This window comes from Pseudomonas sp. 1152_12 (assembly GCF_052850675.1).
The window spans coordinates 1-223,756 of record NZ_VXCW01000005.1 but is presented as its reverse complement, the minus strand read 5'-3'; the positions used below and the strand labels follow the sequence as shown (position 1 = coordinate 223,756).

At 58.7% G+C, this 223,756-nt stretch carries 224 protein-coding genes, 2 tRNA genes, 8 pseudogenes and 1 riboswitch (1 of these 235 cut by a window edge); of the genes and pseudogenes, 112 read left to right on the top strand and 122 right to left on the bottom strand.

Annotated features, from left to right (window positions below; translation table 11 throughout):
* Together FW764_RS11310 and fabV are read right to left on the bottom strand one after the other, a co-directional pair.
* Positions 1–64 carry the beginning of an HAD family hydrolase gene (locus tag FW764_RS11310; protein ID WP_446434003.1) on the bottom strand. It extends 560 nt beyond the left edge of the window, so 64 of the gene's 624 nt are visible here — the first part of the coding sequence; the start codon lies at positions 62–64; the stop codon falls past the left edge of the window.
* Positions 65–274: 210 nt separating this feature from the next.
* Positions 275–1,468 (bottom strand): enoyl-ACP reductase FabV, encoded by a 1,194-nt coding sequence (gene fabV, locus FW764_RS11305; RefSeq protein WP_446434002.1) that lies wholly within the window; start codon positions 1,466–1,468, stop codon positions 275–277.
* A 366-nt stretch (positions 1,469–1,834) separates the two neighbouring features.
* Between fabV and FW764_RS11300 the strand changes: the two genes are divergently transcribed.
* Positions 1,835–2,659: an aspartyl/asparaginyl beta-hydroxylase domain-containing protein gene (locus tag FW764_RS11300; protein WP_407022321.1), complete on the top strand. Its 825-nt coding sequence runs from the start codon at positions 1,835–1,837 to the stop codon at positions 2,657–2,659.
* A 149-nt stretch (positions 2,660–2,808) separates the two neighbouring features.
* Positions 2,809–4,182, top strand: a complete 1,374-nt coding sequence (ppnN, locus tag FW764_RS11295; protein ID WP_446434001.1) for a nucleotide 5'-monophosphate nucleosidase PpnN — start codon at positions 2,809–2,811, stop codon at positions 4,180–4,182.
* Here the strand turns inward: ppnN and FW764_RS11290 are convergent, their stop codons facing one another.
* A complete protein-coding gene (locus FW764_RS11290) occupies positions 4,183–4,575 on the bottom strand; it encodes a RidA family protein (RefSeq protein WP_446434000.1) in 393 nt (130 codons plus the stop codon).
* 154 nt (positions 4,576–4,729) lie between these two features.
* On the opposite strand from FW764_RS11290, the gene FW764_RS11285 reads away from it, so the two are divergent.
* From FW764_RS11285 to FW764_RS11275, 3 genes are all read left to right on the top strand, one after another.
* Complete coding sequence (locus FW764_RS11285; protein ID WP_083359519.1) at positions 4,730–4,987, top strand: AbrB/MazE/SpoVT family DNA-binding domain-containing protein; 258 nt, start codon at positions 4,730–4,732, stop codon at positions 4,985–4,987.
* Entirely contained in the window at positions 4,984–5,379 is a 396-nt protein-coding gene (locus FW764_RS11280; protein WP_083359520.1) for a PIN domain-containing protein, read from the top strand. The genes FW764_RS11285 and FW764_RS11280 overlap by 4 nt, the downstream gene beginning before the upstream one ends.
* Positions 5,380–5,456: 77 nt before the next feature.
* Entirely contained in the window at positions 5,457–5,825 is a 369-nt protein-coding gene (locus tag FW764_RS11275) for a hypothetical protein (protein ID WP_446434180.1), read from the top strand.
* Positions 5,826–5,844: 19 nt separating this feature from the next.
* Here the strand turns inward: FW764_RS11275 and FW764_RS11270 are convergent, their stop codons facing one another.
* Positions 5,845–6,174, bottom strand: coding sequence for a YXWGXW repeat-containing protein (locus FW764_RS11270; protein ID WP_446433999.1), 330 nt, complete (start codon positions 6,172–6,174; stop codon positions 5,845–5,847).
* 352 nt (positions 6,175–6,526) lie between these two features.
* On the opposite strand from FW764_RS11270, the pseudogene FW764_RS11265 reads away from it, so the two are divergent.
* Both FW764_RS11265 and FW764_RS11260 read left to right on the top strand, forming a co-directional pair.
* A pseudogene (locus tag FW764_RS11265) lies at positions 6,527–6,813 on the top strand (BrnT family toxin).
* Positions 6,810–7,199 (top strand): BrnA antitoxin family protein, encoded by a 390-nt coding sequence (locus FW764_RS11260; RefSeq protein WP_446433998.1) that lies wholly within the window; start codon positions 6,810–6,812, stop codon positions 7,197–7,199. Before FW764_RS11265 ends, FW764_RS11260 begins: the two are co-directional and overlap by 4 nt.
* A gap of 113 nt (positions 7,200–7,312) precedes the next feature.
* On the opposite strand, the gene mqo is transcribed toward FW764_RS11260, so the two are convergent.
* A complete protein-coding gene (gene mqo / locus FW764_RS11255) occupies positions 7,313–8,959 on the bottom strand; it encodes a malate dehydrogenase (quinone) (protein WP_446433997.1) in 1,647 nt (548 codons plus the stop codon).
* Between the two features lie 492 nt (positions 8,960–9,451).
* On the opposite strand from mqo, the gene FW764_RS11250 reads away from it, so the two are divergent.
* The gene (locus FW764_RS11250) at positions 9,452–10,639 is read left to right on the top strand and encodes an MFS transporter (protein ID WP_446433996.1); all 1,188 of its coding nucleotides are present in this window, start codon (positions 9,452–9,454) and stop codon (positions 10,637–10,639) included.
* A 75-nt stretch (positions 10,640–10,714) separates the two neighbouring features.
* Here the strand turns inward: FW764_RS11250 and FW764_RS11245 are convergent, their stop codons facing one another.
* Positions 10,715–10,936 carry a hypothetical protein gene (locus FW764_RS11245; RefSeq protein WP_094952876.1) on the bottom strand — a complete coding sequence of 74 codons (222 nt, stop codon included), beginning with the start codon at positions 10,934–10,936 and terminating at the stop codon, positions 10,715–10,717.
* A 146-nt stretch (positions 10,937–11,082) separates the two neighbouring features.
* Positions 11,083–11,448 carry a DUF6124 family protein gene (locus FW764_RS11240; protein ID WP_446433995.1) on the bottom strand — a complete coding sequence of 122 codons (366 nt, stop codon included), beginning with the start codon at positions 11,446–11,448 and terminating at the stop codon, positions 11,083–11,085.
* 416 nt (positions 11,449–11,864) lie between these two features.
* Here FW764_RS11240 and FW764_RS11235 point away from each other — a divergent pair, with 416 nt between their 5' ends.
* Both FW764_RS11235 and dusA read left to right on the top strand, forming a co-directional pair.
* Positions 11,865–12,278 carry a hypothetical protein gene (locus FW764_RS11235; RefSeq protein ID WP_446433994.1) on the top strand — a complete coding sequence of 138 codons (414 nt, stop codon included), beginning with the start codon at positions 11,865–11,867 and terminating at the stop codon, positions 12,276–12,278.
* Positions 12,279–12,562: 284 nt separating this feature from the next.
* A complete protein-coding gene (gene dusA, locus FW764_RS11230; protein ID WP_446433993.1) occupies positions 12,563–13,549 on the top strand; it encodes a tRNA dihydrouridine(20/20a) synthase DusA in 987 nt (328 codons plus the stop codon).
* Positions 13,550–13,744: 195 nt separating this feature from the next.
* Here dusA and FW764_RS11225 read toward each other — a convergent pair whose 3' ends face one another.
* Entirely contained in the window at positions 13,745–14,491 is a 747-nt protein-coding gene (locus tag FW764_RS11225; RefSeq protein ID WP_446433992.1) for a hypothetical protein, read from the bottom strand.
* A 414-nt stretch (positions 14,492–14,905) separates the two neighbouring features.
* Between FW764_RS11225 and tal the strand changes: the two genes are divergently transcribed.
* Positions 14,906–15,832: a transaldolase gene (tal, locus tag FW764_RS11220; protein ID WP_053255063.1), complete on the top strand. Its 927-nt coding sequence runs from the start codon at positions 14,906–14,908 to the stop codon at positions 15,830–15,832.
* Positions 15,833–16,032: 200 nt separating this feature from the next.
* On the opposite strand, the gene rssC is transcribed toward tal, so the two are convergent.
* Together rssC and rssB are read right to left on the bottom strand one after the other, a co-directional pair.
* Positions 16,033–16,515: an anti-sigma factor antagonist RssC gene (rssC, locus tag FW764_RS11215; RefSeq protein ID WP_017848891.1), complete on the bottom strand. Its 483-nt coding sequence runs from the start codon at positions 16,513–16,515 to the stop codon at positions 16,033–16,035.
* Complete coding sequence (gene rssB / locus FW764_RS11210) at positions 16,515–17,696, bottom strand: two-component system response regulator RssB (RefSeq protein ID WP_446433991.1); 1,182 nt, start codon at positions 17,694–17,696, stop codon at positions 16,515–16,517. Before rssB ends, rssC begins: the two co-directional genes overlap by 1 nt.
* Positions 17,697–17,972: 276 nt before the next feature.
* Between rssB and FW764_RS11205 the strand changes: the two genes are divergently transcribed.
* Positions 17,973–18,269, top strand: a complete 297-nt coding sequence (locus FW764_RS11205) for a PilZ domain-containing protein (protein ID WP_094953085.1) — start codon at positions 17,973–17,975, stop codon at positions 18,267–18,269.
* 61 nt (positions 18,270–18,330) lie between these two features.
* Here FW764_RS11205 and FW764_RS11200 read toward each other — a convergent pair whose 3' ends face one another.
* Positions 18,331–19,020: an MlaA family lipoprotein gene (locus FW764_RS11200; RefSeq protein WP_083359538.1), complete on the bottom strand. Its 690-nt coding sequence runs from the start codon at positions 19,018–19,020 to the stop codon at positions 18,331–18,333.
* 196 nt (positions 19,021–19,216) lie between these two features.
* Here FW764_RS11200 and FW764_RS11195 point away from each other — a divergent pair, with 196 nt between their 5' ends.
* Both FW764_RS11195 and FW764_RS11190 read left to right on the top strand, forming a co-directional pair.
* Positions 19,217–19,825, top strand: a complete 609-nt coding sequence (locus FW764_RS11195) for an HAD family phosphatase (protein WP_446433990.1) — start codon at positions 19,217–19,219, stop codon at positions 19,823–19,825.
* Between the two features lie 110 nt (positions 19,826–19,935).
* Entirely contained in the window at positions 19,936–20,202 is a 267-nt protein-coding gene (locus FW764_RS11190; RefSeq protein ID WP_094953082.1) for a DUF4404 family protein, read from the top strand.
* Positions 20,203–20,276: 74 nt separating this feature from the next.
* Here FW764_RS11190 and queF read toward each other — a convergent pair whose 3' ends face one another.
* From queF to FW764_RS11165, 5 genes are all read right to left on the bottom strand, one after another.
* On the bottom strand, positions 20,277–21,107 hold the full coding sequence (queF, locus tag FW764_RS11185; protein ID WP_446433989.1) for an NADPH-dependent 7-cyano-7-deazaguanine reductase QueF: 831 nt from the start codon (positions 21,105–21,107) through the stop codon (positions 20,277–20,279).
* Between the two features lie 66 nt (positions 21,108–21,173).
* On the bottom strand, positions 21,174–21,695 hold the full coding sequence (gene copI, locus FW764_RS11180) for a copper-resistant cuproprotein CopI (protein ID WP_446433988.1): 522 nt from the start codon (positions 21,693–21,695) through the stop codon (positions 21,174–21,176).
* Positions 21,696–21,801: 106 nt separating this feature from the next.
* Positions 21,802–23,046, bottom strand: coding sequence for a lipoprotein-releasing ABC transporter permease subunit (locus tag FW764_RS11175; protein ID WP_446433987.1), 1,245 nt, complete (start codon positions 23,044–23,046; stop codon positions 21,802–21,804).
* Positions 23,047–23,106: 60 nt separating this feature from the next.
* Positions 23,107–23,790 carry a lipoprotein-releasing ABC transporter ATP-binding protein LolD gene (gene lolD, locus FW764_RS11170; RefSeq protein ID WP_165447631.1) on the bottom strand — a complete coding sequence of 228 codons (684 nt, stop codon included), beginning with the start codon at positions 23,788–23,790 and terminating at the stop codon, positions 23,107–23,109.
* 7 nt (positions 23,791–23,797) lie between these two features.
* Positions 23,798–25,048, bottom strand: coding sequence for a lipoprotein-releasing ABC transporter permease subunit (locus tag FW764_RS11165; protein ID WP_446433986.1), 1,251 nt, complete (start codon positions 25,046–25,048; stop codon positions 23,798–23,800).
* 94 nt (positions 25,049–25,142) lie between these two features.
* On the opposite strand from FW764_RS11165, the gene FW764_RS11160 reads away from it, so the two are divergent.
* Together FW764_RS11160 and FW764_RS11155 are read left to right on the top strand one after the other, a co-directional pair.
* Positions 25,143–25,727, top strand: coding sequence for a PilZ domain-containing protein (locus FW764_RS11160; RefSeq protein ID WP_446433985.1), 585 nt, complete (start codon positions 25,143–25,145; stop codon positions 25,725–25,727).
* A 44-nt stretch (positions 25,728–25,771) separates the two neighbouring features.
* Positions 25,772–26,494, top strand: coding sequence for a glycerophosphodiester phosphodiesterase (locus tag FW764_RS11155; RefSeq protein ID WP_446433984.1), 723 nt, complete (start codon positions 25,772–25,774; stop codon positions 26,492–26,494).
* A 42-nt stretch (positions 26,495–26,536) separates the two neighbouring features.
* On the opposite strand, the gene sthA is transcribed toward FW764_RS11155, so the two are convergent.
* On the bottom strand, positions 26,537–27,931 hold the full coding sequence (sthA, locus tag FW764_RS11150) for a Si-specific NAD(P)(+) transhydrogenase (RefSeq protein WP_083359549.1): 1,395 nt from the start codon (positions 27,929–27,931) through the stop codon (positions 26,537–26,539).
* 234 nt (positions 27,932–28,165) lie between these two features.
* Between sthA and FW764_RS11145 the strand changes: the two genes are divergently transcribed.
* On the top strand, positions 28,166–28,708 hold the full coding sequence (locus tag FW764_RS11145; protein ID WP_446433983.1) for a chalcone isomerase family protein: 543 nt from the start codon (positions 28,166–28,168) through the stop codon (positions 28,706–28,708).
* Positions 28,709–28,903: 195 nt separating this feature from the next.
* Positions 28,904–30,202 carry a tricarballylate/proton symporter TcuC gene (gene tcuC, locus FW764_RS11140; RefSeq protein WP_446433982.1) on the top strand — a complete coding sequence of 433 codons (1,299 nt, stop codon included), beginning with the start codon at positions 28,904–28,906 and terminating at the stop codon, positions 30,200–30,202.
* A 173-nt stretch (positions 30,203–30,375) separates the two neighbouring features.
* On the opposite strand, the gene FW764_RS11135 is transcribed toward tcuC (FW764_RS11140), so the two are convergent.
* Positions 30,376–31,839, bottom strand: a complete 1,464-nt coding sequence (locus FW764_RS11135) for a glyceraldehyde-3-phosphate dehydrogenase (RefSeq protein ID WP_446433981.1) — start codon at positions 31,837–31,839, stop codon at positions 30,376–30,378.
* A 340-nt stretch (positions 31,840–32,179) separates the two neighbouring features.
* Between FW764_RS11135 and mfd the strand changes: the two genes are divergently transcribed.
* Genes mfd through FW764_RS11120 form a run of 3 tightly spaced genes read left to right on the top strand, consistent with a single transcriptional unit; the run spans position 32,180 to position 38,910 of the window.
* Complete coding sequence (mfd, locus tag FW764_RS11130) at positions 32,180–35,629, top strand: transcription-repair coupling factor (RefSeq protein WP_446433980.1); 3,450 nt, start codon at positions 32,180–32,182, stop codon at positions 35,627–35,629.
* Between the two features lie 11 nt (positions 35,630–35,640).
* A complete protein-coding gene (locus tag FW764_RS11125; protein ID WP_446433979.1) occupies positions 35,641–36,210 on the top strand; it encodes a CsiV family protein in 570 nt (189 codons plus the stop codon).
* Between the two features lie 9 nt (positions 36,211–36,219).
* Positions 36,220–38,910, top strand: a complete 2,691-nt coding sequence (locus FW764_RS11120; RefSeq protein ID WP_446433978.1) for a DEAD/DEAH box helicase — start codon at positions 36,220–36,222, stop codon at positions 38,908–38,910.
* Between the two features lie 110 nt (positions 38,911–39,020).
* Here FW764_RS11120 and nagZ read toward each other — a convergent pair whose 3' ends face one another.
* Together nagZ and FW764_RS11110 are read right to left on the bottom strand one after the other, a co-directional pair.
* Positions 39,021–40,031: a beta-N-acetylhexosaminidase gene (nagZ, locus tag FW764_RS11115; protein ID WP_446433977.1), complete on the bottom strand. Its 1,011-nt coding sequence runs from the start codon at positions 40,029–40,031 to the stop codon at positions 39,021–39,023.
* Between the two features lie 143 nt (positions 40,032–40,174).
* The gene (locus FW764_RS11110; RefSeq protein ID WP_446433976.1) at positions 40,175–40,882 is read right to left on the bottom strand and encodes a TetR family transcriptional regulator; all 708 of its coding nucleotides are present in this window, start codon (positions 40,880–40,882) and stop codon (positions 40,175–40,177) included.
* Between the two features lie 263 nt (positions 40,883–41,145).
* Here FW764_RS11110 and lexA point away from each other — a divergent pair, with 263 nt between their 5' ends.
* Both lexA and sulA read left to right on the top strand, forming a co-directional pair.
* Complete coding sequence (gene lexA, locus FW764_RS11105; protein WP_003172575.1) at positions 41,146–41,754, top strand: transcriptional repressor LexA; 609 nt, start codon at positions 41,146–41,148, stop codon at positions 41,752–41,754.
* A 10-nt stretch (positions 41,755–41,764) separates the two neighbouring features.
* Complete coding sequence (gene sulA / locus FW764_RS11100; protein WP_446433975.1) at positions 41,765–42,238, top strand: SOS-induced cell division inhibitor SulA; 474 nt, start codon at positions 41,765–41,767, stop codon at positions 42,236–42,238.
* 122 nt (positions 42,239–42,360) lie between these two features.
* On the opposite strand, the gene FW764_RS11095 is transcribed toward sulA, so the two are convergent.
* The 7 genes from FW764_RS11095 to FW764_RS11065 form a co-directional block, all read right to left on the bottom strand.
* Positions 42,361–42,594, bottom strand: a complete 234-nt coding sequence (locus tag FW764_RS11095; RefSeq protein WP_053255041.1) for a hypothetical protein — start codon at positions 42,592–42,594, stop codon at positions 42,361–42,363.
* Between the two features lie 237 nt (positions 42,595–42,831).
* A complete protein-coding gene (locus FW764_RS11090) occupies positions 42,832–43,353 on the bottom strand; it encodes a DUF6586 family protein (protein WP_446433974.1) in 522 nt (173 codons plus the stop codon).
* A gap of 127 nt (positions 43,354–43,480) precedes the next feature.
* The gene (gene topA / locus FW764_RS11085; protein WP_446433973.1) at positions 43,481–46,102 is read right to left on the bottom strand and encodes a type I DNA topoisomerase; all 2,622 of its coding nucleotides are present in this window, start codon (positions 46,100–46,102) and stop codon (positions 43,481–43,483) included.
* 114 nt (positions 46,103–46,216) lie between these two features.
* Entirely contained in the window at positions 46,217–46,453 is a 237-nt protein-coding gene (locus tag FW764_RS11080) for a DUF1653 domain-containing protein (protein ID WP_446433972.1), read from the bottom strand.
* Between the two features lie 97 nt (positions 46,454–46,550).
* On the bottom strand, positions 46,551–47,726 hold the full coding sequence (gene fadA / locus FW764_RS11075; RefSeq protein ID WP_446433971.1) for an acetyl-CoA C-acyltransferase FadA: 1,176 nt from the start codon (positions 47,724–47,726) through the stop codon (positions 46,551–46,553).
* A gap of 29 nt (positions 47,727–47,755) precedes the next feature.
* Complete coding sequence (gene fadB / locus FW764_RS11070; protein ID WP_083359563.1) at positions 47,756–49,903, bottom strand: fatty acid oxidation complex subunit alpha FadB; 2,148 nt, start codon at positions 49,901–49,903, stop codon at positions 47,756–47,758.
* A 499-nt stretch (positions 49,904–50,402) separates the two neighbouring features.
* Positions 50,403–50,840: a hypothetical protein gene (locus FW764_RS11065; protein WP_446433970.1), complete on the bottom strand. Its 438-nt coding sequence runs from the start codon at positions 50,838–50,840 to the stop codon at positions 50,403–50,405.
* Positions 50,841–50,945: 105 nt separating this feature from the next.
* Here FW764_RS11065 and FW764_RS11060 point away from each other — a divergent pair, with 105 nt between their 5' ends.
* The gene (locus tag FW764_RS11060; protein ID WP_446433969.1) at positions 50,946–51,386 is read left to right on the top strand and encodes a universal stress protein; all 441 of its coding nucleotides are present in this window, start codon (positions 50,946–50,948) and stop codon (positions 51,384–51,386) included.
* Positions 51,387–51,571: 185 nt separating this feature from the next.
* On the opposite strand, the gene FW764_RS11055 is transcribed toward FW764_RS11060, so the two are convergent.
* A complete protein-coding gene (locus tag FW764_RS11055) occupies positions 51,572–53,491 on the bottom strand; it encodes an ATP-binding cassette domain-containing protein (RefSeq protein WP_446433968.1) in 1,920 nt (639 codons plus the stop codon).
* A gap of 213 nt (positions 53,492–53,704) precedes the next feature.
* Between FW764_RS11055 and FW764_RS11050 the strand changes: the two genes are divergently transcribed.
* On the top strand, positions 53,705–55,633 hold the full coding sequence (locus FW764_RS11050) for a transglycosylase SLT domain-containing protein (RefSeq protein ID WP_446433967.1): 1,929 nt from the start codon (positions 53,705–53,707) through the stop codon (positions 55,631–55,633).
* Positions 55,634–55,713: 80 nt separating this feature from the next.
* Here FW764_RS11050 and FW764_RS11045 read toward each other — a convergent pair whose 3' ends face one another.
* Positions 55,714–57,501: an ABC transporter transmembrane domain-containing protein gene (locus FW764_RS11045; protein ID WP_446433966.1), complete on the bottom strand. Its 1,788-nt coding sequence runs from the start codon at positions 57,499–57,501 to the stop codon at positions 55,714–55,716.
* 247 nt (positions 57,502–57,748) lie between these two features.
* On the opposite strand from FW764_RS11045, the gene FW764_RS11040 reads away from it, so the two are divergent.
* Positions 57,749–57,922: a PA1571 family protein gene (locus FW764_RS11040; protein ID WP_446433965.1), complete on the top strand. Its 174-nt coding sequence runs from the start codon at positions 57,749–57,751 to the stop codon at positions 57,920–57,922.
* A 59-nt stretch (positions 57,923–57,981) separates the two neighbouring features.
* Here FW764_RS11040 and pdxB read toward each other — a convergent pair whose 3' ends face one another.
* Positions 57,982–59,124, bottom strand: a complete 1,143-nt coding sequence (gene pdxB / locus FW764_RS11035; RefSeq protein ID WP_446433964.1) for a 4-phosphoerythronate dehydrogenase PdxB — start codon at positions 59,122–59,124, stop codon at positions 57,982–57,984.
* Positions 59,125–59,339: 215 nt separating this feature from the next.
* Between pdxB and FW764_RS11030 the strand changes: the two genes are divergently transcribed.
* Complete coding sequence (locus FW764_RS11030; protein WP_446433963.1) at positions 59,340–60,734, top strand: MATE family efflux transporter; 1,395 nt, start codon at positions 59,340–59,342, stop codon at positions 60,732–60,734.
* Here FW764_RS11030 and tusA read toward each other — a convergent pair.
* Both tusA and rlmM read right to left on the bottom strand, forming a co-directional pair.
* On the bottom strand, positions 60,731–60,976 hold the full coding sequence (tusA, locus tag FW764_RS11025) for a sulfurtransferase TusA (RefSeq protein ID WP_446433962.1): 246 nt from the start codon (positions 60,974–60,976) through the stop codon (positions 60,731–60,733). The two genes, FW764_RS11030 and tusA, sit on opposite strands and share 4 nt — an antisense overlap.
* 125 nt (positions 60,977–61,101) lie before the next feature.
* Positions 61,102–62,178 (bottom strand): 23S rRNA (cytidine(2498)-2'-O)-methyltransferase RlmM, encoded by a 1,077-nt coding sequence (gene rlmM / locus FW764_RS11020; RefSeq protein ID WP_446433961.1) that lies wholly within the window; start codon positions 62,176–62,178, stop codon positions 61,102–61,104.
* A 196-nt stretch (positions 62,179–62,374) separates the two neighbouring features.
* On the opposite strand from rlmM, the gene acnA reads away from it, so the two are divergent.
* Positions 62,375–65,116, top strand: coding sequence for an aconitate hydratase AcnA (gene acnA / locus FW764_RS11015; RefSeq protein WP_446433960.1), 2,742 nt, complete (start codon positions 62,375–62,377; stop codon positions 65,114–65,116).
* 128 nt (positions 65,117–65,244) lie between these two features.
* Here the strand turns inward: acnA and FW764_RS11010 are convergent, their stop codons facing one another.
* Positions 65,245–66,183 (bottom strand): aspartyl/asparaginyl beta-hydroxylase domain-containing protein, encoded by a 939-nt coding sequence (locus FW764_RS11010; protein WP_446433959.1) that lies wholly within the window; start codon positions 66,181–66,183, stop codon positions 65,245–65,247.
* Positions 66,184–66,359: 176 nt separating this feature from the next.
* Entirely contained in the window at positions 66,360–67,334 is a 975-nt protein-coding gene (gene cysK, locus FW764_RS11005; RefSeq protein WP_446433958.1) for a cysteine synthase A, read from the bottom strand.
* A 123-nt stretch (positions 67,335–67,457) separates the two neighbouring features.
* On the opposite strand from cysK, the gene FW764_RS11000 reads away from it, so the two are divergent.
* Positions 67,458–68,531: a DUF748 domain-containing protein gene (locus tag FW764_RS11000; RefSeq protein ID WP_446433957.1), complete on the top strand. Its 1,074-nt coding sequence runs from the start codon at positions 67,458–67,460 to the stop codon at positions 68,529–68,531.
* Positions 68,532–68,798: 267 nt separating this feature from the next.
* On the opposite strand, the gene FW764_RS10995 is transcribed toward FW764_RS11000, so the two are convergent.
* The 6 genes from FW764_RS10995 to FW764_RS10970 form a co-directional block, all read right to left on the bottom strand.
* Complete coding sequence (locus FW764_RS10995; protein WP_446433956.1) at positions 68,799–69,425, bottom strand: recombinase family protein; 627 nt, start codon at positions 69,423–69,425, stop codon at positions 68,799–68,801.
* Between the two features lie 144 nt (positions 69,426–69,569).
* The gene (locus FW764_RS10990) at positions 69,570–69,785 is read right to left on the bottom strand and encodes a hypothetical protein (RefSeq protein WP_446433955.1); all 216 of its coding nucleotides are present in this window, start codon (positions 69,783–69,785) and stop codon (positions 69,570–69,572) included.
* Between the two features lie 204 nt (positions 69,786–69,989).
* The gene (locus FW764_RS10985) at positions 69,990–70,154 is read right to left on the bottom strand and encodes a hypothetical protein (RefSeq protein ID WP_446433954.1); all 165 of its coding nucleotides are present in this window, start codon (positions 70,152–70,154) and stop codon (positions 69,990–69,992) included.
* A 209-nt stretch (positions 70,155–70,363) separates the two neighbouring features.
* On the bottom strand, positions 70,364–70,624 hold the full coding sequence (locus FW764_RS10980) for a hypothetical protein (RefSeq protein WP_446433953.1): 261 nt from the start codon (positions 70,622–70,624) through the stop codon (positions 70,364–70,366).
* A gap of 654 nt (positions 70,625–71,278) precedes the next feature.
* Complete coding sequence (locus tag FW764_RS10975; RefSeq protein WP_446433952.1) at positions 71,279–72,229, bottom strand: hypothetical protein; 951 nt, start codon at positions 72,227–72,229, stop codon at positions 71,279–71,281.
* Between the two features lie 21 nt (positions 72,230–72,250).
* Positions 72,251–72,505 (bottom strand): hypothetical protein, encoded by a 255-nt coding sequence (locus FW764_RS10970; RefSeq protein WP_446433951.1) that lies wholly within the window; start codon positions 72,503–72,505, stop codon positions 72,251–72,253.
* Positions 72,506–72,507: 2 nt separating this feature from the next.
* On the opposite strand from FW764_RS10970, the gene FW764_RS10965 reads away from it, so the two are divergent.
* The gene (locus FW764_RS10965; RefSeq protein WP_446433950.1) at positions 72,508–72,666 is read left to right on the top strand and encodes a hypothetical protein; all 159 of its coding nucleotides are present in this window, start codon (positions 72,508–72,510) and stop codon (positions 72,664–72,666) included.
* Positions 72,667–72,724: 58 nt separating this feature from the next.
* Here the strand turns inward: FW764_RS10965 and FW764_RS10960 are convergent, their stop codons facing one another.
* The 4 genes from FW764_RS10960 to FW764_RS10945 form a co-directional block, all read right to left on the bottom strand.
* The gene (locus FW764_RS10960; protein WP_446433949.1) at positions 72,725–73,057 is read right to left on the bottom strand and encodes a hypothetical protein; all 333 of its coding nucleotides are present in this window, start codon (positions 73,055–73,057) and stop codon (positions 72,725–72,727) included.
* Between the two features lie 284 nt (positions 73,058–73,341).
* A complete protein-coding gene (locus FW764_RS10955) occupies positions 73,342–73,590 on the bottom strand; it encodes a hypothetical protein (RefSeq protein WP_446433948.1) in 249 nt (82 codons plus the stop codon).
* Between the two features lie 102 nt (positions 73,591–73,692).
* On the bottom strand, positions 73,693–74,493 hold the full coding sequence (locus FW764_RS10950; RefSeq protein WP_446433947.1) for a helix-turn-helix domain-containing protein: 801 nt from the start codon (positions 74,491–74,493) through the stop codon (positions 73,693–73,695).
* A 191-nt stretch (positions 74,494–74,684) separates the two neighbouring features.
* Entirely contained in the window at positions 74,685–76,115 is a 1,431-nt protein-coding gene (locus FW764_RS10945) for a DUF6538 domain-containing protein (RefSeq protein ID WP_446433946.1), read from the bottom strand.
* A 240-nt stretch (positions 76,116–76,355) separates the two neighbouring features.
* Between FW764_RS10945 and FW764_RS10940 the strand changes: the two genes are divergently transcribed.
* Entirely contained in the window at positions 76,356–77,201 is an 846-nt protein-coding gene (locus FW764_RS10940) for an AAA family ATPase (protein ID WP_003210690.1), read from the top strand.
* Complete coding sequence (locus tag FW764_RS10935) at positions 77,201–78,379, top strand: vWA domain-containing protein (RefSeq protein ID WP_446433945.1); 1,179 nt, start codon at positions 77,201–77,203, stop codon at positions 78,377–78,379. Before FW764_RS10940 ends, FW764_RS10935 begins: the two co-directional genes overlap by 1 nt.
* Before the next feature lie 55 nt (positions 78,380–78,434).
* On the opposite strand, the gene FW764_RS10930 is transcribed toward FW764_RS10935, so the two are convergent.
* Genes FW764_RS10930 through FW764_RS10920 form a run of 3 tightly spaced genes read right to left on the bottom strand, consistent with a single transcriptional unit; the run spans position 78,435 to position 80,787 of the window.
* Entirely contained in the window at positions 78,435–79,349 is a 915-nt protein-coding gene (locus tag FW764_RS10930; RefSeq protein WP_446433944.1) for a 5-oxoprolinase subunit C family protein, read from the bottom strand.
* Positions 79,346–80,050: a 5-oxoprolinase subunit B family protein gene (locus tag FW764_RS10925; protein WP_446433943.1), complete on the bottom strand. Its 705-nt coding sequence runs from the start codon at positions 80,048–80,050 to the stop codon at positions 79,346–79,348. Before FW764_RS10925 ends, FW764_RS10930 begins: the two co-directional genes overlap by 4 nt.
* Positions 80,047–80,787, bottom strand: coding sequence for a 5-oxoprolinase subunit PxpA (locus FW764_RS10920; protein WP_446433942.1), 741 nt, complete (start codon positions 80,785–80,787; stop codon positions 80,047–80,049). Before FW764_RS10920 ends, FW764_RS10925 begins: the two co-directional genes overlap by 4 nt.
* 175 nt (positions 80,788–80,962) lie before the next feature.
* Between FW764_RS10920 and FW764_RS10915 the strand changes: the two genes are divergently transcribed.
* Positions 80,963–81,883 carry a LysR family transcriptional regulator gene (locus tag FW764_RS10915; protein WP_446433941.1) on the top strand — a complete coding sequence of 307 codons (921 nt, stop codon included), beginning with the start codon at positions 80,963–80,965 and terminating at the stop codon, positions 81,881–81,883.
* Between the two features lie 47 nt (positions 81,884–81,930).
* Here the strand turns inward: FW764_RS10915 and FW764_RS10910 are convergent, their stop codons facing one another.
* Genes FW764_RS10910 through FW764_RS10900 form a run of 3 tightly spaced genes read right to left on the bottom strand, consistent with a single transcriptional unit; the run spans position 81,931 to position 83,828 of the window.
* Positions 81,931–82,473, bottom strand: coding sequence for a DUF2937 family protein (locus tag FW764_RS10910; RefSeq protein WP_446433940.1), 543 nt, complete (start codon positions 82,471–82,473; stop codon positions 81,931–81,933).
* 11 nt (positions 82,474–82,484) lie between these two features.
* The gene (locus tag FW764_RS10905) at positions 82,485–83,261 is read right to left on the bottom strand and encodes a class II glutamine amidotransferase (protein WP_446433939.1); all 777 of its coding nucleotides are present in this window, start codon (positions 83,259–83,261) and stop codon (positions 82,485–82,487) included.
* 30 nt (positions 83,262–83,291) lie between these two features.
* Positions 83,292–83,828: an MFS transporter gene (locus FW764_RS10900; protein WP_446433938.1), complete on the bottom strand. Its 537-nt coding sequence runs from the start codon at positions 83,826–83,828 to the stop codon at positions 83,292–83,294.
* Between the two features lie 21 nt (positions 83,829–83,849).
* On the opposite strand from FW764_RS10900, the gene FW764_RS10895 reads away from it, so the two are divergent.
* Together FW764_RS10895 and FW764_RS10890 are read left to right on the top strand one after the other, a co-directional pair.
* Positions 83,850–85,904 (top strand): S9 family peptidase, encoded by a 2,055-nt coding sequence (locus FW764_RS10895; protein WP_446433937.1) that lies wholly within the window; start codon positions 83,850–83,852, stop codon positions 85,902–85,904.
* A gap of 68 nt (positions 85,905–85,972) precedes the next feature.
* A complete protein-coding gene (locus FW764_RS10890) occupies positions 85,973–86,446 on the top strand; it encodes a cyclic nucleotide-binding domain-containing protein (RefSeq protein WP_446433936.1) in 474 nt (157 codons plus the stop codon).
* Here FW764_RS10890 and FW764_RS10885 read toward each other — a convergent pair.
* Positions 86,443–86,727: a hypothetical protein gene (locus FW764_RS10885; protein WP_446433935.1), complete on the bottom strand. Its 285-nt coding sequence runs from the start codon at positions 86,725–86,727 to the stop codon at positions 86,443–86,445. The two genes, FW764_RS10890 and FW764_RS10885, sit on opposite strands and share 4 nt — an antisense overlap.
* Before the next feature lie 78 nt (positions 86,728–86,805).
* Here FW764_RS10885 and FW764_RS10880 point away from each other — a divergent pair, with 78 nt between their 5' ends.
* Positions 86,806–87,492, top strand: coding sequence for a spermidine synthase (locus tag FW764_RS10880; protein ID WP_446433934.1), 687 nt, complete (start codon positions 86,806–86,808; stop codon positions 87,490–87,492).
* Between the two features lie 65 nt (positions 87,493–87,557).
* Here the strand turns inward: FW764_RS10880 and FW764_RS10875 are convergent, their stop codons facing one another.
* Entirely contained in the window at positions 87,558–88,478 is a 921-nt protein-coding gene (locus tag FW764_RS10875) for a ParB/Srx family N-terminal domain-containing protein (RefSeq protein WP_446433933.1), read from the bottom strand.
* 151 nt (positions 88,479–88,629) lie between these two features.
* Here FW764_RS10875 and FW764_RS10870 point away from each other — a divergent pair, with 151 nt between their 5' ends.
* The 3 genes from FW764_RS10870 (at position 88,630) to FW764_RS10860 (ending at position 90,025) form a co-directional block, all read left to right on the top strand.
* Positions 88,630–89,004 (top strand): YajD family HNH nuclease, encoded by a 375-nt coding sequence (locus FW764_RS10870; RefSeq protein ID WP_003210675.1) that lies wholly within the window; start codon positions 88,630–88,632, stop codon positions 89,002–89,004.
* 134 nt (positions 89,005–89,138) lie between these two features.
* Entirely contained in the window at positions 89,139–89,606 is a 468-nt protein-coding gene (locus FW764_RS10865) for an RNA methyltransferase (RefSeq protein ID WP_017526685.1), read from the top strand.
* A gap of 68 nt (positions 89,607–89,674) precedes the next feature.
* The gene (locus tag FW764_RS10860; protein ID WP_446433932.1) at positions 89,675–90,025 is read left to right on the top strand and encodes a YgaP family membrane protein; all 351 of its coding nucleotides are present in this window, start codon (positions 89,675–89,677) and stop codon (positions 90,023–90,025) included.
* Between the two features lie 81 nt (positions 90,026–90,106).
* Here FW764_RS10860 and FW764_RS10855 read toward each other — a convergent pair whose 3' ends face one another.
* Together FW764_RS10855 and FW764_RS10850 are read right to left on the bottom strand one after the other, a co-directional pair.
* A complete protein-coding gene (locus FW764_RS10855) occupies positions 90,107–91,327 on the bottom strand; it encodes a hypothetical protein (protein WP_446433931.1) in 1,221 nt (406 codons plus the stop codon).
* Between the two features lie 13 nt (positions 91,328–91,340).
* On the bottom strand, positions 91,341–91,790 hold the full coding sequence (locus FW764_RS10850; RefSeq protein ID WP_053255005.1) for a YcgN family cysteine cluster protein: 450 nt from the start codon (positions 91,788–91,790) through the stop codon (positions 91,341–91,343).
* A 153-nt stretch (positions 91,791–91,943) separates the two neighbouring features.
* Here FW764_RS10850 and FW764_RS10845 point away from each other — a divergent pair, with 153 nt between their 5' ends.
* Positions 91,944–92,528 (top strand): nitroreductase family protein, encoded by a 585-nt coding sequence (locus tag FW764_RS10845; protein WP_446433930.1) that lies wholly within the window; start codon positions 91,944–91,946, stop codon positions 92,526–92,528.
* 45 nt (positions 92,529–92,573) lie between these two features.
* Here the strand turns inward: FW764_RS10845 and FW764_RS10840 are convergent, their stop codons facing one another.
* The 5 genes from FW764_RS10840 to FW764_RS10820 form a co-directional block, all read right to left on the bottom strand.
* Positions 92,574–93,506, bottom strand: coding sequence for a D-2-hydroxyacid dehydrogenase (locus tag FW764_RS10840; RefSeq protein WP_446433929.1), 933 nt, complete (start codon positions 93,504–93,506; stop codon positions 92,574–92,576).
* Between the two features lie 107 nt (positions 93,507–93,613).
* Positions 93,614–93,907, bottom strand: a complete 294-nt coding sequence (locus FW764_RS10835) for a YcgL domain-containing protein (protein WP_083359595.1) — start codon at positions 93,905–93,907, stop codon at positions 93,614–93,616.
* Positions 93,904–95,037: a ribonuclease D gene (gene rnd, locus FW764_RS10830; RefSeq protein WP_446433928.1), complete on the bottom strand. Its 1,134-nt coding sequence runs from the start codon at positions 95,035–95,037 to the stop codon at positions 93,904–93,906. The genes FW764_RS10835 and rnd overlap by 4 nt, the downstream gene beginning before the upstream one ends.
* Positions 95,038–95,158: 121 nt before the next feature.
* A complete protein-coding gene (locus tag FW764_RS10825) occupies positions 95,159–95,758 on the bottom strand; it encodes a class I SAM-dependent methyltransferase (RefSeq protein WP_446433927.1) in 600 nt (199 codons plus the stop codon).
* A gap of 189 nt (positions 95,759–95,947) precedes the next feature.
* The gene (locus FW764_RS10820; protein ID WP_446433926.1) at positions 95,948–97,318 is read right to left on the bottom strand and encodes a glutamine synthetase family protein; all 1,371 of its coding nucleotides are present in this window, start codon (positions 97,316–97,318) and stop codon (positions 95,948–95,950) included.
* 414 nt (positions 97,319–97,732) lie between these two features.
* Between FW764_RS10820 and FW764_RS10815 the strand changes: the two genes are divergently transcribed.
* Both FW764_RS10815 and FW764_RS10810 read left to right on the top strand, forming a co-directional pair.
* The gene (locus tag FW764_RS10815; protein ID WP_446433925.1) at positions 97,733–98,506 is read left to right on the top strand and encodes a transporter substrate-binding domain-containing protein; all 774 of its coding nucleotides are present in this window, start codon (positions 97,733–97,735) and stop codon (positions 98,504–98,506) included.
* A 50-nt stretch (positions 98,507–98,556) separates the two neighbouring features.
* Complete coding sequence (locus FW764_RS10810; protein ID WP_446433924.1) at positions 98,557–99,393, top strand: cache domain-containing protein; 837 nt, start codon at positions 98,557–98,559, stop codon at positions 99,391–99,393.
* 323 nt (positions 99,394–99,716) lie between these two features.
* Here the strand turns inward: FW764_RS10810 and pobA are convergent, their stop codons facing one another.
* On the bottom strand, positions 99,717–100,901 hold the full coding sequence (pobA, locus tag FW764_RS10805) for a 4-hydroxybenzoate 3-monooxygenase (protein ID WP_446434179.1): 1,185 nt from the start codon (positions 100,899–100,901) through the stop codon (positions 99,717–99,719).
* 190 nt (positions 100,902–101,091) lie between these two features.
* Here pobA and FW764_RS10800 point away from each other — a divergent pair, with 190 nt between their 5' ends.
* Positions 101,092–101,967, top strand: a complete 876-nt coding sequence (locus FW764_RS10800; RefSeq protein WP_446433923.1) for a helix-turn-helix domain-containing protein — start codon at positions 101,092–101,094, stop codon at positions 101,965–101,967.
* A gap of 13 nt (positions 101,968–101,980) precedes the next feature.
* Here FW764_RS10800 and FW764_RS10795 read toward each other — a convergent pair whose 3' ends face one another.
* A complete protein-coding gene (locus tag FW764_RS10795) occupies positions 101,981–102,157 on the bottom strand; it encodes a hypothetical protein (protein ID WP_446433922.1) in 177 nt (58 codons plus the stop codon).
* Between the two features lie 99 nt (positions 102,158–102,256).
* A complete protein-coding gene (locus FW764_RS10790) occupies positions 102,257–103,162 on the bottom strand; it encodes a LysR family transcriptional regulator (protein WP_446433921.1) in 906 nt (301 codons plus the stop codon).
* A gap of 106 nt (positions 103,163–103,268) precedes the next feature.
* Between FW764_RS10790 and FW764_RS10785 the strand changes: the two genes are divergently transcribed.
* Both FW764_RS10785 and FW764_RS10780 read left to right on the top strand, forming a co-directional pair.
* Entirely contained in the window at positions 103,269–104,135 is an 867-nt protein-coding gene (locus FW764_RS10785) for an MBL fold metallo-hydrolase (RefSeq protein WP_446433920.1), read from the top strand.
* A 34-nt stretch (positions 104,136–104,169) separates the two neighbouring features.
* Positions 104,170–104,784 (top strand): NAD(P)-dependent oxidoreductase, encoded by a 615-nt coding sequence (locus FW764_RS10780; RefSeq protein ID WP_446433919.1) that lies wholly within the window; start codon positions 104,170–104,172, stop codon positions 104,782–104,784.
* 135 nt (positions 104,785–104,919) lie between these two features.
* Here the strand turns inward: FW764_RS10780 and FW764_RS10775 are convergent, their stop codons facing one another.
* Complete coding sequence (locus FW764_RS10775) at positions 104,920–105,792, bottom strand: LysR substrate-binding domain-containing protein (protein ID WP_446433918.1); 873 nt, start codon at positions 105,790–105,792, stop codon at positions 104,920–104,922.
* Between the two features lie 111 nt (positions 105,793–105,903).
* Between FW764_RS10775 and FW764_RS10770 the strand changes: the two genes are divergently transcribed.
* The 4 genes and pseudogenes from FW764_RS10770 to FW764_RS10755 all read left to right on the top strand — a co-directional run bounded on the left by FW764_RS10770 (position 105,904) and on the right by FW764_RS10755 (position 110,121).
* Positions 105,904–107,529: a 5-guanidino-2-oxopentanoate decarboxylase gene (locus FW764_RS10770; RefSeq protein ID WP_446433917.1), complete on the top strand. Its 1,626-nt coding sequence runs from the start codon at positions 105,904–105,906 to the stop codon at positions 107,527–107,529.
* A 33-nt stretch (positions 107,530–107,562) separates the two neighbouring features.
* A pseudogene (locus FW764_RS10765) lies at positions 107,563–107,721 on the top strand (aldehyde dehydrogenase family protein); the annotation flags it as partial.
* Positions 107,722–107,860: 139 nt separating this feature from the next.
* On the top strand, positions 107,861–109,048 hold the full coding sequence (locus tag FW764_RS10760; RefSeq protein WP_446433916.1) for a cyanate transporter: 1,188 nt from the start codon (positions 107,861–107,863) through the stop codon (positions 109,046–109,048).
* Between the two features lie 137 nt (positions 109,049–109,185).
* Complete coding sequence (locus FW764_RS10755; RefSeq protein ID WP_446433915.1) at positions 109,186–110,121, top strand: LysR substrate-binding domain-containing protein; 936 nt, start codon at positions 109,186–109,188, stop codon at positions 110,119–110,121.
* Between the two features lie 3 nt (positions 110,122–110,124).
* Here FW764_RS10755 and FW764_RS10750 read toward each other — a convergent pair whose 3' ends face one another.
* The 3 genes from FW764_RS10750 to FW764_RS10740 form a co-directional block, all read right to left on the bottom strand.
* Positions 110,125–110,487: a 5-carboxymethyl-2-hydroxymuconate Delta-isomerase gene (locus tag FW764_RS10750; RefSeq protein WP_446433914.1), complete on the bottom strand. Its 363-nt coding sequence runs from the start codon at positions 110,485–110,487 to the stop codon at positions 110,125–110,127.
* Positions 110,488–110,556: 69 nt separating this feature from the next.
* Positions 110,557–111,744, bottom strand: a complete 1,188-nt coding sequence (locus FW764_RS10745; RefSeq protein WP_446433913.1) for a low temperature requirement protein A — start codon at positions 111,742–111,744, stop codon at positions 110,557–110,559.
* A gap of 27 nt (positions 111,745–111,771) precedes the next feature.
* Positions 111,772–112,707, bottom strand: coding sequence for a LysR substrate-binding domain-containing protein (locus tag FW764_RS10740; RefSeq protein WP_446433912.1), 936 nt, complete (start codon positions 112,705–112,707; stop codon positions 111,772–111,774).
* A gap of 61 nt (positions 112,708–112,768) precedes the next feature.
* On the opposite strand from FW764_RS10740, the gene FW764_RS10735 reads away from it, so the two are divergent.
* The 4 genes from FW764_RS10735 (at position 112,769) to FW764_RS10720 (ending at position 115,980) form a co-directional block, all read left to right on the top strand.
* Positions 112,769–113,017 (top strand): hypothetical protein, encoded by a 249-nt coding sequence (locus FW764_RS10735; RefSeq protein WP_446433911.1) that lies wholly within the window; start codon positions 112,769–112,771, stop codon positions 113,015–113,017.
* Between the two features lie 38 nt (positions 113,018–113,055).
* Entirely contained in the window at positions 113,056–113,448 is a 393-nt protein-coding gene (locus tag FW764_RS10730) for a VOC family protein (protein WP_446433910.1), read from the top strand.
* 469 nt (positions 113,449–113,917) lie between these two features.
* Positions 113,918–115,225, top strand: coding sequence for a tricarballylate/proton symporter TcuC (gene tcuC, locus FW764_RS10725; protein ID WP_446433909.1), 1,308 nt, complete (start codon positions 113,918–113,920; stop codon positions 115,223–115,225).
* Positions 115,222–115,980: a substrate-binding domain-containing protein gene (locus FW764_RS10720; RefSeq protein ID WP_446433908.1), complete on the top strand. Its 759-nt coding sequence runs from the start codon at positions 115,222–115,224 to the stop codon at positions 115,978–115,980. The genes tcuC (FW764_RS10725) and FW764_RS10720 overlap by 4 nt, the downstream gene beginning before the upstream one ends.
* On the opposite strand, the gene FW764_RS10715 is transcribed toward FW764_RS10720, so the two are convergent.
* Positions 115,972–116,874: a LysR family transcriptional regulator gene (locus tag FW764_RS10715; RefSeq protein ID WP_446433907.1), complete on the bottom strand. Its 903-nt coding sequence runs from the start codon at positions 116,872–116,874 to the stop codon at positions 115,972–115,974. The genes FW764_RS10720 and FW764_RS10715 overlap by 9 nt on opposite strands.
* A gap of 208 nt (positions 116,875–117,082) precedes the next feature.
* Here FW764_RS10715 and FW764_RS10710 point away from each other — a divergent pair, with 208 nt between their 5' ends.
* Genes FW764_RS10710 through FW764_RS10700 form a run of 3 tightly spaced genes read left to right on the top strand, consistent with a single transcriptional unit; the run spans position 117,083 to position 118,778 of the window.
* A complete protein-coding gene (locus FW764_RS10710; protein WP_446433906.1) occupies positions 117,083–117,499 on the top strand; it encodes a ribbon-helix-helix domain-containing protein in 417 nt (138 codons plus the stop codon).
* A complete protein-coding gene (locus FW764_RS10705) occupies positions 117,496–117,825 on the top strand; it encodes a type II toxin-antitoxin system RelE/ParE family toxin (RefSeq protein ID WP_446433905.1) in 330 nt (109 codons plus the stop codon). Before FW764_RS10710 ends, FW764_RS10705 begins: the two co-directional genes overlap by 4 nt.
* A 59-nt stretch (positions 117,826–117,884) precedes the next feature.
* Positions 117,885–118,778 carry a hypothetical protein gene (locus FW764_RS10700; protein WP_446433904.1) on the top strand — a complete coding sequence of 298 codons (894 nt, stop codon included), beginning with the start codon at positions 117,885–117,887 and terminating at the stop codon, positions 118,776–118,778.
* A gap of 231 nt (positions 118,779–119,009) precedes the next feature.
* Here FW764_RS10700 and FW764_RS10695 read toward each other — a convergent pair.
* Positions 119,010–119,330 (bottom strand): annotated as a pseudogene (locus tag FW764_RS10695) (histone deacetylase family protein); the annotation flags it as partial.
* Between the two features lie 91 nt (positions 119,331–119,421).
* Between FW764_RS10695 and FW764_RS10690 the strand changes: the two are divergent.
* The 5 genes and pseudogenes from FW764_RS10690 to FW764_RS10670 all read left to right on the top strand — a co-directional run.
* Positions 119,422–119,619 (top strand): annotated as a pseudogene (locus tag FW764_RS10690) (hypothetical protein); the annotation flags it as partial.
* A 193-nt stretch (positions 119,620–119,812) separates the two neighbouring features.
* The gene (locus tag FW764_RS10685; protein WP_446433903.1) at positions 119,813–120,055 is read left to right on the top strand and encodes an HTH domain-containing protein; all 243 of its coding nucleotides are present in this window, start codon (positions 119,813–119,815) and stop codon (positions 120,053–120,055) included.
* A gap of 256 nt (positions 120,056–120,311) precedes the next feature.
* On the top strand, positions 120,312–120,857 hold the full coding sequence (locus FW764_RS10680) for a GNAT family N-acetyltransferase (protein WP_446433902.1): 546 nt from the start codon (positions 120,312–120,314) through the stop codon (positions 120,855–120,857).
* A 285-nt stretch (positions 120,858–121,142) separates the two neighbouring features.
* The gene (locus FW764_RS10675) at positions 121,143–122,369 is read left to right on the top strand and encodes an MFS transporter (protein WP_446433901.1); all 1,227 of its coding nucleotides are present in this window, start codon (positions 121,143–121,145) and stop codon (positions 122,367–122,369) included.
* A gap of 230 nt (positions 122,370–122,599) precedes the next feature.
* The gene (locus FW764_RS10670; protein ID WP_446433900.1) at positions 122,600–123,112 is read left to right on the top strand and encodes a tyrosine-type recombinase/integrase; all 513 of its coding nucleotides are present in this window, start codon (positions 122,600–122,602) and stop codon (positions 123,110–123,112) included.
* A gap of 1,245 nt (positions 123,113–124,357) precedes the next feature.
* Here FW764_RS10670 and FW764_RS10665 read toward each other — a convergent pair.
* Complete coding sequence (locus FW764_RS10665; RefSeq protein WP_177032620.1) at positions 124,358–124,579, bottom strand: helix-turn-helix domain-containing protein; 222 nt, start codon at positions 124,577–124,579, stop codon at positions 124,358–124,360.
* A 106-nt stretch (positions 124,580–124,685) separates the two neighbouring features.
* On the opposite strand from FW764_RS10665, the gene FW764_RS10660 reads away from it, so the two are divergent.
* Together FW764_RS10660 and FW764_RS10655 are read left to right on the top strand one after the other, a co-directional pair.
* Positions 124,686–125,276: a hypothetical protein gene (locus FW764_RS10660; RefSeq protein WP_177032618.1), complete on the top strand. Its 591-nt coding sequence runs from the start codon at positions 124,686–124,688 to the stop codon at positions 125,274–125,276.
* On the top strand, positions 125,273–126,670 hold the full coding sequence (locus FW764_RS10655) for a DEAD/DEAH box helicase (protein ID WP_446433899.1): 1,398 nt from the start codon (positions 125,273–125,275) through the stop codon (positions 126,668–126,670). The genes FW764_RS10660 and FW764_RS10655 overlap by 4 nt, the downstream gene beginning before the upstream one ends.
* A gap of 638 nt (positions 126,671–127,308) precedes the next feature.
* Here FW764_RS10655 and FW764_RS10650 read toward each other — a convergent pair.
* The 10 genes from FW764_RS10650 to FW764_RS10605 all read right to left on the bottom strand — a co-directional run bounded on the left by FW764_RS10650 (position 127,309) and on the right by FW764_RS10605 (position 133,790).
* Positions 127,309–127,884, bottom strand: coding sequence for a hypothetical protein (locus FW764_RS10650; RefSeq protein ID WP_446433898.1), 576 nt, complete (start codon positions 127,882–127,884; stop codon positions 127,309–127,311).
* A gap of 198 nt (positions 127,885–128,082) precedes the next feature.
* On the bottom strand, positions 128,083–128,316 hold the full coding sequence (locus tag FW764_RS10645; protein ID WP_177032611.1) for a hypothetical protein: 234 nt from the start codon (positions 128,314–128,316) through the stop codon (positions 128,083–128,085).
* Positions 128,317–128,393: 77 nt separating this feature from the next.
* Positions 128,394–129,038 (bottom strand): hypothetical protein, encoded by a 645-nt coding sequence (locus tag FW764_RS10640; RefSeq protein ID WP_446433897.1) that lies wholly within the window; start codon positions 129,036–129,038, stop codon positions 128,394–128,396.
* A gap of 18 nt (positions 129,039–129,056) precedes the next feature.
* The gene (locus FW764_RS10635) at positions 129,057–129,521 is read right to left on the bottom strand and encodes a hypothetical protein (RefSeq protein WP_446433896.1); all 465 of its coding nucleotides are present in this window, start codon (positions 129,519–129,521) and stop codon (positions 129,057–129,059) included.
* 104 nt (positions 129,522–129,625) lie between these two features.
* Positions 129,626–130,024 (bottom strand): hypothetical protein, encoded by a 399-nt coding sequence (locus FW764_RS10630; protein WP_446433895.1) that lies wholly within the window; start codon positions 130,022–130,024, stop codon positions 129,626–129,628.
* 869 nt (positions 130,025–130,893) lie between these two features.
* Complete coding sequence (locus FW764_RS10625) at positions 130,894–131,169, bottom strand: hypothetical protein (RefSeq protein ID WP_256823111.1); 276 nt, start codon at positions 131,167–131,169, stop codon at positions 130,894–130,896.
* A gap of 106 nt (positions 131,170–131,275) precedes the next feature.
* Positions 131,276–131,812: a hypothetical protein gene (locus FW764_RS10620; RefSeq protein ID WP_446433894.1), complete on the bottom strand. Its 537-nt coding sequence runs from the start codon at positions 131,810–131,812 to the stop codon at positions 131,276–131,278.
* A gap of 97 nt (positions 131,813–131,909) precedes the next feature.
* Entirely contained in the window at positions 131,910–132,332 is a 423-nt protein-coding gene (locus tag FW764_RS10615; protein ID WP_446433893.1) for a hypothetical protein, read from the bottom strand.
* Between the two features lie 76 nt (positions 132,333–132,408).
* Entirely contained in the window at positions 132,409–133,032 is a 624-nt protein-coding gene (locus FW764_RS10610) for a hypothetical protein (protein ID WP_218187373.1), read from the bottom strand.
* A gap of 95 nt (positions 133,033–133,127) precedes the next feature.
* A complete protein-coding gene (locus FW764_RS10605; protein WP_017476131.1) occupies positions 133,128–133,790 on the bottom strand; it encodes a tyrosine-type recombinase/integrase in 663 nt (220 codons plus the stop codon).
* 577 nt (positions 133,791–134,367) lie between these two features.
* On the opposite strand from FW764_RS10605, the gene FW764_RS10600 reads away from it, so the two are divergent.
* Positions 134,368–134,589, top strand: coding sequence for a hypothetical protein (locus FW764_RS10600; RefSeq protein WP_446433892.1), 222 nt, complete (start codon positions 134,368–134,370; stop codon positions 134,587–134,589).
* Between the two features lie 149 nt (positions 134,590–134,738).
* On the opposite strand, the pseudogene istB reads toward FW764_RS10600, so the two are convergent.
* The 4 genes and pseudogenes from istB to FW764_RS10580 form a co-directional block, all read right to left on the bottom strand.
* Positions 134,739–135,485: pseudogene (gene istB / locus FW764_RS10595) on the bottom strand (IS21-like element helper ATPase IstB).
* Positions 135,482–136,033 (bottom strand): Mu transposase domain-containing protein, encoded by a 552-nt coding sequence (locus FW764_RS10590; protein WP_446433891.1) that lies wholly within the window; start codon positions 136,031–136,033, stop codon positions 135,482–135,484. Before FW764_RS10590 ends, istB begins: the two are co-directional and overlap by 4 nt.
* 73 nt (positions 136,034–136,106) lie before the next feature.
* Positions 136,107–137,033, bottom strand: coding sequence for an IS21 family transposase (istA, locus tag FW764_RS10585; protein ID WP_446433890.1), 927 nt, complete (start codon positions 137,031–137,033; stop codon positions 136,107–136,109).
* Between the two features lie 240 nt (positions 137,034–137,273).
* The gene (locus FW764_RS10580; protein ID WP_446433889.1) at positions 137,274–137,537 is read right to left on the bottom strand and encodes a hypothetical protein; all 264 of its coding nucleotides are present in this window, start codon (positions 137,535–137,537) and stop codon (positions 137,274–137,276) included.
* 112 nt (positions 137,538–137,649) lie between these two features.
* Between FW764_RS10580 and FW764_RS10575 the strand changes: the two genes are divergently transcribed.
* Together FW764_RS10575 and FW764_RS10570 are read left to right on the top strand one after the other, a co-directional pair.
* Complete coding sequence (locus FW764_RS10575) at positions 137,650–138,690, top strand: hypothetical protein (protein ID WP_446433888.1); 1,041 nt, start codon at positions 137,650–137,652, stop codon at positions 138,688–138,690.
* A gap of 242 nt (positions 138,691–138,932) precedes the next feature.
* Positions 138,933–140,138, top strand: coding sequence for an ISL3 family transposase (locus tag FW764_RS10570; RefSeq protein WP_446433887.1), 1,206 nt, complete (start codon positions 138,933–138,935; stop codon positions 140,136–140,138).
* Positions 140,139–140,226: 88 nt separating this feature from the next.
* Here FW764_RS10570 and FW764_RS10565 read toward each other — a convergent pair whose 3' ends face one another.
* From FW764_RS10565 to FW764_RS10545, 5 genes are all read right to left on the bottom strand, one after another.
* Complete coding sequence (locus FW764_RS10565) at positions 140,227–140,820, bottom strand: HupE/UreJ family protein (protein WP_446433886.1); 594 nt, start codon at positions 140,818–140,820, stop codon at positions 140,227–140,229.
* On the bottom strand, positions 140,817–141,611 hold the full coding sequence (locus tag FW764_RS10560; protein ID WP_446433885.1) for a DUF4198 domain-containing protein: 795 nt from the start codon (positions 141,609–141,611) through the stop codon (positions 140,817–140,819). The genes FW764_RS10565 and FW764_RS10560 overlap by 4 nt, the downstream gene beginning before the upstream one ends.
* A 53-nt stretch (positions 141,612–141,664) precedes the next feature.
* On the bottom strand, positions 141,665–142,048 hold the full coding sequence (locus tag FW764_RS10555) for a c-type cytochrome (RefSeq protein ID WP_446433884.1): 384 nt from the start codon (positions 142,046–142,048) through the stop codon (positions 141,665–141,667).
* 55 nt (positions 142,049–142,103) lie between these two features.
* Positions 142,104–143,171 carry a DUF4331 family protein gene (locus tag FW764_RS10550; protein ID WP_446433883.1) on the bottom strand — a complete coding sequence of 356 codons (1,068 nt, stop codon included), beginning with the start codon at positions 143,169–143,171 and terminating at the stop codon, positions 142,104–142,106.
* Between the two features lie 420 nt (positions 143,172–143,591).
* Positions 143,592–144,203, bottom strand: coding sequence for a TetR/AcrR family transcriptional regulator (locus FW764_RS10545; RefSeq protein ID WP_446433882.1), 612 nt, complete (start codon positions 144,201–144,203; stop codon positions 143,592–143,594).
* A gap of 648 nt (positions 144,204–144,851) precedes the next feature.
* Between FW764_RS10545 and FW764_RS10540 the strand changes: the two genes are divergently transcribed.
* From FW764_RS10540 to FW764_RS10520, 5 genes are all read left to right on the top strand, one after another.
* Positions 144,852–145,355 carry a YkgB family protein gene (locus FW764_RS10540; RefSeq protein WP_446433881.1) on the top strand — a complete coding sequence of 168 codons (504 nt, stop codon included), beginning with the start codon at positions 144,852–144,854 and terminating at the stop codon, positions 145,353–145,355.
* A gap of 148 nt (positions 145,356–145,503) precedes the next feature.
* Positions 145,504–146,196, top strand: coding sequence for a cytochrome P460 family protein (locus FW764_RS10535; RefSeq protein ID WP_446433880.1), 693 nt, complete (start codon positions 145,504–145,506; stop codon positions 146,194–146,196).
* A gap of 413 nt (positions 146,197–146,609) precedes the next feature.
* Positions 146,610–147,968, top strand: a complete 1,359-nt coding sequence (gorA, locus tag FW764_RS10530; protein WP_446433879.1) for a glutathione-disulfide reductase — start codon at positions 146,610–146,612, stop codon at positions 147,966–147,968.
* A 62-nt stretch (positions 147,969–148,030) separates the two neighbouring features.
* A complete protein-coding gene (locus tag FW764_RS10525; RefSeq protein WP_446433878.1) occupies positions 148,031–148,984 on the top strand; it encodes a YeeE/YedE thiosulfate transporter family protein in 954 nt (317 codons plus the stop codon).
* 184 nt (positions 148,985–149,168) lie between these two features.
* Complete coding sequence (locus FW764_RS10520) at positions 149,169–149,336, top strand: SEC-C metal-binding domain-containing protein (RefSeq protein ID WP_446433877.1); 168 nt, start codon at positions 149,169–149,171, stop codon at positions 149,334–149,336.
* Between the two features lie 134 nt (positions 149,337–149,470).
* Here FW764_RS10520 and FW764_RS10515 read toward each other — a convergent pair.
* From FW764_RS10515 to dapA, 5 genes are all read right to left on the bottom strand, one after another.
* Positions 149,471–149,560, bottom strand: a tRNA-Ser gene (locus tag FW764_RS10515).
* An 83-nt stretch (positions 149,561–149,643) separates the two neighbouring features.
* On the bottom strand, positions 149,644–150,357 hold the full coding sequence (gene purC, locus FW764_RS10510; protein ID WP_446433876.1) for a phosphoribosylaminoimidazolesuccinocarboxamide synthase: 714 nt from the start codon (positions 150,355–150,357) through the stop codon (positions 149,644–149,646).
* A 27-nt stretch (positions 150,358–150,384) separates the two neighbouring features.
* Complete coding sequence (locus tag FW764_RS10505; protein ID WP_446433875.1) at positions 150,385–151,143, bottom strand: MBL fold metallo-hydrolase; 759 nt, start codon at positions 151,141–151,143, stop codon at positions 150,385–150,387.
* Between the two features lie 4 nt (positions 151,144–151,147).
* Complete coding sequence (bamC, locus tag FW764_RS10500) at positions 151,148–152,263, bottom strand: outer membrane protein assembly factor BamC (RefSeq protein WP_446433874.1); 1,116 nt, start codon at positions 152,261–152,263, stop codon at positions 151,148–151,150.
* 17 nt (positions 152,264–152,280) lie between these two features.
* Positions 152,281–153,159 (bottom strand): 4-hydroxy-tetrahydrodipicolinate synthase, encoded by an 879-nt coding sequence (dapA, locus tag FW764_RS10495; RefSeq protein WP_446433873.1) that lies wholly within the window; start codon positions 153,157–153,159, stop codon positions 152,281–152,283.
* Between the two features lie 273 nt (positions 153,160–153,432).
* On the opposite strand from dapA, the gene FW764_RS10490 reads away from it, so the two are divergent.
* Both FW764_RS10490 and FW764_RS10485 read left to right on the top strand, forming a co-directional pair.
* A complete protein-coding gene (locus FW764_RS10490; RefSeq protein WP_003172487.1) occupies positions 153,433–153,993 on the top strand; it encodes a glycine cleavage system protein R in 561 nt (186 codons plus the stop codon).
* 14 nt (positions 153,994–154,007) lie between these two features.
* Positions 154,008–154,481, top strand: a complete 474-nt coding sequence (locus tag FW764_RS10485) for a peroxiredoxin (protein WP_446433872.1) — start codon at positions 154,008–154,010, stop codon at positions 154,479–154,481.
* Between the two features lie 55 nt (positions 154,482–154,536).
* Here the strand turns inward: FW764_RS10485 and FW764_RS10480 are convergent, their stop codons facing one another.
* Both FW764_RS10480 and FW764_RS10475 read right to left on the bottom strand, forming a co-directional pair.
* Positions 154,537–155,607: an AI-2E family transporter gene (locus FW764_RS10480; protein ID WP_446433871.1), complete on the bottom strand. Its 1,071-nt coding sequence runs from the start codon at positions 155,605–155,607 to the stop codon at positions 154,537–154,539.
* Between the two features lie 31 nt (positions 155,608–155,638).
* Positions 155,639–155,878, bottom strand: coding sequence for a sulfurtransferase TusA family protein (locus tag FW764_RS10475; RefSeq protein WP_446433870.1), 240 nt, complete (start codon positions 155,876–155,878; stop codon positions 155,639–155,641).
* 95 nt (positions 155,879–155,973) lie between these two features.
* Here FW764_RS10475 and FW764_RS10470 point away from each other — a divergent pair, with 95 nt between their 5' ends.
* On the top strand, positions 155,974–157,407 hold the full coding sequence (locus FW764_RS10470; protein WP_446433869.1) for a M48 family metalloprotease: 1,434 nt from the start codon (positions 155,974–155,976) through the stop codon (positions 157,405–157,407).
* A 57-nt stretch (positions 157,408–157,464) separates the two neighbouring features.
* Here the strand turns inward: FW764_RS10470 and FW764_RS10465 are convergent, their stop codons facing one another.
* From FW764_RS10465 to rpoE, 4 genes are all read right to left on the bottom strand, one after another.
* Complete coding sequence (locus FW764_RS10465; RefSeq protein ID WP_446433868.1) at positions 157,465–158,898, bottom strand: DegQ family serine endoprotease; 1,434 nt, start codon at positions 158,896–158,898, stop codon at positions 157,465–157,467.
* Between the two features lie 234 nt (positions 158,899–159,132).
* Positions 159,133–160,092, bottom strand: a complete 960-nt coding sequence (locus tag FW764_RS10460; protein WP_446433867.1) for a MucB/RseB C-terminal domain-containing protein — start codon at positions 160,090–160,092, stop codon at positions 159,133–159,135.
* A gap of 16 nt (positions 160,093–160,108) precedes the next feature.
* Positions 160,109–160,696 (bottom strand): sigma-E factor negative regulatory protein, encoded by a 588-nt coding sequence (locus FW764_RS10455; protein ID WP_003172479.1) that lies wholly within the window; start codon positions 160,694–160,696, stop codon positions 160,109–160,111.
* 32 nt (positions 160,697–160,728) lie between these two features.
* Positions 160,729–161,310: an RNA polymerase sigma factor RpoE gene (gene rpoE / locus FW764_RS10450; RefSeq protein ID WP_003172477.1), complete on the bottom strand. Its 582-nt coding sequence runs from the start codon at positions 161,308–161,310 to the stop codon at positions 160,729–160,731.
* A 461-nt stretch (positions 161,311–161,771) separates the two neighbouring features.
* Here rpoE and nadB point away from each other — a divergent pair, with 461 nt between their 5' ends.
* Positions 161,772–163,388 carry an L-aspartate oxidase gene (gene nadB / locus FW764_RS10445; RefSeq protein WP_446433866.1) on the top strand — a complete coding sequence of 539 codons (1,617 nt, stop codon included), beginning with the start codon at positions 161,772–161,774 and terminating at the stop codon, positions 163,386–163,388.
* Here nadB and FW764_RS10440 read toward each other — a convergent pair.
* The gene (locus tag FW764_RS10440; protein WP_446433865.1) at positions 163,357–163,803 is read right to left on the bottom strand and encodes a protein YgfX; all 447 of its coding nucleotides are present in this window, start codon (positions 163,801–163,803) and stop codon (positions 163,357–163,359) included. The two genes, nadB and FW764_RS10440, sit on opposite strands and share 32 nt — an antisense overlap.
* A complete protein-coding gene (locus FW764_RS10435; protein WP_017736358.1) occupies positions 163,787–164,041 on the bottom strand; it encodes an FAD assembly factor SdhE in 255 nt (84 codons plus the stop codon). The genes FW764_RS10440 and FW764_RS10435 overlap by 17 nt, the downstream gene beginning before the upstream one ends.
* Positions 164,042–164,180: 139 nt before the next feature.
* Here FW764_RS10435 and ygfZ point away from each other — a divergent pair, with 139 nt between their 5' ends.
* Both ygfZ and FW764_RS10425 read left to right on the top strand, forming a co-directional pair.
* Positions 164,181–165,122: a CAF17-like 4Fe-4S cluster assembly/insertion protein YgfZ gene (gene ygfZ / locus FW764_RS10430; protein ID WP_446433864.1), complete on the top strand. Its 942-nt coding sequence runs from the start codon at positions 164,181–164,183 to the stop codon at positions 165,120–165,122.
* Positions 165,123–165,158: 36 nt separating this feature from the next.
* Complete coding sequence (locus FW764_RS10425; RefSeq protein ID WP_446433863.1) at positions 165,159–165,980, top strand: HDOD domain-containing protein; 822 nt, start codon at positions 165,159–165,161, stop codon at positions 165,978–165,980.
* Here FW764_RS10425 and FW764_RS10420 read toward each other — a convergent pair whose 3' ends face one another.
* Both FW764_RS10420 and FW764_RS10415 read right to left on the bottom strand, forming a co-directional pair.
* Positions 165,981–167,366, bottom strand: coding sequence for a sensor histidine kinase (locus FW764_RS10420; RefSeq protein ID WP_446433862.1), 1,386 nt, complete (start codon positions 167,364–167,366; stop codon positions 165,981–165,983). It abuts the gene before it with no gap.
* Complete coding sequence (locus FW764_RS10415; protein ID WP_083359659.1) at positions 167,359–168,030, bottom strand: response regulator; 672 nt, start codon at positions 168,028–168,030, stop codon at positions 167,359–167,361. The genes FW764_RS10420 and FW764_RS10415 overlap by 8 nt, the downstream gene beginning before the upstream one ends.
* A 235-nt stretch (positions 168,031–168,265) precedes the next feature.
* On the opposite strand from FW764_RS10415, the gene FW764_RS10410 reads away from it, so the two are divergent.
* From FW764_RS10410 to FW764_RS10390, 5 genes are read left to right on the top strand one after another with little or no spacing between them, the layout of a single operon-like run.
* Positions 168,266–169,555, top strand: coding sequence for an OprD family porin (locus FW764_RS10410; RefSeq protein ID WP_446433861.1), 1,290 nt, complete (start codon positions 168,266–168,268; stop codon positions 169,553–169,555).
* A gap of 48 nt (positions 169,556–169,603) precedes the next feature.
* Positions 169,604–170,587: a Bug family tripartite tricarboxylate transporter substrate binding protein gene (locus tag FW764_RS10405; RefSeq protein ID WP_083359661.1), complete on the top strand. Its 984-nt coding sequence runs from the start codon at positions 169,604–169,606 to the stop codon at positions 170,585–170,587.
* 60 nt (positions 170,588–170,647) lie between these two features.
* On the top strand, positions 170,648–171,106 hold the full coding sequence (locus tag FW764_RS10400) for a tripartite tricarboxylate transporter TctB family protein (RefSeq protein WP_446433860.1): 459 nt from the start codon (positions 170,648–170,650) through the stop codon (positions 171,104–171,106).
* A 1-nt stretch (position 171,107) separates the two neighbouring features.
* On the top strand, positions 171,108–172,622 hold the full coding sequence (locus FW764_RS10395; protein WP_446433859.1) for a tripartite tricarboxylate transporter permease: 1,515 nt from the start codon (positions 171,108–171,110) through the stop codon (positions 172,620–172,622).
* Positions 172,615–173,652, top strand: a complete 1,038-nt coding sequence (locus FW764_RS10390) for an AbrB family transcriptional regulator (RefSeq protein ID WP_446433858.1) — start codon at positions 172,615–172,617, stop codon at positions 173,650–173,652. The genes FW764_RS10395 and FW764_RS10390 overlap by 8 nt, the downstream gene beginning before the upstream one ends.
* A gap of 65 nt (positions 173,653–173,717) precedes the next feature.
* Here the strand turns inward: FW764_RS10390 and ung are convergent, their stop codons facing one another.
* On the bottom strand, positions 173,718–174,410 hold the full coding sequence (ung, locus tag FW764_RS10385) for a uracil-DNA glycosylase (RefSeq protein ID WP_446433857.1): 693 nt from the start codon (positions 174,408–174,410) through the stop codon (positions 173,718–173,720).
* Positions 174,411–174,546: 136 nt separating this feature from the next.
* On the opposite strand from ung, the gene FW764_RS10380 reads away from it, so the two are divergent.
* Positions 174,547–175,659, top strand: a complete 1,113-nt coding sequence (locus FW764_RS10380) for an enoyl-CoA hydratase/isomerase family protein (RefSeq protein WP_446433856.1) — start codon at positions 174,547–174,549, stop codon at positions 175,657–175,659.
* Here the strand turns inward: FW764_RS10380 and FW764_RS10375 are convergent.
* On the bottom strand, positions 175,656–176,015 hold the full coding sequence (locus FW764_RS10375) for a hypothetical protein (RefSeq protein WP_446433855.1): 360 nt from the start codon (positions 176,013–176,015) through the stop codon (positions 175,656–175,658). The genes FW764_RS10380 and FW764_RS10375 overlap by 4 nt on opposite strands.
* 313 nt (positions 176,016–176,328) lie before the next feature.
* Positions 176,329–176,430, top strand: a riboswitch (guanidine-I (ykkC/yxkD leader).
* 61 nt (positions 176,431–176,491) lie between these two features.
* Here FW764_RS10375 and FW764_RS10370 point away from each other — a divergent pair.
* From FW764_RS10370 to FW764_RS10315, 12 genes are all read left to right on the top strand, one after another.
* Positions 176,492–177,559, top strand: a complete 1,068-nt coding sequence (locus tag FW764_RS10370; RefSeq protein WP_446433854.1) for a putative urea ABC transporter substrate-binding protein — start codon at positions 176,492–176,494, stop codon at positions 177,557–177,559.
* A gap of 12 nt (positions 177,560–177,571) precedes the next feature.
* Positions 177,572–178,387 (top strand): ABC transporter permease, encoded by an 816-nt coding sequence (locus tag FW764_RS10365; protein WP_446433853.1) that lies wholly within the window; start codon positions 177,572–177,574, stop codon positions 178,385–178,387.
* A complete protein-coding gene (locus tag FW764_RS10360) occupies positions 178,384–179,148 on the top strand; it encodes an ABC transporter ATP-binding protein (RefSeq protein WP_446433852.1) in 765 nt (254 codons plus the stop codon). The genes FW764_RS10365 and FW764_RS10360 overlap by 4 nt, the downstream gene beginning before the upstream one ends.
* On the top strand, positions 179,145–179,870 hold the full coding sequence (locus tag FW764_RS10355) for an urea amidolyase associated protein UAAP1 (protein ID WP_446433851.1): 726 nt from the start codon (positions 179,145–179,147) through the stop codon (positions 179,868–179,870). Before FW764_RS10360 ends, FW764_RS10355 begins: the two co-directional genes overlap by 4 nt.
* Positions 179,871–179,879: 9 nt before the next feature.
* Positions 179,880–180,509 carry an urea amidolyase associated protein UAAP2 gene (locus tag FW764_RS10350; RefSeq protein ID WP_446433850.1) on the top strand — a complete coding sequence of 210 codons (630 nt, stop codon included), beginning with the start codon at positions 179,880–179,882 and terminating at the stop codon, positions 180,507–180,509.
* Positions 180,510–180,768: 259 nt separating this feature from the next.
* The gene (uca, locus tag FW764_RS10345; protein WP_446434178.1) at positions 180,769–184,392 is read left to right on the top strand and encodes an urea carboxylase; all 3,624 of its coding nucleotides are present in this window, start codon (positions 180,769–180,771) and stop codon (positions 184,390–184,392) included.
* 28 nt (positions 184,393–184,420) lie between these two features.
* Positions 184,421–186,193, top strand: coding sequence for an allophanate hydrolase (gene atzF / locus FW764_RS10340; protein ID WP_446433849.1), 1,773 nt, complete (start codon positions 184,421–184,423; stop codon positions 186,191–186,193).
* A gap of 51 nt (positions 186,194–186,244) precedes the next feature.
* Positions 186,245–186,457: a cysteine-rich CWC family protein gene (locus FW764_RS10335; RefSeq protein ID WP_446433848.1), complete on the top strand. Its 213-nt coding sequence runs from the start codon at positions 186,245–186,247 to the stop codon at positions 186,455–186,457.
* The gene (locus tag FW764_RS10330; RefSeq protein ID WP_446433847.1) at positions 186,457–187,149 is read left to right on the top strand and encodes a pseudouridine synthase; all 693 of its coding nucleotides are present in this window, start codon (positions 186,457–186,459) and stop codon (positions 187,147–187,149) included. The genes FW764_RS10335 and FW764_RS10330 overlap by 1 nt, the downstream gene beginning before the upstream one ends.
* A 304-nt stretch (positions 187,150–187,453) precedes the next feature.
* On the top strand, positions 187,454–188,338 hold the full coding sequence (locus tag FW764_RS10325; RefSeq protein WP_446433846.1) for an alpha/beta fold hydrolase: 885 nt from the start codon (positions 187,454–187,456) through the stop codon (positions 188,336–188,338).
* A gap of 130 nt (positions 188,339–188,468) precedes the next feature.
* Positions 188,469–188,542: transfer RNA gene (locus FW764_RS10320), tRNA-Gly, on the top strand.
* Between the two features lie 88 nt (positions 188,543–188,630).
* Positions 188,631–188,993, top strand: coding sequence for a DUF6538 domain-containing protein (locus FW764_RS10315; RefSeq protein WP_446433845.1), 363 nt, complete (start codon positions 188,631–188,633; stop codon positions 188,991–188,993).
* An 81-nt stretch (positions 188,994–189,074) separates the two neighbouring features.
* On the opposite strand, the gene FW764_RS10310 is transcribed toward FW764_RS10315, so the two are convergent.
* Positions 189,075–190,736: a GmrSD restriction endonuclease domain-containing protein gene (locus FW764_RS10310; protein ID WP_446433844.1), complete on the bottom strand. Its 1,662-nt coding sequence runs from the start codon at positions 190,734–190,736 to the stop codon at positions 189,075–189,077.
* 490 nt (positions 190,737–191,226) lie between these two features.
* On the opposite strand from FW764_RS10310, the gene FW764_RS10305 reads away from it, so the two are divergent.
* The 8 genes and pseudogenes from FW764_RS10305 to FW764_RS10270 all read left to right on the top strand — a co-directional run bounded on the left by FW764_RS10305 (position 191,227) and on the right by FW764_RS10270 (position 195,794).
* A protein-coding gene (locus tag FW764_RS10305) for an IS3 family transposase (protein ID WP_446433843.1) occupies positions 191,227–192,389 on the top strand; the annotation gives its coding sequence in 2 pieces (ribosomal slippage) (positions 191,227–191,479 and positions 191,479–192,389; 1,164 coding nt in all).
* Positions 192,390–192,799: 410 nt separating this feature from the next.
* Positions 192,800–193,324, top strand: coding sequence for a DUF3833 domain-containing protein (locus FW764_RS10300; protein ID WP_446433842.1), 525 nt, complete (start codon positions 192,800–192,802; stop codon positions 193,322–193,324).
* Between the two features lie 23 nt (positions 193,325–193,347).
* The gene (locus tag FW764_RS10295; protein ID WP_446433841.1) at positions 193,348–193,653 is read left to right on the top strand and encodes a DUF6482 family protein; all 306 of its coding nucleotides are present in this window, start codon (positions 193,348–193,350) and stop codon (positions 193,651–193,653) included.
* Between the two features lie 474 nt (positions 193,654–194,127).
* A pseudogene (locus tag FW764_RS10290) lies at positions 194,128–194,309 on the top strand (type II toxin-antitoxin system HicA family toxin).
* A gap of 22 nt (positions 194,310–194,331) precedes the next feature.
* Positions 194,332–194,490: pseudogene (locus FW764_RS10285) on the top strand (type II toxin-antitoxin system HicB family antitoxin); the annotation flags it as partial.
* Between the two features lie 7 nt (positions 194,491–194,497).
* Positions 194,498–194,830 (top strand): hypothetical protein, encoded by a 333-nt coding sequence (locus FW764_RS10280; protein WP_446433840.1) that lies wholly within the window; start codon positions 194,498–194,500, stop codon positions 194,828–194,830.
* 98 nt (positions 194,831–194,928) lie between these two features.
* On the top strand, positions 194,929–195,447 hold the full coding sequence (locus FW764_RS10275) for a methylated-DNA--[protein]-cysteine S-methyltransferase (RefSeq protein WP_446433839.1): 519 nt from the start codon (positions 194,929–194,931) through the stop codon (positions 195,445–195,447).
* Positions 195,381–195,794 (top strand): low affinity iron permease family protein, encoded by a 414-nt coding sequence (locus tag FW764_RS10270; RefSeq protein ID WP_446434177.1) that lies wholly within the window; start codon positions 195,381–195,383, stop codon positions 195,792–195,794. Before FW764_RS10275 ends, FW764_RS10270 begins: the two co-directional genes overlap by 67 nt.
* Before the next feature lie 55 nt (positions 195,795–195,849).
* On the opposite strand, the gene FW764_RS10265 is transcribed toward FW764_RS10270, so the two are convergent.
* From FW764_RS10265 to FW764_RS10250, 4 genes are all read right to left on the bottom strand, one after another.
* Positions 195,850–196,377 carry a DUF4142 domain-containing protein gene (locus FW764_RS10265; RefSeq protein WP_016975135.1) on the bottom strand — a complete coding sequence of 176 codons (528 nt, stop codon included), beginning with the start codon at positions 196,375–196,377 and terminating at the stop codon, positions 195,850–195,852.
* Positions 196,378–196,496: 119 nt separating this feature from the next.
* A complete protein-coding gene (locus tag FW764_RS10260) occupies positions 196,497–197,138 on the bottom strand; it encodes a LysE family translocator (RefSeq protein WP_094951029.1) in 642 nt (213 codons plus the stop codon).
* 54 nt (positions 197,139–197,192) lie between these two features.
* Positions 197,193–197,603 carry a fosfomycin resistance glutathione transferase gene (gene fos / locus FW764_RS10255; protein ID WP_446433838.1) on the bottom strand — a complete coding sequence of 137 codons (411 nt, stop codon included), beginning with the start codon at positions 197,601–197,603 and terminating at the stop codon, positions 197,193–197,195.
* A gap of 13 nt (positions 197,604–197,616) precedes the next feature.
* The gene (locus FW764_RS10250) at positions 197,617–198,534 is read right to left on the bottom strand and encodes a LysR family transcriptional regulator (RefSeq protein ID WP_446433837.1); all 918 of its coding nucleotides are present in this window, start codon (positions 198,532–198,534) and stop codon (positions 197,617–197,619) included.
* A gap of 77 nt (positions 198,535–198,611) precedes the next feature.
* Between FW764_RS10250 and FW764_RS10245 the strand changes: the two genes are divergently transcribed.
* Positions 198,612–199,100 (top strand): DMT family transporter, encoded by a 489-nt coding sequence (locus FW764_RS10245; protein ID WP_446433836.1) that lies wholly within the window; start codon positions 198,612–198,614, stop codon positions 199,098–199,100.
* A 124-nt stretch (positions 199,101–199,224) separates the two neighbouring features.
* Here FW764_RS10245 and FW764_RS10240 read toward each other — a convergent pair whose 3' ends face one another.
* From FW764_RS10240 to yiaY, 5 genes are all read right to left on the bottom strand, one after another.
* A complete protein-coding gene (locus FW764_RS10240) occupies positions 199,225–200,166 on the bottom strand; it encodes a hydroxymethylglutaryl-CoA lyase (protein ID WP_446433835.1) in 942 nt (313 codons plus the stop codon).
* Positions 200,163–201,356 carry a CaiB/BaiF CoA transferase family protein gene (locus FW764_RS10235; RefSeq protein ID WP_446433834.1) on the bottom strand — a complete coding sequence of 398 codons (1,194 nt, stop codon included), beginning with the start codon at positions 201,354–201,356 and terminating at the stop codon, positions 200,163–200,165. The genes FW764_RS10240 and FW764_RS10235 overlap by 4 nt, the downstream gene beginning before the upstream one ends.
* Before the next feature lie 172 nt (positions 201,357–201,528).
* Positions 201,529–202,440 carry a LysR family transcriptional regulator gene (locus tag FW764_RS10230; RefSeq protein ID WP_446433833.1) on the bottom strand — a complete coding sequence of 304 codons (912 nt, stop codon included), beginning with the start codon at positions 202,438–202,440 and terminating at the stop codon, positions 201,529–201,531.
* Positions 202,440–203,114 carry an NAD-dependent epimerase/dehydratase family protein gene (locus tag FW764_RS10225; protein WP_446433832.1) on the bottom strand — a complete coding sequence of 225 codons (675 nt, stop codon included), beginning with the start codon at positions 203,112–203,114 and terminating at the stop codon, positions 202,440–202,442. The genes FW764_RS10230 and FW764_RS10225 overlap by 1 nt, the downstream gene beginning before the upstream one ends.
* 92 nt (positions 203,115–203,206) lie before the next feature.
* Positions 203,207–204,355, bottom strand: coding sequence for an L-threonine dehydrogenase (yiaY, locus tag FW764_RS10220; protein ID WP_446433831.1), 1,149 nt, complete (start codon positions 204,353–204,355; stop codon positions 203,207–203,209).
* Positions 204,356–204,478: 123 nt separating this feature from the next.
* Here yiaY and FW764_RS10215 point away from each other — a divergent pair, with 123 nt between their 5' ends.
* From FW764_RS10215 to FW764_RS10195, 5 genes are all read left to right on the top strand, one after another.
* Positions 204,479–205,495 carry a DUF4917 family protein gene (locus tag FW764_RS10215; protein ID WP_446433830.1) on the top strand — a complete coding sequence of 339 codons (1,017 nt, stop codon included), beginning with the start codon at positions 204,479–204,481 and terminating at the stop codon, positions 205,493–205,495.
* A 188-nt stretch (positions 205,496–205,683) separates the two neighbouring features.
* Positions 205,684–206,223: an RNA polymerase sigma factor gene (locus FW764_RS10210; RefSeq protein WP_446433829.1), complete on the top strand. Its 540-nt coding sequence runs from the start codon at positions 205,684–205,686 to the stop codon at positions 206,221–206,223.
* A complete protein-coding gene (locus tag FW764_RS10205) occupies positions 206,220–207,188 on the top strand; it encodes a FecR family protein (protein ID WP_446433828.1) in 969 nt (322 codons plus the stop codon). The genes FW764_RS10210 and FW764_RS10205 overlap by 4 nt, the downstream gene beginning before the upstream one ends.
* A gap of 128 nt (positions 207,189–207,316) precedes the next feature.
* The gene (locus tag FW764_RS10200; RefSeq protein ID WP_446433827.1) at positions 207,317–209,875 is read left to right on the top strand and encodes a TonB-dependent hemoglobin/transferrin/lactoferrin family receptor; all 2,559 of its coding nucleotides are present in this window, start codon (positions 207,317–207,319) and stop codon (positions 209,873–209,875) included.
* Positions 209,876–209,991: 116 nt separating this feature from the next.
* A complete protein-coding gene (locus tag FW764_RS10195; RefSeq protein ID WP_446433826.1) occupies positions 209,992–210,891 on the top strand; it encodes a DMT family transporter in 900 nt (299 codons plus the stop codon).
* A gap of 46 nt (positions 210,892–210,937) precedes the next feature.
* Here the strand turns inward: FW764_RS10195 and FW764_RS10190 are convergent, their stop codons facing one another.
* The 4 genes from FW764_RS10190 to FW764_RS10175 form a co-directional block, all read right to left on the bottom strand.
* Positions 210,938–212,155 carry a class I SAM-dependent methyltransferase gene (locus tag FW764_RS10190; protein ID WP_446433825.1) on the bottom strand — a complete coding sequence of 406 codons (1,218 nt, stop codon included), beginning with the start codon at positions 212,153–212,155 and terminating at the stop codon, positions 210,938–210,940.
* A gap of 222 nt (positions 212,156–212,377) precedes the next feature.
* Positions 212,378–212,995, bottom strand: a complete 618-nt coding sequence (locus FW764_RS10185; RefSeq protein ID WP_446433824.1) for a TPM domain-containing protein — start codon at positions 212,993–212,995, stop codon at positions 212,378–212,380.
* A gap of 31 nt (positions 212,996–213,026) precedes the next feature.
* The gene (locus FW764_RS10180) at positions 213,027–213,755 is read right to left on the bottom strand and encodes a TPM domain-containing protein (RefSeq protein WP_446433823.1); all 729 of its coding nucleotides are present in this window, start codon (positions 213,753–213,755) and stop codon (positions 213,027–213,029) included.
* Positions 213,756–213,773: 18 nt separating this feature from the next.
* A complete protein-coding gene (locus FW764_RS10175; protein WP_446433822.1) occupies positions 213,774–214,385 on the bottom strand; it encodes a LemA family protein in 612 nt (203 codons plus the stop codon).
* 245 nt (positions 214,386–214,630) lie between these two features.
* Here FW764_RS10175 and bglX point away from each other — a divergent pair, with 245 nt between their 5' ends.
* The gene (gene bglX / locus FW764_RS10170) at positions 214,631–216,922 is read left to right on the top strand and encodes a beta-glucosidase BglX (RefSeq protein WP_446433821.1); all 2,292 of its coding nucleotides are present in this window, start codon (positions 214,631–214,633) and stop codon (positions 216,920–216,922) included.
* Positions 216,923–217,075: 153 nt separating this feature from the next.
* Positions 217,076–220,129, top strand: a complete 3,054-nt coding sequence (locus tag FW764_RS10165; RefSeq protein WP_446433820.1) for an autotransporter domain-containing protein — start codon at positions 217,076–217,078, stop codon at positions 220,127–220,129.
* A 28-nt stretch (positions 220,130–220,157) separates the two neighbouring features.
* Here FW764_RS10165 and FW764_RS10160 read toward each other — a convergent pair whose 3' ends face one another.
* The 3 genes and pseudogenes from FW764_RS10160 to FW764_RS10150 all read right to left on the bottom strand — a co-directional run.
* Complete coding sequence (locus FW764_RS10160) at positions 220,158–221,315, bottom strand: phospholipase D-like domain-containing protein (protein WP_446433819.1); 1,158 nt, start codon at positions 221,313–221,315, stop codon at positions 220,158–220,160.
* Position 221,316: 1 nt separating this feature from the next.
* Positions 221,317–221,898 carry a YceI family protein gene (locus tag FW764_RS10155; RefSeq protein ID WP_446433818.1) on the bottom strand — a complete coding sequence of 194 codons (582 nt, stop codon included), beginning with the start codon at positions 221,896–221,898 and terminating at the stop codon, positions 221,317–221,319.
* Positions 221,899–222,079: 181 nt separating this feature from the next.
* Positions 222,080–222,241: pseudogene (locus tag FW764_RS10150) on the bottom strand (IclR family transcriptional regulator); the annotation flags it as partial.
* Positions 222,242–223,274: 1,033 nt separating this feature from the next.
* Here FW764_RS10150 and FW764_RS10145 point away from each other — a divergent pair.
* Positions 223,275–223,568 (top strand): DUF3077 domain-containing protein, encoded by a 294-nt coding sequence (locus tag FW764_RS10145; RefSeq protein ID WP_446434176.1) that lies wholly within the window; start codon positions 223,275–223,277, stop codon positions 223,566–223,568.
* The last annotated feature ends 188 nt before the right edge of the window (positions 223,569–223,756 follow it).

The window sequence follows — 223,756 nt, the reverse complement described above, 5'->3', positions numbered from 1 at the left end:
GGTGGTGCGGGTTCCAGTCGAACAGGACACCGCCGAAATCAAAAACTACTGCACGAATCGTCATCAGATCCTCCGTTAGCGTGGCTTGATAGCCGGTGGAGTCTGGCAGATTAAGGACGGTAGTGGGAGCGCGATGGCTTGTAGGAGCGGTCCGGCTTCACACAAAGCAAATGTGGGAGCGGGCTTGCTCGCGAAAGCGGTGTATCAGCCAACCTATCTGGCGACTGACACTCCGTATTCGCGAGCAAGCCCGCTCCCACATTTTTAACTGCATTTATGCTTGAACTAAACCATTGATCTTAACGGTCGGGTTCACATCCGCTTCGTAGTCAACGCCGTCGACTTCAAAACCGAACAAGCGCAGGAACTCAGCCTTGTAACCGGCAAAATCACTGATCTCGTTAACGTTGTCGTCAGTCACCTGGTTCCACAACGCCGCTACGGCGTCTTGGACTTTCGGCTCCAGCTCAGCCAGGTCGGCCCGCAGGCGGCCGTCGGCGTCAAGCTTCGGCTCGTTGCCATACAGGCTATCCTTGAACAGGCCATAGACCTGCTCGATGCAACCTTCGTGGGTGCCCTGCTCTTTCATCACTTTAAACAGCAGCGACAGGTACAGCGGCATGATCGGAATGGCCGAGCTGGCCTGGGTGACCACGGCCTTGAGCACCGACACACGGGCGTCGCCCTTGAGTGCCGCGAGGTTGTCGCGCAGGGTCAGGACTTTTTTGTCCAGGTCTTTCTTGGCTTCGCCGATGGAACCGTTCCAGTAAATGTCCTGGGTCAGCTTCTCACCGAGGTAGGTGAACGCAGTGGTCTTGGCACCTTCGGCCAGTACGTCGGCGTCACGCAGGGCGTCGATCCACAGCTGCCAATCTTCACCACCCATGACTTTTACGGTGCCGTCGATTTCTTCTTGGGTCGCAGGTTCAAGGGTGGTGTCGACCACAACGCCTTTGTCGGTGTTGATACCGCGCAGGGTCACGGCCTTGCCGATCGGCTTAAGGGTGGAGGTATGCACCACGCCTTGCGGGTCGGTACGGCGTGGTGCCGCCAGGCTGTAAACCACCAGGTCGATCTTGCCCAAATCTTTCTTGATGGTTTCGATGGTCAGGCGCTTGATCTCGTCGGAGAACGCGTCGCCGTTGATGCTCTTGGCGTACAGGCCTTTTTCAACCGCAAACTTCTCGAACGCCGCGCTGTTGTACCAGCCGGCGGAGCTCAGCTTGCCTTCTTCGCCTTCTTTCTCAAAAAACACACCCAGGGTGTCGGCGCCGCATCCGAACGCTGCACTAATGCGCGCGGCCAGGCCGTAACCGGTGGAGGCGCCGAGGACCAGCACCTTCTTCGGGCCGCCTTCGATGACGCCGTTTTTGGTTACGTAGTCGATCTGTTCCTTGACGTTCGCTTCACAGCCAACAGGGTGAGCGGTCACACAGATAAAGCCACGAACCCGCGGTTTGATGATCATAAAATTTCTGCCTCTTCCAAGGTGCCGAAGGCCAATGGTGGCCATTCAACTTAATCGTACCGGTCTATGACGTCCAAAAAACCGAAGCGTCACGATAGTCGCAAATCTTCTGTTTACAAAATTCAATCGGCGCAGCGCTTTTTGGCGCGCGCCTGCTACCGTTCACAATCTCACCCGGTAGCCTTTATGAGCCGGACCATAAACGTGAAGGTTTGTTCAATTCCTTCACAATTTTGCAATATTTAAAACGCCTATTCGTCGCTGAACGCCTTATCATAGGGGGATGTATCTACATGTTTCACTTCCCCACCACTCGCAGCCACGGATCCGGACCTGTCGAATGGCGTCCAGCTGGAGCTGAGTTTCATGAGCAAGTCTGCCTTACGCAAAAAAGCAGTGTCGGTCGCCTGGGTCATCGGCGTTCTGCTGATTATCTGCCTTTTTCCCCTGACCACCGCGGTATTCCTCGGGCTGGTGCTGGTGTGCGGTGTCTACGACTTCCTGCGCAACGGCCTGTATGACGCCGATACCATCAAGAAATACTTCATCGGCAGCGGCCGTAACACCTGGATACTGGCACCGTTCAACACCCTGTTCGATCTGCTGAGCCTGCGTAACCGTCATGTCTACACCCTGCGCGACCTGCCGCCTGCCTGGCGTGAAGACCTGCAGCAAGTGATTGACGACGCCATGGCCAACAAGGATGAAATCATTAGCTACCTGGATGAGCGCATGGCCGAGAAGAAGCGCGGCATGTTGTTTTTCCAATGGTACGGCCGCCCAATCGAAACCACCCTGAACATCCCGCAACTGCGCAAGAAACTGCCGTTTGTGAAGACCATCGGCGTCTCGGTGTTCAACGAGAACCGCTCGACATCCTTCCACTTCGGCCCGCTGCGCATGATGTTCCGCGTGCTCTACAACATGGCGCCAGCACCTCACCACGAAGGTGTCTACATCCAAGTGGGCAAGCACAAGCATTATTGGCACGATGACCCGCTGTTCATCTTCGATGACACGCTGATGCACGCGTCCTTCAACAAGAACGACGCAAAGCGTTACTGCCTGTTTATCGATATTGTGCGGCCGACCTTGCTGCCCTCCGTGCTCAACGCCGTGATCGCGGGCTTTGCCGGGCTGGTCTTTACCCTGCGTCGGGTTTTCTACAAAAACTGGAAGCTGATTCAGTAAGTTCTGCGGCATGATGGTGCTGGACGGTGTTTGCGCCTTGCCTATGAGGCGGCCAAACTACAGTCTCGTGCGACCGAACTCGGCGCTCACCCTTTTCAAGCCATCGCTGCCCGTGACGGGTGCGGTGGCTGCGCCTTCAAGGAATCAGAATGCCCCAACGTCAAGTCATCAATGCCTCCGTCAGCCCCAAGGGCAGCCTCGAAACCCTGTCCCAACGTGAAGTCCAGCAACTAAGCGAAGCCGGTACCGGCAGCATCTACACCCTCTTCCGTCAATGCGCCTTGGCCATCCTCAACACCGGCGCGCATATCGACAACGCCAAGACCATCCTCGACGCCTATCAAGACTTTGAAGTGCGCATCCATCAGCAGGACCGTGGCGTGCGCCTGGAACTGCTGAACGCGCCAGCCGACGCCTTCGTCGATGGCGAAATGATCGCCAGCACCCGCGAGATGCTGTTCAGTGCCCTGCGTGACATCGTCTACACCGAGAATGAGCTAGGCAGCCAGCGCATTGACCTGAGCGACTCCCAAGGTATCACCGACTACGTGTTCCACCTGCTGCGCAACGCCCGTACGTTGCGCCCGGGTGTCGAGCCGAAAATCGTGGTGTGCTGGGGTGGACACTCGATCAATACCGAAGAATACAAATACACCAAGAAAGTCGGCCACGAGCTGGGCCTGCGCAGCCTCGACGTGTGCACCGGTTGCGGCCCCGGCGTGATGAAAGGCCCCATGAAGGGCGCGACCATTTCCCACGCCAAACAACGCATTGCCGGCGGGCGCTACCTGGGCCTGACCGAGCCGGGTATCATCGCGGCCGAAGCGCCGAACCCGATCGTTAACGAGCTGGTGATTCTGCCGGACATCGAAAAACGTCTGGAAGCCTTCGTGCGCGTCGGCCACGGCATCATCATCTTCCCGGGGGGCGCTGGCACGGCCGAAGAGTTCCTGTACCTGCTGGGCATCCTGATGCACCCGGACAACTGCGATGTACCGTTCCCGGTGGTCCTCACCGGCCCGAAACACGCGGCCCCTTATCTGCAACAGCTGCACGCCTTCGTCGGCGCCACCCTCGGCGAAGCGGCGCAGGCGCACTACCAGATCATCATCGACGACCCGGCCGAAGTGGCGCGCCAGATGACCGCAGGGCTCAAAGCAGTGAAGCAGTTCCGCCGCGAACGCAACGACGCCTTCCACTTCAACTGGCTGCTGAAGATCGACGAAGGCTTCCAGCGCCCCTTCGACCCAACGCACGAAAACATGGCCAGCCTGCAACTGAGCCATGCGTTGCCACCCCATGAACTCGCCGCCAACCTGCGCCGCGCGTTCTCGGGGATCGTGGCCGGCAACGTCAAGGACAAGGGCATTCGCCTGATCGAGCAGAACGGCCCGTACGAAATCCACGGCGACCCGGCCATCATGAAGCCGTTGGATGAACTGCTACAGGCGTTCGTTGCCCAGCACCGTATGAAGTTGCCGGGCGGCGCGGCGTATGTGCCGTGTTATCGCGTGGTGCAGTAACTAGCGCTGCACCGCCACACATTTGATTTCCACCAGCAGACCGGGGTGTGCCAGTTCGGACACCCCGATTGTGGTCCAGGCGCAATGCCCGCGTGGGAACAGGCGGTTTTTCACCTCACGAAAAACCGCCATGTGCTGGCGCATGTTCACGTGGTACGTGGTCATGTCCACCACGTCATCGAAGCTGCAACCGCCCTCCTCCAATACTTCCCTCAGGTTTTCCCAGGCCGCGATAAATTGCGCCTCGGGATCGTCGATCACGGCCAGTTGCGGCGTACGGCCGACCTGGCCTGCGCAGTAAAGAGTGTTGCCAACTTTTACTGCAGGAACGTAGCCGGCGCGCTCGACTATGGGTTGCATGGCGGCAGGAATGATCAGGAGGCGGTCGGTCATAGCTTGTATCTCTTGAGGCCGGAGGAAAGCGTGTGAGAGCGCACAGTTCGAACTAGGGTTTTACCTGTTCCCACTTACTCACACCAGAGAGCGACCTATGGACCAACGGATCTTGCCCTTCATCAGTCCTTACCCTAGGGTAAGGAATATCACGATGGAGATCTTCACTATGGCGACCGCCACACTTACCTCGAAAGGGCAAATCACCATCCCTATCCAAGTCCGCACAGCGCTGGGCCTGGAAACCGGCGACCGGGTTGAATTTGTCGAAACGGAAGACGGAAAGTTTTCCATCATTGCCGCGAGCAAAACCGTGCATGACCTCAAGGGGTTGATCCGCAAGCCCGCCCAGGCCGTATCGATCGACGCCATGAACCACGCCATCGCAACCCAGGGAGCAAAAGCGCGATGATCGGCCTGGATACCAATGTACTGGTGCGTTATGTCACCCAGGATGACCCGGTCCAATCACCCAAGGCGTCGGAGCTGATCGAATCGCTCACTGCACTGTCGCCGGGCTTTGTCAGCCTGGTCTCGGTGGTGGAACTGGTCTGGGTTTTACAAAGCTGTTACCAATCGGCCAAGAGCGAGGTGGTGACCGTTCTGGAAACGCTGCTGCGCACACGTGAATTGACCGTGGAACATGCCGAGATCATCTGGCAGGCACTGCGACGATTCACGGCGGGCAAAGCCGATTTCGCCGACTACCTGATAGAGCGCTGCGCCCATGCGGCCGGCTGCGAATACACCGCCACCTTTGATCTGAACGCGGCCAAGGCAACCGGGATGAAACGGCTGACCTGAGCCACACCATTGCGACACCGCTCAGGCTTTGGTAAAAACCGCGTTCAACCTTGATCAAGAGACAGACTCACGTGCGCATGCTGCTACTCGCTACTTTGAGCTTGGCCTCCACCCTGGCCTCCGCCGACACCATCGTCTGGCCCGACCTGCCGAAAACCTGTTTCGTCAGCGGCCGCTCTGCCACCAGCGTGGATGTCGACAGCGGCTGTGCAGCGTTCTTGATCAACGTGCAAGGCAAAGCGGCGGGTACGCCGATCAAGCTGGCTATTCCCCAGTACGCCCTGCATGTGGACGAAGGCACCGGCAAGGAAACACCGGTGATCATCATCCAGGCCGAAGAGAACGGCGAGATCAAGGCGGTCGGCTACAAGGAATTGGGCACTGATCAACTGGGTGCCGCGCTGTTGCGGGAAGTTCGGCTTCTAGGTACCCAGAAGCCGATCTAGACGTTGTTTCGGCCGGGGCTCAGCGAACCCAGCCACCGCCCTGCCAGTGGTAACCGTCATTGCGTTGCACCCAGTGCGGATGCACATAACGATAGCCTTCGCGCACTTGCTCCCAATGGCCGTGCACCGCGACGTATCGCCCACCTTCCCAACGCCAGTAACCGCGCGACCATAAATAGCCATAACGGGCTGCGGGTTCGACTTCGATCACCTGGACCGGTGGCGGTTGTGGCGCAACCACTTCGACATACTCACGCTGTACCGGCCTGCGGTCATGCACAACGCGCTCTTGCACACACCCGGATGCCGCGACGACCACTGCCGCCATTGCTGCATAACGTAGCAACATACAAATATCCTCGGGCGCTAACGCCCAACACCTGCACCAGTAAAAAATGCCCCCGTGATTCAGCCGCGCTCCTGCTAAGGCCTGGGTTCTTTGTAACAGGTGATGTCTGTCAGGTTGCTGAACCCTGCGAGGGCTGCCTTTAAAACAAATCGATGAGAACCGCATGACATAGCTTCGATCACTGATCAACAGTGCTTTGACCTACCCTTATCAATCGCCAGGATGTTCTACAGTGTTTCAGCGAATTGAAACCTACGCTCAGAACGCCCGCAGTCCAAAGGCGAGCATGTGATACTCATGAAGCCGACGACGGGCATACAGACACCCTTTTTATACATATTAAATATGCATAATGAAATCATTCGATTACGAGTATGACCCCGAAAAAACAAACTTAACAAAGATAAACACGGAGTAAATCTTGCGGACGCAGAAATGGTGTTTTATGACGACAGAGCCCTTAGAGATTTAGAAGATAAGGACCATGACGAACAGAGATGGGTCGCGGTAGGGCTGGACGCAGCGGGCCGGTTACTAATAGTAGTGTTTACCTACCGAGCCCCTGACACCATCCGGGCTATAAGCGCTCGTAAGGCAACTGCAAAAGAACGTAGATCCTACGCAAGAGGTAAGCGATGAAAAGTGAATATGATTTCAGCGAAGCCACGCGGGGACCGATTGCCAGCAGCAAGGGCAAAACCCGTATTACTATCATGCTGGATGACGCCGTTATCGAGGCTGCGCGTGATCGAGCCGAAAATGCCGGAACGGGCTATCAGACGATTATTAATAATCTCCTACGCCAAGCATTGGTGCCAGAGACTCATAAACTGACTTCGCCGACGGCCAAAAAACCAGCATCCAAATCTCGCACGACAATTAGCCGTACAGAAGTGGCCATTTTGGAGAAAAAAATGGCAAGTCTCGTGATTGAGATGCAGCTATTTCTGGATAATCCAGAGCACAAAGCCCCCAAGGCCAAAGTAGCAGGCCAGAAAAAAACGCAGATGGCTGACGCGGACTGAGTAAGAAAACCTCCCGAATGGATTGAATCCCGAATTTCAGCGACGGGAAAGCTGGACAAAAAAAGCCCGCTGACCGTTACCGGTTCAGCGGGCTTTTTAACATCAGGCTTGGCTTACAGCGCCAGGTCAGACGCTGGCTTACTCGGCTCAGCCGCAGGCTTGGCAGCCTCGGTGGCCTTTGGCGCGCTCATCTGCGGGATCGCAGGTGGAGGGGTCAGTTGCAGCACACCGGCGGTGTAGGCCCATTCCTTAGCAACAGCCTCAGGGCTGTCGTTCAGCTTGGTGCCGTAGCTCGGTACGATCTGGTGCAGTTTGGCCTGCCACTCAGGGGTCGCGACCTTGTCCTTGAACACTTTTTGCAGCACGGTCAGCATGATCGGAGCCGCGGTGGACGCGCCTGGCGATGCACCCAACAGGCCGGCGATGGTGTTGTCGGCGGAGCTGACCACTTCGGTGCCGAGTTTCAGGACGCCGCCCTGCTCTTCATCACGCTTGATGATCTGCACGCGCTGACCGGCTTGCCACAGGCGCCAGTCGGATTGCTTGGCGTTCGGGAAGTACTCTTGCAGCGCCTTGAAGCGGTCGTCATCCGACAGCATCAGTTGGCCGGCGAGGTACTCGACCAGTGGGTATTCACGAATACCGACTTTGGTCATCGGCCAGATGTTGTGGGTGGTGGTGCTGGTCAGCAGGTCCAGGTACGAGCCTTCTTTGAGGAACTTGGTCGAGAAGGTTGCGAATGGGCCAAACAGAATCACGCGCTTGCCATCCAGCACGCGGGTGTCCAGGTGCGGAACCGACATCGGTGGCGCGCCAACCGAAGCTTTACCGTAGGCCTTGGCCATGTGCTGCTCGGCGATGGCCGTGTTATCGGTCACCAGGAACGAACCGCCAACCGGGAAGCCCGCGTATTCCTTGGCTTCAGGAATGCCCGACTTTTGCAGCAGGTGCAGGGCACCGCCGCCGGCGCCGATGAACACGAACTTGGCGTCGGTTTCAGTCTTAGTGCCGTCTTTCAGGTTTTTGTAGCTCACACGCCACGAACCGTCGGCGTTCTTGGTGATGTCCTGCACTTCGCTCGACAGCTTTAAGTCAAACTTCGGCGTGGTTTGCAGGTGAGCGACGAACTGGCGGGTGATCTCACCGAAGTTCACGTCGGTGCCGATTGGGCTCCAGGTGGCAGCGATCTTCTGCTTCGGATCACGGCCTTCCATCATCAGCGGAACCCACTTGGCGATCTGCGCCGGATCTTCGGAGTACTGCATGCCGGCGAACAGCGGGCTCGCTTGCAGGGCTTCATAGCGTTTTTTCAGGAACTTGATGTTGTCATCACCCCACACAAAGCTCATGTGCGGTGTGGAGTTGATGAACGAACGCGGGTTCTTCAGCACGCCCTGCTGGACCTGCCAGGACCAGAACTGACGGGAGATCTGGAACGCTTCGTTGATCTCGACCGCTTTCGGGATCTGAACGACGCCGCTGCTGTCTTCCGGGGTGTAGTTCAGCTCAGCCAACGCCGAGTGACCGGTACCGGCGTTGTTCCAGCCGTTGGAGCTTTCTTCGGCCACGCCATCGAGGCGTTCGACCATCTCCATCGACCAGTCCGGCTGCAGCTCGTTGAGCCATACACCCAGGGTCGCACTCATGATGCCGCCGCCGATCAGCAGCACATCGACTTTCTTTGCCTCTTGCGCGTGAACGGAGGTGATCCCCATCGACAAAGCCAGCCCCAGCAGGGCAGTGTTTACTTTTTTAAACATCAGTAGCACCTATGATAAAACGCCATCCGCCCCACCGCCCCTGAGCATGGGCAACCCGCCATCACGCTGCGTCAGGCAACGCACCGCGGGGTTTGCACATTCACGTAAGGACCGCAGGGTGGGCACACAAGGTCGACGTATCGACCTCACTGTTTTTGTCCCTTCTGCGCTGACTTCTTATCATTATTGGCTTCAGCTACCTGGGCGACAGCCAACCGCCGGGGCGTATACGGATGTACGCACCGGGGCAAGACTAGACCAAGACGGCGCGCAGAATATCACGCTAAACAGCGTTTATGCGCCGTTTAGCCAATTGACAGCGCTAAAAATGGAGTTTTCCGAGGCCCTGTCAAGCCGAGCGAGCGCGACGTGGGGTCACAGGGTAGCAATCGAGTGAAACTCTCGCGCTTAAGGCTGTTCTAGACACCTTCGTCGCTGCTTGCGTAGCATCGGCGGCGGTCCTTCGTGCACTCCATCCACACAGAGTTACCCATGACTATCCAGCAAACACCCGGGCACGTGCTGCCCGCGCGCAACGCCGCCAAAATGGAAGCTGCCATGGCCGTGGGCGCCTTCGCGATCGGCACCGGCGAATTCGCCATCATGGGCCTGATGCCCGACATCGCCCACAATTTGAATTTGAGTGAACCGCAAGTCGGCCACGCCATCAGCGCCTACGCTCTGGGCGTGATGGTCGGCGCCCCGCTGCTGGCCATCCTCGGCGCCAAGCTGCTGCGCAAACACATGCTGTTATTGCTGATGGGCCTGTACGCGCTGGGCAACCTCGCCACCGCCTTCACCCCGACCTTCGGTTCGCTGGTGGCCTTCCGCTTTATCAGCGGCCTGCCCCACGGCGCCTACTTCGGCATCGCCGCCGTCGTCGCCTCCAGCATGGTGCCCAACGACAAACGCGCCGGCGCCGTGGCCCGGGTGATGATGGGCCTAACCCTGGCCATGCTGCTCGGCAACCCCATCGCCACCTTCCTGGGCCAACACCTGGGCTGGCGCTCGGCATTCGCGCTGGTCAGCGCCATCGCCGTGTGCACCCTCTTCTTGGTCTGGCAATTCGTCCCCGACCGCCGCGACGAACCGCGCAGCGACCCACGCAAAGAACTGCGTGCCTTCACCAAACCGCAGGTGTGGATGGCGCTGTCGATTGGCGCAGTTGGGTTTGCCGGGATGTTCTGCGTGTTCAGCTACCTCGCCCCGACCATGCTCGAAGTGACCAAAGTCTCGCCACAATGGATTCCCTTCGGCCTCGCCGCCTTTGGCGTGGGCGGCATCATCGGCAACATTGCCGGCGGCAAACTGTTCGACCACATGCAGTTCCGCGCGGTGGGCTTAATCTTGGTATGGTCGATAGCCGTGCTGCTGTTCTTCTCCTTCGCGGCATCGTCGCTGTGGGGCGTGCTGCTGAGCATGGGCCTGGTCGGCACCATGGTGGCGTTGGCCGCACCGCTGCAAATCCGCCTGATGGACATCGCCCACGAAGCCCCGAGCCTGGCGGCGGCGTCCAACCACGCAGCATTCAACCTGGCGAACGCGCTGGGCCCGTGGTTTGGCGGCATGGCGATTACGGCGGGATACGGCTGGACCAGCACCGGCTACATCGGCGCCGCAACAGCGCTGGCCGGCCTGGGCATCTACCTCATCGCCCGCCGCATGAAGGGCGGCCACTAACCCCCACATGTGGGAGGGGGCTTGCTCCCGATAGCATTAGGTCAGTCACCCCACAACTGACTGACCATCACTGCCTCAATCATCATGCAACAACCCCGACCCATACTCCCCATAACTACTCCCCAACCCACTGCCGCCAAAACTCATCTTGGCCGCCTTGCTCGGGCTATGGTCCCCAAACGCCTGGCATCCCCCCGAAAAACAAGGGTCACCACTCCCGCCCGACGACCCCGTCGAACAAGCGCCCAACAGCAACGTGCCAGCAATCATCACGACTTTAACCAGGTTCGAGATCATGTTTTCAGTTCCCTATGGGCTGGAGGCGCGGGGGTCCTCTCTTGAAGAGGATCGTAGACCTCAAAGGCACTGGGGATTATGAAATTTTGCGGGGTGACAGCATGGGTTCAGGTTGCCGCCTTGGGGTAAGGCGGCGGGGTTGGGGGTCACGTGGTGGCTGGGCTGGCGGCAGGCGCGACTTGCTCTTGGGCGCGGGCGACGAGCAGCGCGCTTAGGTCGATGAGTTGCTGGATGCCGAGGATGATGGCGCGGTGCGGGTCTTCGAGGTCGAAGGCCAAAGTGGCAGCCATTTGGTTGGCGGAATCGAGGTGCTCGGCGGCGTTGGCTAGGAGAGTTTCGGTGTCGATGTTGGGGCTGACTGAGAATAGGTTGCCGGTTGGATGCTCTGCGGGAGCAGTGTCGTCAGATAGGGGCAGGTAATGGTGAATTGCTCGTTGGGCAGCCGTTTGTAGCTTGGCATCGACGGCTGCAGTATTTTGATCGATATGAGGATTGCGTGATTTGTTAGGCATGGGCGAAGCTCCAAATTTTCGGGAGTTAAAACGCCTTAGCAATACGGACTTCCACCTCCGGCCGCTGGGTTTGCAACGGCTGGATGAGGTTAGTGATGGATGATCTGATGGGCAAGCTGAGAAAAGCGTGGGACGATTCCTAGGGTTTATTGTGATCTGACCCCGATATACATTTAGTAAAAATAATTTTATGGCGGAAACTTAGTCCGAGGTGATCAGTCTGTATAAATACTGGCAGGTTGCCAGCCCCATTGATTCGCTCAGGCATGCAAAGCAACTCCGCCCCCCAGACTTGATCAAGGAGTTCGAGACAAACATTCATAAATATCCTTATTTACCATTCAAAAACTTTCGCGCGTGGCCGCGGCATCTAATATCTTTTCCTGTGATATCGAGTTATCTCGAACGGAGCTTTAATGAACCTCAAGACTGCTCTGCTGGGTTCGATTATTCTATTTTCGCCCCTGCATCAAGCCTATGCTGACACGTGCAGTAAGAATATCTATAACGGTTACAACTGCAGATATGACGATGGAACAACGTCTACCAGCAGCGCTAATATTTATGGTGGCGAGAATACCCGCTACAGCGATGGCCGCACATCGCAAAGCAGCGCCAACATTTACGGCGGGCAAGATACTCGCAACAGCGATGGCACTACCTCGCAAAGCACTAGGAACATTTACGACGGGCAGGATACCCGCAACAGCGATGGCACTTCGGCGCGAAGCAGCGGAAACATTTATGGCGGACACGATACTCGCTACAGCGACGGTCGGTCTTCGAGAAGCAGAGCCAATATCTATGGCGGGCAAGATACTGATCATTAGAGTAGATCATTACCGTACTAGCTTGGACATTCACCTCGGAAATTAATAGAGCTCTCCCGGAGGGCCGCTTTGTTGCCCCCTAGCATGTCGCAGCTAGCATTATTGCGACAACGCTGTATTTACTGTCTGCATATCGGTGCAAATCGGTGTTAGACCACGATATTCGACGCAGCGATTGCCTTGAACTCATCGGCGAATGCAAGAGCACAGAACACGCCTCCCCGACACCCTAGACCCATCCCTGATAAACTGCACCCCATTCGCCTCGCTAACTCAGATCCCCCATGCCCCTACAAACCGCCCCACTCTCCCGCCGCTTCTCCGTCGCCCCAATGATGGACTGGACCGACCGCCACTGCCGGTTCTTCCTGCGCCTGCTCTCCAAGCACGCCCTGCTCTACACCGAGATGGTCACCACGGGCGCGATCCTGCATGGCGACCACGAGCGCTTCCTGCGTCACAACGAAGCCGAGCACCCGCTTGCGCTGCAATTGGGCGGTAGCGTGCCTGCTGACCTGGCTGCCTGTGCACGTATGGCTGAGGCTGCCGGTTACGATGAAGTGAACTTGAATGTCGGCTGCCCGAGTGATCGGGTGCAGAACAATATGATCGGCGCGATCCTGATGGCGCACCCTGCACTGGTGGCGGATTGCGTGAAGGCGATGCGGGATGCGGTGTCGATTCCGGTGACGGTGAAGCATCGTATCGGCATCAATGGCCGCGACAGTTATGCCGATCTGTGTGATTTCGTCGGGACGGTGAAGGACGCCGGTTGCACCAGTTTTACCGTGCATGCGCGGATTGCGATTCTGGAGGGGTTGTCGCCGAAGGAGAATCGCGACATTCCGCCGTTGCGGTATGACGTGGCGGCGCAGTTGAAGCGGGATTTCCCTGAACTGGAGATCAATCTCAACGGCGGAATCAAGACGTTGGAGCAGTGCCAGGAGCATTTGCAGGCGTTTGATGGGGTGATGCTGGGGCGGGAGGCTTATCACAATCCGTATCTGTTGGCGGAGGTGGATCAGCGTTTGTTTGGTAGTGAGGCGCCGGTGATTAGCCGGGCGGAGGCGTTGGTGCAGTTGCGGCCTTACATCGCTGAGCACTTGGCCGGTGGTGGGACGATGCATCACATTACTCGGCATGTGTTGGGGTTAGGCACTGGTTTTCCGGGGGCTCGCAAGTTCAGGCAGTTGTTGTCGGTGGATATTCATAAGGCTGCGGATCCGTTGGCGTTGTTGGATCAGGCGGGGGCGTTGTTGGAGGGGCGGTGATTGGTCGAGTGTCAGTTGGTTTAGATGGAGGCTGACACCCCGCTTTCGCGAGCAAGCCCGCTCCCACTTTTTTGCTTGGTGAGTGTCAGGTAGAGGCTCATGAGGTGTAGCGGCGTTATGGCAAGCCAGCTTCCACCTGCTTAGCGGTGATCGCAAGGGCGCGGCAGTTGCTGCCGGCCCTTGCTGCACTGTTGCTTAGTTTTCCGGCACTGTTCCTTTGGGCACCGTTACCCATTGGTCAGTGTCTCGGTTATACCTTTTCCAGTCTTTTTCAGTTCTAACTTTGCGGTAAAGCGTGTTGAATGTTGTGCCGCCGAGTATTTGAAATTGAACTTCACCGCCTGGTGTTTTGCAGTTAACCAACCCCAGAATCGGTGAATTCGGGTTCACTTGAAGTGCATACACGGCGTCTCCAAAGGTTCCGGTGGTGGCGTAGTCCAGTGCAAAACTCACAAACTGGCTTTTTGGCGTGTCGCTGGACTGTAAGGCGAGCAGGCGCATTGTCGTGTAGGTGGCACCGTTAAAACCCAGCGCGTGCAAATCAGGCCCGTCGATGGCCCAGTACTTTTCGGGTGTGCCGCCGTTCTTGAGATATTTGTCCAGGTCGTTCTGAGCCTTGGAATAAATCACCCCGGCCTTGAGCTTCTGGACGTGCCAATTGTTGGTGTCGGCGCTCTCATACGCGCGGTACACCCAGGTGGCAGGCGCGGTCACTCTGGTGTCGGTGATCTTGCCGCCGTAGGATGAGTTCAGTGCATTTTCCTGTTCCAGGGTGCGGCTCCCCATGGGTTTACCTGCCTTGGCGGTATCAATGATGCCACGCATTTCCTGGCTATCGTAACAACCGGCGCTGAGCGCCTGCTGTACCGTCACATCGGCAAATACCGCTGTTGAACAAATAAAACCCAGGGCGGCGAATAGCGTCGATATATTCCGTTTCATTACATCTCTCCTTTGCTTTCAAACTGACGAACACGCAGATTTTAATAGACAAGCACACACGCACTTCGCCGCGGACAGTTATGTCATCAGCTTTTTTATCGGCCTAAGTTAGCGTTTGCCAGTCAGGTATAGCACATGCAAAAACAGCAACAACCAACGTTAGAAAAAATAAACTTTTCACAACTTCAGAACATTGATATTACCTCTATCAACTCGCTTGAAGCCGGTGGCGCAGCTCGTGTGGAGTCAGGTTGAACCTACCTGCGATTTTGCCCTCCTATTGAGCACCACTGCCGGTAATTCAAACGGCCGTTTCCAGGTTATTGCCCTCGCAAACGACCTATCGCATTTGCGCCCTTGAGCGCCTGCCAGCGCTCGGGTAATGTCAACAGACCCACAGGACAGAGCACGCCCATGACTTCCAAGCTGGAACAACTCAAGCAATTCACCACCGTCGTAGCCGATACCGGCGATTTCTCCACCCTCGCCAAGCTCAAGCCGCAAGACGCCACCACCAACCCTTCCCTGCTGCTCAAGGCCGCTTCGATCCCAGGCTATGCCAAGCTGCTGGATGAGTGCGTTAAGGACTGTAACGGCGACGTGGGCCTGGCCAGCGACCGTTTTGCGGTGGCGGTAGGTCAAGAAATTCTGAAAGTCGTACCGGGCCGTATTTCCACTGAGGTGGATGCCCGTCTGTCGTTCGACGAAGCGGCCATTCTCAAGCGTGCTCACCGCCTGATCGACCTGTATGACAAGGCTGGCGTTGGCCGCGACCGCGTGCTGATCAAGATCGCCTCCACCTGGGAAGGCATCCGCGCAGCGGAGAAGCTGGAAAAAGAAGGCATTCAAACCAACCTGACCCTGCTGTTCTCGTTTGCCCAGGCAGTGGCTTGTGCTGAAGCAGGCGTGTTCCTGATTTCGCCGTTCGTGGGCCGTATCTACGATTGGTACAAGAAGGCCAACGGTAACGACTACACCGGCTCCGATGATCCGGGCGTGCAGTCGGTGACGCGCATCTACAACTACTACAAGGCCAATGGCTATAAGACTGTGGTGATGGGTGCGAGCTTCCGTAACCTGAGCCAGATCGAAGAGTTGGCCGGGTGTGATCGCCTGACCATCAGCCCGGACCTGCTGGAGAAGCTGGCAGCGGATGAAGGCAAGCTGGAGCGTAAGCTGTCGCCAGGGCATGCCGGCGAAGCGCGGGTGCATTTGACTGAAGCGCAGTTCCGTTGGGAGTCCAACGAGGATGCGATGGCGACTGAGAAGCTGGCAGAGGGGATTCGTCAGTTTGCTCGGGATCAGGAGAAGCTGGAGGCGTTGTTGACTGCCAAGTTGTAAGGCAGTCGGCGACAAAAAGGGCGGCACCCTCGCGGGTGCCGCCCTTTTTTGTGCCTTTCGCCGAGCGCAAGCCGAGCTCAGTTCCACTGTGGGAGGGGGCTTGCTCCCGATTGCAGAGTCTCAGGCAATGCATTCATCACTGACACACCGTCATCGGGAGCAAGCCCCCTCCCACATTTGGATTGGGTTTCAACTGGAGGTTAGTGGCGTTCCAGGGCGTTGACCAGGTCGTGGAAGGCTTCGCGGTTGGACTCGTTCAGGCCCATCAGGATTTTGTGCGCTTCCAGCACCTTGATCCGTACAATTTCCTCGGACTGGTCTTGCGACGGCAGGTCGGTGAGGCACTCCGGGCACGGGATCGGGCGGTCAACGATGTTGAACACTTGATCAAAACCCATGGACTGCAACAGACGGGTGATGTCTTCGTGGGTGGTGACCACAGTCGGCAACAGGCCAACCTTCTGCCGCGACAGAATGGACAACTTGGCCAGCAGGCCGAGGGTGGTGCTGTCGATGCTACGGGTTTCGGTCAGATCGATCACGATCGCCGAGAAATTCAGGGCGGTGAAAATCCGCTCAATCGTTGCATCCAGCGCCGAACACAAGGTCAGGCGCACTTCACCGACAAACTTCAGGACGAAGGTCCCGTCTTGCTCGGCGAATTGGATTCTTCCGGTACTCATCAAAGATTCCTGCTCAACACCATTAGGGCGATATCATCCGGCATCTCCCCTAGCGTGGCCAATCCAAAAACCTGCCGCAGGCCATCCAGGCTGCCGCCCGCCGACTTGACCTTTTGGGGCAAAGCGGCTTCTTTCTCCTTGAGTGTAGGTTCTGGAAGCAGGTCCAGGATACCGTCCGACATCAGCGTAAGGCTGAAGGTCGGCGGCAGTTCCAGGATGTGGTCTTCGTAGGTGGCTTCATTAAACAAGCCCACCGGCAGACCACGGCCTTCCAAGTAACGCACACTGTCAGGAGTGTATAACACCGGCATCGGCAGGTGACCGCCGATGCTGTAGGTCAAAAGACCGGTTTCTTCATCAATCACGCCGCCGACCATCGTCACGTGCTTGCCCAGCTTACAGCTGATCAGGCCGCGGTTGATGTGGCCCAGCACCTCGGAGGGGGTGAACTCCGGCAAGGTGCCATTGCGCTTGGATTCGAACAACAGCCGTGTGGTCATAAACTTCAACAACACGGTGACAAAAGCAGAAGAAGCGCCGTGGCCGGATACGTCCGCCAAGTAGAACGCCACGCGCCGCTCATCGACGCGGAAATAATCAACAAAATCACCCGACAGGTACAGCGACGGGATGATCTGGTGAGCGAACTTAAACTCGTCGATGCTCCAGGGGCTGACCGGCAGCATGTTCATCTGCACCTGGCGACCGGCGTTCTGGTCTTCCTGGAGCAGGTTGAGGCTGGCTTCGAGTTCGCGGTTGGCGGTTTCAAGCTTTTCGCGGTAGCGCTGGTTTTCCAGCAGCAGGCGGGCACGGTCCAGCGCGCGGCGCACCGAGTGCTCCAGCACGGCCAGGTCTTCCAGGGGTTTGATCAGGTAATCGGCGGCGCCCAGGCGCAAGGCCTCGACGGCATCGTTCATCACACCGGCACCGGACACAACAATCACCGGCGTCTGCGGGGCAAGCTCAGTCACCTGGCGGATCAGCTCGAGGCCGCCCATCTGGGGCATGCGCAGGTCGCAGATCACAAGGTCGGGCTTGTCGCGCTCGAATACCTGGAGACCCTGTTGGCCATTGCTGGCCTGCAGGACGCTGAAGCCACTGTCTTCCAAATAGGCCGCGAGGCTCGCGCGCACTACTTCGTCGTCATCGATTATCAGCAACGTGGCACTGGTTTTTGGCATGTGGGCAAACGGCGCCAGAATTAGGTTGGCGTAGGCGGCGCGGCAATGGCCGGGCTCGCGTACTGGATTCGCTTTCTAGCCTCTCTGTCCTACAAAGTGCGGGTTTTTTGCCCACGCACAACGGTAAAGCAGAGGTGCCCTTCTAAGGCGCAGACGGTACTCCCATCCGTCAGGGGTTTCAAGCTCATGCCGATGGTCGCCGAGCGTCTTTACACCGCAAATCACAGGGAGTTATAAGAACACCCACGACCACAACACAAAGTAAGGATGGAACCCGTGAGCGAACACGAGCGCGACTACGCCGAAAAACGCGATTTCATCCGCATGCGAGTGGATGCCGATGTGTCGTTAATCCACGCAGGGCAGGAGATTGCCGGGGTCTGCGTGGACCTTTCCAGCTCAGGCATGCAGGTCCAGGCGCCGCGCCAGTTTCAGGTGGGCGACCAACTGACCGTGAGGATCGATTCAGATCACGCCGCTCTCAAGGGCCTGGAAGCAGATACCGAAGTGGTATGGACCAAGGCCACGGATACAGATCAGCAATTGGGCCTCAAAATCTTGAAAATGCGCTGAAACGGCGCACAAAAAAAGGCGACCACTCGGGTCGCCTTTTTTCGTTTCAAAACGTCACAGCTTAAAAGTCGTCGACGACCTTGCCGTCTTTGACCTTGAACTCACGGTTCTGCAGGTAAGCGTTACGGATGAAGGTGTACTTGTCACCGGTGATCAGCTTCTCGCTTTCGAGCAGGCTGGCGCGGGTGTCGACGATGTTCAGGCCGAAGGTGCTATTACGCCAGCCGATGTCGTTCATGTAGCGGTACGGTTGGGTGTAGCTGTCGACGTACTTGGACGGCGCATCACGCAAGGTGCTTGGGCCCAACAGCGGCAGCATCACGTAAGGACCGCTGCCGACGCCCCAGTAACCGAGGGTCTGGCCGAAGTCTTCATCGCTGCGTTGCAGCCCCATTTTGGTGCCGACATCAATAAAGCCCAGCACGCCAAAGGTGGTGTTCATCAGCAAGCGGGCGGTGTCCACACCGGCGGCGTGCGGCTTGAGTTGCAGCACGTTGTTGGCCAGGTTGCCAACATCGCCGATGTTGCGGAAGAAGTTGTGCACGCCGTCTTGCACAAATTGCGGGGTGACAAACTGATAACCCTGGGCCAGCGGCTTGAGCGCGTAGGTATCAACGGTGTCGTTGAAGGTGAAAATCGGGCGGTTGACGCTCTCCCATGGATCGTCTTCCGACGCCGCCTGGGCCGCAAACGGGGCCAACAGGACAGTGGCACACACAGATAGCTGAGCGAAGTACTGGCTCCAGCGCATAGCTTTTGCTCCTTGAATGGTCTGTCATGGGCGCTATGCCCTGAATAAGGATGCCAGTATATGACGGAAGTGTTGGTTTAGGCAGCTACGAGGAAACGACATACGAAAAATGCACAAAATTCCTACAATTACCCGTCAGTGTCATGCGCTTGTCATCCAGCCTCGATAGCGTCATTGCTATTTCAGGGATGTAGAAATGCCTCACGCCGAGATTGCCGCCGCCAATGCCCCCTCCTTGACTGCCGTACTCTTTGGCCTGAGTGGCTGCCTGGTGGATTTTGGTTCCCAGGCACGCACCGATTCGCCCGCCCTGGACTCCCACGCCACGCCGGGCGCGCTGAAAATCCTGCGCAGCCTTAAAGACCAAGGCGTGCCCTGCGCCTGGCTGGACGAGCTGCCGCCCTCGGTCACCACCCCGCTGGCTGCCGCGCTGCCCGACTGGATCAAGGCCGCCTCGCCCTCCTCCATCCGCTGGCCCGCGCCGCATGCGTGCTGGCAGGCCTTGATGGAGCTGAATATCGAACGCCTGGAAGGCTGCGTACTGGTCAGCGGCGAGCCGCGCTTGCTGCAAGCGGGCCTGAATGCCGGGTTGTGGACCATTGGCCTGGCGTCCTGCGGTTCGCTGTGTGGCCTGGCGCCCGAGCAATGGCAGGCGCTGACCGAGCAACAACGCGAGTACAAGCGCGGCAAGGCCACGGTGGCGCTGTATGGGCTGGGCGTGCACTCGGTGATCGATCACCTCGGTGAGCTCGGCACCTGCCTGGCCGACATCAGCCTGCGCCAGCTCAAAGGTGAGAAGCCCTGATCGAGATCATGCACTGAGGGCGCCGGTGGATTAATCTACAGGTCAGTCCGTAGACCTTTCGCGACGTGCCGCGGTCTATGCCAGTGCCTATCGATAAAAGGAAGAACGCCATGCCTGCCCGCGAAAAACTGCAAGAACAGGTCACCATCCTGCGCGAGCAATTGAACCAGGAGCCACCACTGCCACCCGAAAAGCGTGAGGCGCTGGAAGAATTGATTGCGAAGTTTGAAGTGCAACTTGAGTTGGAACCCGCCACCCAATCCCCGAGTATCGCTGACGATGTGAATCGCGCGGTGGAAGGCTTCGAACTGGATCACCCAGGTATTGCGGGGACGCTGCGCAATATCGTGATCACCTTGGGCAATATCGGGATCTAACCCAAGCTCAAGCCAAACGCAGAACCAAAATGTGGGAGCGGGCTTGCCTGCTCCCACATTTTTTTGTGTGAAGGCTACTGACGGGCCAGTCGCAGGTTTTGGAACTGCACATCTTCCGTGCTGCGGTACGGGTTGATATCCAACCCACCCCGGCGCACATAGCGCGCATACACCGTCAGTTTCTGCGGCTTTAGCAAGCGCTGCAGGTCGAGAAAAATCCGTTCCACACACTGTTCATGGAAGTCGGAGTGCTGGCGAAAGCTCACCAGGTATTCCAGCAGGCTGGCGTGGTCCAGCGCCGAACCACGGTATTGCACCGCCACGCTGCCCCAATCGGGCTGACTGGTGACCGGGCAGTTGGATTTGAGCAAGTGGCTGTGCACGCTCTCCTCGACAATGCGCGAGTCATCGCAGCGCAGCAGTTCCGGGCGCGGGTGCTCGTAGTTGCTGACGCTGATGTCCAACTCGTCAATGCATACGCCTGGCAGCGCCTGCACACCTTCGGCTTCAACCTCGGCCAGACGGCGGATGCGCACGCTCACCGGCTTGCCGGCGGCGGCGCTAAGGTCGGTGCGCAAGGTCGCTTCCAGGCTGGCCGTATCGGCAAACGCGGTCTGGTTCAACGAGTTGAGGTAGAGCTTGAAGGACTTGGACTCGATGATGTTCGGCGAGTCGGCCGGGATGCTGAATTCACCGATGGCCACCACCGGCTTGCCCGACGGCAGCAGCCAGGACAATTCGAAGCAGTTCCAGAAATCCACGCCTTTATACGGCAGTGTTTCGGCACTCAGGCCCAGCTCGGCCCACTTGGCGGCGCGAGGGATCGGGAACAACAACGATGGGGTGTAGGTGCTGATGTATTCACTGGACTTGCCCAGCGGCGAATGTTCGGCTGCGGGATGCATGGCGGAAACCTGGCTAAATAAACCGCGCCAGTCTACCAGCCTTTGCTCGCACCCTTAAGAAACGCCTCACTCAACGGTCAGCTTGCCGACCATACCGGCCTGATAATGCCCAGGGAGGTTGCAGGCAAACTCCAGGCCCGTGGCTTTGGTGAAGGTCCAGGTCAGCTCTGCAGTCTGGCCGGGCTCGACCAACACGCTGTTGGGATCGTCATGTTTCATGCCACTCATGTCGCCGTGGCCCATAGTGCTGTGGTCCATCTTGCCCAGGCCGGTGGCCGTGAGCATGCCACTGGCCTGCATCTTTAACATTTCCTTCTGGTGTTCGGCATGCATCGCCGCGTCGCCCAGGTTGAATTCGTGGAGCAACTGGCCTCTGTTGACCAGTACAAAGCGCACGGTATCACCGGCTTTTACGTCGATCGACTTGGGCGAAAAGGAAATATCCTGCAGCACCACTTCCACGGTGCGCGTGGCTTTGTCGGCAGCCGCCGGCTGGCCAAAGGCGAAGGTGTGGGCCGTGTCAGCCACAGCAGCAAAACTCAATGCCAACAGACCGCCCGCCAATATCTGAGGTGTACGCAACGCCATCTCAATTCTCCAAACGTGTGTGAACAGCTTCGCCAGCACTCTAAGATGGCGCCGCTACCAGCCAACTTACTGCTAGATTACAACGCTGAACGTGGGAACGAGCACGTCAGGAATACCTGAGTGCATGCGCCGGCTCAATCTTCGCCGCCCGATACGCCGGGTAAACAGTCGCCAAAAAGCTCAACACAAACCCAGCCGTGCAAATCAGCAGCACATCGCCGCCTTGCAGCTCCGAAGGCAGGTTGCTGACGAAGTACACATCCGAACTGAAGATATGCTGCCCGCTCACGCGCTCCAGCCAGCCCACCAGCTCACTCACGTTGAGCGCCGCAATCACACCCAACACGCCGCCGATCAAGGTGCCGACAATACCAATCACCGTGCCCTGCACCATGAAGATCGCCATGATCTGGCGTGGCGTTGCGCCGATGGTACGCAAGATCGCGATGTCCGCGCCTTTGTCATTCACCACCATAATCAAGGTGGCGATGATGTTGAACGCGGCAACGGCGACGATCATCAGCAGCAACAGACCGATCATGGTCTTTTCCATCTTCATGGCGCTGAACAGGCTGCCCTGAGTGTGGGTCCAGTCATCGGGCTTGTAGGCCGCACCGAGGCTGGCGGCGATGTCCGCCGAGACTTTGGGCGCCGCATACAGGTCTTTCACCGCCAGGCGCACGCTTTGCACCTGGTTCGGCTGCCAATGCTGTATTTCGGCGGCGTCGGCCATGTTGATCAAGGCCATGGAGCCATCCAGCTCGGCGCCGACCTTGAAGATACCGACCACGTTCAAGCGCTGCATACGCGGGGTGATGCCGCCCGGCGCGCTGCTGATTTCCGGGACGATCAGGGTGAGCTTGTCGCCCACATTCAGGCGAAAGCGCCGTGCGGTGATATCGCCGATGACCACGCCGAACTCGCCGGCCTTCAGGTCTTCCAGTTTACCGCGCACGATGTGCTGGGCCACGATCGAGACCTTGCCTTCCTGGGCCGGGTCGACGCCGCTGATTTCGATCGGCTGCATCGCACCCTTGTAGGAGAACATGCCGTCCATCTGTGTGAACGGTACAGCGGCGGTGACTTCCGGGTTCTTCATCGCCGCAGCGGCCACGGGCTGCCAGTCATCAATCGGGTTCACGCCAACGATGGTCGCGTGGGGCACCATGCCGAGAATCCGCGTGCTCATTTCGCGCTGGAAGCCGTTCATCACCGACAGCACCACGATCATCGCCAGCACGCCGAGGGCGAGGCCGATCATCGAGGTCATCGAGATAAACGAGACAAAACGGTTGCGGCGCTTGGCGCGGGTATAGCGCGTGCCGATGAAAATCGATAACGGTCTGAACATTCGCGGGCACCGTTTAAAAAAATGAAAAAGCCCAGCGCCAGGCGCCGGGCTTGAAACGGGTCAGATGGCGACCAAGTGACCTTCTTGCAGGTGCAGCACACGGTCCATCTGGCGGGCCATGCTCATGTCATGGGTCACCACCAGGAACGCTGTGCGCATCTGGGTGCTCAGTTCCAGCATCAAGTCCTTGATACCCTGGGCGGTGTGGGCGTCGAGGTTGCCGGTTGGCTCATCGAGCATCACCAACCCAGGGTTGTTCACCAAGGCGCGGGCAATTGCCACACGCTGGCGCTCGCCGCCGGACAGCTCAGCGGGCTTGTGCTCCAGGCGATGACCGAGGCCGACACGCTCCAATAGGGCTTTGGCACGCTGGCGCGCTTGCGGGATCGCGGTCTTGCCGATCAACAGCGGCATGCACACGTTTTCCAGCGCGGTGAATTCCGCCAGCAGGTGGTGAAACTGGTACACAAAGCCCAACGAACGGTTGCGCAGTTGGCCGCGCGCCTTCTCACCGAGGGCCGAGAGTTCTTCGCCGGCCAGCCATACGCTGCCCTGGGACGGCGTATCCAGGCCACCCAATAGGTTGAGCAAGGTACTTTTGCCGGAACCGGAACTGCCGACGATCGCCACGCGCTCGCCCGGGTGCAGCTCAAGCTGCAGGTTGGACAACACCACCACCGATTCCGGACCTTCCTCGTAGGATTTGCCCAGATTGCGGCAGCTCAGGATTGCTTTTTCACTCATGCCCGATTCACTCATAACGTAAGGCCTGTGCTGGCTGGGTACGTGCCGCGCGCCAGGCTGGATACAGGGTGGCAAGGAAACTCAGAACCAACGCAGCGCCGCCCACCATCAGCACGTCCTGGGCCTGAACCTGGGACGGCAAATAGTCGATGAAGTAGACGTCGGCGTTGAGAAACTTGTGGCCGAGGACTTTTTCCAGCGCGGCGATGGCAGCGCTGACGTTCAGCGCGGCGAGGATGCCGACCGCAGTGCCGATCAGGGTGCCGACCACGCCGATCACGGTGCCCTGCACCATGAAGATCGCCATGATCTGCCCCGGCGTGGCGCCAAGGGTGCGCAGGATGGCGATGTCGCCCTTCTTGTCGTTCACCACCATCACCAAGGTGGAGATGATGTTGAACGCCGCCACGGCCACGATCAGCAGCAGCAACAGGCCAATCATGGCTTTTTCCATGCGGATGGCCTGGTAGAGGTTGCCGTGGGTGCGAGTCCAGTCGCGGGCGTAGTACTGGGATTCACCCAAATGCTGGGCGATTTCCCAGGCGCCGCGCGGTGCGTCGAACAGGTCGTTGAACTTCAGGCGCAGGCCCTGCACCTGATCCGGCTTCCAGCGATGCAGGCGCGCGAGGTCGGTGAGGTTGGTCAAGCCAAGGTAGCCGTCGATCTCGCCGGCGCCGACGTGGAAAGTGCCGACCACGATGAAGCGCTTCATGCGCGGGAACATGCCGGCCGGGGTCACGGTGACTTCCGGGGCGACGAAGGTCAGCTTGTCGCCGATGCCCACGCCGAGCTTGGCCGCGGCCTTGTCACCGATCACGATGCCGAAGCTTCCGGGCGCCAACTCGTCGAGTTTGCCCTGCAACATGAACTTGTCGATGATCGACACGTTACGTTCCTGAGCCGGATCGATGCCATTGAGCAGGATTTTCTGCACCTTGCCGTCGTTGGTCAGCAACCCCTGCATCTGGGTAAACGGCGCAACGGCCACCACCTTGGGGTTCTGCTTGACCTTGTCGGCCAGGCTAGGCCAGTCGCTGATGGGCGAATCGCCCTCAATGGTCGCGTGGGGCACCATGCCCAGCACGCGCGTGCGCATCTCATGATCGAAGCCGTTCATCACCGACAGCACCACGATCATCACGACTACGCCCAAGGCGAGCCCGATCATCGAGGTCAGGGAAATGAACGACACAAAATGATTGCGACGCTTTGCACGGGTATAACGCGTGCCGATAAATACGAAGAGAGGTCTGAACATGTCGGGGCTTGTTCGGAGGAAAAGAAGACGTCCCGGTGGCGGGGTCAGGTAAGCAGCTTTACACTCTGACCATTACCGCTACTTTGGGTTCGCCATGTCGACATTAGATGAAGAAGAACGCCGCGAATACTACCGTATCGACGACATGATCGCACTTCAAATCAGCACACTGTCTGCCCCGGAAGCGGCGAGCAAGGAAGTGTTGCTGGATGATTCGCCGCTATTCAACCTGCTCAGCGAATTACACCTCAGCGAATTCGAAGCCCAGCACCTGCTGCGCCAGATCAACGAGAAAGATCGCAGCCTGGCCGCCTTCCTCAAAGTCCAGAACAAACGTGTGGACCTGCTCAGCCAGATCATGGCGCGCGGCCTGCTGGATGAGGTGGGCGCACCGCAGCCGGTGATCATTTCCGAAGGTGGTATCGACTTCAAGCACCCCACGCCCCTGACGCCCGATACGCACCTGGCGGTCAAGCTGGTATTAATGCCCCAAGCGCTCGGCCTGTTGCTGCGAGCCCGCGTCACCCATTGCGCCCCCAAGGGCGATGGCTTTGACGTGGGCACGGAGTTCGAATCCATGACCGACACCCAGCGCCAGCTGCTGGCGCGCTACATTCTGCAGAAACAAGCCCAGGAACGACGCCTGGCACGCGAACAAAGCGACGCCCAGGACACTTGAATCTCGTATGACCCCGCCGGGCTATCTGGCGCAAAGGAGCAACTGTGACCCTGATTTACGGCCACCGCGGTGCCAAAGGCGAAGCACCGGAAAACACCCTGACCAGCTTTCAGGAATGCCTCAAGCACGGTGTACGCCGCTGCGAATTGGATTTGCACCTGTCCATGGACGGCGAGTTGATGGTGATCCACGACCCGACCCTCAAGCGCACCGCCGATCGGCGTGGAAAAGTCGTCGAGTATTCGGCGGCAGACTTGGTGAAGATGGACGCGCGCAAAGGCGGCCCGGGCTGGGTTCAGCCATGCCCGATCCCACGCCTGGAAGAATTGTTCGAGAAATGCGACTTCGACCACTGGCAGTTGGAAGTCAAAAGCGCCTCGCGCACCCGCGCTGCGACTACCGTGCTGGCCATTCGTGAGATGGCCGTACGTTTCGGACTGATGGACAAGGTCACCGTGACCTCAAGCTCGCGGGAAGTGCTGAAGGCGGCGGTTGAACTCACCCCGGACCTGTCACGCGGCCTGGTGGCCGAATACGCCTGGCTCGACCCGTTGAAGGTCGCGCGAAACTACGGCTGTGAATACTTGGCGTTGAACTGGACGTTGTGCACCCCCGAGCGTCTGGAAAAAGCCCAGCGCCAGGGTTTGCACGTGTCGGTGTGGACAGTCAACGAACCTGCGTTGATGCGCAGGCTCGCCGACTTCGGCGTAGATAGCCTGATTACAGACTTTCCCGGTTTGGCCACTGCCACGCTCGAGAATTACTGAAATCGGTCTCCCCGGCCGGCTCAGGCCACCGGCCGGAGCCGCTCAAAAAAGCCGGTTGAGGCCATCGTAGGCCGCTACCCGATAGGCTTCGGCCATAGTCGGGTAGTTGAACGTGGTGTTCACAAAATACTTCAGGGTATTTTGCTCACCTGGCTGGTTCATGATGGCCTGGCCGATGTGCACGATCTCCGAAGCCTGGTAGCCGAAGCAATGCACGCCGAGCACTTCCAGGGTTTCGCGGTGGAACAGGATCTTCAGCATGCCTTGCGGCTCGCCAGCGATCTGCGCACGCGCCATGCTCTTGAAGAACGCCTTGCCGACTTCATAAGGCACCTTGGCCTTGGTCAGTTCGTGCTCGTTCTTGCCGATCGAGCTGATCTCGGGAATCGTGTAGATACCGGTCGGCACGTCGTTCACATAACGCCAACTGCCGTTGTCGACAATGCTGCCGGCCGCCGAACGGCCTTGGTCATGCGCGGCACTCGCCAGGCTTGGCCAGCCGATCACGTCACCGGCGCCATAGATGTTGGTCACGCACGTGCGGTAATTCTCGTCCACTTCGATCTGGCCACGGCTGTTGACCTTGACCCCGACGTTTTCCATGCCCAGCTTGTCGGTGTTGCCGGTACGGCCGTTGCACCACAGCAAGGCGTCGGCCTTGATCTTCTTGCCAGACTTGAGGTGCAGGATCACACCGTTGTCCAGGCCTTCGACCCGCTCGTACTCTTCATTGTGGCGTACGGTGATGTTGTTATTGCTGAAGTGGTAACTCAACGCCTGGGAAATTTCCGAGTCGAGGAAGCTCAGCAACTGGTCGCGGTTATCCACCAGCTCTACCAGTACACCCAGGCCGCTGAAGATCGAGGCGTATTCACAGCCAATTACGCCAGCGCCGTAGATGATCAGTTTGCGCGGGGTGTGGCCCAGGCTGAGGATGGTGTCGCTATCGTAGATACGCGGGTGGTGGAAATCGATATCCGCCGGGCGATACGGGCGCGAACCGGTGGCGATGATGATGTGCTTGGCCACCAGCTTTTCGACCACGCCGTTGGCGCAGACCACTTCGACGGTTTGCTCATCGGCAAAGCTGCCAGTGCCGAAGAACAGGTCGACACGGTTACGGGCGTAGTAACCGGTGCGCGACGCCACTTGCTTGGAGATAACTTTTTCGGCGCTTTTTAATACGTCCGGGAACGAGAACCAGCGCGGCTCACCAATGGCCCGGAACATCGGGTTGGTGTTGAACTGCATGATCTGGCGCACCGAGTGACGCAAGGCCTTGGACGGGATGGTACCCAGGTGGGTGCAGTTACCGCCGACCTGGCGACGGCTATCGACCATCGCCACCTTGCGCCCAGCTTTGGCGGCGTTCATCGCCGCACCTTCTCCAGCCGGGCCGGAACCCAGTACCACCACGTCGTAGTTGTAGACAGCCATGCGTACTCCTCAGAACAGGCCAGACGTACGGTTAGACGCCTGGCTAAATCATGCCGCGGCCAGCGGGCATGAAGGACAATTTGGCTCAAGTGTGTGAGCCGGGGCACAGTCTATATAAGGCTCAACGCCGCGAACATTAACCCTTGGTCGCGTCGTAGGCCAGCCTTGCCTTAACTACAGGAACAGGAAACTGGCATTACACTGCTGACACGCACCTTCGCAGGACGAGCCATTATGCGGTATGTCGTTTTCTGTTTAATGCTGATTTTTTCGGTTGCAGTGCAAGCCAGCGAGGCTGGCCGCCTCAGGCAGGCTGGTTTCCCTGCGCAATCGCATGAACTGGCGCTGAAAAATCAGGCCGTGCTGGTCTATCTGTGGGCCGATGTTTACGCCGCAGCACTGTATGCACCAGCTGACATCAGCGCAAAACAGTCTTGGGACCAACAAAAGAATCTGCGCCTGGCGCTGTATTACTTTCGCGACATCGACCGTAACGATGTGATCAAGGCCGCCACCACTGCACTGCAGCGTCAGCAAAGCAGCGCCACCCTGGCCCGCTTGAAACCCGAACTGGATCAACTGCATGCCAGCTTTCGAAACATTCGCAGCGGCGATCGTTATGCCCTCGACTTTCGCCCCGGGCGCGGGTTGAACCTGGAGATCAACGAGCAGGTGGTGTTCAGCAGTCGCGATGATGAATTGGCGAAAGCCTATCTGGGCATCTGGTTGGCGCCGAAGGGCCTGTCGGACAGCCTGCGCAAAAGCCTACTGAATTAAACACGAATCCCCTGTGGGAGCGAGCAAGCCCGCCCCCACTTAGGCTTTCATTGCCATCAGCTCTTGCGGCATTGAGTCAGCTTGCTACCGGTTTCTGTTGCGGGTAGTGACCAATACACATATTGTTACAAAACTGCAGCAAGGACGAATGATGACCAAGGATCACCAATAAGATAGCCAAAATGAGTGCATGACATGTCCACTACCACGGGCAAGGGCAAAGCGATTTTTCGCGTTGTCAGCGGCAACTTCCTAGAGATGTTTGACTTCATGGTCTATGGCTTCTATGCCACGGCCATTGCCAAAACCTTCTTTCCCAGCGACAGCGCGTTTGCCTCGTTGATGCTGTCCCTGGCGACCTTCGGCGCCGGGTTCCTGATGCGGCCACTGGGCGCAATCTTCCTCGGTGCCTACATCGACCGCCACGGCCGCAAGAAAGGCCTGGTGATCACCTTGGCCTTGATGGCCGCCGGCACCATCCTCATCGCCTGCGTGCCCGGCTATGCCACCTTGGGCGTGGCCGCGCCGCTGATCGTGCTGCTCGGTCGACTGCTTCAGGGTTTCTCTGCCGGCGTCGAGCTGGGCGGTGTGTCGGTGTACCTGGCAGAAATTGCCACACCCGGCCGCAAGGGCTTTTTCGTCAGTTGGCAGTCCGCCAGTCAGCAAGCCGCCGTGGTGTTCGCCGGCTTGCTGGGTGTGGGCCTCAACCACTGGCTCAGCCCGGAAGAGATGGGTGATTGGGGCTGGCGCGTGCCGTTCCTGATCGGCTGCCTGATCGTGCCGGTGATTTTCGTGATTCGCCGCTCGCTGGAGGAAACTCCTGAGTTCCAAGCGCGTAAACACCGCCCTACCCTGCAGGAAATCGTCCGTTCGATCGGTCAGAACTTTGGCATCGTTATCGCGGGTATGGCCCTGGTGGTAATGACCACCGTGTCGTTTTACCTGATCACCGCCTACACCCCGACCTTTGGCAAGGCCGAATTGCACCTCTCCGATTTCGATGCGCTGCTGGTGACGGTGTGCGTGGGCATCTCCAACTTCATCTGGCTGCCGGTGATGGGCGCGGTGTCCGACAAGATCGGGCGCAAACCGCTGCTGCTGGGCGCGACGATTCTGGCGATCCTCACGGCTTACCCCGCGCTGTCGTGGCTGGTCGCCAACCCGAGCTTCAACCACTTGCTGATTGTGTTGTTGTGGCTGTCGTTCCTGTACGGCTCGTACAACGGTGCGATGGTGGTGGCGCTGACCGAGATCATGCCGGTCGAAGTGCGTACCACCGGGTTCTCCCTCGCCTACAGCCTGGCGACCGCAACGTTCGGTGGCTTCACGCCGGCGGCCTGTACCTACCTGATCCATGTGCTGGATAACAAGGCGGCGCCGGGGATTTGGCTCAGTGGGGCGGCGGTGTTGGGGTTGATTGCGACTTTGATCTTGTTCAAGGGCAATCGGCATGAGCTGCGCACGGCGCAGGCTTCGATGGTGGGTGGCGCCTGATAAATCGCCTTCGCGAGCAAGCCCGCTCCCACATTTAGCCGCGTATAGCCTGAAGAAACGCGGTCGAATGTGGGAGCGGGCGTGCTCACGAAGAGGCCCTTTCAACCACTACAAAACCCGCAGCAATAAAAAAGCCCCGAACCAGTCGGGGCTTTTTCATTGACCGCAAAGGCTTAGCGCGGGAATGCTGGCGGGTTAACCCCGGCCATGTCTTCCATCACGCGAACCACTTGGCAGCTGTAACCGAACTCGTTGTCATACCACACGTACAGCACAACGCGGTTGTCCTGGGTAATGGTCGCCTCAGCATCCACCACGCCTGCGTGGCGCGAGCCGACGAAGTCGGTGGACACCACTTCCTGCGAGTTAACGAAGTCGATTTGCTTATGCAGATCGGAGTGCAGCGCCATGTAGCGCAGGTACTCGTTCATCTCTTCACGGGTGGCGGCTTTCTCAAGGTTCAGGTTGAGAATGGCCATCGACACGTTTGGCGTCGGAACACGGATCGCGTTACCGGTCAGCTTGCCAGCCAGCTCAGGCAGGGCCTTGGCAGCAGCAGTGGCAGCACCGGTCTCGGTGATCACCATGTTCAGCGCGGCGCTACGGCCACGGCGATCGCCTTTGTGGAAGTTGTCGATCAGGTTCTGGTCGTTGGTGTACGAGTGAACCGTTTCGACGTGGCCGTTAACGATACCGAACTTGTCATTCACCGCCTTGAGCACCGGCACGATGGCGTTGGTGGTGCAGGACGCAGCGGACACGATCTTGTCGTCAGCCGTGATTTCAGTGTGGTTGATACCGTGAACGATATTCTTCAGCTTGCCCTTGCCAGGCGCAGTCAGGACAACACGGTCGATACCTGGGCAAGCCAAGTGCTGGCCCAGGCCCTCGGCATCACGCCATACGCCGGTGTTGTCCACCAGCAGAGCGTCCTTGATGCCGTACTGGGTGTAATCCACCTCGGACGGGTTCTTCGCGTAGATCACCTGGATCAGGTTACCGTTGGCGGTGATGGTGTTGTTTTCTTCGTCGATGACGATGGTGCCGTTGAACGGACCGTGTACCGAGTCGCGGCGCAGCAGGCTGGCGCGTTTGGTCAGGTCGTTTTCGGCGCCTTTGCGCACGACGATGGCACGCAGGCGCAGGCCGTCGCCGCCACCGGTTTTTTCGATCAGGATGCGCGCCAGCAGGCGGCCGATACGACCAAAGCCGTACAGCACAACGTCAGTGCCTTTGCGGGCGGCTGCGTTTTGCTGGCCAACCACCTCGGCCATTTCTTCACGCACGAACTGCTCGGCGCTGCGGCCGGCACCTTCTTTGCGGAATTTGTAAGCCAACTTGCCCAGGTCTACCGAGGCCGCGCCGAGCTTGAGCTCGCTCATGGCTTTAAGCAGCGGGAATGTTTCGTGGACGGAGAGTTCGCTGTCGTCGGCGGAACGGTGACGCGCAAAGCGGTGGGCTTTGAGAATCGCGATGACAGACTGGTTGATCAGGCTGCGGCCATAGATCGAGCTCACCACATTGTTATTGCGGTACAGCTGACCGATAAGCGGAATCATCGCTTCAGCGAGCGCTTCACGGTCGATCCATTCACCAAGACACTGGTCGGGCTTCTGAGTCACGGGAACCTTCCACATGTAGGGGCAGAAAAAAGGGGCTACATTATGCCGCTCGCCCCGCCTCGGAGCAATGCGCACCAGGCAACAAAAAGTGCTTGCGAAAAAAACACACCGCGCTGCAGCCCAGTAAATACGCGGGTTCCAGAAGGCCACCAGTTGTGCAGCGACGCTCACTTGTCCGTAACTCTCCGAAACATACGCGCGAATTGGCACTACATATTGAGTCAAAACCCACCATTGTTTGTCTTAGCCACTACATTTCCCACAAACCGTAATAGGCACAGTCAGCAACTGACAGGCGGCACCTCGGGCCGTTACAATTACCGACTTTGTCGCAACGCTTGGAGCTCAACCTTCCGTGCCTGTTCTGCGTCTACCGCTTCTCCCTGCCGCGGCAGGTAAACAGCACTGGGGCAACCTGCCCGGTGCCGCCCTGAGCCTGGCCATTGCCGAGGCTGCCAGCGCAGCCAAGCGCTTTACCCTGCTGCTCACCGCCGACAGCCAAAGCGCCGAGCGGCTGGAGCAGGAGCTGAGCTTCTTCGCCCCGGATTTGCCAGTGCTGCACTTTCCCGACTGGGAAACCCTGCCCTACGACCTGTTCTCGCCGCACCAGGACATCATTTCCCAGCGCATCGCCAGCCTGTACCGCTTGCCGGAACTGGCCCACGGCGTGCTCGTGGTGCCGATCACCACAGCCCTGCATCGCCTGGCGCCGACCAAGTTCCTGCTGGGCAGCAGCCTGGTGCTGGATGTCGGCCAGAAGCTCGACGTGGAGCAGATGCGCACGCGTCTTGAGGCCAGTGGCTACCGCTGCGTCGACACGGTGTATGAACACGGCGAGTTCGCCGTGCGCGGCGCGTTGATCGACCTGTTCCCGATGGGCAGCAAACTGCCGTACCGCATCGACTTGTTCGATGACGAAATCGAAACGCTGCGCACCTTCGACCCAGACAACCAACGCTCCATTGATAAAGTGGACTCGATCAAGCTGCTGCCAGCGCGGGAATTCCCGTTGCAAAAAGACGCGGTCACACGCTTCAAGGCACGCTTTCGCGAACGCTTCGACGTGGACTTCCGCCGCTGCCCGATCTTTCAAGACTTGAGCAGCGGGATTACACCAGCCGGTATCGAGTACTACCTGCCGCTGTTCTTCGACGAAACCTCCACGCTGTTCGACTACCTGCCTCAGGACACCCAAGTGTTCTCGCTGCCGGGTATCGAGCAAGCCGCGGAAAACTTCTGGAGCGACGTGCGTAATCGCTATGAAGAGCGCCGCGTTGATCCGTCCAGACCTTTATTGCCGCCTGCCGAGCTGTTCCTGCCGGTGGAAGACTGCTTCGCCCGCCTGAAAAATTGGCCACGCGTAGTCGCCAGCCAACAGGACGTCGACGCCGGCAGCGGCCGCGAACGCTTCCCGGCAGGCACGCTGCCGGATTTGGCGATTCAGGCCAAAGCCACGCAACCGCTGGAGGCGTTGTCCAACTTCCTGGGTGATTTCCCCGGCCGCGTACTGTTTACCGCCGAATCCGCTGGCCGCCGCGAAGTGCTACTGGAGTTGCTGGAACGCCTGAAGCTGCGCCCGAAAACCGTCGACAGCTGGCCGGATTTCGTCGCCAGCAAAGAGCGCCTGGCGATCACCATTGCGCCGCTGGATGAAGGCTTGTTGCTGGATGATCCGGCCCTGGCGTTGATCGCCGAGAGCCCGCTGTTCGGCCAGCGCGTGATGCAGCGCCGTCGCCGTGAAAAACGCGCGGACGCCAACAACGACGCGGTCATCAAAAACCTGACCGAGCTGCGCGAAGGCGCGCCGGTGGTTCATATCGACCACGGCGTGGGCCGCTACCTGGGCCTGCAGACCCTGGAGATTGACAACCAGGCCGCCGAATTCCTCACCATGGAATACGCCGAAGGCGCCAAGCTCTATGTGCCGGTGGCCAGCCTACACCTGATCGCGCGCTACACCGGCAGCGACGACGCCCTGGCGCCATTGCACCGACTGGGCTCCGAGACTTGGCAGAAGGCCAAACGCAAGGCCGCCGAACAGGTGCGCGACGTCGCCGCCGAATTGCTCGACATCTATGCACGCCGCGCTGCCCGCGAGGGTTACGCCTTCGCCGACCCGAAAGCCGACTACGCCACCTTCAGCGCCGGCTTCGCCTTTGAAGAGACCCCGGATCAGCAAACCACCATCGAAGCGGTGCGCGCCGACATGCTCGCGCCCAAGCCGATGGACCGCCTGGTGTGCGGCGACGTGGGCTTCGGCAAGACCGAAGTGGCCATGCGCGCCGCCTTTATTGCCGTGCATGGCGGCAAGCAGGTGGCGATTCTGGTGCCGACCACCCTGCTCGCCCAACAGCATTACAACAGCTTCCGCGACCGCTTCGCCGACTGGCCGGTGAGCGTGGAAGTGATGAGCCGCTTCAAATCTGCCAAGGAAGTGAATGCCGCCGTCGCCGACTTGGCCGAAGGCAAGATCGACATCGTGATCGGCACCCACAAGCTACTGTCGGACGATGTGAAGATCAAAAACCTCGGGTTGGTGATTATCGACGAAGAACACCGCTTCGGTGTGCGCCAGAAAGAACAGCTGAAAAACCTGCGCAGCGAAGTCGACATTCTTACCCTTACCGCCACGCCAATTCCGCGCACGTTGAACATGGCCGTGTCAGGCATGCGTGACCTGTCGATCATCGCCACGCCGCCGGCGCGGCGCCTGTCGGTGCGCACCTTCGTGATGGAGCAGAACAAAAGTACGGTCAAGGAAGCGCTGTTGCGTGAACTGCTGCGCGGCGGTCAGGTGTACTACCTGCACAACGACGTGAAGACCATCGAGAAATGCGCCGCCGACCTCGCCGAACTAGTGCCGGAAGCACGCATCGCCATCGGCCACGGGCAGATGCGCGAGCGCGAACTCGAACAGGTAATGAGCGACTTTTACCACAAGCGCTTCAACGTACTGATCGCCTCGACCATCATCGAGACCGGTATCGATGTGCCGAGCGCCAACACCATCATCATCGAGCGTGCCGACAAGTTCGGCCTCGCGCAGCTGCACCAATTGCGCGGCCGGGTTGGGCGTAGTCACCACCAAGCCTATGCCTACTTGCTGACGCCGCCGCGCCAGCAAGTTACCGGCGACGCCGAAAAACGCCTGGAAGCTATCGCCAACACCCAGGACCTGGGTGCCGGTTTCGTATTGGCCACCAACGACCTGGAAATCCGTGGCGCTGGTGAACTGCTCGGCGACGGCCAGAGCGGGCAGATCCAAGCGGTGGGTTTCACCCTGTATATGGAGATGCTCGAGCGCGCGGTAAAAGCTATCCGCAAAGGCGAACAACCGAACCTTGATCAACCCTTGGGTGGCGGCCCGGAAATCAACCTGCGCTTGCCGGCGTTGATTCCCGAAGACTACCTGCCGGACGTGCACGCGCGGCTGATCCTGTACAAGCGCATTGCCTCGGCCACCGACGAAGACGGCCTCAAGGACTTGCAAGTGGAGATGATCGACCGCTTCGGCTTGTTGCCGGAGCCGACCAAGAACCTGGTGCGCCTGACCCTGCTCAAATTGCAGGCCGAGCAGTTGGGCATCAAGAAAGTCGACGCTGGGCCGCAAGGCGGGCGTATCGAGTTTGAAGCGCAAACGCCGGTGGATCCATTGGTGCTGATCAAGCTGATTCAGGGCCAGCCCAACCGTTACAAGTTCGAAGGGGCTACGCTATTCAAATTCATGGTGCCGATGGAACGTGCTGAAGAACGCTTTAATACATTAGAGGCGCTGTTTGAGCGCCTCATCCCGAAATCTGCTTGAAGGACGCCCCAATGCGCCTGTTCCGCATTTTGAGCTTGTTGTTGGTGGTCGTTGCTCCTTCGGCGTTTGCCGACAGCCCGTACCTGGTGGAAATGATCCTGGTGCGCCAGAACGCTGAGCCTGTGATCAATAGCCGCGCCGCACCGGAAAACTGGGACGCCGGGGCATCACGGCTACCGGCGGACAAAATGAGCCCGCCGCGGCTGGGCAACATCGTCGACAAACTCAGTGCCGACAACAGCTACACCGTGCTGCTGCACCGCGCCTGGGACCAGAACCTGGGCGACCAACCGGTAAAGCTGGCGATCAGCGATGGCACCGAGCAATTTGGCCAGTTCCCCATCGAAGGCACGCTGAACCTGCAACTGGGGCGCTTTACCGATATCGACGCGGATTTCTGGATCAACCAGTTCGACGCCAACGGTAGCGTGATTGCCAGCGAACACCTGAGCCAGCAAGACGTGCGCACCAAGAACAACCAGCTCAACTACTTGGACGGCGGCCACTTGGCGCTGCTGATCAAGATCACTTCGCTGACCGCCAAACCACCCAGTGCACCACCGCCCGACATTCAGGACTGATCCAGCGCCATGCCCCTGACGTCGTCGTTGACCAAACCCCTGGCCCCTTCGTGGGCCAACCGTTTTAAAGAGCAAAGCCTTGAGCGCGGGCGGCGCTACGCCCTGGAAAACCGCGTGCGCATCGTCGAGTCCGGCGACAGCACCATCATTGCCAGTTGCGAAGGCTCGGGCGGTAACGTTTACCGGCAGACCATCTCGCTGCGCGAATCGGCCAAAGGCATGCTGATTCTGGTGGACAGCCGCTGCACGTGCCCGGTGCACACCAACTGCAAACACATCGCGGCGGTGCTGCTCAAGGTCCAGGAAACCCTGGCCTACCCGGCGGCCGCCCAGGATGCCGAGCTGCTGGAAAAACTCCAGGCCGTGCTGGATAACCGCGTGGTGCTGCCGCAGGTGGTGATGGAGGATGTGCGACCGGTGCCGCGCCTGTGGCTGGCGAGTGTCGAGTTCAGCGCGTTTGAACCGCGCAATGGCAAAATGCAGCGCTACATCCAGCACCGCGCAGCGCTGTCGTTCAATTACTTGGGCAACTATGTCAGCGGACAAAAGAACGCCGACATCGTCGTGCGCCAGGAGACCCAGAGCCTGCGCATCAAGCGCCACCCGGAGCTGGAGCAACCGTATCGTGAGCAACTGCGCCTGCTCGGCTTCAAGATCGCCACGCGCCAGAGCAAGGCGCTGCCGGAGAGTGCTGGCGAATTGTTCGAGATGGTCAATGACAGCGCCTGGCTGAACTTCACCCTCAACGCATCGCCAACCTTGCGCGCCGAGGGCTGGGAGCTGCAGATCGATGAAGATTTCGGCTTCGACTTGAGCGCCGTTGATGACTGGTACGCCACCGTTGATGAAGGCCCGGAGCGCGATTGGTTTGACTTGGAGTTGGGCATCATAGTCAACGGCGAGCGGCTGAGCCTGTTGCCGATCCTGCTCAACCTGATGCGTTCGCACACCGAGATCCTCAACCCGGAGAAACTCGCCCGGCGCCGCGATGACGAGCTGATTCTGGTGAACATCCCTGGCCTGCCGAACGGTCACGGCCCGTTGCAAGTGGCGCTGCCTTATGGGCGCTTGAAACCGGTGCTGGCCACCCTTGGTGAGTTTTACTTGCAGGAACCCGGCAACATCACATTGCGCCTGGCCAAGGCCGATGCGATTCGCCTCAACCCGCTGGAAGACTTGCCACTGCAATGGGAAGGCGGTGACAAGATCCGCAACTTCGCCCAACGCCTGCGCGACATCAAGGACTTCACCTGCGTCGCGCCCGAAGGCTTGAACGCGACCTTACGCCCGTATCAGCTCGAAGGCCTGAGTTGGATGCAGTCGCTGCGCCAACTCGACGTGGGCGGAATTCTTGCGGATGACATGGGACTGGGAAAAACCTTGCAGACCCTGGCGCATATTCTCAGTGAGAAAATCGCCGGGCGCTTGGATCGGCCGTGCATGGTGGTCATGCCCACCAGCCTGATCCCCAACTGGCTCGACGAAGCAGCGCACTTTACGCCGCAACTCAAAGTGCTGGCGCTGTATGGCGCAACGCGTAAGAAACATTTCCAGAGCTTGCAGAACTATGACCTGCTGCTGACCACCTACGCGCTGCTGCCCAAAGACATCGAACAACTCGCCGCCCTGCCCTTGCACGTGCTGATCCTCGATGAGGCGCAGTACATCAAGAACCCCAACAGCAAGGCCGCCCAGGCCGCGCGCGAGCTGAATGCACGTCAGCGCCTGTGCCTGAGCGGTACACCACTGGAAAACCACCTGGGCGAGCTGTGGTCGCTGTTCCACTTCCTACTGCCAGGCTGGCTGGGCGACGTGAAAAGCTTCAACCGCGATTACCGCGTGCCCATCGAAAAGCGCGCCAGTGATGTGCGATTGCAGCACCTTAACGGTCGGATCAAACCTTTCCTGCTGCGCCGCACCAAGGAACAAGTGGCCACGGAATTGCCGCCCAAAACCGAAATCATCCATTGGGTCGACCTCAACGAGGCGCAGCGGGACGTGTACGAAACCATGCGTCTGGCCATGGACAAGAAGGTGCGCGACGAGATCACCCGCAAGGGCGTGGCGCGCAGCCAGATCATCATTCTTGAAGCACTGCTCAAACTGCGCCAGGTGTGCTGTGACCTGCGCCTGGTTAACGATGCCACCCTGCCCGCCCGCGGCAGCAGCTCGGGCAAGCTCGACAGCCTGATGCAAATGCTCGAAGAGCTGTTTGCCGAAGGGCGCCGGATTCTGCTGTTCTCCCAGTTCACCTCGATGCTGAGTCTGATCGAAGCCGAACTGAAAAAGCGTGGCGTGGCGTACGCACTGCTGACCGGCCAGACCCGTGACCGGCGCACACCGGTGAAGGATTTCCAGAGCGGCAAGCTGCAGATTTTTCTGATCAGCTTGAAGGCTGGCGGCGTGGGCTTGAACCTGACCGAAGCCGACACCGTCATCCACTACGACCCTTGGTGGAACCCGGCCACGGAGAACCAGGCGACTGACCGTGCGTATCGCATCGGTCAGGAGAAGCCGGTGTTTGTGTACAAGATGATTGCGCGGGGCACGGTGGAGGAGAAAATCCAACACCTGCAGAAGGAAAAGTCCGACTTGGCGGCAGGTGTACTGGACGGACGCAAGACGGGGGACTGGCAGCTGGGCAACGAGGATATCGAGGCGTTGTTTGCGCCGTTGCCCCACAAGCAAGAGAAGCGCTGACTGACAGACCGCCTTCGCGAGCAAGCCCGCACACATTTAATCGCGTACATCCTTTTGGAATGCGGTCGAATGTGGGAGCGGGCTTGCTCGCGAAGGGCGCACCACGGTTATCAGTCGATCAACTGAGCATCCCGCAACGCTGTGAGCGCCACCAACCAACGCGGGTCCTGCTTATAGTCCATAGAGGCAATCGCCTGCCCACGCATCCGCGCCATCCGCGCCGAAGGCGTAACTTTCATGCGCTGCGCCGCAGTCAGCGCCAGCTCAGCAGCCGCACGATCGTTGCACACCAAGCCCATTTCGCAGCCGGCGGTCAGCGCCGCTTCGATCCGGCTGGCCGCATCACCGACCACATGCGCCCCGGCCATGGACAGGTCATCACTGAAAATAACCCCATCGAACTGCAACTCACCACGCAAAATATCCTGCAACCAGCGACGCGAGAAACCGGCAGGCTGGGCGTCAACCTGTGGGTAGATCACGTGAGCAGGCATCACGGCCGCCAACTGCTTGCTCAGGCGTGCGAACGGCACCAAATCATTGGCGCGAATCTGTTCCAGGCTGCGTTCGTCATTGGGAATCGCGACGTGGGAATCGGCCTCAGCCCAGCCGTGGCCCGGGAAGTGTTTACCGGTGGCGGCCATGCCGGCGCTGTTCATGCCGCGAATGAAGGCACCGGCGAGCACGGCGGCGCGCTCGGGGTCGCCTTCGAACGAGCGGGAGCCGACCACGGCGCTGCGCTGGTAATCGAGGTCCAGCACTGGGGCAAAGCTCAGGTCGAGGCCAACCGCCAGCACTTCCGTGGCCATGATCCAGCCACACTGCTCGGCCAGGTATTCGGCATTCGGGTTATCTGCTAACGCGCGCATGGCCGGCAGGCGCACAAAGCCTTGGCGCAGGCGTTGCACGCGACCGCCTTCCTGGTCGACGGCCAGCAGCACGTCGGGGCGTACGGCACGAATCGCCGCGCTCAACTCGCGCACTTGGCGAGGGTGTTCGATGTTGCGCGCGAAAATGATCAAGCCGCCCACTTCAGGCTGACGCAACAGGTGGCGATCCTCGGCCGTCAGCCAAGTACCGGCAACGTCGACCATTAAAGAACCTTGCAGGGCAGCAGTCATAAACCTTCCTTAAATAACGCACACAACCCGTTGCCCTCACGTGGCGCGATAAGCGCAGTGAGCACAACGGGTTGCGAGTAAATAGCTGAAATCGGCATGGCGGTTAGCTTAGCGGATGCAAGCGGCCGCGCACACCCGGGCGATCATGCCTTGGCGGTGGACGGCGTGGATTTGCTGCGCGGGCGCATTTGCGCAGCAGCCATGGCCTGGTCGGTCACACCGGTTTCGGCGCGCATGCCGGCGGCGAGGAACGGCACCATCAGGCGCATCACCTGTTCTATTGAGGTATTGACGCCGAAATCGGTCTCGGCAATCGCGCGCAAGGCTTTGATCCCGGACATGCTGAACGCAGCGGCACCGAGCATGAAGTGCACGCGCCAGAACAACTCGATCGGTGGTATACGCGGCGCAGCTTCGTTAACCAACAACATGTAGCGACGGAACACCTTGCCGTACATGTCCTCCAGGTAACGTCGCAGGTGGCCCTGGCTCTGGCTGAAGGCCAGGCCCAGGAGGCGCATGAAAATCGACAGATCATTGCCGCTGCGCGGTTGAACCACCAGCGCTTGCTCAACCAGGATTTCCAGCAGGTCTTCCAGGCTTGGCTTGTGTTCAGGCTTGGTCTGGCGGCGCTCCAGCTCACGGTCGAGGCTGGCGCAGAACGGCCCCAAAAAGCGCGAGAACACCGCCTGGATCAGGGCTTTTTTCGAGCCGAAATGGTAATTCACGGCGGCGAGGTTGACCCCAGCCTTGCTGGTGATCAGCCGCAATGAAGTTTCAGCAAATCCTTTTTCCGCGAACAATTGCTCGGCAGCATCGAGAATGCGTTCAACGGTTTCCGACTGGGCCATGGCTACTCCGCCTGACAAACACTTGTTTGAAACATACGTTTCAGGTTGTGTCTTGTCAAGCCTGTGAGTCCGTTTTCCGGCCGGGCAGTCATCTATTTCATGGCTATTTAATCACATCCTTCCTGCTCTGTAGGCAGCGCTGTCTCTGTCTTACAGAACGGATGACGAATGACCGTCCAGCGGAGCGCTCGAAAAGGATGATTGCCAAGCGCAGTTCACTGTATATAATCCCAGTCACTGTATAAAAAGACAGAGCGATCAACATGCTAAAACTGACGCCACGCCAAGCTGAGATTCTGGCTTTTATCAAGCGCTGCCTCGATGACAACGGCTACCCGCCGACACGAGCGGAAATTGCGCTGGAACTGGGGTTCAAATCCCCCAACGCCGCCGAAGAACACCTCAAGGCCCTCGCTCGCAAAGGCGCGATCGAAATGACCCCGGGTGCTTCACGCGGTATTCGCATCCCTGGCTTCGAAGCCAAGGCCGACGAATCGACCCTGCCAATCATCGGTCGCGTCGCCGCTGGTGCGCCGATCCTGGCGCAGCAGCACGTCGAGGAATCCTGCAACATCAACCCGACCTTCTTCCATCCGCGTGCCGACTACCTGTTGCGCGTACACGGCATGAGCATGAAGGACGTGGGCATTTTCGACGGTGACCTGCTGGCCGTCCATACAACGCGTGAAGCCCGTAATGGCCAGATCGTCGTCGCGCGTATCGGCGATGAAGTCACCGTAAAACGCTTCAAGCGCGAAGGCAGCAAGGTTTGGCTACTGGCCGAGAACCCTGAATTCGCGCCGATTGAGGTGAACCTGAAAGATCAGGACCTGGTGATCGAAGGCTTGAGCGTTGGCGTCATTCGCCGCTAAAGGAGGCACCATGCAGCTCGTGCACACCCCACAACACACACAACTGTCGCTGTTCGAGGCCTTTATGGCCCAACCCCTTGCGCCCATCCTCAAGGAAACGGTCGAGGCCCCTTGGGGCTCCGAACCCGAGGCATTCAGTGAACTGTCGTTGCGCGGTGCAGCCGGGAGCTGCCTGAGCCTGCTGGCGCCGATCCTTCGCGAACTCAGCGAGGAGCAGGACGCGCGCTGGCTGACGCTGATCGCCCCGCCCGCCAGCCTGACCCAGGCCTGGCTGCGGGACGCCGGCCTCAACCGCGAGCGCATCCTGCTGCTGCAACCACGCGGCACTCAAAGCGCCCAGCAACTGACCTGCGAAGCCTTGCGCCTGGGGCGCAGCCATACGGTGGTGAGCTGGTTGAACCCGCTGAATGCTGCGGCCAAGCAACAGCTGATCAGCGCTGCGCGTACGGGCGATGCGCAGAGTTTGAATATTCGTTTGGGATAATACTGCCGATTTGGCAGAGTGCCTTCTGTGGCAATTGGACTTGCTGTTGCCACTGGGCTTGTGTGGCAAGCGGGGTTGCCACAGCAAGCACGCTCACAAAAAAGCGCGCTTAGCGAAAGAAATCAGTGAAGAACCCGCGGCCCGTCATCCTTCTCCGGCTCGCCTTCTGCCAGGCGACCCGCCATCTGCACACCAACGCTCAACATGGCTTTGGCCACTTCCACGTGCTGGCCCTGTAGGAACGCTTTTGCGTCTTCGGAAAAATCCAAAATAACCAGAGAACCCTCGTCCTCAGCCCGGCGCAGCTCGATTCGGCCGTCAGGCAACTCTACAATTTCCAGAAAGGACGTTGGCATAAAAGTCTGTTCTCCACGAAAGGCCGGGATTATATCAGTCATCCAGTCAGCCTCGGTGAGGATCTGAACAGGTTTCTTTACGGCTTGATGAATGGTGCCTTCTGAAAAAAGCCGGAGACCCATGTGGGGGCTGGCCTGGCTGCGATGGCCGGCGCTCAGTCAGACCGTGATTGCCGGCCCGAAGCGATCGCAGTCGAGCCACACACTGACTCTTATTAGCAGACCAATAGATCTAGATCAGCATTCGTTCAAGCCTTCGCGAAACCGCAACGCCATCTTCTTCAACTCCTGGCGCCAGCCCTCCAGCTCTTCCCGACTCAATGGCTTAGGCTCATCTTCTTCCAGCGCGACGGCCACGATCAGCGGCTGCGTGACATCGCCCTTGGGCACGTGGGGAACGCGTGGCGGTTGGAACATATCGGCATGCGCCTTGAGCAGCCGGGCTACCCAACTGTCGGGGCTCTGGGCCATTTCCACCAGTTCAGCCAGTTCAGGGATAGCCATGGAATCCAGCACTTCGCGGCTTATGATCATTTCTGCGCGCGGCGAACCGGCCTGGGGCAAACGGTAGAACCCGGCGATTTCATGGCACAGCCCCAGCAAAGCGCCATACAGGTGGAATAACGCCGCTTCACGCCCGGCCTGGACCAGCGCGATGGCATTCATCTCCTTCCCTTCCTCGGCACGGCCAAGGGCTTCCAGGGACAAACCCGCGAAGTAAATTTTCTGATTGGTACGGGTATAGAGTTCGTTGGCCATAACGGCAGTCTCCACAACGAAATAAGCGTGATGCTGGCTGAACAGTGTCACGGATCAGCCGAACGCACTGCAAGCGTAAAAAAAGGCCGCCTGAACAGGCGGCCTTTGTATTTTGCAGCGTCGTCGATCAAGCGCCTTGGCGCTTGTCCTCGACTTTCCACTTGCCGCCGTCGTAGAACGCTTTCCAGCCGGTAGGCTTGCCGTCCACTTCGGTCTGCACGTACTGCTCCTTAGTTTTGCGGCTGTAGCGGATCACAGACGGGCGACCGTCGGGATCCTTCTTCGGCGCTTCACACAGGAAGTGGTACTTAGGATCGATCTCGTCTTTGTGCGGCACGATTTCCATCACCAACGGCGCGCGGGTCTCGCGGTTCTTCGGGAACTGGCTGGCCGCCAGGAACAAGCCCGAAGCCCCGTCACGCAGGATGTAGGTGTCGTTGACCTTCTCGCACTTGAGCTCAGGCATCTTCACCGGGTCCATCTTCGGCGGCGCCGCGTCACCACTCTTCAGCAGTTTGCGGGTGTTCTTGCATGTCGGGTTGGTGCAACCGAAAAACTTGCCGAAACGGCCGGTCTTGAGCTGCATCTCGCTGCCGCACTTGTCGCATTCCAGGCTCGGGCCTTCGTAGCCCTTGATGCGGTAGCTGCCCTCTTCGATCTCGTAGCCGTCGCAATCCGGGTTGTTACCGCAGATGTGCAACTTGTGCTTCTCGTCGAGCAGGTAGGCGTCCATCGCCGTGCTGCAGATCGGGCAACGGTGCTTGCCACGCAATACCAGCGACTCGGATTCACCCTCGTCGTCAGCAGCGATTTCATCACCCGGCACCAGGTTAACGGTGGCCTTGCAGCGCTCTTTCGGCGGCAGGCTGTAGCCCGAGCAACCGAGGAACACACCGGTGGACGCCGTACGAATCTGCATCGGGCGCCCGCAGGTCAGGCACGGAATATCAGTCATTACCGGCTGGTTGGCACGCATGCCGCTCTCAGGGCTTTCGGCTACTTCGAGTTTTTTCTTGAAGTCGCCGTAGAACTCATCCAGTACGTTTTTCCAGTCACGCTCGCCCTGGGCCACGTCATCGAGGTTCTCTTCCATGCCGGCGGTAAAGCCGTAGTCCATCAAATTGGAGAAGCTCTCGGACAGGCGCTCGGTCACGATGTCGCCCATCTTTTCCGAGTAGAAACGACGGTTGTGCAGCGCTACGTAGCCACGGTCCTGGATGGTCGAGATGATTGCCGCATAGGTCGAAGGACGACCAATACCGCGCTTTTCCATCTCTTTTACCAGGCTGGCTTCGGAGTAACGCGCCGGCGGCTTGGTGAAGTGCTGGGACGGGTCGAGCTTGATCAGCTTCAACGTGTCGCCCTGGGCCATGTCCGGCAGCACGTCGTCATCGCCTGGTTTGGCAATTTGCGGCATCACCCGAGTGTAGCCGTCGAACTTGAGGATACGGCCCTTGGCACGCAGCTCGAAGTCGCCAGCGCCCACACTGACGGTGGTGGACAGGTATTGCGCCGGCAGCATCTGGCATGCCAGGAATTGGCGCCAGATCAGCTCGTAAAGGCGCTCAGCGTCGCGCTCCATGCCCGTCAACTTGCTTGGCTCGGTGTTGGCGTCGGAAGGACGAATCGCTTCGTGAGCCTCCTGTGCGCCTTCTTTGCTGCTGTAGACGTTCGGCTTCTCCGGCAGGTACTTCTTACCGAACTCGGTCTCGATATACGTACGCGCCATCGCCACCGCGTCTTGCGACAGGTTGGTGGAGTCGGTACGCATATAAGTGATGTAGCCGGCTTCGTACAGACGCTGGGCCATCATCATGGTTTTCTTCACACCGAAGCCCAGGCGGTTACTCGCGGCCTGTTGCAAGGTGGAGGTGATGAACGGCGCCGACGGCTTGCTGCTGGTCGGTTTGTCTTCACGCTTGACGATGCTGTAGCTGGAAGCCTTGAGCTTCTCCAGCGCGGCCATGGCCTGGGCTTCGTTCAGCGGCTTGAAGGCCTCGCCTTTTTCACGGGCCACTTCAAAGCGCACGTTGGCGCCCTTGGCGGTGCCAAGGTCAGCGTGCACTTCCCAGTATTCTTCGGGGTTGAACGCACGAATTTCGCGCTCACGCTCCACCACCAGCTTGACCGCTACCGATTGCACACGGCCGGCGGACAGGCCACGGGCGATTTTCGCCCACAGCAGCGGCGAGACCATGTAGCCCACGACGCGGTCGAGGAAACGACGCGCCTGTTGCGCGTTGACGCGGTCGATGTCGAGTTCGCCCGGCTTGGAGAAGGCTTCCTGGATGGCTTTCTTGGTGATTTCGTTGAACACCACACGCTTGTAGCGGCTGTCATCACCGCCGATGGCTTCGCGCAGGTGCCAGGCAATGGCTTCCCCCTCGCGGTCCAAGTCCGTCGCGAGATAGATGGTGTCAGCATCTTTGGCGAGCCGGCGCAGCTCTTCGATGACCTTTTCCTTGCCTGGAAGGATTTCGTACTTGGCCTTCCAGCCATGATCCGGGTCCACACCCATGCGTGAGACCAGCTGCTTGCGCGCTTTCTCTTTAGGGGTGAGCACCGGACCCTCGCCCGCAGCCGCCTTGCCGCGCTTGGCGGCAGGCTCCTTGCTGGCGCTAGCCGAACCGCTGGTGGGCAGGTCTCGGATATGGCCGATACTCGACTTCACCACGTACTCGTTACCCAAGTACTTGTTGATGGTCTTGGCCTTAGCCGGGGATTCCACAATGACCAGCGATTTGCCCATGGATCGGAAAATTCCTGAATTCGAGAAGTGAAAGGCAGTTGGCGCCTGTCGCGGCAACGCTATATATAGTGGCAACAAGGTGAGGTCAAGCGCAGCATTCTGCGCGGCCTGCCGTTATTGCCCCGAAAAAAGACTGGGTTCGGCCTGGACCAAAGCAAAGCGTGGGACCTGCGCGCCGTCAACTTCGACGGTCTCCAGGAACATGCTCAAAGGGCGCACCCAAAAGCCGTAATCGCCATACAGTGCTTGGTAAAACACCACTTCTTCTTCGGTCTCGGAGTGCCGTGCCACGTTAAAAACGCGGTACTGCGGCCCCTTATAATGTTGGTAGAGCCCTGGTTCGACTTTCATGTTTTGGCCCTCTTACAAAATTTGTTAAAAAAAAAAATTAAAAATTCCAAAAAACAAAAACCGGGGCACTGGGCCCCGGCTTCCGTCAACCTAACGCTTAGACGCGTTCGAAGACGGTGGAAATGCCTTGGCCAAGACCAATGCACATGGTTGCAACCCCAAGGTTGCCGCCATTTTGCTTCATCACATTAAGCAAAGTGCCGGAGATACGTGCACCGGAGCAACCAAATGGGTGGCCCAAGGCAATCGCACCGCCGTGCAGGTTAACCTTCTCGTTCATCTTGTCGAGCACTTTCAAATCTTTCAGCACTGGCAGGGCCTGTGCGGCGAAAGCTTCGTTGAGCTCGAAGAAGTCGATATCGGCGATGGTCAGGCCTGCGCGCTTCAAGGCTTTTTGTGTGGCCGGTACTGGACCATAGCCCATGATCGCAGGGTCCACACCCGCCACTGCCATCGAACGAATCACGGCCATCGGCTGGATACCCAGGTCTTGGGCACGCTGTGCCGACATCACGATCATGCACGAAGCACCGTCAGTGATTTGCGACGACGTACCGGCTGTCACGGTGCCGCCCTTTGGATTGAAGGCAGGCTTAAGGGCTGCCAGGCTTTCCAGGGTGGTTTCCGGACGAATAGTCTCGTCATAATCGAACAGTTTGAGGAAACCGTTCTCGTCGTAGCCGTTCATCGGGATGATTTCATCCTTGAACTTGCCTTCAACAGTCGCCTTGTGGGCCAACTGGTGGGAGCGCACGCCGAAGGCGTCCTGGGCTTCGCGGGTAATGCCATGCATTTTGCCGAGCATTTCTGCGGTCAGGCCCATCATGCCCGAGGCTTTTGCCGCGTACAGCGACATGTGCGGGTTAGGGTCGACGCCGTGCATCATGCTGACGTGGCCCATGTGCTCCACGCCGCCAACCACGAACACATCGCCGTTGCCGGTCATGATCGCCTGCGCAGCGGTGTGCAGCGCGCTCATCGACGAGCCGCACAGGCGGCTAACGGTCTGGCCGGCTGCGGTGTGCGGGATCTGGGTCATCAACGACGCCATGCGCGCGATGTTCCAGCCCTGCTCCAGGGTCTGGTTGACGCAGCCCCAGATCACGTCCTCGACTTCGTTCGGGTCGACCTTGACGTTGCGTTCCAGCAATTTGCTGATCAGGTGCGCCGACATGTCTTCGGCACGAGTGTTGCGGTGCATGCCGCCCTTGGAGCGGCCCATTGGTGTGCGACCGAAGTCGACAATCACCACGTCTCTTGGATTCAAGCTCATAAATATTCTCGCTCTATTCGTCTGGGCGCTTAACCGAAGAAGCTCTGGCCATTTTTGGCCATTTCACGCAGCTTCGCGGTCGGGTGGTACAGCGGGCCCAAATCAGCGTATTTGTCAGCCAGGGCAACGAACTCGGCTACACCGATCGAGTCGATGTAACGCAGCGCACCACCACGGAATGGAGGGAAACCAATACCGTACACCAGGCCCATATCGGCTTCGGCGGCGGTTTCAACAATGCCGTCTTCCAGGCAACGCACGGTTTCCAGGCACAGGGCGATCATCATCCAGTTGATGATGTCCTCGTCGGACACCTCACGCTGTTCGTAGATGACCGGCGCGAGTACTTCGTGAACCGACGGATCGGCCACTTTCTTCTGCTTGCCCTTCTTGTCGGCCTCGTAAGCGTAGAAGCCTTTGCCATTCTTCTGGCCCAGGCGCTTGGCCTCGTAGAGCGCGTCGATCGCCGAGCGGCGGTCGTCTTTCATACGGTCCGGGAAGCCTTCAGCCATGACGTCGCGACCGTGGTGGCCGGTGTCGATGCCGACCACGTCCATCAGGTACGCCGGGCCCATTGGCCAGCCGAATTTTTCCATGACTTTGTCGATACGCACGAAGTCCACACCGGCGCTGACCAACTTGGCGAAACCACCGAAGTACGGGAACAGCACGCGGTTGACCAAAAAGCCCGGGCAGTCGTTGACCACAATCGGGTTCTTGCCCATTTTCTTGGCGTAGGCAACGGTGGTGGCAACTGCCAGCTCGCTGGACTTCTCGCCACGGATCACTTCCACCAGCGGCATCATGTGCACCGGGTTGAAGAAGTGCATGCCGACGAAGTTTTCCGGACGCTTGAGGGCTTTGGCCAGCAAGCTGATGGAAATGGTCGAGGTGTTAGAGGCCAGGATGGTGTCTTCTTTAACCTGGGCTTCCACTTCAGCCAGAACGGCCTGCTTGACCTTCGGGTTCTCGACAACGGCTTCGACCACCAGGTCGACGTGGCCGAAATCGCCGTAGGACAGCGTAGGACGAATGCCGTTAAGCACTTCAGCCATTTTCGCAGCGGTCATGCGGCCTTTATCAACGCGGCCCACCAGCAGCTTGGCGGCTTCCGCCAAGCCCTGCTCAATGCCGTGCTCGTTGATGTCTTTCATCAGGATCGGTGTGCCTTTGGACGCCGACTGATATGCGATACCGCCGCCCATGATACCGGCGCCGAGCACGGCAGCCTGTTTCACGTCTTTGGCGATTTCGTCGTAGGCCTTGGCCTTTTTCTTCAGCTCCTGGTCGTTCAGGAACAGGCCGATCAGACTCTGGGCAGCCGAGGTTTTCGCCAGTTTGACGAAGCCTGCCGCTTCCACTTCCAGGGCTTTGTCGCGACCGAAGTTCGCGGCTTTCTGGATGGTCTTGATCGCTTCAACCGGCGCCGGGTAGTTCGGGCCGGCTTGGCCAGCCACGAAACCTTTGGCGGTTTCGAACGACATCATTTGTTCGATGGCGTTGAGCTTGAGTTTCTCAAGCTTCGGCTGACGCTTGGCCTTGTAGTCAAATTCGCCGCTGATGGCGCCTTTGATCAGGTTCAGTGCAGCTTCGGCCAGTTTGTCCGGGGCAACCACAGCGTCGACGGCACCGACTTTCAGCGCGTCTTCTGCACGGTTTTCCTTACCAGCGGCAATCCACTCGATGGCGTTGTCAGCCCCGATGATGCGCGGCAGGCGTACGGTGCCGCCAAAACCTGGGTAGATGCCCAGTTTGACTTCGGGCAGACCGATTTTGGCGGTCGCCGACATGACGCGGAAGTCCGCGGCCAGGCACATTTCCAGGCCACCGCCCAACGCGATGCCATTGATCGCGGCAACGGTCGGCACATTGAGGTCTTCGAAATCGCTGAAGATCTTGTTGGCTTCGAGGTTGCCAGCCACCAGCTCGGCATCGGGCAGCTTGAAATTGTCGACGAATTCGGTGATGTCAGCGCCGACGATGAACACGTCCTTGCCGCTGGAGACGATCACACCCTTGACCGAAGCATCTGCTTTGATGGTGTCTACGGCCTGACGCAATTCATTCAGGGTTAGACGGTTGAACTTGTTGACGGACTCACCCTTGAGGTCGAATTTCAATTCGACGATGCCACTTTCAAGAGCCTTAACCGTGATGGCTTTACCTTCGTAAATCATCAACTGATCTCCACGATATGGAAGCTGAACAGTACACATTGGACGCTGGCCTATTGGTTTGACATTGATAATTTGGTCAATGCTCACGCCAATCCGCCAGGCACACCCGCCAATGCGCTAGTCGGGGTTCTGTATGAGCGGTCTGACAGACAAACGCTCAATTCATACGCCCGTTTGATTTGGGTACGCCACCTTCATCCAATTCCGAGCAATTGTCAATCGCTCGAAAGGCTAGGAAAAACGCGACTTTCCAGTCATTTCAGAACCCCGACCATAGGCCTACGCCGTGTCAATATTCAAATATTCACGAAATCAATAATAGAAAAGATGTGGGAAAAGGCTGTACACCACGGGATTTCCCGCTAGGCTTGCGACACCCTTAATGCGCCTGGATGAATATCCGACGCATAAGTCACAGATTTACAGGCCTGCCTGGCCAACTCCAGCCCGATGATGATGTCGGGCTTTTTATCGCCTGGTTTTTAGCACTAGCAAGGCATCAAGCTAAGGCCTTGAGCAACGTATCAATGTCCTTTAACACACTCGCCTCGCCCTTCTCGCCCCAATACAAAGCGATCATTTGCTTGTCGGCCTCGACCTTGTAGACGTTATCCGGCAGCGTCGCAAAATGCGGCAACAACTTTTCATCGGCGCACACTTCACGCCACTGATTGACCCAAACCCCCGGCTCCAACTGCCAATAACACCAGAGCGTCGGCGCACGCCCGCGCCTCGGCCGGCAGTATTGCGCGCACGGGCTCGGCGGCTCCTGCTTGAGCCAATGCGGCCACTCCTGTGGCGCCAATTGCATGGCCAGGCCGATGCGGCGTGCCTCCATCCGCAGGGCCATGCGGCCACTCTGATGACGCGAGGGCCGCAGCCACGCCAGAGGGCTCAGGACCACCAGAAGGATTGACACCACTATCCAGACCGTCATATGTGTACTCCCGAATTTCTAGATGAGCGGATTTGACCTGACACAACCCCATCCGCTTGAAAGCAGCCATACTGAACTTATTGCAGCCCCCTGGAGGAAAGCCCCATGTCCTACGAACATATTCTGGTCGCCGTAGACCTGACCGAAGAGTGCGATCCAGTCATCAAGCGCGCGCGAGACTCCGCGGTCGCCAACGGCGCCAAGCTGTCACTGGTGCATATCGTCGAGCCGATGGCCATGGCGTTTGGCGGCGACGTGCCTATGGACCTCTCCCAACTGCAGCAACAACAGTTCGATCAGGCCAAAGAGCGCCTGGACCGGTTGATCCTCAAGTACCCGGAAGTGACCAAGGAAAACTCCCACCTCACTTACGGCCAGCCGCGCCAGGAAATCCACCACTTGGCCAAGGAACAGGGCTGCGACCTAATCGTGGTCGGCAGTCATGGCCGCCACGGCCTGGCGTTGCTGCTGGGCTCTACCGCCAATGATGTGCTGCACGGCGCGCCGTGTGATGTGCTGGCGGTGAAGCTGGTAAAAAGCGCTTAAGAACGACGCTAACCAATTGTGGGAGCGGGCTTGCTCGCGAAAGCAGTCTGTCAGTTGACGCATCTGGCGACTGATGTACCGCTTTCGCGAGCAAGCCCGCTCCCACATTTCTAATCGCATTCCATATAAAAAGCCCGGCGTTCATACAGATGGGCGCCGGGCTTTTTTTAATGCGCTTGAATCAATCAGGCGTCCAGCTCTGCCCAACGCTCAACCAACACTTCCAGCTCCTGGTTCAACGTTTCCAAGGAAGCAATGACCTTGGCAGTTTCCGCCGCCGGGCGCAGATAGAAACCCGCGTCAGCCATTTGCGCCTCTACCACGGCAATCTGCTGTTCCTTGGCGTCGATATCACCCGGCAACGCTTCCAGCTCACGTTGCAGCTTGTAGCTGAGCTTCTTCTTGGCTGCCGGCGCAGCTTCCTGGGCCGGATCAGCAGCGGCAACTGGCGCCACCACCGCCGAGGTCAAGTCGGCTTTTCCGGACTTGCTCTCGGTCACGCCCAGCAAGCGTGGCGAGCCGCCCTGGCGCAACCAGTCCTGATAACCACCGACATATTCACGCACCTTGCCTTCACCTTCGAAGACCAGCGTGCTGGTGACCACGTTGTCGAGGAATGCCCGGTCGTGGCTGACCATCAGCACAGTGCCGTTGAAGGTCAGCAAGACCTCTTCCAGCAGCTCGAGGGTTTCCACGTCGAGGTCGTTGGTCGGTTCGTCAAGCACCAGCAGGTTGGCTGGTTTGCTGAACAGCTTGGCCAGCAGCAGGCGCGCGCGTTCACCACCGGACAAGGCTTTCACCGGCGTACGTGCACGCTGCGGGCTGAACAGGAAGTCGCCCAGGTAGCTCAGCACGTGGCGGCTCTGGCCATCGATGTCGATAAAGTCGCGGCCTTCGGCGACGTTGTCGATCACGGTTTTTTCCAGGTCCAACTGATGGCGCAACTGGTCGAAGTAGGCCACGTCGATCTTGGTGCCTTCCTCTACCGTGCCGCTGGTCGGTTGCAGGCCGTTGAGCATCAGCTTGAGCAAAGTGGTCTTGCCAGTGCCGTTGGCGCCCAGCAGGCCGATACGGTCGCCGCGCTGCAGGACCATCGAGAAGTCCTTGATCAGGAACGGGCCATCCGGGTGATGGAAGCTGACGTTCTCCAGCACCATAACCTGCTTGCCCGACTTATCGGCGGTGTCGAGCTGAATATTCGCCTTGCCAGTGCGTTCGCGACGCTCGCTACGCTCATTGCGTAGAGCCTTGAGGGCACGTACGCGACCTTCGTTACGGGTGCGACGGGCCTTGATGCCCTGGCGGATCCAGACTTCTTCCTGAGCCAGTTTTTTGTCGAACAACGCGTTGGCGGTTTCTTCAGCGGACAGTGCAGCTTCCTTGTGCACCAAGAAACTCGCGTAGTCGCCGTTCCAGTCGATCAGACCGCCACGGTCCAGTTCAAGGATGCGCGTGGCCAGGCTCTGCAGGAAGGCACGGTCGTGCGTGATAAACAACACGGCGCCCTGGAAGTCCTTAATGGCTTCTTCCAACCAGGCGATTGCGCCGATGTCCAGGTGGTTGGTGGGTTCGTCGAGCAGCAGCAGGTCCGGCTCGGACACCAATGCCTGAGCCAGCAGCACGCGGCGACGCCAGCCACCAGACAACTCGGCAAGGGTCTTGTCGGCAGGCAGTTGCAGGCGGCTCAAGGTGCTGTCGACGAGTTGCTGCAAGCGCCAGCCATCACGGGCTTCGAGGTCTTGCTGGACGTGCATCAGCTTGTCCAGGTCTGCTTCGGTGACGCAGTTCTGCGCCAGGTGATGGTATTGCGCGAGCAGTTCGCCAACGCCGTCGAGGCCTTCGGCAACCACGTCGAACACTGTCCGTCCGTCGGCCACCGGCAATTCTTGCGGCAATTCGCCGATCTTGAGGCCCGGGGCGCGCCAAACAGAGCCGTCATCGGGCTTCTGGTCGCCTTTTACCAGCTTCATCATGCTGGACTTGCCGGTGCCGTTGCGGCCGATGATGCACACCCGCTCACCACGGGCGATCTGCCAGGACACCTTGTCCAACAACGGCATAGCGCCGAAAGCAAGGGACACATCGCTGAATTTGAGCAGGGTCATACGCTTCTCCAAAAACTGGGCGCGCATTCTACCTGACTTGAAGGTGGGATGCGGTCGGCATTTTCGCTGGCGACACGTTCCGTAGGACATTTACGATGAACTTCAGCCAGCCGGCCTGCAAAGCTTTCGCCAGCCGCTGGCAAAAGGCTAAGCTAGGGGCAATCAGTGTCGGCAGTGCCGGTGCTAGTCGTGATTTCTCTGCACGGACGTCTCATGCGCAGTCGCCTTTTCAACTTTTTATCTTGCCTGCTTCTTTCCGCCACCGCCGTTCAATCAGCCCAGGCCGTGGACCTCACCACCCAACGTCAATATTACGATGAAGCCAAACGCGCCTTGGCCAAAGGCGACACCGGCCCGTACATGCAATACAGCCAAGCGCTTTCCGACTACCCGCTCACGCCATACCTGGCTTACGACGAGCTGACCGCGCGCCTGAAAACCGCGAGTAACGCGGAAATCGAACAGTTCCTCGCCAAAAACGGCGACCTGCCCCAAGCCAACTGGATGAAACTGCGCTGGTTGCGCTGGCTGGCCGACCGTGGCGACTGGCAGACATTTGAAAAGTACTACGACGCCAAACTGAATTTCGTCGAACTGGACTGCCTGCATGGCCAGTATCAGCTCAGCCACAATCTGAAGGCTGAAGGCTATAAGACCGCCGAGAAGTTGTGGATGACCGGTAAATCCCAGCCGGCCGCCTGTGACGCCACCTTTGGTCAATGGGCCGCCGATGGTCAGCTCACCGAACAGAAAATCTGGAACCGCGCCAAACTCGCCGCCGAAGCTCGTAACTACGCGCTGGCCAATAGCCTGGTGAAAACCCTGCCGACCCTCAGCGCGCAAGGTCGCGTGATGGTAGATGTCGCGCAGAAGCCCGATATGCTCAGCAACCCATCACGCTTCCTGCCGGCCACCGAGGCCATGTCTGACGCCGTAGGCCTGGGCCTGCGCCGCCTGGCGCGCCAGGACCCGGATAAGGCCATGGCCCTGCTCGACGGTTACGCCAGCAGCATGCACTTCTCCCGTGACGAAAAAGTGTCGATTGCCCGCGAGATCGGTCTGACCCTGGCCAAGCGCTTCGACCCGCGCGCCCTTGAGGTGATGACCAAGTACGACCCCGAGCTGCGCGACAACACCGTCTCCGAATGGCGCCTGCGCCTGCTGTTGCGCTTGGCGCGCTGGGAAGACGCCTACCAATTGATTCGCAAGCTCCCACAAGACCTGGCCACCACCAACCGTTGGCGCTATTGGCAGGCCCGCAGCCTGGAATTGGCCGAGCCGAAAAACCCGCAAGCCCTGGTGCTGTACAAGAACGTGGCCAAGGAGCGCGATTTCTACGGATTCCTCGCCGCTGATCGCTCCAAAGCGCCTTATCAGTTGAACAACAAGCCGCTGGTAATGAGCCAGGCGCTGGTCAACAAGGTCCGCAACACCCCTGGTGTGCGCCGCGCCCTGGAGTTCTACGCGCGTGGCCAGATCGTCGACGGCCGTCGCGAGTGGTACCACGTCACCCGCCACTTCAACCGCGATGAAATGGTCGCCCAGGCCAAACTGGCCTATGACATGAAGTGGTACTTCCCGGCGATCCGCACCATCAGCCAGGCGCAGTACTGGGATGACTTGGATATTCGCTTCCCAATGGCCCACCGTGACACTTTGGTGCGCGAAGCCAAGGTGCGTGGCCTGCATTCAAGCTGGATGTTTGCCATCACCCGCCAGGAAAGCGCCTTCATGGACGACGCCCGCTCCGGCGTCGGCGCCAGCGGCCTGATGCAATTGATGCCCGGCACCGCCAAAGAAACTGCGCGCAAGTTCAGCATCCCGCTGGCCTCCCCGGCCCAGGTACTGGACCCGGACAAAAACATCCAGCTCGGCGCGGCCTACCTGAGCCAGGTGCACAGCCAGTTCAACGGTAACCGCGTACTCGCCTCCGCGGCCTACAACGCCGGCCCCGGCCGCGTGCGCCAATGGCTGCGCGGTGCTGATCACCTGAGCTTCGATGTATGGGTAGAAAGCATCCCGTTCGATGAAACCCGCCAGTATGTGCAGAACGTGCTGTCTTATTCGGTGATCTACGGGCAAAAACTCAACTCACCGCAGCCGCTGGTGGATTGGCATGAGCGGTATTTTGATGATCAGTAATACCTAGGCCGGAGGTCGCCATACTGTTAGCGACTCAAACCCTGTGGCAAGCGGGCTTGCCACAGCAAGCCCGCTCGTCATTAGCCCGCGCTTTTCGCGACCTCTACGCCATCACTGAACTGCAACGCCGCTAACCGCGCATACAACGGATTGTTGGCAATCAACTGCTGATGCGTGCCCACCGCCACCAGCTTGCCTTGGTCCATCACGGCAATCCGATCCGCGTTCTTCACCGTCGCCAACCGATGGGCGATCACCAGCGTGGTGCGCCCCTGCATCAGTTGCGGCAACGCCTGCTGGATCAAGTGTTCACTTTGGGCATCGAGCGCACTGGTGGCTTCGTCAAGTAGCAGGATCGGCGCGTCCACCAGCAGCGCACGAGCGATGGCCAGGCGTTGGCGCTGGCCGCCCGAGAGGCCCATGCCGCCGTCGCCGAGGTGGGTCTGGTAGCCGTCGGGCATTTGCAGAATGAAGTCGTGTGCATGAGCGATACGCGCAGCGGCCTCGACCTGCTCGCGGGTGGCGGACGGGTTGCCGTAGCGGATGTTTTCTTCGACGCTGCCGAAAAACAGCGCAGGACTCTGGGACACCAGCGCGAAGTGGCGGCGCAGGTCCATCGGGTCAAGTTCAGTCAACGCGTGGCCTTCCACCAGGATGCGGCCTTGCTGGGGGTCGTAGAAACGCAGCAGCAGATCGAAGATCGTGGATTTACCGGCACCGGACGGACCGACTAGCGCCAGGGTTTCGCCGGGATTGATGGTCAGACTCAAACCATCGATGGCGTAGCTGTCAGGCCGCGACGGGTATGAAAAGCGCAGGTCTTGCAGTTCCATGCGGCCACTGACGAGCTCCGGCAACTGCACAGTACCCGCGGCGGGTGCCTGGATTTCATTGCTCGATTGCAGCAACTCGCCAATCCGCTCAGCGGCACCGGCGGCGCGCTGCAGCTCGCCGAGTACTTCGCTCAAGGTGCCAACAGCGCTGCCGACGATCAGGCTGTAGAACACGAACGCCGCCAGCTCACCACCAGAAATGCGCCCACTGATAACGTCCATACCACCGACCCACAGCATCACACCCACGGCACCCAGCACCAGCATGATCACGAGCGTAATCAGCCAGGCGCGCTGTGCGATGCGCTTGCGCGCCGTGGCAAATGCTTCTTCCACGGTCACGGCGAAGCGCTGTTCGTCCTGCACCTGGTGGTTGTAGGCCTGCACGGTCTTGATCTGCCCGAGGGTCTCGGACACATAGCTGCCGACATCGGCGATGCGGTCCTGGCTCTGTCGCGACAGGCTACGCACGCGTCGCCCGAAAATCAGGATCGGTGCCAACACCAGCGGCAGTGCGATTACCACGATGCTGGTGAGCTTAGGGTTGGTGACAAAGAGCAGCACGATGCCGCCAATGACCATCAAGGCATTGCGCAGAAACAGCGACAGCGACGAGCCGATCACCGACTGCAGCAAAGTGGTGTCGGTGGTCAACCGCGACTGAATCTCCGAGCTGCGGTTGTTCTCGTAAAAGCCGGGGTGCAGGTAGATCAGGTGGTTGAACACTTGCTGGCGAATGTCCGCCACCACCCGCTCGCCGATCCACGACACCAGGTAAAACCGCGCAAACGTACCCACCGCCAGGCCCAGCACCAGAACCATGAACAGGCCGATGGACTGATTAAGCAGGTGCGGCGATTGGGTCATGAAACCCTGATCCACCAGCAGGCGAATGCCCTGCCCCATGGACAAGGTGATGCCGGCCGTGACAATCAGTGCCAGCAAGGCGCCAAGCGCCTGCCAACGGTAGGGCGCAACAAAGCGGCTGGCCAAACGAATTGCACGGCGTTGACGGACTGAGAACATGGAGGGCATACCGATGAGGAACCTGTACTCCCACATTGGGGGAACTTGGGTAAATAACAATGTGTCAGGTTAATTATGCCCGCTGCTGCTGTTCTCTAGAGGCGATCGTTCTAACCCCTGGCTGGAAATTTGTATCGGTTTCTGGTGGACTGGGTGTTCGAACCGGCGACTTTGTTAAGCGTTGTAATAGCCTGGTCACGCGCGCGACTTAGCGTAAGCAGCACAGTAGGTACACAACCGGATGAGGAGACAGGCCATGACCTTGCAAAATAGCAACGATGCCCAAATTGAAGTGATCCGCCAACCGCAGCATTTGCCTTGTTCGGTGATCGACGCCCAAGGCCGCGAAGTGCAGATTACCGAAGAGATGATCCAGCAAGCGTGCCGCGAGCTGGAACAGCGACTGGTCAAGCCTGCCAAGCAAGGCTGAAGCACCTAAGCTCTTGCAAACCGGTCTTGATGGCCGGTTTTTTTGTGGCGAGGGCGTTCCTACAGAGGGTTAGCGCCCAGGGCCGAGACGATAGCGGACAACGCCGCCGACTCGCCATGGATGCGCACCTTCAAGCAATCAATCTCACGGCGCTCCGGGTAGTGCTTGCGCAGCAGGTCGAACGCCTTGCGCTGCTCTTCTACGGTTCCTACGAGGCTACGGCGGAAATCCGCGTCATCGCGGCGCGGGTCGTACACGCTACGGCACAAGGTCGCCAGAGCCCAGGCTGGGTCGGTGGACGCATTCAAGTGCACTTCGGCCAGCCACGGTTGAGGCAGCAGGTCACTTAATTGAATGCTTGGCTGTTGGCCCAGATGGGCGCAGAACGCCTGATAAATCTGCGCGGTGCCGCGCTGCTTGCCGTCGAGGCTGTAACCGGCGATATGCGGGGTGGCCAGCACACACAGGTCGGCCAGATCGACATCCACTTCGGGCTCGCCTTCCCACACGTCCAGCACCGCTTGCAGGTCTTCACGCGCAAGCAGCACCTCGCGCAGGGCGGCGTTGTCCACCACCGGGCCACGGCTGGCGTTGATCAGCCAGGCACCTGGCTTGAGACGGTTGAGGCGCGCGCGATCGAACAGATGCCAGGTGGAGCCGTTGCCGGACTTGGTCAACGGCGTGTGCAAGCTGATCACGTCGCACTGCTGGATAATCTGCTCCAGGCTGACGTAGTCACCGTCTTCGGCGATCTGGCGCGGCGGGTCACAGACCAGCACGTTCCAACCCAGGCCCTTGAGCACCTTGACCAGCCGCCCACCGACTTCACCGGCACCGACGACGCCGTAGGTACGCTGATGGAGGTCGGCGCCCTCGATTTCAGCCAGCGTCTGCAAGCTGCCCAGCACATAGTCCACCACGCCCCGTGCATTGCAGCCAGGTGCGCTGGACCAGTTGATACCGGCCTGCTTGAAGTAATCCAGATCAAGGTGATCGGTACCGATGGTGCACGTGCCGACAAAACGCACCTTGCTACCGTCCAGCAACGCACGGTTGACGTTGGTCACCGAGCGCACCAGCAGCACGTCGGCCTGCTCGACCGTGGCACGGTCAATGGAACGGCCGGGCACCCGGCGGATCTCACCAAACCCTTCGAAGAAGGCATCGAGCAGCGGGATATTTTCGTCGGCAACAATCAACATGGCAGGCTCCTTTCGCGGACCCGCAGTGTACAGGGATGCGATCGCGGTAACACCGCAGATGCCAGGTGAGCAATGCTTATATAGGAGCCGGGCGTGTGTGGGAGCTGGCTTGCCTGAAGATCGCTTACAAATCCCTAACACAGGTTTTTTCCTGACCGGTGCGTCAGCGCGTAGACTTCGCCGTCCTTCGTGATGCTTTTAATGGACACCCGTACGTGAACACCGCCACCACCGCCCTCTCCCGCCCCGCCCGCGTCAGCCTTGAGGTGCGCAACCTGCTGACCCTGGCCCTGCCGATCATGATCGGCCAACTGGCGACCACCGCCATGGGCTTTGTCGATGCGGTGATGGCCGGACGTGTGAGCCCTCGCGATTTGGCGGCGGTGGCGCTGGGCAATTCGATCTGGATTCCGGTGTACCTGCTGATGACCGGTACGCTGTTGGCCACCACGCCCAAAGTCGCCCAGCGTTTCGGCGCCGGCCACCACACCGAGATTGGTCCATTGGTGCGCCAGTCCTTATGGCTGGCGGTGGTTGTGGGGCTTACCGCGCTGCTGATGCTCGTCAGTGCCGAGCCGATCCTGCATGCGATGAACGTCGACCCCGAGTTGATCAAACCGTGCATGGCTTACTTGCACGGCATCGCCTCTGGCATGCCGGCCGTCGCCCTGTATTACGTGCTGCGCTGCTTCAGCGATGGCCTGGGCCACACGCGCCCGAGTATGGTCATGGGCCTGTGCGGCCTGGCGCTGAATATTCCGCTGAACTACATATTTATCTATGGCCATTTCGGCGTACCGGCCATGGGCGGCGTGGGCTGTGGCTGGGCCACGGCGATCGTGATGTGGGTGATGATGCTCGGCCTGGCCGCCTGGACCCGTTGGGCGCCGGCTTACCAGAGCAGCGAGTTATTCAAGCGTTTCGACTGGCCAAAATGGTCGGTGATCCAGCACGTACTGAGCATTGGGCTGCCGATTGGCATCGCGGTGTTTGCCGAGTCGAGCATCTTTGCGGTGATCGCCCTGCTGATCGGCAGCCTGGGCGCCAACGTGGTGGCCGGGCACCAGGTCGCGCTGAACTTCAGCTCGCTGGTGTTCATGATTCCTTACTCGCTGAGCATGGCGGTCACCGTGCGTGTCGGCCAGGCGCTGGGCCGTGGCGAGCCGCGTGAAGCGCGTTTTGCCGCAGGGGTCGGCATGGGCACGGCACTGACCTACGCCTGCGTGTCCTGCAGCCTGATGCTGCTGTTTCGCGAGCAGATCGCCACGATCTACACACCTGACCCGTCAGTGATCCACGTGGCGTCGATGCTGATCGTGTTTGCGGCGCTGTTCCAGTTTTCCGACGCTATCCAGGTCACAGCTGCTGGCGCGCTGCGTGGCTACCAGGACACGCGGGTGACGATGGTGCTGACCTTGTTTGCTTATTGGGGCGTGGGCTTGCCGGTGGGTTATGCCTTGGGGCTGACCGACTGGCTGGGCGCCGCCAGCGGGCCAAGCGGCCTGTGGCAGGGTTTGATCGTGGGCTTGAGTTGCGCCGCCGCGATGCTGGTGATCCGCCTGGCACGCAGCGCGCGCCGGCGGATTCGCCACGTTGCGGCGCTGGCTTAATTGATCTTCTTGCGAATCCAGTACAGGTACGTACCGGCCTGCTCCTGCTGATCCACCAGTTCATGGTCCAGGAACACGCAGAACTTGGGGATGTCGCGGCGGGTCGATGGGTCGGTCGCGATCACCTTGAGCAGGCCGCCAGGTGGCAGATCACGGATGTGTTGGTGCAACATCATCACGGGCTCGGGGCAGTTGAGGCCGGTGGCGTCGAGCGTGCCGTCGACAGGTAAATCAACACTCATAGTTCACTCCTGAAACTGGCCCGATCACTGTAGGAGCGGGCTTGCCCGCGATGACGGGGGCACATTCAACATAGACTTCTACTGTTATACCGCTATCGCGGGCAAGCCAGCTCCCAGATTAGAACTCAGCGGGCCTTAGGTTTCTTCGCATCCACCAGCCGGCGCAAGTGGCACGTCACTTCCTCACGGTCGTGGTACAGCTGCTTGCAGCCGATCTCCACGCGAATGCCGCGCGCCCTGAAGCCTTCTTCAATGCGTTCCAGCAGGCGTTTCACCTCGGCGTAACGCTGCTTCATCGGCAACTTCAGGTTCACCACCGCCTCACGGCAATAGCCCTCGCCAATCCAGGTTTCCAGCAACGCCGCATTACGCGCCGGTTTCTCGACGATGTCGCAGACCATCCAGTCCACCGGCTGCTTAGGCACGAAGGTAAAACCGTCAGCCATCAAGTGCTGCACAAGGCCCGTGTCCATCAGGCTTTCAGCCATCGGGCCGTTGTCGATGGCGGTCACCAGCATGCCACGGTTGACCAGTTGCCAGGTCCAGCCGCCGGGGGCTGCGCCGAGGTCAACACCGGTCATGTCGCCGTGCAGACGCTCGTCCCACTGGTCGCGGGGGATGAAGTGGTGCCAGGCCTCTTCCAGCTTCAAGGTCGAACGACTAGGTGCGTCACGCGGGAACTTGAGGCGCGGTATGCCCATCGGCCACATTGCCGAGTTGTTCGACTCAGCCAGGCCCATGAACACTTCACGGCCGCTTTTGAAGGTCAGCAGCAGGCGCGGCTTGCTCGGGTCATCCACCAGTTTGCCGGCGTTCAACAAGGCTTTGCGCAAGTGCACTTCGAATTTCTTGCAGAAGTTGGAGAGCTCCTTGCCGTCGTTGGTGTCGACCATCTCCAGCCAGAGGCTGCCACACACTGGAAAGCCTTGCAGGTGGGCGAGGATCACGCTGATGCGGTCGGTTTCCGGCAGGTCGATGAACACCCCGCGCGCCCACTGCCTCGGGAAGATCAGCTCGGCAAAGCGCTGGCCGTGCATCAGGCGCTGGGCGCCGTCTTCTTCGGTGCAGACAAATTCGGCGCAGGCGCTGCCGGTCTTGGTCTTGGCATAGCCGGAAACGTTCAGGCGCGCGGCGTGTTCCGCGATCTCGGAACAGACTTCGCCTTCAAAACCCGGGCGGCAGTGCATAAAAAGGGTGTTCATCAATTCTCCTGGTGACTCAACCGGCATTGCTCTATCGCACTACCTGTCATGAAAACGCGGGCATGATAGCCGAGTTCGGAACCTTGGACTTAACGATAGAGTCCAGTTATTAGCCTGCTAATGAAAACAGGGCTAAGTTGAAAGCTCTGTTCGTCCCGTCAGGTCCGTAGCCGTGCGGACCATAAGGAGTCATGTAATGTCATCCCTTGATAGCCTGAGAACCCTTAAAACACTGCAAATCGACGCCAAGACCTACCATTACTTCAGCTTGCCCGAAGCCGCCAAAAGCCTGGGCGACCTGGATAAGCTGCCGATGTCCCTCAAGGTGCTGCTGGAAAACCTGCTGCGCTGGGAAGACAACAAAACTGTCACCGGCACCGACCTCAAGGCCATTGCCGCTTGGCTCAAAGAGCGCCAGTCCGACCGCGAGATCCAATACCGCCCGGCCCGCGTGCTGATGCAGGACTTTACCGGCGTGCCGGCCGTGGTCGACTTGGCCGCCATGCGCGCCGCCGTGGCCAAGGCCGGTGGCGACCCGCAGCGTATCAACCCGCTGTCGCCCGTCGACCTGGTGATCGACCACTCGGTGATGGTCGACACGTTCGGCAGCACCAGCGCCTTCGAACAGAACGTCGACATCGAAATGCAGCGCAACGGCGAACGCTACGCCTTCCTGCGCTGGGGCCAGAGCGCCTTCGACAACTTCAGCGTCGTGCCACCCGGCACAGGCATCTGCCACCAGGTCAACCTCGAATACCTTGGTCGCACCGTATGGACCAAGGACGAAGACGGCCGCACCTACGCCTTCCCGGACACACTGGTGGGCACCGACTCCCACACCACCATGATCAACGGCCTGGGCGTCCTCGGCTGGGGTGTGGGCGGCATTGAGGCCGAAGCAGCGATGCTCGGCCAGCCGGTGTCGATGCTGATTCCGGAAGTGATCGGCTTCAAGCTGACCGGTAAATTGAAAGAAGGCATTACCGCCACCGACTTGGTACTGACGGTCACCCAGATGCTACGTAAAAAAGGCGTGGTGGGTAAATTCGTCGAGTTTTACGGCGACGGCCTGGCCGACCTGCCCCTGGCCGACCGCGCCACCATCGCGAACATGGCCCCGGAATACGGCGCCACTTGCGGCTTTTTCCCGGTGGATGAAGTGACGTTGGACTACCTGCGCCTGTCCGGCCGCCCTGCCGAAACCGTCAAACTGGTCGAGGCCTACACCAAGGCCCAGGGCCTGTGGCGTAATGCCGGCCAGGAGCCGGTGTTCACCGACACCCTGGCCCTGGACATGGGCAGCGTAGAGGCCAGCCTGGCCGGGCCGAAACGCCCTCAGGACCGTGTATCTCTGCCGAATGTAGGCCAGGCCTTCAGCGATTTCCTCGACCTGCAATTCAAGCCGACCAACAAAGAAGAAGGCCGTCTGGAAAGTGAAGGCGGCGGCGGCGTTGCCGTGGGCAACGCCGACTTGGTGGGCGAAACCGACTATGAATACGACGGCCGCACGTATCGGCTGAAAAACGGCGCAGTAGTGATCGCCGCAATTACTTCGTGCACCAACACCTCCAACCCCAGCGTGATGATGGCCGCAGGTCTGGTGGCGAAAAAAGCCGTAGAAAAAGGCCTGACCAGCAAACCCTGGGTGAAAACCTCGCTGGCACCCGGCTCCAAAGTGGTTACCGACTACTACAAGGCGGCGGGCCTGACTCAATACCTGGACAAGCTCGGCTTCGACTTGGTCGGCTATGGCTGCACCACGTGTATCGGCAACTCTGGCCCATTGCCCGAACCGATCGAAAAAGCCATCCAGAAAGCCGACCTCGCCGTCGCCTCGGTGCTGTCCGGCAACCGCAACTTCGAAGGCCGCGTACATCCGCTGGTGAAAACCAACTGGCTGGCTTCACCACCGCTGGTGGTTGCCTATGCGTTGGCAGGCACCGTGCGTATCGATATCAGCAGCGAGCCGCTGGGTCACGATAAGGACGGTAAACCGGTGTACCTGAAGGATATCTGGCCAAGCAGCAAGGAAATCGCCGATGCCGTCGCGCAAGTCAGCACCGGCATGTTCCACAAGGAATACGCCGAGGTGTTTGCCGGTGACGAACAGTGGCAAGCCATTGAGGTGCCGCAGGCCGCGACTTACGTGTGGCAGAAGGATTCCACCTACATCCAGCACCCACCGTTTTTTGACGACATTGCCGGGCCACTGCCGGTGATCAAAGACGTCAAAGGCGCCAACGTGCTGGCGCTGCTGGGCGATTCAGTGACCACCGACCACATCTCCCCCGCCGGCAACATCAAAACCGACAGCCCCGCCGGCCGCTACCTGCGCGAACAAGGTGTGGAGCCGCGTGACTTCAACTCCTACGGTTCACGCCGCGGCAACCATGAAGTGATGATGCGCGGCACCTTTGCCAATATCCGTATCCGCAACGAAATGCTCGGCGGCGAGGAAGGCGGTAATACGCTGTACATCCCCACCGGTGAGAAAATGCCGATCTACGACGCGGCCATGAAGTATCAGGCGTCGGGCACACCGCTGGTGGTGATTGCCGGCCAGGAGTACGGGACCGGCTCAAGCCGCGACTGGGCGGCCAAGGGCACCAACCTGCTGGGGGTCAAAGCGGTGATCGCCGAAAGCTTCGAACGGATTCACCGCTCCAACCTGGTCGGCATGGGCGTGCTGCCTTTGCAGTTCAAGCTGGATCAAAACCGCAAGGCACTCAAACTGACCGGCAAGGAGAAGATCGACATTCTTGGGCTGACCGATGCCGAGATCGAACCGCGGATGAACCTGACGCTGGTGATTACACGCGAGGATGGCAGCAGCGAGAAGGTCGACGTGCTGTGCCGGATTGATACCTTGAATGAAGTGGAATACTTCAAGGCCGGTGGCATCTTGCACTATGTGCTGCGCCAGCTGATCGCGTCGTAAGCAACACTGCAAAACCAAATGTGGGAGCGGGCTTGCTCGCGAATGCGGTGGATCAGTCAATTAATGTATCGACTGACACTCAGCATTCGCGAGCAAGCCCGCTCCCACAGTTTTGAACGTGTTTCAGATCAGCCGAACAGCCACTTCCACAACAGCACTAGCACAACCACCGCCAGCACCGGCCGCGCAATGCGGTAGGCCTTCGGATGCTTGCGCTTCCACTGCTTGACCACACCGCTGAACTTGTCGCTGAAGGTTTTGCTCCAGGCATACGCCTGGTTGATCCCGCCGACGCGCTCGTCATCCAGATTCTGCGGCGCAGTCGCGCGGCCCAGTTGCTTGCTGACCCAACGGTTGACGCGCATCATCACGCGGTTGCTCAACGGGCGTTCGATGTCGCAGAACAGGATCACGCGGGTCTGCTCGGTTTCGTTCTTCACCCAGTGCACGTAGGTCTCGTCGAACATCACGTCTTCACCGTCGCGCCAGGCGTAGACCTGGCCATCGACGAAGATACGGCAGTCGTCGGAGTTCGGCGTGGACAAGCCCAGGTGATAACGCAGGGAACCGGCAAACGGATCGCGGTGCGGGTTGAGGTGACTGCCGCCCGGCAACAGCGCGAACATCGCGCCTTTGACGTTAGGGATGCTGCTGACCAAGGCCACGGTTTTTGGGCACAACGCCTCTGCCGAGGGTAACGGTTTGTCGTACCACTTGAGGTAGAAACGCTTCCAGCCCTTCTTGAAGAACGAACCGAAACCGGCGTCGTTGTTCTTTTCGGCGGCGCGGATGTAACCCTCGTCGAACAAGTGCATGGCCTCTTCGCGGATCACTTCCCAGTTGTCCTTGAGCACATCCAGTTCCGGGAACTTGCTGCGGTCCAGATAAGGTTTGGACGGCACGGCCGAGAACAGGTACATCAAGGCGTTATACGGGGCGAACAGCGCCGAATGGTTGACGAACTGGCGCAACATCGGCAAACGAGCCTTGCCGCGCAAGTGCACATACAACGTGCTGCCGATAAACAGCAGCAACACTGACAGTTTGGCGGCCAAAGAAAAGGTCATGCAGCAACTCCTGGAAATAAGCGCCTGGCCAGCAACCTCCCGTCAACGGGACACCAGACGTAGCAGCCGGCCATGATAAACACTTGGGCCATTATGCAGAAGGCCCAGGCCGACCGGCTGACATAAATCAACACCCTGGGGCGGTTGTGGCAAGCCCGCTCGCCACAGATCACTGATCAGGCCTGGCTTTCCTGTTCGGTAAACAAATCGCTGAACAACATGCTCGACAGGTAGCGCTCACCGGAGTCCGGCAGGATCACCACGAAGGTCTTGCCCTGCATTTCCGGCTTCTCGGCCAGGCGTACCGCCACGGCCATGGCCGCACCGCAGGAGATCCCGCATAAAATCCCTTCTTCCTGCATCAAGCGCCGGGCCATGGCCTTGGATTCGTCGTCAGTCACCAGCTCTACACGGTCAACCATCGATAAATCGAGGTTTTTCGGCACAAAACCGGCGCCGATGCCCTGGATTTTATGCGGGCTCGGTTTGATCTCTTCACCGGCCAGCGCCTGGGTAATCACTGGCGAGGCGAACGGTTCAACGGCCACCGACAGAATCGGCTTGCCGGCAATGTTCTTGATATAGCGCGACACACCGGTAATGGTGCCGCCGGTGCCCACGCCCGCAACCAGCACGTCGACGGAGCCATCGGTGTCGTTCCAGATCTCCGGGCCGGTGGTTTTCTCGTGGATCGCCGGGTTGGCCGGGTTTTCGAACTGGGCCGGCATAAAGTAGGTGGCCGGGTCGCTGGCGAGGATCTCAGCGGCTTTGGCAATGGCGCCTGGCATGCCCTTGGCCGGCTCAGTCAACACCAGCTCGGCGCCAAGCGCCTTGAGCACTTTACGCCGCTCGATACTCATCGACGCTGGCATGGTCAGCAGCAGCTTGTAACCACGGGCCGCCGCGACAAACGCCAAGCCAATACCGGTGTTGCCGGAGGTCGGCTCTACGATGGTCATGCCCGGTTTGAGCTTACCGGTGCTTTCAGCGTCCCAGATCATGTTTGCGCCAATGCGGCACTTCACCGAATACCCCGGGTTACGCCCCTCGATCTTGGCCAGGATGGTCACGCCACGCGGTGCGATGCGGTTGATCTGCACCAGCGGCGTGTTGCCGATGGAGTGCGCGTTGTCTGCAAAGATGCGGCTCATGACGGGTCCTTAAGGCAATTTCAATAAGGCCCCAAGGGTATGCCTCAGGCTAGGAAGCGTCCAGTCAGAGGAACGTTGCGCCAATGCGCGCGGTCCATCGCCTATACCGTTGGAGAACCTGATATGAAACGTCGCTACAGTGGGCTGCTATGGATCGTCGCCGTACTGGTGGTAGTGCTGATCGCCCTGGACCTCGCCCTGCCCTACTTGGTGCGTAACTACCTGAACGACAAACTCGCCGACATGGGCGATTACCGTGGCCAAATCACTGACGTGGACGTGGCGTTGTGGCGCGGCGCGTATAAGATCAATGGCCTGCAGATCGTTAAAGTCGACGGCAAAGTACCGGTTCCGTTCGTGAAAGCGCCGGTGATCGACTTGTCTGTGAGCTGGCATTCGCTGTGGTACGACCATGCCGTGGTGGCCGAGGCGCAGTTCATCAAGCCGGAGCTGAACTTCGTCGACGGTGGCAACCAACAGGCGTCCCAGACCGGTAAAGGCACCGACTGGCGCGAACAGCTGAGCAAGCTGTTGCCGATTACTCTCAACGAAGTGCGCATTCAAGACGGCAAGATTGCCTTCCACAACTTCAACTCCAAGCCCGCGGTGAATATCTACGCCACCGAGGTCAACGCCAGCTTCTACAACCTGACCAACGCAGTGGACATCAAAGGCAAGCGTGACGCCACCTTCGAAGGCAACGCGCAATTGCTCGGCCAGGCGCCGCTGGAAGCGACTGCCGCGTTCGACCCGCTGAGCAACTTTGAAGACTTCGAGTTCCGCTTTCGCGCCAAGGATATTCAACTCAAGCGCCTGAACGACTTCGCGTCGGCGTACGGCAAATTCGACTTCAAGGCCGGCACCGGCGACCTGGTGGTCGAAGCCCAGGCCGAAAAAGGCCAACTGAGCGGTTATATCAAACCGCTGCTGCGCGACGTAGAGGTGTTCGACTGGAAACAAGATGTCGAAAACAAGGACAAAAATCTCTTTCGCTCGATCTGGGAAGCCGTGGTTGGCGCCAGCGAGACCGTCTTGAAGAACCAGAACAAAAACCAGTTTGCCACCCGCGTCGAACTCAGCGGCAGCGTGCACCAGCAAAATGTCAGCGCGTTTTCGGCGTTTTTGGCGATTTTGCGCAATGGTTTTATCCAGGCGTTCAATGCGCGTTATGAGCAACCCAAGCCCTCGGCGGATTGAGCCTGACCGGCCATTCAGAGACTAAACAAGAGAAAAGGTGTTCAGGCCAGTAAACACGGGGGTTTCAGCGGTATTTGCTGCATCTGCACGCACCGTGCGCACCGGACGCGTGTCACAAGCAGAACAACACCCGGCGCGTACACAGCATTGCTTACTGGTGGTGCACTGGGGTCGGGTCGATCCCCAGCGTTCAAAGGGAATGCTCTCGCACCGTCCAGCACTCTCGTTGTTTCAGACGGTGCACAGGGGTGGGGTTATCGGGTGTGCTCACTCCGCCACTGCCAGCTCACGCTTAACGCGCTGCACCGTCTGCGTGCTGCATCCGACCAACTCAGCCACCTTGCGAATGCTCTTGCCGTCTGCCAGCAGTTCACGCACCCGCTGGTGCAAGCTCTCGTCTACCTGCCTGCCCTTGTACGCGCCCTCCGCCTTTGCCTTCTCGATACCCTGAGCTTGACGACGGCGGCGGTCCACATAGTCCTTACGGGCTACAGCAGCGAGCATATCTAGCAGCATGGTATTGATTGCGCCCAGCATCCTGCCCGTAAAGTCGTCACCCTTGCAGGCTGGCTGCATAGCCTGATGCGACGTAGGCAGGTCCAAAGCTACCACCAGCACACCTTTTGCCTGGAGTTCCGCTCGGAGCTTCAACCAGTCCGACTCATTCAGGCGTGCCAGTCGGTCTACCTGCTCGACCAGCAGCACGTCACCCGGCTCACAGTCAGAGAGCAAGCGGAATAACTCAGGGCGCTCCAACGTGGCCCCTGACTCATTCTCGGTGTACCAGCTCGCTACACGCTGACTGTGCTCAACAGCGAAGGCTCGTAGCTGCTCTTTAGCACGGGTAGCGTCCTGCTCGATGGTGGAAGCTCGGAGGTATGCACGGATCATCATGGCAATGCACTCGTGTTGATTTGGGTGTAGTGATTATTGATGTGGTGATTAGAGTTGTCAAGAGACTCATATCACCACTATTCAGTACTCTCACACCCCATCCGACGAGTGGTGCCTAAGGTATACCCTTATCACTACTATTAGTCATTGCCTCAGCTTCAGGATGCCAGCAGTGATAGCGGCTGCATTCGTGTCGAGCGTAATGAGTGCTGTGATGGCGTTCACGTGGGTCTCGGGTGAGCCGGTGGCCCTAGCCCATAGCGCCACTTCTTCAATGGCGGCAGCTAGTGCGTGCTGGTTGTGTAGTAGCAAAGTCAGCACATCCGCTGTAGCAATATTGGCTTCAATCTGATTGGGCATAACGATCATCCTTGAGTGGGAAAGATCATCCTAGCGCAGAGCCGGGCTTGTGCCGAAATTCAGGACCGACAGGGCTAGGGGCTACGGGGGCAATACGATGCCTTGAGTAGAGGGGACACCCACGGGGGCGCAAAAAATTTTTACGTCGCAAGTGCAGGACCGGTGCAGGGTCGTGCCGACGGAGCCGAAACAGGGAAGCAGCCGTTAGGCCACTTCCAGATGCTGTTCCAACAGTTCAATCTGCCGCTCGCGCTCCGCGTGTTCCAACAGGACTTCACGGACAACCCAAGCAGGAACAGTGTCCAGCTGCATATCCCACTTCATGAATCCGCCGAGGTCTTCGCCTTCCCAGCCGACGACTACCGACACGCAGTAATTCCTGGGCCAGATGCAATGCTGAGCCATGCTTTTGTCATAAGGCCAAGTCGGCTCGCTCGGGCATCCAGCCACCACACTAGTATTCCCATTCACCAAGTACCTCAGGCCACTGGCCGACGAGTTCGATAACGTGAACTCCTCATGCCAAGGTTTGATAACCGGCTGTTGGCTCCGAGCTTCGATCTTTGTCCGGGCGCGGCTCATGCATCCACCACTGCGGTGCGATGCTGGGCGCGGTGAAGAGCGAGTAGAACATCAGCAGCTAGGTATTTACTGCCCTCCAGTGTGACAACGTAAGTGCCGGAGTTAGTGCAGCTACCAGCAACGTCGCCAGCTTCACGGCTGCGCGTACCTGTGGTGCCGTTCCAGCGAGCCCAACGTAGACCAGATGGCGAGGTCAGGTCAGGGGTAAACGCGGCGCGTAGGCCGATCAGAACGGTCTTAGTAATTCGTGCTTTCATTTATTGTCTCCAATGGGCAGCCCGCCCCATTGGGCAGGCGTCAAGTTCGATTAGGTTTAGATGCTGCAAGGGCTTGAGCGATGGTGCGAACGCATAGCGCAAGTTCGCGGTGTTGCTGGATAAGCGGTTCAATCACTGCGCGGGACTGGTCAGGATCACCAGATAGCAAAGCGTCAACGGCAAGCATCAGCGGCTCGGTGTGGAGAACCACGGACCCGGCGCGCAGAACACAGCCACCAGCGAGGCAGTACCGACCGACGACCACAGCACCCAACCGGTTCAGGATGGCTCGTTGATCTAACAAACGCTGCGTACGCTGGTGGCGCTGCTGCCAGTTCTCCGAAGTGGCATCGTTCTTCGGGACATACACCGTCTGCCCGTCTGGCAATGTCTTAAACACGCTCGGAATGCGGGCGCCGTTACAGCTCCGGCAAGTGAGGTTCCGGGTATGCCGCTCGTTCCCATCGCATTCTGTGCAGCGCCAGCCGTCGTCGAGGAAGGTCTTAGCACCGGACATAACAGCGGCGTACCGGTCTGGCTTCATTGCCCGCATGCTCTGTAATCTCGCCTCATAACCTGGATACCCGAGACGCATCTTTATGAGGTCGTCGGAGGAAGGGTGCTGCCCGCGCCGAAGCGCAGGCCGTTCAAGGATCACAGCTCGCCCCGGAGTTTGTCAGCGAACACGGTGCCCATGTACGGGGCAGGCTTCGCAGCTTGCGTCCGAGCAAGCATCACTTGTTCCCGTTCAGCGAGAGCGCGTGCTTTACCAGCCGCAGACGCCTCAAGCGGAATCCATGCTTGATCCACGAACGCACTTAATACCCAACCTGCACCCGGCTCAACGGTGATGCTGTAGCTACTCCATCCGGCAGTGTTCTTGCCAGCCTCAAACGTCACATTGCCACGCGCACCACAGGCATCTGCCCATGCACCGGCCAGCTCGCGCCAGTCCAGCCCACGGCCTTTCACAAGGGCCGGGACGTCAACACTCAGACCCGCGAGGTTCTGCGCCATACCGGCACGGTCAGTGTCTACAAGCTCAAGCAGGAACTTAAACTCTGCGGCGGATAAGTATTCAGCAGCGTGCACTGCGGCAACCTCACCTTGCACCGCGGTTAACACGCTCTCGGTCCATTCAGAACCGGCGATCTTGGCGGCGGTTTGTTCCCGGCTAATCAGGTCACGATAGCGATTCCCGATCAGGCTGTTCACACCGTGCGAGGCGAACACCCGCAGGGCGTACCGGAGGTCATCGGCAGTCTTGATATGCTCGCCTACCACTTGGCGCAGGGCTTCACTGAGCTTTCCGCCGTTGCTGCGCAGGCTGTTAGATACGGCTTCAACAGTAGGAACGCCGGTGACACGCAGAGAGCGCGACGGGAGGTCGGTAATGGCACTGGCCTGTGCGATTGCATCAGCTTGCATCAGCAGCGAATCCAAGGCCGGAACATCAGGGACACCGCTTGAGCGCTCGGTTTGATTCGGTGTAGGTGCCAGTGTTTCAAGAACAGCCCCGTCGAACGTCAGCGGCGCCATTAGATCAGCATCGGACATGTTCGCCAGTGTGGCGAGTTGTGCAGCGGAAGGATTAAAAGTAGTCAAGGGTCAATCTCCTTTGTGGAATTACTGAGGGGCAGAGTCTCGGTACGCTTGGGCGAACTGCTGGGAAAGCTCCGCAGATTCCGTATCAGTTCCGCTGTTGCCGAGGTAGTACGCCGTCAGCGCCATGTCCCCACGGGTCAAGGTTTTACCTTCTAGGATTTGTGCCAGTTCATCCTCATATTTAGCCTTGGTTGATGGTCGACCCGAGCTACGCAGGTGGCTGGTGAGGAACTCAATGCGTTGACGATCGGTGTAGCTGAGGCTGGATTTAGCCATTCGTGTTCTCCTTATTAGGGTTTGTAATAGATGCCAGCGTCTGCCAAGGCATCGACAAAGGTTTGGGCAGTGGTGGTGTGCACCAACAACTCAGCTTCGACTGGGCCAGTGGAGTCCTCGGCGTAGCGTTGAAACAAAGCAGCGACTTGGAAAGCGAGTGACCGAAGTTCTAGCCGTTCAAGCGGGGTGATGTTCGATAAATCAGGGAGCACAATTTCATCAGCCAAGATTCAATTCCTCTTTCAGTTCCAACAGCAGCCCTACAACAGCAAACAGCGGCCAAGTGGGGTTGGTAGTTGCCAGTGAGCGGTACGATTTGCATCCAGTAGCGGCGGCTATCTGTACGATTGAAAGGCCGATGCCTTCTGCATATCGTTGGATACGCCCAGCGGTCGCTGGCAGATACCAAACGGGCAGGCGAACGGCAGCGGCAGCAGCTAGCTCACGCCAGTGCGGAGCGTCTACGAAGTCGAGCTTTAGATTCTTACGTGCGTAGTCTTGGGCAGCTTGCCGAGTGGCCTCCGCTTTAATCGGGTTTGGTGTTACGGACATGTTCTTACCTCCGTGTCGTTGGGGACGGACACACAGCTACAACGGTTCTCAGGACGTCAGAAATCGCGCCATTGAGGAACTGACCCCGTTGGGTCGCTCAATCGCTAGCGTTGATTCTGACGTCCTGAGAACCGTTGAAACGGGGTGTCGGGATGGGATGGGGCAGTACAGCGAGGGGAGCCGGGAGGCTCAATCAGGAATAGGTTGCCAGAGCCCGCTAAGGAGTAAACGTCTCTGGCGGCTACATCCGACGACCAATCGAATGCAGCGGGGAAAGTGGCCGGTTAAACGGCGGGGTACTCGTCTTCATCATCTAGGTCGCCTTCGTGGTAGCGGCGCAGCCAGTACGCCTCGGGCGACTCATACGGCGCCTCAGCTATCCACCGTTCTACATCGGCAAGGGACTGGCCAAGCTCGGAGGCGATGGCATCCGATGGCATGCCTTCGTGCGCCATGCGACGGGCTAGATGCCTCGGCATCAGCTCGCTGTCGTCTATGATGCTGCTGCCATCTGGGAGGGTGATCGTTGTCATGTTGGGTCCATCCAAAGTTAAGAGAAATAGGTACGAAGTACCTTTAGAGTTTGGTGGGATTTCAAGGGTGCCAAAGGGTGCCAAACCTGACACCTAGTTCACTCACGCTGCTTTGATCCAGTTGCGGACGGTAGATTGACTACGACCAATGCGGCCAGCAATTGCCTTATAGCCTAGCCCTTCCGTGTGCAGGCGTATCGCCTCAGCCCTTGGATCGACTCCGGCATCATCTACAGCGTGTCGCGCATCCATTGCCACTAGACGTGCTTCCAGTTCTGCAATACGGCGGGCGTGGTCGGCCTCGCTTTGCTCAAGGCGAGCTAGTCGGGCTTGTGTCTTCATGTTCACAGCGATTCCTTCAAGACTCCCCGACAGCGTATCGGAGGCCAGTCGCATGTACTCGCGTTTGCCCTCGGACTGGATCATCCGTTGGGCGTTCTCATGGTGGGCGTGCTTCTGCAATGCTTTCTTGACCTTGCGACGTGCGCCGGTCTTGCTGGAAATCCGTGCTACTTCCTCAGCAGGCACCCCAGCATCAAGCAAGGCGGCACGTGGAAGGACGTTCCCCTCGGCATCAATCACCAGCAGAACAGCGGCATCAACGCAGGATTGAGAGGCGCGATATCTCCCCGCATGCTCTGCTGCACAAGCCCGGTAGAAGTCCTGTTCAGCGCGTTTGAAGGCGAGAAATTTTTCACGTGAGCGGCTGTTTGGTTTGCTGTGGTGTTGGTTCCATAGGTCGGCGGCAAACTTGTAGGAAGGCACCACACGGTAAGCGTTAGGGTCAATCTCCCGGCCAGCAGTCCAACCGTTCCACCAATCTTTCTGCATCGCGCTGAGCAGTGCGGTAGGGTCTTGGTACATCACCCCGAGGCTATCGAGGGTCTTTGATAAATCAGTCAATTGGTCTCTCCTGTGTTGGTCTTCCTCATTTGGTGTCGATTGCTTAGTGTGTTGCGAGCCTTCACTGTGCATTAAGTGACTAGCTAAACGACAAAACGGCTACAGGCCTTTTAAAACGGGGCTTGTAGCCGCTTTGGTATTCAACCGAATTTCTGGCTTCGCGGTGCGCCGCTGGGGCGTTGCAGGGGTTCTCAGCTTGGGATCAGCGCTCGCACCTTTTCCAGCAATTCCCGTGGTCGGGTTAGAGGCTGGCTACCGCCGTATATGGAAGTGGCTTTCGATCCCGCAGCGGTATGCCCAAGCACGCCGCCGACCTCCTCCGCCGTAGCGCCCACAGCGCGTAGAAGGTCTGCGCAAGTATGGCGCTGACTGTACAGAGAGAGCCCCTCTGCCCCACCTAGCAAACGGCTGAACACGGTCGAGACATTCCGCACTCGCTGACGAATTCGTCTATCCCGCTGTGCGGCGGTAGCATCAGCAGCGATACCAAGGCCCGCAAGCACTTCCCGGAACATCACTGCATCATCGGCATGCACTGGTATATCCCGACGGCTCGCCGCGTTCTTCCCACCACTCAGCGCGGCCTTAAACACCAACTCTCGATTGCCGAGAATATCCACGCGATATCCCAACGCTTCCGGTCCCTCTTGCAACAGCTCACCGGGGCGCAACCCATACCGGGCCAATAGGACTACCGCTGAATGGTGAGTAGGAACCTGCCGTTTAACCTCTGCATGGATACTGAGCATCCTCTCCAAAGGAATACTTGCACGCTGGTTTATATTCATCCCACCACCAGACCGAACGGCCCTTGCGACAGCACCAGCTTTCGGCAAGGTAATACCCTGCCAGCCGGGTACGCGGCGCAGCACAGTGATTAATGCAGCAGCATCACCGTGCACAGACGTGGCTTTACCGCCCGCCTCCAGCCGCGCAGCACAGTACTGCATCACCCGTTCAAGCTGCTCCGCTGGAGTGCTAGGCCATGCAAGTACACGGCGCGTGAGGCTTTTCAACTTGGTAACCCGACTAGGTCCTACGCCTTCGTAATAGTCATCAAGCACCGACTGGAACACCGCCTCGGTGACGGTATCGCACGCCGTCGCAGTAGCGGGAGGAGCAGCAGCCCCGCCCGGTGTAGGTACATCAAACCGTGGGGGATTGCCATCTAGAGTGTCGTCTAGTGCTCGCAGGAGCGCCCGCGCCGTTACAGGGTGCAGGTCCAAGCCCGGTAGCACTGTCCCATTCGCATGTGCTCTTAGGGACGCCCTACGCCATTCAAGTTCAGACTGCCAGCCGGACGACTGCATACGCTCGGTGATATTCAACGTGAAGCCCCGGACCATAGCGTCTAAATTCCCCAACACTTCGGCGGCGGTCGGTGCTTGAGACTTCACGTCGGCAGGCTCTGTGCTCGCTGCTGGCCCAGCTAATGCGGCCACAGCGGCATCACAAATCTGGTCAAACTCCACCGACACAGCGTGAGATAGGCGCAGCGCTTCCGCCCTATCGGCGGTTCCCAAGGCTTTGCGGTACTCGTTCCGACCAATCAAGGCAGCGACTTCTGTGGGAAAGCGGCGGCGGTAGCTGTACCGACCATCACGACGAGCTAAATAAGACACAGGTATCTCCGGGGCACGTGTCGCAAGCACCTGCATGCAACGTACGGCACATCTAAGTGCTGAATACTGGGGTATGTGGCACAGTGCCGAATCGCTGGAGCCTTTATAGTACAAGGCTCACAGCGGACCCGACAGTTCGGCAGTGTACCGGTGAGTCAGAGACTGAATAACCCGTCTGCGTTCACAGTCGCCGGGGCCGCGCGGTATAGTCGGGGCATTGATGAATTCGAGGAATGACCGATGAAGTTCGAAGGCACCCAGGCCTATGTGGCTACCGATGACCTGAAACTGGCCGTCAACGCCGCCATCACCCTGGAACGGCCGTTGCTGGTCAAGGGCGAGCCCGGCACCGGCAAGACCATGCTCGCCGAGCAACTGGCCGAATCCTTCGGCGCCAAGTTGATTACCTGGCACATCAAGTCCACCACCAAGGCGCATCAGGGCCTCTACGAGTACGACGCGGTCAGCCGCCTGCGCGACTCGCAACTGGGCGTGGACAAGGTGCACGACGTACGCAACTACCTGAAAAAGGGCAAGCTGTGGGAAGCCTTCGAGTCCGAGGAGCGGGTGATTCTGCTGATCGATGAAATCGACAAGGCCGACATCGAATTCCCCAACGACCTGCTGCAAGAACTCGACAAGATGGAGTTCTACGTCTACGAAATCGACGAGACCATCAAGGCCAAGAAACGCCCGATCATCATCATTACCTCCAACAACGAGAAAGAGCTGCCGGACGCGTTCCTGCGCCGCTGCTTCTTCCACTACATTGCCTTCCCCGACCGCACCACCCTGCAAAAAATCGTGGATGTGCACTACCCCGACATCAAGAAAGACCTGGTCAGCGAAGCGCTGGATGTGTTCTTCGACGTACGCAAAGTGCCCGGCCTGAAGAAAAAGCCTTCCACCTCCGAACTGGTCGACTGGCTCAAGCTGCTGATGGCCGACAACATTGGCGAAGCGGTGCTGCGCGAACGCGACCCGACCAAGGCCATCCCGCCGCTGGCCGGCGCGCTGGTGAAAAACGAACAAGACGTACAGTTGCTCGAACGTCTGGCATTCATGAGCCGTCGCGGTAATCGATAATGTTGCTCAACCTGTTCAACGAAATGCGTGCCGCCAAGGTGCCGGTGTCGGTGCGCGAGCTGCTCGACCTGATCAACGCGCTGAAACAGCGCGTGGTCTTCGCCGACATGGACGAGTTTTACTACTTGGCCCGGGCGATTCTGGTCAAGGATGAACGGCATTTCGACAAGTTCGACCGGGCATTCGGCGCCTATTTCAACGGCCTGGAAAAGCTCGATGACCACCTGCAGGCGCTGATCCCCGAAGAGTGGCTGCGCAAGGAATTCGAGCGCTCGCTGACCGCTGAAGAGCGCGCGCAGATTCAGTCCCTTGGCGGCCTGGACAAGCTGATCGAAGAATTCAAGAAACGCCTGGAAGAACAGAAAGAACGCCATGCCGGTGGCAACAAGTGGATCGGCACCGGTGGCACCAGCCCGTTCGGCTCGGGTGGCTATAACCCTGAAGGCATTCGCGTGGGTGACGCCGGCAAGCGCCAGGGCAAAGCGGTGAAAGTCTGGGACCAGCGCGAGTACAAGAACCTCGACGATCAGGTGGAACTGGGCACGCGCAACATCAAGATCGCCCTGCGCCGCCTGCGCAAATTCGCGCGCCAGGGTGCGGCCGAAGAGCTGGATATCGACGGCACCATCGACCACACCGCCCGCGATGCCGGGTTGCTGAATATCCAGATGCGCCCGGAGCGACGTAACACCATCAAGCTGCTGTTGCTGTTCGACATCGGCGGTTCGATGGACGCGCATGTGAAGATTTGCGAGGAGCTGTTCTCCGCGTGCAAGACCGAGTTCAAGCACCTGGAGTACTTCTACTTCCATAACTTCGTGTACGAGTCGGTGTGGAAGAATAACGGGCGCCGGACCTCGGAGCGCACCTCCACCCAGGATCTGCTGCACAAGTACGGCGCCGATTACAAAGTGATATTTATCGGCGATGCGTCGATGGCACCCTATGAAATCACCCAGGCCGGCGGCAGCGTCGAGCACTGGAATGAAGAGCCTGGGTATGTGTGGATGCAGCGCTTCATGGCCAAGTACAAGAAGCTGATCTGGATAAACCCGTACCCAAAGGATACGTGGAGTTATACGGCATCGACGGGGATTGTGCGGGAGTTGGTGGAGGATCAGATGTATCCGCTGACGCTTCGGGGCTTGGAAGAAGGGATGCGCTTTCTCTCCAAGTAGCAGAAATCTAAATGTGGGAGCAAGCCCGCTCCCACATTTGGGATTGCGGCGCTCTTCAGCCTTCGGTGAAGCGCTGCAAAAAGTCGATGTGCTGCCGATGCGCCGTCTCCTGCACCACTGGCGCCAACTTGACCTTCTCCCCCGGCAAACACTGCGCCAGCCGCGCCAACGCCAATGGCGTCAACGCGCCTAACCGCGGATAGCCACCAATCGTCTGCCGATCATTGAGCAACACAATCGGCTGCCCATCCGGCGGCACCTGGATCGCCCCCAGCGGAATTCCCTCAGAGATCAACGACGGCCCCTGATACTGCAACGGTGTACCCAACAAACGTATGCCCATGCGATCCGCACGGCTGTCGAGGGCCCACTCGGTATTGAAGGCATCAAACACACTCTGCCCGCTGAACTGGCCGATCTGCGCGCCGACAATCACCTCCAGCGGCGCCTTGGCGGGCAGGTCAGGCGTACTCAACATTTTCATCGCGCCGCCCGTGCCGGAATACGCCAAGCGCCCGCCTTCGGCCAACGCTTTGCCGAAACCGTCCACCCCGCCCAATTCTTCACGAACCACCGTGGCGCAACTGCCGAGCACATCCGGCGCATCAAACCCGCCTGGCGCCGCCAAGTAGGCCCGCGCGCCGTTGAACGGCTGGGTGAAGCGCAAGCGCTGGCCCTTTTGCAGGATAAAACTGCGCCCCGGGCTGATCGCACGCTCATCGATGTACGCGCCCAGGTCCGCACCGGCCAGCGCCAGCAGGCAATAGTCCTCTGCCAGCACGGTGAACCCGCCCAAGGTGATTTCCACTACCGGCGCATCCAGCGCATTGCCCAGCAACCAGTTGGCCGAGGACATCGACACCCAGTCCAGCGCGCCGCCCTGAGTCACGCCCAGATGGCGCACGCCAAAGCGGCCAGCGTCCTGCAACAGGCACAGCGGCGTGCTGGCCTCGATCAACAAGCGGCTCATGTGTGCGCCTCCAACGGCGTGTCATCGCCACCCAGGTTGATGAATTCGGCGTGGCCGACCGCCTCGAAACGCACCGTGTCGCCGGGTTGCATCAGGCTGTAGCCGTCGCGCTCGCGGTCGAACAGTTTGGCCGGGGTGCGGCCGATCAAGTTCCAGCCGCCCGGGGAAACCACCGGGTACGCGGCGGTTTGCCGTTCGGCGATGCCGACGCTGCCAGCCGCCACGCGTTTGCGTGGGGTATTCAGGCGTGGCGTGGCGAGGCTTTCGTCCACCAGCCCCATAAAAGCAAAACCGGGCGCAAAGCCGAGGGCGAACACTTGGTATTCGTGGGCGCTGTGGCGGCGGATCACATCGTCTACCGCAAGGCCGCTGCGCTGGCTGAGCAAGGTCAGTTCCGGGCCAACACTCAGGTCGTACCACACCGGCAACACGTGACACTGGCCGCCGCCCTGGGCCTGGGGTTGCAGGTCGGTAAGCGCCAGGTCGATCAACTCCCGCGCCTGGGCCGGGCGTAACGCGGTGAGGTCGTAATGCACCATCAGCGTGGTGTAGGACGGCACCAGATCCACCAATGCCGCGCCAAACCCTTCGCGCAGACGTTGAGTGGCGGCGAGCATCCACGGCATGTTGGCTTCGGCAATTGCATCAAACAGACGCACCATCAGGCAGTCGATCGCCACCACTTCAATGCGTGGCTTCATGCTGGTTTCAACGCCTCGCGGATACGTTTCACGGCAGCCACCGAGCTGGCGTTATCGCCATGCACACACAGGGTGTTGGCCTGCAAGACCAAGGCGCTGCCGTCGCTGGCAGCCAGGGCTTCGCCGCGGGAAATGGTCAGCGCCTGCTGCACGATGGTCTCTGAATCATGGTGGACGGCGCCGGGCAGTTGGCGCGAGACCAAGTGCCCTTTGTGGTCGTAGGCACGGTCGGCGAAGGCTTCAAACCACAGCGTTACCCCGTACTCGTCAGCCAAAGCCTGGGCCGCGCTGTTGTCGCGGGTAGCCAGCAGCATCAGTGGCAGGTCGCCATAGGCGGCTACGGCCTGGATCACTGCGCGCAATTGCGTGGGATTGGCCATCATGTCGTTGTACATCGCGCCATGGGGTTTGACGTAGCTGACCCGCGCGCCTTGCGCGCGGCAGATGCCGTCGAGGGCGCCGATCTGGTAGTGCAACAGGTCCTGGATTTCCTGCGGCGTGTAAGCCATGGAGCGGCGGCCGAAGCCTTGCAGGTCCTGGTACGCCGGGTGCGCACCCACTTGCACGCCGTGCTTGAGCGCCAGGCTGACGGTCTTGCGCATGATGCTCGGGTCGCCGGCATGGAAGCCGCAGGCCACGTTGGCGCAATCAATGAACGGCATGACCTCGGCGTCCAGACCCATGGTCCAGTTGCCGAAGCTTTCGCCGATGTCGCAATTCAGTAGCAGACGGCTCACGGTGGGTGCTCCTCTAGGCTTTGTATTTTTTGTAGTGTGGGATTTTTCACGCAGAACTGGCAACTTGTCCTCACACCCCAACGACGCTTATCGTGGAATAGCTCGATTTTTGGCGTTTGCCCGGTGCGGCGTCCAACTAATAAAAACCGATCCATGCATAAGAAAAGTTGATCCCATGAATTTGAAGTTCCTCGAAACCTTCGTCTGGGTGGCCAAGCTCAAGAGCTTTCGCCTGACTGCCGAGAAGCTGTTCACCACCCAGGCCTCGATCTCCAGCCGCATTGCCGTGCTCGAAAGCGAGTTGGGCGTGAAGCTGTTTCTGCGCGATTCGCGCGGCGTGAGCCTGACACCGGACGGCTTGAAGGTGCTCGACTACGCCGAGCAGATGATGGTGACCATGCAGGGGTTGAAGCAGTCCCTGGAAACCACCAGCAGCAAGGTCGGGCGCATCCGGATCGGCGCGATGGACACGGTGATTCACACCTGGCTCAGCCCATTGGTGGCCGAACTGATGGACCATTTTCCGCTGGTGGAAATCGAGTTAGTCGCCGATACCGCATTGAACCTCAGCGATCAGCTGCAAAAAGGCTTCCTCGATTTAATCCTGCAAACCGACCTGCTGCGCTTGGAAACCGTGCGCAGCCTGGAACTGGCCAGCCACCCGATGGCCTGGATCGTCGCCAGCCACTCCCTCTACAACCGCGACTACACCTCCCTCGCCGAACTGGCCCAGGAGCGCATCATCACCTACTCGAAAAACTCGCATCCGCACCAAGACGTGCTGAGCCTGATGCAAGCCAACGGCGTGGCCGCGCCACGCATGAACTGCGTGAATTCGGTGTCGGCGATTACCCGCCTGTTGCGCGATGGCTTCGGCATTGGCGCATTGCCACCGGTGCTGGTCAGCGAAGAATTGGCACGCGGGGAATTGGTGATGCTGCCGATGGCGCAGAAACTGCCGAATTTACAGGTGGTGGTGTCGTGGCGTGTGGGCGTGGAGTTGGTGGAGGAGATAGTCGGGCTGTGCCAGAAGGTGGTGGCCAGGTATGCCGAGGAAGTTGGCGAAGAGCACATGCTACTGGCCAAACCGGATTAAAACTGTGGGAGCTGGCTTACCTGCTCCCACATTGACCGAGCTGGTTTTTAGAGACCTTTAAGGTCTCGCTCTTCAATCGGCCGACTCTGGCGCAGGCGCTTGCCGCCCAACACCACCCAGTCGATCAACCGGAACAGGCATTCTATGCCGAACGACAACAGCATCGCCCCGCCCAAGCCCCAGCCCATGGCCTGCGGCGTCAACAGGATCTGGTAGCTGTAACCGTTCCAGGTTTCCAGGCGAATCGCCGGGTCGGCGGCCACCGCCACTTGCAGGGCGCGGATGTACCACGGGCCTTGCATGGCCTGGAATTGCTTGTCCAACGCCACTTGGCGATCGAGCATAGCGCCCAGGCTGTTGGCGTCGCTCTGGAACACCGGGTCATCACTGGCGCGGTAATGCGCCACCAATGCCTGCAAGTCACCCTTGAAGAACTGCCGCGCAGTGGTTTCAAACCCGCTAAGGCCGGTCTGGGCCTCGATCAGGTGGGCCTCAACGCGCTTGGCGTAGTCATTGATAAACCCCGGCACTTGCACGCCGACCAACAAGCCAATGGCAAACAGCACCAACCGCAGATAACTGAGCAGCATGGTCGATATCCTTACTCGGTAATGCCCTGGCTGACGCATTCACCGCGTCGCCACAGGCTCCATTGGCCCGGTTCGTAGCGGGTCCAGTTTTCATTGTCGGTCAACGGCTCGGTGGCGATCACCGTGACCACGTCATTTGGCGTGGTTTCGGCCTGAAAATCCACGATCACGTCGACATCTTTCAAGCGCGCCGGGCCGAACGGTGCGCGCCGGGTAATCTGCGCCAGTTTGGTCGTGCAGTAGCAAAACAGCCAGTCGCCGTCGCTGAGCAGGCAGTTGAATACGCCTTTGCTACGGTAGTCAGCACAGGCAGCGATCAGATCCGGAAGCACCTGTTCGATGTCCACCGGCTCCGGGAAAGCTTCGCGCACCCGGTTGAGCAGGTCGCAGAACGCCGCTTCGCTGTCGGTATCGCCCACCGGGCGGTAGAACGTGGCGCGCGGGTTGAAGTCCGCCAATTGGCCGTTATGCGCAAAACACCAGTTGCGGCCCCACAGCTCACGCACGAAGGGGTGGGTATTGGCCAGGCTCACCTTGCCGACGTTGGCTTGGCGGATATGGCCAATCACCACTTCACTTTTGATGGGGTAACGCTGCACCAGCAGCGCAACTTCCGACTCACAGCTAGCGGCCGGGTCCTGGAAAAGTCGCAGGCCACGGCCCTCGTAAAAGGCGATACCCCAACCATCGCGGTGGGGGCCAGTACGCCCGCCACGCTGCATCAGCCCGGTAAAGCTGAACACGATATCGGTGGGGACGTTGGCACTCATGCCCAATAATTCACACATGCCAGGGCTCTCGCTGCAGGGCGGACAACGTTAAAGACGCGGTTCGACCCGCGTACCGCTCACGGGCGCCGGGCGACGGAACGGCTCGTCGTCTTCGTCCACAGGCTCGGCAGCCAACGCGGCATCGGTAGCGGCCTTGCGCTCACGGCGGGCGTTGGCGGCGCGTTCGATAGGCCAGCGGATCAACGCAAATACGATATACACGGCAAACGCGATCATCGTGTACATGAACAGATCGGAGATGGCCCGCCAGGCGTTATTGCCGACATGCAACACCAGGTCCAGGGCCGTGATGGCCACGGCCGGTGCGAACTGTGTCTTGACCGGGTCAACGATGGTCGGGCTTAACAGCAGCACCGCCATCAGCAGTTGCAACGGCTCGCGCAGCCAGCGCCAGATCCAGCGGGTCATGCGCCACCACACCAACAGGCAGCCCAAAGCGGCGAAGGCGTAAAGGCCCCAAGCGGTCAGATAGTCGTTCTCGGTCATGGTGTCCATGGCAAGGTAGGCAAACAGGCGGCTATGATAACGGCTTTTGCGTGTCGCGGCTGCAATGCCTGCCACCATCCGCCAGACAGAGAGTGATCCATGCCGTCATCGACCCACATCACTGCCGCCCCAATTGCCCGCAAGGCCGAAGGCCAGGACCCGTACGCCTGGCTGCAAGCGCGTGACACGGCTGAAGTCCTCGATTACCTCAACGCCGAAAATGCCTGGCAGGACGCCCAGCTCGCCGACCAGCAGGCGTTGCGTGAAACCCTGTTCGAAGAGATCAAGGGCCGCATCCTCGAAACCGACTTGTCCCTGCCCTCGCCGTGGGGGCCGTACCTGTATTACACGCGCACCACCGCCGGTGACGAATACGCCCGCCACTACCGCTGCCGCCGCCCAGCGGACGACAGCAACCAGGTGGACGAAAGCAGTGAAGAACTGCTGCTCGACCCCAACGCGCTCGCCAACGGTGGTTTTTTCTCCCTGGGCGCGTTCAGCATCAGCCCCGACCACCAGCGCTTGGCCTACAGCCTGGATACCAGCGGTGAAGAGATTTACACCCTGTACGTGAAGGAATTGGGCAACGGCAAAGTCAGCGAACTGGAGTTCGAAGACTGCGACGGCAGTATGACCTGGGCCAATGACAGCCTGACCCTGTTTTTCGGCGAACTGGACGACACCCATCGCCCGCACAAGCTGTATCGCTATCGCCTGGACGGCACGGCGGCGCAGGAAGTATTCCATGAGCCGGACGGGCGTTTTTTTCTGCATTGCTACCGTTCCAGCTCCGAGCGCCAGTTGCTGCTGGCCCTGGGCAGCAAGACCACCAGCGAAATCTGGGCGCTGGACGCCGACCAGCCGCACCTCGATTTCGTCTGCCTGGCGCCACGGGTCGAGGACCACGAATACGATGTCGACCACGGCATGCGCGATGGCGAGTGGAGCTGGTTTATCCGCAGCAACCGCGACGGCATCAACTACGCGCTGTTCGTCACCGCCGACACCGGCAGCGTGCCGACCGAAGATCAATGGCAGAACCTGATCCCGCACAGCGACGACGTCATGCTCGACGGCGTCAGCCTGAATGCCAGCGCCATGACCTTGAGCCTGCGCATCGGCGGCCTACCTGTGATCGAAGTGCACCCTCAAGACGTGCCGGCCTACCGCGTGGAATTGCCCGACGCCGCCTACAGCCTTTATGTACAAAACAGCCTGGAATTTGCCAGCGACAAGATTCGCCTGCGCTATGAAGCCCTAAACCGTCCGGCGCAGGTGCGCCAGCTTGAATTGGCGAGCGGCGCACAACGGGTGCTCAAGGAAACCCCGGTACTCGGTGTGTTCAATGCCGACGATTATGTCAGCCAGCGGCTGTGGGCAACGTCCGCCGATGGTACTCAAGTGCCGATCAGTTTAGTGGTCAAGCGCGACCAGCTCGGCAAGCCTGTGCCTCTGTACCTGTATGGCTACGGCGCCTACGGCCAAAGCCTCGACCCATGGTTCTCGCATGCACGCCTGAGCCTATTGGACCGCGGCGTGGCGTTTGCCATCGCGCATGTACGCGGCGGCGGCGAACTGGGTGAGGCCTGGTACCGCAACGGCAAGCAGGAACACAAACAAAACACCTTCAGCGACTTCATCGCCTGCGCCGAGCACTTGATCGCTGAGGGCCTGACCACCTCCAAGCAACTGGCCATCAGCGGCGGCAGTGCTGGCGGCCTGTTGATCGGCGCGGTGCTCAATCAACGCCCGGACTTGTTCCAGGCGGCGGTTGCCGAAGTGCCGTTCGTCGATGTACTCAACACCATGCTCGACCCGGAGCTACCGCTGACCATCACCGAATACGACGAGTGGGGCAACCCCGCAGAGCCTGACGTGTACGAACGCATCAAGGCCTACGCGCCCTATGAGAATGTCAGCGCCCAGGCCTACCCCGCCACACTGGTGATTGCCGGTTACAACGACAGCCGTGTGCAGTACTGGGAAGCCGCCAAGTGGGTGGCCAAGCTGCGTGATACCAAGACAGACGACAACCTGCTGTTGCTCAAGACTGAGTTGGGCGCCGGCCACGGCGGGATGAGCGGCCGTTACCAGGGATTACGTGACGTAGCGCTCGAATATGCATTTGTGTTCAAGGCGCTGGGGTTGATTTAAGGAACTTCGTACGGCGGCCCTGTCTGAACACACAGACCGCCTACTTGATTGATGGACCAAGATAAGAAATGCCGCAACCCACCCTGCTCAACAATGAAATCCGCGACATGCTCATGGACTGCGGCCTGTTCGACCCCTTGCTGGCGGAAGATTTTCACGTCGCCGCCGGCTACTTCAATATCAGCAGTATTGCCCAGGGCGAAGCGATTTTCCGTGAGGGCGATGCCGGCACTTTCATGTGCATCCTCCACAGCGGCCAGGTGGCCGTGCAGAAGACCAACCACGAAGGCCAGCGCCTGGCCATCGCCACCCTGCGCAGCGGCCGGGCCTTTGGCGAAATGGCGGTGCTGGATGGCGAACGACGTTCTGCCAGTTGCATCGCGGCAAGTGATTGCGTGCTGTTGAACCTGGGCAAGGACTCCCTGGAAAAAATGCTCAACGAAACACCCAGGGTTGCGGCCAAGATTATCCGTGCGATTGCGATCGCCTTGTCCAAACGCCTGCGCATGGCCGACGGGCAATTACTCTCCCAACAGTTTTAACCGCCTGACGTCTTCGGCTTGCTGTCGTTTTGCAACAGGCCAGGCACGCTCTGGTCTTTGGGCGGCGTCGGTAACACGATCGGCACCAACGCGGGTGAGCCGTTGGCGCTGGCCTTGGGTGCCACAGGCGGGGTGACTTGCGGGTACAACGTCGGCGTCGGCGTCCCCGGCGCACCGGGGATGGGCGCGGGAGCGACCGGCACGGTTTGCAACTCCTGGGCTTGCGCTGCACCCAATGTGAGCGCGCCAAGCACAATGACCGTTAGAATGCTGCACTTCATCGATGGCTCCATGGCCTGACCGGAATATCGTAAGGCTACTCCCAACCGCGCAAGAATGCCCTTCCCAATGAGATTTCCATGAAACGTTTCGTTCTGCTGGACACCACTCCGATCCCCGATAACGGCGGTGCCTTGTGCCTGTTCGAATATGGCGAGGATTTTGTCATCAAGATCCAGGGCGGTGACGGCGGCCAGTTAATGAACACGCGCATGCACGGCTCAGAGGACGCGCTGGCGGAAATCCCCTGTCGTAAAGTCGCCGGGCGCCCGGGTTCGCGGGTGCTGATCGGCGGGTTGGGCATGGGCTTTACGCTGGCGTCGGCGCTCAAGCACTTGGGCAAGACTGCCGAAGTGGTGGTCGCTGAATTGGTGCCAGGCGTCGTGGAGTGGAACCGTGGCCCGCTGGGAGAAAAGTCCGGCCGCCCGCTGCTCGACCCACGCACGGTGATCCGCATGGAAGACGTGGCCAAGGTACTGCAGGCCGAGCCCCAGGGTTTTGACGCGATCATGCTCGACATCGACAACGGCCCTGAAGGCCTCACGCAAAAGGCCAACAGCTGGCTCTACTCCGCCGGGGGCTTGGCCGCCTGCGCCAAGGCCTTGCGCCCCAAAGGTGTACTCGCCGTATGGTCCGCCAGTGCCGACAAGCTGTTCAGCGACAAACTGCGCAAAGCCGGTTTCAAGGCCGAAGAAGTGCAGGTGTTTGCCCATGGCAACAAGGGCACGCGGCACACCATCTGGATTGCCGAGAAGCTCAAGGGCTGATCAACGTTATTCAGACGCCACACATCGGATGTGGGAGGGGGCTTGCTCCCACATTTTTATCCGCATCAGCCTCGGGATTTGCGGCGCTCAATCACATACGGCACTTTTTTCTCGAAGGTCTTTTCCAGTTCACCCTGGTCCAGATGGCTCATGCCGCCAAGTTGATGGGCAGTAAAACCGCTGTCGCCAACCGGTGAACCTGGCGCCAGGCTGACCATACGCTGGGCGACGGCTTCGATAGCGTCCTTGTAGCCGCTTTTCTTGTTCAGGTTGAAGGCACTCAGGTCGATCTGCGTGCGCAGCCAGTTGCCCCAGTAAAACTCCAGAAACTCAGGTGCGATGGCGCCATCGTCCGGCTTGCCGTAGGCGGCCTTACGGGTGAAATACACCAGGCTACGGAACGTGTCGTCCTGCAAGCTCTTGAAGCCCAGGTGCGCCGGCAGTTGCTGCGGTGGCCGAGTCTGGCCGTGATTGTCCTTGAGCCAGACCTTGCGCGCCGCCTCCATGCGGTGCCAGAAGGTAGCCATGTCCGCACTGTTACTGAAGTCGTCGGTCACCTTGACCCACATTTTCAACTGTGGGCCACCGCCAGGCACTTCCCACAAGGTGGTGAAACTGTGATGACCGTCGGTCAAGTACAACTGGCCGCCGGGGCCGACCACCACGGTTTTCATGGCGTCGGGGTGAGTGCCGACCGGGCTCTTGCAAGTGAAGCTGGCGGGCCGGAGCAGCTCGGCGTGTTGGGGCACCTTATCGGCGTCGCCTTGGCCGTTGGTTTGGCAGTATTCGTCGAAGACTTTGGCGGGCTTGTCGGCGAACAACCCCAGGCTGTAATAAATCTGATCGAAGCCCACCACGGCCTGGGTCGGGTGCAGTTGTTCGAGGGCTACCTCAATCACTTGGCCAGGTTTGGGGGTGGAGAACGCCTGGGCATGAGCCGCCAGGACGCAAAGTACCAGTGCAACGGTCCATCTGTGCAAACGCATAGGTTTCAGATCCTTGTAAAGGGAGTGAGCCGATACTACAAATGATTGCCACCGCCAGGCTGTACCGTCGCTGAAAAAGCCAGCAGTCATTTATCCCACAAGCGGCTAGAATCAACCTTATCCGTGAACCCCCAAATAGCCAGGAGCCATGATGAGCTCGACCAACCCGCCCTCCCACACCGCCAAGCTGGACCGCATCCTCGCCGATGCCCAGCGCGACCGGGAAATGGGCTACCGCGACAAAGCCTTGAAAATGTACCCGCACGTGTGTGGCCGTTGCGCCCGTGAGTTCGCCGGCAAACGCCTGAGCGAGCTGACCGTACACCATCGCAACCACAATCATGATGACAACCCTCAGGACGGATCCAACTGGGAGTTGCTGTGCCTGTACTGCCACGACAACGAACACTCGCGCTACACCGACCAGCAGTACTTCGGCGAAGGCTCCACCAGCAGCCCGACAATTGCCAAGGCGACGCATAACCCGTTTGCGGCGTTGGCGGGGTTGATGAAGAAGGACGACTGAAGCCGTGCTTGCGGGGCTTGTTGTAGCGAGGGAGCTTGCTCCCTTGCCACTCGATTGCATCACACCTCTTGATACCGACCGCAGCCCGACCAATCCTCGTATAATCGCCGTTTTTCTCCAAGGCACCCTTCCCCGTGGGCAATAAACGCTACAGCTGCATCGGTCTGTATAACCCCAAATCCCCCGAAAACGTTGGTTCGGTGATGCGTGCCGCCGGCTGCTACGGCGTGGCCTCGGTGTTTTACACCGGCGTGCGTTACGAGCGCGCCCGGGATTTCATCACCGACACCAAGAAAGTCCATCACGACATTCCGCTGATCGGTATTGACGACCTGAAAAAGATCCTGCCGCTGGGCTGCATCCCGGTCGCCGTGGAACTGGTCGAGGGCGCCCGCCCGCTGCCCGAATACACCCACCCCGACCGCGCGCTGTATATCTTCGGCCCCGAAGACGGCTCGCTGGATAAAGAGATTCGCGACTGGTGTGAAGACGTGGTGTACATCCCGACCACCGGCTGCATGAACCTCGCGGCCACCGTCAACGTGGTGCTTTACGACCGAATGGCCAAGGGCAACAACACCCGTTCGGGCCCCAAATACTGATTTTTCGGGAACATCCAGCGCCCGCAAACAGTCAGCTACTTATCACTTGCCCTTGTTGGAGACAGATCATGAGCGACAGCAAAATCCTGCGACCTATCATCGAACACACCCCCTTTGAAACCCAGCCTGCGCAAAACGTGCACGGCTGGGAGCGCATTGGCTCAGTGGCCGGCGGCGTGATGATGGTCGGCAAAGGCCTGCGCCGTGGCGGGATCTTCGGGCTGATCCAGGTGGCGATTGGTGGGGTGGCGCTGGTACGGGGTGTCACCGGGCATAGCTCGCTCAAAGACAAGCTGGAGCAGGGCCGCCAAGAAATGAACAGTGTGCGCACGAAGATTGAGCGCGCTGGCGAAGAGCTGAAAAACCTCAAGACCAAAGCTGAAGTGGCGGCTGAAAAAGCCACTAAAACGACGGGCTAACTCCGATGTCCAGCGCTACGGAGATCTAAATGTGGGAGGGGCTTGCCCCCTCTCACATTTAGCGCCACTTATGGCTCGGGATCAGCGCAGCAGTTTGCTATCCAACACCACCGACGACTCGCCGATCACACTTTCGGCCAACTGCACAAACTCCGCAGTGGTGATGCTGTTCGTGCGCATGACCGCCTGCGCGAGGTCATCCAACGAACGCTTATTGTGAGTCTTCACACGAATTTCGCGATCCAGCTCCTGCAGCACTAACACCGCCCGAGCCACTGTCGCCCCGTTGACGTGATCGCCACGCAGCGTGGTTACCTCTTTGCCCTCCCTGCTCAATCGCGCCTGGATTGCCGCATACCGTTCATCGGTGATGCCACCCGCACGGCGCAGCAACTCGATGGCGTAATACTCGCCAAGCCCTTCGCCGATCCAGTCACTCGTATCATGGTCATTGAAGCGGCCAATGGCCTGCACCACTTCGCGAATCAACGGGCTGCTGCCGTTTTCGCTGACCAACGGAGTGCGGCTATTGAGGTAGATCGAGTCACGCGCCGAGAACGCACCACGGCGCATCGGGTCACTGGCGCCCACCACCAACAGCTTGGCCGGGTGACGAGGAAACGCCGCCTCTACCTGCGGCCAGACGAACGTCAGCACGGTGAGCACATCCATACGCCGCATAGCCTGGCCCTTCGGCGAGGCCACGGTAACGTCGGTTTCGCCCAGGCGCACGCGGCGACTGCCCAGCGTGCCGGCGAGCATCCAGCCGGTGGGCCGGTCGAAGAGGCGGGACACGTTGTCGATACGGAATTTATTCTTGCCGATACGTGGCCAGGCGGTTTCGATGCTTTTCCAGCCTGCCGGCAATTCGAATATCAGGCGCGAGACCAGTTCGACGCCGTCCTGCTGGTCGAGCCGCGCCGCCGGCACCAGGTCCTCACCGCGAAACACTGCCCAACTTGGCGTCATCCGCGCTTCATACATTCCGGGTTTACGTGCGTGGGTTAGCCGTACGCGATAGCTCAGGCTGGCCTTGTCAGCACTGGGCTGCCACAGGCCACGGTGACCGCTGATCTTCCACTGACCATCGGCCTTGAAGTCGCTGTAGTCACCATCACGGCCCAAGTCGAAATTCAGGCTGCGCACCGCCGAGCCATGGGACAGGCTCACACGCACCTCGGCCTGATCACTTTGGGGCAGTAGCTTGACGTGATAGTCGAGGTCGACTTTCTTCGCGCACCATGCAGGCAGGCTCAGCGCCAGCAGCACGAAAGAGGCTGCCAGCTTGGTTGCCACCGTCATACACACTCCTATTTCAGCCCGCGCGGAAGATCAGGTGATCCTCCCAGTCATCTTCGGGCACGCTGCCTTCGGCGAGCATGCGGCCGGACTGGGAAATGCGTTCGTGATGCACAGCATCACGGTCGCCACAGACCAGGTGATGCCACAGCGGCAAATCCTTGCGTTCGCTGACCAGGCGGTAACCGCAGGTTGGCGGCAGCCATTTGAACTGGTCGGCCTGGCCTGGGGTGAGCTGGATGCAGTCGGGCACCGACGCGCGGCGGTTGGGGTAATCGGTGCACTGGCAGGTTTTCAGGTCGAGCAGTTTGCAGGCGATACGCGTGTAATAGACGCTGTTGTCGTCCTCATCCTCAAGCTTCTGCAAGCAGCACAGGCCGCAGCCGTCGCACAACGACTCCCATTCTTCCTGGTCGAGGTGTTCAAGGGTTTTGCGTATCCAGAAAGGTTCGACTTTGGCGGCCATGGCTCTGCATCAGTATCGGTAGGTGAAAAGGCCGTCAGTCTAGTGCCCAAGGCCGTTGGGGCCAAGCGCTTGCGACTGCCGGTGTAACATCACTTGTCAGTCTAGTGGCCGCGCAGTAGCTTTGAGCGCCAAATTGACGATCAGGAACTGCCCATGACACGCGTTGCCGATTACCCGATTCACACCCAGTTCACCGAGCGCTGGTCGCCCCGCGCCTTCACCGGCGAAAGCATCCCGCAGGACACCCTGCTGAGTTTCTTCGAAGCCGCACGCTGGGCGCCATCGGCCTACAACTCGCAGCCTTGGCGTTTTCTCTACGCGCGCCGTGACACGCCAAACTGGGAACGCTTCCTGGGCTTGTTGAATGAATTCAACCGCGGCTGGGCGCAGCACGCGTCAGCCTTGGTGATCATCGCCTCGAAAACCGACTTCACGGCCCCCGGTGCCACCGAAGAAACCCCGGCGCTGTGGCACACTTTCGACACCGGCTCGGCCTGGGGCCACCTGGCGCTGCAAGCCAGTCTCAGCGGCTGGCACACCCACGGCATGGCGGGCTTCGATCAGGAACTGACCCGCACAGAGCTGAAGATTCCAGAAGGTTATGCGTTGCACGCGGCGGTGGCCGTGGGCAAGTTGGGCGACAAGTCGACGTTGCCGGAGTACCTGCAAGGCCGTGAAGTACCAAGCCCGCGCAAGCCGTTGAAAGAGCTGGTTTCCGAAGGCGACTTCAGCCTGTAAGCCTTGCTGATATCCCCTGTGGGAGCGGGCAAGCCCGCTCCCCCATTAATAACCGCGCTCGAAATCCACTTCCCCGCGCAACTCTTCCTTGGCTTCATAAGCCCGCAGGTTCTGCACAAACAACTCCACCATCATCAGCGGCGAGGTCGGCGCTGAGCTGTGCCCGGTCAACAGTAGCCCCCAGGCGGTCCAGAACGGATGGCGTTGCGGCAGCGGCTCCTGGCGGCACACGTCGATCACCGCACCGGCCAGGTGCCCTTCTTTCAAGGCCCCGACCAAATCGGCATCGACCACAGCCACGCCGCGCCCGACATTGATAAACAACCCGGTCGGTTTGAATTGCTTGAACAACGCCGCGTTGTATACGTCATGGGTGTTTGGCGTATTGGGCAGCAGGTTGATGACGTAATCCACCTCACCCACCAGACGGCCCAATTGGTCCATCCCGGCCACTTCGATAAACGGCGCCTGCTCACGCGCAGTGCTTGCGATGCCGTACAACTTGACGCCAAACGGCAGCAGGAAATCGGCAACACTCTGGCCGATGTCGCCGGTTCCGACGATCAGCGCCTTACGCCCCGCGAGGCTCTGGCCCATGCGGTTATCCCACTTGCGTTCGACTTGACTGACCAGGCGCGCGAGCACTTCGCGCTCGTGACCGAGCATGTAGGTGAGCACAAATTCGGCCATGACTTGGCCAAAAATGCCGACCGCACGGGTCAGACGATAATCACGGGGCAAGCCCTCGGCCAGCAGCGGTGTGATACCGGCCCAGGTCGATTGCAGCCATTGCGGTTGGTGACCCTGGCGCAACAACGTGCCCAGCAGGTCCGGCTGGCCCAGCCATACCGGGCAATCGGCGGCCAGGCGCGACAGTTCGGCCGAGTCGCCACTGGTCAGCACCTCGACGTCCGGTGCCGCGTCACTGAGTAATTGGGCGTAGAGCGAGTAATCCTGTTCAGCAATCAGAACACGCATGGTTCAAACCTTTCAAAAACACTGCAGACAGCCGCCCGCATCCTTACGGCCACCACCCACTTATACGTTTGCGTTGAAGAATGTGCCCTGCACAGGGCACTGACCGATCACATTGGGTCGTTGCGTCGCAGCAGCTCTTCGGGCAAGTGTTCGATGTACTCATCCTCGGCGGGCGGCATTTGCAGGTGGTAACCCTGCTTATCGAGGTTCTCAAGAACCACGGTGATGTCCTCGCGGGACAGCTTGCGCTCCGGGGTCAGTATCATCTCGAAGGCCAGATGCGCCTTGCCGAAGGCTTCCATCAACGGTTCCGGCACACGCTCCAACGCATCGCTTTTCAGCACGTAGAGGTACATCCCGTCTTTTTTCAAGCTGCGATAGATGGAGCAAATACGTTTCAAGGCTGTTCTCCGGCAGTGGCCAGGCTGTCGAGCAGCGCTTGGCCCATCAACTCGCGGCGCCAGCCACGGAGCGAGTCTGGCAATTTATAGGGCCCATCGGGATAGCCACTTTTAACCAGGGCTTCAAGGGTTTTCTTGCGCAGCATCAGTTCCGGCGCCATGTCCAGACGTTCGGCTTCGGCCTGGCCCAGGGCGCGCAGTTGCTTGATCAGCGTGGCGGCGTCCACCGGCAGCGGCTCAGCCACGGCGGGTGGCCATTGGTCCATCGGCACGCTGCCGGCACGTTTGATCAGGTCCAGCAGAAACGGGCCATCCTGACGCACGGTGCGCGGGTGCATGTCTTCGATTTTGCCCAGCGCGGCGAGGTTATCCGGCTGTGATTTGGCCAGGGGCCACAAGGAGTGTTCGCGAATGATCCGGTTACGCGGCAGGTCACGGGCACGGGCTTGCTGCTCGCGCCAGGCGCACAATTCACGCAGCACGGCGAGCTGGGCGCGGGACAGTTTCCACGCCAGCTTGGCGTCGCGGTACACCTCGTACGGGTCGACTTCGCGACGCAGGTTGGCCACCAACTCGGCGCCGTCTTCCAGCACCCAGGCGTGCTTGTCGTCTGACAGCCGCGGGCGCAGGCGAATGTAGACCTCGGCCAAGTGCACCGCGTCTTCGGCAGCGTAGCTCACTTGGGTCTCGGACAATGGCCGCTGCAGCCAGTCAGAGCGGGTCTCACCCTTGGGCAGCTCGATATCCAGCACGGCTTGCACCAGACGCGAGTAGCCCATGGAGAAACCGAGGTTCAAGTAAGCCGCCGCCAATTGAGTGTCGAACAACGGCGCCGGCAGACTGCCGGTCAGGCGCAGCAACACTTCCAGGTCTTCGCTGCAGGCGTGCACCACCTTGATCACCGCTGGGTTCTCCAGCAAGGCGGCCAAGGGTTGCCAGTTGTCGATGGTCAGGGGGTCGATCAGGTAAGCACGCAGGCCATCGCCGATCTGGATCAGCCCGGCAATCGGATAAAAGGTGTCGACCCGCATGAATTCGGTGTCGAGGGCGACGAATGGCAACTGCTGCCATTCGGCGCAATGCTGGCCGAGGCTATCGTTGTCGCAGATCCACTGAATATCGATGGCCACACGGCTCTCCCTTGAAGAATGGCGCGCAGTATATATCGCGAAAGACCCTTGCGAGCATCCGTAGTGCACACACCTTCATGAAAACTCCTACAGAGATGAAGAATAGTCCGACAGGCGGGAGTCAGCCTCTCTTACGCAGAACGTAAACCCGCCAGAGCTTGGAACCCGGCAGGAACTCTTGGTGGTTCAAGACTTTGAAACCCGCCTGGCGGAATTCGCCTTCAACGGCCGTCTGCGCATTCACCGAGACAATCACCGTGTCGCGGCTGACCCGATGAAACTCACTCAGCAGCGCCAAACGCCCTTCGCTACTCGGTACATGGCGAAACAATTCCAGGCAAAAAATGCAATCCACTGCGTTTGCTGACAAGCCGATAGAAAACGCCGAGCCCTGGAACGTCTTGACGCGCTTGAGCAACGCCGCCGGGTGATGAGTGCACGCATGGTCGAGCATGGCCTGAGAGTTGTCCGAGGCCAGGATCACCCGATTGATGTGCTCGGCCAACACCGGCCAGAACCGGCCGGAGCCACAGGCCAGGTCAAGAATCAGCCCCGGTTCACCGGCGACTTTCAAGGCATGGCGCACCAACCGCTCATCGCGCCAGGCAGCTAGACGCTTGAGCAGCGCAGGTGGGCGCGTGTCGCCGCAGACCCTGGCATGCTCACGGTCACAGCGCTCGGAGAACTCAGTCTCGATAGAGGATGGAGTGGGTGACGACATCACGGACTCATGGGTAGGGAACAGTAGTGAACGACCTTGATTCAGAGCTTAACCACTGCAACGTGAAAAAAAGGTCGAAGCCGTGATTGCATTGAAATCGCACGCGCAGGGCACGTGAATGCAGTAGGTCGGTTACACATGAGCTGACTGTCATACCGCATTCGCGAGCAAGCCTGCACACGCTGCCTCTCACGCCTGATGCAGATACCACCGCCAATCCTGCTCACCGACCTCACCCATGAACTGGCGATACTCAGCGCGTTTCACCGCCAGGTACACGCTGAGGAACTCGCTGCCAAACGCATCCCGCGCCCAGCTTGAACCTTCAAGTGCGCGCAAGGTAGTAAGCCAGTCGGTAGGCAGCAACGCCTTGGCCTGCGCGTAACCGTTGCCTTCCACCGGAGCACCAGGATCGCGCTGTTCGCGGATGCCTCGATGAATCCCGGCCAGGATCGCGGCAGCGGCCAGGTAAGGGTTGGCGTCGGCGCCGCAAATACGGTGCTCAATGTGCCGAGAATTCGCCGGCCCACCAGGTACGCGCAAGCTCACGGTACGGTTGTCCACCCCCCACGTAGCAGCCAGTGGCGCGTAGCTGTTGGTCTGGAAACGGCGGTAGGAGTTGGCGTTGGGGCAAAACAGCAGCAACGAATCGAGCAAGGTACTGAGCATGCCGCCCACCGCCTGACGCAAGAGCGGTGTGCCGTCGGCAGCCTCGCTGGCGAACAGGTTATTGCCGTCGGCATCCGCCAGGCTGATGTGCATGTGCATGCCGGTGCCCGCCAGGTCATCAAACGGCTTGGCCATGAAACACGCCGCCATTCCATGCTTGTGCGCCACGCCCTTGACCAGGCGCTTGTAACGCACCGCTTCGTCCATCGCTTGCAGCGCGTCGGCGCGATGTTCCAGGGTGATTTCCACCTGGCCCGGGGCGTATTCGGAAATCGCGGTGCGCGCCGGGATGCCTTGCAGTTTGCAGGCGCTATAGAGGTCGGCCAGAAACGGCTCGATCTGCTCCAACTCGCGCAAGCCATAGACTTGGGTCGAGCGCGGGCGATTGCCGTCCACGTCCCGCGCCGGCTGCGGGCGGCCGTTACTGTCGGGCTTCTGGTCGAGCAGGTAAAACTCCAGCTCCGCCGCCATCACCGGGTAATAACCATCGGCTTTCAGCCCGTCGATCACCTTGGCGAGCAAATGCCGAGGGTCCGCCACGGTGGCGGGCAGGCCTTCGGTGGGGTGCATGCTGACTTGCACCGCCGCCGTCGGGATCAGGCGCCACGGCATGCGCTGCAAACTGCCGCTGATTGGGTAAGCGCGGCAGTCGATATCGCCGACTTCCCACACCAGCCCGGAGTTTTCCACGTCATCCCCCTTAATCGTCAGGCCGAGAATGGTGCTGGGCAAAGGCCGCCCGCTTTCGTAAACCGCCAACAACTCATCGCGGTGCAGCAACTTGCCGCGTGGCACGCCGTTGTTGTCGAGGATAAACAGCTCGAACATCTCGATGTCCGGGTTCTGTTCAAGGAAAGATTGGGCTTCGTGCAGGCAGGCAAAAACACTCATGGCGAGTCTCATACGTTTGCGTCAGGCAGGCGCACAGGCGCCACCGGGCAGATGCGCACAGGTGTGCGTCATCCATGGGGCAGATCAACGTAAGAGAGGCGTATCGGGCGGGCGGGCGTGTCGGCAGTGGAACAGGGCCCAGAAGGCCAGCTCGGAGGGCAGTGCCTCGACAATCGTCGGACAGCTGGGCACCAAAGCGCCAGGCGGTGTCGCGGGGTGAGTGTCGGTGCAAGCGTCCATGCAGAATTCACAGTGAGGTCGATGCCCGGCAGCGTCACACGCCTGGATAGGCGGTTAAATTCAGGGTTGATGGAGTTTGGGTGCAGGTTGGCTAAACATTGCGCGACCCTTGCTACCTTGTCGTCCAGCTGGAAATAATGACCGCCCCGATCTTGCCCCCAAGGATTCGACTGCATGAAAGCTCCTTTAGCCCTGTGTGTATTGGCGAGTATGGCAACCACTGCACTGGCCGACACCGCACCCTCGCGCCTGGATGAAGTGCTGCAGCGCGGCACGCTCACCGTCTGCACCACCGGCGACTACAAGCCTTACACGTCACTGCGCGCCGATGGCCGTTACGAAGGCATCGACATTGCCATGGCCGAGTCGCTGGCCAAGAGCCTGAACGCAAAAGTCACCTGGGTGCCAACCACCTGGAAAACCCTGATGCCGGACTTCCTCGCCCAACAGTGCGACATCGCCGTGGGGGGCATTTCGGTGTCGTTGGAGCGCCAGAAAAAAGCCTTCTTCAGCCAAACCTTAGGTGTCGACGGCAAGATCCCGCTGGTGCGCTGCGCCGATGTACAGCGCTACCAGACGGTCGAGCAGATCAACCAACCGCAGGTGCGTGTGATCGAGCCGGCGGGCGGCACCAACGAAGTGTTCGCCCGCACTCACCTGGGACAGACGCAGATCCGCCTGCACGACAACGTGACGATCTTCGACGAACTGCTGGCAGGCAAGGCCGACGTGATGATTACTGACGCCAGCGAGGCGCGCTTCCAGCAAAAACTCAAGCCTGGGCTGTGCGCCGTCAACCCTGAGCGGCCGATGCAATACAGCGAAAAAGCCTTCCTGCTGCCTCGCGATGATGTCGCCTGGAAAAGCTATGTCGACCAATGGTTGCATTTGAGCGTCGCCACTGGGGTGTACGACGCAATCGTCAATCAATGGCTGGCGGCGCCCTGAGCCGAAGCCGTCTACGCTGTGGTCATATCAATAACAATGAGGGACGGGTAATGAAAGGACTGCTCCGACTCACGTGGCTGCTGCTGTTGTGTTTCAGCCAGGTGCACGCGGCCACTCCGGATGAGGACGCCCAGGCCGCCAAGGCCCTGCTGGAAAAGGCTCTGGCCTACTACCACAGCAACGGTGACAAGGCATTCGCCGGGTTCAGTCGCCAGGGTGAATTTATCGACCAGGACCGCTATGTGTTTGTGGTTGATACCAAGGGCACGCTACTGGCCAGTGGCGGCCCCTCCTCCATCTTGATCGGTCGCGATGTGTCCGAGTTGCTTGGGCCTGATCTACGTAAATCATTCAAGGCCGCGCTCAAGGTGCCCGAAGGCCAGGGGATTCAACAGGCCGATTACCGTTGGCAGAATTGGAACGACGGCAAGGTTGAGCACAAGCATGTGTTCTATCAACGGGTCGGCGAACGCATTCTGGCAGTGGGTTACTACCTGCCGCGAGCCACGCCGGAGCATGCTCGAGGTTTACGCGACAAAGCGGTCGAGGCGTTGCTCAAGGATGAGGCAGGTACACTCAAAGCGATCAATACATTGCGGGGCGGGTTTGTACAGGATGACCTGTATGTGTTTGTGGTGGACCTCAATACCGGACGCTATGTAGCCCATGGCACCACGCCTCGGCTGGTCAACACCGACTTCCGCAAGGTCAAGGACCCCGACGGCAAGCCCGTAGGCGAGCCTATTCTCAAGCTGATGGCCAATCAGGATCAAGGTGAGTACAAATATCGCTGGAAGAATCCGGTGACCGAAAAGGTCGAGAACAAACACGCGTACTTGCACAAGGCTGGGCATTTCATCGTGGCGGTCGGGGACTACAGCCCCTGACCAGAAGTGAAATGCGCTTCACCGTGGGAATTGGCGTGCCTGCTCCCTCAGCCTGATCATCATTGTGTCAGTTATTTAGCGTTGTCTTCACGCCCATGCAGCACTCGATCAGGCATCGCTGTTACTGCGGCCAGCCCCAACAGCGACACCGCCGCACGGACTATCAGCACCTGCCGGAATATCAGCGCCAGCGCTCGGCGGCCAGCACACTGCGTACGGCAGGAACGGGTTGGATAGGCTGATTCAGGTCGATCACGGCAGAACCTTCAAGCAAAACCCGCAGGCGAGGAACGCCGGGCGGGAATGCTCGATACGAGAGCAGGCTACTCGATAGGTTCGTAAGGAAGCCCAACGTAATTTTCTGCAATGGTTCTGCGACCCGCCTCCGAGTGGATGAAATATTCCAGTTCACTCTCGGCAATGCGCTGGCTGAAGCCATCCGCATCGGGAAACGGGTGCAGCATCGCGGTCATCCACCAGGAAAACCGTTCGGCCTTCCACACTCGGCGCAGGCAGATCGCCGAGTACTTTTCCAGCAAGTCCACGCGCCCCTCGCGATACACCTTGAGCAAGATGCGAAACAGCGTGTTCACATCGCTGGCTGCCAGGTTCAGACCTTTTGCCCCGGTGGGCGGCACGATGTGTGCGGCGTCCCCCAGAAGGAACAGGCGTGCGTATTGCATCGGTTCCACCACGAAGCTGCGCAGCGGCGCGATGCTTTTTTCAATCGACGGGCCGGTCACCAGTTGCGCCGCCAACTGGCTGGGCAGACGGGTTTTCAGTTCGGCCCAGAAACGCGCATCCGACCATTCATCCAGCGGTTCTTCAGCCGGCACTTGCAAGTAATACCGGCTGCGCGTTGGCGAACGCATGCTACACAGGGCAAAACCACGCGCGTGCTTGGCGTACACCAGTTCGGCATGCACCGGTGGTGTGTCGGCGAGAATGCCCAACCATCCAAAGGGATAAACACGCTCGAAGACTTTTAACGACTCAGCCGGAATCGACTGGCGTGCCACCCCATGGAAACCATCGCAACCGGCTATGTAGTCGCACTCCAGGCGAAAGGCCTCGCCCTGATGCTCGAAGGTCAGCCAGGGTCGATCACTTTTGAGGTCATGGGGTTGCACGTTATGCGCGTCATACAGCGTGATAGCGCCGGCTGCTTCACGCGCTTGCATAAGGTCGCGGGTGACTTCGGTCTGGCCATAGACCATCACCGACTGACCGCCGGTCAGCGCTTTGAGGTCGATATGACTGAGTTGGCCATTGAGCGCCAGCTCAAAACCGTCATGCACCAAGCCTTCGGCATCCATGCGCCGACTGACACCCGCTTCACGCAACAGGTCGACCATGCCTTGCTCCAGCACCCCGGCACGGATGCGGCCTTGCACGTAAGCGGCGCTCTGGCGCTCTACAATCAGGGTCTCAATACCCGCGTTGTGCAGCAGTTGGCCGAGCAGCAAGCCGGAAGGGCCGGCACCAATAATAGCGACTTGAGTTTTCAGCGTTTTCATTATTTTTATAGCTCGCAAGCGACACCCGAACGGATCAGGTGAAAGAGTTGTCATTGATCTTGTCACTGATCATTTTTCACTTGAGCGCCCCTCATAAGAAGGTGAAAACTGAGACAAAGCCTGTGCTTTTTACCAATCGGGGCGATTACCGCACCACTTTCCTGAGTATCGGATTGAAACCATGACCAAAACTGCCAGCACCGCAATTCCGGTCTTCAAGCTTTACGGGGAAAGCCAGCAATGGCCAACGCCGGATTTGTTGCACTGTGAAACCATTTCTCGGCGCAGCCGGGAATACCAGTGGGAGATTCAGCCCCACCGGCACGCGGATCTGTGCCAGTTGTTGTACGTTCACAAAGGCCAGGCACAGCTGGAAATTGAAGGCCAGCGCACCACGCTCAACGAGGCGACCTTGCAGGTGCTGCCGCCCTTGTGCGTGCATGGCTTTCGGTTTGCCGAGGATGTAGAAGGGTTCATCGTGACGCTGTCAGCGCCGCTGGTCAGCCATTTGCAAGCGCAACTGGGCTCGACGGTGGACGGTTTACAAGCGTTGGGCAACTACCCGGCTGGCAAAGACAGCGACTACCTCAACAGCCTGTTTGCGCGCTTGCAGGACGAATACGCCGATGAGCAACCGGCGCGCGACATGATGATGCACGCCCTGGTCAGCGTGTTGCTGGTATGGATCAGCCGCCACGCCATCCAGCGTCTCCACCCGCGAGCCCCGCGTGGGCGTGAATATTTCCGCCGCTTCACTCAGTTGGTCGAACAGCACTACCGCGAACACCCGAAGATCGAAGACCTGGCGCACAAGCTGGGCATCTCGGTCTCACACCTGAACGGTACGTGTCGGGACTTGGGCGGGCAGCCTGCGCTGCAGATCATGCATGACCGCCAGTTACTGGAAGCCAAGCGCCTGCTGACCTACACCAGCATGACCATCAATGAGATGTCGCAGGTGCTGGGGTTTTCCGACCCGACCAACTTCTCACGGCTATTTCGTCGGCGGGTCGGGTTTTCACCTAAGGCGTTTCGCGAGCAACTGAAGTCCGATTAGGCACGTGGAGCGCTCACCTGAGCGCACTGAAACTACCGGTGCGCGGAACGCACAGGTCCTGATGGCAGCTGACCGCAAAGGTCGGCTGCATGCGCGTCTGTTCAACCCGGTAGGCGGCTGTGCCGTACAGCACGGTCGCCAAGACGCACAGGATGAAAATCATCAGGTACTTTCTGATTTTTAGCGTCATGGCACACCTCTGAATAAGACGACTCGGTGCTCTTTAAAGCATAGGTCAGTCAGGGCGAGCTGCCATTATTGGACGCCATTCAACATCTTTATGTCGGCTTCAGAGACCGATATCCCAGGCCGGTTCCTCCGGGAACCTGAGCACCAGAAAGTCCAGCAGGCTGCGCAGTGCCAACGGCATGTGTTTGCGCGAGGCATACACCGCGTAAACATTCATCTGTTGCGGTTCGGCCTCGGGTAGCAAACGGATCAATTCGCCGCTGCGGATGTAATCTCCCGCCTGATAGCTGGGGAGCCGCGCCACCCCGGCCCCCGCCAGCGTGACCCGCAACAGGGTCGTCGCCTCGTTTGCACTGATATTGCCCTGCACCGCCACCGACACCGGCTCACCATTTTCGGTGAAGTGCCACAGACTTTTGCCGAAGTAAGAGTGCGTGAGGCAGTTGTGCTCTACCAGCTCGTGCACATGCTGCGGGTGCGCATGCTCGAGCAAGTACGCCGGGGACGCACAAATCACCGAGCGACAGAGCGTGAGCTTGCGCGCGATTACGTTAGGGTCCAACTCAAAACTGGTGCGGATAGCCAGGTCAATACGCTCATCGACCAGGTTCACCGTACGGTCGAGCATCTGCATATCGATACTGACCAACGGGTAGTGCTTGACGTACTCGGCCACGGCATCCGCCAACTGCGCCTGGCCAAATGAGCTGCTGACACTTAACCGCAGCTGCCCGCGCGGCGCTTCGTCCGGCTCACTGACGGCGGCCTGCATGTCGTTGCACAACTCCAGCATTTGCCGGCACCGGGGCAGCATTTCGCCACCTGCGGCGGTGAGGCTGAGTTTGCGCGTGGTGCGATGCATCAGGCGCGCGCCCACCCAATCCTCCAGCTCCGCCAGATAGCGTGAAACCACCGGCCGCGACAGGTCCAACTGATCAGCGGCGGCTGACTGGCTCCCCAGGTCAACTACCGTGACAAACACCCGCATTGCTTGAAGACGATCCATGATTTGCACGCTTTTAGAAACAAACTATGTTCCAGCATGGCATTTTTTGTGACGTTTAGTGCAACTAAGCTCTGTGCATCCTTTAACGATCACTGGAGCCGCCCCGATGCTATCCACCCTCAAGCGCCTGACCCTTGCGACCGCTGCCCTGGCCTTCGCCGCCCAAGCTTCGGCGGCAGCGCTGAAGCTCGACGTGTACAACCCAGGTGAAGCCGCGATCTTCCCGGTCAGCTCGGTGCTGGTGAGCGGCGAAAAAGACGCGATCCTGGTCGACGCGCAATTCGGCAAAGGCCAGGCCGAGCAACTGGTGCAAAAGATTCGCGCCAGCGGCAAGCACCTGACCACCATCTACATCAGCCATGGCGACCCGGACTACTACTTCGGCCTCGACACCCTGACCGCCGCCTTCCCAGACGCCAAGGTGCTGGCACCGCAACCGGTGGTCGACCATATCAAGGCCACCGTCGCCGGCAAGCTGGAATTCTGGGGCCCGAAAATGGGCGCCGACAAGCCAGCAAAAACCATCGTGCCGCAAGTGCTTGAAGGCCACAGCCTGACCCTCGAAGGCCAGCCACTGGAAGTCATCGGCCTGGACGGCCCGCAGCCGGATCGCAGCTTTGTGTGGATCCCCTCGATCAAGGCCGTGATCGGCGGTGTGGTGGTCGCCGAAAACATTCACGTGTGGATGGCCGACACCCAGACTGCACAGTCCCACAAGGATTGGCTGGCGACGCTGCAACGTATCCAACAGCTGAAACCGGCCACCGTGATTCCAGGGCATTACCTGGGCAGCCCGTCACTGAAGGCCGTGGCCTTTACCGCTGACTACATCAAGGCTTTCGACGTCGAAACCGCCAAGGCCAAGGACTCCGCCGGCCTGATCGCGGCCATGAAAAAGCGCTACCCCACCCTCGCCGACGAGAGCTCGCTGGACCTGAGCGCCAAAGTCGCCAAGGGCGAAATGAAGTGGTGAATGGTTTTTAACCCCTGACTGACTGGAGAACGTTATGAGCAAGATCGCAATCATTGGTGCCACCGGTCGTGCCGGTAGCCAACTGCTGGAAGAAGCGCTGCGTCGTGGGCATACCGTCACCGCCATCGCACGCAATACCGACACGCTGGCGGCGCGCCAAGGGGTTACCATCAAGCCAGTCGATGCGCTGGATGCCGAGGCGTTGCAACAGGCTGTCAGCGGCAACGATGTAGTGATCAGTGCGGCGCATTTCGCCACGCTGCCGGCCAGTGCCGTAATCGGCCCGGTGAAGAAAGCCTCGGTGAAACGCCTGCTGGTGGTGGGCGGCGCGGGTTCGCTGTTGCTGCCCGATGGCAGCCGCGTGATCGACAGCCCGGGGTTCCCGGCTGAGTACAAGGCCGAAGCCAGTGCTGGCGCTACATTCCTGGACACGCTGCGTCAGGAAAAGGAACTGGATTGGACCTTCCTGTCGCCGTCGGCGGAGTTCGTTGAGACCGAGCGCACCGGGAAATTCCGAGTGGGCCAGGATGACTTGCTGGTGAGTGCTGAAGGCCGTAGTTGGATCAGCTTTGCTGACTACGCCATTGCGATGATCGACGAAGTGGAAACACCGAAGCACTCGCGCCAGCGTTTCACCGTGGGTTACTGACCCAACGCGGATCTAACTGTGGGAGCTGGCTTGTCTGCGATAGCATCAGCGCGGTGTGACTGACACACTGAGTGCCTGCATCGCGGGCAAGCCCGGCTCCCACACAAGCCCGCGCCCAGATTTGGATCTTCAGTGTTACGCCCCTTGTGCCTGGCTTACCAACCACCCCATCAGTGCGACTAATCCAACCGAAGGCTCCGTCCCCGGCGGATACACCAAGTAATACCCCATCCCCGTCGGCACCCTTAATTCAAACGGCGTCGCCAAGCGCCCCGCTTTCACATCCTCGCCTATCAACGCACTGTCGCCAATCGCCACCCCGGAACCCTGAGACGCCACCGTCATGGCCAAATCCAGCGTCTCGAAATGATGCCCCTGGGCCAAGTTGCTCAACCGCGTATTCGCCGCATTCAGCCACAACGCCCAATCGCGCTCATCCCGCGTGGGGTGCAGCAGCACCTGGTGCTGCAGGTCAGCCGGTGCGTGCAAACCGCCAAGCAACGCCGGCGCGCAAACCGGCGTGAGTTGCTCATCGAATAAATGCCGCGCCTGCGCCGACTGCTCGGCGATAGGCGCATAGATCACCGCCGCGTCGAATTGCTCGCGGCGAAAGTCCACGGTGTAGGCCACGGTGGTCGTCAGCTCCACCGGCACGTCCGGCCGTTCCTTTTGCCACTGCATCAGGCGCGGCAGCAGCCAGCGCATTACGCAAGTGGATGCCTTGAGTTGCAGGGTCGCGCGGCGGCGGCCGATCTGCTCCACCGCGTCACCGATCAGGCCAAACACCTGCTGCGCGCGCAGCGCCCACTCGCGACCTTCTTCGGTCAGGCTCAAGCCGCGCGCCTGGCGCTGGAACAAGGCGTAGCCCAAATGGCTTTCCAGCCCGGCAATCTGCCGGCTCACCGCACCTTGGGTAATGTGCAGTTGCTCGGCGGCGCGGGTGAAGTTGCAGCACTGGGCCGTGACCCAGAAGGTACGCAACGCAGGCAGCGGTGGCAGGCGTTTCATCGAGGGTGAGCCATGATGTGAAGACATGGCTAGTATGACTTTTTATCGATTGTTGCCGCTACCGGCCAGCCGCTCCAATAGCGCCTCGACCCCATAACAAGAGCGACATGTATGGCCACCTGCGGCGAAGTATTGGTCACCCTTTTGGAAAGCTACGGTGTGGACCAGGTGTTCGGCATTCCCGGCGTGCACACCGTGGAGTTATACCGTGGCCTGGCGCGCTCGAGCATCCGCCACGTGACCCCACGCCACGAACAGGGCGCCGGCTTCATGGCCGACGGTTACGCGCGCACCGCCGGTAAACCGGGCGTGTGCTTCATCATCACCGGCCCGGGCATGACCAACATCACCACCGCCATGGGCCAGGCGTATGCCGACTCGATCCCGATGCTGGTGATTTCCAGCGTGCAGTCGCGTAGCCAATTGGGCGGCGGTCGCGGTAAGTTGCATGAGCTGCCGAACCAGGCCGCGATGATCGCAGGCGTGGCGGCGTTCTCGCATACCTTGATGTCGGCAGCGCAGTTGCCTGGCGTGCTGGCGCGCGCGTTTGCGCTGTTCCAGGCCGGGCGACCGCGCCCGGTGCATATCGAGATTCCGTTGGACGTGCTGGTGGAAAACGCCGACGCGCTGCTCGGCAGCGAACCTGTCAGCGTGGCACGAGCCGGCGCGGCGCCGTCGGCGGTGAAGCAGATGAGCCAGTTACTCGCCGCGGCAAAACGCCCGCTGATCCTCGCCGGTGGCGGCGCCATTGATGCCGCGCCGGAACTGACTCGTTTGGCCGAAACACTGGATGCGCCGGTAGCCCTGACCATCAACGCCAAGGGCATGCTGCCGTCCGCGCACCCGCTGCTGATCGGCTCGACCCAGACGCTGGAGGCCACCCGTGCCTTGGTCGCCGAAGCCGACGTGGTGCTCGCCATCGGCACCGAGCTGGCAGAAACCGACTACGACGTGACCTTCGCTGGCGGCTTCGAGATTCCCGGCGCGTTGCTGCGCATCGACATCGACCCGGACCAGACCGCACGCAACTACCCGCCGCACCTCGCGCTGGTCGCCGATGCACAAATGGCCGCCGAAGCGTTGCTCGCCAAGTTGAACAACCAGACACTGCCCGCACGTGATCCAAGCTGGGGCAACCACCGCGTCGCGCGTCTGTGGGCGGAATTGACACCCACCTGGGACGCCGCCACCCGCGCGCAAACCCTGTTTCTCAACACGGTGCTGGAAGAACTGCCTGGCGCCGTGCTGGTGGGCGACTCCACCCAGCCGGTGTACAGCGGCAACCTGACCCTCAACCTCGACCATCCACGTCGCTGGTTCAACGCTTCTACCGGCTACGGCACTTTGGGTTACGCGCTGCCCGCCGCCATCGGTGCATGGCTGGGCCGTGGCGACGCACAGCCGGTGGTATGCCTGATCGGCGACGGCGGCCTGCAATTCACCCTGCCGGAACTGGCCAGCGCGGTGGAAGCACGCGTGCCAATCATCGTGCTGCTATGGAATAACCAAGGCTACGAGGAGATCAAGAAATACATGCTCAACCGCGCCATCGAGCCGGTCGGTGTGGACATCTACACCCCGGACTTCATCGGCGTGGCCACGGCCTTGGGCTGCGCGGCCGAAAGCATCCAGGGCATCGCGCACCTGCGCAGGGCATTACGCGCCGCCGCCGATCGCCAGGGGCCGACACTGATTGAGATCGACCAGGCGCTCTGGATGCAGGAGGTAGCGGCATGAGCGCAGTCGTGAATGGTGTGTTTATCGGCGGTGAATGGCGTGCAGGCCGGGCTGGTGTAGATCAACGCACCGCAGGTGATCTTCCCGCAAACGGCGTGGGGCGGCTACAAGCAGAGCAGCATCGGCCGCGAATTGGGGCCGTGGGGGTTGGCGGCGTTTCAGGAGATCAAGCATGTGATCCGATCTAACTAACGACACAAAGCCAGCTCCCACATTTTTGATCGGCGGTGTGTCAGTCAGCTGCAATTTTTAGATAGCACCTGCGACTTTCTCATTTGCCCCTCTCCCCCATGCGTGGCCTGATTCGCCCTTGTCTATTCAAGGCCCGCCCATGGAAAACGTTCGCGCAACACCCACCACCGCCCTCTGGCTGATGATCAGCGTTGTTCTGGTCGCCCTTAACCTGCGCCCGTCGATGGCCGCCGTTGGCCCACTGTTGTCTTCGATTCGCGGCGATGTACCGCTGAGCTTCAGCGGCGCCGCCTTGCTGACCATGCTGCCGGTCATGGCGATGGGCTTGGCGATGTTTTTTGGCATGGGCCTGGGTAAACGCGTTGGCGAGCACCGCAGCATTGTGCTGTCGTTGGTGGTGATTGGCCTGGCCACACTGTCTCGGCTGTTTCTGGATTCAGCACTGGAGTTGATCGTCAGTGCCATCGCTGCCGGCGTGGGTATCGCGATGATCCAGGCGCTGATGCCAGCGCTGATCAAGACACGCTTTGGCGATAACGTTTCGCTGTTCATGGGCCTGTATGTCACCGCGATCATGGGTGGCGCGGCACTCGCGGCGTCGTTCGCACCATTTGTGCAGGTGCAGACCGGCAGTTGGCGCGTCGGTTTGGCGATCTGGGCGGCACTGGCGTTATTGGCGTTGGTATTCTGGTACGCCCAGCGCGCGGCGATCCCGCCATTGCACCAAGCCGGTTCCGGCGCGCAGGAATCATTTTTTTGTAACCGCCGAGCGTGGTTGCTGGCGATCTTTTTCGGCCTCGGCACCGCGTCCTACACCTGTGTGCTGGCGTGGCTGGCGCCGTATTACGTGGAGCAAGGCTTAAGCGAACAGAACGCCGGTTTACTGTTGGGGTTCTTGACCGCCATGGAAGTGGTGTCCGGCCTGGTCACCCCGGCCATCGCCAACCGCCGAAAAGATAAACGCGGCGTCGTCGCGGTGCTGCTGGTGCTGATAATCCTGGGCTTCTGTGGCCTCATTCTCAGCCCGCAGCACCTGAGCCTAGTGTGGTCATGCCTGTTGGGCCTGGGCATCGGCGGCCTGTTTCCGATGAGCCTGATCCTGTCCCTCGACCATCTGGACAACCCGCGCCGCGCCGGTGGCCTGACCGCGTTTGTGCAAGGCATCGGTTACCTGATTGCTGGCCTGTCGCCACTTATTGCCGGGATGATCCGAGACCAGTTGGGCAGCTTCGAATGGGCCTGGTGGTCGCTGACGGCGGTGGTCGTGGTGATGTTGCTGATCGTCACCCGGTTCAATCCAACGCATTACGCACGCCATATCCGCTAACGTCGTGTTGCCAACATTTTTTGTCCCACACCAAACATAGAAATACCCTACATAGCGTTCTATTGGCACAAACGTTCCGTTAAGCTTTTGCCCTTGTCGCGCGCTGTCACAGTGCCAAGGCTTACCGGACGGAATGGATGCTAAACAGTAATTTGCTCAGAAAACTGGATATGCAGGACCTGATGGTGTTTATCGCCGTCTACGACCAGAGCAGCGTTACCGAGGTGTCTGAAACGCTGTTCGTCAGCCAGTCCACCGTGAGTTACAGCCTGAAGAAACTGCGCACCAGTTTTGAGGACGAGCTGTTTATCAACACGCGGGCGGGCATGCGGCCTACGTACAAAGCCACCACCATGTATGGGCATGTGCAGAAGATCCTGGAAAGCATCAACCTGTGCCACGCTGGCGGCCAGGCCTTCGACCCGACACAGAAAGCCGTGACATTCAATATCTGCGCCCCTGAATACTTCGAACAGTTGATACTGCCGCGTTTGCTGAAGCACTTCGACCACGCCGACCTGCCCGTGATCGTCAATGTGCAAAAGTTAGAAACCGAGATTCCCGCCGCCGACCTGCGTGAAGGCCGGCTTGATCTGGTGATTTGCTTTGGCCCACATTTTCACCGCGCCCATAAAGACTTCAAGACCCAAATGCTGCTGGAGGACGACTTGGTGTGCGTGTTCGATAAACGCTCGGCCCCGCGCGAACCGGCGTTCAGCCTGCAATCCTTCGTCGAACGGCGCCATGTGTTCCCCACGCCCTGGACATCCGACACCAACATGATCGACGGCTGGCTGGCACGCCAGGCCCACAAGCGCCAGGTGATCGCCCGTGCGAACAGCTACAGCGCGGCCTTGAAGATGATCACCGGCACCGACTTTGTCGTCACCTTGCCCCGCCGCGTGCAAAAACTGCTGGCGCCGGCTACGGTGTTTGGCCATTGCGAGGCGCCCAACGGTTTACCGGGGTTTACCCTGGACATGCAGTGGAACGAAACAAGTGGCCAGGACAACGCCAATACCTGGTTTCGTGAGCAGGTGGTGAAGGTGTGTGCGGAGCAAGGGTTGTTGTAACCCTCAGCCGATGGCGACTTTGCTGTAGGAATCGCGATCCATGTCCACCAGCAGGACACTGAGTTGAACCTGCACATCCGCAGGCCAATCGCCCATGTCCTGCAACGCCGCCAACAGGCTTTCCGACAACTGCTGCTTGACCTGTGGTGAACGTCCGCTAAGCAGCGACAGCGTCACCGCGATAAAGCCACGCGGGCTGACCGAGGTGCCGACCTGGAAACTCTCAACCTTCACTGCCCGGCTTTTGATATCAAACTCGGAACCGAACTGCCCGGACGCCATCAGCACATTGTTAAGCCGCAACAGGGTTTTCTCGACGGCCAGGCCGGTGAGATTGGCGGTGTACTCCAGGTGCAGGTGCGGCATGAAAAGCTCCGAATAATTGTAGGAAAAGAGCCCACGTATAACACGCAGCCGAACTGAATCAGAGCGCTTTCAGTGTGAAGTTTCGGTCAGGCTGCGCAAAGCACGATTTTCCCAGAACGCCACGATCAGCAACACCGCCGAGGTCAGCGCACCCAGCACCAGCGCGGAAAACACGTGCAGTAGGCCCAGCGGCAATACCACCAGCAACATCAGCAGCCCACCCAAGTGCGAGAGCGGTGGCCACGGCCGATCACTCATTACCCATTTGAACAACGCGCTACCCAACAGGAACAACCATGGACCGGCGATGATTGCGACTACACCCGCCTGGCTGGCATGCCCCGGATGCATCAGCACCAACTCGTCGGCCACCGCACTGACAATAATCCCGGCGACGATCAGCACGTGCAGATAGGTGTAGGCAATCCGCGCCTGGCGGCCCGGGTCGGCGGAACTGGCAATGCGGTGATGCGCGCGCTCGGCGCCGCTGTCGAAATAGATCCACCAGAGGGCAATGCTGCCGACCACTGCGACCAGGAAGGCGATCAGGCCTTCCAGGCTCCAGGGTAATTCAGCGAAGGTGGCGCCGGTCACCAGCAATGATTCCCCGAGGGCGATAATCACAAACAGGCCGCAGCGTTCGGCCATGTGGTTGCCTTCCACGTTCCAGTCCGCAAGCGTCGAACGCCCGAGACTTGGCACCCAGAAATACACCGAGGGCGATATCAGTTCGATCAACAGTGCCAGCGCCCAGAACGCCAGGCGTTGCTCGCCTTCGAGCAGGCTGCCGGTGATCCAGAACACGCCCGAAAAGACCATCCATGCCAGGATTCGCTGGAAATTTCGGCTCATGTTCAGCGACTCGCCACGCACTGCCCACAACGCAAACAGCGTGCGCCCTACTTGCATGAATACGTAGGAGCCAGCGAATAGCACACCTCGGTCGGTAAAGGCCTTGGGGATCGACGAAGACAACAACAAGCCAGCGACCATCAAGCCGAACAGGCCAATACGAATCGGGATCTTGTCCGGGTCGAGCCAGTTGGTGATCCACGACGTGAAGATCCACACCCACCATACCGCGACCATCATCAGCGCCACCTGCACCGCGCCGCCAAGGGTCAGATGGGCCAGCAGCGAATGCGACAACTGCGTCACGGCAAACACGAACACCAGGTCGAAAAACAGCTCGACCATGCCAACCTTACCGCTGTCATGACTGCCGCGACTGCGCAGCAAGGAAGGGAACGGGCTCATCGAAGGTTGCTCCTTGAAGGGCTTATCTCAAGATTTTGCCACCAGCACAGGCAACATGTCGCGCTCACTCATGAACGCCTCCAACCGCGAGCGCATCCAGCGTTCCGCCGGGTCGGTGTCGACGTGGCTAAGCCAGACCATGGACAAGTCCAGGGTCGGAGTTTCGAACGGAAACGGCTCGCAGAACAGGTTGCCGCCAGCGGCCATGGCCTGGGCCGTGTAGTCCGGCAGGCTGGCGATCATGTCGGTGCCAGCAAGCAACGCCGGTAGCGCACTGTATTGCGGCACCGACAGCACCACGTGACGCTTGCGGCCAATCTCCGCCAGCCATTCATCGGCAAACCCGGACACGTTGGCGGTGTGGGACACCAGCACATGAGGGCGTGCGCAATATTCGTCGAGAGTCAGCGGTTTGTCCGAGACATCGGCGCGCAACAGGCAGGGCCGGATATGCCGCAGCAGTTTACGCTTGGCATTCGCCGGCAAGCCGCGGGTTTGGGTGATGCCGACGGTGATATCGCCGGACGCCAGCAAGTCGGGGATACGCCAGTAATCCACATGTTGCACCACAAACACCACCAACGGCGCTTCCTGGCGCAATGCGCGCAGCAGGGGCGGAAGCAGGCCGAACTCGACGTCATCGGACAAGCCGATACGAAAGGTCATGGTGCTGATAGATGGATCAAAATCGTGGGTCAGGCTCAGGGCCGACGATAAGGAGTCGAGGGCCGGCGACAGGTGTTTGATGATTTCCTCGGCCCGCGCGGTCGGCTCCATGCGATGGCCGACGCGAATGAACAGCGGGTCATTGAACAGCGTACGCAGGCGATTGAGCGCCGAACTGATGGTCGGCTGGCCGAGAAACAGCTTCTCCGCCACCCGTGTCACATTGCGTTCAAGCATCAATGTTTCAAAGACGACCATGAGGTTGATGTCGGCCTTGCGTAATTCATTTCGATTCATCGGCGCTCGCCCCGCTCCCCTAGACAACAGGCAGTGTAGAAACACCCGGGGGCCTGCGTCTATGCGCGCACTGTTCAACGCGGGCCTTTGCGACTATAAATCAGCTTTGCAGGGCCACAGGAACATTATTGTGCTGGTCATTCTCGCCTTGGCCATTGTGGTGGCCGGGTTCTGTCTCTGGGTTATCAGGTTCATCGCCAACCCCACCGCTCGCACGTTGCTGCGGGTGTTTGTCGGCTTGTGCCTCGCAGCGGCGTTAGCCTATCTGGTTCTGGCGCGGGGCTTTCCGATTGCCGTGCTGCTTTCCTGAACCGCATTAATCCACTCTTCAGCAAGGAACGCTTAATCATGAGATTCGCCTACACCATCATCTATGTGCCGGACGTCGCTGCATCCCTGACATTCTTCGAAAAAGCCTTCGGTTTCAGTCGCCGTTTCCTGCATGAGTCAGGCACCTATGGTGAGTTGGAGACCGGCGACACCACCCTCTCGTTTGCCGCACATCAATTGAGCGAACTGAATTTCGACGGTGGACACGTAAAGGCGCACACCTCCCGGCAACCGCTGGGCATGGAAGTGGGATTTGTCACCGAGGATGTGTGGGTCGCCCACGCCAAAGCACTTGCACTGGGGGCGAAAGAGCTGGCGCCTCCGAGTACCAAGCCTTGGGGGCAAGTGGTGTCTTATGTGCGTTGCCCGGACGGAACACTGGTGGAACTGTGTACGCCGATCGTGGGCTGAACACAGAACTGATGTGGGAGGGGGCTTGCTCGCGAAGGCGGCGTATCAGTGAGCATTTCTGTTACTGACACTCCGCTTTCGCGAGCAAGCCCCGCCCACATTTGAACCAAGCAAGCCTTGATGTTCAGGGCTTGAGTGGCCGCTCCTGGTCCCGCTCGGAAAGCTCCGTGCCGTCGTCAGGGTGCTTCCAGGTCTGTGGCTTCTCCTCTTCAGGCCGCCGCCGGGGTTGATCATGCTCCGGCTCATCCCGGTGCTTGTGCTCGTTAACCATTGCCACCTCCCATCCTTAAGAATTGGTCACACCTGCAAGCATAGAACAGGGTGGGCACTTTAGCCGGGCTTGCTGATTGATAGCGCATACGCATCAATACATCCAAATTACTCACTTATCATTTCTAAATGTGTCAGCCACTATCCACAGTCTTAAGCGAAACAAGCACTTTAAAAAGAACGCTGGAGACACAAAACCATGACTAGCCCTTCCCGGCCCGACTCTGCCCGCTCAAAAGTTGGTGCGGTATTCCGCGTGACTTCGGGCAACTTTCTTGAACAGTTCGATTTCTTTCTGTTTGGCTTCTACGCCACCTACATCGCTGCCGCGTTCTTCCCCGCCGCTAATGAGTTTGCGTCATTAATGATGACCTTCGCCGTCTTCGGTGCGGGCTTTCTGATGCGACCACTCGGCGCGATCATTTTGGGTGCCTATATCGATGACGTCGGTCGCCGCAAAGGGTTAATCGTGACCCTGTCGATCATGGCCAGCGGCACGTTGTTGATCGTGCTGGTGCCGGGTTATCAAACCATCGGTCTATGGGCACCACTGCTCGTACTGCTGGGCCGCTTGCTGCAGGGTTTCTCGGCCGGTGCGGAACTGGGCGGCGTATCGGTTTATCTTTCCGAAATGGCCACCCCGGGCCGCAAAGGCTTCTACACCAGTTGGCAGTCGGGCAGCCAACAGATCTCCATCGTGGTTGCTGCCGCGTTGGGTTATGGCCTGAACGTATGGATGCAACCGGCTGTGGTTGCCGATTGGGGTTGGCGTATTCCGTTCGCCATCGGTTGCGTGATCATCCCGTTCATCTTCGTGCTGCGTCGTAACCTGCAGGAGACCGAAGAGTTCGCCAACCGCAAGCATCGCCCGACCATGCGCGAAGTGCTCGCTACTTTGGTGAAAAACTGGACCGTGGTGATCGGCGGCATGTTGATGGTGGCCATGACCACCACCGCGTTTTACCTGATTACCGTGTACGCGCCGACCTTCGGTAAGACCGTGCTGCAACTGAGCACCTCCGACGCGCTGCTGGTGACCTTGTTGGTGGCCGTGTCGAACTTTATCTGGCTGCCGATCGGCGGCACCCTGAGCGACCGTTTTGGCCGCAAACCGGTGCTGGTGTTGATGACCGCCCTGACCGTGATCACCGCCTACCCGGCGCTGTCGTTCGTGGTCAACGCGCCGAGCTTCGGCCACATGTTGGAAACCCTGCTGTGGTTCTCGTTCCTATACGGCATGTACAACGGCGCGATGATCCCGGCCCTGACCGAAATCATGCCGGTAGAGGTTCGCGTGGCGGGCTTCTCTCTGGCCTACAGCCTGGCGACAGCGATTTTCGGCGGGTTCACGCCAGCGATCTCCACTTGGTTCATTCACATCACCGCAGACAAGGCCTCGCCAGCCTACTGGATGATTTTTGCCGCGCTGTGTGCGCTGTGCTCGACCCTCGCGTTGTATCGCCGCGCCAACACCCGCGGGCAAGTGATGCAGGGGGTAGCGCTATGAAGCCGCTGCTCAACACCCTGACGGCCCTGGCCCTCGGCGCCCTGGCGCTGACAGCCCAGGCCGAACAACTCAAAGTGATGACCTCCGGGGGCTTCACCGCCGCCTATAAACTGCTGGGCCCGCAATACGCCAAGCAAAGCGGCGACACCCTCGACACCATCCTCGGCCCATCGATGGGCAAGGCGCCGGAAGCCATTCCCAACCGCCTCGCCCGCGGCGAACAAGCCGACGTGGTCATCATGGTCGGCTACGCCCTGGATGATTTGATCAAACAGGGTAAGGTTGACCCGGCGTCCCGCGTGGAACTGGCGGACTCGCGCATCGGTCTGGTGGTCAAGGAAGGCGCAGCCAAACCTGCGATCGGCACCGATGCCGAGTTGAAGGCAGTGCTGAGTCAGGCCAAGTCGGTGGCGTATTCGGACAGCGCCAGCGGCGTGTATGTAGAGAAAGAGCTGTTCAAGAAGCTCGGCATGCCCGCCAAGGGCACGATGATCGAACGCGTCCCGGTTGCCGAACAGGTCGCCAAGGGTGACTACGAGGTAGGCTTGCAACAGGTAGCGGAATTGTTGCCAGTGCCTGGCGTGACTTACGTCGGCAAGATCCCGGAAGACGTGCAATCGGTGACACGCTTTGCGGCGGGCATCCCGGTCAACGCCGAACACCCGACGCAGGCCAAGGCATTGTTGCACTACCTGGCCTCGCCTGAGGCGCAACCGGTGGTGCAATCCACCGGTTTGGACTCGGTGTCACACTGACCGAAACGGCATCTCCCGCACTAACCGCTCCAACTCCAGCGCCGCAGGCGGCAACGTCCGCCCGCGGCGCTTGATCAAGCCCACATTGCGCATCACCTGCGGTTCGACCAGCGGCACACTCACCAGAATCGGGTGCGTGCCCGCCGGCATCGCAATCGACGGCACCATTGCTACGCCCAACCCAGCTTCAACCAGCCCAATCATCGTAGTCACGTGGTGGGTTTCGCAGATACTCGGTTTCTTCACCCGCAGGCCACGCAGAGCCTGGTCCAGCAGGAAGCGGTTGCCCGAGGTTTTGTCCACGGTGATGTAGTCATGTTCATAGGCCTCGGCCCAGGTCACACGCTCACGCTCGGCCAACGGATGATCACGGCGACAGGCCAGCACATAGCGCTCCTGCAATAACAGTTCGAACTCCACCTCATCTGCCAGGCTGCCGCTGAAACTCACACCGAAATCCGCCTCGCCACTTGCCACCGCATTGCACACCTCGCCAGCACTCGCATCCAGCACTCGCAACCGAATCTTCGGGTACAGCTTGTGGAACTCGGAAATTACGTGGGGCATGAAGTAGTACGCAGTGGACGGCACGCAGGCGATGGTGACATTGCCCATGCGCGTTGACGCGACGTTACTGATGCCCATCAAGGCAATGTCGAGGTCGTCGAGTAAGCGCTCGACCTGTGGCAGGAACGCGCGCCCGACCATGGTCAGGCTGACGCGCCGCGTGGTGCGTTCGAACAGCTTGACGTCAAGGGCGGACTCGAGCTTTTCGATACGCCGGCTCAGCGCCGGTTGCGAGATACGGATGGCCTCGGCGGCACCGCGAAAACTGCCCTTGTCTACCACGGCGCGGAAGGCTTGGAGGTCGTTGAGGTCGAAGTTGATGATCACGGGGATGGGCCAGTGTGGTCGATTTGGGGGGCATTATCGTATGGGCGCCGGTAGTGCGCCACGCGTAGCTGGGTCGGTGTGAGTTAATAACCCTGCTACAAATATGAAGTCATACTTATCAGTGAGTTATTTACCTGGTTGAGCCACGCGTCTGCAAAAAAGCGTCAATACTTCAGGCCTGACTTATTTCACATGGAGAAAGACACTCATGGAATCCTGCCAAAACCCACACCCTTTTTGGGCAGACGACGAGTCACCGACGCTTGGCATCAATCAGTTGCTCCTTGCAACGCGGCAATGGTCGAGCGGGATTGAATCCTACCCGACGCTTACGGACTTCGAAATGCGCTCAACCCAGCAAATGAACATTACCTTGCCAATCAAAATGGCTGCACGGGTCAAAGCCAAAGTCGCTTGCGGTGAATACGCCAGTGAAAGTGACGTGCTGCGCGACGGCCTGCGAGCTCTGCAGGCGCGTGATCGTACGATGGACGACTGGCTGCGAGACGAGGTCATTCCAGCCGCCGCCGCCCTTCAGGCGGACCCGGGCAGGGCGCTGTCCACTGGGCAGGTTCGCGAGCATTTGGTAGCCAAGCGTCAGCGAAAAAGCACTGAAAAACCGTGAGCTATTCGGTAGCCTCTTCGCCCGAAGCACTGGTGCAACTGGACGCCCTTGAAGACTACATCAGCGATACCGCATCCCCACTTGTAGCAGCACGCTTTATCGACAACCTCATCAGCTACTGCGAAAGCCTTTGCATATTTCCCTTACGCGGCGCCCGCCGTGATGACCTGCTACCCAGGCTGCGCATCACTCGTTATGGGCAGACCATCGTCATCGCGTTCATGGTGGCTGCCGATACTGAAACGGTGTCGATTCTGGGGGTGTATTGCGACGGGCAAAATTACGCAGCACTGTTACAGAACGACGGGCAGTCAATCGCACCGTGAGACGGCTAAAACATCGCCGACACTGGCCAGCAGAGTGATCAATGACAAAGAAGATAATAATGAATGGCACCGTATCCATGCATCGCGCTTTGCGCTTGGGGTTGTACCTGTTCGGGTTGATGGGTATCGCAACCCTCGGCTTCTTCGCCTGGCAAAGCTTCTACCCCGTCAGCGCCGCAGCCGGCTGGAGCGTTCAAACCGTGTACAACGATGTACCGAAAGCTGCTTCGCTGATGCCTTTACCGGATGGCTCGCTGATGATCAGCCAGGAACTCAACGAAGCGAAAGGCAGCATCGTGCGGATCCATCCCGACGGTCGACGCGAAGTGGTGGTGGGCAGCCTGTCCAAACCTGATGGCATGTTCGCGACCCACGGCGGCTGGGTGTTCAGCCAGGAAACCGGCAACGCGCCGGTCAGTTTCCTCAAGGACGGTGTCGTCACTGACCTGTTCCGCGGCGAAAACGTACAAGGCTTGTGGGTCGAAGGCGACGACCTCTACGCCATCGAGGACCGCAAAGACAATGGCCGGCTATTGCGCTATCGCTGGAGCGACCAGTCACTCACCGTACTGCGTGACCAACTGCACGAAGGCGAGTCCATCACGCGGTGTACCGATGGGCGAATGCTCTACACGGAAAAGAAAAAAGGCGTGATACGTGAGTTGACCAGTGACGGCAGCGATCCGGTGGTGCTGACGGGGCTGAATAAACCGACATTCCTGATGTGTGATGAGCGCGGGTTGTGGGTCAATGAAGACTCGACGCATCGCGCCCGGTTGCTGCTGATTGATAAACACGGGCAGCAACAGACGATCTTGTCATTCTTGAAGGCACCGCAGTCGATTGTGCGAACAGGCAGCGGTAGTTATTTACTGGCAGAAGGGGGGCGTAACCGAGTACTGAAACTGGTGAGCAAGTCGCTGGCAACTGCCAGCGACGACGTGCAGCACTGACGCAACCCTGCGAAAGACTGAACAATCACTACTGGCAAGTTCCGCCTTTATGATGCGAACCCGTGCCCCCAACCGGATGCGTGCCCTTTGGGCATGCCGCCGCGAACATCGGGGTAACCATCAAGACCACCAGCAACCCAACCAACGACAGCTTCTTCATACGATCCTCCGTGAACATCACGACACGTGATGGCACAAAGATATCATGCATCCACGAAGGGCATCGTCAGCTTATTGCACCCAAGCCTGGGCGCCGCTAAAAAACGCCTGCGCATTACTGTCCAATGTCTCCAGGTGATACCCACCCTCCTGCACGATCACGCAGGGTAAACCCAATTGCCGAACGCACTCGCCCAATCGCGCAAACCCTTCGCGCGTCACCGCCACTTTGCTTTGCGGGTCCAGTTCGTGGATATCAAACCCCAGGGACAATACCAGCACATCCGCGGAGAAATCCTTTACCGCCGTCAAGGCCTGTTCCAGCTTTTCGAAGAACACCGCCTCGCTGGCGCCATGGGCCATCGGCAGATTCAGGTTAAAGCCTTGCCGGGCCGTCGCACAAACAATGGCCAGACTTCTAAACTTCTAAGGGACACCGCAAGTGAGTATTCGCTTCTGATCGAGCATTTTCGGATCTCAAGCGTCCGCTTCTGGACTTGATCCGACCATCTACAGAAACCACACTCTAAAGAGAACCAAGGCTTCGTTGATCTATCGCAGGACGAAGAATCTGAGAGCAGTTCAACTGGTGCTTGGTCACACGAAGCTTGAAAGCACTGCCAGGTACCGGGGAATCGAGGTTGATGATGCTCTGGAAATGGCGGAGCAGACGAAGGTCTGACCATTCACTACGACGGTCGTGTCAGACCGTCGCTCTCCGTCCCTCTACCATTCAATTGTGTCTACAAAATAGGCGCGCATTCAGTGTGACCAATTTAGACAGGGATGTGAGTGATTACATTAGCGACACATTGTAGAAATACGATGTAAAGCATTCCGTAATGAAGTCCTAATGTCGACTGCGGCAGGAGCTTATGGCATATAAATTGAGCAGTCCTGGCGGACCAGTCTGTGACAAACCCACATCAATCCTAGTTTTCATGTCTAGATCTGAACGGCTGCTGATCCTCTTTCAAGGCCTGTGCGCTCATTGTCAACCAGTGAGCGCACAGGCCTTCGCGAACGAACTGGGAGTTAGCATCCGGACGCCGTACCGGGACATCGTCAGACTGCAGGGGCGGGAGGCGATGATAGAGGGCGAAGCGAGCGTAGATTAGGCACATACGCATGAGCTTAACTCTGCAAAACTTCAGTCGGGACGTCCGCTTCTGCCGACAGCGGTCTGTCATGAATAGTTGCTGTCGGCCAAGAGCTACCTTTCAGGAAGGGCAGCTAACGAGTTGTTACTCGGAAAATAACCCCGTCTCCTTTCCTACAGCGATGGCTCCATCATTACCCGTCACATTGGATCTTTCTTTATCAAAGTGCCGCTCTAGACTGGCTCCTCCCCCTTGGCCAATCGGAAACAAACCCATGTCCGCCGCCTACTTCGACTGCCAACCCGATCTGTGCGGAAGCACGCTGAGACTTAAACCTCTGGCAGGCAGTGATTTTGAAGATATGTTTCAGGCCGCGGCTGATCCAGACATCTGGGCCGGCCATCCCGCCAGGGATCGCTATAAACGCGAGGTGTTCGAGGCGTACTTCGCCTCTCTACTCGCCACGAAGAAGGCGCTCGCTGTCATTGATATTGCCTCGGGGGATATCGTTGGCACATCAAGCTACTACACGCCGCCGGATCTACCGAACAGCATTGCCATCGGTTTTACATTTCTGGTGCGTGCGAAGTGGGGTGGCAATTCCAACCGCGAGCTTAAGCAGTTGATGCTGGAGCACGCATTCATGGCTTACGACATCGTCTATTTCCACATAGCGACTACGAACATTCGTTCGCAAACGGCCACGATGAAGTTGGGTGCGGTGCACTTGTATGATGCCGAACTGAAAATATCCGCCGCGCCTGCCTTGGCGAAGTGTTACGGACTAACGCGCGCTCAATGGAAGACGTCGCGGGGGTGAAAGGGGCGGTCACTCATCTATGGATGTTCCAACCCAAAACCTGCGACTCGATGCCACTAGCGACTGTCCTTGCCCCCTCTGCAAAACCACGGGGCGAAAAAGACATTGCCGTATTCCCCAGTCCACCTTTCCTCAAGCCTGCCTGAGAGCGTCGAATCGATTGCACTGATGTTTATTATCGAAACGATCGCCTGTGTGATTGCCAGAACCGATTCCTATAATCGCCTCCAATTTCCCTTCCCCTCGCCTGGCTTCAGGCGACATCCCCCTCTGGAACCCAACATCATGCCAAGCGCCAGCACGGTCCCTAGCGGCCCTCCCGAACATAATCAACAGAGTGTCAAACAGCAATGGCTGGCGATTCTCTCGGTCGCCGTGGGTGCCTTCGCCCTAGTGACCAGTGAGTTTCTGCCAGTGGGCGTACTCAACGACGTCGCCAGCGACCTCGGTATCAGCGCCGGCCACGCTGGCCTGATGGTCACACTGCCCGGCATCATGGCCGCCCTCGCCGCGCCGTTGCTGTCTGTGAGCATTGGCGCGATGGACCGTCGCTACCTGCTGATCGGCCTGACGCTGATCATGATCATCGCCAACTCGGTGGTGGCCTACGCCAGCGACTTCAACCTGTTGCTGTTCGGCCGCGTGCTACTGGGCATCAGCATCGGCGGGTTCTGGGCGACGGCCATCGCCCTGAGTGGGCGCCTGGCCCCCAAGGGCGTGGGGGTAGCAAAGGCCACCTCGATCATCATGATGGGGGTGACCTTGGCCACCGTACTGGGCGTGCCCGTGGGTACGTGGCTGAGTGGCCTGATGGGCTGGCGCATGACCTTTCTGGTCACCGCGTTGGTCGGCATACCGGTGCTGCTGGCGCAGGTGTTCCTGCTGCCGCGACTCACCCCGGAAAAGGCTATTCAGGTCCGTGACCTCCCAGCCTTGTTCATCAATCCGCAAGCACGAGTCGGCTTGATCGCTGTCTTGCTGATCGGCCTGGCGCACTTTGCCGCCTACACCTATGTTGCGCCCTTCTTCAAAAACAGTTCCGGCTTCGACGGCCCGACAATTGGCTCACTGCTACTGATGTATGGCGTCGCCGGGGTGATGGGTAATGTCTTTGCCGGCTTCGCCGCCAACCGCAGCGTCCGTCACACCCTGCTGCTGGTGGCACTGATGATCGGCACCAGCACCGCCCTGTTCCCCTACTTCGCCACCGGCATGACCGGCGCCGTTATGCTGATCGCACTCTGGGGCTTCGCCTTCGGCGCCTTCCCCGCCTGCGCCAGCATCTGGATGTTTGTCGTAGCCCCCAAGGATGTCGAACGCGGCATGCCGCTGTTTGTCGCCTTGTTCCAGGTGATTATTGCCTTGGGTTCGTTCTTCGGCGGGCAGATTGTTGATCAGATGGGTAGCGCGGTGCTGTTGAGTTTGGCTACAGCGTTGGTAGGTTGTGGTTTTGTAACGGTGCTGGTGCTGGGGCGCAATGTGAGTAATAGCTTGATGGCGCAGCCGGACTAACCAGACCGATGTAAAAACCACAGAAACGAAAAAGCCCCGTAGCTTATTCAGCTACGGGGCTTTTTCTATGTAATGGCGGAGAAATATTCCGCCAAATCATAATCCACCAGAAACCCAATAAATCCTACAGGCCTTTATAATAAGGCACAAACCCAGCACGCTGGCGTGGACACCTAGACAAGCTGTTACCACCGAGCTCCAAGGCTAAACGTACCCAAAACCACCCGGCATTGCCTTACTCGGAGTTGGCTCGTTTCATACCGGCACTTGATAGCATTGAAGGGCAGTCAGCCTGCGCCCTCAAAATGACTATCCCCACCGCCTGCCGAACCAGCGAGGTTCTTGAAGCCGACTGGAGTGAGGTTGATTTGAAAACCAAGCTATGGGCGATTCCAGCGGTGCGAATGAAATCGGGAAAAATTCATACCGTGCCGCTATTGGATGCGCTCATCGCACAGCTCGAAACTCTCCCACGAATCAAAGGTAGTTCGTTGCTGTTTCTAGGGGCTCGTAAAGGTCGCCCCATTAGCAATATGGCCATGTTGATGACTTTGCGTCGCATGGACCAAAAGGACCTGGAAGAGGGTGGCAAGGGCTGGCGCGATAACAATGACAAAGTCATTACTGCTCACGGATTTCGCAGCACATTTAGGGATTGGACTGCTGAATGTACGCCCCATGCACGCGAAGTCTGCGAGATGGCCTTGGCGCACGTTGTCGCCAACGGCGCAGTGACTTGCTAGAAAAGCGCCGTGTGCTGATGGCTGACTGGGCCGACTTTGTAACGCTCAATGAGTGGACAAGTAATCCTAAATAAAATGGAGCTCAGATAGCCGGCCAATTTTCCGAAATTGACCAAGTTCTTCAACTGCACATTTTGACCGGAATTAAAGAAGCGTGCATTCCGTGAAACTCCTGGCCCCAACAGCACCGCATATCCGAAACGGGACGAATAGACCTGAATCGCAAGTCTGTCCGGTAGTATTTGAGTCTCAGGACCAGCCAAGTCACCTCCGGCGTCCATCCAGCAAGAAACTGACTCAGTTCAAACACTGTACGAAGACAGATCCCGACACGATCAGCGTTATCAAGATTAAGCCGCTGGCGACCTGCCAATCATCCTGAATAAAATGCACGCCGGAGCAACTATTCGTCAGTTGGGCTACCCGACGAAGAATACTGCGTAATTGCATGGACTTGACCACCCATTTGCATTCGACTTGACCAGGCGTTTGCATCGGACTTGACCAGTGCACATCGTATCCATGACTGGCTAAGGTCGACCCAAAGCAGTCAACCACTTGGGCCGTCTGAGTGTCATCGAGTGAGGATATTGGCGCAGCAATCTTGAATGGGATGACGCCTGCCCGCAGTGGGCGAATCTGTGATGCGAGCCTTTGCGGCCGTCAGAAAAAACAAAAGTCCGCTCCTGGCCGAGGCTGTGTAAAAACGTTTTTGAGCGCGACAGGTACTCAAAACCGGACTGAAAATCACGCTCCTACGCGAAATCCACATCTGCTGACGTGCCGATAAATTTCAGATTTAACGTAGACGCGCACACTTCAATTTTGGCGAAGCGTTTTTACACACTCTGGGCCGCTAGCGAACATCTAGGAACGACAGCTTCTGGCCGCTCTGTGCCGGTGACGGCAGGCGAGATTTGGCGAGCACCAGCCATACACACCTCTGGAACCATCTAGAGGGTGATCAACTCGTAACGCGTTTTTTGCACCACAATGACGCCAGAATGCCTATGGCAATCGACACCAGTGGAATGCTTGAAGCAATGCCCAGTATTGGAAACACCAAGAGTATTTGCGAGTCGTTACCTCTGCGCCGATTCTATATTTTAATCTCAGGCGCGTACTTTTCTGCCGTGAAAACCACGCCCGACTTTTTCAACAGAATCGGTCGTTTCCTGCCTTCCTGAATGACAGCTATTTATTGTCCGTGGTCTTCTTGAGTATCGCTTTTGATCAGATACTGAGCTATAGCTCTGACGGCTGGGGTAGAAGGCGGGATGGATCACAAGCGAGTTCGCTTGCAATCCGATACAGCTTCTCGATCGTGATGTTTACTTCTCCTCGCTCGATCCGCCCCATGTAGCTGCGGTCAATATTGCAGGCTAGCGCTAACGCATCTTGAGAAATCCTACGGACCGTTCTCTGTGCCCGGATGCGTTCCCCCAACGCTTTCGCCAATTTATCCATGCCTGCCTCAATTCCACTTAAGGCGGCACTATCGTGCGTTTGCGGACCCAGAGGCCACGGACTATAATCCGTATTTTTTTGCGTTATTAACTGTCCTGGTACCTCAATGAAATCGGGTTCATATATTTTCGATAGGCGTCTGTATGAGCTGCTTCTAGACGAGGGGAGAGCGAGTTTTACGACTCGTGAACTTCGTGATGCCTATGCGCAACGCCTTGAAGGCATGACTTTTCGAATCGGTGATGTGCGCCGCTATGTGTATGAGCAGATCCGCCGAATGTTGCGCATCGGTTGGCTTGTGCACCATGAAGAGCGTCTCGCGCGGGGGCAGGTCTACCACTTGCAACCCATACCAGCCCATTTGCAGTTGGAGCTGATCGATAACGGGTTCGAAAACAGCCTCAATGCTGCATTTGAGCCCCAGCAGGAGCCTTTAGTACTTGATAATGCGGCCCTACCTTTGAGCGTTTCGTCCGGCTCCGATCAGCGCTTGGAATCGCTCCATAAAGAGATTCGTTTGGATTTCCTGTCTTCGATGGGTGAGGCGGAGCGGTATAAGTTGCTTCTGGAGGATATGCCGCATCTGCGTGACAAGGTCGAAAGTGAGTACCTAGACGCGCGAGACCGCAGTTCACGTTTGTTGGGGCATCTCCGCGCTATCGAGAAGACACTCAAGAAGCTTGCCGCCATACGATGACTAGATCGCTACGAGACTGGCAAAACAGATGCATCAACAGGGCGTTGGAGCACTTTACTGTCATGCCACATTTTTTCTGTCAGGCAACTCCTGGTGCCGGCAAAACGCGAATGGCGGCAGAGCTGGCTGGTCAACTGCTTGAGCAGAACAGAATCGAACTAGTTTTGTGCTTCGCTCCGTCTTGCCAAGTTGTTGAGGGATTTCGGTCAACCTTTGCTGCTGTGCTTGGCAAACGCCTCGACGGCCGGATAGGTGCCGTGGGTGCAGCATTCACCTACCAGGCCATGGAATATCGAGATGAGGCATTCTGGCAGCTCCTTGATGACTACCGTGTGCTAGTTGTCTTCGATGAAATCCACCATTGTGCCGGCCATGATTCGCTGCTCAGTAACGCTTGGGGGCAGCAGATACTGCAACGAATACAGAATCGCGCGACCTTCACTCTGGCACTCTCCGGTACCCCGTGGCGATCTGATGATCGAGCCATTGCCCTGGCAAGATATTCCACACCCGAAGGGCATTTGATCTGCGACTACCGCTATGGTCTAAAAGAAGCCATTGAGGACGGAGTTTGCCGTTCCCCTCGAATTGTCTTGCTCGACAATCAGAAAGTGAAACTCACTGAGGAGCTGGGAGCCGATAGTTCCGTCAGGCTGTTTCCAAGCTTTGCCAATCTCCTGGAGGAATCACCGATCACTTACGAAGAACTGCTTCGGCATGACGAGGTGATCGCTCAACTGCTCGATCTGGGCTGCAGCAAGTTAAGCCAGCTTCGCCAGTTCAAACCGGATGCCGCCGGCTTGGTTGTAGCCACCGACATCGAACATGCTCAACAAATTGCCCAGGCCCTGGACGCCCGGGGAGAAGGTTGCCGCATCGTGACAAACAAAACTCCGGACGCTCAACAGATGATCAATGCGTTCAGACAGAGTTCTAGCCGTTGGATTGTCGCGGTCGGGATGATCAGTGAAGGCACCGACATTCCCCGCCTGCAAGTGTGCTGCTACCTCAGCCGTATCCGAACCGAATTGCACTATCGGCAAGTGCTGGGGCGAGTGCTTCGAAGAACAGGGGAATCCGATGATCAAGCTTGGCTGTTCATGATCGCGGAGCCGACACTGCGAGGCTTTGCGGAGCGAATTGCGGAGGACCTGCCGGATGACTTAGCAGTGTTAAATGTTCAGGCACCAGATTTTACTTCAAGTTCAAAGCCGGGTCTGAGTGGCGTTATTGCCAGTGAAGATGGGCTGAATGGCCGTATCAAGAGGGAAGTTCAGCAGACTATTGAAGCGGAAAACACGAACATCGTCTCTCTCGGACGGGGCGTAACTGGACCAAGCTATCAGGTGAGTTTTTCGCAGCATTTCAGGCAGCAGTTACTTGCTTGTTTTTAGTGGTCGAAAACAGAAATTAACGTCTACTCCGTTCCATGCCGTGCCCGACCCCATGGTTTAAAGGGTTATCGCTGCCGGTTGCGAGCGGCAGATTTGGGTCGTCTTCTGCCCGTTGCGAGACGGAAGAAAACGACCCGATACAGCCGGTCGACACTGGCAGAAGTGGACCAAATGCGGAATTTATCTGCTATGACACCAATGACTAGCTGGTCTGTGAGGTAGGCTGTAAAAATATGATCACTACAGTGAGCCAAGATGATTGCTTAAGCTATTTCGTCGTCGTGCATGGCATTGACATTGAGACCTACGAACGACTGGCCGTTCACTTCGAATGTCGTCGTGGCGGCATGCGAGTGACGGACGGAAGCCGGTATATCTCTATCCCAGTCACGATGGCTGCCTTAGAGGGCACCCTTGATTGGGTCAAAACCGAACTCGGGGGGCGCTACTGTGAGCTGTATTTAATAGTGTTAATACATCGTACCCACGTAGCCAAAATGATACTTTCGAACCATCTCAATTGTGATGGCTGCCCTTTGTGGAATAGGGGCGTGAGCAGTATTGATCTCTGCGAAGTATCGCTTCGTTACATCCATGAAATGTTCTGGCATGTCGGGATGAGCAAGATTTTTGAACACCTAACCTTTTTTGAATTGGCTTTCTAGATAGACCGCAACCCTCTGAAGCCGGCGCTGCCAGTCATATGGGTACACGTCCTTCATGTCGTCCCCCAGTTGTTCGACGGGCTGGATCAAGGCAGTTCCGTGTGCGAGCAGATTTCGTAGAGCAAACAAGACATCAATACCCTCACGGACGTCTTTAGGAATGGTTGAGTCCATTGGGGCGCCAAGATAAGCGGAACTCGCCTCGGTCAACTTTTGCCAAGAGCCAGAGCTTTCCAAATCACGCAAAAATCTAGCAAGGAGGCGATCTGGAGCGGTGTGCTCACTCAGCCCGGCAGCCATGTTCCGTTCAATGACTTTGCTCAAATCATCGGTAACGCGTTCTGTAAGGATCGTTCGGATGGTTCCTTCAATTATCGACGCGTTGAGGATCAACAACGCAAAACCATGCTGGTAGCTGTAACGCTCATGGGGCTCTGTCTTACCTGGCTCGATCGAAGCAGTACGAATCGCTGCCCTATGTGCACGCGCAGAGGTTTCATACGCAAGCATAAGAGAGGTTGCTGTCTCCCAGCCTCGATAATTACTCATATTTTTCTTTCTACTTCTGTAGTTCGATCAGGAGTCGAGCGCTCTGTAGCGCGCCGCACAGCTTCGACAAATACTCTCAGTGTGAGAGTGAGATTTTTCATTGGGTGTGACTCCATATCTCGCGGACGTAAAAACCACGGCTTGTTACTGCCAAAGGCCCAATCAAGAGCCGGTGATGTGCTGCGGGAGTTTTTTACTTTACTTGGAGAGTCCATGCAGGACCGCAGCTAGCACACATAGAATCAAGGCAATAAAAATCACCTTACGAATTTTTGGAGGGGGTATCGGCTGTGACTGCGCGTTCACGTTGTGAGTGCGCTCGCAACGCGTGCAGACGAAACCTTCGTTTTGATAATCGTAAAGGTGATCTTGGGGACCAACGCTTTTATCTTTGTGGCCGAACCACTCACACCAGTCATTTTTGGTTTTCATGTCGCCTTCTTTTCCTATAGTCCGGTCTGCACCTAGCATAGTGTGCTGGTTGCTTTGAAGTGGGGGGTGCTCACTAGCTAACCTCGTCGTGGAGCAAAATGGCATTTGACACTTATGGTGCTCAATCTGCGCCTGTCGATGGTGTACTCATACTCCTGCAAATGGATACTGTGAGCTGATGGGCCGGCGATTATTGATTTCGCAGTTCCAATTGTTTCCAAGATCACACCGCCTCTTCCTTCAGCGTTCAGCCCACTTGCAAACATCTTGGCTACACTCTCTTTATCACTCCAAGCAGTACCAATTCTTCCGAGTTCGAATCTATCTAAATTTTCTCCACGATAGAGGAGTAGCTCAGGTCCGTTGTATTGAGGTAACCACTTCCAGAGCATGTCCATTAACAGGTCATCGTCATCAACAAGCGCTCGGATGTGGTGGTGTCCGACATGCCATTGGGTATGAAACCGATCTAGAAGTACTGAGTTTGTAGGCACATAAGCGGCCAGATCCCTGATAAAAGTACGCCACTCATCTCTATGTCTAGAGACATCGGGCCCGTTCATTAGTGGCCCGTATTCATTGCCATTTAGAATATGGCTTAAGAGGGGTGGGTAATCTGCTAGCCCAAGATCAATCTCTGACAAGTTTTTTCGCCATTTCAACGCGCTCAAATCGATATCAATGCACGAGGGGGCATTGTCAGCTTTCAACAGCTTCTTCATCGCTTTTTCCTAGTATGATCAGACGTACTCTTGAGACTCAGCCCAATCGAAAAGCTCATTGAGGTTCGATAGCGCCTCTTTAGCTTCTTCAAGGTCCTGCTCTACCGCCAGAATCAGGTACCTCTTCGACTCCCGCAGGGTGTCTCGCCCTGACTCTGATAATTTTCCATTACCCGTCCTAATGTCCGCAGAAGCAACGTTCATCAGGTGTTTGGCAAGGTTGTATTGGGTACCAGAATCGCCCTGTTCCGCGGCCATTTCAGAATACTTTACAAAATACCTAGTCAGGTCCCTCAGGATCACGCCGTTATTCTCACGATCCATCATCCCGAGGTACATCTGGGATAGAAAAATCTGACAAATATGGTTGCCTTTGTCAGCCTCGGACCTCAGTACGTCGCCAGCTTTAGTATGGCCTTCGGTCTTCAACAGCTTTTGAATATCGGCAACGCTTTTAATTTTTCTACCGAATAATCCATACATCTTAACTTCAATTCCCTGAAATTCTCGGGCACGGAAACCGCATCCCTCTACGTCCTCGGCCCCGGTTTTTTAGGCCAGGGCTTGGGCGCACAAGGCGCGTTTTCCTAGGCCGCTGTGGCGGTTGCGTGGTCGACGGGATTTGCCCACTCGCGAGCCAGCCCGTAAAGCGCTGGTTCGTCGAAATCGACACTTGCCGGGTTTAGCTCAACATCCTGTCGCTCGGCATGCTCCAGCAGCTCTGTGAGCAACTGCGCACGGCGCGCATTGTCTTGCTCAAGGGTGTGAATTTGCATCGACTGCTCCTCCACCTTCGAAGCTTGCTCTACCAGGGTGCGCACCACTGCCGGGACTTCTGCCAAGTCCTCACCTGAGCCCATATCGGCCACGTTGCGAACGTTGTTCAACACTTCTGCGGCCAGCTTGACAGCGGCGCGGTAATCCTCGCCCAGCACCGAGCTATCGCCCAGCGCGTACAGTTTCCAAAGTGCGTTCTGAATGTCCATTTTTCGATTCCCTCAAACTTTGGCGGGCGTACAGCCCAGTTCACTTGGCCCAGCAAGCCGGGTGGAGTAATAAGGTTTTAGCCTGGGGGACCAGTCATTTGCCTTCGCGCATTCAGCTGCTCCCTTCGCCGTTCGTGCGCGCACGTACATGGTGCGAATGACCTTCCGCTTTATTCCTATAACCCTACGTAGATCTTCTCTATCCAGACACTCGGTGGAGTGTGTAAACGGCGAACCTGCACCCTGCGTCCGGGGTGATCGACTTGTAATACACAGTATCCGCATCAATGAACTGGTAGTGGTAAGCGTTGTACTTTTTTTCACCTATAGCATCGAACTGCACTAGGTTTTTGCTAGTCAACCAATATCCTCCGCGCTTGGTTATTAGTTTCGACCTGGCAGCATCCTCGTAAAAAACTTCTCCAAATCTACCGTCAGCTGCCATAGTCGTCGTCCACGCGACGTAACGGCATTCGGGGGTAGCACTGCGCTCACCTTGCCATCGGCCTACTAACGCGGGGTCTTGTGATCCACAGCCTGTAAGGCCTAGTACCACAAACCAAGTTATAAATTTCAACCTCACACTCGCTGGCCTCCATGTTCATTATCAGGTTGGGACATTCTAGCTTCTACGCTTACGGCCTAGGTTTTCGGCCAGGGCTTGGGGTGCATTTGAGCGACTTTGCCTACCTATTCGGGCTCTTGACCCGTACCTGGCGACTGGCGCTTTCTATGGCAGAAAGTCACTAGAAAGAAAATGCAAACGAACACTACACACGACCAAAAAATCTTTCCGCCTGTGGGCATCTGCTCGACGCTCTTCCAGAACTCAATTAATTTATCCATATGCTCTTTTCCTACGGAACCGTTCAGTTCATCTGCGCACGTTCATTAGTGGCTACAGCGTGGAAGAGCGTCCCAACTTCGGCGCCTTGCTGCGGAGTCAATACCAGCCCATGTATTAGCCCTCTCAGAAGCCCGACGGCCTCTGCCATTACCAGATCCAGGTGACGTTGGTCATTCACTGAATCTATTGTTTCCAGCATGCTGACCAGGAGCGGTAAATCGACTGGTGCGAGATTGAGTGAATCCAGTTTGCGTTTGGCCGCATCGCAGTCCAGCGGAAGTGTTGCGATTTTGCTCATCAAAAATACCCTCGTTTGATAGAGGCGAAATGCCCCCTTTACTACGTCCTCGGCCCCGCGTTTGACGGCAGGGCTTGGGGTGTACCTGGGCGACTTTTCCTAGGCATCAGTACGCAGTGTCTGCGTTCCCTTCGATGACTCGTACAGGCTTACCTACCTCACGCTCAACCGCGGCTAGATGGGCCTTCTGACGATCAACAATGTGAAGTTCAACCAGCCGGATCAACTTGCGCAGTTCGTAAAGGCGGTCAAAAGGAAAGGAGATTGCATACTGCAGGTGCAGCGCAAGCTCTCCTGGTCCATCCTCTTCGCGAACTGTCACCGTCTCAAACGCGTTTTCGTCATTATGGGCGACATAGGTATGGCGCAAGTCAATGATTTTGCAGTGCTGATCCAAGTAGATGGGCTCAGATTTAAATACCGAAGAAGCGTCTAGCTTTCGGCGTCCCTTCCCAGCGCCTATAAAGCATTTGGCATACGAGTTGACCGCACTTTTGAAGTGGCCTAAAAACTCGAGGATGGGGGGGTACGAGGTCCAAAGATGAGGATGGCCTAGCTCTTCTGCTTTGCTGATGTAGTAACTAGCTTCGTGTATCTGCCGCATCAGATGGATCTGACTCTTATAGCTGCTCAACGCGCTCATCGGTCTTACCCGTGGTCATTTCGCGGACGCGAAAACCGCGCCTCTCCTACGGGCTTAGCCCCGACTAGCGGGGCTTGGTGGTGCAGCGATTTTTCCCTCAACTTTGGATGTGGTCGAAAAAGCCTTCGGCCTCAAGCTCTTTGTACTGCTGCTCAAGAATCCAGCCCCGGACCTGCTCTGCTGACAACCTGTCTGGCGAAACCTGCATTTCCTTTGCCGCAGCATCACGGTTGGCCTCAATTTCGGCTTCTTCTGCAAGCGCGATCACAACCTCGTCTTCCTCTGTTCGGCTTCGGCCAACGGCAATCCGTGTGAAGTCGTACAGATAGGAACAGTGGCGGCAAAACAGCAGTGCTACCTTCGCGTTTTCAACCTCGACCTCTGCCATTTCACCGCGAAGCCCGTGCCAAGTTTCTTTGGCAACGGTAATGGTCATGGTCGATTGGCCGTCAGTGATCCAAGCATCGCACCGCGAACAATTCGTTATGACGTGCTTGATCGGGGTAATGGTCGCGGTCATGGTTTTTTCCTAGCCCCTCCTTGCCAAGCCATGTTTTCGGACGTTCCTTGAGTACAGCTATACCGAGTTTTCAAAGTCAGAGCCGTTCGCCAGTGACCTGAAATTGCTCACCGTCGTTGACACCAGGGAGCTTGAAGAACAGGTACAACCTTTCTTTATACTCGGTAATTTCTACGTTGGTCCGGGTAGCTTTTGCATGATTGAATCCGGTGGAAATCATATCTTCCAAGGACGAAAGATCCGGATGCCTAACGTCTGGACTTACACGATACTCGCGGACTTTCGAGTTGCCAGCAGAGTTTTCGAGCTTACAAAGAAGGTAAATATTTTCTGCACCGCGTTCATTATTTCTGATTTGACTCGAAAAATGATCAACCTTGTATTTCGCCATTTGTGAATCTCCAGTGATGAGCGATATCACCATATTGGGTGCGTTTAACGCACCTGTCAATGCCATTTTGGCTCCGTTTCTTTTGATCACCGGCCCCCAGTCTGTAATGGCGTAACTTGATCCGCATTTTTGGATTTGAACGTGTGCCTGCTCAGCTGCAACCCGGATTAGATTGGATGCAGTTTTTTTGTCCAAACCTGTCTTGGCAGCGATTCCCACCAATGTGGCATTCGACATCGCATCGATGGCCCCAAGCACTAGCAGCATGCGGCGTAGGTCGCCCTTGGCGTACGAAGTAGATTCGATCACTTGCAACCCTCAGAGGTGCATTAAATGCACGTAACCAGTCCAGCCCATGCGCCAAAACTCTGCCTTGAATTGATCGGGTGTCATTCTGGTGCCCATTAAATAATTCTCCGCACAATATCGCCAAGCCGCACCGGATCGCCCGCACACAGTTTCTTCACTGCCTCAAGGCTCTCAATCCCAAGTATTTCGCTGATGTGCCGCAAGTCGATGCCACGACGCTTGAGCTTGACCGCAAGCGTCCGACGACCTGACTGTGCGCTGGCCCCCTCGATCCCCGCGAGGCCGAACAGGCGTGTATAGAGTCGGCTGAGCTGGTTCGCGCTGTAGTACGTTTTGCCGTCGCGCCGCTGCGCGCTGATCTTTAACCCTTCGCCTGTGCGACCGGACACAAACAACGGCGACTCTGGTTCAAGACCACGAAAAGCCATCACCCTGGTTGAAACGCCATGACCGCGTGTAAGGCGTTCTGCAAGGTGCGCGTCTATGGCATTGGTCAACTTCTTGCTGGTCCAGCACAACGGCCTAGAACGATGGTTGTAGGCAATCTCCGCTCGCACCTGGGAGTCGATCAGCACAGCACCTGACTCGGTGAGGTAGTCGCTCACGCGCAAGCGGCAAATCTCCGTCACTGTCATGCCGGTGCCGAAGCAGGTAAGCAGCAGCGCAGCGTCACGACTGCCGTTCTCTGGGCTGCTCACCTTGGCGACTCTCACAGCATGCTCAAGCTGTTCATCTTCGATAACAATCGCCTTGGGCATATCTCACTCTGAATGTCGATTAACCATCAATCCTGACATAGTACGGCAACAAAAAGGCCGGAGATAGCCCCGGCCTGCTCGGTGTATCTGGTGTTCACGGAAAATGAGAGGGGGCATATAGGGAAATAGGTGTAAGCAATAAGCCAGAATGACTTTAGATATGCAGTCGCATGCTGTGAGCATTGACTATCGGGCTGAACCAGAACCGCGCCGGCGGTCCGCTTTTGGCCTAAAGTCGCCTCTCGTGACCGGCGAACCGAACCAGCCAGTCCATATCAGCGGGGGCCAGTCAGGCTGGAGACCGTTCCACTCTACGCGCATCTTGAGCAACAGACGCCGCACATGCAGTGATGCGCTCAGCTCTCACAGGCCCTCAAACATCTGCATATCGTAAGTCTGAACAACAGATTCGCAGTAGTCGGCATACGAGCGCTGGCTTACCACTCTGTGTCGCCAGTGGGATATGGTGAGTGGGCTGTCCTAACATGCGCAACATCAGCATAATCCGAACCGTTCACATGTGGTCAGTCGGGCTCAAGACAAGCTTCCATTAATGGCTTCAGCATGAGGGTGCCAGATGAGCATCGACAAGACGACTAAATTGACCAGTACCCGTAGTGAAGAAAATGCGAACCTACTACTCCGGGTAGGATGGACGCTTTTGCTCGTGGCTGAACGTCGGGAAGGCGCCTATCAATGGCTGCTTTATCAGTTCGGATGGCAACGGGAAGGTGAACCGCCTGAAATCACTTTACCGGTGTTGAGGGTGGCCCAGACCCCTTCTGATCACATCGGATAACGGAAGACGATAAGAAATTGGCATAGCAAATGGCCCAACTCCGATAAATCAAAACTAAAACAGGCGCTTGCATTGTACTTGACCATCAGTTTGCATTCGGCTTGACCAATTGCATCGTATCGACCACCAGAGACATACGCCGGATGTTCTTACGCACGCTTGCGACTTTTGACCCTTCGCATCGACTCGCCCTTCAGTTCGATGACATGGGACTTGTGGACAATACGGTCAAGAATTGCGTCGGCAATCGTGGGGTCGGAGAACAGGTCATACCATTTCTCTTTCGGGTACTGGCTTGTGATTAGCAATGACCCGTTCTGTGACTGCTGGTCTATGACGTCCAGGAGGAACGGGCCAAGTTGGGCGTCAATGCCACCGATGCCCAAATCGTCGATGATTAATAGTTCTGCGCGGATCAATTGCCGACGTAATTTGGGCATGGTGTGGTCAGCGTAAGAAAGTGAAATCTCTTCAAAAAGCTTCGTGGCCGTGCGGTACATCGTTGCTCGCCCAAGCCGGCAGGCCTGGTTCCCGAGTGCGCAAGCGAGCCAGGTTTTGCCAGTGCCCGTGGCGCCTGTGATGATCACATTCTGGCGTCGTGCCAACCATTCGCACTCTCCTAGGCTCATGACAGTATTCCGGTCTATGCCTCGGGATGCTTTGAATTCAATGCTGTCCATTGTGGCTTCACCCTCACGAAGCCTCGCGGTCTTAAGCAAGCGGGCAACCTTTCTACTCTCCCGCTCGCTGTTTTCGGCGTCCACCATCAAACCAAGCCTTGTATCGAATGGTTCTTTCAGCAGCGCGGGTGTTTCAAGCTGTCGTTCTTAGGCCACGGCCATCCCGTGCAGACCAAGAGTCATCAGGTTTTGCGCAGTATTTAGGATTGACTTCATAGTGGCTCATCTCCTTGTGAGGCGTAGTATTCAGCACTACGTATGTTGGCGTGTTCAACCAAAGGGGCGGATCTTTGGTAGCTGGGACGCAGGTCAGATTCGTTCCGAAGGATTGACCGTAACCGCTCAGAACTCAGGACTTTTAGGCTGTTGGCATAGCCGCACGCAGATTCAAGACGAGACGGCGAGATCGCCCCGTTTCGAACGTCGCGTTTCAGGCCAATAACGGCCTTCAAACCGGTCGCGAAATCTTTGCGTAGATTGAGGTTGTCCTTCACGAAACGGAGCGTTTCAAGCCCGATCGTCTCAGCCCATACCATCAGCGCCTCCGGCTGAGAGTCTTGGAAATGGCTGTGATTCGGAGCCAAATGCTCTCTCAGCGTGCTTGATCCGCGCTGGCGGTTAAGCTTGTGCGAGCCGATGACTCGGCGCTGATGAAGGATTTCGAGCCAATCGTCTCGCACTCGTAAATCGACGAGAAGGTTCGCAAAGTGATAAGGAACTGAGTAGCTGTGCTCTTCAAAACCCACGTGGTAATCGCTACCCACCCGAACCTGATACACCCACTGACTGTAGCTGTATCGCTGTTCTGGGAGGGGCTTGAGGGCTGGGTAATCAAGCTCAAGGAAGCGGCTGGTTCTGCTCTTTGGGGTACGTTTGAGTGATTCGATTGTTCAGTTCATCGACCCAGAAGCTGATTTTCTCATTCAGTTCATCCAGAGAAAAAAAAGTGCTCGCTCTCAGCCTCGCAAGAACGAACCGCTGTACCACCTGAACGGCGATTTCACCTAGCGACTTGTCTTTCGGCTTACGCGGTCTGGCGGGGTAAATTTGAAATCCGTAATGCTCAGAAAACTCGGCGTAGGCACGATTTAAAGTCACAATATCTCTCGTGTTTTTAGTTACTGCTGACTTCAAATTATCAGGCACAACGAACCGAGGAGCACCGTCGAAAAACTCCAGAGCTAAAGCGTTGCATTTGAGCCAGTCCGGTGTCGTTTGACTATTTACAGCGGTGGCAAAAATGTATCCCGAGGCACCGAGCGTTGCCACGAACACTTGCGCCTGGTTGATCGCCCCCGTGTCCGGGTTTGTCACGGGCATTGTCCTGCCACAAAAGTCCACGAAGCATTTGTCTCCGGGGAGGTGGATCTGTCGCATGCTCAATTTTTGCTTGTTGACCCACTCACGATAGAGTCGCGTGAATTGAGCATATGACACGCCTTCTGGCTCGCTCGTACGAAACTCTTGCCATAGAAGCTCTAAAGTAATGTCAGGGAGTTTCAACTGTTCATGGACAGCGAGCCATGAGGGGTAGGCCTTCCTTTGGGATGAGCCTTTCGGCTGGCTATGCAGTCGCTCCGCGAGAGCTTTGTCGTCAAGGTGCTTCAGCTCTTCCCAGCTTTGCCCACACTGGGCTAGCTGATCGCGAATGGTGCGAACAGTGTTGTGGGACACTTTGGCTAAAATACCAATCGCCCTATTCGAAAGCCTGGGGTCGCACGCAAGACGTAGCACCTCGCGCTGTGTAACTATTGGCAGCCTCATGCGTTCTCCTCGCGACAGGCGTGTAAGTGCCTCACAAGTCGCGCCGTGTGAAAATTGCAGACAAACGGAAGGTGGTCGGCTTGACGCCGAACGCGAGGGAACACAAAATGGTGGTGCGTAGGGCTCAAAACCTAACACCATCAAAAAAGCCTAGGGCTCCACCCCTGGGCTTTTTTGTGCTCCAAATCCACCGGCTAGTTCTTAGCCTGGTCTCATTGCGATACTCCTCAAATGCCTAAGTCACACGGCCTGCTGCCGTGCGCAGCGTTGCGTGGCAATCCAGCATGCGACTTCTTTGGACAGGGCAAAGAAGCCCCGACGATTGGACACCTCAAACAGGGGCACTTCGATAGTCCCCCGCTGTTTGGCTTTTCGAAACGCATCATAGGACGCGTATCCCAACTCTCTCCACAGCGCGCTGCCCCCCACCATCAGGCCATATCGATCTTTAAGATCAAGCTCTAATTCGGATGCCAGATTGTGGATTTCAAGGGGCTCGCGCATCGCACTTAATGTCCGGTTTGGTCACAGTTAATAGTAATAAACCGCCCCCTTGCGCTCCAGCCGTAAGACTTCTACATTTTTTACGGTACAACGATCAGTCGGTGAATTTTAAGTGTCTGATTTTAGAAGAATTACAAAAATTTATTCGGATTTCGCAGATAGCTTGCGCGAACAAATTCCGAAAAATAACAGCTCCCGGAGCAACACAGTAGAAATGCTCGCAGTGGGCTATTGGTTCGAAGGCCTCAGGCAGCGGACAGGCCTAAAAACTGCCTATGCCCTTGAGTTGTACTTCGAAAAGGAGTCGTTTCGAAGGAACACGAATGGCACGATCCGGCATTACCGAAGCAAGTGGTCAAGATATGAACAGAAAATGATCTCGCCCAAGGCCAAGACCTTGAGCAGGGTGGAACTGCTAGCACCTGGGTCCTCTCGAGACCTGAACCACCCCATATGGACGTTGATGAAGCTGATCTCCCGGCAACAGAAGATCAGCTTCGACAGTTACTTCCGAACCCTAAACACTGACATCCAACTGGTGCTTTATCGCAACACCAGCAACATGATTTGGGACAGTGTTCAGCGCGAACCAATCACTCAAGTTCTACTCGAAAAACTCGAACGCAGGGCAAGTCTGGATGCCCTCGCTGCGCTGATCGCGATAGTGGTCGAAGCGCATCATCTTGGTCGAAAAGCGGTTGCTATCAAGGCAGCAAGCACATTACACAAAGTACTTCTTATGCTGGCGATGGAGCTCCAGGCGCGCGGTGTTGCAGTTGGCCTAATCGATTGGCTGGCGTTCAATGTCTTGCATCTTGGCGTGCCTGCGCACTTGCAAATTTGGATGAACAGCGCTGACTACATCCACGCATCAGCCCATTTGAACACCATGGTTTACCAGCATCCTGATAGGCGCGGAAAAACCCTGCCTTGGAAGCTTCGCACCAGGCTGATGTGCAAGCTTCTTGCAGGAGATATGGGTATTGACGTTCTGCACGCAATGCGTCCCCAGTTCGAGTTGCGGGAAGATATCGGGGAAATCGCGGCCGAGTTGGTCGAGGACTTTAAGAAGACTTCGGCATTAAGGACGTGGGGGTGGATGTGCATAATTGATGGCACGCCACAGGTAGTTCCGCCCGTAGCGCTGCTGTAGCCCTCCCATCATTCGCTAGGCGAGTGGTCAAGTCCAATGCAAATGCCTGGTCAAGTCCGATGCAAACGCCTGGTCAAGTCGAATGCAAATGGGTGGTCAAATGGAGTGCAATTTCCCAAATACTTTGAAAAGCGGGCATAAAATCCGGTTCTTCACGGAATCCCGGGAAACACAGAAACAAGAACGCCGATTTGATTGATGATGTTCGTGCGAGCAAACACATCTAACAAACCGGCGTTCTTATGCGCGATATTAATACTTTCCTTCCTTTTTGGGAGGGCTTTTCTGTCGTCACGATCAAGCCTGATGGTGATGCCCTCCAGATCAATCTGACACCCCACGCCACCCGATTCCCTTCCTGTGGTGGGTGCCAAAAGCCCTGTTCAACCACGCATGAGTATTGCGAGCGAGTCATTCGTGATTTACCCATTCTCGGTCGCGCAGTACGCCTGAGCGTTTTGCTCCGACGCGTTGGTTGCCGCGACTGTGGCAAACGCATGGAGGCTGTCAGTTGGCTGGATCGCTATGCCCGCATGACACGGCGTCTGGCAGAGGCGGTCACTCAAGCCTGTGAACGCCTTCCCACGTTGCACGTAGCGCAGATGTTTGGGCTGCATTGGGAGACCGTTCGGGTGCTGGAGCGTCGAGCCTTGCAAGCAGCATTGAGCGTTTTGCCAAAGGCGCAACCGAGACGCTTGGTGATGGACGAGTTCGCATTGTTCAAAGGTCATCGTTATGCCAGCGTTGTTCTGGATGCGGATACGCGACGGGTGCTGTGGATCGGCGAAGGCCGCAGCCGGGCGGCGATCAGGCCATTTTTCGAAGAGCTGGGGCCAGAGGGGTGCGCCCGAATCGAAGCGGTGGCAATGGACATGAACACCGCTTTTGACCTGGAGGTTCGTCAGCACTGCCCAAAAGCGCGAGTGGTCTACGACCTTTTCCATGTGGTGGCCAAATATGGCCGAGAGGTGATTGATCGAGTTCGCGTCGACGAAGCCAATCGACTGCGTCACGACAAGCCAGCCCGAAAGGTCATCAAGCAAGCGCGTTGGCTGCTCCTGCGCAACCCGCAGAACCTGAAAACACCGGAGCAACAGGTCCGCTTGGAGGATTTGCTGGCGGCCAACCAAGCATTGATGACGGTCTACTTGATGAAAGCTGAACTCAAAACGCTCTGGACGCCAAGTACCGCCTGGGGCTGGAGATCAGCCTGGAAGCAATGGCTGCGCCACGCTCATGAAAGCACGATACCGGCTCTGATCCTGTTCGCCAAACGGCTAAAGGGTTACTGGCGGGGAATCGTCAGCCGGGTTCGCTGGCCGATGCACACGGGGCAGTTGGAAGGCATAAACAATCGAATAAAGGTCATCAAACGGATGGCGTACGGTTACCGGGATAGCGAATTCTTTTTCATGAAGATCAAGAGCGTCTTTCCCGGTAATCCGTGAAGAACCTAAAATCCTGCATCCCCCCAAAAACAGTCGTCTATGAGAATGTCAGTTTCACGTCGTGTCATGACTTACTCCAAGAAAACCATCAAAGATTTCCAACTGCGGTGAACATAATCCAGCCTCCACACATCGAGCAAATCACGCCCAACCCTCGCAAGATCCTGCCGCCTCCCTGGATGCGCATTAGACCAAGTGCTCCCAATGCCCCGATCAGGTGCAGGGTGGCGGTGGTGGCTAAAAAGCCAAGTGTGTAGCCAATCTTGTCGTCAATGATGGGCATTTCATAGCCATGCGCATAACCATGCAGCGTGCCGAATAGGCCAACGCCCAGCGTGGCAACCACGGTAGGCATGCGTTGATGCAGGGCAATGGCTGCACCCAGGGCGATGACTGACAGTGCAATGCCAACCTCCAGGCCTTGCAGATCTATCATCGACATGCCGATAAGGCCACCAAAGAGCATGCACAGCACAAAAGCGCCGGGGACGAGCCAGATGGCGCGACCGCCGATTTGGGCACTCCAGGCCCCAACCGCCACCATGGCCAGAAAATGATCCAGCCCGGTCAATGGGTGCAGCCAGCCAGCCTCTATGCCGCTGTGGGCTTGTGCGCTAAGCGTGGTCAATGCCAAGAGAATGGCGACACAGGTGCCCTCTAGCTGGTGTTGGCGAGTATTCATGGCGTGGGCACCTCAAAACTTAAGGAGGCCCAGATGCTTTCCCAGTCGGCCTGATACTCCATCACCGAGTGCATCTGGACGGCACTCAGAAACCACAATCCAGTCTTTTCCAAGGTAAGCTCCACTGCACCGTCCTGGTCCGTTCTGGCCTGTTGCTCCTGCTGTGGATCATCCTTGGCCCAGGCCCGAACCAGCGCCCCAGCCACAGGTTTGCCCTCGCGCAGCAAGCGAGCTTTGAACCGCCCGCCCGGCTTGAGCTGGAACGGGTCATTGACAGCAACAAGTTCCAGCGGCAAATCCACCACCCGGTCAAAGCCAGCACTATCGCTATTGACCCGAATCAAAGTCTTGGCGCAACGCAAAAACTGCTCACGCCCTGGCGCATCGGCGATACCCAGTTTTTGCCGTTCGCTGCGCACCTGTTCCAGCCCCTCTTCGATCAGGTATTTGTCGAACTCATCACCGGGCAGAGTAAGGGCGTGAGCATGGGTAAGCATGGCCACAACAACGGTGCCGGGCGGACCGGCGCGAAAATGTCCCACCGGGGCCGCACCGTCACGACCCTTTACGGCCTGTTTACCTTGCGCGTCGTAACGGTCAAACGTCTCGATCATGCCAGGCAGACGCCCCACTCTCTCACCTGGCCAACTGACACCCACCCGCAGGTCGATGGCCACCAGATCATCTTTGCTGACCAACCCTTTGTGAGGAACCAGCCAGAAAGCATGGGCAAAACAGTTGCCGCATAGTGTCGCTAGCAATACCCCAAGCCAAATAGGCCGCCAAATCATCATGCCCCTCCTCCCTTAGCCCCAGCAGCTTTCACATCCCTATCTACAACCGATCAAGGCGCTTTTTGTGTCGCCAAATAGGCAATGATGTCCTGCCGCACCTGGGCGTTTTCAACGCTGAACCCCATAGCCTGCCCCGGGATAAACTGTTCCGGGTCTGTCAACCATCGGTTCAGGTTGGCGGGCGTCCAGATAACGTCAGACTCCCTCAGTGCTTCTGAATACGCAAAACCCTCTGCACTACCAGCATGCCTGCCCACAACGCCACCGTGCATCGGCCCGACCGAGTTCACATCCAGTTGATGACACCGGCTGCAATTGAGCAACCAAGCCTTCTGGCCACGCACAACGTCACCCGTATCAGCCTGAACTACTACGCTGGTCATCAATAGCAGTGCGAAGCTCGCACCCAATGTGCCTAAGTGATTAGTGATCACGGTGTGCCTTTCCTTGTGGTGCGGGCCTAGCCTCATGTTCAAATTTGACCTCAGATCACTTTTTGTCTGACGGAATGACGTAGGGGAACTGATCGGTATACAACTTTGGATTGTCGATGGCCTGGTCGGTGGGTTTGCCTATGAGGAGGGTGAGCATGGCGCTCATCGCATCATCATCAAGGTAGCGTCCGTTACGCACATCGGCCGAATACACTGCCTTGCTGCCAACCTCATAATTCAGCACATCGGGAATCAGCGCATCCGCCACTTTGTCGCCATAGGCGAATGGTTGAGCCTGCGTCTGTGCAATGCCTGAAGCGCGCGCAGTGCTCGCTGATACGAAGTTTTTCAGTACTGACTGGGTGTTGGGTCGGCTGCGATCATGCTCGACTCTGACAGCCTCGTCTTCGAAATACATAACGTGCGACAGCAAAGGATTGGCCGAGTATTGAACTTGGCTCCACTTGCCATTTTCCTTGAGCGCCGTCGTCATGAAGACCTTGATATTTTTGCCCAGCATTTCATTGGGAATTTCCAGCACAATTGCACCACATTCCTGGTCTTTGAAAATATTGGTGCCGGAGGCGGACTTCCAGACTTGAGGGTCATACTTGCCAGCCTTCAGTTGCGCCGAATACGCTCCCAGGCCAGACGAATTACCGTAGAACGGGTCTTTGATGATACCGGTCCAAAGTTCAATCTTGTCCTTCAGATTGACGCTGCCGCCGACCTTACCTTTACCAATAGCCACACCCGTTTCACCCACTCGCCCGTTTGGGTTGTCCGACAAGTAGGCCATGACCTGACCGTCGCGAAACTGGAACGAGAATGTGTGCCCCTCCTTGAACTTGTCATCCAAGGCAACATGAATGTTGTACAAGGCATTCGGCGAGAAGGTAGCACCATGACGCGGACTTGAATTCACATTCATGATAATGACCGTGCGCCCCGGTGAAGCCGCTTGAAACACGTAGTTGTCCAACTGGCTGATCGCCGTGTTGGTTCGTGCAATGGCAACCTCAAAATGGTGGCTCGCATGTGCCGGCAGCGTAGAACTGGCAAGAACAGCGGCAAGTACCGCTTTCATCAGCAAGCGATGGGGGGCAAATGCTTTATTATTCATAGAGGTGCTTCTCCCGGTAGGTGTCCAGTCCAGCTTCATTTCGAGGTATATATGTCCTGCACCCAGTTAGTACTGCGGACGTCTACTTAAACATTGCGTCGTAACCGGCCACGGGCAATGGCCTCAGTGTCATCTGCTTGTAGAACTTGCTACCAGCCTGAACAACCTCACTTAGACCACTATGCACGGTTTACGTAGCCTATTGCGCCGTTGGCAAATGCCGGAAGGTCCAGCAAAGCGGAGCTAGCGGCAGTTACGTATTAAAAATCATAAAACCTAAGTGTTACCAAATAGTAACATTTGGCAAGCTACCACCTACTGCACAAAGAAGCAATAGGCAGTGGTTGGCTGTTAGAGAAACGCTGAAGTGTCAACCTGGGCTGTTAGCACTGACCGAAAACCGATGCAGTACTGAAGCCCCTAATGCGGCTCGTGGGGGGCGATCAGTGTTTGCACCATTTGAGGGAGTGATACTGCCAAACGATGAGTTCCGATATGGCGGCTTTCGTCTGCGCCCTTAAATACAATGAACAAATTGATAGCCAGTACCTCAGGGTTCTTGAAGCCTATGGCACGGCACATCTCGATCAGATGGTTGATGTGCACATGATTGATTTCCTCAATCGCTAACCGAGCTGGATGTTGAGCGTCCCGTACATCTATTGCCTTATCTATGAATTTGCAGCTCAGTTCTTCTGGCGACTGGATATAGGCGTACATCATTTCTAGCCAACCGTTGAGCTCTCCCCGCGGATCATTCGGATGCGCCTCCTGCAATGCTTGCCATGCAGCCTCACTCGCTTTGTGCTGCTCTCGAATGGTGGCTGCAATTAACAGCTCTTTAGAGGAAAAGTGTCGATACAAAGTCATTTTGTTGCTGTGCGCTGCTGCTGCAATCGCCTCAACCCCGACTGCGTGAATTCCATATTTATGGAACATCTCTCCTGCGGCACGCAAAATTCTCTCTCTCGGAGCAATTGAGCGCGCCTCTTTTTTTGCACGCGCTACCTGGTCCGTTGAAGTATCAGTCATCACATAACACCTATTTTTTATGTGGCGCCCACTACCCTTGACATGTTACTTACCGGTAAGTAACATTCGGCATGAGCGCATGGTTCTTGCTCAGACTATACCGAAAATCTGACAGATTTTGCGTCGGAGGTAGCGTGCTGGTTGGAGCGTTTACGGAAATTAAGTGAGAGGATTTTGGCAGTAGGTGACATCGCAGATGCAAGCGGCAGCCCTTGTGTGGGGTAGGCCTATTTCCAGTGACGGCTTGTGAGTTTCGTTCGGGGCGGGGGGCGGTTGTAGTGGCTGGGCGCATGCTGCATAAAGTGAGTTGGTGCGCCTTGATGGGTACTATGATGTAGACCTTTTCACTCTGGGGGACAGCGTGGCCGTCGGCCCGAGTGCCAGTGCCAGTGCCAGTACCACAAGCACACTATATAGGCGGAAAGCATAACTAGATTAGTTCCCATACTGCGTATGACAACTCTATGACATGTGATCTGCTGTTAATCAGAAATATCAGAGCATTAGGCCGGGCGTGATTCAATCGTTGTCATTTGGCCTGGAAGCCAGTGTGACTCTCTCAGCTTCTCAAAAAACTTACAAGAACTGTAATACATCGATTTTAGCACGCTTTACACCAACAACTCTTATCTGTTTTAAGGAAGGACTATGCTCTCATCAATTTATTCCCGCTTTCTTCGCCAACCGTTTGAAATCGAATTCGCACGCTGGGTCCTAGTGTTAATATTTTTTATGTTTTCCTACACTAAATGGTTTGATTACGAAGCCCAGGCATTAATTCCGCTGATTAGCAACAGTCCTCTCCTTTCGTGGATGTACCCAGTGTTTGGCACTCAGGGCGCAAGTTATGCCCTGGGCGTAGCTGAATGCACTATCGGTCTGGGTCTGGCCATCGGGGCATGGTCGCCGAGGATCGCTCTGATTGCCGCGGCTGGCTCTTTTCTGACCTACCTGACAACCGCCAGCCTGCTTCTAACAACTCCGGGTGGTTGGGAGGCTTCGGCAGGGGGCTTCCCAGCCATGGGCGGGGCCACCTCCTTCCTGATCAAGGATCTGATGTTGATGGCCGGTTCGTTGGTGCTGTTCAAGAATGCGGCGCAACACCTGACGGCTAGCTCCGAACAGAGTGATACACAGCGCGCAGCGCTCTAACCGCAAACGCTCACTGGTTCACTACAACAGCAAGTGGACCGGTGATGGGCACAGAACTCAGGGCCAAGTGCTTTGATTATTTGCACCTTGAAGGAAAGCGAACAATGCAGTGAGAACGTTCTCACGGGCAGCGTTTCTAGGAGGATGTATGGTTCGATTAGTGCCCTACGGGCTGATGATGGCGGCGGCAGCCTTGGCGGGGACGTTTGCCTTGGCCGGCACCATGGAAAAGCAATCCAGCGATGTCGGACTGCCTCTCCCGGCAGTGAAGCTCGCTTTCAACGAAAACGGTGAGGCTGCCCTTCCGAAAGGCTACCGCTCGTGGGTGCACGCTTATGCGGCGTGGGAATCTATCACTGTGACCCCCCTGGACAGCACAGTAACCAAGACGCCCGAATTCCATAGCGTCTATGTTGAGCCAAACGCCTATCGGACATTCATGAAAACGGGGGCATGGCCGGAAGGTTCTCTGATGGTCAAAGAGTTCAGCATCACCAGTATCGACCCAAAGAGCTGCGATGGTTCGCCAGCGTATGTTTGCAACCTCGGTAGCAGCAAGGTCATTTTTTCCCACGGGCAAACAGGGCTCAGCCTAATGCTCAAGGACAGCAAGCGCTATCCTGACGAGCCGGGCGGCTGGTCTTACTTCAGTTTTGGGCATCAGGCACCACCCTATGAACAATCCTCCCCGCCGCGAGCGCGTGCTCAGTGCGCCCAATGCCACATCGACAACGTGGGCCCCAAACACGACTATGTATGGTCCGTGAAGTTGAACCAGCCTGGCTTTCAACGGGAAGGTGATGCCGCAAAACTCAATCTCGAAGCCGCTTTCGCCGAATAGTCTTGGCGAACATTGGTTGTCCAACAGAGCAGCAACTTTTGCTACATAAATGAACCTGCGGCTAAACCGGCGCAGATTTGACCGGGGACGTTTAGTCCCCTGCTATTTAGACGCTGGTTACGATTTTCACATAACCAAGTCGAAGAAAACGGCGCTCTAGTCGACGACGATATCGTCATTGAACCAACGGTGGCGCCTTCAGCATGCCTAACGGCGCGACTTTCAGCGAACGCCAAGTGGTTATCCAAGCCACCGAGTTTTTACGTTCAATAGTGAAGGCATGTTGGTCAACTTAGAGATGCGAACAAACGATCTGGGTGCCCTCACCCAATTGACGAGCAAGTAGCTGGCCGGTCGCAATGCGCCGGATAAAGGCCGCAATAGGTTTGCTATTACCTGCCGAGGAGAGTGATATGGCCTACGATTTTGACCTTTATGTAATTGGTGCGGGCTCTGGCGGTATTCGGGCTGCGCGTTTCGCCGCAGGCTATGGTGCCAAGGTGGCCGTGGCTGAAAGCCGCTACCTAGGCGGCACCTGCGTCAACGTGGGTTGTGTGCCCAAAAAACTGCTGGTCTACGGCGCGCACTTTGCCGAAGATTTTGAGCAGGCCAGTGGTTTCGGCTGGTCGCTGGGTGAGGCGAACTTTGATTGGCCGACCTTGATTGCCAACAAAGACCGCGAGATCAATCGCCTCAATGGCATTTATCGCAACCTGCTGGTCAACAGTGGCGTGACCCTGCATGAGGGGCACGCGCGCCTGGTGGATCCGCACCAGGTGGAGATCAACGGTGAGTGCTTCACCGCCAAACATATCCTGATCGCCACCGGCGGCTGGCCGCAGATTCCGGACATTCCGGGACGCGAGCATGCCATCGGTTCCAACGAAGTGTTCTTCCTCAAAGCGCTGCCCAAGCGCGTGCTGGTGGTGGGGGGTGGTTATATCGCGGTGGAGTTTGCCGGGATTTTCCATGGCCTTGGCGCGCAAACAACGCTGTTGTATCGCGGTGATCTGTTCCTACGCGGCTTTGATGGCGCGGTGCGCAAGCATCTGCAGGAAGAGCTGACCAAGCGCGGGATGGACTTGCAGTTCAATGCTGATATCGAACGCATCGATAAACAGGCCGACGGCAGCCTCAAGGCCACTCTCAAAGACGGGCGCGTGCTGGAAGCGGATTGCGTGTTCTACGCCACCGGCCGACGTCCGATGCTTGACAACCTGGGGTTGGAAAACACCGGCGTCAAACTGGACAAGCGTGGCTTTGTTGAAGTGGACGATCTCTATCAGACGGCTGAGTCGTCGATCCTGGCCATTGGCGATGTGATCGGGCGCGTGCAGCTGACGCCAGTGGCGTTGGCCGAAGGCATGGCGGTGGCGCGTCGCCTGTTCAAGCCTGAGCAATATCGCCCGGTGGATTACGCGATGATCCCGACTGCGGTGTTCAGCCTTCCGAACATTGGCACAGTCGGCTTGAGCGAAGAGCACGCCAAGGCTGACGGCCACAAGGTGCAGGTTTTCGAAAGCCGCTTCCAGCCGATGAAGCTAAGGTTGACCGACTGCCAGGAGCGCACCCTGATGAAGTTGGTGGTCGACGCAGACACCGACAAAGTCCTGGGTTGCCACATGGTAGGTCCGGAGGCCGGTGAAATCATCCAGGGGTTGGCGATCGCGCTCAAGGCAGGCGCGACCAAGCAGCATTTCGATGAAACCATCGGCGTGCACCCGACGGCGGCGGAAGAATTCGTCACCATGCGCATTCCCGTGGCGGGCTGATCAGCTTTCGTGTTCTTACTCGCGCATCACCCGAAACAACACCGACGCTGAGGACGCCATCGATGCCTGATCTCTTGCCTATCTGGGTACTGGTGCTCGTAGCCGCCCTCGCGTTTACCGTGGGTTTCATAGTGAACCGATCCGGCACATGCCTGGTTTCTGCTGCGCACGAGGTTCTGTACAAGCGTCGTGCCTGGCGCGTGGGTGGGCTCGCTTTGGCTGCAATGGCGTCCAGCGGATTGCTTCTGCCGTTGTCCTGGATATCTTCGCCTACGTTGGTATTGGCGCCTGTGTTCTCGGTCGAACTTACCTTGATCATCGGTGCCGTACTCTTCGGTATCGGCGCGTTGGTTAACGATGCATGTCTTCTAGGCTCGCTGGGACGCATCGGTAACGGCGAGGTCCGGTTGATCGTGCTTCCGGTCGGCCTGGGCGCTGGCTTCCTGTTGACCGACGGGACGCGCGTGGGTCAGCGCGTGGAATACCCATCTGTCTTCAGTGAGCCCACACCGCTGTCGGTCGCGACGTACTGCCTGATCGCATGGGGATTCGTAGGATTGTTGGCTGCTTTCATGAGCGCTGAACGGTACCTAGGTGTTCGACCCGGTAGCGGACGGCGGATGGTTATGATCGGTGCAGCCGCCGGGCTGCTGTTTGCGATCGAGCCTCGTTGGACCTTAGCGAGCCTCGTTGGCGGCATGGTTACAGGCAGCGTCGGCACCGTAGCCTGCATAGCGGCGTTAGCCACGCTGGCAGGCAGCGTGATGTCAGCTCAGCGATTTGGTACGTTTAAGTTTGAGTTTCCAACGGCATGGTCAGCGGCACGTACCCTCGCCGCCGGGGGACTCATGGGCGCAGGTTCGACACTTATACCCGGTGGCAACGATTCGCTACTGTTGCAGTCACTGCCGGGCGCCTCACCGAGTGCATTTTTGGCCCTAATTCTGATGATGACGGCGATCTTACTGATGATGACCGTTACCAGGCTCGTCGTCGGTAGGATATCTAAGCCATAAGCTACCACTTGCTTGGTGCCAAGCGCCCGTGACGAGACTCAGAAATGATTGAGTGAACCTATGCACAACTCATCGAGATCGTACCTGCTCAGATTGACAGTGTTGGCAGATGGCGTGACTCCCGCAGGTAACGTTTCGGCGGTTAGCCACCCACGCAACTCCATACTGGATTCGGCGCGAGCAGATGACTTCGGACGCAATTAAAGCGGACGCGGTAGCATTGAGCCGCCGGACTATTGAACTAACGACCTCATCGTCAGCGTTAGTCGAACGCCCAGCACGAATTCCGGGGCGCAACGAACCCTGCTGGTGCGGCAGCGGGACAAAATTCAAGAAGTGCCACGGCCGTTAATCGGATGGGCTATAGCAGCCTAGGGCGGCCTCATTGAAGCCATTTATGCCCTAAACTTGCCCTAAACCAAACTTGAGAAACGAAAAAGCCCCTGTAATCTCTAACGATTACAGGGGCTTAGTCTTATTCAATAATGGCGGAGAGATAGGGATTCGAACCCTAGGTACCGGTGAAGGTACAACGGATTTCGAATCCGTCCCATTCGGCCACTCTGGCATCTCTCCAACGGCGCGCATCATAACAGTGTGTTTCGCGGAAGCAAACCCCAAAAGCGATTTTTTTCCGTGCTATCAGATGCTTGCGTCGATTACAGCGGTACGCCGAGACGATTGGCGACTTCTTCGTAGGCTTCGATGACGTCACCGAGCCCCTGGCGGAAGCGGTCTTTGTCCATCTTCTTCTTGGTGTCTTTGTCCCACAGACGGCAGCCGTCGGGGCTAAATTCGTCGCCCAGGACGATGGAGCCGTCGTGGAACACGCCGAATTCCAGTTTGAAGTCGACCAGCAGCAGGCCTGCGTCGTCGAACAGCTTGCTCAGCACGTCGTTGACCTTGAGGGACAACTCCTTCATGCGTGCCAGCTGCTCAGCGGTGCCCCAGCCGAACGCCACCACGTGGGATTCGTTGATGAACGGGTCACCCTTGGCGTCGTCCTTCAGGAACAGTTCGAAGGTGTAGGGGTTGAGCTTGAGGCCCTCTTCCACGCCCAGGCGCTTGACCAGGCTGCCGGCGGCGTAGTTACGCACGACGCATTCGACCGGGATCATGTCGAGCTTCTTCACCAGGCACTCGTTGTCGCCCAGCAGCGTGTCGAACTGGGTCGGAATGCCGGCCGCTTCGAGTTTCTGCATGATGAAGGCGTTGAACTTGTTGTTCACCATGCCTTTGCGATCAAGCTGTTCGATGCGCTTGCCGTCGAACGCCGAGGTGTCGTTGCGAAACAACAGGATCAGGCGGTTGGCGTCGTCGGTTTTGTATACCGACTTGGCTTTGCCGCGGTAGAGTTCTTCACGTTTTTCCATGATGGGCTCCGCTTGCTAAATGGTGGGCTAGGCGATGTGTCGCCAGTCGAGCCCTGAATCTTGATCGGCCAATTGCAGCCAGTCCGGATCGCACCCGAGGGTGTCGACAAAACATTGCCGGGCGAGCTGCGGCAGGTTGTTCTTGCTGCTCAGGTGGGCCAGAACCAAGTGTTGCAAGTCTTGCCAGCCCAACTCATACACCAGGTACGCCGCCTGATGGTTGTTCAAATGTCCCAGCTCGCCGCCCACCCGCTGCTTGAGAAAGTACGGGTAATGACCGCGCGCCAGCAGGTCACGACAATGGTTGGACTCGATCATCAATGCATCGAGGTCGCGGTAACCGTCCAGCACCCTGGAGCAGTAGGAACCCAGGTCAGTGAGCACGCCCAAACGCCGCTCACCGTCACTGAATACGTACTGCGTTGGCTCCTGGGCGTCGTGCGCTACGGCAATCACATCGATGCTCAGCGCACCAATCTGCAGCTGCTCGCCACCGGCCAGGAAACCTGCGGGTTCTATGGGTTTGCGCATCCCGCGCAGAGTGCCACGACTCAGGTACACCGGAAGATTGTAGCGCCGAGACAGCAAACCCACGCCATGCACGTGGTCGGCATGTTCGTGGGTCACCAGAATCGCGCTCAACTGCGTAGGGTGAACCCCTAGGCGCAGCAGGCGCCGCTCGGTTTCTTTTAACGAGAAACCACAATCCACCAGCACGTACGTGTCGTCGTGGGCGACCAGCGTGCCGTTCCCTTGGCTACCGCTGCCGAGAACGGCAAAGCGCATCAGATCAGCCCAGGTTGTCCTGAATCACGCCCAACACTTTGCGCGCTGTTTCAGCGGGCGCAACGGTGTTGATGTTTTTCTCGACGGTGACTTGTACGCTTTCGCCAACCTTGCTCAAACGAACCTGGTAACGCTCGGCACGGGTTTCGATCTCTTCCTTGGTCGGCTTGCTGCCGAACAATTTGCCGAAGAAACCAGGCTCGTCGTCTTTCTTCTCGGCCTTTTCAGCCACGTTGATGTAGTACAAGCCCAGGCTGCGGTTGATGTCTTCAACGCGCCAAGGGCCCTGCTCCAACGCGCGACCAACACTGGCCCAGGCACGGTCGAGGTCTTCACCCAAGTTCAGCACCACGTTGCCGCTGCCGTCTTCGGTGAGGCTGACGCGGTTAGGGGTGTCGTAATCACGCGCGGCGAGCAGGGAAACCGAACCGCCCTTCTCGGAGATACGGCTCATGCTGGCCAGCATCTCGTCGACCAGCGCGGCATCAACGCCCATGTTGACCGAGCGCTGAGTGAAATCGACGTTTGCGGTGCTGCCAGCCGGACGCTCGGCGCTCACCACATAGACTTCACTGGTATTGCGCTGCACGCCTGGCTCGATGCGCACACGCACACGGGCTTCGTTGCCAGCGGCTACACCACTGGCCTGCAGGCGCTGGGCCATGTTGGCGGACAGTTCGCTGCTGTGCTGCCATGCAGTGGTGAACTCACCGGTCTGCGGGCGTTGCTGGTCAATGCGAAAGCCATTGTCCTGGAAGAACTGTAGCGCCACCGGCCAGACTTCGGCAGGTGGGCGCTGGGCGATGATCCAGCGGTTGTCACCGCTCTTCTGCAGGCTGTAATCGCTGGCGTCCGCCACGGCCGAGATCGGCTGTGGCCGTGGCACCACGTACTCACCCTTGGTGGTGTCGTCCGCAACGTTGCGCGGAATCGGCAGCAACGGGTCAAGGCGCTTGGCGACATTGACGTCCGGCGGCAGTTGCATCGGCTTGGTTGCTTGTGCTTCCAGGTAATCGCTACCGCGGTCACGGAAGTAACCATCCGGGCCCCAAATCCAACCGCAACCACTGGTGCTGGAGATAATCAAGGCAAGTGCGGAAAGTCCGGCCAATCGCTTCATGCGTAGTGCTTCCTCAATTAAACCAGGACGCCGGACTGGCGCAGGGCCTGTCGCAGCGGTTCGTGACAGGCTTCGCTGAGCCGGGTGAGCGGCAGACGGATACCGTCCGGCATCAGGCCCATCTCAAACAGCGCCCATTTCACGGGAATAGGGTTGGATTCAATAAACAGTGTCTTGTTGAGCGGCATCAGTTTCTCGTGGATCGCGCGGGCGGTCACGGCGTCACCCGCGATGGCGGCGGCGCACAGTTCGCTCATGGCGCGCGGGGCAACGTTGGCGGTCACCGAGATGTTGCCTTTGCCACCCAGCAGGATAAGTTCGACAGCCGTGGCGTCGTCACCGGAATACACCAGGAAGTCGCTGCTCACGCCAGCCAGGATGTCCTTGGCGCGCTGCAGGTCACCGGTGGCTTCCTTGATACCGATGATGTTCGGCACAGTAGACAGGCGGATCACGGTCTCAGCTTTCATGTCACAGGCGGTGCGGCCGGGTACGTTATAGAGAATCTGCGGGATATCAACGGCTTCGGCAATGGTGCGGAAATGCTGGTACAGGCCTTCCTGAGTTGGCTTGTTGTAGTAAGGGGTCACCAGCAGGCAGGCATCGGCGCCGGCGTTCTTGGCGTTTTTGGTCAGCTCGATCGCTTCACGCGTCGAGTTGGCGCCCGTACCGGCGATCACGGCGATACGGCCCGCGACGCGCTTGACCACGAACTCGATCACCTGGATGTGTTCTTCCACATCCAGCGTGGCCGATTCACCCGTGGTGCCGACCGCCACAATGGCGTTGGTGCCTTCTTGCAGGTGGAAGTCCACCAGTTTGCCAAGGCTGTCCCAGTCGAGATGACCTTGTGCATCCATGGGTGTGACCAGTGCCACCATACTGCCCGCAATCATGCAACCGCTCCTGCCGGAAAAAGAGAGCCGTAATGGTACTGGCGCCAAGATGCTTGTACAAGCGAAGTACCGCCTGAGGATGCGTTCTGGACCAACTAAACGACGGGCAATGCCATCATCGGGCCAAAGCGTGGCTTGAAGCACGGTGAAATCAGACCGATCACGCAATGAAAACGCCACCTCCTATCCCTTCGCGACGGTTTTCGCTACCCTTCATCCTTTGATCGATACAGCCCTCACCGTGTCGACCGCTCATCGTTTTAGGAAGGCTGCATGTCCACCCCCACAGTTCGCGAACAATTCCTTGTTATCAGTGCCCTCGGCGCCAACCCCATGGAGCTGACCAACGTCCTGTGCCGCGCCAGCCATGAAAACCGTTGCGCCGTCGTGACTTCCCGCCTCACCCGCCACGGCGAGTGCAGTGCGCTGGTGCTGCAGATTTCCGGTACCTGGGACGCCCTGGCGCGCCTGGAGACGGGTCTGCCTGGCCTGGCCAAGAAGCACGACTTCACGGTCAATGTGGTTCGCAGCGCCGCACTGGAAAACCGCCCACAGGCCCTGCCTTATGTGGCGTATGTCAGCTCGGCCTACCGTTCGGACATCGTTAACGAGCTGTGCCAGTTCTTTATCGACCACAACGTCGAACTGGAAAACCTGACCTGCGACACTTACCAGGCGCCACAAACCGGCGGCACCATGCTCAATGCCACGTTCACCGTGACCTTGCCGGCCGGCGTGCAGATCAGTTGGCTGCGTGACCAGTTCCTGGATTTCGCCGATGCCTTGAACCTCGACGCTTTGATCGAGCCATGGCGCCCACAGAACCCAATGTAAGGAAGTATTTATCCATGCCGGTAGCCATCGACAAACCCGTGGCCGATTTCGAAGCCCAGGCCACCAGCGGCCTGACCTTCAGCCTCGCTGCCCTCAAGGGCAAGCACGTGGTGATCTACTTCTATCCCAAAGACAGCACGCCGGGCTGCACCACCGAAGGCCAGGGTTTTAGGGACCAGTACGCGGCATTTAAGGCCGCCAACACAGAGGTATTCGGCGTATCGCGCGACAGCGTGAAGTCCCACGAAAACTTCAAGGGCAAGCAGGCGTTTCCCTTCGAACTGATCAGCGACAAGGACGAAGCGGTTTGCCAGCTGTTTGATGTGATCAAACTGAAGAAGCTTTACGGCAAGGAATACCTGGGCGTTGATCGCAGCACCTTTTTGATCGACAAGGATGGCGTACTGCGTCAGGAATGGCGTGGTGTGAAAGTGCCTGGGCATGTGGATGCCGTCTTGGCAGCGGCGCAGGCGCTGAACAAGGCTTGAATTCGCCCTGGAGCGAGCTTGTGTGGCGAGCGAGCTTGCTCGCGCGCCACAGGTGTTACAACAGCGGCGCCACCACCGGTTCCCGTCGCGGCCACGCATCCAGTACGGCCTTGAACAGTGTCGCCAGGGGAATCGCAAAGAACACGCCCCAAAACCCCCATAACCCACCAAACAACAACACGGCGCAGATGATCGCCACAGGGTGCAGGTTGACGGCCTCCGAGAACAGCAGAGGCACCAGCACGTTGCCATCCAACGTCTGGATAATGCCGTATACCGCCATCAGGTAGATGAACTGGTCACTCCAGCCCCACTGGAACAACGCGATTAACATCACCGGCACCGTCACCACTACCGCGCCGACATACGGCACCACCACTGACACGCCCACCAGCAACGCCAGCAATGCTGCGTAGTTCAGCCCGAGCGCGACGAAAGCAATGTAGGTGACGCCCCCGCAGATAACAATCTCAATGACCTTGCCACGGATGTAATTGGCGATCTGCCGGTTCATCTCCTCGGCCACGCGAGTGATCAGCGCCCGTTCACGCGGCAGGTAACCGCTTACCCAGCGGCCGATCATCGCGCGATCCTTGAGGAAGAAGAACACCAGGATCGGCACCAGCACCAGGTAGATCATGATATTGACCAGCAGCGGCAGGCTGGACAGGGAAAAGGTCAACGCCCATTGCCCGAATTTTCCGATTTCGCCGCGCGCCACTTCGATGGCCTGCAGTACCTGCTCGTCCGACACCAGATGTGGATAGCGCTCTGGCAACAACAGCAACAGTGATTGCCACTTGGCGAGCATACCCGGCAGCTCATTGAACAGCGTGATCAGTTGATGCCACAGCAATGGCAACACCACCACTATGAACACCACCAGCAGCCCCATGAACAAGGCAAACACCAAGCCCACCGCCACTGCGCCTGGCAAGCGCAAGCGCTCCAGGGTAGTGACCAGGCCTTGCATCAGGTACGCCAACACCATTCCTGCCAGCACCGGTGCCAACATGCCGCCCAAGGTGAGTACGGCGGTAAAGGCCAGGAACAGCAGGACCGCCAGCACCACGGCTTCTTCATCGGAGAAGTAGCGCTGAATCCAGTCTCGTAACACTTTGAACATCAATCAACCTCGGGTGGTGGGGGCAACCGGTTCAGGCCTTGCGCAACCAATAACGGTATACACCGGCGGCGTCTTCTTCATGCAACAGGGAGTGGCCAGCCAACTTGGCAAACATGCGGAAATCGCGCTGGGAGCCTGCGTCCGTGGCGATCACCTTGAGCACTGCACCACTGGCCAATCGATTGAGCTCCAGCTTGGCCTTGAGCAACGGCAACGGGCAATTGAGGCCGCTGGCATCGAGTTCGGCATCAAAGGCTACAGCGTCGGTCATGGTATTACTCCGGACAAGTGTTTAGGGTGCTTAGAATATCTGGTCCGAGGCTCAGTGTCCGGCTACAGTAATCTCTTTGTCGAAAGGCTCTGTGCATGACTTTTTTGCGCCCCACCCTGCTGACGCTGGCTTGCCTGTTGGCCTCTCCGGCCTTCGCTGACGACCTGCCGTCACTCGGCGACGCCAGTTCTGCGATTGTCTCGCCACAACAAGAATACCAACTGGGCCGTGCATGGCTGGCCTACTTGCGCGGCCAGGTCTCGCAGCTCAATGACCCGCAGCTCAAGGACTACGTCGAGACCAGCGTGTACAAGCTGGTGGAGACCAGCCAGGTCAATGACCGGCGCCTGGAGTTCATCCTGATCAACAGCCCGCAGCTCAACGCCTTTGCCGCCCCTGGCGGGATTGTGGGAGTCAATGGTGGCCTGTTCCTCAATGCCCAGACCGAAGGCGAATATGCCTCGGTACTCGCCCACGAACTGGCGCACTTGTCCCAACGCCACTTTGCACGGGGCGTGGAGGCGCAGTCGCGCATGCAGATCCCGATGATGGCTGCTTTGCTCGGCGGCATTATTGCGGCGGCAGCGGGTGCAGGTGATGCCGGTATCGCCGCGATTGCCGGCAGCCAGGCGGCGGCAATCCAGGAGCAACGCCGGTTCTCCCGCCAAAACGAACAAGAGGCTGACCGCATCGGTATCCTTAACTTGGAAAAAGCCGGTTATGACCCGCGCTCCATGCCGACCATGTTCGAACGCCTGATGCGCCAATACCGTTTTGACGCCAAGCCGCCGGAGTTTCTGCTGACTCACCCAGTTACCGAGTCACGGATCGCCGATACCCGCAACCGCGCCGAGCAAGCCAAACCCGGCGGCAAGGAGGACAGCCTGCGCTATCAGTTGATTCGCGCACGGGTGCAGTTGCAATACGAAGACACACCGGGCCTCGCGGCCAAACGCTTCCAGGCGCAGTTGGACGAGAACCCGAAAAACGACGTGGCACGCTACGGCTTGGCCATCGCCCAGATCAAGGGCACTCAACTCAAGCAAGCGCGAGAAACCCTGGCGCCGCTGCTGGCCAAGGCGCCCAACGACATCACTTACAACTTGGCGCAGATCGAGCTGGACATCACCAACAACCGCTTGCCTGATGCACAACAACGCACTGACCGCATGCTCACCCAATACCCCGGCAATTATCCGCTGAATCAGGTACGGGTAGACCTGCTGCTCAAGCAGAATCGCACCGCTGATGCGGAGAAGGCTTTGGATGCGCTGCTCAAATCCCGTCCGGATGATCCGGATGTCTGGTATCAGGTCGCCGAGACTCGCGGACTGTCCGGCAACATCATCGGCCTGCATCAAGCCCGCGCCGAGTACTTTGCATTGGTGGGCGACTTCCAGCAGGCCATTCAGCAACTGGACTTCGCCAAGCGCCGCGCTGGCAACAACTTCCCGCTGTCTTCGCGTATCGACGCACGCCAGCGCGAGCTGATCGAGCAGGAGCGCCTGGTAAAAGGGATGATGAACTAAATCCATCGTCCACAAAAAAAGCCCCGCTTTCGCGGGGCTTTTTATTGATCTAGCGGACTACTCAGCCAGCTTGAAGGTGATGAAGCTTGCACGCCCTTGACGCAACACGCGCATCGATACCGAACGGTTCTTCGGCAGCGCCTTGGCGATGTCAGTGAATTGCTTGGTGGTGTCGATGGCCTGATTGTTCAGGTGGGTGATCACGTCACCTGGCTGCAGGCCGATCATAGAGGCAGGACCGTCCTGCACTTCCTTGATCACTACGCCGCTTTTAAGGTCGAAGCTCTTTTTCTGCTCATCAGTCAGCTCGGCCACAGCGATACCCAGGCGATTGCTGCTGCGCTCGGCACCCGGCTTGGTATTGCCCAGGGCATCCAGGGTGGCACCCTCTTCCGGAATCGCGCCTACGGTCAGTTCAACAGTCTGGCGCTTACCTTCACGAATCACCTCCAGCTTGGCTTTGCTACCAGCTTTGAGCGCACCGACCAAATGCGGCAGGTCGGCAGACATAACGATCGGCTGACCATTCATGCTCAGGATCACGTCGCCTACTTGCAGGCCACCTTTGGCAGCAGGCCCGTGGTCCTGGATCTGCGCAACCAGAGCACCGGCCGGCTTATCAAGCCCGAAGGACTCGGCCAGGTCTTTGTTCACTTCCTGGATCACTACACCCAACCAGCCACGGCTGACCTTGCCACCGTTTTTCAGCTGGTTGGATACATCCATCGCCACGTCGATTGGAATGGCGAAGGATACACCCATGAACCCACCGGAACGGGTGTAGATCTGAGAGTTGATCCCGACCACTTCGCCCGCCAGGTTGAACAACGGACCACCGGAGTTACCCGGGTTGATCGGCACGTCGGTCTGGATGAACGGTACGTAGTTTTCGTTCGGCAGGCTGCGGCCAATGGCGCTGACAATACCTTGGGTGACGGTATGGTCAAAGCCGAACGGTGAGCCGATCGCGACGACCCACTGCCCGGCTTTCAGGTCCTGGGATTTCCCCAGCTTCAGTACGGGCAGATCTTTGCCTTCGATTTTCAGCAAGGCTACGTCGGAACGCGGGTCAGTGCCGACCAGCTTGGCTTTCAGCTCACTGCGATCAGCCAGGCGCACAAGGATCTCATCAGCGTCGGCAATCACGTGATTGTTGGTGAGGATGTAGCCATCGGGAGAAATGATAAAGCCCGACCCCAGGGACTGAGCCTCACGCTGCCCACCGCCACGAGGGGAACGCTGCTGGGGCATACCGCGCTCGAAGAACTCGCGCAGCATCGGCGGCAAGCCTTCCAGGTCGGGCATCTGCTGGTTCGAGACTTTGCGATCCGGCAGTTTTTGCGTGGTGCTGATATTCACCACGGCAGGCGAGGCCTGCTCCACCAGCTGGGTGAAGTCAGGCAGCTCGGCCGCTTGCGCGGACACGGCCTGACCCAACACCAATACCGTGGCGACTATGGATAGATAAGACTTCAAACGTGGTATCGACATACAGCTCCCGTTACGACGAGCAGGGTTGAGCGACAAGGTTCAAGAAACGCCGAAAACTGCGACCGACATCTTTGCTCCGCGAACAAAACAAGGTCAGGGCCGCTAAGCCCTGACCTATAAAAAACATGGGGATATTTTGCAAGTGAAAATACTGATCCAGAAATTTCATGTTCTCAGCACCCAAGCAGCCATAGGCGCAGATTGAAAGGTAAGGATGAACATAGGATTAACGACTCATGGCTTGGCGGCCGTCTTTTCGCCGCGCACCGAGAGCGCGATGCGCTCGGCAGTGCCGATAGGAATTTCGCCGACGACCGTCACCATTACTTCACCATCGACTGTGTTCAAACGGCGCGACACGGCAACGGTTGGGCCCAGCTGCGTGCGGGTTTCACTCACGCTCGCACCGTCGGTTGACTCGAGAAACACCGAAAACCGCGCCAGCCCGTCGTCATACATCAGGCTGTCTACGGTGGATTTAGTTTGGGTATCTCTACGCGCACTGCTACTGGTGAGCTGGAAACCCGGAGGCAACCAATCCAGGTGCCACGCATGAGTAGCCGGAACTTCAGGCGCTTTGCTCTTCGAAACAGCTACAGGTGTGCATTCACTACTGGGCTGTAAGTCGCGATCAGAGGATGCTGGCGAAGTGCTCAATCGGGTGAACTGAAAGCGCTCCAACAGCTGGCCCCGATCATTGAGCAGTAAAGATTTGAGCGGCAGCGCTGTTTCACGATCCAAGTGCAACTCGAAGCCGTATCGATATTGATCGCGCGGTGTGATCGACACAATCACCGCGCTACGACCGGCCACGCGAGACTTTCCGATGACGGACAGTTCGTAGAATTGAGTGAGTTTTTGCGGATCAAGTGCACGCGACGGCGCATCAGGGGAGTGACCAACACCTGCGGCCAATGTGCCACTGACGCATTGTGTCCGACCATCGACGCGCACGACTTCCTGAGCCGAGCCGTCAAGCTGCAAAAGCCGCTCGCGGACTTGACCATCTTGGACGCGATGCCAGATGTCATAGGTAGAAAAACTGCCGTTACGCTCGTAGACGAACGTACCTGCAAAGCTCTGCTGCTGCTCTGCACGCCCAAGTCGATTCAGCCAGTCTTGGGCTTCGTCGGCATGGGCGGATAGTGCAAAACAACCACTGAGCAAAAGCGCAAGGAGCGGTATGGCGCGCATAGGGCCCCTTAGCGGTTTAGCGGTTTTCCAGACTTGCTGCACGAGCGTATGGCAAAGCGCTTTCAGTGCCTTTCAGTGCCGATTCCTGCGCGTGTTGGCGCAGATAGCCTGGAAGACGCTGATCCTGCCAGCCAGATTGCCCTTGAAGTACACCGTTGGCCATAGGGCCGGTAGTGTCAGAGCTTTCCTTGTAGCCGGCCAGTACGGCAGGGCCTTTGACTTGCGGGCCGGCCATTACCGGTTGCTGAGTCTGTTGGGCCAGTTCGGCACCCGCGATTTCGTCCTGGTTATACAGGCGAACACCGGCCAGTACAGCAACAGTCACCGAAGCAGCCACTGCCAGACGACCCAGACTACGCCATGGGCCACGAGCAGCTTTTGCCGGAACGGCTTCATCAGCCAGCGCAGCAGAAACGGCCGCAGCAATATCCAGACGAGGGATTAGAAGATCCTTGTGCATCACCGCCCGAGCGACTTGGTAACGAGACCAGGTATCACGGGTTTCGGCATCATCAAATGCGTTAAGCACTCGACGAAGTTCCAGTTCATCCGCTTCGTTATCCATCACTGCGGACAGCGATTCCTGCAGGGCATCACGACTCATGGCGGTTCCTCTCTTGGCTGTCGCCGCTGTCTTTAGTTTTCCTGCAACAACGGTTGCAAGGCTTTATCGATGGCTTCCCGGGCCCGGAAAATCCGTGACCTTACAGTCCCCACCGGACACTGCATGACGCTCGCAATGTCTTCGTAACTCAGACCATCGAATTCACGTAAAGTTAACGCCGTACGCAAATCTTCTGGCAGTTGCTGAATTGTGCGATGAACGGTTCCTTCGATCTCGTCGCGCAGCAATGCACGCTCCGGCGACTCGAGATCTTTGAGGCCGTGATCACCATCGTAAAATTCTGCATCTTCTGAACTTACATCACTATCTGGCGGGCGGCGTCCGCGAGACACCAGATAGTTCTTCGCCGTGTTGATGGCGATGCGGTACAGCCACGTATAAAACGCACTGTCACCGCGGAAATTGCCTAGTGCACGGTACGCCTTGATAAAGGCTTCCTGTGCAACGTCCTGCGCTTCATGGGTGTCGTGCACAAAACGCACGATCAACCCGAGAATTTTGTGCTGGTATTTCAGCACTAGCAGATCAAATGCTCGCTTGTCGCCGCGTTGAACGCGCTCGACCAGCTGCTGATCCTCTTCCTGGGTTAGCATGAACACTCCTCGTTGTACTTGAAGGAGGCTTGCATAACTAAACGATCAGGCTTGCAAACATAGACTCGGACTTTTCGCAAAAGTTCTCCCCCCTCCAAGCAAGTTTCCGGCGCACACTGATTTGGCACACACGAAAAACGCAGCACGGGCAATGCCGGCTGCGCGAATAATCTTTTCGCCGGTTTTCTGACGCGTCCAATGCTCCCGACGGGCCAATAAACTCAACGTTTTCCCAGCTTTCGGGCAACCTGCTATTGAGTCGGGGCTTATGCAAAAAGTTCCCGCTTCAATAACCGGACGCTTTACCTCAACGTGCACTGTAATCTCACATTGCCACAAACGCCCGGCTATTGTGCCGCTCCCCCCCTCTATATACTAGTAGCCCGTGTGACCCTTTGATTCGCCGATCCAGGCGTCCTGTTTGCGCCAGCCTTTGGATCGCTTTTTGCGGAATCCTTCAAATGAGCCAACAGTTTCAACACGATGTCTTGGTGATCGGTAGCGGCGCGGCTGGTTTGAGCCTCGCGTTGACCCTTCCCAGCCATTTACGCATTGCAGTCCTGAGCAAAGGCGACTTGGCCAACGGCTCGACATTCTGGGCCCAAGGTGGCGTAGCTGCAGTGCTGGACGACACCGACACAGTGCAATCCCACGTCGAAGATACCCTTAACGCCGGCGGCGGCCTGTGCAACGAAGACGCGGTGCGCTTCACCGTCGAGCACAGCCGCGAGGCCATCCAATGGCTGATCGACCAAGGCGTGCCGTTCACCCGCGACGAACATGCGGGTAGCGACGACGGCGGATTCGAATTCCACCTGACCCGTGAAGGTGGTCACAGCCATCGCCGCATCATTCACGCCGCCGATGCCACCGGTGCCGCCATCTTCAGAACCCTGCTCGACCAGGCCCGCCAACGCCCGAACATCGAATTACTGGAGCAGCGTGTCGCCGTCGACCTGATCACCGAAAAGCGCCTGGGCCTCAAAGGCGAGCGCTGCCTTGGCGCCTACGTGCTCAACCGTGCCAGCGGCGAAGTCGACACCTACGGTGCACGCTTCACCATTCTCGCCTCCGGCGGCGCAGCCAAGGTCTATCTCTATACCAGCAACCCCGACGGCGCCTGCGGCGATGGCATCGCCATGGCCTGGCGTTCAGGCTGCCGGGTGGCGAACTTGGAGTTCAACCAGTTCCACCCCACCTGCCTGTATCACCCACAGGCCAAGAGCTTTCTGATCACCGAAGCCCTGCGCGGCGAAGGCGCACACTTGAAACTGCCGAATGGCGAGCGCTTCATGCAGCGCTTTGACCCACGCGCCGAGCTGGCGCCGCGGGATATCGTCGCGCGAGCAATCGACCACGAAATGAAGCGCTTGGGCATCGACTGCGTCTACCTCGACATCAGTCACAAGCCCGAAGCCTTCATCAAGACCCACTTCCCGACCGTCTACGAGCGCTGCCTGGCGTTCAATATTGACATCACCAAAGGCCCAATCCCGGTGGTGCCGGCCGCGCATTACACCTGCGGCGGTGTGATGGTCGACCAGCACGGGCGCACCGATGTGCCGGGCCTGTATGCAATTGGCGAAACCAGCTTCACGGGCCTGCACGGCGCCAACCGCATGGCCAGCAACTCGCTGCTCGAATGCTTCGTCTACGCCCGTTCAGCCGCCGCCAACATCCTCGAACAACTGCCGCACATCCCGATGCCCGCTGCCCTGCCCCGCTGGGACGCAAGCCAAGTCACCGACTCGGATGAAGACGTAATCATCGCCCACAACTGGGACGAACTGCGCCGCTTCATGTGGGACTACGTGGGAATTGTGCGCACCAACAAGCGCCTGGCGCGAGCGCAACATCGCGTGCGGTTGCTGCTGGATGAGATCGACGAGTTCTACAGCAACTACAAAGTCAGCCGCGACCTGATCGAGTTGAGGAACCTGGCCCAGGTGGCTGAACTGATGATCCGCTCAGCCATGGAGCGCAAGGAAAGCCGGGGCCTGCATTACACCCTCGACTACCCGCAGATGCTGCCCGAGGCCCGCGACACTATTCTGGTGCCAACCACCTACGGCGGCTGAACTTCAAGCGTACCCGCAGGCGCCGATGCATATCGCCAGCCTGCGAATCCCTCGGCACACAAATCGAACGCACCCACCACGCGCCCGGCACCCGGTAGCGCAGTACCACGACCAACGGTAATGCCAGGCTGTCTGGACGCAACTGCACGCTGTGCCAGCCACGCTCATGGCTGAATAACTGCCAGCCGTCTTCATCGCGGCGCAGGCCACGAATCGACGAACGGTGAGTCAAGAGAATATGCCGAGGTAACACCCAGCCGGCATGAGCCAGGCACAACAACAGGCCAAGGCTTGCGAAAGGCACCGCGATAACGAGCAAGGCACCCAGTGCGAACAGCTGGGCCAGCAGATACGCCGCCAGCAACAACCGTGAGGCCTGCCAGCGGCATTCGAAGCGATTACTTAGGCTGGACACGATCCAGAATCATCCGAACCATGCGCTGCAGCTCAGGATCTTCAGATTCGGCGCGCTCCATGAACCAGCCGAACATGTCCTGATCTTCGCAAGTCAGCAGCCTGACGTAGAGGTCACGATCCACCTTATCAAGAGTCGCGTACACCTCTTTGGTGAAAGGCACCAACAACACATCCAACTCCAGCATGCCACGACGGCTGTGCCAGTAGAGGCGATTGATTTCTACATCTTCGACCATGGAGCGCTCCTCAAATAGAGCGCAAGTATACAGGCACGACGGCAGCGGACCAGTCGGCTTTGGTCGCCCCTACGGAAACTATCCATTTGCCGGGCGCCCCTCTATGATGCACCCATGACTTTTTGACCTGCGATGACCCATGGCCGACTCTGCTTTTTTCTGCCCCCTGTCCCACGAAGGCGTTCTCGCCGTCCGCGGCGCCGACGCTGCCAAGTTCTTGCAGGGGCAACTGACCTGCAACCTCAATTACCTGAGTGACACCCAGGCCAGCCTCGGCGCGCGCTGCACGCAAAAAGGGCGTATGCAGTCGAGTTTTCGCATCCTGCTGCAAGGTGATGGCGTGCTCTTGGCCATGGCTACCGAACTGCTCGAGCCGCAACTGGCCGACCTGAAAAAATACGCGGTGTTCTCCAAGTCCAAGCTCACCGACGAAAGCGCCGCCTGGGCGCGTTTCGGCCTGTCGAATGCAGATCAAACCCTGGCCGCCCTCGGCCTTGAACTGCCTGCCGAGACCGACAGCGTAGTGCGCACCGAAGCATTGATCGCCATTCGTGTTTCACCGAGCCGTGCCGAACTCTGGGTACCCGTCGAACAAGCGGAAACATTACGCAACCATTTGGCTGCACAGCTGCCACAAGCTGACTTGAATGACTGGCTGCTCGGCCAGATCCGTGCCGGCATCGGCCAGGTCATGCCGCAGACCCGCGAACTGTTCATCCCGCAGATGCTCAATCTGCAGGCCGTTGGCGGTGTCAGCTTCAAGAAAGGCTGCTACACCGGCCAGGAAATCGTCGCGCGCATGCAGTACCTGGGCAAGCTCAAGCGTCGCCTGTATCGCCTGAGCCTCGACAGCGCCGAATTGCCCGAGCCAGGCACCCCGCTGTTCGCGCCCAGCCACAACAGTGCCATCGGTGAAGTGGTGATTGCAGCAAAAGCTGACCAATCCGTTGAACTTCTGGCCGTGCTGCAAGCCGAAGCTGCAGACAGTGGCGATGTGCACTTAGGCACCCTGGAAGGCCCCGGCCTGCAGCTGCTTGACCTGCCTTACCTACTGGATCGCGATCAAGAGATCCAGCGTTAATCGCCGTACTCGTTTGCAGCACCCTAGAGAGCATGAATGAACAAGCTGGCGGAAAAAGTCCAACAGGCTTTAGTGACGGCCATCGACAACGATGACCTGGTTCTGCCGACATTACCGGAAGTGGCCTTGAAGATACGTCAGGCCGCTGAAGACCCGGAGATCAGCATCAGCCACTTGAGCAAAGTCATCGGTCGCGATACCGCTCTGTCGGCGCGCCTGATCAAAGTGGTCAACAGCCCGCTGATGCGCGCGACCCAGGAAGTCACCGACCTGCACACCGCCATCACCCGGCTGGGCACCAACTACAGCAGCAACCTGGCCATCGGCCTGGTGATGGAACAGATCTTCCACGCGCGCTCCGAAGTCGTCGAACTGAAAATGCGCGAAGTATGGCGCCGCAGCCTGGAAGTGGCGGGCGTGAGTTATGCCTTGTGCCGCAGCCACAGCCAACTTAAACCTGACCAGGCGGCCCTCGGCGGATTGGTGCATCAGATTGGCGTGCTGCCGATCCTCACCTATGCCGAAGACCATTACGAACTGCTCTCCGACCCGGTCAGCCTCAATCATGTGATCGAAAGCATCCATCCATTGCTGGGGGACAAACTGCTGAGTGGCTGGGATTTTCCGGAGATGCTGGCGAAGCTGCCGGGGCAATACCTGGACCTGGAGCGCGACTCCGCGAGCCTGGACTACATCGACCTGGTGCAAGTTGCCGTGCTGTACTGCCACCAGGGCACCGATCATCCGCTGGCTAACGTGGCGGTTGCCACGCTACCGGCGACCAAGAAACTCCGGGTCGACCCTTACAGCGATGCCCTGCGCGCTGAGCTGGATGAAGCGCGTTCGATGTTCTACTGATCAACCCGCGATAAAACTCACGCGCACCTTCAACCCCGCCGACTCACCATCATGCAGGCTGATCTGCGCCAAGTGTGCACGGCAGATCTCGCCGACAATCGCCAACCCCAACCCCGAACCCACGCCCTGCTGGCTACGGCGGTAGAAACGCTCAAATACCCGATCCCGCTCATCCAGCGGGATACCTGGGCCGTCATCTTCCACTTCCAGAATCGCGGGCGCCGTAACCCGCAGGATCACATTGCCACCCGGTGGCGTGTGGGCCAGCGCGTTATCGACCAAGTTACTCAACAACTCATTCAATAAAGTCGGCTCGCCGCGCAGCCACACCGGCTCGTCTGCCTCCAACGCCAGGGCAACACCGCGCGCATGGGCCAGCGGTGCCATGGCCATGCCCAACTCGCGCGCCAACTGACTGAGGTCGAGCAACTGCGCGCCGCCCTCGGCAATCGCCCGCGCGCCGTTTTCGATGCGCGCCAGCGACAATAACTGGTTGGCCAGGTGAGTCAGGCGATCGGTGCCTTGGGCGGCGGCGTCCAAGGTGCTGCGCCATGTCGCCGGGGCGTCGCTGCGCAGGCCCAGCTCCAAGCGAGCCTTGAGCGCGGCCAGCGGGGTGCGCAGTTCGTGGGCGGCGTCGGCGATAAACTGCGCCTGACGCTCAAACTGGCCGCGCAGGCGCTCGGTAAAGTGATTGAGGGAGCGAACCAGCGGGCCGAACTCATCCTGCACTTCCACCAGCGGCAACGGCCGCAAGTCGTCGGGCTGGCGCTCCTCCACCGCCGTGCGCAAGCGCTCCAGCGGGCGCAACGCCGCGCTCACGGCGAACCACACCAACAGCAACGCGCCGATCGCCAACATCCCAAGGCGCAGCAAGGTATCGGCCATCAGGCTACGGGCCATGCTCTCGCGCGCTTCGTCGGTTTCTGCAACACGAATTTCCGCCATGCCATTCATGTTCGGTTCGGAGACAGCCTTAAGCAGGCTGACCACACGCACATGCTGCCCCTGATACATGGCGTTATAAAACCGCGCCAACGCTGGGTAGTCATCGGTGCGCGGTGTGCCAAGAGGCGGGCCGGGGAGGCTTTCATAGCCGGAGATCAGTTTCTGATCAATGTCGTTGACCTGATAGTAGATACGCCCGGCGCTGTCGTAGGCAAAGGTGTCCAGCGCCACATACGGCACATTTGCACTCAGGGTGCCATCCACCTGGGTCAAACCGGCGGCGATGGTGCGCGCCGAGGCCAGCAAGGTACGGTCATAAGCAGTGTCAGCAGCCTCGCGACCATTCCAGTAAGCACTCATGCCGCTGGCGAGCATCAACACCACCAGCAACAGTGCCAGGTTCCACAGCAGGCGCCAGCGCAGGCTGCTAGGCTTATGCATCGCGGGCTTCCAGCAAATAGCCAAGGCCGCGGAAGGTCACGATGGCGATAGGCTGACCATCGAGTTTTTTGCGCAGCCGGTGCACGTAGATTTCAATCGCGTCGGGGCTGGCTTCTTCATCCAGGCCGAAGACCTGGGAGGCCAGTTGCTCCTTGCTCATCACACGACCGGGACGCGCGATCAGCGCTTCAAGCACTGCTTGCTCGCGGGAGGTCAACGTCAGCAGTTCACCGCCCACCGTGAAACGCCGGGTATCCAGGTCATAGACCAGCACACCGCATGCCTGCTGGCGTTCACCGCCCAACACGCTGCGGCGCAACAACGCCTTGACCCGGGCTTCCAGCTCGGTCAGTTCAAACGGCTTGGCCAAGTAGTCGTCGGCGCCCAGGTTCAGGCCATGCACGCGGTCCTTCACATCGCTACGCGCCGTAAGCATCAACACAGGCAGATTTTTCCCACGCGCCCGCAGACGCGCCAATACCTCGAAACCGTCCATGCGCGGCAGCCCCACATCGAGGATGACCACGGCGTATTCCTCACTGTTCAAGGCCAGGTCCGCGGCCACCCCATCGTGCAGCACGTCGACGGTCAAACCCGTGCTCTTGAGCGCCTGGGCGACACTTTCGGCGAGTTGCAAATGGTCTTCAACCAAGAGGACACGCATGGATTTTCACCTCATTCTGGCATGGTCGACGCCACGCTTTGGCGGGCAGTTTACAGGCGCCGCCTGGCCTGTGAAGCCCGAAAACATTGAAAGGCAACTGAAAGGTTAGTGAAAGGTTCGCCCTTTAGCATCCAGATACGGTGGGTAATGCTCACCGAGCTACCTGATCCGTAGCGCCAGAAAAACGCCTAGATGCGTTTTCGTCAAAATAAGAACAATAACGGAGTACACAACGATGCTGTCGACACAGCCCCAGGCTTGCCCGCCTGTTCGTTTTTCTCGCCTTACCCAGACCGCCCTTGCCAGCGCCACTGCCCTTGCCGGCTTTTCGCCGCTTAGCCAGGCTGCCTTCTTCGAAGACAGCAGCGCCACCCTCGAAACCCGCAACATGTACTTCAACCGCGACTTTCGCGAAGGCACCAGTGCGCAGCAATCCAAGCGTGACGAATGGGCCCAGGGGTTCATGCTCAACCTGCAATCGGGCTACACCGATGGCACCGTCGGTTTTGGCGTGGATGCGCTGGGCATGCTCGGGGTCAAGCTCGACTCCAGCCCCGACCGCACCGGCTCTGGCTTGCTGCCCACCGACAACGGCCGGGCTGTCGACGAATACTCCAAACTCGGCCTGACCGGCAAAGTGAAGATCTCCGCCACCGAGCTGAAGATCGGCGCGCTGATCCCCGAATTGCCGATCCTCAAGCCCAACGACGGCCGCATCCTGCCGCAGACCTTCAACGGCGGGCTGCTGACGTCCAAAGAATTCAAGAACCTCGTGTTCACCGGTGGCCGCCTGGATAAAGCCAAGGACCGCGACTCTACCGACTACGAAGACATCGCCCTCAACAACAAGAACAGCCGTTTCGTCAGCGGCGCCACCGGCAAGCACTTCAACTTCGGCGGCGTGGACTACAAGTTCGCCGACAAGATCACCGGCAGCTACCACTTCGCCCAACTCGACGACGTCTACCGCCAACACTTCCTCGGCCTGGTGGCCTCACGCCCGATGGGCCCCGGCACCTTCGGCGCCGACCTACGCCTGGCTATCAGCGATGACACCGGCAGCGCCCGTGGCGGCAAGATCGACAACAAATCCCTCAACGGCCTGTTCAGCTATGCCCTCAATGGCCATAAGCTCAGCGCCGGCTACCAGCATATGTCCGGCGACAGCGCCTTTCCCTATGTGGATGGCGCTGACCCGTACCTGGTCAACTTCGTGCAGATTAACGACTTCGCAGGCGCCGAAGAACGTTCCTGGCAGGCACGCTACGACTACGACTTCGCCAAGCTGGGCATTCCCGGCCTGAGTTTCATGAGCCGTTACCTGTCAGGTGACAACATCAAGCTCAGGAACGGCGAGACCGGTAAAGAGTGGGAACGCGACAGCGAGATCCGCTACCTCGTGCAAAGCGGCACGTTCAAGGATGTAGCCTTGCGCCTGCGTAACGCCACGTACCGCTCCAACTATTCAGCCCGTGACGCGGATGAAGTGCGTGTGCTGGTGAGCTACAGCATTGCGCTCTGGTAAGTAAGTGCCGGGTAGTAGCACCTCATAACAACAATGACGGAGATAAAAATGACCTATTCACTGCGTAAATTGGCCCTCGCCGCTGGCTGCATGCTGTTCGCTGGCCAATTGCTGGCCGCCGACGAGCCCAAGCGCCCGGAATGCATCGCCCCGGCCTCGCCTGGCGGTGGTTTTGACCTGACCTGCAAACTGGCGCAAAGCGCGCTGGTGAACGAAAAGTTACTGAGCAAACCAATGCGCGTCACCTACATGCCAGGCGGCGTAGGTGCGGTGGCCTATAACGCAGTGGTGGCGCAGCGCCCGGCAGATGCCGGCACGCTGGTGGCGTGGTCCAGTGGTTCGCTGTTGAACCTGGCCCAGGGCAAGTTCGGTCGCTTCGATGAAAGTGCCGTGCGTTGGTTGGCAGCCGTGGGCACCAGCTACGGTGCCATCGCCGTAAAAAGCGATTCGCCTTATAAAAACCTCGACGACTTGGTACAGGCGCTGAAGAAAGATCCGAGCAAAGTGGTCATCGGCTCAGGCGGCACCGTGGGCAGCCAGGACTGGATGCAAACCGCGCTGGTCGCCAAGGCTGCTGGCATCAATCCGCGCGACCTGCGCTATGTGGCACTGGAAGGCGGTGGTGAAATTGTCACCGCATTGATGGGCAACCATATCCAAGTGGGCAGTACCGATATCTCCGACTCCATGCCGCATATCCAGAGCGGCGACATGCGCTTACTGGCGGTGTTCTCCGAGGAGCGCCTGGACGAGCCAGAAATGAAGGACATTCCTACGGCGAAGGAGCAAGGCTACAACATCGTCTGGCCAGTAGTACGAGGCTTCTACCTCGGGCCAAAAGTCAGCGATGAAGACTACGCCTGGTGGAAAGCCGCCTTTGACAAGCTGCTGGCTTCCGAAGACTTCGCCAAGCTGCGCAACCAGCGCGAACTGTTCCCGTTCGCCATGACAGGACCTGCGCTGGACACCTACGTGAAGAAACAGGTGGCTGACTACAAAGTGCTGGCCAAAGAGTTCGGCCTGATTCAGTAATCGCCCCTTGTTCGCGCGGCCACGCCTTTGTGCATCAGGGGTGTGGCCCAGGAGTTTTCCATGCTCTTACAACGCATTTTTGCCGCCACGCTGTTGCTTGCCTGCGCCGGCCTGGCCTTGATGGCCTGGCCGTATCAGGCGGCATTTTCCTACGAGCCGGTCGGACCTCGCGCCTATCCGCTGTTGATGCTCGGCCTGATGAGCCTGGCACTGATCTACATGTTGTTCCGCCCTCAGCCCACCCAACACAAGGACGACGAGCCACCGCTGGACCGCGCGACCCTGATCAAAATCGGCCTATGCGTGGCACTGCTACTGGTATTTGCCGGCACCTTCGAGCCGCTGGGCTTCATTCTCAGCAGCATACTGATCGGTATACCAATGGCTCGGTTATATGGCGGTCGCTGGTTGCCCAGCGTGGTGATTATCACGTTGATGAGCGTCGGTCTTTATCTGCTGTTTGATAAAGCCATGGACGTACCCCTGCCCCTCGGCCTGCTCGACGTTCTGGAGAACTGATATGGATACGCTTGGCTATTTGGGCCAGGGGTTCGGCGTTGCGCTGACCCCTTACAACCTGGTGACCGCATTGTGCGGCACCCTGATCGGTACCGTGGTCGGCCTGTTGCCGGGCCTGGGGCCGATCAATGGCGTGGCGCTGTTGATCCCCATCGCCTTCGCGCTTGGGCTGCCGCCTGAGTCAGCACTGATATTGCTGGCGGCCGTGTACCTGGGCTGTGAATACGGTGGCCGTATCAGTTCGATTCTGCTGAACATCCCGGGCGAAGCCTCGACAGTAATGACCACCCTCGACGGCTACCCGATGGCGCGTAAAGGCCTGGCAGGCGTGGCACTGTCGTTGTCGGCATGGAGTTCGTTCATCGGTGCACTCATCGCCACTTGCGGCATGGTGATGTTTGCTCCCCTGCTGGCTAAATGGGCGATTGCCTTTGGGCCTGCGGAATATTTCGTATTGATGGTGTTCGCGATTGTCTGCCTGGGCGGTATGGCCGGTGATAAACCGCTGAAAACCTTTGTCGCCGCCTTGATCGGTCTTTTCCTGTCGGCGGTGGGTATCGACGCCAACAGCGGCGTGTATCGCTTTACCGGTGACAATATCCACCTGACCGACGGTATCCAATTTGTGGTGCTGGTCCTGGGCCTGTTTTCCATCAGCGAGATCCTGTTGCTGCTGGAAAAAACCCACCATGGCCAGGAAGCCGTCAAGGCCAGCGGGCGCATGATGTTCAACTTCAAGGAAGCAGCGTCGGTATTCGTAGTCAATATTCGCTGCGGCGTGCTGGGCTTCATCATGGGTGTGCTACCGGGCGCCGGCGCCACCCTGGCCAGCGCCGTGGCCTACATGACCGAGAAACGGATCGCCGGTGCCAGCGGCACCTTCGGCGAAGGTGACAAACGTGGCCTGGCCGCACCGGAAACCGCCATCGGTGCTGCCGCTTGCGGCGCACTGGTCCCCATGCTGACCTTGGGCGTACCCGGCTCAGGCACTACCGCGGTGATGATCGGCGCGTTGTCGCTGTACAACATTACCCCCGGCCCACTGCTGTTCCAGCAACAGCCGGACATCGTCTGGGGCCTGATCGCTTCGTTGTTTATCGCCAACGTCATGCTGGTGATCCTCAACATCCCGATGATCCGCATCTTCACGCGCATCCTTGCCGTGCCAAACTGGGCGCTGGTGCCGGTAATCGCCATCATCACCGCAATTGGGGTGTACGCGGTTCACGCCACCACCTTCGACCTGTTCCTGATGATTGGGATCGGCATCTTCGGCTATATTCTGCGCAAGCTGGACTTCCCGCTGTCGCCGGTGCTGCTGGGCTTTATCCTCGGTGGCCTGATGGAGCAGAACCTGCGCCGGGCGCTGTCGATTTCCAACGGCGCGTTGGAGATCCTGTGGTCCAGCCCAATCACCTTCGGTGTGTGGGTACTGACCGCAATCATGTTGCTTGTGCCGGTGCTGCGAATCTGGCGTAAACGTGCCCTGCAGCGTCGTGCCGTGGCCGATGTCTGAGGCCACCTTTAAACAATGGTGGGCAACACCGCTGGTCGGGCTGGCCGGCGGTTACCTGGCCAGCCTCATCGGCTGGCCTTTGCCATATATGGTTGGCTCGTTACTGGCGATCATTTTGGTGCGCTGCCTTACACCGTGGCAGTTGGCGGAAATTCCCGGCGGGCGCAAATGCGGCCAATGGGTGGTGGGCGTCGGCATCGGGTTGCACTTCACCCCGGTGGTGATCGAACAGGTGATGAGCCACTTCGGTCTGATTTTCTTCGGCGCGCTGATCACCAGCCTGTCGAGCATCGTCGGCGTGTGGTTGATGCGCCGCAGTGGCGAAGACCGCGCCACTGCGTTTTTTTCCAGCATGCCGGGCGGCTCCGGCGAAATGGTCAACCTCGGCGCACGTAATGGCGCGGTGCTCAGCCGTGTTGCGGCGGGGCAGAGTCTGCGCGTGCTGGTGGTGGTGCTGTGTGTGCCGGCGATCTTCAAGTATTTACTCGAAGGCGGTGCACCGCAGTTTCATCCAGCGCCGGTGAGCTGGCCCTGGCTGGCAGTGTTATTTCCGATGGGGGCGCTGGTAGCCTGGGGCTGGCAGCGTTTGCGCCAACCGAACCCGTGGTTGTTCGGGCCGCTGTTGGTCAGCGCCACCGCCAGTGTTGTGTGGGATTTGCATATCGGCCTGCCCGATGGCGGCAGCCAGATCGGCCAATGGCTGATCGGCAGCGGCTTGGGCTGCCACTTCAACCGTCAGTTCTTTCGCCGGGCACCGTCGTTTATGGCGCGTACGCTGATCGGTACGGCGTTGACCATGGCGCTGGCGACGTTGGCAGCGGTGGGCTTGAGCGCCATGACGCAGTTGGACTTGCGCTCACTCACCTTGGGCATGATGCCCGGCGGCATTGCCGAAATGAGCCTCACCGCCGAGACCTTGCAATTGTCGGTGCCATTGGTGACAGCGATGCAGGTCATGCGCTTGTTGTTTGTGCTGTTTCTGGCAGAGCCGTTGTTCAGGCATTGGAATCGCCAGCCAGACAAGATCTGAGGCCTGACGCATATTAAAAAGTGGGAGCCGGCTTGCTCGCTCCCACACTGAATATTGGTTGGGCTTTAGACCGGCGGCAACCGCCACTCGATCGGCGTCTCGCCATTTTGCTCAAGAAACTTGTTGGTGCGGCTGAAATGCCCACAGCCCAAGAACCCCCGATAGGCCGACAACGGCGACGGGTGCACCGACGTCAGCACCAGGTGCTTGGTCGCATCCACCAGTTTTTGCTTGCTTTGCGCATGGGCGCCCCACAACAGGAACACCAGGTTCGGTTGATGCTCGCTGACCACTTCAATAATCCGGTCGGTAAAGAACTGCCAGCCCTTGCCCGCATGCGCGTTGGCATTCGCGCGTTCCACGGTCATGGTGGTGTTGAGCATCAGCACGCCCTGGTCGGCCCAGCTTTGCAGGCAACCGTGGCTGGGGATATCGATGTTCAGGTCGCGCTTGAGCTCTTTGTAGATATTCACCAGGGAGGGCGGCGTCGGCACGCCCGGCTGCACCGAGAAGCACAAACCGTGGGCCTGGCCAGGGCCGTGGTAAGGGTCCTGGCCGAGGATCACCACCTTGACCCTGTCCAAGGGCGTTGAGTTGAGCGCATTGAAAATCAGCGGGCCCGGCGGGTAAATCTCTTTTCCGGCGGCGTGTTCCTGGCGCAGAAACTCGCGCAGCTCGGCCATGTAGGGCTTGTCGAACTCATCCCGCAGGGCGTGTTTCCAGCTAGGTTCGAGTTTGATACGGTCGCCTTCGGTCATGGTGTGTTCGTCGCGTAAAAAAAGAATGGGCGAACCCTAGGAAAGCCGACCCCGCTTGTCAATTGATCTGACACACAACCGGCACTTTCCCACGGAGCGATCATACTGATCTTTCACTTTCTCGATTGAGGTCACGATGAACCTGCACTTCGAAGAGCTGACCGGCAGCGACGGTGCCCGCATCGGCATCGCCAGCCTGGACGCTGAAAAGTCTCTCAACGCACTCTCCCTGCCAATGATCCTGGCCTTGAGCGAACGCTTGGATACGTGGGCCAAAGACCCACAAATCGTCTGCATACTCTTGCGTGGAAATGGCGCCAAAGCCTTCTGCGCCGGCGGCGAAGTGCGTAGCCTGGCCCAGGCTTGCCGCGAACAACCCGGCGTGGTGCCACCCTTGGCGGCAGAGTTTTTTGCTGCGGAATACCGCCTCGACTACCGCCTGCACACCTACCCCAAACCGCTGATCTGCTGGGGCCACGGTTATGTGTTGGGCGGCGGTATGGGCCTGCTGCAAAGCGCGGCGGTGCGCATCGTCACACCGAGCAGCCGTTTGGCGATGCCCGAGATCAGCATCGGCCTGTACCCGGACGTGGGCGCCAGTTGGTTCCTGTCGCGCCTGCCCGGCAAACTTGGCTTATTCCTTGGCCTCACCGGCGCGCACATCAACGGTCGTGACGCCCTGGACCTGGGCCTGGCCGACCGTTTCCTGCGCGATGACCAACAAGACGAACTGATCGAAGGCCTGCTGCAACTGAACTGGCAGGAACAAACCGCCATGCAGCTCAACAGCCTGCTCAAGGCGCTGACCCAGGAAGCGGTCAGCCAACAACCCGAGGCGCAATGGCTGCCCCGCCGTGCACAGATCGACGAATGGCTGGACGTGGGTGATCTGCGCTGTGCCTGGCGCGCGTTGAGCTCATTGCGCGACCACGCCGACCCGCTGTTCAGCCGCGCCAGCAAGACCCTCAGCGAAGGCTGCCCGCTGACAGCCTACCTAGTGTGGGAACAGATCCAGCGCGCCCGGCACCTGTCCCTGGCCCAGGTGTTCCAGATGGAATACACCCTAAGCCTGAACTGCTGCCGCCACCCCGAGTTCGCCGAAGGCGTGCGCGCGCGGTTGATCGACAAGGACCAGACGCCCCACTGGCACTGGCCGGATATCAGTGCAGTTCCTGAAGCCGTGGTCGAAGCGCACTTCCACAAGGCATGGGAAGGCCGACATCCGTTGGCGGATTTGTCCGACGTCTAACGGTGACCACCACCGTGGCCGCCACCATGCCCGCCGCCGCGGTTGCCGCCTTGGTTATGCCCACCGCCATTGCCCCACCGGTTGCCGCCCCAACCTTGGTTCGGATACGGCCGGTAACCAGACCTTGGGTAATAGCCGGGCGCCGGACGGTAATAACGCGGCGCCGGATAGTAACGCGGTGGTGGCGCGTAGTAGCCGCGCCCATACAGATAGGTGGGGCCACCGCCGTAGTAATAGGCCGGCGCCGGTGCGGTGTAGACCTCGGAGCGATAGTAGGTGGCGCCGCCATCGTAATAGGGCACACACGCAGACAGGGTCAGGCCGAATAAAGCGCTAAGAAGCAATCGTCGATACATGGCGGCCTCCTGGACCGCTTGAGAGCACCTTCAGCGACGCTGAAGGGCGGCATTCGTCTTTCATTGAATGACGAAATATCTGACATCAAAAACCGAATCTGGTGCGTTCTGGACACAGGCTGAAACATCTGTTTCAGACGAAGCGAGCGCTTCATTGCAGTGCGCCAGCGCACCAGCACAAAGCACCCCAAGCCCCCAGCCCATCGCCCCCCTCGTTCAAACCCTCGATCTAAACGCTCGCGGCCTACTTGGCACGACTCTCGCTTTGACTAACCCGTGCAGGATTCATCACAGGTTCGCGGCACCACAATTTGCAATGGCTGACTAGGGTTCCGGCTCGCGTGATGCGAGTGGCTGGTCCGAGAGTTGGCGACCTCCAGTTGAGGTTACACGGCGGGATAAAAGCCCGGGAGACAAGCCACCGTTCACGGTGCCGCGTTGCTCCCTGCCCGCCCACGATCAACTGGAGAAACCCCATGCCAACACCCCGTTTACCCGCCCTGCTCGCCGCCGCTTTCGCCGCCGTGTTGAGCTTCCAGACCCAAGCCGCCAGCAAAGACCACTTCAGTGTGTGCTGGACCATTTACGCTGGCTGGATGCCGTGGGAGTACGCCGGCAGCCAGGGCATCCTCGACAAGTGGGCCAAGAAGTACGGCATCAAGATCGACATGGTGCAGCTCAATGACTACGTCGAATCCATCAACCAATACACCGCCGGCCAGTTCGATGGCTGCACCATGACCAACATGGACGCCCTGACCATCCCCGCCGCCGGTGGCGTGGACAGCACCGCGCTGGTGGTCAGCGACTTCTCCAACGGCAACGATGGCGTGGTGATCAAAGGCACCGGCAAGACCGTGGCCGACCTCAAGGGCATGAACGTCAACCTGGTGGAACTCTCGGTGTCCCACTACCTGCTGGCGCGTGCGCTGGAATCGGCTGACCTCACCGAAAAAGACCTCAAAGTAGTCAACACCTCCGATGCCGACATCGCCGCCGCCTTCAACACCGATCAGGTGCAAGCCGTCACCACCTGGAACCCGATGCTTTCCGAGATCAAGGCCAAGCCCGGTGTCACGCAAGTCTTCGACTCGAGCAAAGTGCCCGGCGAAATCATGGACATGATGGTGGTCAACACGCAAACCCTCAAAGACAACCCGGCCTTGGGCAAAGCGCTCACCGGTGCGTGGTTTGAAGTGGTCGCGTTGATGAACGCCAAAAACGCCGCCAGCACCGAAGCCCTGGAACACATGGCCAAGGCCAGCGGCACCGACCTCAAGGGTTTCCAAGCGCAACTGGACACCACCAAGCTGTTCGCCACGCCCAAGGAAGCCCTGGACTTCGCCACCAGCGCACAATTGCCCGCCACCATGCGCAAGGTCGCGGAGTTCTCGTTTGAACACGGTCTGCTCGGCGAAGGCGCCAAGGACACCAACGCCGTGGGCATGAGTTTCGCCAACGACGTGACCAGTGGCGACAAAACCAACCTCAAGCTGCAGTTCGACCCCCGCTACGTGCAGATGGCCGCCGACGGCACGCTGTAAGAGGACCCGGCCATGCGCCTGATCAACCGTCACCCGCAACGCGCAAGCCATCTGTTGTTGGTAATCCTGCCGTTCGCCCTGCTGCTGTTCGCCTACTTCGTGGGCTCGGCCGAGCGCCTGGCGGACAACCCCAACGACAAGCTGCTGCCCAGCGCCGTACAGATGGGCGAGGCCATAAAACGCCTGGCGTTCAGCGCCGACACGCGCACCGGTGAGTACGTGCTATGGCAGGACAGCGCGTCGAGCCTGCGCCGCCTGGCCATCGGCTTGGGGATAAGCGCCCTCGCCGGCCTGTGCCTGGGGATTGCCGCCGGTACGCTGCCGCTGTTTGGCGCGCCGTTGTCGCCGTTGCTCACGGTGCTGTCGATGGTGCCGCCGCTGGCGATCCTGCCGATTCTGTTCATCGTGTTTGGATTGGGGGAGTTGTCCAAAGTGATGCTGATTGTGATCGGCATCACTCCGGCACTGGCGCGCGACCTGGAACAACGCGCACGGGAAATCCCCATCGAGCTGCTGGTGAAGGCGCAGACCCTCGGCGCCTCTACCTGGACCTTGGTGCTGCGCGTGGTGTTGCCGCAACTGCTGCCGCGCCTGCTGATTTCGCTGCGGCTGATGCTCGGCTCGGCGTGGCTGTTCCTGATCGCCGCCGAAGCCATCGCCTCCACCGACGGCCTGGGCTACCGGATTTTTCTGGTACGCCGCTACCTGGCAATGGACGTGATCCTGCCTTACGTGGTGTGGATCACCCTGCTCGCCTGGCTGATGGACTGGGGCTTGAAAACCCTCACTCGCCGTGCATTCCCCTGGTACGAAGGAGCGCGGGCATGAGTTTTATCAGCGTCAACAATGTGTGGCAGCGCTACGGCGACCAAGTGGTGCTGGAGGGCCTCAACCTGCACGTCGACGAGGGTGAGTTTTGCACGCTGGTCGGCACCTCCGGTTGCGGAAAATCCACCTTCCTGCGCCTGCTGTTGGGCCAGGAAACCGCGAGCAAAGGCCAGATCCTGCTGGACGGCCACGCCCTCGTCGCCGAGCCGGATGCCAGCCGTGGCGTGGTGTTCCAACGCTACTCGGTGTTCCCGCATTTGACCGTGCTCGACAACGTCGCCCTGGGCCTTGAACTGCCGCATTCACCGAGGCTGGGCCGGCTGTTCGGCAAAGCCAAAAAAAACGCCAGGGAACAGGCGGCCGCACAGCTGCATAAAGTCGGCCTCGGCCACGCCTTGGACAAGTACCCGGCACAGCTCTCCGGCGGCATGCAGCAACGCCTGGCCATAGCCCAAGCCCTGATCATGAAGCCCCGCGTATTGCTGCTGGACGAACCCTTCGGCGCCCTCGACCCGGGCATTCGCAAGGACATGCACCAGCTGTTGCTGGCGCTGTGGCGCGAAACCCGGCTGACCGTGTTCATGGTCACCCACGACCTCAGCGAAGGCTTCAGCCTCGGCACGCGCTTGCTGGTGTTCGACAAGGTGCGCCTCGACCCCCACGCCCCCGGCGCTTACGGCGCCCGTATCACCTACGACATCCCTTTAAACAGCGCGCGCCGCAAAGCGCTCGCCGTCGAACTTGGAGCCACAGCCCAATGACCGATTCCACTCAGTTGTTCCCGCCATTCGCCGAAGAAATGCTGCCCGGCGGCGGTCACCGTTCCTTCGTGCTCAAGCGCGGCCAATTACTGCGCCTCACCGACATTCGTGGCGGCGCCAACGTCAGCCTGACGCTGCTCAATGCCAATGAAAAAACTGAGCGCCTGAACCTTCCCGACAGCCTCAAATGCCAACACACCGCCAAGCTCACCCGCGGCCACTGCCTGTACTCGGACATGGGTCGCGTGCTAGCCGCCATCACCGCCGACACCTGCGGCTGGAGTGACAGCATCGGCGGGGTGTTATGCGCCGCCGAGGTGGCCGAAAAATACGGCCAGGGCCGCTACCAAGAACTGCGCAACGGCTTCTACCGCAACGGCACCGACAACCTGCTGGTGGAATTGGGCAAGTGGGGCCTGGGGCTTTGCGACCTGTTGATGACCCTCAACCTGTTCAGCCGCGTCAGCGTAGACAACGACGGAGGTTTGCACTTTGTGCCGGGCAATTCCAAGGCCGGCGACTCCATCGAGCTCTACGCACCAATGGACACGCTGGTGGTGCTCACCGCACTGCAACACCCAATGGACCCCAACCCCGAGTACGCCCCACAACCGCTGAAACTGAGCTGGATGAACGCTGACCCCAGCGTCGCCGAACACTGCCGTACGTCGCGTCCGGAAAACACGCGCGGCTTTATCAACACCGACCGCCTGTTCGCCTGAGGAACTGCCATGTCTATCGCACTGAAACAACCCGATGCGCCGGTGTACCGCGCGACCATTCCCGCCGGCGAGCCGTGGCTGATGGAGGTCAAGGCCGGCCAGACCCTGCGCATCCTCGACCTTGAGGGCAACCAGGCCGTCGACACGCTGTTTTACAGCCTCAAAAACCCCAAGGAACGCTACGACGTGCAACGCACCCTGCGCCGGCAAAACAGCGTGTACCTGAGCACCGGCAGCGTGCTGTATTCCAACCTCGGCCAGCCGATGCTGACCATCGTCGACGACACCTGCGGGCGCCACGACACCCTCGGCGGCGCCTGCGCGCAAGAGAGCAACACCGTGCGCTACGCCCTGGAAAAACGCTACATGCACAGCTGCCGCGACAACTACCTGCGCGCCTGTGTCCACGATGGCCGCCTGGGTAAAAGCGACATCGGGCCGAACATCAATTTCTTCATGAATGTGCCGGTCACCGCCGACGGTGGGCTGACGTTCGAAGACGGCATTTCCGCGCCCGGCAAGTACGTTGATTTACGTGCGGAGATGGACGTGATCGTGCTGATCTCAAACTGCCCGCAACTTAATAATCCGTGCAACGGCTACAACCCAACCCCTGCGGAGTTACTGGTATGGAACTGAATATGAAGCGGCTGCGTAGATGGTTGTTTGCCTTGTGCCAGGCCCGCGCCGGGCAGTGCCTGCAAAAACAATGAAGGTTCCCTGTAGGAGCTGGCTTGCCTTCGACGGCGTTTAATCAGCCAATAAATAAGGTGACAGACCCACCGCCATCGCGGGCAAGCCCGGCTCCCACAGTTGATCACCATCAACTTCAAAGATTTGCGCCATGGACGACCCTGGCGCGTACCCCCACATGCGGGACGGCCCGCAGGGTTTTGCCATGTTCGAAAAACTGTTGATTGCCAACCGTGGCGCCATCGCCTGTCGCATCCTGCGCACCTTGCGCGAGCTGCAGGTCAAGGGCGTCGCCGTGTACGCCGAAGCCGACGCCGCCAGCCTGCATAGCCAGCAAGCCGACGAGGCCTACAGCCTCGGTGAAGGCGCGGCGGCGGCTACCTATCTGGCGGTGGATAAAATCCTCGCCACCGCCAAGGCCTGTGGCGCCAAGGCCATCCACCCCGGCTACGGCTTCCTTTCGGAAAACGCCGCCTTCGCGCAAGCCTGCGAAAGCGCCGGTATTGCCTTCGTCGGGCCGACGCCTGAACAGTTACGCGTATTCGGCCTCAAACACACTGCCCGCGCGTTGGCCAAGCAACATCAGATCCCCTTGCTGGAAGGCACCGAACTGCTCGACAGCCTCGACGCTGCGTTGTTGGCGGCCAACACGGTGGGCTACCCGGTGATGCTCAAGAGCACCGCCGGCGGTGGCGGTATCGGCATGCGCGTGTGCCGTAGCGCGGCCGAGTTGGGCGAATCATTCGAGGCGGTCAAACGCCTGGGGCAGAACAATTTCAGCGACGCCGGTGTATTCATCGAGAAGTACATCCAGCACGCTCGCCACCTGGAAGTGCAGGTGTTCGGCGATGGCGCAGGTGACGTGATCGCCCTCGGCGTGCGCGACTGTTCCGTGCAGCGGCGCAACCAGAAAGTCCTCGAAGAAACCCCGGCGCCGAACCTGCCAGACGGCATGGCCGAGGCCCTGTGCGCGGCCGCCATCACCCTGGCCAAGGCCGTAAATTACCGCAGCGCTGGCACCGTTGAGTTTATCTTTGATAGCGCTGATGGCCGCTTCTACTTCCTCGAAGTGAACACGCGGTTGCAGGTGGAGCACGGCGTGACCGAGCAAGTCTGGGGCGTGGACCTGGTGCGCTGGATGGTGCTGTTGGCGGCAGGCGAAATGCCGCCGTTGAATACCTTGGATTTGAATCCCCACGGCCATGCGATTCAGGCACGGCTGTATGCGGAAGATCCGGGCAAGGACTTCCAGCCGAGCCCGGGGCTGTTGACTCGCGTGGACTTCCCGGTTGCCGAAGGCCTGCGAATCGACACCTGGGTAGAAGCCGGTTGCGAGATCCCAGCGTACTTCGACCCGATGATCGCCAAGCTCATCACCTGGGCGCCGACCCGCGAACAGGCGCGCCTGGATTTGCATCAGGCGCTGAGCCACAGCCAACTCTATGGCGTGGAAACCAACCGCGATTACCTGCGCCAGATCCTGCTTGCCGAGCCCTTCGCCAGTGGCCGGCCGTGGACGCGCTGCCTGGAAAACCTGGTCTACACCGCCGACACCTTTGAAGTGCTCAGCGCCGGCACGCAAACCAGTGTGCAGGACTATCCAGGCCGCCTCGGTTATTGGGCGGTCGGCGTACCGCCATCCGGCCCGATGGACAGCCGTGCGCTGCGCTTGGGTAACCGTTTGCTGGGCAATAACGACGGGGCGGCGGCGCTGGAAATCACCATGAGTGGGCCACTGCTGCGCTTCAATTGCGAGGCGGTTGTGGCGGTGACCGGGGCGGATATTCCACTGCAATTGAATGACCAGGCAGTGCCGATGAATACCGCGCTGTTGATTGAGGCGGGGGCGGTGTTGAGCCTTGGCACTATCGCCGGTAGCGGTGCGCGCAGCTATTTGTGCCTGCGTGGAGGGCTGCAAGTGCCGGACTACCTGGGCAGCAAAAGCACCTTCACGCTGGGCCAGTTTGGTGGGCATGCTGGGCGCGCTTTACGGGCCGGTGATGTGTTGCATCTGTTGCCATTGGCAGACGTCAACGCCGGGCAGCAACTGGTTGCTGAACCACTGACTGGGGTACGCACGCTGCGGGTCATTTATGGCCCGCACGGTGCGCCGGAATATTTCCTGCCTGAGTACATCGGCACCTTCTTCGCCACCGAGTGGGAAGTGCATTTCAACTCCAGCCGCACCGGGGTGCGGTTGATCGGGCCGAAGCCTGAATGGGCGCGTACGGACGGCGGCGAAGCCGGGCTGCATCCGTCGAATATTCATGACAATCCTTATGCGATTGGGGCGGTGGATTTTACTGGGGATATGCCGGTGATCCTCGGGCCGGACGGGCCGAGCCTGGGTGGGTTTGTGTGCCCGGTGACGGTGATAGAGGCGGACCTGTGGCAGTTGGGGCAGTTGAAGGCGGGAGACAAAATCAGGTTCGAACCGGTGGATCTCAAGACCGCACGCGACCTCGCCCTGAAATGGGACCAACTGTGGGAGCCGGGCTTGCCCGCGATGCAGACGGCTCGGTGTGTCAGTCAAACCGCGGTGATGCATTCGCGAGCAAGCCCGCTCCCACAGTTGATCGAGTCGCCAGTGGTGTTGGACATCGGTGAAGATGACACCCGGCTCGTCGCCCGACTCGCCGGTGACACCCACCTGCTGCTGGAAATCGGCGCGCCTGAACTCGACCTGGTGCTGCGCTTTCGCGCCCACGCCCTGATGCAAGCCCTGCAAACCCGCGCCCTGCACGGCGTGATCGACCTGACCCCGGGCATCCGCTCGCTGCAAATTCACTACCAACCCGAACAACTGCCCCTGGCCGACCTGCTGGCGCTGATCACTACCGAATGGGCCACCGTGTGCGCCACGCAAAACCTGCAAGTGCCGTCGCGCATCGTGCATTTGCCGCTGTCGTGGGACGACCCGGCCTGCCAACTGGCCATCGAAAAATACATGACCACCGTGCGCAAAGACGCGCCGTGGTGCCCGAGCAACCTGGAGTTCATTCGCCGTATCAACGACCTGGCGAACCTCGATGAAGTACGCCACACCGTGTTCGACGCCAGCTACTTGGTGATGGGTCTGGGCGACGTCTACCTCGGCGCGCCGGTGGCCACGCCGCTGGACCCACGCCACCGCTTGGTGACCACCAAATACAACCCGGCCCGCACCTGGACCGCCGAAAACTCGGTGGGCATCGGTGGTGCCTACTTGTGTGTGTATGGCATGGAAGGCCCTGGCGGTTATCAGTTTGTGGGGCGCACGTTGCAGATGTGGAATCGCTATCGGGAAGTGGCAGCGTTTGACGGCAAGCCATGGTTGCTGCGCTTCTTTGATCAGATTCGTTTTTATCCGGTGACGGCTGATGAGCTGGTGCAGATCCGCCGTGACTTCCCACTGGGGCGCTTTGCCCTGAGCATCGAGCACAGCCAGTTGAACCTCGCGGATTACCAGGCTTTTCTGGCGCGCGAAGCGTCGAGCATCGGCGCCTTTCGTGAGCATCAGCAGCACGCCTTCAATGCCGAGCGCGAGCGTTGGATCGCCAGTGGCCAGGCGCATTACGACAGTGGAAAACTGGTTGCGCCAATCGGCGAAGACACGCCGCTGCTGGCCAATGAGGTCAGCGTCGACAGCCCTCTCGCCGGCAACCTCTGGCAGGTTCAGGTGGCCACGGGTGATCAAGTGTCGACCGGCGACGTGCTGGTGGTTCTTGAGTCGATGAAGATGGAAATCCCGGTGGTCGCGCCCTTCGCCGGCACCGTGCGCGATATCCCGGTGCAACCCGGCAGCAGCATTGGCGCCGGGCAACGGGTGATGGTGCTGGAACGTGACTGACTTTTCTTTTTCAACAGGCGGACAAGCCATGAATCTGCAATTGGATAACCTGCGCAATGCCTACCTCAGCGGCGATACCACGCCGCGCGAACTACTGCTGCAGTTGCGTGAAAAAGCCGCGCAGTTGAACCCCGACTATCACCTGTTTATTCATCTGCTCAGCGCGACGGAACTGGAGCCGTACCTGGCGGCACTGGACGCTCGCGAGCCGTCCGAATTGCCGTTGTTCGGCGTGCCGTTTGCGATCAAGGACAACATCGACCTGGCGGGCATTCCGACCACGGCGGCCTGCCCGGCGTTTGCTTATGTACCGACGCGCAGTGCGACGATTGTCGAGCAACTGATCGCCCTGGGCGCGGTGCCGTTGGGCAAGACCAACCTGGATCAGTTCGCCACCGGGCTCAATGGCAGCCGCTCGCCCTACGGTGTGTGCCCCAACAGTGTATTGCCCGACTATCCGTCGGGCGGTTCCAGTGCCGGGTCGTCGTTGGCCGTCGCCCTGGGTGTGGCGAGTTTTGCGCTGGGTACCGACACTGCCGGTTCCGGGCGGGTGCCGGCGGCGTTGAATAACCTGGTGGGGCTCAAGGCGAGCAAAGGGCTGATCTCCACGGCGGGCGTGGTGCCAGCGTGCCGCACGCTGGATTGCGTCACCACCTTCACCCGCACCGCGCGCGAGGCCAGCCAGTTACTGGCGTTGACCGCCAAGCTCGACCTACTGGATGCCTACAGCCGCCAGAACCCGGCGTGGAATGACGCCTCGGCGTTCGGCGCACCGAGGCCGTTTCGTTTTGGTGTGCCGCGCACTCAGGACCTGGAGTTCTTCGGTTGCGAGCAAGGCCCATCACTGTTCCAGCAGGCCATCGCCCGCGTAATTGCCCTCGGCGGCGAACCGGTCACGCTCGACCTATCACCCTTCCTCGAAGCCGCGCGCCTGCTCTATGACGGGCCGTGGGTGGCCGAGCGCTACAGCGTGGCCGGTGAACTGATGGAGCGCGAGCCCGAAGCGGTGCTGCCAGTGATCCGTGCTGTGTTGGCCAAGGCGCCAGCGGTGAGTGGCGTAGACACCTTCCGTGCGCAGTACCGTCTGCAAGCCTTGAAAGCCCAATGCGATGTGTTGCTGGCAGGGCTCGATTGCGTGCTGACGCCGACCATCGGCCGCCCAGTCACCTTGGAAGAGTTGCGTGCCGAACCGGTGCTGCGCAATGCCGAACTGGGCCACTACACCAACTTCATGAACCTGCTGGATTACGCGGCCGTCGCGGTGCCCAGTGGCTTTATGGAAAACGGTTTGCCATGGGGGGTGACGTTGTTTGGTCGCGCATTTACCGATCAATACCTGCTGGGCGTGGCAGATGCGTTGCAGCGCCAGCAGGATGCCTCGCTTCGCGCGTCAACAGGCAACGCCAGCCATGACATGACGCGACTGGTGGTGTGCGGCGCGCACCTGCGAGGGCTGGCGCTGAACGGCCAATTAGTGCGCCGTGGTGCACGCTTGCTGGAGCGCACCCACAGCTCGGCGGACTATCAACTGTTTGCCCTGGCCGGCGGGCCGCCTTACCGCCCCGGCATACTGCGGGTGAGCGAAGGCGGCGTGGCCGTCGAGGTTGAGGTGTGGGAATTGCCGAGCCGCGAACTCGGTTCATTCCTCACCAGCATCCCCGCGCCACTGGGCCTGGGCAAGGTGCAACTGGCGGACGGGCGCTGGGAAACCGGCTTCATCTGCGAACCCTACGGCCTGGCGGGCGCGGTGGACATCAGCCACTTCGGCGGCTGGCGCGGCTACCTGCATAGCTTGCAATAGCGCGATGGCGCTGTATCGTGCAGGTAACTGCGCGATACAGCCCGAACCGACATGACTACGCCAACCCTTTGCCCCGCCTGCGGTGCCCGCAACGACTGCACCCTCGCCGACCCGCGCACCGCCGACCAAGCCTGCTGGTGCTACAGCGTCAGCATCGACCCGGCAGTGCTCCAAGCGCTGCCGGATGAACTGCGCAACACCGCCTGCCTGTGCCCACGGTGTGCCCAAGTGGATGCAACATTGCGTGGGGCTGACTCGAAGTAATGCGCGTAGATCGTTTTCTCAGCAACCTGCCGCGTTTCAATCGCCAGCAAGTGCGTGTGCTGCTGGTTGAGCGACGGGTGACGGTCGATGGCGTGGCGGTCAGCGATCCACACCACGAGGTGCGTGAATTCAGTTGCGTGTGTGTTGACGATGAAGTGCTGCAAGTCGGCAAACCAGCGCGCTATTTTATGCTGCATAAACCTCAAGGCTGTGTGAGCGCCACAGCCGACCCGGTGCACCCCACGGTTCTTGATCTGTTGGATGAGCCGGATTCGAGCGAGCTGCATATCGCTGGCCGTCTGGATTTCAATACCACTGGGCTGATGCTGATCACTAACGACGGCCAGTGGTCGCGGCGCTTGACCCAACCGCAGACCAAATTGCCCAAGGTTTACCTCGTGCAAACCGAACAGGACATCACCCCCGAGTACGCGGTGACGTTTGCTGCAGGTGTATATTTCGCGTTTGAAGACCTCACCACTCAGCCCGCCGATTTGGAACTGTTAGGCCCAAGGACGGCGCGGCTGAGCATCATCGAAGGCCGCTATCACCAAATCAAGCGCATGTTCGGCCACTTTGATAACAAGGTGATCGGCCTGCACCGTGAGCGGATGGGGCCGTTGATGCTGGATGATGCACTGGCGCCAGGCGAATATCGGGCCCTGACTGACAACGAAATCCGAAGGGTTTGATGACCGTTCGGCCGGTGATGGCAAAAAACCAGTTCGGCGCCTTGCGACCTGGCGCCTGTGCTGCTTGAATCAAGACGTCAGCCAAAGTATGACTGGCGAGTCGCCTATAACCTCCAAGAAACACCTTGCCCCGCCCGCGCTTGATCTACGGGCCTTTCCGGCAAACAGCCCGCCCTAAAAACAGCCGTCGGCCAGCCGTCATCGGGCCGACATGGGCGCTCATCTTCCAGGCGTATGCCTACCTGTCATAAAGCGTGTGCAGACTGATCTGCGCGCCCTACCCGCTTGCCAGGAGTCTTACGACATGAGGCCAGAAATCGCTGTGTTGGATATACAGGGTCAGTATCGGGTTTACACGGAGTTCTATCGCGCGGATGCTGCGGAAAAGACCATCATCCTGGTCAACGGCTCCATGGCCACCACGGCCTCTTTCGCCCAAACCGTGAAAAGCCTGTACCCACAATTCAATGTGGTTTTGTACGACCAGCCCTACGCTGGCCGCTCCAAAATCCATAATCGCCACGAGCAGATGCTGACGAAAGAAATAGAAGGCCAGATTCTGCTGGAACTTATCGACCGCTTCGCCGCCGAACACGTGCTGTCGTTTTCCTGGGGCGGCGCCGCCACGCTGGTCGCGCTCGCCCACCGGCCCCGCCGCGTGGAGAAGGCGGTGATCAGCTCGTTCTCCCCGGTGATCAACGCGCCGATGCGCGACTACCTCGAACGCGGCGTCGACTACCTCGGCAACCTCGACCGCGACCGCGTCGGCCACCTGGTCAACAGCACCCTCGGCAAACACCTGCCGTCACTGTTCAAACGTTTCAACTACAAACACGTGAGCAGCCTGGCCGAGCACGAATACGGGCAGATGCACTTTCACATCAGCCACGTGCTCAACAGCGACCGACTGTGCTACCTCAAGGCGGCGCGGCAGATCGACATTCCGGTGCTGTTTTTGAATGGCGAATGGGACGAGTACACCAGCGCCGAAGATGCCAAGCAGTTTGGCCAGCATGTGGCCAAGAGCAGCTTCAGCACTGTTCAGGCGACCGGGCATTTTCTGGACATGGAACACAAGGCGGCATGCCGGGATAGCCGAGAGGCAGTGGTGGGCTTTTTGAAACCGGAGCGGCAGGTGGGTCGATTGCGCTATCACCAAGAGCAGACGCAGCATGCCTTCGCGATCTGAACCGCTCCCACACCAGCTTGCGCCGGTACGAGGTGCGTTCGTCGACTGGCTCGATGAACGCAACCCACACATTTTTCGAAGAAAAACTTCAAATCCCGGCGAACATCTGGTACAAAGTCAGCCGCGCTGAGCGGGTATAGTTTAGTGGCAAAACGAAAGCTTCCCAAGCTTTAGTTGAGGGTTCGATTCCCTCTACCCGCTCCACCTCTCTCCTAACCCATTGATTTTTATGAAATCCACCGGGTAGAAAACGAGACAGTCACGTAGTCCTCCTACAAAGGGCTCCTACAACGTGACGCAACGCAACAACCTCTACCGCCGTTCGAGCGGAATCTACGTCCTTCGGATTACCGTCCCGAGTCGCTATCGCGTTCAATTGGGTCAGCGAGAAATTCACGCGTCTGCCCGAACCACTGATCTCAGCGCAGCGAAGGCTGTAGCATTGCACCTAATGGCGCGATGGCATTCATGCATAAGTGAGCTAAATCAAGTGAACGAGACGAAGGTATTAGAAGGCAGTCCGCTAGTGGCGGGAGTCGGGTTCATAAGCATTCAAGATTGTTGTGAGACCTTCGAGGTTGCAGCCGAGTTGGTGCTTCAAGAGATTCTAAACAACAATATTTTTGTCGCATGCAGACTGAACGCCCAACGGTAATCCGGCTATGATAGACGGGCGGGTGTGGCCTCGCTGTAGTAGCGAGGCCGTCCAGCCGCAGAGCGCGGAGAGCTCTACCTATCAGTATGACCCAAGAAGCTTTGCGTTTAGTGCGGCTGCAATAGCATTTGACCGGTGCTCAATAAATTTATCGTAGTCATCAGACGTCACCCCGTAGCCTTCGACATCGTGAATTAAATGACTTATCAGCGTCTGCTGTATCGCCCCATTCTCTAATGAGAAAGCAGAAATATACTGACTCGGCGCTTTTTTACTAATTCGATGCTTATTGGAGTAACCGTCAATTAAAGTTATGTTGGCTACTAGATTTGCCTCCCTGCCCGGCATAGCATTAGCCAGGTATTTTGTAGGAAAAAAATGGTGATAGTTACGACTACTCGCAATCTTTAGATTGCTGTTATCCAAGATCACAACACCGTCCGTATCAAAAGACTTTGGCTGGTTAAAGGCCAAGAGGCACAATATAGACTTGCAATAAGAATTGCCAGATGAAAAGTAAGTCTGCGCTACGTCTTCACTATCAACGCGGAGCTCGGACTGAGGATAGTCCGGCGTTTTTCCGGCCAATATCATGTCCATCTTATTGAAGTCTTCGGTAATCCCAGAGTCCGAGGACGAACCATATCGCTCCGTTAGCCCGACCCAATAAAAAAACTGCTCAAGTAACTTAGCCTGGGTAGCTGTTGGCTTACGATTTTCGGTGGAATGGAAGTAGTAGGTTAGAGGGATCAGCAATGCCGGATAGGGCAGAAGCTGAGAAACGGGAACCCTTATTTCTGTGCGGAGGAAATCTATCGCTGTGAATAGCGAGGCATTCATAGGCGCCCAGTTCGCTATAAAATCCTCACGCTTAATCCCTAAAATATCCCGTCCACGCACGGCGCGTGTCGTGATAGCCGCTACGCACTGCATGATTAAAGACGGAGGAAGCGTTTCAAACTTGGCGGTTCTAAGACATCTTCTTTCGTCGTCAGAACCGTCCCTCAAAACCTCATAGCGTTCTGCCAGATCGAAAGATTTTCTTTCGTCATAGGTCTTCGCGACCATGATCTCAAACACAGTTAGTGCTTTTCCTCCTGTGTTAATTCGTGAGAAAATCTCACAAGCCACTTCTATCGGATAGTCACGAATTGTTATCGTGGGAAAATCATAATTCGTAAGACTGTTTTTATAATACTCCATTAGCTCAAGCTGAGGTTCTGTAAACTCGTGCATCAACTCAGTAAACTTGCATGTCAAAAGCCTATGAACAGAGATAAGGTTCGACTCCCCATCATGGCGGAAGGTTTTTACTACCGAGTCTTCGCGCTCTAAATTCTCAGATAGATCAATGTAAATATCTTGATAATTTATTTCCTTGCCATCCTTGCTGATCCGGAGTCCCTTCCGAATCGCATAAAGCGAGGTGATTCGCTGCTGCCCATCCAAAATATATTGGACATAATCACCTTTTGGAGTGTCGGGCAAAACGTGATTACCTACCTCTTTATAGCTTCTGAGCTCTTCGCGAGTTTTCCAAAAAATAAAGGTCCCGATAGGAAAGCCTTTAAGTATAGAGTCAATCAGCTTTGCCGACTGCTCTTTCTCCCAGACAAACTCCCTTTGAAACATTGGAAGCTTGATCTGACCCGTATCAATTTCCAAAAAAAGAGATTCATATTTTTTATTCTGGTTTTCCGGTTGAAACAACACCGTTACTGGAGAAGGATTCGCTGCATTCACGTGGTAAAGCTCCCTGCCTGAAAACGCCGACAGTATCAGACCGCCATCATGAATGGTATGAGATGTGCGCTGCCCGCAATCCGCCCGCTGATAGAGTTGCGAATCGAGGCAGATCCTTCGAAGGTCTTGTTGGGATCTGAGCATCACGGGCGAAGTCTCGATTAAGCGGCGATGTCCCTCCGACGCGTTTACTAGCTGGAGCCTTTCGCGTGCGCCCGAGCTCCACCCACCCGGTCAATGACGTCTCAGAGACGTCCAACTCAGGACGCTGTTCGCCTGGCATGCGTCTGATGCAACATGCATGGAAAACTTAGCTTCGGAGACGTATATGTCATTGAAATCGACAAAGGAACAGTTGACACAATTACTCGCGGATAAGGACAACAAAGTTATCGCGTTGTCCGGTAAGTGGGGCACAGGCAAAAGTGTAGTGGTCTAATGAAACCGGACATCCATTTAAGCGAGAATGCTCGCCAGAACGAGGTGTCAGATGACCAAACAACGCCGTACCTTTTCCCCTGAATTCAAACGCGAGGCTGCCGACCTCGTTCTCAAGCAGGATTACAGCTTCATTGAGGCCAGCCGCTCGCTTGGTATCGGCGAGTCGGCTTTGCGCCGATGGGTCGACCAAGTGCAGCAAGAACGCACGGGCGTCACCCCGCAGAGCAAAGCGCTGACCCCGGAGCAGCAGAAAATCCAAGAGCTGGAAGCCCGAATTGCTCGCCTTGAGCGGGAAAAATCAATCTTAAAAAAGGCTACCGCGCTCTTGATGTCGGAAAATCTCGAGCGTTCGCGCTGATTGACCAGTTGAGCATCCACGAGCCGGTTGATTGGCTGTGCAAGGTGTTTGAAGTGACTCGCTCGTGCTACTACGCTCGGCGTCTCAGGCGCCGCACACTGGATGTAGAACGCCTTCGATTGCGCAGTCGGGTGAACGAGTTGTTCACCCAAGGCCGCAGTGCTCCCGGTAGCCGTAGCATCATGGCCATGATGCAGGACGACGGCGAGCAGATCGGGCGATTCAAGGTGCGCAGCCTGATGCGCGAGCTGGAGTTGGTCAGCAAACAACCGGGATCGCATGCTTACAAAAAGGCGACGGTCGAGCGGCCCGACATCCCTAATATTTTGAACCGGGAGTTTGATGTGCCCGCTCCTGACCACGTCTGGTGTGGCGATATCACTTATATCTGGGCTCAAGGGAAATGGCAGTATCTGGCGGTTGTGCTAGATCTTTTTGCCCGCCGTGTTGTGGGCTGGGCGTTGCCGGGAAAGCCGGATGCCGACTTGGTCATCAAGGCCTTGGACATGGCTTACGAGCAGCGAGGGAAGCCTCAAGGTTTGCTGTTCCACTCCGACCAGGGCTCGCAATATGGAAGCCGGAGTTTTCGCCAGCGCCTTTGGCGATATCGCATGCGTCAGAGCATGAGCCGGCGAGGAAATTGTTGGGATAATGCGCCGATGGAGCGGGTGTTCAGGAGCCTGAAAACCGAGTGGATACCGACCATGGGCTACACGACGGTCCAACAAGCTCAGCGGGATATCAGCCATTTTTTGATGCACCGGTACAACTGGATTCGACCGCACCAATTTAATGGTGGGCTGCCACCGGCTCAGGCCGAGAAAAAACTTAACGTCGTGTCCGGGATCAGTTGACCACTACAGTCTCAATTGATAGGTTTTGCCAAAAAGTTAGCCCTAAAGCACAAGCTACCCCTACACGGCCCCCTCAATTCCAAGGGTTTTACTTTCTGCCTTCGGGGACCACGCAGGTCCTACAAACGTGTAATACAATCATCCATGCAACACTCAAATTTTCAAGGACTTACGTGACAGATAGGGATAGGGCGGATTCCCTCTACCCGCTCCACTCAAATAGTGCACTCACGTCAGTATAGTTCTGACGAGGGACACTTAAAAAACCGGTCCATAGTGACCGGTTTTTTTATGGGCGCGATTTATGCGATCAGTCACTTGTCCGGTTAAACCTGTACAAATCAATATTTATGTACAAGTATCAACTCTGAGCGTTGGCGCCTCGCCACGTACCATCTCGGAGCCGGGCAATGACACGTCTACTGGTTTCATTGTTGTTGGTGTTGAGTGTCAGCAGTTGCACCAACGTAGGAGTCGACCACTACGCCGACCAGCAGCCGCAGTTGGACCTGCAACGTTTCTTCAGCAAGCCCGTCAAGGCGTGGGGGATTTTCCAAAAGCGCTCAGGGGAAGTAGCAAAGCGCTTTGAAGTGAATATCGCCAGCCGGCGCGAGGGCAACGCTCTAATTCTTGACGAGCGTTTCCTGTACAGCGATGGCACCCGCCAGCAGCGAGTGTGGACGTTGACACCCGATGGCCCGGGACGCTGGCGCGGGCGCGCAGGTGATGTGGTCGGCGACGCGATTGGCGAAGTGGCGGGTAACGCGCTGCGTTGGCGCTACCGGCTCAACCTGCCGGTGGATGGTTCGGTGTACGAAGTCAGCTTTGATGACTGGATGTACTTGATGGACGAGGACACCTTGATCAACCGTTCGAGCATGACCAAGTTCGGCGTCGAATGGGGCCAGATCACGTTGTTTTTCCGTCGCCAATAAACGACCGAGCGTGAGGGCGAATCATGAATATGAAAATGCTGACCGAACTGGCGGTAAAAGGCGAGGTGCGTGAGCTGGAACTGCTGTCGCTGGAAGGTGGTTTCTACATCGCGCGCGTCAGGTTGGATCATATCGAAATGACGCTGCTGGACGATGATGCCAAACCGATGCGCATCGGCTCCACCACGCATTTGCGCGACCTGTTGCAACGGGTTCCGCCGTTTCCCTGCGTGTTGGTCCAGCAGTGCGTGCACGATGAAATGTGCGGTGCACGGGAAGGGCCGATCGGTGCGTTGCGTATTCCGTTTACGCTGAGTGCATCGCTCTAAGAGGCTTTACATTTTCTGGCTGCCCTTCCCTTTAGTAGGTGCAGACTAGGCGGGCAATCCTGTTGCGGTGCGAAAGAACCTACGTTGCACCGTCAACATGGCCCTGCGTAGCCAAAGCTCACTCACGCGACGCTCTACGCCTCAAAATAGATCACTCTGACACCACCACCCTTTCCCTTGCGCTGCGCAACCTAGCGAATCTTTCTGAGGCCATTGGTGCCCTGAATTACATCACCACACGGTGCCCGCGACGTACAGGCTGGTGACTTCAGTCACCGTCGAGCCAATGGTCGCGGATGTAGGCCACGCCTTCGAAAAATTCCGCAATACCTCTCTCCGACGCCCTCCCGGCGCGCTCATACACTTGATTCAGCCCTTACTGAAACGCGGGTTAACGACCGTCGGTAGGTAAAGTGTTGATAATTCTCCCTGAGTGGTTGTAGTCACCACCAACACACACCACAAGGAGGTGATGTGGATAGCCGATATTTGATAGGTCACATTGTTGCGGCGGCTGGTACCAGGTGGGCACACGGGGCAGTCATCACCACTTCAAACACCCGACAAAGCCGGGGTTAGTGACGATTCCCCATCCAAAGAAGGACCTGTCGGACACAACCGCCAAGCGCATCTTGAAACAGGCTCTGCTCAACTGACCGCCCCCGGAGGGCAATAGACATGCTTTACCCTATCGCAATTTCAACCGGTGACGAGGACTATGCCTGGGGGGAAGTCCCGGATATTCCTGGCTGCTACTATGCTGGCGATGACCTGGACGACGCCATGGCCATGGCCCGTGAAGCGATCGAAGGGCACTTCGAGATCCTTGCGCAAGATTACCGCCATGCTTGAAACTGGACAACGCACACCAAAAAACATATTGCGCCAAGTGGTCGGCTGGGTAGTGGTTTTGCCACTGTTAGTCTCGTTTGTGAGGCTACCCTTTCCCCTTGGGCCGCTGCTGATGCTCGGCGCCATTGCCGCGTCGGCTTATGGCGCGGGGTTTGCCTGGCGCTACGCCAGCCAGCGTGTGACGGTATTTGCGTTGATCTTCACACTGCTCAATGTGATTTCTTTAGTAGCCATTGGGGAGATCTCACTGCTCAAGGGGCTCTATAGAGCCTCCTGGCTTTACTGGTACCCGTACTACACCGACTGGGTTTACTGGAACCTCTAAGCTCAGGGAGAATTTGATCGCAAGAAACGTAGTTTCCAGTCCGGCGGGGAGAACTACAGTGGCGCCGTACCTATTAAACCCCTTCGAGGAATCCACTCATGTCCTACGAATACAAGCTCATGGCCTCCCCCGTCGGCCAGCTCACCTTGGTCGCGCGCGACGGCAAACTCAACGCCATCCTGTGGGAAACAGAGCGTGCCAACCGTGTGCGTTTGGGTGAGTTGCAGGAGGCCAACGACAGCCCGGTGTTGTTGGAAGCCGAGCGCCAGTTGCGAGAGTATTTCGCCGGCACCCGCAACCAATTCGAGCTGGAACTGAATTTCACCGGCACTGCGTTTCAAAAACAAGTCTGGCAGGCGCTGCTGACCATCCCCTTTGGCGAAACCCGCAGCTACAGCCAGATCGCCCAGCAGATCGGCAACCCCAAAGCCGTGCGTGCGGTAGGGGCCGCCAACGGGCGCAACCCGATCTCGATCATCGCCCCCTGCCACCGTGTCATCGGCGCTTCAGGCGGGCTGACCGGGTTTGCCGGAGGGCTTGAGACCAAGCAATATCTACTCGCACTGGAAGGTACGGGCCAGCCAGTGCCCGGACGTTTTACGCCGCCGTTGCACTGATTTTGCTGTGGAGCCTGAGCGGGCCGTACTTCCACTACAACGACACCTGGCAACTGATCATCAACACCTCGACCACCATCATTACCTTCCTGATGGTGTTCCTGATCCAGAACACGCAAAACCGCGATAACGACATCCTGCATATCAAGATCGATGAGCTGCTGCGCGTCTCCAAGGATGCGCAAAATGCAGTGTTGAGCCGGGACGGGCTGGACCGCAAAGAGCTGGAAAAACTGCGCAAGGAATACCGCAGCATCTACGCCACCGGCAGCGTCAGCCTCAACAGCAGTTGCGGAGAAGTGGTCGATGACGCAGTAGCGAATAAAACCGACCTGAACCACGCATAAAAAACGGCGATGGGACTTGCTCCAACCGCCGTTTTTTCAGTTCAACGCAAGGGAATCAACCGTCGCCTTGATGACCTTTACCGTAGGTCGACGCCAGGGCACGGGCTTTTTGAAGACGCTCTTCAAGCTTAGGCAGCGTTTCGTCCACCAGCGCTTTTATCTCGGGCACATCCGAAGCCGCGCCTTCCTGTTTGAACAAAGCGATGGCGTCTTCGTTTTCCTTGACCTGCTGCGCGGTGTAGGCGGCGTCAAAGGAGTCGCCGTCCTTGAGTTCGGGCATCAAGGTTTCGGCCTTGTCGACGATTTTCTCGCGCGGCGCCACCGGCAAGTCGAGCTTCTTAGCGATCGCCGCCAGATGCTGGTTGGCCAGGGTGCGCTCGTTAATCACCTCAATGGTGTAGTCCTTGATTTCCTGGGATGAGGTTTTGGCGTGGGCCATGCGACTGGTTTCGATATCGGCCATACCTTTGGCCGAAGCCTGCTCAATGAATTCAGCAGGCGACTGGGCGAAAGCATTGCTGGCGCCGAGGCCCAGCAGCATCGCGAAACTGGCGGTGCGTAACCGGATAGCCATGCGGCTCATGATGGGGTTCCTCCAGGGAAAAAATAAGTGCGGGAAAATGCACCCGCCCTGAATTCGAATTTTGAGGGCAGCAAAGGTTTAGAAAAAACTTCCCAGTGCGACGAACGGTCGTCATCACATCAGGCCGGTTTGCTGCCGAACAGACCGGGCAATGCATGCGCCAGCGCATTAATCGCGAAGCCGATGAACATCACACCGCAGAGTTTGGTGATCAGGATTTCATGGCGTTGGTAGACCGTGCGCACACGCTGGGCGCCCACCACGCCGATCAGAATGGCGTAGGCCAGCAGCCCACCGATAAAGCTCAGGAAGATCAAGGACGGCAGCATCGCCCAGGTCAGCAACTCAGCACGGCTGGACAGCAGCGCGGTAAATGTCGCCACCGCCACCGGGTAGGCCTTGGGGTTAGTCAGGCCGAACAGAATACCGTGCCAGAACGGATGCCGCGCCGCGCCCTGAGGCGCATCGCTGCTGCGACGCTGGGTGCGAATGGCGCGCCAGCCGAGCCAGAACAAATACAAGCCGCTGAGTACGCCAAGTACATCAAAAGCACTGCTGCCGACTTCGCGCGCGCCAACAATGGCGATCAACGCAGTACTGCACCACACCACGTCCCCCAGCAAATGCCCGCACAGAAACCCCGCCCCAGCGCGGCGGCCACGTGCAGCGCCGATGCCGAACACGGCCAGAACGCCCGGGCCAGGTGTAATCCCGTAGATAAAACCCGAGGCGAGGACGGCTAACAACAAGGATGGGGTCATGGGCGCGACTCTGACAGACGGTTGAAAGGTGCAGCGATTCTGCACGCTCTGAGCCTACGGGTAAAACTTCATTCCTGCATACGGCTTGGCGCGACAGGCGCACAGACGCGAGGCTAAATCGCCGACGTGCACTTCAAGCTTGTGGCCATCGGGGTCGAGGAAGTAGAACGAGGCACCTTCGCTACGGTTGTCGCGCCACTCCTGGACCTGGGCCGCTCGCAAGCGCGCCACCAGCGCGGGGAAGTCATCGGCGGCGGCTGTGAACGCGTAGTGGGTGTACTCCGCCGCAGGTTCGGATGGACGCGACAGGTCGAGCGACAAACACAACCACAAACCGGGCAATGAGAGGTAGGCGCCGTTGTCCCAGGTGGCGTCGAGTTGAAGTTGCAGCACCTGATGATAGAAGTTGACGCTGCGGTTCAAATCGGTGACGGCAAGGGTCAGGTGGTTGAGGCCTGAGAGCATGTTTTTATTCCTGTTATCGATGGCTTGCGGACAATACACCCTGCACCTGCCCAATCAACCACTGCAACCCCGAGTCCCCGCCCCGTCGCGCATGCCACGCCAGCTCAAAGGCAAACGAGGGAATATGAAACGGCGGCGGCACGGCCAGTAAATGCTGCTGATCGATGTTGAGCAGGCCTCTGGATGACACCGTCAGAATCAGGTCGGTGCCCTGGATCAACTGCGGCGCCACGCTCCAGTGTGGCAGGCTGATCGCCACATGCCGCCGCTCACGAATCGCCGTCAACGCGCGTTCGATTTCCGGGGTGCCGCTGCCGCGCATTTCCAGCAACACATGTGGGCGTGACAAATAAGTAGGCAGGTCGAGGGTGCCGTTTGCCGGCAGGCTGTTACGGTCCACCAGGCAGGTGTAATGCTCCTCGAACAACGGTGTGGTGCGCAGTTCGGCGGGCATATCAGGAAAGACCCCAGCGGCCAAGTCGATGTCGCCGTTGAGCACACCGTCCACCATCCCTTCGCGGCTGGCCTGGATGATTTGCAGGTCGATGCCGGGCGCCTCATGGCGTAGGACGCGAATCAAACAGGGTAGGAAAATCGCCGCGCTGTAGTCCGACATCGCCACGCGAAATCTACGCTTGGCCGACGCCGGGTCAAACCGGTTCGGCGCCAGCAGCGCCTGCACCTGGGCCAGGGCTTCGGCCAACGGCGCAGCCAGTTCCAAGGCGCGCGCGGTCGGCACCAGTGTGCCGCGCTGGCGCACCAGTAACGGGTCATTCAACACATCCCGCAGGCGTGCCAACGCGTGGCTGACCGCTGGTTGGCTGAGGTGCAGACGCTCAGCGGCACGGGTGACGTGTTGCTCGCTGAGCAAGGCATCCAGGACTACCAGCAGGTTGAGGTCGATGCGGCGCAGATCATTCATTAGCTGCATGCTCGGCATAAGAACTTTGAATTTAAATTTGCGCGACGAATAGCCTAGAGTCCAGCAAAACCTCTGGGAGAGATGAAATGACGACGTTGCACTGGCTGGGTTTGTTGGCGCTGGCAGTGATCGCCGGGGCGGTAGTGCCGTTTCAAAGTGCGATCAATGCCAACCTCGGGCGCGGGCTGGGCCACCCATTGTGGGCCACGCTGGCGTCACTGTTGGTGAGTATTATTGTGCTGCTGCCGGTCATTCTGGCGCTACGTTTACCACTGCCGAGCCTGGTGTCTATCACTAAAGCACCGCTGTGGATGTGGGCTGGCGGTGCATTTGGCGTGTGCTTTATTTCCCTGGCGTTGCTGCTGCTGCCCAAGCTCGGCGCGTCGGGTTTCATCGCACTAGCCATGGCAGGGCAGATTCTCGCCGCTCTGCTGCTCGACCACTTTGGACTGTTCGGCCTGATGGAGCGCCAACTAACAATGCCCCGTGTGTTGGGGGCGTTGTTGTTGATTGGCGGGGTGGCGTTGATTCAGTTCAGCAGCACGCCCGCCCGTGCCCTGGCAACTGCAGGCTGACCAGGGCTTTTTCGGCATCGATTTCAGTGGCCGGGCGCCCCGGCCTCTAACGTATTAGTGCTCATGCTTTCTCTCCAGCGAACTGCTCACAGGCGCCCGAGTGCTTTTGTTGACTGGTGCGGCGTTACAGCGTGGCGATGTAGGCCGGTGGCGGGTGCAGGTCGCCATTGCGTCCGGCTTTCGCCACTTGGCCGGGCAGCGCATGGCCGAGCAGGGCCGGCAGGCGGCGGGACATGTGCAACAGGTGCGGCAGGTCGATGCCGGTGTGAATACCGACTTCGTCACACAGGTTGACCAAATCTTCGGTGCAGATATTGCCCGAAGCCCCCGGCGCAAACGGGCAGCCGCCAAGGCCACCCAGCGCTGCATCGAAACGCCGTGCGCCAGCGTCATAAGCCGCCAGTACATTGCACAAACCCAGGCCGCGAGTGTTGTGAAAATGCAAGGTCAGGTCGCTGGCCGGAACGCGCTCCAGCACACGCTTGACCAGACGTTGCACCTGGCGCGGGTTGGCCATGCCAGTGGTGTCGGCAAGCGTGATGCCCTGGATGCCCAACTCGCAGTAGGCGTCGACGATTTGCAGCACGCGGTCTTCATCAATCTTGCCTTCGAACGGGCAACCGAAGGAGGTAGCGATGCTGGCGTTGAGGTGCACCGGGTAGTCGGCGGCGAAGCTGACGATATCGCCAAACGCTGCCAATGACGCCTCGCAACGCATGCGCATGTTGGCCAGGTTGTGGGTCTGGCTGGCGGACATCACCAGGTTCAACTCATCGGCCCGGGATCCGATGGCACGCTGGGCGCCTTTGACGTTGGGGATCAGCGCCACATAGATCACGCCGGGTTTGCGTTCGATACCCTGGAACACTTGCTCGCCATCGCGCAATGCGGGAATGGCCTTGGGCGAGACGAATGAACCGGCTTCGATCCGCGAAAAGCCGGCCAACGACAGCTGGTTGATCAACGCGATTTTGTCGGCCGTCTCGACCCAGGTCGGTTCGATTTGCAGCCCGTCGCGCGGGGACACTTCCTGCACGATCAGCGGATCGCAATAGTCAGTGATCATTGCACCACTCCCGCCGTTTTCAAGCGTTGGATATCGGCACCGGTCAGGCCAAGCTCGGCGAGGATGTCGTCGGTGTGCTGGCCCAGCGTCGGGCCTTGCCAGTTCACCGCGCCTGGGGTTTCGGAAAGCTTGGGCACGATGCCGGGCATTTTTATCGACACGCCGCCGGGCAGTACGGCATTGAGCAACATGCCGCGCGCCTGGTAGTGCGGATCGCTGACGATATCGGCCACCGAGTAAATGCGCCCGGCCGGCACTTCTGCCGCTTCCAGAGCGCTGAGCACTTGGTCGATGGGCAGGCTGCTGGTCCAGTGGGTGATCGCCGCGTCAAGCAGCCCGCTTTTCGCCGCACGGCCATCGTTATGGGCAAACTCCGGCGCTTCGGCCAAGTCGGCGCGACCGATGGTGGTCATCAGGCGCTTATAGATCGGGTCGCTGTTACCGGCGATCACCACGTAAGCGCCATCGGCGGTCAGATAGGTGTTGGAGGGCGCAATGCCAGGCAAGGCGCCGCCGCTGCGCTCGCGCACATGGCCGAGCATGTCGTATTCGGGCACCAGGCTTTCCATCAGGTTGAACACGCTTTCGGCCAGTGACACATCGACAACCTGCCCATCGCCCTGCCCGGTCTTGACCCGCAGCAGCGACATCAGCGCGCCGATCACGCCGTGCAGCGACGCGAGGGAATCGCCCAGGCTCACGCCCACTCGCGCCGGTGGCGAATCAGGGTTGCCGGTGGTGTAGCGAATGCCGCCCATGGCCTCGCCGATGGCACCGAAGCCTGGGCGATCACGGTAAGGGCCTGTCTGGCCGTAGCCGGAGATGCGTACCAGGGTCAGCTTGGGGTTGAGGGCGTGCAACACATCCCAGCCCAGGCCGAGTTTTTCCAGGCCGCCGGGGCGCAGGTTTTCAATCAGCACGTCGGCGTCGCCGAGCAGTTGTTTGATCAGGCCAAGGCCTTCAGCGGACTTGAGGTCCAGGGCCAGGGACTTCTTGTTGCGCGATTGCAGGTACCACCACAGTGACGTGCCTTCGTGCAGTTTTCGCCATTTGCGAAGTGGATCGCCCTGGCCCATGGCTTCGATCTTGATCACCTCGGCGCCGAACTCGGCCATCAGCCGGGCGGCAAACGGCGCGGCAATCAGGGTGCCGATCTCAATCACCTTGATACCGTTCAACGGAGCCGTCATGGGGTGCGCCTTTTACTCTTGGAATGTGTGGCCAAGGCTAGACGACAGGCGCAGGGGAAATCCAACCTTCAGTTGGCAAGGAGCGTTCGCGAAACACGAACAACAATACAATCACGGCGTTGACTCGATCGCTATCGCGGGCTTGCCCGCGATGAGGCCGTCCGTGTTTGAATTACTCTAGCGTCCTGCGCAGATAGTCAAACAACAATCGACTGACCGGCGACAACTGCGCCTCATCGCGCACCACCAGAATCAAGCTGCGCTCCGACCAAGCATCCGTCAGCGGCACCGCGTGCAACCCCAACGCGCGACCAAACAGTTCATAGGCCTTTTGCGGCAGGATGCCAATACCCATGTTCGCCTGGACCATCCGGCACATCGCGTCAAACCCCGGCACATGGATGCGCAGGCGCAGCATCTTGCCCGCCTCACGCGCGGCCGCATGGGTGCGCATATTGATCGAGCTGGCAGCATGCAAACCCACATAATTACTGTCGAGGGTTTCAGCGAAAGCCAGGGCTTGGCGGGAAGCCAACGGATGCTCCGCCGGCATCAGCACCACCAGCTTATCGTGCCGATAGGTCACACTGGGCAAGCCTTTGGTGTCGGTGTCGCTGGAGCAGATCCCCAGGTCCGCCACGCCATCCAGCACGCCCTGCACCACGCCGTTGCTGGGGCGTTCTTCCAGATCGGTTTTCACCTCGGGGTGCCGTGCGCAAAAGTCCCGCAAGTCTTCGGGAAGGAACTGAATGATCGCCGACAGATTGGCCAGCATGCGCACATAACCGCGCACGCCATGGCTGTGCTCGCCCAGTTCCAGGCCCATTTTTTCGACGTTGAACAGCATCTGCCGCGCATGGTGCAACAGGGTTTCGCCCGCTGCGGTGAGGTCCATGCCCTTGGCCCGGCGCACGAACAGGCTGACGCCCAGCACTTGTTCCAGCTCCATCAGGCGCTTGCTCGCCGCCGACACCGCAATGGCCTCGCGGGCAGCTGCGCGCGTCAGCGTGCCTTCCTCGAACACTGCAACGAACAGTTGCAAGGTTATCAGGTCCAGGCGACGCACCAGGCTCTTGTGCCGCATCAGTGACGCTCGGCTGCCAGGCGATTGATGTCGGCCTGCTCCACCACCGCGTGCGGCGCCCCATTGCGCACGGCAGCCAACATCGCTTGGCCGACGGTCTCGGTGCTCACGACCCAGCCCGGGTTGACCCGACGTACGAAAGAGAGCGCCGGCCCGAGTAAGCAATAGAAGAATTGGTACAGCGGCGTTTTCGAACGCACGCCATGCAACGGCTGAATCACCCCCGGCCGAAACAGGTACACCGCCTTGAACGGCAGGCGCAACAAAGCGTTTTCAGTCTTGCCCTTGACCCGTGCCCACATCGACTTGCCCGCCTCGGAACTGTCGGTGCCGGCACCGGACACGTAGATAAAAGTCATTTGCGGGTTGAGCCGCGCCAGGGTGCTGGCGGCAACTAGGGTGAGGTCATAGGTGAGGTGTGTGTATTTGGCTTCGTTCATACCTGCCGACGATACGCCGAGGCAGAAGAAACATGCATCAAAGCCTTGCAACAGGTTTTCCAATGGCTGCAAATCCAGCATGTCACTGTGCAGAACCTGGTGCAGCTTGCCGTGCTCCTGGATCAGCGGCGTGCGGCCAACGGTGACGACTTCCTGTACGTCAGCGGCCAGCAGGCACTCGCGCAGCACGCCTTGGCCGACCATGCCGGTAGCGCCAAATAACAGAACTCTCATTGGGGGACCTCAGCGGCAAGCCGCAAGCTTCATGCTTAAGTTAAATGCAGTTCAGCTTGTAGCTTACCGTTTGCCGCGTGCGGCTGCCCCTTTTAGAAAGCGTTGCGAAAGATCTCCTCGATCTGCCGCTGATCCGCCCGCCGTGGGTTGGTCAGCCCACAGGCGTCCTTCAACGCATTGGTGGCCAGCAGCGGAATGTCCTGCAACTTGGCGCCCAGTTCACGCAAGCCGGCGGGAATCTCAACTTCCTGGGCCAAGGTGCGAATGGCGGCGATGGCAGCTTGGGCCCCCTCTTCTGGGGTAATTCCTTTGATATCGGCGCCCAATGCACGCGCCACGTCACTCAAGCGCTTGGCGCAAACACTGGCGTTGAAGCTTTGCACGTGGGGCAACAAGACCGCGTTGCACACACCGTGGGGCAAGTCGTAGAGGCCGCCGAGTTGGTGGGCCATGGCATGCACAAAACCCAGGGAGGCATTGTTGAATGCCATCCCGGCGAGGAATTGCGCATAGGCCATGTTTTCCCGCGCGGCCTTGTCGGTGCCATCACGCACCGCCAGGCGCAGGTTGGCGCTGATCAGCTCAATGGCCTTGATCGCGCAAGCGTCGGTAATCGGGTTGGCGGCGGTAGAAACATAGGCTTCGATGGCATGCGTCAGGGCGTCCATGCCGGTGGCGGCCGTCAAGCCCTTGGGCATGCCGACCATCAGCGCCGGGTCATTGACCGACAGCAACGGCGTGACGTTACGGTCGACGATGGCCATTTTCACGTGGCGGGTTTCGTCGGTAATGATGCAGAAGCGGGTCATCTCGCTGGCGGTGCCCGCGGTGGTGTTGATGGCCACCAGTGGCAGTTGCGGCTTGCTGGATTGGTCGACGCCTTCGTAGTCGCCGATATGCCCACCATTGGTGGCGCACAGCGCTATGCCCTTGGCACAGTCATGGGGCGAACCGCCGCCCAGGGACACTACGAAATCGCACTGGCTATGCTGCAACAGCGCCAGGCCCTTCTCGACGTTTTCCACATTGGGGTTGGGCTTGGCGCCGTCGTAGATGACCGAGTCGATATCCTGCATCGCCAGCTTCTCGCCGATCATGCTGGCCACGCCGGCCTTGGCGAGGCCCGCATCAGTGACGATCAGCGCCTTGCGAAAACCATAGTTGCGGATGGCAATCATGGCCTCGTCGAGGCAGTCGGTGCCCATGATGTTGACGGCGGGAATAAAGAAGGTGCTGCTCATGGTCAATCCTCAGAGGCGTTATGCCTACAGGATCAACCTGACTTGCCTGCGCCATGTTGATCAGGATCAACGACCGCTCGTGATAAAGTCACCACCCAGAAGATTTCGAGTAGACCCGCCGCAATGAAGGATTTCCAGGATATTGACGCCCACCTTGAAGACTGGAGCGCGCTGCGCAGCGCCGTCGACTTCAGTGGGATTCTGATCGGTAATGGCGCGAGCCGCACGATTTGGGAAGACTTTGCCTACGACTCGCTGTTCGAAAACGCCCGTACCGTCGAAGAAAAGCCCCTCAGCCAATCCGAGCTGAGTGTGTTCGATGCCCTGCAAACCCGCAGTTTCGAGCAGGCGCTAGGCGCGTTGAAGACCACCAGCCGGGTCAACAAAGCCCTGGCGGTCAGCTCGGCGGCGCCGCGCAATCGCTACTACGCGATCAAGGAAGCGCTGATCAATACCATCCACGCCGTGCACATTCCGTGGCGCTTGGTGCAGCCGTCAACGCTGGCGACGATCAACGCGGAACTGGCTCGCTACTCCACGGTATTCACCAGTAATTACGACCTGCTCAACTATTGGGCGATCCTGCACACGCCAGGCATCGACGACCTGTTCCGCAGCGCCGATGCCAGCTTCGACCTGCGCAACACCCGCACCGAGGCCACGCGCATCCTCTACCTGCACGGCGGCCTGCACCTGGTGCGCAACCTCGACGGTACGGCGCGAAAATTGGCGTCCACCGACAGCACCTTGCTCAGCAGTTTTGCGATCAACAACACGATCAAGACCCTGGATGATGTGCCGCTGTTTGTCAGCGAAGGCAAGGTGCAAGAGAAGCTTAAAACCATCCGCAGTTCGGACTATCTGTCGTTCTGTTATGAGCAGTTGCTCAGCCATGAAGGTGCGCTGTGCATCTTCGGCCAGGACCTCGGCCCGCAGGATAAGCACTTGGTGGATGCGCTTCGCCAGGCCAGGATTACGACCCTGGCGATTTCAGTATCGGGACGCAGCGATGGGTTTATTCGCCAGCAGAAGCGCCGCTATTCGGAGCTATTTGAGGGCAGCGGCGTGGGCTTGAAATTCTTTGCGGCGCGCACGCATCCGTTGGGTAATGGCGCGTTGTCCGTCCCCGTCGAACGCTGATCAAATGTGGAGGGGGCCTGCACCTGATTGTGGTGAATCAGTCGCCACATTCATTGACTGACACACTGCCATCGGAAGCAAGCCCCTCCCACATTTTGAGCGAGCCACACTCACCTACTGACAAATAACAATAATTCTCGATATCATTCACGACTTTTCTACGTCGTGCTTCGTCAAGAAGGATATCCATGTCTCGTCCCAAGCCCGACCCGTTGTCGTCCGATGCCTTTCGCGGGTTTTATGCAGACATACTGTATTTCTTGCGCAAACGCACAGACAACGCCAGCGACGCGGCGGACATGACCCAAGATGTCTTTACCCAATGGCTGGACTACCGCGACCGGGCCAAGGTCGAGCAGCCACGGGCGTTTCTGTTCCAGATGGCACGCAACCTGCTGCGTGATCACTGGCGTAAACAGAAGGTACGGCAGACCGTCCACCTTGCCCCCACCGAAAAGGACGCCGAGCCGGTCACCGATGAGCAAAACGAGCCGATGGTCGCCGCGCAGCGCCTGCAACGCCTGGAACAGTTGAAAGAAGTCCTCGCCGAACTCTCGCCCCGCAGGCGAGAAGCCCTTATGCTGCACCGCTTCGAAGGCCTGAGCCAGATGCAGATCGCCGAGCGCATGGGCATTTCGACCAGCATGGTGGAAAAGCACATCGCGTTTGCCCTGCTGCATTGCAAGCGACGCCTTCAACACGAACCCGGCACGGAGCAGCCAGAATGAAGCGCCTGAGCGACATCGACGCCCTAGACATCGAAGCGAGTGACTCCATCGATGCCCAAGCCGCCAGCTGGTTTGCCCGCAACCGCAGCGACATGGGGCGTGCCGATCGCAAAGCCTTTGCCGCCTGGCAGGCCGTGCCTGCCCATGCCCGCGCGTATGCCGAGTTCGAACAACTGTGGGCCGACCTCGGCCAATTGCAGCAACTGAACAAACCCGTGCCGCTGCCCAAGCGCAAGCCTTCCGTCTGGCGCCCTGCCCTGGCCGTCGCCGCCGCGCTGGTGTGCGCCCTGCTGGCCACGCACATCGGCGCGCCTCGCGAACTTTACCACAGCCAAATCGCCGCCCACGCCAAAGGCATGCGCACCCTGAATCTGCCCGATGGCAGCACGCTGTATGTGAATGCCAACACACGTCTGCGCATAGACTTCAGCGCTCACCAACGCACCCTTCATTTGGACAAGGGCCAGCTGTACATCGAAGTGGCCGCCGATAAGGAACGGCCGCTGTACGTGCAAGCCGGCGAGGCGCATGTGCGGGTGGTCGGCACTGGTTTCGATGTGCGGCGCAGCCAGCAGCAACTGGTGGTCAGCGTTGCCCATGGCCAAGTGGCCTTCACGCCCGACAGCAAAAGCCCGGTGAGCTTACTCGGCGCCCAACAACGCGCGTCCTACAGCTACGCCAAGGGCACAGTAGAGCAACAAACCCTCACGGCTGAGGAAGTGGCGGATTGGCGCAGCGGGCACCTGTCATTTCGAAACCGCGACCTGGCCAGCCTGATCGATGAACTGAGCCTCTACCGGCCGCAGGCGCAGTTGCTGGTCAGCAAAGCCGTGGCGCAACTGAAGGTCTCGGGCAATCTGGATGTGAATGACCCGGACGCCCTGCTTGCCGCCCTGCCGGCCCTGCTGCCGGTGAAAACCGTGGCCTCAGCCGATGGCATTGTAAGAATCGAACCGAACAAGTAACGCAGGCGAACCCTCAGTTGAGAATATTTTGCATTCGCACGTGTGGTTTTTTTTGCCTGCCCCGTCTTCCTCCCGACTGTGTTTGATACGCACACCTTTTCGGCTACTTAGCCACCCCGGGGGATTTCATGTTTTGCGCGCCTTGCCACGCTACGCACCTGTTTCTTCGACCGACCCTTATTGCCACGTGCATGGCGTTTAGCCTCAGTGCCCAGGCCGAGTCGCTCAAGCTGCAACTGCCCGCCCAGTCGCTAGCCACATCCCTGAGCCAGGTGGCGCAGCAGGCGAAAATCCAGCTGCTGTACGATGAAACACTGCTCAAGAACGTGCAGGCGCCCGCGCTCAACGGCGAGTTCACCGCGGAACTAGCGATTCACAGCCTGCTGAAAAACGGCGAGTTCACCCTGATCAAGGTCGGCACCACCTACGTGGTACGCCCCGACGAAGGCAAGCCCCCCCAGAGTGGCGCCATCCAGCTGGACGCGCTCAGCGTGATCGGCACCGGAAACGAAGTCGATTCCAGCACCGTCAACCGCTCCACCTTGAGCCAGGCCGACATTGATCGCCACCAGTCCAATAACATCCCCAGCCTGTTGCAGACCTTGCCCGGCGTGAGCCAGGGCGGCTCGCTGAAACCCGGCGGCCAGACCATCAACATCCGTGGTTTCGGCGATGCCGAAGACGTGCCGATGACCGTCGATGGCGCCACCAAAAGCGGCTTTGAGCGCTATCAACAAGGCACGGTGTTTATCGAGCCCGAGCTGATCAAGAGCATCGAGGTCGAGAAAGGCCCCAACTCGCCGTTCACCGGCAACGGCGGTTTTGGCGGCACTGTGAACATGACCACCAAGGATGCCCCGGACTTGCTCAAAGATGGGCACAACAGCGGCGCGATGCTCAAGTACGGCTACTCCAGCAACGACCACGAACAGGTCTACAGCGGCGCCGTGTATGGCCGCACCGAGGACGGTCGCTTCGACGTCCTGGCCTACCTGACCCAACGCGACGGCGGCGACATGAAGGTGGCCGCCAAGCTGCCCAACGAGGACAACCTGTTCCCGATCAACCCTCAGCGCCTGCCCAACAGCGCCCAGGACGTGGACGGCAAATTGTTCAAGGTCAACGCGCACCTGACCGATGAGCACAGTGTCGGGCTTTCCTACTCGCGCTCCCACAGCAACCGCTGGACACCGTTTTCCGCCGCCAGCTACCCGGCGCCGCCGACCCAGGCCCAGATCGACCGCTACGGCTACGAAGGCGCGTTGACGCGTTTTTTAGCCCACCGCGACACCGTCGACACCACCTGGTCGGGCAAGTATGAATACCAACCGCTGGACAACCCGCTGGTAGACCTGACCGTCAAATATTCGCAGTCCAACACCGACCAGACCGACGAGCGCAACGCCAGCGCGTTTTTCCAACTGGCCACCGGCGGGCGCAAGATGGACACCTCCTACACCGACAAGAACCTCGACATCCGCAACGTCAGCCTGTTTGCCACCGGGCCCTTGCAGCATGCAGTCACCGTCGGCGGGCAGATCCGCAAGCACATCCGCGAAACCGAGATGTGGATGCCCGGTAAAACCTACGACACCGCGCGCTACAACTACGGGCACTTCCAGCCGGGCTTCATGCCCCACGGCAAAGTCGATACCAACAGCTTCTTTGTGCAGGATGCGGTGACCGTAGGCGATGTGACCATCACCCCGTCCCTGCGCTACGACCATGTGCGCAACCGCGGCGAAGGCAACGATGCGCCGTACTACAACAACGCTGATCCGGCTGTCGGGCACGATTACAGCGACCGTACCTACACCGGTTGGTCGCCGCGCCTGGCGCTGTTCTGGAACGTCACCCCAAACTTGGGGCTGTTCGCCAACTGGAGCAAGACCTGGCGCGCGCCGGTCATCGACGAGCAGTATGAAGTGCAGGGTCTGGGCAGCCGCACCGCCACCAGCGTCGACCTCGACCCGGAACGCATCACCTCGATCACCATGGGCAGCGTCGTCAGCTTCGATGACCTGCTCGCCCAGGACGACAACCTGCAAGTGCGCACCACGCTGTTCCACAACAAAGTCGAAGACGAAATCTTCAAGGCCACCGGCGTCGGCTGCCAGAACCAGGCCGTCAATGGCGGCACGATTTCCAGCGCCTGCCCACCGGGCGCGATGTCCAACTACCGCAACATCGGCGGCCTGACCATCAAGGGCTTTGAGCTGGAATCGTTCTACAACTCCACCTACCTGTTCGGCTCGGTGTCGTTCGCCTACGCCAAAGGTGACCACGAAGGCGCCTACACCAACCCGTGGGGCCCGAACGTGGCGGCACGTGATATTCCACCGACCAAATGGGTGCTGGTACTGGGCACCCACATTCCGGCGTGGGATGCCCAGGTGGGCTGGATGGGTCAGTTCGTCGGCGCGACCGACCGCTTGCCCAGCGACAAATATTCCGGCGGCCCGGGCAGTAGCGTGGGCGACCTGTTCTACGACCAATACGGCAACAAGGCCTACAACACCCAAGGCCTGTTCGCCAAATGGAAGCCGCAACAGGCTTACCTGAAAGGCACCGAGGTGAATTTCACCGTGGACAACCTGTTCAACAACAACTTCCGCCCGGCCTTGAGCGGCGACCGTGCCTACACCAAAGGCCGCGATGCGAAGATCAGCATTACGCGGTTCTTCTAAAACGCCCACATGACCTCAACTGTACGGATAAATCGGCCATCAGCTGTAAGCCCACAACCGACGGGGGTTGTGGCTAGATGGGCTTCCCTTGAAGCCCTCTAGTTTCGGTCCCCATCATGAGCTCGCGCGAAAACACCGGCATGGCCCTCGGCCTGCTGGGCGTCATCATCTTCAGCCTGACCCTGCCCTTCACCCGCATCGTGGTGCAGGAAGTTCACCCGTTGCTCAACGGCCTGGGCCGTGCCTTGTTCGCGGCAATCCCGGCGGCGGCGCTGTTGCTGTGGCGCCGCGAGCGCTGGCCGACCTGGCGCCAGGTGCGCGGGCTGTGCCTGGTGATCGCAGGCGTCATCCTCGGCTTCCCGGTGCTGTCGGCCTGGGCCATGCAAACCTTGCCCGCCTCCCATGGCGCGCTGGTCAACGGCCTGCAGCCACTGTGCGTGGCGCTGTACGCAGCGTGGCTGTCCCATGAGCGGCCGTCAAAAGCGTTCTGGGCCTGCGCGGCGCTGGGCAGTGGGTTGGTGCTCAGTTATGCGTTGATCACCGGCGCCGGCAGTATCCAGGCGGGTGATTTATTGATGCTCGGCGCAATAGCCGTGGGCGGCCTGGGTTATGCAGAAGGTGGCCGATTGGCCAAGGAGATGGGGGGCTGGCAGGTGATTTGCTGGGCGCTGGTGCTGTCGACGCCCGTGTTGATCGGCCCGGTGTGGTACCTGGCGGCGCAGCATCAAGGGGCGATTTCCACACGCGCCTGGTGGGCGTTCGGCTATGTGTCGCTGTTCTCGCAATTCCTGGGCTTCTTCGCCTGGTACGCCGGGTTGGCCATGGGAGGCATTGCCCGGGTCAGCCAGATTCAGCTGTTGCAGATTTTCTTTACCATCGCGTTTTCGGCGTTGTTCTTTGGTGAACATATCGAGCCGATTACCTGGCTGTTTGCCTGTGGTGTGATCGTGACGGTGATGCTGGGGCGCAAGACGGCGGTGCAGCCAGCACCCGTTCCCAAGCCGAACGCAGTCTAAATGTGGGAGGGTGCTTGCGCCCTCCCACATTTGATTTGCAGCGGTCTCAGCTCAGGTAGCCATCCGTGCGCAGCAAGGTTTCCAGGCAGTGTTCGCTGATCTGGTAGAACGCCTTCAACTCCCGGATTCTCTCCAGCAACTGCGCGTTATCCAAAGGCTCGGCGCGCTTGACCGCCAAGATCATCTTGTTCTTGTTCGTGTGTTCCAACGAGACGAACTCGAACACCTTGGTCTCATATCCACAGGCCTCAAGGTACAAGGCGCGCAAGCTATCGGTGACCATTTCCGCCTGCTGACCGAGGTGCAGACCGTATTGCAGCATCGGCTTGAGCAGCACCGGGCTTTGGATCTGCAGGCGAATCTGTTTGTGGCAGCACGGCGAGCACATGATGATCGACGCACCAGAACGGATGCCGGTGTGAATCGCATAGTCAGTGGCAATGTCACAGGCATGCAGCGCGATCATCACGTCCAACTCGCTGGGTGCCACGCTACGCACATCACCGCACTTGAACACCAGCCCTGGGTGTTCGAGGCGCGCGGCGGCGTTGTTGCACAGGGTCACCATGTCTTCGCGCAGTTCGACGCCGGTCACTTCGCCCTCGGCCTTGAGGGTGTTGCGCAGGTAATCGTGGATGGCGAAGGTCAGGTAGCCCTTGCCGGAACCAAAGTCGGCGACGCGCACCGGCAGGTTGAGCTTCAAGGGTGAAGACGTCAGCGCATGGCTGAACACTTCGATGAACTTGTTGATCTGCTTCCACTTGCGCGACATCGACGGGATCAGCGCCTGCTTGGCATCGGTCACGCCCAGGTCGGCGAGGAACGGCCGGCTCAGGTCGAGGAAGCGATTTTTCTCGCGGTTGTGCTCGGCGGACGGCGCCTCACGCAGTTGCTGCGGCTTGCTTTTGAACAGCGAGCTTTTGTTCTTCTTGCTGTATTCCAGCTGGGCTTCGTCGGTCAGCGACAACAAGTGTGCATTCTTGAACGACGCGGGCAACAGCTCGGCAACCGCCGTTACACCGTCAGCGAGGGGCCAGTTCTTGGTGATGTCACGGGTCTTGTAGCGGTAGACGAAGGACAGGCACGCCTGCTCCTTGACCGTCACGGGCTTGATGATCAGCCGCTGCAACTCGGTTTCCTCACCGACGTACTTGGCCAGCACCAACTTGATAAACGCATTCTGCGCCAGGCTTGCGCTCAGCAGCTCGATGAACTGGGCGTGATGATCCGGCGCAGGGCTGGCAGGTTGAGCGGTGACGGACATGAACAAAAACGCCTCGGGCTGGGAATGCCGGGCATTTTAGGGGGGATAGTGATTCAGGGCACGGGGTTATTTGACCAGTGGTCGATTCTAACGCGCAGCACAGATCTAAATGTTGGAGGGGGCTTGCTGCCAATGGCAGTGTGTCAGTCAGCACACGTGCACCTGATACAGCGCTATCGGGAGCAAGCCCCCGACCACTTTTTTAGATCCGTGTGGCCAGGGTTATTCGAGCACGATCAACCGATTCGGCAGTTCATTACGCGTCTGCGTCACCGGCACATGTACCTTCAGCAACTCGCCACAGGCCTCGATACACTCAATAAACCCCGCCAACGTCTGCCCCTGTTTCACCCGCTGGGTAAACGCCTTGACGATGTCGTCCCAACTGCTGTCATCCAATCGTTTGGAAATTCCGTCATCCACCAGAATCTCCACATATCGCTCCGCCTCGCTGACAAAAATCAGCACACCGGTGCTGCCCAACGTGTGGTGCAGGTTCTGCTCCAGGAACTGGCGGCGCGCCAGGTTGGACGCGCGCCAATGCCGCACCGAGCGCGGAATCAAGCGGGTGGTGACCTTGGGCAGGCGGAACACCAGGCACAACACAATGAAGGTCGCCCACTGCGCCAACAGCAAGGTGTACATGCTCAGGTAGCCCGACAAGTAATGCACCACGCCGGGCACCACCAACGCGATCAGGCTGGCCCATAGCAACGGAATGTAGGCGTAATCATCGGCACAGGCCGCCAGCACGGTGACCAGTTCGGCATCGGTGGTTTTTTCGACCCGAGCGATCGCCTCGGCGACCTGGCGTTGCTCGTGTTCACTCAGTAGTGCCATGGTTGTAGATGCCCCTTTCTAGTTATAGTCATTACCAGCCGCCTGAGGCACCACCGCCGCCAAAACCACCGCCGCCACCTCGGAAACCACCGCCACCACCGCCGCCGCCGCCACCGCGCCCGCTGCTGCTGAGAATGGCCAGCAAAATAGCGCCAACCGGCAGGCCCAGGCGATTGCACAGCCACAACACCCCGATCAACAGAATGAACAAGCCGATCGAAAGCCCGGGATTATCCTTGGCGAAGTTGGCGTCCGCCACATGGGCCGGCACCGCCAAGGGTTCACCGCCCACCACTTGCAGCATCGCCGCCACGCCGTCGCTGATGCCCTGACTGTAATTGCCGGCCTTGAACTTGGGCGCGATCACCTGGTTGATGATCACCCAGGACTGCGCATCAGTCAGCACACCTTCGAGGCCATAGCCGACTTCGATGCGCAATTTGTGCTCATCACGGGCGACGATCAACAGTGCGCCGTTGTCCTTGCCCTTTTGCCCGATGCCCCACTGGCGCCCCAATTGGTAACCGTAGTCCTCAATGGCTACGCCTTGCAGGTCGGGCACGGTGACCACCACGATCTGATCACCGGACTTCTGCTCAAGCAGCGCCAACTGTTGGGTAATCTGCACTCGCGTTGCCGGGTCGATCATCTGGGCGCTGTCCACCACCCGCCCGGTTAATGGCGGGAACGTCGGCGCGGCCTGAGCCGCTCCGACGCAGGCCAGCAACCACAGCGCCAAGCCTATCCGTAATAAACGCATCGACACCTCAGAGAAGCCTTATTTGAACTTCACTTGCGGCGCTTTATCAGCGTCGGTACTGGTGGCTTCAAATGTGGCGCGGATCGGCAAGTCGCTGTACATCACGCTGTGCCAAAGGCGACCTGGGAAGGTACGGATTTCGGTGTTGTACGCTTGCACCGCCTGGATGAAATCGCGACGGGCCACGGCAATGCGGTTTTCCGTGCCTTCAAGTTGCGATTGCAGGGCCAGGAAGTTCTGGTTGGCCTTCAGGTCCGGGTAGCGCTCGGACACCACCATCAAACGGCTCAAGGCGCCGCTCAAACCGTCCTGGGCTTGCTGGAACTGCTTGAGTTTCTCAGGGTTGTCGAGGGTGCTGGCATCCACCTGAATCGACGTGGCCTTGGCCCGCGCTTCAATCACGGCGGTGAGGGTGTCTTGCTCATGGGCGGCGTAGCCCTTGACCACCTCCACCAGGTTAGGGATCAGGTCGGCACGGCGTTGGTACTGGTTCTGCACCTGGCCCCAGGCCGCCTTGGCCTGTTCATCCAGCGTCGGAATTGTGTTGATGCCGCAACCGCTGAGCACGCTGCTGATCAGTAGTAGAGCCGCGGCTTTCCAGCCCCAGCGGTAATTTTGTGCTGCTTGCATGGTGTTTCTCCTGCCCAAACTGGATGGAATTTGACGACTAACCCTATAAATCGCGCGCTTGGGGCATAATCCGCCGCCACCACTGGATTGCATTGAGCCAATCAGCTAAAAAGATGCCCAGCGCGAATAAGAGTTCACAAGTGTCGTGCATTTACTGCAATAACACTCGAACAACAACATAGGTTCCCCCACATTTTGGCAGAACAGCGCGATTGTGCTGTGCAGTGAGCCGAAAAAGGATATTCATGAAGAAGCTGTGTTTGCTCAGCCTTGTTGCCATTCTGGCCACTCACCCCGTATGGGCAGAAACAAAGCCTGCTGCGCTTAAAGACAAGGACGCCTTCGTCAGCGACCTGCTCAAGCAGATGACCCTGGATGAAAAAATCGGCCAATTGCGCCTGATCAGCATCGGCCCCGAAATGCCTCGCGAGCTGATCCGCAAGGAAATCGCCGCTGGCCGTATCGGTGGCACCTTCAACTCGATCACGCGCCCGGAAAACCGTCCGATGCAGGACGCGGCCATGCGCAGCCGGTTGAAGATCCCGATGTTTTTCGCCTACGACGTGATACACGGCCACCGTACGATCTTCCCGATCAGCCTGGCCCTGGCCTCCAGCTGGGACATGGACGCCATCGGTCGCTCCGGGCGCATCGCCGCCCAGGAAGCCGCCGCCGACAGCCTCGACATCACCTTTGCGCCGATGGTCGACATCTCCCGTGACCCGCGCTGGGGGCGTACTTCCGAAGGTTTCGGCGAAGACACCTACCTGACGTCGCGCATTGCCGAAGTGATGGTCAAGGCGTTCCAGGGCGCCAGCCCCGCCAATGCCGATAGCATCATGGCCAGCGTCAAACACTTCGCGCTGTATGGCGCGGTGGAAGGCGGACGCGACTACAACGTGGTCGACATGAGCCCGGTCAAGATGTACCAGGACTATTTGCCGCCCTACCACGCAGCGATCAAGGCCGGTGCCGGCGGCGTGATGGTGGCGCTGAACTCGATCAACGGCGTGCCCGCCACCGCCAACACCTGGCTGATGAACGACCTGCTGCGCAAGGACTGGGGTTTCAAAGGCCTGGCCGTCAGCGACCACGGTGCGATCTTCGAGCTGATCAAGCACGGCGTGGCCAAGGACGGCCGTGAAGCCGCCAAACTGGCGATCAAGGCCGGCATCGACATGAGCATGAACGACTCGCTCTACGGCAAGGAATTACCCGGCCTGCTGAAATCCGGCGAGATCGAACAAAGCGACATCGACAACGCCGTGCGTGAGGTGCTCGGCGCCAAGTACGACATGGGCCTGTTCAAAGACCCGTACCTGCGCATCGGTAAGGCCGAAGATGACCCGGCCGACACGTACGCCGAAAGCCGCCTGCACCGTGCCGACGCACGTGATGTCGCGCGCCGTAGCCTGGTGCTGCTGAAAAACCAGAACAACACCCTGCCGCTGAAAAAATCCGCGACCATCGCCTTGGTCGGCCCGCTGGCCAAGGCACCGATCGACATGATGGGCAGTTGGGCCGCCGCCGGCAAACCGGCGCAATCGGTGACCCTGCTCGACGGCATGAACGCGGTGATCGGCGACAAAGGCAAAGTGATCTATGCCCGTGGTGCCAACATCACCAACGACAAGGCGGTGGTCGACTACCTCAACTTCCTCAACTTCGATGCGCCGGAAGTAGTGGATGACACCCGCTCCCCGCAGGTGCTGATCGACGAAGCAGTGAAGGCCGCGAAAGACGCCGACGTGGTGGTGGCTGCCGTGGGCGAATCGCGTGGTATGTCCCACGAGTCCTCGAGCCGTACCGACCTGAACATCCCGCAAAGCCAGCGCGACCTGATCAAGGCCTTGAAGGCTACCGGCAAACCGCTGGTGCTGGTGTTGATGAACGGCCGCCCACTGTCAATTGTCGATGAGAACCAACAGGCCGATGCGATCCTGGAAACCTGGTTCGCCGGCACCGAAGGCGGCAACGCCATCGCCGATGTGCTGTTCGGTGACTACAACCCATCGGGCAAGCTGCCAATCACCTTCCCACGTTCGGTTGGTCAGATTCCTACCTACTACAACCACCTGACCATCGGCCGCCCGTTCACCCCGGGCAAGCCGGGCAACTACACTTCGCAGTACTTCGATGACACCACCGGGCCGCTGTTCCCGTTCGGTTATGGCCTGAGCTACAGCACGTTCAGCCTGTCGGACATGGCACTGTCGTCCACTACCCTGAACAAGACCGGCAAGCTCGACGCCAGCGTCACGCTGAAAAACACCGGCAAGGTCGATGGCGAAACCGTGGTGCAGCTGTATATCCAGGACGTGGCCGGCTCGATGATCCGCCCGATCAAGGAGCTGAAGAATTTCCAGAAGGTCATGCTCAAGGCCGGCGAAGAGCGCACGCTGCACTTCACCATCACCGAGGAAGACTTGAAGTTCTACAACACCCAGCTCAAGTTCGCCGCGGAACCGGGCGAGTTCAATGTACAGATCGGGCTCGACTCCCAAGACGTTCAGCAGCAGACGTTCGAGTTGTTGTAACACCATAAGCCCCCTCTTTTTTGAAGAGGGGGCCTGCGCATCCAAGTCGGTAAAAAGCTCACTTTCCCGGCCCATTCAAGCCAAGTCCTACATCTGGCCCTACTTCCACTCACACACCCTGTCAGCCCAATTTAATGTGCAGGTGTGTGGATCATGTCGCCCATAAAAAGCGCTCGGTCGGCGAAAAAAAGAGCGTCTATTCAAGCATCGTTCAAGCAAAATGCTATTGCCCTCTGTGTACTCGGCGGCCTGTCGGGCATGCCGGTTGAAGCCGCGAACTACGTCGAGCAAGGCCGACTGCACGACGCAGCCAGTTGGCGCAGTGACGAGTTCAAGAGTAACTGGGGGTTGGGCGCGGTCGGCGCTGATTACGCCTATGCACGGGGCTTAAGTGGCGCAGGAGTACGATTAGGCGTTTACGACTCTGGAACAGACCTGCGCCATAGTGAGTTTGCGGGGAAGCCAAATGTCGGCGTGCTGATGGCTGACACCGGCTGCATGAGTGGGACTGTGCTGGAGAGAGGCTGCTTCTACACAGAAGGAGATCGCGCGGCGGTAACCGTTATCGATTCATTACCACCCGAAGCATTGACCGCCCTTGAAGAGGCTATAGCCGATGGCATCCTCACCCGTGAACAACTTGATGAATATCTCGGACTTGTAGGGGCCACCTACAATGCGCATGGCACTCACGTTGCCGGCACAGCACTCGCCCATCGTGATGGGTCCGGCATCCAGGGTGTGGCTTACGCAGCCAACTTAAGTGCAGTGCGCAAGTACGGCAACACCTACCTGGGAGGCCCCATTTCCATAACAGACATTTTGCGCGCCCCGCTTCCAACGGTTGCAGCGGTAGACGCCGCCTATGCCCAATTGCACAGTCAGAATGTACGAGTCGTCAACAATAGTTGGGGGAGCCCATTTTCGCCCGCGAACGACACAGAGCTGGACATGGCATTAAGCGAAACAGGAACCTCCGTTTATTCAGAACTCAAGGCCATAGCAGACAACGCTATCACGTATGGGATGCTGCAAGTCTGGTCAGCAGGCAACGTAACCACAGCAAACGAATCCCCCCAAAAAGCGCTCAATGCCGGGCTTCATCCCAGCCTGCCACGTGCCATTGCAGCGCTGGAGCCCTATTGGCTGACCGTCGTCAACTTAAATAAAGAGCTGACCCTAGGCGAGTATTCAAAACGCTGTGGCTTCAGCAAAGACTGGTGCCTGGCCGCGCCCGGAACGGATATCAACTCGTCCTGGGTCACAGGTTCCATACAAACCGAAAACCACTTTGACCAGGACGGTGGTGTCAATGGTTTCGCAGTGACCGGTGATAAGCCCGAGTTAGGCTATATGTTAAGTTCCGGCAGCTCCATGGCTGCCCCCCACGTCACCGGTGGCCTGGCACTGCTGATGGAGCGTTTCCCCTACCTCGACAACCCACAAATCCGCGACGTACTGCTCACCACCGCCACCGACCTCGGCGAGCCGGGTGTCGACGACGTCTACGGCTGGGGCCTGATGAACCTGAAAAAAGCCATCGACGGCCCCGGCCAACTGCGGGTGGATAACAACGTCAACATGGACCGCCCCGCCGGCGGCGCAATCGTCTGGCAAGGCGGTGCCTGGGATGATTGGCGCAACGATATCAGCGGCCCGGGCCGCCTGGAAAAAACCGGCATCGGCTGGCTGCGCCTGAGCGGCAATAACAGCTTTGCCGGAGCCACGCTCAAGGAAGGTATTCTGGAGCTGGACGGTATCAACACCCTCAAGGGTGACGTCAATGTCGACGGCGGCGCTCTGCGCCTGAACGGTTCATTGGCCGTCGTGGGCGATTACACACAAGCCGCCGGTTCAACCCTGATGACTGGGCTGGTGGACCCGTCAGCCCCGGCAAAACTGCAGGTGCAAAACCAGGCGTCTATCACTGGCGGCTCGCTGTACCTCAGCGCGCAACCCAACAGCTACTATCTGGGCCAGCGTTACAGCATTCTCCAGGCCCAAGGTGCATTGACTGGCGAGTTTGCCTCAATCGACCGCCGTGAATTCTCACCCTTCCTCAGTGTTTCCCAGGTCAAGGAAGGCAACGTTTTGCGGGTGGAATTCGGCCGTGGCCGGTCACTGGCGTCGGCAGCCGGCACTGCCAACCAGCGCGCCGTCGCCACTGCCGCCGATGCTGAAACCCTGCCATCGCCGGTGCTGCAGCGCCTGACTGCGTTGTTTCCCGACCAGGCACCTTCGGCACTCGACCCGTTGAGCGGCGAACTGCATGCCAGTACCCAAGCGGTGTTGATCGAAAACAGCCGCGTGTTGCGTCAGGCCGCACTCGACCGTCAGCGCCTGGCGCAAGACAGCCGCACCGACGCACCCGAAGCCAAAAACCAAGGGGTCTGGGTGCAACTGCCGCGTCAGTCCGGCCAACTCGCGGGCGACAGCAATACCACGCGTACCGCGCACAGCAGCACGGGCCTGTTGCTTGGGTTCGATCACACACTGGAACAAGGCACCCGACTGGGCGTGATCGCCGGCAGCGGTCAAACCGAAGTGAAAGCTGGAGCGCGTGGCAAGGCGACGCTCGACACTTACCAATTGGGCCTGCACGCGGGCCACACGTGGGACGCGTTCGGCCTCTATGGCGGCATCGCTTATGCGCAACATGAGATCCAGACAAAACGCCGCGTCAGCTTCCCCGGCCTAGAAAACAGCCTGTCCGCCCAGTACGCCAGCCGCACCGTGCAGACATTTGCTGAGGCGAACTATAAGTTCAGCCATGATTTCTGGGATTGGCAGCCGTACCTGCAACTGGCCAATGTGCAACAGCGTAGCGAAGGCTTCGGAGAGCGCGGGGGCATCGCCGCACTGAAGGGCAAACGCTCGAAGGAAAACGTCAACCTGACCACTGCTGGCATGCGGTTCAACCTGGACTTGGGCAAGGCGCAGGTCGGCCCGTCGTGGTTGAGCGTGCGCGGTGGCCTGGCCTACACCCATGCCAGCGGCGACCTGCAACCGACCACCCAGGCGGCTTGGGACGGCGGGCGTGTGATGAGCGTCAGCGGCGCGCCGCTGGATCGCCTCAGCACCCGACTGGAGCTGGGCGCCACCGCGCGCCTGACACGCGACAGCGCGTTGGACCTGGGTTTCACCCGACAACACGGTGAGCGCACGCGAGACCAGAGCATCACGGCGCAGTATTCACTGCGGTTCTAAGCACTGCTATCCGTACAGGCGGGGTGCCTTAGCCCCGCCGCCCCAACAGATTCACCACCAACCGATCGATCCATCCCCACAGCCGCTGCTTGACCCGCCGCCACAACGGCCGCGACTTCCACGCCGCCAGGCTGACCGCCTGGCTCTGAGCAAAATCGCGCTCGAAACTGCCTGCCACGGCCAGCGTCAATTGCGGGTCCAATGCTTCCAGATTGGCTTCCAGGTTAAAGCGCAAATTCCAGTGGTCGAAATTGCACGAACCGATGCTCACCCAGTCATCCACCAACACCATTTTCAGGTGCAGGAAGCACGGCTGGTACTCAAATATCTGCACACCTGCCCGCAGCAGACGCGGGTAATAACGGTGCCCGGCATACCGCACGGACGGGTGATCGGTACGCGGGCCACTGAGCAGCAGGCGCACATCCACGCCACGCCCGGCTGCGCGGCGCAAGGCACGGCGCACGCTCCAGGTCGGCAGAAAATACGGCGTGGCCAGCCAGATGCGTTGCTGGCTGCTGTTCAGGGCGCGAATCAGCGACTGCAAGATATCGCGATGCTGACGGGCGTCGGCATACGCGACGCGCCCCAGGCCCGGCCCCGTCGCAGGCACCTTGGGCAGGCGCGGCAAGCCAAAATGAGTAGCGGGTTTCCACTCCCGCCGAGCCGCGTTGGCGTGCCATTGCCGGTCGAACAACGCCTGCCAGTCGAGCACCAATGGGCCGCTGAAGTAAACCATCACTTCGTGCCATTCGGCTGTGTCTTGCCCCGGCGTCCAGAACTCATCCGTCACGCCGGTCCCGCCGACCACAGCAATACTCTGGTCAACCAGCAACAGCTTGCGGTGGTCGCGGTACAGGTTGCGCATCCAACGTCGCCAGCTCAGCCGATTGTAAAACCGCAGCTCCACGCCCGCGTCAGTCAGGCGCTTGCGTAGCCCCAAGGTAAACGCCAGGCTGCCGTAGTCATCAAACAGGCAACGTACGCGCACGCCACGGCCGGCGGCGAGCACCAATGCTTGGACCATGGCGTCGGCGCAGGCCCCGGCTTCCACCAGGTACAGCTCCAACTCGACTTGCCGTTCAGCGCGAGCGATCGCCACCAGCATCTTCGGGAAAAAGCTCGGGCCGTCAATCAGCAATTCGAAACGGTTGGCGCTGCGCCACGGGAAGACTGCGCCGCTCATGTCAGCGCGCCGTAAAGATCAATACCGCACCCACCGGCACCGACAAACTGATCGACTTAAGCCCCGCCACTTTACGCAACGCCGCCACAGCTGGCGCCAGCTCAAAGTCCTCGGCATGCAGCACCACCGGCTCCAGGGTCACCACTTGGAAACGGCGGTCATCCAGGCGTGTGGCCAACAGCTCGGCGCTGTAGATTTGGGTTTTGCCCCGCAGGGTGACGCTCAGGGGCAGGCGCAATTCCACCTGCGCGCCGGGGGCCAGGTCATTGATGGGTTGCAGATTGATCTGTGCGCTGATCACCGCTTCGGGGAAGGTCTTGATCTGGAACAGGTCGTTGCGCATGCGCTCATCGCGCAGCGGGATGCCGCTGTTGATCGACTCAAGCTCCACTTCCAATCGCGCGGCGCCCTGGCTGTCGACTTTGCCGTGCAGCACCAGGAAGCGATGCACTTCAGCGATTTCGGTGTTTTTGGTGGTGACGAATGACAGGCGTGAGGATTCGTTATCCAGGTACCAATCGGCGTGGGCAGGTAGGGCGGCACACGTCAGCAGCGTGAGTGCCAGCGGTTTGACATTGAACATAAAGACTCATGGGGTAAAAACCTGGACGAACCTTAAGCGCAATCTAATGAACGGCGCAAATCCAATGTGGGAGCGGGCTTGCTCGCGAATGCGATGGGTCAGTCAGCTCATTTGTAACTGACCCAGCGCATTCGCGAGCAAGCCCACAGTTGTTTTGTGCTGTTTATCAGCGCTCAGTACCTCAGAGTAACGCCCGCTGCACTTCACGCACCGTCGCTTCAAGGCTGGCCATATGCAGGTTCAACACACGTTCAACCGGCGCCTGATGCATCGGCCAGTGCAACGCCATGCTGCCGACCAGCCGCCCATTGGCCTGCACCGGCAATGCCACCGCGCGAATCAGGACCTGACTTTCGATTTATTACTTATGACATTGGCGCCCCTGAAAAAAAATGCCACACCGGACGCTTATAACTTTTCGCTTCAAGATCAAAAGCAACTAACACTAAAAAACTGTGATTTTTAACAGGTGACATTCAACGTTCCGACGCCAATCATATTAATGACATCTCAACTCACACAACACCGACAGAACAATCAATGCACGCTGAGCACAAATTATGAAACTATAAACCACTGCTCTAACCAGCTTAAAAACTACTGAACGCAGTAAACACTGTTACTACCCAACAGGCATGTACAAAATTAACTTCCATAGGAGCCCCATATTATGGACACAAATATAAATACAACGTTTGGCTTCAGTATGGCCGTGCGACGCCCCCTATTCACCGTCGCAATATTTCTATTGATAGCCAGCTCGGGAATTTCCCGCCAAGTTCACGCGGTAGCGTTCCAAGAAACACCAGAAGACATTGAAAAAAGTCACTATAATTTGTGTAAGGACAAACTCGGTGCTCAGTTAACCAGAGCGCAGGCTAACAAGCTCGATGGAAACTGCCTGAAAATAACAGTAGAGAAACCTCTGTCACCAGAGGAACAGGAGCGCCAGAGACGAGAACTCGATCGGATGAGCCCCACAGACAACGTGCAGCCCCCCGCGGCCCCCTAACTGCATCAACGTTTCTTGTTTCGAGCAGGATGGCGAGTGCCTTCATCGAAAAGCTGTCGCTTCAGTCGGAAAAAACCTACCCAGATTGCGAGTTGCAGCCAGGAGACCATCACGTTAATCTCCCCCCGTCGCTGCTCATCAGTGACCGGGCGTGGAATCCCGAGAAAGAAGACGCTACAGCGTCGTCATGCAGTCAGTCGGCGCTTTTTTGTGCCCGCTGTTTGTGCTTTATGGCGGCTGTGCGTGGGAGGCCTTGTGCCTGCCGAGTCGCTTCTTCTCGGATTCCAACCTGCGTACAGCTGCCACCCCCACGCTTGGAATCGTGACTGGCAGCTCTTTTTGGTTGTACCAAAGGAGCAAGCTTATGCCGTACGAAATAACCTCAGCCGAAACTATCGGCGCCGCGACCTTCGCAGACTGCGGAGAAAACAAAAGCCATTTGAAAGTGTTCCGCGTCAACGCGGGAGTTCCGCTTGTGGAAGCCCTTGAACACGCCTCGCACGTGCTTTATTACGCAAAAATGCTCTCGCTAGAGGCCGCCATGGACCCCAAGGCGGAGAAGTTCGCGTTCGCCTCGCATTACCTGGGAGAAATGGGTAAGGCCATCATCGATGACTTGCTGCTGGCATTGCAGCCTGGCAGCCCAACCTCGCAGTAAGTCGTTCGCGCCCGATGGCGGTGTGTCAGTCGGCTTATATATAACTGGCCCACCGTATTCGCGAGCAAGCCCGCTCCCACATTTTGAGCTCAGTACATCAGGTAGACGCGTGTACTCGGTCAAATGTGGGAGCTGGCTTGCCTGCGAAGGCATCAACTGGTTATGCCTGATGTGCCAAGGTGCCTGCA

What these genes read in the sequence shown, in the direction of transcription:
- yiaY (WP_446433831.1), bottom strand. Translation starts at nt 204,355, where the DNA reads ATGAGCAGCACCTTCTTTATTCCCGCCGTCAACATCATGGGCACCGAC.
- FW764_RS10325 (WP_446433846.1), top strand. Translation starts at nt 187,454, where the DNA reads ATGAGGCCAGAAATCGCTGTGTTGGATATACAGGGTCAGTATCGGGTT.
- FW764_RS10855 (WP_446433931.1), bottom strand. Translation starts at nt 91,327, where the DNA reads ATGACGGTGGCAACCAAGCTGGCAGCCTCTTTCGTGCTGCTGGCGCTG.
- FW764_RS10405 (WP_083359661.1), top strand. Translation starts at nt 169,604, where the DNA reads ATGACCTATTCACTGCGTAAATTGGCCCTCGCCGCTGGCTGCATGCTG.
- FW764_RS11145 (WP_446433983.1), top strand. Translation starts at nt 28,166, where the DNA reads ATGCGGTATGTCGTTTTCTGTTTAATGCTGATTTTTTCGGTTGCAGTG.
- FW764_RS10790 (WP_446433921.1), bottom strand. Translation starts at nt 103,162, where the DNA reads ATGGATCGTCTTCAAGCAATGCGGGTGTTTGTCACGGTAGTTGACCTG.
- FW764_RS11190 (WP_094953082.1), top strand. Translation starts at nt 19,936, where the DNA reads ATGCCTGCCCGCGAAAAACTGCAAGAACAGGTCACCATCCTGCGCGAG.
- FW764_RS10775 (WP_446433918.1), bottom strand. Translation starts at nt 105,792, where the DNA reads ATGAAACGCCTGCCACCGCTGCCTGCGTTGCGTACCTTCTGGGTCACG.
- FW764_RS10680 (WP_446433902.1), top strand. Translation starts at nt 120,312, where the DNA reads ATGTCCGCCGCCTACTTCGACTGCCAACCCGATCTGTGCGGAAGCACG.
- FW764_RS11010 (WP_446433959.1), bottom strand. Translation starts at nt 66,183, where the DNA reads ATGACCTTTTCTTTGGCCGCCAAACTGTCAGTGTTGCTGCTGTTTATC.
- FW764_RS11110 (WP_446433976.1), bottom strand. Translation starts at nt 40,882, where the DNA reads ATGGCCCAGTCGGAAACCGTTGAACGCATTCTCGATGCTGCCGAGCAA.
- nadB (WP_446433866.1), top strand. Translation starts at nt 161,772, where the DNA reads ATGAGCCAACAGTTTCAACACGATGTCTTGGTGATCGGTAGCGGCGCG.
- FW764_RS10815 (WP_446433925.1), top strand. Translation starts at nt 97,733, where the DNA reads ATGAAAGCTCCTTTAGCCCTGTGTGTATTGGCGAGTATGGCAACCACT.
- FW764_RS10980 (WP_446433953.1), bottom strand. Translation starts at nt 70,624, where the DNA reads ATGAAAGCACGAATTACTAAGACCGTTCTGATCGGCCTACGCGCCGCG.
- FW764_RS11250 (WP_446433996.1), top strand. Translation starts at nt 9,452, where the DNA reads ATGACTATCCAGCAAACACCCGGGCACGTGCTGCCCGCGCGCAACGCC.
- FW764_RS10875 (WP_446433933.1), bottom strand. Translation starts at nt 88,478, where the DNA reads ATGCGTTTGCACAGATGGACCGTTGCACTGGTACTTTGCGTCCTGGCG.
- FW764_RS10245 (WP_446433836.1), top strand. Translation starts at nt 198,612, where the DNA reads ATGACGACGTTGCACTGGCTGGGTTTGTTGGCGCTGGCAGTGATCGCC.
- FW764_RS10570 (WP_446433887.1), top strand. Translation starts at nt 138,933, where the DNA reads ATGCGCGATATTAATACTTTCCTTCCTTTTTGGGAGGGCTTTTCTGTC.
- tcuC (WP_446433909.1), top strand. Translation starts at nt 113,918, where the DNA reads ATGACTAGCCCTTCCCGGCCCGACTCTGCCCGCTCAAAAGTTGGTGCG.
- dusA (WP_446433993.1), top strand. Translation starts at nt 12,563, where the DNA reads ATGCCCCTACAAACCGCCCCACTCTCCCGCCGCTTCTCCGTCGCCCCA.
- pdxB (WP_446433964.1), bottom strand. Translation starts at nt 59,124, where the DNA reads ATGTTGATTGTTGCCGACGAAAATATCCCGCTGCTCGATGCCTTCTTC.
- FW764_RS11000 (WP_446433957.1), top strand. Translation starts at nt 67,458, where the DNA reads ATGAAACGTCGCTACAGTGGGCTGCTATGGATCGTCGCCGTACTGGTG.
- FW764_RS10230 (WP_446433833.1), bottom strand. Translation starts at nt 202,440, where the DNA reads ATGCGGCACAAGAGCCTGGTGCGTCGCCTGGACCTGATAACCTTGCAA.
- FW764_RS10240 (WP_446433835.1), bottom strand. Translation starts at nt 200,166, where the DNA reads ATGATCACTGACTATTGCGATCCGCTGATCGTGCAGGAAGTGTCCCCG.
- fadB (WP_083359563.1), bottom strand. Translation starts at nt 49,903, where the DNA reads ATGATTTACGAAGGTAAAGCCATCACGGTTAAGGCTCTTGAAAGTGGC.
- FW764_RS11065 (WP_446433970.1), bottom strand. Translation starts at nt 50,840, where the DNA reads ATGACGGTCTGGATAGTGGTGTCAATCCTTCTGGTGGTCCTGAGCCCT.
- FW764_RS10780 (WP_446433919.1), top strand. Translation starts at nt 104,170, where the DNA reads ATGAGCAAGATCGCAATCATTGGTGCCACCGGTCGTGCCGGTAGCCAA.
- FW764_RS10480 (WP_446433871.1), bottom strand. Translation starts at nt 155,607, where the DNA reads ATGTTCAAAGTGTTACGAGACTGGATTCAGCGCTACTTCTCCGATGAA.
- FW764_RS10470 (WP_446433869.1), top strand. Translation starts at nt 155,974, where the DNA reads ATGACTTTTTTGCGCCCCACCCTGCTGACGCTGGCTTGCCTGTTGGCC.
- FW764_RS10275 (WP_446433839.1), top strand. Translation starts at nt 194,929, where the DNA reads ATGTCCTACGAATACAAGCTCATGGCCTCCCCCGTCGGCCAGCTCACC.
- FW764_RS10505 (WP_446433875.1), bottom strand. Translation starts at nt 151,143, where the DNA reads ATGCGCTTTGCCGTTCTCGGCAGCGGTAGCCAAGGGAACGGCACGCTG.
- FW764_RS10350 (WP_446433850.1), top strand. Translation starts at nt 179,880, where the DNA reads ATGTCTATCGCACTGAAACAACCCGATGCGCCGGTGTACCGCGCGACC.
- FW764_RS10160 (WP_446433819.1), bottom strand. Translation starts at nt 221,315, where the DNA reads ATGAGCGGCGCAGTCTTCCCGTGGCGCAGCGCCAACCGTTTCGAATTG.
- FW764_RS10180 (WP_446433823.1), bottom strand. Translation starts at nt 213,755, where the DNA reads ATGCGTTTATTACGGATAGGCTTGGCGCTGTGGTTGCTGGCCTGCGTC.
- FW764_RS11240 (WP_446433995.1), bottom strand. Translation starts at nt 11,448, where the DNA reads ATGCCTAACAAATCACGCAATCCTCATATCGATCAAAATACTGCAGCC.
- FW764_RS10970 (WP_446433951.1), bottom strand. Translation starts at nt 72,505, where the DNA reads ATGGCTAAATCCAGCCTCAGCTACACCGATCGTCAACGCATTGAGTTC.
- FW764_RS10210 (WP_446433829.1), top strand. Translation starts at nt 205,684, where the DNA reads ATGTCTCGTCCCAAGCCCGACCCGTTGTCGTCCGATGCCTTTCGCGGG.
- FW764_RS10200 (WP_446433827.1), top strand. Translation starts at nt 207,317, where the DNA reads ATGTTTTGCGCGCCTTGCCACGCTACGCACCTGTTTCTTCGACCGACC.
- FW764_RS10335 (WP_446433848.1), top strand. Translation starts at nt 186,245, where the DNA reads ATGACTACGCCAACCCTTTGCCCCGCCTGCGGTGCCCGCAACGACTGC.
- FW764_RS10955 (WP_446433948.1), bottom strand. Translation starts at nt 73,590, where the DNA reads ATGACAACGATCACCCTCCCAGATGGCAGCAGCATCATAGACGACAGC.
- copI (WP_446433988.1), bottom strand. Translation starts at nt 21,695, where the DNA reads ATGGCGTTGCGTACACCTCAGATATTGGCGGGCGGTCTGTTGGCATTG.
- FW764_RS10260 (WP_094951029.1), bottom strand. Translation starts at nt 197,138, where the DNA reads ATGACCCCATCCTTGTTGTTAGCCGTCCTCGCCTCGGGTTTTATCTAC.
- FW764_RS11055 (WP_446433968.1), bottom strand. Translation starts at nt 53,491, where the DNA reads ATGACCCTGCTCAAATTCAGCGATGTGTCCCTTGCTTTCGGCGCTATG.
- FW764_RS10280 (WP_446433840.1), top strand. Translation starts at nt 194,498, where the DNA reads ATGCTTGAAACTGGACAACGCACACCAAAAAACATATTGCGCCAAGTG.
- purC (WP_446433876.1), bottom strand. Translation starts at nt 150,357, where the DNA reads ATGGAAAAACGTGAAGAACTCTACCGCGGCAAAGCCAAGTCGGTATAC.
- FW764_RS10620 (WP_446433894.1), bottom strand. Translation starts at nt 131,812, where the DNA reads ATGAGCGCGTTGAGCAGCTATAAGAGTCAGATCCATCTGATGCGGCAG.
- bglX (WP_446433821.1), top strand. Translation starts at nt 214,631, where the DNA reads ATGAAGAAGCTGTGTTTGCTCAGCCTTGTTGCCATTCTGGCCACTCAC.
- FW764_RS10155 (WP_446433818.1), bottom strand. Translation starts at nt 221,898, where the DNA reads ATGTTCAATGTCAAACCGCTGGCACTCACGCTGCTGACGTGTGCCGCC.
- FW764_RS10580 (WP_446433889.1), bottom strand. Translation starts at nt 137,537, where the DNA reads ATGCGCGAGCCCCTTGAAATCCACAATCTGGCATCCGAATTAGAGCTT.
- bamC (WP_446433874.1), bottom strand. Translation starts at nt 152,263, where the DNA reads ATGAAGCGATTGGCCGGACTTTCCGCACTTGCCTTGATTATCTCCAGC.
- FW764_RS10895 (WP_446433937.1), top strand. Translation starts at nt 83,850, where the DNA reads ATGCCGTCATCGACCCACATCACTGCCGCCCCAATTGCCCGCAAGGCC.
- FW764_RS11245 (WP_094952876.1), bottom strand. Translation starts at nt 10,936, where the DNA reads ATGATCTCGAACCTGGTTAAAGTCGTGATGATTGCTGGCACGTTGCTG.
- FW764_RS10795 (WP_446433922.1), bottom strand. Translation starts at nt 102,157, where the DNA reads ATGACGCTAAAAATCAGAAAGTACCTGATGATTTTCATCCTGTGCGTC.
- FW764_RS10565 (WP_446433886.1), bottom strand. Translation starts at nt 140,820, where the DNA reads ATGAATACTCGCCAACACCAGCTAGAGGGCACCTGTGTCGCCATTCTC.
- FW764_RS11080 (WP_446433972.1), bottom strand. Translation starts at nt 46,453, where the DNA reads ATGAAAGTCGAACCAGGGCTCTACCAACATTATAAGGGGCCGCAGTAC.
- FW764_RS10360 (WP_446433852.1), top strand. Translation starts at nt 178,384, where the DNA reads ATGAGTTTTATCAGCGTCAACAATGTGTGGCAGCGCTACGGCGACCAA.
- ung (WP_446433857.1), bottom strand. Translation starts at nt 174,410, where the DNA reads ATGACCGAAGGCGACCGTATCAAACTCGAACCTAGCTGGAAACACGCC.
- FW764_RS11275 (WP_446434180.1), top strand. Translation starts at nt 5,457, where the DNA reads ATGCTGCTACTCGCTACTTTGAGCTTGGCCTCCACCCTGGCCTCCGCC.
- FW764_RS10650 (WP_446433898.1), bottom strand. Translation starts at nt 127,884, where the DNA reads ATGAGTAATTATCGAGGCTGGGAGACAGCAACCTCTCTTATGCTTGCG.
- FW764_RS10635 (WP_446433896.1), bottom strand. Translation starts at nt 129,521, where the DNA reads ATGTATGGATTATTCGGTAGAAAAATTAAAAGCGTTGCCGATATTCAA.
- FW764_RS10760 (WP_446433916.1), top strand. Translation starts at nt 107,861, where the DNA reads ATGGAAAACGTTCGCGCAACACCCACCACCGCCCTCTGGCTGATGATC.
- FW764_RS10860 (WP_446433932.1), top strand. Translation starts at nt 89,675, where the DNA reads ATGAGCGACAGCAAAATCCTGCGACCTATCATCGAACACACCCCCTTT.
- FW764_RS10915 (WP_446433941.1), top strand. Translation starts at nt 80,963, where the DNA reads ATGAATTTGAAGTTCCTCGAAACCTTCGTCTGGGTGGCCAAGCTCAAG.
- FW764_RS10605 (WP_017476131.1), bottom strand. Translation starts at nt 133,790, where the DNA reads ATGCCCAAGGCGATTGTTATCGAAGATGAACAGCTTGAGCATGCTGTG.
- lexA (WP_003172575.1), top strand. Translation starts at nt 41,146, where the DNA reads ATGCTAAAACTGACGCCACGCCAAGCTGAGATTCTGGCTTTTATCAAG.
- FW764_RS10750 (WP_446433914.1), bottom strand. Translation starts at nt 110,487, where the DNA reads ATGCCGCACCTGCACCTGGAGTACACCGCCAATCTCACCGGCCTGGCC.
- FW764_RS10435 (WP_017736358.1), bottom strand. Translation starts at nt 164,041, where the DNA reads ATGGTCGAAGATGTAGAAATCAATCGCCTCTACTGGCACAGCCGTCGT.
- FW764_RS10905 (WP_446433939.1), bottom strand. Translation starts at nt 83,261, where the DNA reads ATGTGTGAATTATTGGGCATGAGTGCCAACGTCCCCACCGATATCGTG.
- FW764_RS11060 (WP_446433969.1), top strand. Translation starts at nt 50,946, where the DNA reads ATGTCCTACGAACATATTCTGGTCGCCGTAGACCTGACCGAAGAGTGC.
- FW764_RS11200 (WP_083359538.1), bottom strand. Translation starts at nt 19,020, where the DNA reads ATGCGCTGGAGCCAGTACTTCGCTCAGCTATCTGTGTGTGCCACTGTC.
- FW764_RS10540 (WP_446433881.1), top strand. Translation starts at nt 144,852, where the DNA reads ATGCTCTCATCAATTTATTCCCGCTTTCTTCGCCAACCGTTTGAAATC.
- FW764_RS10355 (WP_446433851.1), top strand. Translation starts at nt 179,145, where the DNA reads ATGACCGATTCCACTCAGTTGTTCCCGCCATTCGCCGAAGAAATGCTG.
- FW764_RS11270 (WP_446433999.1), bottom strand. Translation starts at nt 6,174, where the DNA reads ATGTTGCTACGTTATGCAGCAATGGCGGCAGTGGTCGTCGCGGCATCC.
- sthA (WP_083359549.1), bottom strand. Translation starts at nt 27,931, where the DNA reads ATGGCTGTCTACAACTACGACGTGGTGGTACTGGGTTCCGGCCCGGCT.
- gorA (WP_446433879.1), top strand. Translation starts at nt 146,610, where the DNA reads ATGGCCTACGATTTTGACCTTTATGTAATTGGTGCGGGCTCTGGCGGT.
- FW764_RS10745 (WP_446433913.1), bottom strand. Translation starts at nt 111,744, where the DNA reads ATGAGCCCGTTCCCTTCCTTGCTGCGCAGTCGCGGCAGTCATGACAGC.
- FW764_RS10700 (WP_446433904.1), top strand. Translation starts at nt 117,885, where the DNA reads ATGAATGGCACCGTATCCATGCATCGCGCTTTGCGCTTGGGGTTGTAC.
- FW764_RS10880 (WP_446433934.1), top strand. Translation starts at nt 86,806, where the DNA reads ATGAAACGTTTCGTTCTGCTGGACACCACTCCGATCCCCGATAACGGC.
- FW764_RS10685 (WP_446433903.1), top strand. Translation starts at nt 119,813, where the DNA reads ATGGCATATAAATTGAGCAGTCCTGGCGGACCAGTCTGTGACAAACCC.
- dapA (WP_446433873.1), bottom strand. Translation starts at nt 153,159, where the DNA reads ATGATTGCGGGCAGTATGGTGGCACTGGTCACACCCATGGATGCACAA.
- FW764_RS11260 (WP_446433998.1), top strand. Translation starts at nt 6,810, where the DNA reads ATGAAAAGTGAATATGATTTCAGCGAAGCCACGCGGGGACCGATTGCC.
- FW764_RS10490 (WP_003172487.1), top strand. Translation starts at nt 153,433, where the DNA reads ATGTCCACCCCCACAGTTCGCGAACAATTCCTTGTTATCAGTGCCCTC.
- FW764_RS10720 (WP_446433908.1), top strand. Translation starts at nt 115,222, where the DNA reads ATGAAGCCGCTGCTCAACACCCTGACGGCCCTGGCCCTCGGCGCCCTG.
- FW764_RS10850 (WP_053255005.1), bottom strand. Translation starts at nt 91,790, where the DNA reads ATGGCCGCCAAAGTCGAACCTTTCTGGATACGCAAAACCCTTGAACAC.
- FW764_RS10380 (WP_446433856.1), top strand. Translation starts at nt 174,547, where the DNA reads ATGAACCTGCACTTCGAAGAGCTGACCGGCAGCGACGGTGCCCGCATC.
- FW764_RS10330 (WP_446433847.1), top strand. Translation starts at nt 186,457, where the DNA reads ATGCGCGTAGATCGTTTTCTCAGCAACCTGCCGCGTTTCAATCGCCAG.
- FW764_RS10675 (WP_446433901.1), top strand. Translation starts at nt 121,143, where the DNA reads ATGCCAAGCGCCAGCACGGTCCCTAGCGGCCCTCCCGAACATAATCAA.
- rlmM (WP_446433961.1), bottom strand. Translation starts at nt 62,178, where the DNA reads ATGAACACCCTTTTTATGCACTGCCGCCCGGGTTTTGAAGGCGAAGTC.
- FW764_RS11040 (WP_446433965.1), top strand. Translation starts at nt 57,749, where the DNA reads ATGACCTTGCAAAATAGCAACGATGCCCAAATTGAAGTGATCCGCCAA.
- FW764_RS10235 (WP_446433834.1), bottom strand. Translation starts at nt 201,356, where the DNA reads ATGACGGCTCCGTTGAACGGTATCAAGGTGATTGAGATCGGCACCCTG.
- FW764_RS11095 (WP_053255041.1), bottom strand. Translation starts at nt 42,594, where the DNA reads ATGCCAACGTCCTTTCTGGAAATTGTAGAGTTGCCTGACGGCCGAATC.
- cysK (WP_446433958.1), bottom strand. Translation starts at nt 67,334, where the DNA reads ATGAGCCGCATCTTTGCAGACAACGCGCACTCCATCGGCAACACGCCG.
- FW764_RS11090 (WP_446433974.1), bottom strand. Translation starts at nt 43,353, where the DNA reads ATGGCCAACGAACTCTATACCCGTACCAATCAGAAAATTTACTTCGCG.
- tusA (WP_446433962.1), bottom strand. Translation starts at nt 60,976, where the DNA reads ATGAGTGTTGATTTACCTGTCGACGGCACGCTCGACGCCACCGGCCTC.
- FW764_RS11225 (WP_446433992.1), bottom strand. Translation starts at nt 14,491, where the DNA reads ATGAAACGGAATATATCGACGCTATTCGCCGCCCTGGGTTTTATTTGT.
- FW764_RS11195 (WP_446433990.1), top strand. Translation starts at nt 19,217, where the DNA reads ATGCCTCACGCCGAGATTGCCGCCGCCAATGCCCCCTCCTTGACTGCC.
- topA (WP_446433973.1), bottom strand. Translation starts at nt 46,102, where the DNA reads ATGGGCAAATCGCTGGTCATTGTGGAATCCCCGGCTAAGGCCAAGACC.
- tal (WP_053255063.1), top strand. Translation starts at nt 14,906, where the DNA reads ATGACTTCCAAGCTGGAACAACTCAAGCAATTCACCACCGTCGTAGCC.
- FW764_RS10625 (WP_256823111.1), bottom strand. Translation starts at nt 131,169, where the DNA reads ATGAGCAAAATCGCAACACTTCCGCTGGACTGCGATGCGGCCAAACGC.
- FW764_RS10825 (WP_446433927.1), bottom strand. Translation starts at nt 95,758, where the DNA reads ATGTCGTCACCCACTCCATCCTCTATCGAGACTGAGTTCTCCGAGCGC.
- uca (WP_446434178.1), top strand. Translation starts at nt 180,769, where the DNA reads ATGTTCGAAAAACTGTTGATTGCCAACCGTGGCGCCATCGCCTGTCGC.
- FW764_RS10665 (WP_177032620.1), bottom strand. Translation starts at nt 124,579, where the DNA reads ATGGATAAATTGGCGAAAGCGTTGGGGGAACGCATCCGGGCACAGAGA.
- FW764_RS10520 (WP_446433877.1), top strand. Translation starts at nt 149,169, where the DNA reads ATGACTTCGGACGCAATTAAAGCGGACGCGGTAGCATTGAGCCGCCGG.
- FW764_RS10870 (WP_003210675.1), top strand. Translation starts at nt 88,630, where the DNA reads ATGAGCTCGACCAACCCGCCCTCCCACACCGCCAAGCTGGACCGCATC.
- ppnN (WP_446434001.1), top strand. Translation starts at nt 2,809, where the DNA reads ATGCCCCAACGTCAAGTCATCAATGCCTCCGTCAGCCCCAAGGGCAGC.
- FW764_RS10810 (WP_446433924.1), top strand. Translation starts at nt 98,557, where the DNA reads ATGAAAGGACTGCTCCGACTCACGTGGCTGCTGCTGTTGTGTTTCAGC.
- FW764_RS10395 (WP_446433859.1), top strand. Translation starts at nt 171,108, where the DNA reads ATGGATACGCTTGGCTATTTGGGCCAGGGGTTCGGCGTTGCGCTGACC.
- FW764_RS10615 (WP_446433893.1), bottom strand. Translation starts at nt 132,332, where the DNA reads ATGACCGCGACCATTACCCCGATCAAGCACGTCATAACGAATTGTTCG.
- FW764_RS10250 (WP_446433837.1), bottom strand. Translation starts at nt 198,534, where the DNA reads ATGCAGCTAATGAATGATCTGCGCCGCATCGACCTCAACCTGCTGGTA.
- FW764_RS10190 (WP_446433825.1), bottom strand. Translation starts at nt 212,155, where the DNA reads ATGTCCGTCACCGCTCAACCTGCCAGCCCTGCGCCGGATCATCACGCC.
- lolD (WP_165447631.1), bottom strand. Translation starts at nt 23,790, where the DNA reads ATGAGTGAAAAAGCAATCCTGAGCTGCCGCAATCTGGGCAAATCCTAC.
- FW764_RS10935 (WP_446433945.1), top strand. Translation starts at nt 77,201, where the DNA reads ATGTTGCTCAACCTGTTCAACGAAATGCGTGCCGCCAAGGTGCCGGTG.
- FW764_RS10660 (WP_177032618.1), top strand. Translation starts at nt 124,686, where the DNA reads ATGAAATCGGGTTCATATATTTTCGATAGGCGTCTGTATGAGCTGCTT.
- FW764_RS10300 (WP_446433842.1), top strand. Translation starts at nt 192,800, where the DNA reads ATGACACGTCTACTGGTTTCATTGTTGTTGGTGTTGAGTGTCAGCAGT.
- FW764_RS10370 (WP_446433854.1), top strand. Translation starts at nt 176,492, where the DNA reads ATGCCAACACCCCGTTTACCCGCCCTGCTCGCCGCCGCTTTCGCCGCC.
- FW764_RS10820 (WP_446433926.1), bottom strand. Translation starts at nt 97,318, where the DNA reads ATGAGTGTTTTTGCCTGCCTGCACGAAGCCCAATCTTTCCTTGAACAG.
- sulA (WP_446433975.1), top strand. Translation starts at nt 41,765, where the DNA reads ATGCAGCTCGTGCACACCCCACAACACACACAACTGTCGCTGTTCGAG.
- FW764_RS10995 (WP_446433956.1), bottom strand. Translation starts at nt 69,425, where the DNA reads ATGATGATCCGTGCATACCTCCGAGCTTCCACCATCGAGCAGGACGCT.
- FW764_RS10145 (WP_446434176.1), top strand. Translation starts at nt 223,275, where the DNA reads ATGCCGTACGAAATAACCTCAGCCGAAACTATCGGCGCCGCGACCTTC.
- FW764_RS10740 (WP_446433912.1), bottom strand. Translation starts at nt 112,707, where the DNA reads ATGAATCGAAATGAATTACGCAAGGCCGACATCAACCTCATGGTCGTC.
- FW764_RS10225 (WP_446433832.1), bottom strand. Translation starts at nt 203,114, where the DNA reads ATGAGAGTTCTGTTATTTGGCGCTACCGGCATGGTCGGCCAAGGCGTG.
- istA (WP_446433890.1), bottom strand. Translation starts at nt 137,033, where the DNA reads ATGAGGCTGCCAATAGTTACACAGCGCGAGGTGCTACGTCTTGCGTGC.
- queF (WP_446433989.1), bottom strand. Translation starts at nt 21,107, where the DNA reads ATGCATCCCGCAGCCGAACATTCGCCGCTGGGCAAGTCCAGTGAATAC.
- mqo (WP_446433997.1), bottom strand. Translation starts at nt 8,959, where the DNA reads ATGTTTAAAAAAGTAAACACTGCCCTGCTGGGGCTGGCTTTGTCGATG.
- FW764_RS10770 (WP_446433917.1), top strand. Translation starts at nt 105,904, where the DNA reads ATGGCCACCTGCGGCGAAGTATTGGTCACCCTTTTGGAAAGCTACGGT.
- FW764_RS10845 (WP_446433930.1), top strand. Translation starts at nt 91,944, where the DNA reads ATGACACGCGTTGCCGATTACCCGATTCACACCCAGTTCACCGAGCGC.
- FW764_RS10525 (WP_446433878.1), top strand. Translation starts at nt 148,031, where the DNA reads ATGCCTGATCTCTTGCCTATCTGGGTACTGGTGCTCGTAGCCGCCCTC.
- FW764_RS11280 (WP_083359520.1), top strand. Translation starts at nt 4,984, where the DNA reads ATGATCGGCCTGGATACCAATGTACTGGTGCGTTATGTCACCCAGGAT.
- FW764_RS11235 (WP_446433994.1), top strand. Translation starts at nt 11,865, where the DNA reads ATGAACCTCAAGACTGCTCTGCTGGGTTCGATTATTCTATTTTCGCCC.
- FW764_RS10185 (WP_446433824.1), bottom strand. Translation starts at nt 212,995, where the DNA reads ATGGCACTACTGAGTGAACACGAGCAACGCCAGGTCGCCGAGGCGATC.
- FW764_RS11175 (WP_446433987.1), bottom strand. Translation starts at nt 23,046, where the DNA reads ATGTTCAGACCGTTATCGATTTTCATCGGCACGCGCTATACCCGCGCC.
- FW764_RS10390 (WP_446433858.1), top strand. Translation starts at nt 172,615, where the DNA reads ATGTCTGAGGCCACCTTTAAACAATGGTGGGCAACACCGCTGGTCGGG.
- FW764_RS10205 (WP_446433828.1), top strand. Translation starts at nt 206,220, where the DNA reads ATGAAGCGCCTGAGCGACATCGACGCCCTAGACATCGAAGCGAGTGAC.
- FW764_RS10990 (WP_446433955.1), bottom strand. Translation starts at nt 69,785, where the DNA reads ATGCCCAATCAGATTGAAGCCAATATTGCTACAGCGGATGTGCTGACT.
- tcuC (WP_446433982.1), top strand. Translation starts at nt 28,904, where the DNA reads ATGTCCACTACCACGGGCAAGGGCAAAGCGATTTTTCGCGTTGTCAGC.
- FW764_RS10960 (WP_446433949.1), bottom strand. Translation starts at nt 73,057, where the DNA reads ATGTCCGTAACACCAAACCCGATTAAAGCGGAGGCCACTCGGCAAGCT.
- FW764_RS11135 (WP_446433981.1), bottom strand. Translation starts at nt 31,839, where the DNA reads ATGTGGAAGGTTCCCGTGACTCAGAAGCCCGACCAGTGTCTTGGTGAA.
- fabV (WP_446434002.1), bottom strand. Translation starts at nt 1,468, where the DNA reads ATGATCATCAAACCGCGGGTTCGTGGCTTTATCTGTGTGACCGCTCAC.
- FW764_RS10645 (WP_177032611.1), bottom strand. Translation starts at nt 128,316, where the DNA reads ATGAAAACCAAAAATGACTGGTGTGAGTGGTTCGGCCACAAAGATAAA.
- FW764_RS11285 (WP_083359519.1), top strand. Translation starts at nt 4,730, where the DNA reads ATGGAGATCTTCACTATGGCGACCGCCACACTTACCTCGAAAGGGCAA.
- FW764_RS10630 (WP_446433895.1), bottom strand. Translation starts at nt 130,024, where the DNA reads ATGGACATTCAGAACGCACTTTGGAAACTGTACGCGCTGGGCGATAGC.
- rssB (WP_446433991.1), bottom strand. Translation starts at nt 17,696, where the DNA reads ATGCCAAAAACCAGTGCCACGTTGCTGATAATCGATGACGACGAAGTA.
- FW764_RS10655 (WP_446433899.1), top strand. Translation starts at nt 125,273, where the DNA reads ATGACTAGATCGCTACGAGACTGGCAAAACAGATGCATCAACAGGGCG.
- FW764_RS10455 (WP_003172479.1), bottom strand. Translation starts at nt 160,696, where the DNA reads ATGAGTCGTGATGCCCTGCAGGAATCGCTGTCCGCAGTGATGGATAAC.
- FW764_RS11120 (WP_446433978.1), top strand. Translation starts at nt 36,220, where the DNA reads ATGCCCCTGACGTCGTCGTTGACCAAACCCCTGGCCCCTTCGTGGGCC.
- FW764_RS10930 (WP_446433944.1), bottom strand. Translation starts at nt 79,349, where the DNA reads ATGAGCCGCTTGTTGATCGAGGCCAGCACGCCGCTGTGCCTGTTGCAG.
- FW764_RS11045 (WP_446433966.1), bottom strand. Translation starts at nt 57,501, where the DNA reads ATGCCCTCCATGTTCTCAGTCCGTCAACGCCGTGCAATTCGTTTGGCC.
- ygfZ (WP_446433864.1), top strand. Translation starts at nt 164,181, where the DNA reads ATGGCCGACTCTGCTTTTTTCTGCCCCCTGTCCCACGAAGGCGTTCTC.
- atzF (WP_446433849.1), top strand. Translation starts at nt 184,421, where the DNA reads ATGAATCTGCAATTGGATAACCTGCGCAATGCCTACCTCAGCGGCGAT.
- FW764_RS10175 (WP_446433822.1), bottom strand. Translation starts at nt 214,385, where the DNA reads ATGCAAGCAGCACAAAATTACCGCTGGGGCTGGAAAGCCGCGGCTCTA.
- FW764_RS10640 (WP_446433897.1), bottom strand. Translation starts at nt 129,038, where the DNA reads ATGAAGAAGCTGTTGAAAGCTGACAATGCCCCCTCGTGCATTGATATC.
- FW764_RS10165 (WP_446433820.1), top strand. Translation starts at nt 217,076, where the DNA reads ATGTCGCCCATAAAAAGCGCTCGGTCGGCGAAAAAAAGAGCGTCTATT.
- FW764_RS10890 (WP_446433936.1), top strand. Translation starts at nt 85,973, where the DNA reads ATGCCGCAACCCACCCTGCTCAACAATGAAATCCGCGACATGCTCATG.
- FW764_RS10420 (WP_446433862.1), bottom strand. Translation starts at nt 167,366, where the DNA reads ATGCATAAGCCTAGCAGCCTGCGCTGGCGCCTGCTGTGGAACCTGGCA.
- FW764_RS10545 (WP_446433882.1), bottom strand. Translation starts at nt 144,203, where the DNA reads ATGACTGATACTTCAACGGACCAGGTAGCGCGTGCAAAAAAAGAGGCG.
- FW764_RS10710 (WP_446433906.1), top strand. Translation starts at nt 117,083, where the DNA reads ATGGAATCCTGCCAAAACCCACACCCTTTTTGGGCAGACGACGAGTCA.
- FW764_RS11125 (WP_446433979.1), top strand. Translation starts at nt 35,641, where the DNA reads ATGCGCCTGTTCCGCATTTTGAGCTTGTTGTTGGTGGTCGTTGCTCCT.
- FW764_RS10900 (WP_446433938.1), bottom strand. Translation starts at nt 83,828, where the DNA reads ATGGTGGCAGGCATTGCAGCCGCGACACGCAAAAGCCGTTATCATAGC.
- FW764_RS10195 (WP_446433826.1), top strand. Translation starts at nt 209,992, where the DNA reads ATGAGCTCGCGCGAAAACACCGGCATGGCCCTCGGCCTGCTGGGCGTC.
- FW764_RS10940 (WP_003210690.1), top strand. Translation starts at nt 76,356, where the DNA reads ATGAAGTTCGAAGGCACCCAGGCCTATGTGGCTACCGATGACCTGAAA.
- FW764_RS10265 (WP_016975135.1), bottom strand. Translation starts at nt 196,377, where the DNA reads ATGAGCCGCATGGCTATCCGGTTACGCACCGCCAGTTTCGCGATGCTG.
- FW764_RS10415 (WP_083359659.1), bottom strand. Translation starts at nt 168,030, where the DNA reads ATGCGTGTCCTCTTGGTTGAAGACCATTTGCAACTCGCCGAAAGTGTC.
- FW764_RS11290 (WP_446434000.1), bottom strand. Translation starts at nt 4,575, where the DNA reads ATGACCGACCGCCTCCTGATCATTCCTGCCGCCATGCAACCCATAGTC.
- FW764_RS10535 (WP_446433880.1), top strand. Translation starts at nt 145,504, where the DNA reads ATGGTTCGATTAGTGCCCTACGGGCTGATGATGGCGGCGGCAGCCTTG.
- FW764_RS10730 (WP_446433910.1), top strand. Translation starts at nt 113,056, where the DNA reads ATGAGATTCGCCTACACCATCATCTATGTGCCGGACGTCGCTGCATCC.
- FW764_RS10785 (WP_446433920.1), top strand. Translation starts at nt 103,269, where the DNA reads ATGCTATCCACCCTCAAGCGCCTGACCCTTGCGACCGCTGCCCTGGCC.
- FW764_RS11300 (WP_407022321.1), top strand. Translation starts at nt 1,835, where the DNA reads ATGAGCAAGTCTGCCTTACGCAAAAAAGCAGTGTCGGTCGCCTGGGTC.
- rssC (WP_017848891.1), bottom strand. Translation starts at nt 16,515, where the DNA reads ATGAGTACCGGAAGAATCCAATTCGCCGAGCAAGACGGGACCTTCGTC.
- FW764_RS10560 (WP_446433885.1), bottom strand. Translation starts at nt 141,611, where the DNA reads ATGATTTGGCGGCCTATTTGGCTTGGGGTATTGCTAGCGACACTATGC.
- rpoE (WP_003172477.1), bottom strand. Translation starts at nt 161,310, where the DNA reads ATGCTAACCCAGGAAGAGGATCAGCAGCTGGTCGAGCGCGTTCAACGC.
- FW764_RS10475 (WP_446433870.1), bottom strand. Translation starts at nt 155,878, where the DNA reads ATGACCGACGCTGTAGCCTTTGATGCCGAACTCGATGCCAGCGGCCTC.
- FW764_RS10400 (WP_446433860.1), top strand. Translation starts at nt 170,648, where the DNA reads ATGCTCTTACAACGCATTTTTGCCGCCACGCTGTTGCTTGCCTGCGCC.
- FW764_RS10365 (WP_446433853.1), top strand. Translation starts at nt 177,572, where the DNA reads ATGCGCCTGATCAACCGTCACCCGCAACGCGCAAGCCATCTGTTGTTG.
- FW764_RS10925 (WP_446433943.1), bottom strand. Translation starts at nt 80,050, where the DNA reads ATGAAGCCACGCATTGAAGTGGTGGCGATCGACTGCCTGATGGTGCGT.
- FW764_RS10800 (WP_446433923.1), top strand. Translation starts at nt 101,092, where the DNA reads ATGACCAAAACTGCCAGCACCGCAATTCCGGTCTTCAAGCTTTACGGG.
- FW764_RS10550 (WP_446433883.1), bottom strand. Translation starts at nt 143,171, where the DNA reads ATGAATAATAAAGCATTTGCCCCCCATCGCTTGCTGATGAAAGCGGTA.
- FW764_RS10425 (WP_446433863.1), top strand. Translation starts at nt 165,159, where the DNA reads ATGAACAAGCTGGCGGAAAAAGTCCAACAGGCTTTAGTGACGGCCATC.
- FW764_RS10755 (WP_446433915.1), top strand. Translation starts at nt 109,186, where the DNA reads ATGCTAAACAGTAATTTGCTCAGAAAACTGGATATGCAGGACCTGATG.
- FW764_RS10460 (WP_446433867.1), bottom strand. Translation starts at nt 160,092, where the DNA reads ATGCGCGCCATACCGCTCCTTGCGCTTTTGCTCAGTGGTTGTTTTGCA.
- FW764_RS11165 (WP_446433986.1), bottom strand. Translation starts at nt 25,048, where the DNA reads ATGTTCAGACCTCTCTTCGTATTTATCGGCACGCGTTATACCCGTGCA.
- FW764_RS10735 (WP_446433911.1), top strand. Translation starts at nt 112,769, where the DNA reads ATGCGCGCACTGTTCAACGCGGGCCTTTGCGACTATAAATCAGCTTTG.
- FW764_RS10215 (WP_446433830.1), top strand. Translation starts at nt 204,479, where the DNA reads ATGAAGGATTTCCAGGATATTGACGCCCACCTTGAAGACTGGAGCGCG.
- FW764_RS11050 (WP_446433967.1), top strand. Translation starts at nt 53,705, where the DNA reads ATGCGCAGTCGCCTTTTCAACTTTTTATCTTGCCTGCTTCTTTCCGCC.
- FW764_RS10600 (WP_446433892.1), top strand. Translation starts at nt 134,368, where the DNA reads ATGAGCATCGACAAGACGACTAAATTGACCAGTACCCGTAGTGAAGAA.
- fos (WP_446433838.1), bottom strand. Translation starts at nt 197,603, where the DNA reads ATGCTCTCAGGCCTCAACCACCTGACCCTTGCCGTCACCGATTTGAAC.
- FW764_RS10910 (WP_446433940.1), bottom strand. Translation starts at nt 82,473, where the DNA reads ATGCTGCTCAGTTATCTGCGGTTGGTGCTGTTTGCCATTGGCTTGTTG.
- fadA (WP_446433971.1), bottom strand. Translation starts at nt 47,726, where the DNA reads ATGAGCTTGAATCCAAGAGACGTGGTGATTGTCGACTTCGGTCGCACA.
- FW764_RS10375 (WP_446433855.1), bottom strand. Translation starts at nt 176,015, where the DNA reads ATGTATCGACGATTGCTTCTTAGCGCTTTATTCGGCCTGACCCTGTCT.
- FW764_RS10485 (WP_446433872.1), top strand. Translation starts at nt 154,008, where the DNA reads ATGCCGGTAGCCATCGACAAACCCGTGGCCGATTTCGAAGCCCAGGCC.
- nagZ (WP_446433977.1), bottom strand. Translation starts at nt 40,031, where the DNA reads ATGACTGCTGCCCTGCAAGGTTCTTTAATGGTCGACGTTGCCGGTACT.
- acnA (WP_446433960.1), top strand. Translation starts at nt 62,375, where the DNA reads ATGTCATCCCTTGATAGCCTGAGAACCCTTAAAACACTGCAAATCGAC.
- FW764_RS11160 (WP_446433985.1), top strand. Translation starts at nt 25,143, where the DNA reads ATGTCGACATTAGATGAAGAAGAACGCCGCGAATACTACCGTATCGAC.
- FW764_RS10410 (WP_446433861.1), top strand. Translation starts at nt 168,266, where the DNA reads ATGCTGTCGACACAGCCCCAGGCTTGCCCGCCTGTTCGTTTTTCTCGC.
- FW764_RS10295 (WP_446433841.1), top strand. Translation starts at nt 193,348, where the DNA reads ATGAATATGAAAATGCTGACCGAACTGGCGGTAAAAGGCGAGGTGCGT.
- FW764_RS10840 (WP_446433929.1), bottom strand. Translation starts at nt 93,506, where the DNA reads ATGCGTGTTCTGATTGCTGAACAGGATTACTCGCTCTACGCCCAATTA.
- FW764_RS10465 (WP_446433868.1), bottom strand. Translation starts at nt 158,898, where the DNA reads ATGTCGATACCACGTTTGAAGTCTTATCTATCCATAGTCGCCACGGTA.
- FW764_RS10885 (WP_446433935.1), bottom strand. Translation starts at nt 86,727, where the DNA reads ATGAAGTGCAGCATTCTAACGGTCATTGTGCTTGGCGCGCTCACATTG.